The following is a 226,918-nucleotide window of genomic DNA, read 5'->3' as shown; positions in this document are numbered from 1 at the left end:
CGGGAGACGGCGAACGGATCGAACAGCTGCTGGTCTTCCGGCTCGTCCGGGGCGCCGGAATCGAGCCGGTGAAGGCAGAGGTAGTTACGGCGGCCCTTGAGGATCGCGAAGGTGGGCTCGCGGCCGAGGGGCTTCTTCAGTGCCTTCGCCAGCCGGGGGAGGTCACGATCGACCAGCTGGCGCTGCAGGGCGATGGTGGCCGTGGAGACGACGACGGTGGCCTCTTTCTCGACCGCGTGCCGGATCGCGGGAACGAGGTAGGCCAACGACTTCCCGGTGCCGGTGCCCGCCTGGACGGCCAGGTGCTCGCCGGTGCGGATGGCGCGGCCGACGGCGTCCGCCATCTGGACCTGGCCCTCGCGCTCGGCACCGCCCACGGACTCGACCGCGTGGGTCAGGAGTTCGAGGACACCGGGGAAATCAGCACGGGAGGGCACGGGACAAGACGATAGCCGGGCCCACCGTCAAGATCGTCCGCCCCGTGCGATGAGGGGGCTTTTCGAGGCGGAATCCGCCTCGAAAAGCCCCCTCATCACGGCTGGGGCGAGCGTGAAAGGACCGGTCACGCGTCCTTGCTGCTGTACTTGTCTCCACTGAATCGGGAAACCAGCGCCCAGGTGCCGGGAAGCAGCGCCGCCGCCACGGCGATCTTCAGCGCGTCCCCGATCAGGAACGGCACGACACCCTTTTCGAGCGCCGTCGACAGGCCGAAGCCGGTCGAGGCCATCAGCCACGGCACACCGATCGAGTAGATGACGAGGTTGCCCAGCACCATCGTCCCCGCCGTGCGCAGCGGCGTACGGTCCCCGCCGCGGCCGGCGAGCGCGCCCACCAGGGCGCCGGCGAAGACGAACCCGACGATGTAGCCGGCGCTGGCGCCGAAGAGACCCGACGAGCCGTTCTGGAACCAGCCGAAACCGGCCGCGCCGACGGCGAGGTACAGCGCCATCGACAGCGCGCCGCGCTTCCAGCCCAGCGCCGCGCCGACGAACAGGGCGGCGAACGTCTGGCCGGTCATCGGCACCGGCGAGCCGGGCACCGGGATCAGGATCTGCGCGGCCGCACCGGTCAGGGCGGCACCGCCGGCGACCAGGACCGCGTCACGGACCAGTGCGCCGGGAACGAGGTCGGCGAGAACCGGACGGTGGCCGGCCACAGACAGCGAAGACACTCAGACCTCCTATGAGTACACGAATGTGAACCGAGGTTAACGCCAGACGACGGGCCGCGGACCGAATGTCGGCCACCTCACGGTCATCGCCGGTCCACTCGTCCGGGTGGCGTGGACCTGCGCCGGTCAGGCTCTTGGGAGAGGCTGCCGGACATGAAGAAACTCGGTTCGAGGCTGTTGTCGGTGACGATCCTGACCGGGGCGCTGGTGACGGGGGGCCCGGCGATCGCCTCGGCCGACGCGGCACCCGCGACGGCGTCGGCGTCGGTCGGGTCTCTCGACGTGGAGATCGGCGACGAGCACGTGGTCACCGGCGAACTCGCGCCGTGCGATGTGGACGGCCCTCTGACCGCGACGACCAAGGGCGGGTCCACCGGCGACTTCGCCCGATTCGGCGGTGGTGAGTCGCGCTGCGGCCGGAACGGTGCGGTGGCCATCGCCGAGGCGGCCGGGCGGCGGTTCGAGACCAGCCTGCTCAAACGCTTCGGCGGCCCGGTGATCAAGGTCCGCACGTTCATGGCGAAATGCAGTACCACCAAGGACGGCAGCCTCGGCTACATCGAGTTCGGCGATGTCACCGGGTTCACGCTGCCGGAGAACATCCCGCAGAACTACCGGCTGACCATCGCCGGCGGCAAGGGCGGGACGGCGCTGGCGTCGCTCACGGTCAACGAGACCGTCACGCCGACGCCGCCCGATGGGAGCCTCGTGACGCACATGCTGCACATCAAGCTGTTCCCGCAGGGCGGCGGACCGGCGAAGGGCGACATCTACCTCGGCACCGCGCGCTGCGACCCCTACGGCAAGAAGAAGCCCTGACACCTCGCATCCAGAGGACTAAATGAGGGGTGACGCAAACCTGTCCTGTCGGGGGCAAGGTCCGTGAAGGACCCCTTCCCTACGCTCAAGGTAGGAAACTCGACCTTCACACCTTCCCCAGTACATGAAGGACCCCTTCACTGCGCTAGACGCAATGAAGGGGTCCTTCATGTACTGGGGTCAGGGCTCCGCAGAAGGAGCTCAGACGCGCGAGACGTACTTCGCGGCCGCGGCGACGAACTCGCCCGCCCGGGTCGCGAGGTCGGTCAGCGACCCGCCCGGAGTGAGCGCGTCACCGAGCAGCGGAGTGGCCGCCGCGACGGCGATCGAACCCGACTCGAGGTACTTCGCGACGTCGGCGAGGTGCACGCCGCCTGTCGGGACGAGCGGGATGTCCGGCATCGGCGCCCGGATCGCCCGCAGGTAGGCGACCCCGCCGACGGCGGCGACCGGGAACACCTTCACCGCCGCCGCGCCGAGGCGCCAGGCCTGGTCGATCTCGGTCGGCGTCAGCGCGCCGCAGACCACCGGCAGCCCGCGTTCGTGCGCGCGTTCGAGCACCAGCGGGTTCACCGTCGGCGTGACCAGGAACGTCGCGCCCGCGTCCGCCGCGATGTCCACATCGGACGGTTCACGGACGCTCCCGGCGCCGATGTGCGCTTCGTCGCCGAGCTTCTTGCGGATGACCGCGATGGCGTCCGGGGCGCCTGGAGTGGTCAAAGCCGCTTCTAGCACCCGCACCCCCGCCGCGTGCAGCACGGTGGCGGCGTCGGCGAAGCGGCCGGCGTCCACGGCCCGCAGGATCGCGATGAGCCGGTTTTCGATCAGGGTGTCCTGGAGGTCGTGCTGGATCATGCGGCGGGGACCGGCGCCGTTCCGGTGTAGGTCACGCCGGCCTCGTCGAAGTCCTTGAGCGCCGCGTCGACCGTCGGCTGCGAACCGCCGACAGTGAGGTCCAGCAGCACCCGGACGGTGAAGCCCGCCTTCGCCGCGTCGAGCGCCGTCGCGCGCACGCAGAAGTCGGCCGCGATGCCGACGACGTCGACCTCGGTGACGTCGCGCTCCTTCAGCCAGGCGTCGAGCGTCTTGCCGTCGCGCGCGTTGCCCTCGAAGCCGGAGTACGCGGCGGTGTACTCGCCCTTGGAGAAGACCTCGCTGATCGGGACCACGTCGAGCGCGGGGTGGAACGACGCGCCCGAGGTGCCCGCGACGCAGTGCCGCGGCCAGCTGTCCTTGAAGTCCGGCGTCTCGCTGAAGTGGTCGCCCGGGTCGATGTGGTAGTCGCGGGTGGCGACGACGTGCGCGTAACCGCCCTCGGCGGCCTGCTTGGAGATCGCTTCGGCGGCGGCGGCGCCACCGGGCAGGCCGAGCGACCCGCCCTCGCAGAAGTCGTTCTGCACATCGACCACGATCAAGGCGGTCCCCATGTGTTGCTCCTGAGTTCTCTTTAGACGAATACGGTCGGGATGGCCGGCTCACCGTGCGAAAGCTTGAGGCCTTCCCACGGCAGGCTCACCAAAGCCCGTCGCAGCCGCTGGCGCGCGTCGTCCAGCGTGGGCAAATCATCCACCGTCCGGCCGTCCCGGACCAGCGGTATCTGCAATTCGTGGTCGTCCGGTCCCCGTTCCGGTACCGCCGAGGCGGCGGTCCAGATCACCTCTTCGACGGCGGTACCCGTGCCGCGGTGCCGTCGCAGCGCGGATTTCCGGCCGCCGCGGGACTCCTTGTGCGCGCTGCGCTTGGCGACCGGCTTGCCGTCGACCTCGACGAGTTTGTAGACCATCCCGGCGGTCGGCGCCCCGGAGCCGGTGACGACCGACGTCCCGACGCCGTACGCGTCGACGGGTTCCGCCCGCAGCGCCGCGATCGCGTGTTCGTCGAGGTCGCCGGACACCACGATGCGGGTGTCCTTCGCCCCGAGGGCGTCCAGCTGCTCACGGGCCTTGCGCGCCAGCGGGCCGACGTCGCCGGAGTCGATGCGGATCGCGCCGAGTTCGGTCCCGGCCACCCGGACGGCCGTTTCGATGCCCTTGGTGATGTCGTAGGTGTCCACCAGGAGCGTGGTGTCGGTGCCCATCTTGTCCACCTGCGCGCGGAACGCCTCTTCTTCGCTGTCGTGCAGCAACATGAAGGCGTGCGCGACGGTGCCCCGCGTCGGGATGCCGTAGCGGCGGCCCGCCTCGAGGTTGGACGTCGTGGCGAAACCGGCGAGGTACGCGGCCCGCGCGGCGGCGACGGCGGCCCACTCGTGCGTGCGGCGCCCGCCCATCTCGATGATCGGCCTGCCGTGCGCGGCGCCCGACATCCGCGCGGCGGCGGACGCGATCGCGCTGTCGTGGTTGAGGATCGAGAGGATCAGCGTTTCCAGCACGACGGCGTCGCCGAAGGAGCCGGTGACGGTCAGGATCGGGGAGCCGGGGAAGTAGAGCTCGCCCTCGGCGTAACCGTCGATGTTCCCCGAGAAGGAGTAGTCCGCGAGCCACGAAAGGGTGGCGTCGTCGACGACGGCCGTCGCTTCCAGCTGGCTCAGCTCGGCGTCGGTGAACCGGAAGTCCGCGATCGAGTCGAGGACCCGGCCGGTGCCCGCGACGACGCCGTAGCGGCGGCCGTCGGGTAGTCGACGTGCGAAGACCTCGAAGACACACGGCCTGTCCGCGGTCCCGTCCGCCAGGGCGCTGGCCAGCATGGTCAGCTCGTAATGGTCGGTGAGCAACGCGGTGCCGGCGCCAGTGGCCGCCTCGGGGAAACCCATGGTGCCAGCCTATTCACCCACATGGCCGGACCTGCCAACCCGTACCGGGTTGGGCCCGTGACACCATGGAGTGCATGTCCACGCCTGTCGCATCCGAGCAGACGCAGGTTGATCCACAGGGAGTAGAAGTCGTCTCTGAGGACAATCCCTGGCGGACGGTCGTCTGGAACGATCCGGTGAACCTCATGTCGTACGTGACGTACGTGTTCCAGAAGCTGTTCGGTTACAGCCGGGACCACGCGACGAAGCTGATGCTCGACGTGCACCAGAAGGGCAAGGCGATCGTGTCCTCCGGTTCCAAGGAGAAGGTGGAGACCGACGTCGCGAAACTGCACGCGGCCGGCCTCTGGGCCACGATGGAGCAGCCTTCATGAACGGATGGCGCCGCAAGGGCGAAACCATTGTCGCCGGGTTCGAGCAGCAGGAGGCCGCGGTCTTGCGCGGTCTGGTCAGCCAGCTGGAGGACATGCTCACCGCGCGCGCCGAGGAGGCGCCGCAGGACGAGCTGGCGGAGCTGACCGGCATCCGCACCGGCCCGACGGAGTCGCCGGACGATCCGGTGCTCTCACGGCTGCTGCCGGACTTCCACAAACTGGACCCGGACAACCCGACCCGCGAGGACATCGACTCGGCCGCCGCGATGCGGTCGCTCCACGAGCCCGATCTGCTGGACAAGAAGGTCGGCGTCGCCAAGATCGTGCTGGACACCCTGCCGAGGGACGGCGGGAACGTGCGGCTGACCTTCGAGCAGGCCGACGCGTGGCTCGGCGCGCTCAACGACGTCCGGCTGGCGCTGGGCACCGCGCTCGACGTCACCGAGGACATGCCCGACGAGCTTCCCGAGGACGATCCCCGCGCCCCGCACCTCGGCGTCTACCACTGGCTGACCTGGGTGCAGGAGACCCTCATCCAGTCGCTGACATCGTGATCACCGACGTTCCCGGAGTGCTCGTCGGGCATCACGAGCGGGTCGGTGACGGCTGGGCGACCGGGACGACGGTCGTGCTGGTCCCCGGCGGCGCGGTCGGGGCGGTCGACCAGCGCGGCGGCGCGCCCGGTACCCGGGAGACCAACCTGCTGGAGCCGGAGAACCTGGTCCAGCACGTCAACGCGATCTGCCTGTCCGGCGGGAGCGCGTACGGGCTGGCGGCGGCGGACGGCGTCATGCGCTGGCTCGCCGAGCGGAACCTGGGGATACCGGTCGGGACGCGGCCGCACGAGGTGGTGCCGATCGTGCCCGCCGCGGTGCTGTTCGACCTCCCGCGCGGTGACTGGGGCAACCGTCCGGACGCTTCTTTCGGTTACGCGGCCTGCGAAGCGGCCAAGGCCGGTCCGGTGCCGCTGGGGACCGTCGGAGCGGGCGCCGGGGCGAAGGCGGGATCACTCAAAGGTGGGATCGGGACGGCCTCGGAGCGGGTCGGGGAGTTCACGGTCGGCGTCGTCGCGGCGGTGAACGCCGCCGGAGAGGCCGTCGACCTCTCGACCGGCCGCGCGTTCGCCGCGGATCACGAGGTCGACGGCGAGTTCGCCGTCCGCTGGCCCGACCGGCCCGGCGACGTCGAGGCGAAGGCCGCCGGGCTCAACACGACGATCGGCGTGGTCGCCGTCGACGCGGCGCTGTCCAAAGCGGAGGCGCGACGGCTCGCGGTGGCCGCGCAGGACGGTCTCGCCAGGGCTGTCCGCCCGGCGCACACGATGTTCGACGGCGACACGGTGTTCGCGCTGGCGACCGGCGACCGGGAACTCCCCGGCGGCGCGGGCCCGGTCGCGGCGACGCGGCGGGCGGCCGTGCTGGACACGCTGTGCTCGGCGGCCGCGCGGGTGTTCGGGCGCGCGATGGTGCACGGAGTGCTGCACGCCACTTCGGCCGGTGGCATGCGTGCCTACCGCGACGTCTGGCCCGAAGCGCTCTCCTGAACGAGCGTGGGTTCGAGTGGCCGCAATCTCAGAGTATGGACCGGCCGCGTCCAGCACCTAAGATGTGCGATGTGCTCCGGATCCGCCGTGAACTCGTCGACGAGATCGTCGCCCATGCCCGCCGTGACCATCCCGATGAGGCGTGCGGGGTGATCGCCGGTCCGCAAGGGTCGGACAGCCCCGAGCGGTACATCCCGATGCTGAACGCGGCCCGCTCGCCCACGTTCTACGAATTCGACTCGGGTGATCTGCTCAAGCTCTACCGCGAGATGGACGCCAACGACGAGGTCCCGGTGGTCATCTACCACTCGCACACCGCGACCGACGCCTATCCGTCACGCACCGATGTCTCGTACGCCTCGGAACCCGACGCGCATTACGTGCTCGTCTCCACCAAGGACCCCGATTCGCACCAGTTCCGGTCTTACCGGATCGTGGACGGGGAGATCACCGAGGAGCCCGTCGAGATCACCGGCTGAACCCCGGTCCCGGAATAACCCGGGCCGGACCGAACGTCTGCGTAGTAGAGAACCCACCGGAGGTAGAAAACCATGGCCGTGACCGTGTCCATCCCGACCATCCTGCGTACGCACACCGGCGGCGAGAAGTCCGTCGAGGCGAGCGGCAAGACCGTGCTCGAGGTGATCGACGACATCGAGTCCCGCCACGGCGGCCTCAAGGCCCGCCTGGTCAAGGAAGAGAAGCTGCACCGTTTCGTCAACGTCTACGTCAACGACGAGGACGTCCGCTTCTCCGGTGGTCTCGAGGCCGAGGTCAAGGACGGCGACACCCTGACCATCCTGCCCGCCGTGGCCGGTGGCTGATCGATGGCTCGCTTCGAGTCGCTGCTCGACGCGCTCGGCGGCACCCCGCTGGTCGGCCTTCCCCGGCTTTCGCCCACCCACGACGTGCGGTTGTGGGCGAAGCTGGAGGATCGCAACCCGACCGGTTCGATCAAGGATCGCCCCGCGCTGGCGATGATCGAGGCCGCCGAGCGTGAAGGCACCCTCCGGCGTGGCTCCACGATCCTGGAGCCGACGTCGGGCAACACCGGGATCGCGCTCGCCATGGCCGCGAAGCTCAAGGGCTACGGCCTGGTGTGCGTCATGCCGGAGAACACCTCCACCGAACGCAAGCAGCTGCTGCAGGCGTACGGCGCGCGGATCGTCTTCTCCCCGGCCGCGGGCGGGTCCAACGAGGCCGTGCGCCGGGCGAAGGAACTGGCCGAAGCCAACCCGGAATGGGTCATGCTCTACCAGTACGGCAACCCGGCCAACGCCGAGGCGCACTACCGCGGCACCGGGCCCGAACTGCTCAAGGACCTGCCGACGCTGACCCATTTCGTGGGCGGCCTCGGCACCACCGGCACCCTGGTCGGTGTCGGGCGCTACCTGCACGAGGCGAAGCCGGACGTGCAGATCATCGCGGCCGAGCCGCGCTACGGCGAGCTGGTGTACGGCCTGCGGAACCTCGACGAAGGCTTCGTCCCGGAGCTTTACGACGCGAGCGTGCTCAACGGCCGCTTCTCCGTCGGCGCCTACGACGCGCTGCGCAGGACTCGTGAGCTGCTGGAGCACGAAGGCATCTTCGCGGGGATTTCGACCGGTGCCGTCCTGCACGCGGCGCTGGCCGTCGCCGAGAAGGCCGCGGCTTCGGGGAAGCCGGCCGACGTGGCCTTCGTGGTCGCGGACGCGGGATGGAAGTACCTCTCGACGGGCGCCTACTCCGGCTCGCTCGACGAAGCGGCCGAAAGGCTCGACGGGCAGCTCTGGGCCTGACCTCACGAGACCCATCGCCGAACCGGTCGCGCTGGCACGATGGCGGTATGAAGGCCTCCTTCGCTGCGCTAGACGCAGTGAAGGAGGCCTTCACGTACTTGCAAGCCGGAGCTGACTCGGTGCTTTCGCGTGACTGAGCGGACGGCATCTGTGATCAGACGGACGACACATGTGACTGGACGGACGACACCATGAAGGTCATCGGGTTGCTGGGCGGGATGAGCTGGGAATCGTCGGCCGAGTACTACCGGCTGGTCAACGAGCGCGTGCGTGAGCTGCGCGGCGGGTTCCACTCCGCGCGCACCGTGCTCTACTCCGTGGACTTCGCCGAAATCGAAGCGATGCAGGCCGAAGGCCGCTGGGACGACGCCGGGCGCGAACTGAACCGAGCCGCGCGCGGCCTCGAAGCCGCCGGAGCGGACTTCGTCGTCCTGTGCACCAACACGATGCACAAGGTCGCCGACCAGCTCACCGACGGCCTCGGCATCCCGCTGCTGCACCTCGCCGACGCCACGGCCACCGCGATCAAAGCGGGGAACCTCGGGCGCGTCGGTCTGCTGGGCACCGGCTTCACCATGGCCCAGCCGTTCTACCGCGAACGTCTGGCGGCGCACGGCCTTGACGTGCTCGTGCCGGACGAAGCCGATCGCGAGACGGTGCACCGGGTCATCTACGACGAGCTCGTCCACGGCGTCGTCACCGACGAGTCGCGCGAGCGGTACCGCGAGGTCATCGCGCGGATCGTGGCCGCCGGGGCGGAGGGTGTCATCTACGGGTGCACCGAGATCGAACTGCTCGTCGGCCCCGAGGACAGTCCGGTGCCCACGTTCCCGACCACCAGGCTGCACGCCGAAGCGGCCGTGGACTACGCGCTCGGCAAGACCTCTCTCCCTCCCCCGACGTGACTTTCGTGCTGGGAGACGGCCTGCCGCCACAGCCTGTCCTGTTCTTCACCGGTGAATCCACCGCGTGGCACGCCGAAGACGTCCTCGATCGCCGTCCACCACTCGGCCGGTGACTCCAGCACCGTTTTGCCGCCCGGCAGACGGCTCAAAGTCAGCGCGCGCAGCGAGTCGACACCCGCCGCGTCCCGCCGTTGCAGCACGAGCGTGCGGACGAACCCGGAACTCCCCGACGTGGACAGCTCGACGTGCTTCTCGGCGAAGTCCGGCATCACGGCCGTCTCCGGCGCGAAATCCATGCCGACGAAGCTGCCCTGCCGGTCGTGGTCGAACCGCCAGCCGCCGGGCGTGACCTCCGACTCCCGCACGCGGAACGCCAGCGGCCCCTGTTTGTACTCGCCTTCACGCAGCGGGAGCGGCTCGTGGATGCCGTCGCCGAGCCCCACGTCGACGAACCAGCTCGTTTCCGGTGTCTCCGCCAGCCCGGAAACGGTCAGCGGCAGGTGGTTGAGGTGGATCCCGGCCTCCTCACCATGGCCCTGCACCCCGCCCGGATGCCGCGTGACCCGGTAGCCGAGCGCCGTAAGCAGCGCCGAGAACGCGCCGTTGAGGTGATAGCAGTAGCCACCGCGACCGGCGGCGATCCGGCCGAACGAAACCGACGGATCCAAGGAGGTCACCCGGCCCAGCTGGACTTCCAAGTCTTCGTACGGCACCCGTTCCACATGTGCGGCGTGCAGCCGGAAGAGCGCGCCGAGGCTCGGCGGCTCGTGCTCGAGGGCGAGTCGCGCGAGGTAGGCCGGCACGTCGACGTGCTCGGAAGAAGAGATCCCCATGCGACCGACCGTAGCGTTCACCACCGACAAATCAGGGTTCTCACGGAGGCGATCCCGCCGATCCGCGTCGTAGCCTGGGGAGGTGACCACTTTGCCTTCCCAGCCGGTCCCGGCGAGCGAGTCGTCCGGTACGGATCCGGCCAAACGTGTCCTCCCGTCGAACCCGACGGCCGCCGCGATCGTGGCGCTGGCCTTCACCGTGCTGCTCTACCTGGTCGAGCTGGTCGACGTGGTACTGCCCGCCGACCTCGACCAGGGCGGCATCCTCGCCCGTGACGTCTCCGGGCTCGACGGCGTTCTTTGGGCGCCGCTGCTGCACTCGGGCTGGGGGCACCTGTTCTCCAACACCGTCCCGGTACTGGTGTTCGCCTTCCTCGCGATGGCCGCGGGCATCGGCCGGTGGGTGCTGGTCACGGCGATCATCTGGGTGCTCTCCGGTCTCGGCGTCTGGCTGATCGCGCCGAGTGGCACGGTGACCGTCGGCGCGTCCGGCGTCGCGTTCGGTTGGCTCGCTTTCCTACTGGTCAGGGGCATCTTCAACCGTGCTGTCGGGCAGATCCTGGTGGCCGTCCTGCTGCTGGGCATCTGGAGCGGGATGCTCTGGGGGCTGCTGCCGGGTGATCCGAACGTCTCGTGGCAGGGCCACCTGTTCGGCGCGCTGTCCGGGATCTTCGCGGCCTGGGTGGTGGCGCGGATGGACAGGTCCCGAGCCAGGAAAGCGACCGGTCCGGGTAACCTCGCCGGGTGAGCAAGCCGAGCGCCGACGCCCCGATCGGCGTCTTCGATTCCGGAGTGGGTGGGCTCACCGTCGCCAGGGCGATCCTGGAGCAGCTGCCCGGTGAGCAGTTGCGCTACGTCGGCGACACCGCCCGCAACCCGTACGGTCCGCTTCCCATCGCGACGGCGCGCGAGTACGCGCTCGCGGCTTTGGACGACATCGTCGACGGCGGGGTGAAGGCGCTGGTCATCGCCTGCAACACCGCCTCCGCCGCTTGTCTTCGCGACGCGAGGGAGCGCTACGACGTCCCCGTGGTCGAGGTCGTCCTCCCGGCCGCGCGCCGGGCCGTCTCCGCGACTCGCTCCGGCCGCATCGGCGTGATCGGCACTGAGGGCACCGTCCGGTCCCGTGCCTACGACGACGCCTTCAACGCCGCTCAGGACGTCGAGATCACCAGCGTCGCGTGCCCGCGGTTCGTGGACTTCGTCGAACGCGGGATCACCACCGGACGCCAGGTGCTCGGGCTCGCGCAGGGTTATCTGGAACCACTGCTGGACGCACAGGTCGACACACTCGTCATGGGCTGCACGCATTACCCGTTGCTGTCCGGGGTGTTGCAGATCGTCATGGGCCAGGACGTCACGCTGGTGTCCAGCGCCGAAGAGACCGCGCGTGACCTCGTGCGCGTCCTCACCGAGGACGATCTCCTCGCCGAACGCGACACCCCGCCGCGGCACGAGTTCGTCGCCACCGGATCCGCCGAGCCGTTCACCAGACTCGCTCAGCGGTTCATGGGTTTCGCTCCGGGTGTGCTGGCTCCCACCAGCGCGTAAATCGCCGATTCCGTGCTTAAGGTGTCACAGTGCGTCTCACGATCCTCGGCTGCTCAGGCAGCATCCCCGGGCCCAACGCCGCCGCGTCCGGCTACCTGATCGAGGCGGACGGGTTCGTCCTGGGGCTCGAACTCGGCAACGGGACGCTCGCCAGGCTGCAGGGGCTGCGCGACCCGTTCGATCTGGACGCGCTGATCCTCTCGCATCTGCACCCCGATCACTGCGCCGACGTCAGCGCGCTCACCGTGCTGCGGCGCTACCACCCCGCGCTGCCGTATCCGGCGAGGCCGCGACGGCTCCCGGTGTACGGGCCCTCTGACGTGCACGAGCGGCTCGCCTACGCCTACGCGGCGAACGAGGAAGAGCGGGCGACGACCGATCTTTCCGACGTCTTCGCCTTCGAGGTCCTGTGCGCCGGGCCCATGGAGATCGGGCCGTTCGAGGTCACCGCGGTCCCGGTCGACCATCCGACCCCGGCGTTCGGCCTGCGTTTCGCGCACGGCGGCACGACGCTCGCCTATACCGGCGACACCGGCGTCTGCGACACCTTGACCGACCTCGCCGCCGGCGTCGACGTCCTGCTGTCCGAAGCGTCCTGGACCGACTCTCCCGACCGGCCGTCCGGCGTCCACCTGTCCGGTAAGGAAGCCGGGGAACTGGGGCGCAAGGCGGGGGCGGGGCGGCTGCTGCTGACCCACGTCGCGCCCTGGACCGACCGCGACGCCGTCCTCGCCGAGGCGGCCGTCGCTTTCCCCGAGGCGGAGCTGGTCGAGCAGGGCGCCGTCTACGACCTCTGACGCGGGGTTCTAGAGTGGCGGCCGTGGCGAGAAAAGACGGCAGGAACGACGACCAGCTTCGCGACATCAAGATCACCCGCGGCTTCCAGCGATGGCCCGCGGGCTCGGTGTTGATCGAGTTCGGCGACACCCGGGTGCTGTGCGCGGCGAGCGTCACCGAAGGCGTCCCCCGCTGGCGGGCCGGTTCCGGCCTCGGCTGGGTCACCGCCGAGTACGCGATGCTGCCGTCCGCGACCAACACCCGCAGCGACCGCGAATCCATCAAGGGCCGCGTCGGCGGCCGCACACACGAGATCTCCCGGCTGATCGGCCGGTCCCTGCGCGCCTGCATCGACCTGGCGGCGCTGGGGGAGAACACGATCGTCATCGACTGCGATGTCATCCAGGCCGACGGCGGCACTCGCACGGCCGCGGTGACCGGCGGCTACGTCGCGCTCGCGGACGCCGTCACCTGGCTCGGCGCCGCTGGCCGCCTCGCCGACCCGCAGCCGCTTTCGTCCTCGGTGGCCGCGGTGAGCGTGGGCGTCGTCGACGGCCGCGTGCGTCTCGACCTGCCCTACGAAGAGGACTCTCGCGCGGAGGTCGACATGAACGTCGTCGCCACCGACGCGGGCACCCTGATCGAGGTGCAGGGCACCGGTGAGGGTGCCACCTTCGCGCGGTCCACTTTGGACACCATGCTGGACATCGCGCTCGCGGGCTGCGAAGAGCTGACCCGCCTGCAGACCGAGGCGCTCGCGCTGCCGTACCCGGGCGAACTGCCCGAGCCGCGTACGGACAAGAAGAAGGGCGCGAAGTGACCAAGCTGCTTCTCGCCACCCGCAACGCGAAGAAGCTCGGCGAACTCCGGCGCATCCTGGTGGCGGAAGGGATCGAGGGCGTCGAGGTCATCGGCCTCGCCGACGTCCCCGAATTCCCCGAAGCACCCGAAACCGCCCCGGACTTCGAAGGCAACGCGCTCGCGAAGGCACAGGACGCGTCCGCCGCGACCGGCCTCCCCGCGATCGCCGACGATTCGGGTATCGCCATCGACGCGCTCAACGGTATGCCGGGCGTGCTCTCGGCCCGTTGGTCCGGCAAGCACGGCGACGACGAGGCGAACCTGGATCTCGTGCTGGCGCAACTGTCCGACACCCCCGACGAGCGGATGGGCGCGGCGTTCGTCTGCGCGGCGGCGCTCGTCGTCCCCGGTGGCGACGAGACCGTGGTGCGCGGCGAATGGCGAGGCTCGCTGATCCGGGAACGCCGTGGTGCCAACGGATTCGGATACGACCCGATCTTCGTGCCGGAGGGCGGGGCGCGGACTTCCGCCGAGCTGGAACCGTCCGAAAAGGACGGTGCCTCGCATCGGGGCAAGGCGTTGCGGGCGCTGGTGGGAGAACTGCGGAAGCTGGCCGGTTAGGTTCTCGAGAGTGGTGGGTGTACTCGCGCGGCCCTGATGTCGCGAAAGCCACTTTCGGGACACCAGACGTCCCGAAAGTGGCTTTCGCGACACCCGAAACCGACACAGGCGAGCGACCCGGCCCGGCACCTTTGCCCTCGATGACCCGAACCGCCGCTCGCGACTTCAGCCGAACACCTTCACTCCAGGCCCGAGTTCGTCGAGCCCGATTATGCGGTCTTTCGGTCGTGCGTAGAGAGTGATGTCGAGATCCGCCAACGGCCGGACGTCCACCGTGTCGGCGGCGTAGATCATGATGGTCGTCAGGGTGGGGTGCGAAGCGAGCTGACCGATATCGCCCAGCGCGCACGACAAGAGATTCAACGAAGTCAGCGGGAGATCGGCCAGCGGGGTCAAATCCGTCATGTCGACGTAGGACGCCGAAAGATACGTCAGGCCGGGGAAAGTCTCGGCGATCAGCCGCGCGGCTATTCCGGTCTTCATGCCGCCGTCCAGGCTCAGCATATCGATTCCGGGCATCGGTGGTGTGGCGGCCAGCGCGCGGTGAGAACATCCCATCAGCCGGAGTCGGGTGAGCGAAGTCATCGCAGAGAGCGCCTCGAGACTCTCGACCGATTGTAAGTTGTCGAGCGAGAGACTTTGCACCTGCGTCAGGTGGCCGAGTGCCTCCAGGCCGCGCCATGGCGAGGAGCGGAACAAAGTCAGGTCTTCGAGTTCTGTCAAAGATTTCAGGGCTTTCAGGCCGGTGAATTTCTTGGCGAAGTACAGGCCGACCTCTGTCAGCTTGGGATGATCGGCAAGGGGTTTCAGGTCCACGACCGCGTTGTCATCGAAAGACAGATCCAGCACCTTGAGCGCGGGCACTTCGGAGAGCAGGTCGATTCCGGGCAGTTCTTCACTGGTGGGGAGTGCGACGGACAAGGATTCAAGACGGCGAAGTCGTCTCGTGTAGGGCAACAGCCTGCCGGCCGTGACGACGATCTTGCCGTTCCACAGAGGGGAATCGGCCAGGACTTCGTCGGCGAAACGTTCCGGATCGAAGTACTGCCAAGCCTCACGGAGTTGTTCTTGGACGCTCTCACGGCTGTCCTGGGCGTAGCTGCGCAGAAGCCGCAGAGCGTCGTCGCCCGCGGTGAGCGTGGCGGCCCGGACGGTCGCGGCGGCGGCCGCCTCGCTGAGACCGTCGGTGGTTTCCGGGAGATAGCGCAGGAGCCGGGGCCCGACCGATGCGAGAGACCGGGTTTCGCGAAGATCGCGCGGCGGGACGAGGTGCTCCCGGATGACCTGTTCGACCCGCTCGATCACGGCCGGATCGACGTTGCTGACCGTCTCCAGGCAGGCCGCCGCGAGCAGCCGCAACCGCCTGGTGTGCCGTGGCTCGGCTTCGGCGCGATCGAGGATTTCGGTGAGCAGCTTGTTCGCCTGATGGTGTTTGGCGTGGCCGCACGCCATGATCACGGTCTCCCGCCAGGTGTCCCGATGCGCGTGCGTGATCAGAGTGTCCAGGTAGCCCGCCTCGGTGGCCTCGTTGGCGGCGAGGAATTCTTGGAACGTCCGGTGGACGAAATCCACCTTGCCGCTCACCGGTTCCCGCAGGACCCCGCTGCGTTCGAGAAGGTGGGCCAGGACTTCTTCGGAGCTGTGGTCGACATGGGGCAGCCAGCGCAGCCGGTAGGCGATGTGCTCCAGGACCTCGTCCTTCGGCAGTTCGACCTTGCCGCCCGAGGTGAGCCGCCAGGCCAGATGCCCGAGCAGGATCTGCTTCTGCTGCTCGGTGAGCAGAACGGTGATGCTGCGCGCGGTGTCGCGCAGGTGCAGCAGCATCGACAACGCCTTGCGGTACAGGTCCATCCGGTCACGCGGCAGTTCCGAACGGTGCGCCCAGTTCAGCGCGCACAGCATCGAGCAGAGCAACGGACTGGAAGCCAGTGTGCGTAGATGCGGCCGGTTGCTCAATTGGCTCAGCAGCCGTCGCCGGGCCTCGTCGAGATCTTCTTCGGGGCGCACCGAAACCGCGGCCTCGTGCCATTTGTCGACGAGGGCGTGGATGTCGTTCGCGCTCATCGGTTCGAGCAGAACGGAACCGAAGCCTTCCTGATACAGCCATCGCTGATCGGCCGCCGCGCTCCGGGAGGTGACGACGAAACGTGCTTCCGGATAGGTCAGCCCGAGTTCCTGCAGCCAGTCCTTGACCTTCCGGCGGCGAGGAGCGTCGATTTCGTCGACGCCGTCGACCAGGATCATCGCCTTTCCGCTGCGCAGCACGCGGTCCGCCCAGTTCGCGGGCGCCCGTCCGGCGAGTGTGGGGGCGGCGTGGGCCACGAAGTGCTCGGCGCCGGGGAGAGCGCCGTCGGCGAAACTCCGCAGCCGGATCGGGAACGGGACGAATCCGTTCCACGGCGCCAGCTTCCCGGTGAACCGGCTGCCCGCCGCGCTGATCGCGAGCCAGTTCAGCAGGGTGGTCTTGCCGGACCCCGCCTCGCCGCGGACCAGCGTCCGGTGTTCCTCTCCGATCGCGCTTTCCGCCCGCATGGTCGTCCCGTCGCGGCGGCCGGGGTGTTTCGCGAACCAGTCCTCCGGCCGGTCGTCGCCGCGCGAACTTTCCGAGGAGACGGAAAGGCTGAGGTAGGCGACCGTCAGCGGCAGTGTCGGCTGGTCGTCCTTGGTCAGCCCGAGCAGGTCGAGTTTGTCCAGCTTCCGGGCGAGCAGGCTCAGGTAGTCCGTCCGGAACTCCGCGTCGTGGTCGGTTCCGGCCGGTGCGGTGAGGCTCGTCTTCGGGATTCGCGCGAGGAGCTGGTCCAGCTGGTCCGACTGTCGGGTCAGCCGTCCCAAGATCTCGGCGAGCGTCGTCGACCGGAACGAGGGAAGGTGCCGCACCACCATCACCAGATGGCGGCATGCCAGGTCCAAAGCCAGTTCGTACAGATCCGCCGCCCGCTCGGCGAGCAGGGCCGAACGGGCGGGGAACTGCTCGCGGACGCGCCGGGCCAGGAGTTCCGGGTCGGCGTCGTCCGCCAGGAGGGCTTCGTCGGAGAGATCGACCTTGCCGAGCGTGTCCTCGACCGCGAGGAACGTCGCCGCGATCTCGTTCTCGGGCAGCGTCGAGAACCGTGCGGCGAGCACCGGCTTGAGTTCTTCGGCCACCTGCAGACCGATCGTCTCGACCAGGTTTTCGAGCTTGCGTTTCTCGAGCGGCCCTTTGAGCTCGTCCGCCGCCAGTTCGGCGAGGCTCGACTCGCGTTCGGTCTTCTTGCGACGCCGCTGCAGCCAAGACTTCGCCGCGTACGTGGCGATGCTGCCGCCCAGTTTGAGTGCGGGTCCCTCCAGCCCCGTCATCGTCAGGACGCCAGGTCGAGATCCCGCAGCAGCTTCGCGACGTGCCCCGTGGCGCGCACGTTGTACTGCGCCACGGCGATCTTGCCCTCCGCGTCGACGACGAACGTCGACCGGATGACGCCTTCGTAGACCTTGCCGTAGTTCTTCTTCTCGCCGAAGGCGCTGTATGCCTTGAGGACGGTCTTCTCCGTGTCAGCGAGCAGCGGGAAGGTGAGCCCCTCCGCCTCGACGAACTTCGCGAGCTTCGCGGGCTTGTCCGGGGAGATGCCGAGCACCTGGTAGCCGGCGTCGTTGAGCTGCGCGAGGCTGTCCCGGAAGTCGCAGGCCTGCTTCGTGCAGCCCGGCGTGCCGGCACTCGGGTAGAAGTACACGACGACCGACTTGCCGCGGAAGTCGCTGAGCTTGACGTCGTTGCCCTCGCTGTCGGGAAGGGTGAAGTCGGGCGCTTTGTCGCCGGGGGAGAGTCGCTGCTCGGTCATGACGCACACGGTAGCGAACCGGCGGCCTCAGACCTTCCCGCAGTACTTCGCGGCGACAGGCTCCGTGGGACTCGGCCGCACCTGCAGGCGCAGTCTCACCGGCTTGTCCGGAACGGCGAACGCCAGGTTCAGGTGGACCGACCGGCCGGGCGCCACGTCCTTGCCCGCGTCCGCGATGCCGTTGTAGCCCTGCACCGCGTCGACGACCTGTTTGACCGACGAGCTTTCGCCGTCGACCTCACCCGTCACCGACAGACCGGAAAGCCGGTACGTCCCGTCGCCCGCGTTCGTCACCTCGATGCCGAAGGCCACCGCGCGCGGGCTCTGCGGGTACGCCGACGCGCTGGGGCGGAAAACCTTCGGCGCGGACACGGAGATCGTCACCCCGCTCGCGAACCGGTGCGGGGCACCGAACGCGAGGTCGCCTTCCGCGTGCGTCGCGGTCAGCCCCTGCGCCGGGGCGTCCGCACCGAGTACGGCGGCCCCCTTTTCCGGTGCCGGAACCCCGCACGCGGCCGCCAGCATCAGCGAGCAGGCGGCGATGAAGAGCTTCGGGGTGCGCGGGGGCGCCATGTGCGGTTACTCCAGTCGGCGGTGCGGGTGGGCCGTTCGAGGTAGTCATTAGTGCCGAAGAGTCCAGAGTGACGGTCTTCTGCAGCTGAGAGGAGCGGCACGGCCGGGTTGAGGCGCACCTGGTGTACAGCCGTGGCCGATCCGTGATCGGAAGGGTACGGCTAGTGACAGTCGTCACCTCGGTGGCACACCGGTCAGGGTCAGACGGCGAAAGCGAAGAACAGGATGAAGATCGCCAGACCGGACACCCACGCCACGATCAACCAGCCGAAATCGCGCATCGGGTCGACCGCGCGGCTCTCTTCGCCCGGGACGTAGACGCCGCGTTCTTCGAACCAGTCCGCCCACCGGGTCATCCAGCGAAAGGGGCTTCGGGACGTCATGGTCGTCACAGTACGGGCATGGGTGAGCGGAGTCAGCCAGGGAGGGGCCGCCCAAAAGGGCGAATCGGACGTACCCGTAATCGCCCACTAGGCCCTTTTGTCCAACTGGTTCACCCGTCAGGCTGTAACGATGGCGCTGGGAATAGATATCTACAGCCGCTTCCAATCCGTTACCAACTGGCAGGCCGTCAAGAACCACGGAGTGACGTTCGTCTTCGTCAAGCTCAGCGACGGGGGAGGCCTGCCGAACGGCGGCCGCAACAAGGGCGACGCGTTGGTGGCCGGTGCGAGATCCGTGGGAATTCCGGTGGGCGGTTATCACTTCGCCCAGTTGACTCCGTCTCCCGAGGCGCAGGCCGACGTGTTGATCTCCGAGGTGCGGCGACTGGGTGCGACGGGTTGTGTCCCGATGCTCGACCTCGAGGACAACCCGCCGGGCTCCGGCGCGCCGAACATCCCCGACGGGCGTAAACGGGACTTCTCGATCAGGTTCTGCAATCGCTTGGCGGAGCACGGGTTCCGGCCCGGCATCTACATGAACAACTCGCTCGCCAAGATGCTGCGCCCCGACCAGTTCGGCGTACCGGACCTGGTCATCTGGATCGCGCGCTACGGCGCCAAACCCGACGCCGCCGCGGGCCGCTACGACCTGCACCAGTATTCGGACGCGGGGCAGATCCCCGGGATCCGCGCGAGCAGTGTCGACCTCAACGAGTCCTACACGAACGCCCACTTGACCGGCGGCGGCGCCGCCCCGAAGCGGAAGGCGACGACAGAACTCATGGAGCGCAGGACCATTCCGGCCAGTTCGGCCACCACGTCAGTGCGGCTGCTGCTCTCCGGCAGCGAGACGGCCGCGATCATCGTCCGCCCGCGTGTCGACGGCGACGGCGTCACCGACGCGCCCGTCTGGCAGGGCAATATCTTCGCCTGGGGCAGCGACAAGGTCGGCGTCGGCGGGAATCCCTTGGGGACGCCCGGATTCAACCCGAAGACGGTCTCGCACCGGCGGTACGCCCTGCCGGGCGCGGTCTGGGCCGACTACGAGTACAGCTCGAACGTGGAGTTCGAGATCGACATCGTCGGCTGAGCGGCTCGAAGGTCCGTGAAGGCCTCCTTCCCTACTCTGAAGGTAGGGAAGGAGGCCTTCACGGACTTCACCGACCTGGAGCCGCGTCCCGGATGGCGTCGACGATGAACTGGTACCCCGTGCACCGGCACAGGTTCCCCGAGATCCCCTGCCGGATCTCGGCGTCCGTCGGGTCCGGGTTCTCCTCGAGCAGCTCCATCGCCGTCGCCAGCATCCCGGGCGTGCAGAAACCGCATTGCAGCCCGTGGTGCTTCCGGAACGACTCCTGCAGCGGATGCAGTTCGCCGTTCTCGGCGAGCCCCTCGACCGTGACGATCTCCGCGCCGTCCACCTGGACCGCCAGCAGGCAGCACGAACGCGCGCTCGCGCCGTCGAGGGTGATCGTGCAAGAGCCGCAGACGCCGTGCTCGCAGCCGACGTGCACCCCGACGAAACCCAGGTCGTGACGCAGGAAGTCGGCCAGCGTCCGCCGGGGTTCGCAGTCTGCGCGGTAGGTCCGTCCGTTCACCGTCACGGTGACCGTGATCATGCGCCCTCCTCCGCTCGCGCGATCGCCCGCCGGGTGAGGACGGCGGCCATCTCGCGCCGGTAGTCCGCCGGTGCGTGGAGGTCGCCGGGCGGATCGGTCGCCGCGGCGACGAGTTCCGCGGCGAGCGCGATCGCGTCGTCCGTCAGGGCGCCGCCGACGAGCGCCTCTTCGGCGGCGGTGGCCCGGATCGGGGTGGGGCCGGCGCCCGCGACGGCGATCCGCGCGGTTTCGCAGACTTCGCCGGACAGCGTCACGGTGGCGAAGACAGCGACCAATGCGAGATCCCGGCTGCGGCGGCTCAATTCTTCGACCGCCCAGCCGCCTCGATGCGTCGGCACCGAGATCCGGGTCAGGAGTTCGCCTGGTTCCAACGCCGTGCGATGCGGGCCCAGGAAGAAGTCCCGCGCGGCGATGACCCGCTCACCTGCCGGGCCGCGCACGGAGAACTCGGCGTCGAGCGCGACCATCACCGCCGGCAGTTCCGCGGCGGGGTCGGCATGCGCGAGGCTGCCGCCGACGGTGCCCCGGTTCCGGATCGCCACGTGCCCCACGAAACCGAGCGCCTCGGCCAGCAGCGGGACTTCGGACCGGACGACGGCGGACGTCTCGACGACGCGGTGCCGGGTGAGCGCGCCGATCTCCAGTCGCCCATTCTCCTTGCGCAGGAAGGAAAGTTCGTCGACGCGGTTGATGTCGACCACCAGCGGGGGCCGCGCCTGCCGCAGGTTCAGCAACGGCACCAGACTCTGCCCGCCCGCCAGCACTCGCGCGTCCGGCGTGCCCGCCAGCGCTTCGATGGCCTCATCGAGCGAAGACGCCCGGAGGTACTCGAACGGCGCGGCCTTCATCGGCGTGCTCCCCGCTTCATCGCGGCCAGCAGCCGTGGTGGCGTGATCGGCAGCGAAGTGATGTCGACGCCGTACTCGCGCAGCGCGTCCTCGACGGCGTGCGCGATCGCCGCGCCACCGCCGATCACGCCCGCTTCCCCCATCCCCTTGAACCCGCCGGGAACGTGTTCGGCGGGTGTCGCCATATGGGACACGGAGAACGGCGGGATCTCGGTCGCGGTCGGCAACAGGTACCCGGTGAACGAAGTGGTCTCCATACGCCCATCGGCGCCGTAGACCAATTCCTCGTACAGCGCGCCGCCGATCGCCTGCGCCGCGCCGCCGTGCAACTGCCCGTCCACGATCATCGGGTTGATCACGGTGCCGCAGTCGTGCGCGATCAGGTAGTCCAGCAGCGTCACCACCCCGGTCTCCCGGTCGACCTCGGCGAGGACGGCGGTGCAGCCGAACGAGGTCGCGACGTTGACCGGGTCGTAGACCTCGCGTTCCTCCAGCGTCGGCGTCTCGTCTTCCGGCCAGACGCCGTTCAGCCTCCGGTATGCCGCGTCGCCGATGGCGGCCAGCGTGACCTCCCTGCCCGGCACGCCCTTCACCGAAACGACACCGTCCTCGATAGACAGGTCGCCCGGGGATACCTCCAGGATGTGGCCTGCCACCCGCAGGATCTTCGCCCGCAACCGGGTCGACGCGTTCAGCACGGCCGCGCCGCCGACGGCCGCCCCGCGGCTCGCCGCCGTGCCGTAGCCGGTGTACGGGCAACTGTCGGTGTCCCCGGAAACGACGGTGACGTGATCGAGCGGGACGCCGAGCGTATGCGCGGCCACCTGCGCCAGCGTCGTGTGGATGCCCTGCCCGATGGCGGACAGTCCGGTGTGGACGGTCACGTGCCCTGTCGAGTCGACACGCACGACTTCCTCGTCGAACCCGGAATGTCCCAGCCCGGAAAGGTTGATGATCCGGCTCGGCCCGAATCCGGTCAGTTCGTTGTGGAACGAGTAGCCGATGCCGACACCGTTTCCACGGCGCTTCGCCCAGCCCGCGTCCTCGACGGCCTTCAGGCAGAGATCCAGGCAGTCTTCGTAGCGGCCGCTGTCGTAGACGAACACCGGGCTCTGGTACGGAAACGCTTCCGGCGGGATGAAGTTCTTGCGCCGCACCGCGTGCGCGTCCATGCCGAGCCGTTTCGCCAGCTGCTCCACCAGATGCTCGTGCACGAAGTTCGCCTTCGGCAGCCCGTATCCGCGAAAAGACCCGTACGGCGACCGGTTCGTCATCACGGCGACAAGGCTCAGTTCGACGTTCGGGATGGCGTACGGCCCGGTCAGCAGCGCTGTCGTCGTCCAGCACGGGCTGGGGCCGACTGTCCCGAGCACGCCGCCGAGGACGCCGTACACCGTGGCGCGCAGACCGGTGATCGTGCCGTCGTCCTTGGCGGCCAGTTCGACGTCGATCTTCTGCTCGCGCGAGTGCGCGTTGGCGACGAAGCTTTCCGCTCGGTCCTCGATGAGCTTGACTGGTTTCCCGGTGCGTCGCGAGAGGATCGCCGCGACGACCTCTTCGGCGTAGAAGTCGAACTTGTTCCCGAAGCCGCCGCCGACGTCGGGGGTGCGCACGCGGATCCGGTCCAGAGAAAGCCCGAAGACCTCGCCGAACAGTTCGCGCGCGAGGTTGGGCGCCTGAGTCGCGAGCCAGACGTCGAGCCGGTCGGTGAACGGATCCCAGGTCGCCACCACGCCGCGTGTCTCGATCGGCGTGCCCATCTGCCGTGCGAAGCGGAACGATTCGGTGAGCACGACGTCGGCCTCGGCGAACGCGGTGCTCGCGTCACCCATCGGGATGGTGCCGGTGCCGGCGATGTTGCTCGGCCAGTCTTCATAGAGCTTCGGCGCGTCGTCCGCCAGTGCCTGTTCGAGGGTGCCGGCGACCGGGAGTTCTTCGTACTCGACCTCGATCAGTTCCAGCGCGTCTTCGGCGGTCGCCCGGTCCTTCGCCGCGACGGCCGCGACGCCTTGGCCGGGATACCGCACCTTGCCGACGGCCAGCGCGTGGTTCTCGGGCACCCGCATGTCCGGCAGGTTCGCCCAGATCACCGGTTGGGGCGTCTTCGTGCTCGAAAGCACGTCTTCGCCGGTGACCACGGCGAACACACCGGGATGCGCGTTGGCCGCGGTGGTGTCGACGCGCAGGATCCGCGCGTGGGGGAAGGGACTGCGGAGGACGGCGGCCTCGAGCATGCCGGGCAGCCGGACGTCGTCGATGTACTGCGCCCGGCCGGTGAGCAGGCGGACGTCCTCCAGCCGGGTCACCTTCGCGCCGATCAGCCCCATGACTTCACTTTTCCGTATCGGCGGCCCTTCGCGCATCGTGCACATGGGTCACGGCGGACGGTCAGAGCGGACCACTCCACGCTCGACCATGCCGCCGCGAGAACTCGCCGTCGCGTCGACCGGTCGGGCGCCGCTGTCCTGTTGGGGTATGTCCGTGAAGGCCTCCTTCCCTACGCTCAAGGTAGGGAAGGAGGCCTTCACGGAAAGAGCGAGATCAGGGCTTCGACACATGTGCCCTCCCCTCACTAACCGTCCTCGCCACTCACGTGGCTCATCGCCGCCTGGTCCGACACCGGGAGCCACTGCCGCTCCGGGTCGAAGGGCCGGTAGCCGGACCGGACGTGCTCGATCAGCAGCGGCAGCGTCGGGTGCCGGTTCTCATGCCGCCACAGCAGCGAGAACGGGTACACCGGCGTCGGGTCGACGAGCGGGATCTGGACGACGTCCGGATGCCAGGGCACGTGCATCTTCGCGCCGACGAAACCCAGGCGGTCCTTAGACTCGCTGAGCACCTCGATGTGGTGCTCGAGCCCGAAGTTCGGGCCGTCGGTGTCGACGAGGATGCCGAACGCCGGGCACAGCTCCTGCCAGAACTCCGCCCATTCGCTGGCCCGCGCGTTGTACGGCATCCAGGCCGTGAGGCCGGCGAGTTCCGCCATCGCGACCCGCCGCCGCCGTGCGAGCGGATGCCGCCGCCCGACCAGCAGGTTCGCCGGTTCCAGATAGGCGGGCGTGCGGCCGATCGCGGGGTCCGGCACGGTGCTGACGCGGGCGAAGGCGGCATCGACCGTCTCGGGCAGCATCGACCGGCGCATCGCCCCCAGGCCCGGCGTGACGAGCTCCAGTTCGTCGTCGTGATCGGCGTGGAAGGCCCGGATCACCTCCATGGTCGCCAGCCGCGTGCCGAGGACGTCGACGCGCAGCGGGCGCCGCCTGCCGTGAAGCCGCTCGACGGCCTGGTCCGCGAGGCTGATCAGCGCGCGAGCGTGTTTGAGGAACTCCTCGCCGTCTTCGGTCGGCTCGGCCCCGCCGCGTGTCCGCGACAGCAGCCGCACGCCGAGGTCCGCCTCGAGTTTCGCGACCCGCTTGGAGATCGCCTGCTGGCTCACCTCCAGCCGGATCGCCGCCTCGCCGAAGTACCGGTCCTCGGCCACCGCGACGAACGCGCGGACCGCGCCCAGGTCCAGCTCCACTGTGCACTCCCTACAACTTCCGGTTGTCGCTTGCCGCGTGTCGCTTGTTGGACAGTGCCTGTGTGCCTTCGGTCCAATCGCCACGTCAGGCCGGAATCGTACAACCGTGGGGAGTGACCGGTGGACTCCTTCGTGCACCTGCACGTTCATACCGAGTACTCGATGCTCGACGGCGCGGCCAAGATCGCGCCGCTGTTCGCCGAGGCCCATCGGCTCGGCATGCCCGCGGTGGGCATGACCGACCACGGCAACATGTACGGCGCGGACGAGTTCTACCGGCAGTCCGTGTCGGCCGGGATCAAGCCGGTGATCGGCATCGAGGCCTACCTCGCGCCCGAGTCGCGGTTCCACAAGAAGCCGGTGTTCTGGGGACGGCGCGGCGACGGCGGCGACGTGTCCGGCGGCGGCGCCTACACGCATATGACCATGCTCGCGGAGAACGCGGCGGGGCTGCGGAACCTGTTCAGGCTGTCGTCTTCGGCGAGCCTGGAGGGCTACTACCGCAAACCCCGGATGGATCGCGAACTCCTCGCGCGGCACCACGAAGGCATCATCGCCACCACCGGATGCCCGTCCGGCGAGGTGCAGACCAGGCTCCGGCTCGGCCAGCCGGACGAGGCGATCCAGGCGGCTTCGGACTATCGCGACATCTTCGGCGCGGACGGCTTCTTCCTGGAACTGATGGACCACGGCCTCCCGATCGAGCGGTCCGTGCGGGACGGGCTGCTGGACATCGGGCGGCGCCTAGAGCTGAAACCGTTGGCCACTAACGATTCGCATTACGTGAGCCAGGACCAGGCCGCCGCGCACTCCGCGCTGCTGTGCGTCCAGTCCGGCAAGACCCTCGACGATCCAGGCCGGTTCAAGTTCGACGGCGACGGCTACTACCTCAAGTCCGCGGAGGAGATGCGCCGGTATTGGGACGCCGAGGTCCCGGGCGCGGCGGATTCCACTTTGCTCATCGCGGAACGCATCGAGTCCTATGACGAGGTCTACCGGCACGTCGACCGCATGCCGGTCTTCGAGGTTCCCGAGGGGCACGACGAGGAGTCCTGGTTGCGCGCGGAGGTCGCGGACGGGCTCCGGTGGAGACTGCCCGACGGCGTGCCCGAAGCCTATGCCGCCCGCGCCGACTTCGAGATCGGCGTGATCGCCGACAAGGGCTTCCCGGCGTACTTCCTGATCACCGCCGACCTGATGAGGCACGCCCGTGAGGTCGGCATCCGCGTCGGGCCCGGCCGCGGCTCAGCGGCGGGCTCGCTCGTCGCGTACGCGCTCGGCATCACCAACCTGGACCCGATCGACCTCGGCCTGCTCTTCGAACGGTTCCTCAATCCCGAACGGGTCTCCATGCCGGACATCGACATGGACTTCGACGACCGGCGCCGCGGCGAGATGATCCGTTACGCCACCGACAAGTACGGCGCCGACCACGTCGCGCAGGTGATCACCTTCGGCACCATCAAGACCAAGGCTGCCATCAAGGACTCCGCGCGTGTCCATTATGGACAGAGCGGGTACGCGATCGCGGACCGGATCTCCAAGGCGCTGCCGCCGCCGGTCGCGGCGAAGGACATCCCGCTCGCCGGGATCGTCGAGCCTGATCACGAACGGTACGCCGAGGCGGCGGAGGTCCGCGCGCTGCTGGAAGGAGACGGCGAGGCGGCCAAGATCTTCGAGACCGCCCGCGGACTCGAAGGACTGATCCGCAACGCCGGTGTGCACGCCTGCGCCGTCATCATGTCGAGTGAGCCGCTGCTCGACGCGATCCCGTTGTGGCGGCGGGACGACGGCGCGGTCATCACCGGCTGGGACTACCCGTCGTGCGAGGCCATCGGCCTGCTGAAAATGGACTTCCTCGGCCTGCGCAACCTCACCGTCATCGGCGACGCGCTCGACAACATCAAGGACAACCGCGGCGAGGACATCGATCTCGACAGGCTCGGCGTCGACGATCCGGCGACCTACGAACTGCTCGCCCGCGGCGACAGCCTCGGCGTCTTCCAGCTCGACGGCGGCGCGATGCGGGATCTGCTGCGCCGCATGGGGCCGACCGGCTTCGGCGACATCATCGCGGTGAACGCGCTGTACCGCCCCGGCCCGATCGCGATGAACACGCACAACAACTACGCGGACCGCAAGAACCGCAGGCAGCCGATCGAGTCGATCCATCCCGAGCTGGCCGGGCCGCTGCGCGAGATCCTGGCCGAGACCCACGGCCTGATCGTGTACCAGGAACAGATCATGCGGATCGCACGCGACGTCGCCGGCTATTCCATGGGCCGGGCCGACGTGCTGCGCAAGGCGATGGGCAAGAAGAAGAAAGAAGTACTGGAAAGGGAGTTCGAGGGCTTCCGGGACGGTATGATCGCGAACGGGTTCTCCCTCGACGCCGTGCGGGCCCTCTGGGACGCGATCCTCCCGTTCGCCGGATACGCGTTCAACAAATCCCACGCCGCCGGCTACGGCCTGGTCGGCTATTGGACCGCGTACCTCAAGGCGAACTATCCGGCCGAGTACATGGCCGGTCTGCTGACTTCGGTGGGGGACAACAAGGACAAGTCCGCGGTCTACCTCTCGGAGTGCCGCAGGCTGGGGATCGAGGTGCTGCCGCCGGACGTCAACGAATCGGGCCTCCGGTTCTCGGCGGTGGGGAACGCGATCCGGTTCGGGCTGGGCGCGGTGCGCAACGTCGGCGTGAACGTCGTCGACTCGATCATCGCGACTAGGCGGGAGAAGGGGAAGTACGCGTCGTTCACCGACTTCCTCGACAAAGCGGAACTGGTGGCCTGCAACAAACGCGTCCTCGAATCCTTGGCGAAGGCCGGCGCTTTCGACTCGCTCGGCCATACGCGGCTCTCGATCCTGCGGGTGCACGAGGACGCGGTGGACGCCGTGGTGCCGCTGAAACGCAAGCAGGCGATGGGACAGTTCGATCTCTTCGGTTCCGGTGAGGAGAGCCAAGACGACACGTCACCGCTCGCTCACCTCGAATTCGGTGCCCAGGAGTGGCCGCGCAAGGAACTTCTCGCCCACGAAAGGGAAATGCTCGGGCTGTACGTTTCCGCGCATCCACTCGACGGGGCGGAACGCCTTCTGCGCAAACACGCGCCCCGGCCGATCGCGGCGATCCTCGACAATCCGCCCAGGGAAGGGGAACTGGTCGTCGCCGGGCTCATCACGTCCTTGGAGCGGCGGGTGAACAAGAAGGGCGAGCCGTGGGCGATCTGCGTGATCGAAGATCTGGACGCCGCGCTCGAAGTGCTGTTCTTTCCCAAGGCCTACGCGCTGTTCGCGGCGGATCTGGCCGAGGACAACGCCGTCCGCGTCAGCGGCCGGGTGAACTGGCGGGAGGACAAGATGTCCGTGTTCGGTGGCGGGCTGACCCCGCTCGACCTTTCCGCCGCGGGGGACGAGGAGCCACCGCTGACGCTGCACGCGATCGCCGCGAAGCTGACCGAGGACGCGGTGCTCGAACTGAAGCGGACCTTACTGGCGCACAAGGGCGAAACCCCGGTCCGGGTGAAGCTCGCCGGGACGTCGTACGCGCTCGACGACTATCCGGTCGCGATCAGCGCGGCACTCCTGGGCGAGCTGAAGTCCGTTCCCGGCATCACGCCGGGCCGTGCGTGACCCCGGCGCGGCGCACCAGCCTGAGCCGCGACCGGATTACGGTGCGGACATGAGTTCCTTCGTCGCCCAGAGAAACGGCGAGACCGCGACAGCCGAAGATCTGGCGCCTCTCGCCTTCGCGGCCTTCGCCCACTTCACGGCCATGCAGGTGCGTGACGGCCGGATCCGCGGCCTCGACCTGCATCTGGACCGGCTCCGCACCGCTTCGCTGGACTTGTTCGGCGAAGCCCTGCCCGACGACCGGATCCGCTCGTACCTGCGCAAGGCGCTGGAGTCCGGCCCCGCCGACGTCTCGCTGACCGCCACGATCCACCTACCGGGCGAACTCGAAGTCCTGGTCCGCACCCGGCCGCCGTCGTCCGGTCCGACGGGTCCGTTGACGCTGACGGCCGTCGAACACGAACGCGTCCTCCCATCTATCAAGCACACTGGCGAGATGGCGAAGACGTACTTCCGCAGGCAGGCCGTCGAGGAAGGGTTCGACGACGCGGCGTTCGTCGATCGTCGGGGCAGGCTCAGTGAAGCGACGATCTGGAACCTCGCCTTCTGGGACGGCGATACTGTGGTGTGGCCCGACGCGGGACTGCTGCGGGGAACCACGATGGGCATCGTGCGGCGAAGGCTGGAGGCGCTCGGCGTGCCGCAGCGGGATCAGGAGGTCACGCTCGCCGACCTGCCGCGACTCGCCGGCGCGGTGGTCATGAACTCGTGGACGCCGGGGATCGCGGTGCACCGGATCGGCGCGACGCCGCTTCCGGAAGCGCCGTCGTTCGTCGAGTCGCTGCACCGGGCTTACGCATCAGAGCCCTTCACCCGACCTTGAAAGGAAAGACGCCGATGAAGATTCTCGTGGTCGGTGCCACCGGGACGATCGGGGCCGCGGTCTCCGAAGCGCTCGCCGCGCGCGGGCACGCCGTGCTCCCCGCGTCGCGTTCGGGCGAGCTCACAGTGGACGTCGAGCGGCCCGGCACCCTTGACGCGCTCTTCGCCGCCGAGCCGGGCATCGACCACGTCGTGTGCTGCGCGGGGAGCGGCTCGCTCGTCCCGGTCGACGGCGGCACCGACGAGGAGTTCGTCCAAGGCCTGCAAGGGAAACTGCTCGGCCAGGTGTTCCTGCTGCGGCACGCGATCCCGCATCTGACCGACGGTGGCTCGGTCACGCTGACCGCGGGCCGGATCCCGGAGACGTTGCGCGGCAGCGCGTTCGGTGTCCTGACCAACGTCGGGCTCGAAGCGTTCGTCGCCGCCGCGGCCCGCGAACTGCCGCGCGGCCTCCGCGTCAACGCCGTCAGTCCCGGCTGGGTGAGCGAAACGCTCGCCGCGCTCGGCGAACCGGACGGCGGCACCCCGGCGGCGGACGTCGCGCGGAGCTACGTCGAGGCGGTGGAGACCGCAAGCCTCACGGGGAGGACGCTGAAACCGTAAGTGGACACCGTGACCGGTTATCGGCTAGCTTCGGAGGCATCGAAGTGGACACGGTGTTCACTTGAGGAGGGTCCGATGACTCCGTTGCCGCGCGATCAGTTCCCCGCCGTGAACCGTTGGGCCTACCTCAATCACGCCGGGATCTGCCCGCTGCCCGTGTCCTCGGTGGAGGCCATGCACCGGCAGGCCCTCGAGGTCTCGCTGGACGGTGAGTTCACCTACGCCGCGCACAGTGCGGCGATCGAACGGGTCCGCACGTCGGCGGCGACGCTGATGGGGGTTCCGTCCCGCGACGTCGCCTTCGTGAAGAACACCAGCACCGGCCTCGGTTTCGTCGCGAACGGTCTGGACTGGTCGCCGGGTGACCGCGTCGTCATCCCGGACTTCGAGTTCCCGTCCACGCTGTTCCCGTGGCTCGCGCTCGCCGATCGCGGTGTGGTGGTGGACCGCGTGCGCGGAAGCCTCACCACCGAGGCCTTCGCCGAGACGATCGCCGCGGGGCCGCCGCCCAAACTCGTGGTGACCAGCTGGGTCCAGTTCGGCCACGGCCGCCGGGTCGATCTCGCCGCGCTGAGCCGGGTCTGCCGTGAGGTGGGCGCGCTCTTCTGTGTCGACGTCATCCAGGGCCTTGGCGTGATCCCCGCGCGGCTGGAGGAGTGGGGCGTCGACTTCGCGATGGCCGACGGGCACAAATGGCTGCTCGGGCCGCAAGGCTGTGGCGTGCTCTACGTACGGGAGTCCTGTTTGGACCTCCTGCGGCCCTTGGAGCCGGGCTGGAACTCCGTCGCCCATCGGGAAGAATGGGACAACCTGGACTACGTGCCCGACAGCACCGCCCGTCGGCTGGAAGGCGGCATGCCGAACGTCGCCGGGATCGTCGGTCTCGGTGCCTCGATCGAGTTGCTGCTGGCCGCGGGAGCCGAGGAGATCTGGTCCCATGTGGACGGTCTCTGCGAGCGAATCCGCGACGGGTTCTCGGAGATCGGCGCGACGGTGCTTTCGGAACCCGGCGCCGCGTATCGCTCGGGAATCGTGTCCGTGCGGGTGGGCGATCTGCCGATGCCGTTGTTGGCGGAACGGCTCAAGGCGCGGGGAATCGCCTGTTCGGCGAGATCCGGCGGGCTCCGGATCTCGCCGCACGGCTACACCACCGAGGACGAAATCGATCGCCTGATCGTCGCGGTGCGGGAGATTCTCGGTTGACGACGCTGCCACAGTGAATCTTCGTGGCGAACCATGACAACGACAGAAACGAACTCCTCCGGCTGGCCGGGCTGGCGACGCCGATGGCGCTGCGGGTCGCGGTCACCCTCGGGTTGCCGGACCGGCTGTCCGGCGACGGCGCCGCCGCCGACGAGCTGGCGGCGGAACTCGGCCAATCCCCGCTCGCGCTCGATCTGCTGCTGGGTCACCTCACCACCCTCGGTGTCGTGGAACGGACATCGAGCGGCTACCGCACCACCGGCTACGGCGCGAACCTCCGTGCCGACGCGGGAAACGGCCTCGCCGGACTCCTGGACATGGAGGCCGCCGGCGGGCGAGGCGAGCTGGCGTTCGTCGAACTCGCGCACAGCATCGCCACCGGTCAGGCGGGCTACGTCCGCCGCTACGGCAAGGACTTCTGGGCCGACCTCGCCGAGCGGCCCCGGCTCCGGGAGTCGTTCGACCGGCAGATGACCCAGCGGTTCAGCGCGCAGATCCCGGGGCTCGTCGCCGGTTTCGGCTGGTCCCGCTTCGGCACGATCGTCGACGTCGGCGGCGGCCACGGCAGCCTGCTCGCCGCGATCCTGACGGCCAACCCGTCGGTGCGCGGCCATCTCGTCGATCTCGCGCCCACCGCGGCCGGTGCGGAGAAGGAATTGCGCGAGCAGGGGCTCGAAGACCGGGTCGACGTGACCGCGGGAAGTTTCTTCGATCCGCTCCCGGCCGGGGCGGACGCCTATCTGCTGTCCGACATCCTCCATGACTGGGACGACGAGCACGCTCACCGCATCCTGGCCCGCTGCGCCGAAGCGGCCCGCCCGGGAGGTCGCGTCCTCGTCATCGAGGCCGTCGGCGGACTCGGGGCCCAAACCGAGTGGGATCTGGTCATGCTCGTGCTCTACGGCGGCCGTGAGCGGCGCCTCGACGAACTCCGCGAACTCGCCGCCGCTCACGACCTGGTCTTCGACTCCGTCACCACGCTGACCGACCAGCGCAGCCTGCTGGAGTTCCGGATCCAAGATATTCCTTGACAAGAATATTCTGTTGGATGAATACTTCTGGTCATGGAGCAGCAGATCGCAGCAGCGCTGGGAGACGGCGCGAGGTGGCGCATCGTCGAGCTTCTCGCCGAGCGGCCCCGGTCCGTCGGCGAGCTCGCCGAGCTGACCGGCCTGCGGCAGCCGCAGACCACCAAGCACCTGCAGACCCTCGCCCGCGCCGGACTCGTGACCGTCTTCCCGCTCGGGCAGCGTCGCGTCTACGCGGTCGAGGCGGCGCCGTTGCGGGACTTCGGCGGACGGCTGCGGGAACTGATCGCGACCATCGAGGCGAACGAGGGAGAGCGAGACGTCCTCGCGCGCTATCAGGCCGCGATCGGCGAGGACTCCGCCGCCGCGGATCGCGACCGGTGGGCGGACGGGCGTGCGTTCACGTTCGATCGCCTGCTGGCCGCGCCGCCGGACGTCGTCTGGCGGCACTGGATCGAGCCCGCGCTGCTCGCGTCGTGGTGGGCGCCGCCGTCGATGACCGTCACCGACTGCGTCATCGAGCCATGGAGTGGCGGACGTGCCGTCCTCGACTACCGCGACGCCGAGGGGCGATACCGCTCCGCGGGCAAGGTCCACGCCGCGACCGAAATCGAACACCTCGAGTTCGACCTCTCGGTGCTGGACGCGAAGGGCGCGACCTTCTTCACCGGCCACTACGACCTGAAGCTCACCGAGGCGCCAGGCGGGACCAGGCTCCGGCTGGACCTGCGCGTCACCGAAACCACCGTCGAGGCCGTCCCGTTCATCGCCGGTATCGAAACCGGCTGGGGCCAAGTGCTCGACAACCTCGAAACCCGGCTCACCCAGGAAAAGGACTGAACGACATGACGAACTCCACCGGCCGCCGCGTCACCGCGAACATCAGCCTCACCCTCGATGGCCACTACAGCGGCCCCGGCGGTCCCGGAGACATGGGTGCGATCGTCTCGTACGCCACCACCGACGTCGCCCGCGGTCACCTCGCCCGCATTCACGAGAAGGCGACGACAGCGGTGCTCGGCAGACTGAACGCCGAGGGATTCCTGGGCTTCTGGCCGACCATCGCCGCCGACGAGAACGCCGACCCGCGAGACCGCGCGTACGCGAAATGGCTGGTAGATGCCGAAAAGGTGGTCTTCTCCACGACGCTGACCGAAGCGCCCTGGGACCGCGCCCGCGTCGTGAACGCCCCCGTCGCCGACGTCATCGCCGACCTCAAGGCGAACGGGGAGGGCGACATCCTGGTCAACAGCAGCGCCAGCGTCATCAAGGCCCTGCTCGCCGACGACCTGATCGACCGGTTGTACCTGATGATCTGCCCGGAGATCACCGGCGGCGGGCAGCGGCTCTTCGTCGAGGGACTGCCGGCATCGAAGTGGATGCTGGCTCATCAGGAGGTCGGGGAACTGGGGGAGATGGCGGTGGTCTACGACCGTTCGCGCTGATCGGATGGGCCGAAACGCCTATGCCGGGCAAAGCCGAGCACAAGATCAGTCACCCAATAGGCCGCTGCCCGTTATTTTGCCCGCACGGTAATGTGTTGATCAGTCTCACATCCTTGAGGGGGGATAATGACTGGACGACGCACGGCTCTGTTTGCCGCGTTCATGGTCGGAACGGCCATGATCATGACGATTCCGTCGAATGCCGCGGCGGCTCCGGCGCAACTGCCGAGCACTCCCATTTCCAGTGATGATGTCATCGGGGAAAACGCGCCACCCGCGACCATCTCCGAAATACCGCAGAGCAAAGGAACGGTAGGCCTTTCGGCGAACGAGAATTCGGGCGATGTCGTCGCGGAGAAGATCTTCGGCAAGTTCCCGAGAACCAGGCAGAACCTGACCACCAGCTTCCCGTCGAGAACCGTGGTGGAGATCAAGGGCGACGGGCCGGATGGCAAGGAACTGAGGTGCAGCGGCTGGATGATCGGGCCGTCCGAGGTCGCGACCGCCGGGCACTGCGTGCATTCGGGCGGTCCCGGCGGGGTCTGGTACCAGAACCTGAGCGTCGCGCCGGGCCGCAACGGCGCCGACGCCCCGTACAAGTTCTGTGCGGTGTCCAAGTCGCACACCGTGCTCGGCTGGTACCGGACGAAGAACTACGATTACGACTACGCGGTACTCAAGCTGAATTGCAAAATCGGTGAAACGGTCGGCTGGCTGGCCATGAAACCGAACTCGGGAAATCTGAACGGTGTCGAACTCACCCATCGCGGGTATCCGAGCGACAAACAGCCCATCGGTTCCCAGTGGTTCACCGCGGACACCATTCGAAGGTCGCTCGACCGTCAGTTCGGTTATCGATTCGACACCGCGGAGGGGCAGAGTGGCGGTCCGGTTTACCGCGTCGACAACCGGGTTTTCATGGCTTTCGCGGTGCACAGCTCGTATGACACGCAATTCGACGACAACACCGGGACCCGGATCAATCAGGAAGTGTTCGACAACTACGTCGCCTGGCTGAACTGACGGCGGAGTCCGGAAGCGGAGTGGGCCCCGGCCCGTGACCCGCAAGAAGCCCTCGGCGGAGCTGATCGCTGCCGAGGGCTTCTTGCGTTGCGCTGCTGTACGTGTTCTCTGACCTGCCGCGGTAGGTCAGAGAGAGGTGGTGGACTTTGCTACCTGCTACTCGGGCCGTCACGATGTGCTGGCTGACCTGCTGCTGAGGCGGTATCGGTAGTTCGCGTTAGGGCTTTCCGGGTCGCGTTGGTCGAGGACGATGCGCCCGTAGTCGTAAGTCAAGAGCTCAAGGAGTCGTTGTCGAGGGGCTGCCGGCATCGAAGTGGACGCTGGCTTATCAAGAGGTCGGGAACTGGGGGAGATGGCGGTGGTCTACGACCGTTCGCGCTGACCGGATAGGCGCCTCGTCTTCGGCAGAGCGGACAGGGTGTCAACTATAAGACTGGTATACGTACTATAGTTGAGTATGCGGTACTATAGTTGGCGTAGCAGAAGAGGCTTCTGAAGGAGTCGGATCGTGGACTTGAGCCGACCGTTGATGACGGTCACCCCCACTCTCGACGGCGATGTCCTCGCCGTGCTCGCCAACCATGACGGCATCTTCACGACCGGGCAGCTCCACCGCCTCCTGGCGCGGCATTCGGAGGAGGGCATCCGCAAGGTGCTACGGCGCCTGACGAAGCAGGGTGTCGTGCTGGCCGACCGCGTCGGAAACGCCTTCGCGTACCGGCTCAACCGCGACCATCTCGCGGCGGAGCACATCATCGGGCTCGCCCAGATGCGGAAAACATTCCTGGAACGCATCGAAGACCGTCTGGAGTCCTGGGTGATCCCGCCGGTCTATGCCGCGGTGTTCGGCTCGGTGGCACGCGGCGAGATGACGGAGGACAGCGATGTGGATCTCCTGCTGATCCGGCCGGACGACGCCGACGACCGATGGGAAACCCAAGTCCATGAACTGGCGATCGAGGTGACCCGCTGGGTCGGCAACGACACTCGTCCTTTGGAGTTCACCGAAGGCGAACTCGTCGACCGTGCCCACGACGAGGTCGTTCTGCGTGACGTGGCGCGAGACGGGCTCACGGTGGCCGGAAGCCGGGCATGGCTGGCCGGCCACCTGCGAAAGAGAAAAGGCTGACGTGCGGATCAGGCGGTGCGACACGGGTGTCCGACGTCATCTGCTGCGCCAGGCTGGGTGAGCACGCGCAGGGTGAGAACCACGACGAAGCGATCGGCTTGCTGACCCAGGCCGACAAGGAAATCGCGAAGCATTTGAGAACGCTGCTCAAGCTGAAGACCAAGGCGGGCTACAGCCACACCCCGGCGACGACGGACGAGTTCAAACGCGCGGGCCGGGCGGCCCAGACTCTGGTCGAAACGGCTCATCGGGTGACCAATGTCCGCTGACGCCCAGGAGCCGCCCGGCGTGGGCTCCCGGATCGCCTGCCGGAGTGACCGGTGAACGCTGTGGGCCCGGAGAGACTCGAACTCTCACTGGCACGGACCTAAACCGTGTGCCTCTGCCAATTGGGCTACGGGCCCCCAGTACTGCCCTGAAATCGTATCGTGCGACACGATCCGAGTTTCTCGGCGTGGCCGGTGCCGCTTCGAGGGGTGGCGTCCTCTAACGTGGGCTTCCAGCAAGTCCGTCGCGGCGAGGAGGACACGTGGCTCGCGATCCCGAGACCATCGAGCGTGAGATCGAGCAGGCCAGGAACGCGCTGGTCGCCACGCTCGACCAGCTGGGCACGAAGGCGAACCCCGCGAAGCTGGTGGATTCCGCGAAGACCGGCCTGCGCGCGAAGCTGGACGAGCCCAAGGTGAAGTACCCGCTCATCGGCGGGGCAGTGCTGATCGGCGTCCTGCTGATCCGCAAACTCCTGAAGTAGCTCTCAGGAGGTCTGGGCCGCCTTGGCAGGTGTCTTGGCGGGCTCGGCCTTCTCCTTGGTCTTCGCCTCGTCGACGGCCTTCGGGAGTTCCTTGCCCTGGGGCACCGGAGGCTTGGCCGCGATCTTCTCCTTGGCCTTGCCGTTCGCCGGGGGAGGAACCTCGAGCGGTTCGATCTCCGGGAGCGTCAGCCTCGCCGTCATGTAAGCGGCGGTGAACTCGAGCGCACTGCCGTTGAGCAGGTGCACCACGGTCGACCGCTCCGGCGGGGACAGTTTCTCGACCAGCTGGTCCGCCCGGTCCCGTGCCGCGATGATGCCCGGCGCGCGACCGGTCAGTTCCTTACCGGAGCCGCTGACCGTGACCTTCCAGTCGTCGTCCTCTTGGACGTACGACGCGGTGATCGGTTCGGTCATCCGCCTCACCCCTCTCCTCGCGAGCATGCGTCACTCTGTGGACCTCGCCACGTCCTCGTCATGACGCCACTTTCGGGTGGTGGCGCCCCCTCCTGACCGAGGTCGTGACGGTCCATCAGAGTTTCTACAGTGTCATCGATACAGTAGGACAACTCTGTGTCACAAGACACTGGCGGCAATGTGCTCTGAGTGACGACCGAATGGCCTAATGCACGCGCATCTTCACGGTCGCTTCAGCGGGCCCTCGCGGACAGACCCGACCAGAGGATGTCCATCGCGTATCCGGTGGCCATTTCGGGGCTGACGTCCTCGTGTCGCTCGCACCAGATCGCGAGCCGTTCGCACGCGCCGACGACGAACTCCGCGGACGCTTCGGCGCGCGGATCTTCGCCCGTGTCGAGGTAACCGCTCATCACCGCGGCGATCAGGTCGGTCTGCTGACGCCGGGTCTGTTCGATCTCGTCGGCCGCGTCGGTGCCGATCAGCGCCATCTCGTGGCGGAGCAGTGACCAGGCCTGCCGTCGTTCCCGGATGAAGACGAAGAACGCGAGCAGCCCGCGCCGCAGTGCGTCCTCGGCGGACGTCGCACCGACGGTCGCCCGTTCGGTGACTTCGAGCAGTGCCGCCCGCGACTGCTGGATGCAGGCCAGCAGCAGTCCCTCTTTCGAGTTGAAGTACTCGTAGAGCATCGGTTTGGAGACCCCGACGCGCTCCGCGATGTCGTCCATCGACGCCGCGCCGTAGCCGCGTTCGGCGAACACTTCCTCAGCGATTTCGATCATCTGCCGCATTCGCTCTGCTCGTGGCATGCGTTTGCGCTTCGCCGTCGTCACCACAGCACTCTACCGAAGGTAACCTACTTCAAGTAAGGTGAACTCCCGGTAACAGGTAATACGAGCGAGAGGGCGGGTCATGGGCAACCGCACCGAGACCGGTGTCGTCATCGTCGGGACCGGCTTCTCCGGTCTCGGCATGGCCATCCAGCTGCGGAAAGAGGGCCGCGAGGACTTCGTCATCCTGGAGAAGGCCGACGACGTGGGCGGCACGTGGCGGGACAACACCTACCCCGGCTGCGCCTGCGACATCCCCTCGCATATGTACTCGTTCTCGTTCGAGCAGAACCCCGGCTGGTCCCGGGCGTACTCGCCGCAGCCGGAGATCTGGCGCTACATGCGCGACGTCGCCGCGAAGTACGACCTGCACCGCTTCATCCGCTTCGGCCAGGAGATGACCGGCGCCCGCTGGGACGCCGACGAGAACCGCTGGCACGTCGCGTCGAAGTCCGGCGAGGAGTTCGTCGCGCCCGCCCTGGTCGCCGGGGTCGGCGCGCTGCACCTGCCGCAGATCCCGGAGCTGCCCGGGATCGGGAACTTCAAGGGCCGGGCGTTCCACTCCGCGCGGTGGGAGCACGACTACGACCTCGCGGGCAAGCGGGTCGCCGTGGTCGGCACCGGCGCGAGCGCGATCCAGTTCGTGCCGCGGATCGCGAAGGACGTCGCCGAGCTGACGCTCTTCCAGCGCACCCCGCCGTGGATCATGCCCAAGCCGGACCGCGAGATGCCGCAAGCGCTGCGGAAGACGTTCAGCTCGGTGCCGCTGCTGCAGCGCGCCTTCCGCAACGTCCTCTACTGGGGCCTCGAAGCCCGCGCGATCGGCTTCAACGGGCAGCCGTGGATGATGAAGATCGGCCAGAACATCGCGAAGCGCAACATTTTCAAGGGCGTCAAGGATCCGGAACTGCGCCGGAAGCTGACGCCGGACTACACCATGGGCTGCAAGCGGGTCCTGATCTCCAACGACTACTACCCGGCGCTCGCGAGGGACAACGTCGACGTCGTCACCGAGGGCGTGAAGGAGGTCCGCGAGCACAGCGTCGTCGACGGCGCCGGTGTCGAGCACGAGGTCGACGCGATCATCTACGGCACCGGATTCCACGTCACGGACGCCTTCGACGACCTGGAGATCATCGGCCGAGACGGGCGCAACCTCGGCAAGGAGTGGGCGGCCGAGGGGATGCGGACGTATCAGGGCATCACCGTGTCCGGGTTCCCGAACCTGTTCTTCCTGCTCGGCCCGAACACCGGGCTCGGGCACAACTCCGTGGTCTTCATGATCGAAGCGCAGATCTCCTACGTCGCGCAGGCGCTGCGGCTCGGGCGTGGCAAGGCGCTCGACCCGCGGCCGGAGGCGCAGGAGCGGTTCAACGGCGAGATCCAGCGCAAACTCGCCAAGGGCATCTGGACGCGGGGTGGGTGCAAGAGCTGGTACCTGGACGCGAAGGGCGTCAACCGGACGATCTGGCCCGGCTTCACCTGGCGGTATTGGCTCGACACCCGCAAGGTGCGGCGCGAGGACTACGAACTCCTCGGCTGAGGAGGAAAGAGGGAGGGTCCGTGAAAGCCCAGATGGGGGGCAAGGCCTTCACGGACCGGGGAACGCCGCGCTCATGAGGGGTTGAGCCGGCGAAGCCTTCCGATGAGATCGACGGTGGGGATACCGCAGAGTTCGGCCATCCGTTCCAGCGCCGCGAAGTCGAGGTGGACCTCGGCGGATCCGCTGTCGGACGACTGCCTGAGCCGGTCGTCGGCCCACCGTCGCAGGGGGAGCAGTTCTTCCTGGTCGTCCTTGATCACCAGGCGCAGATCGATCCGGACCCGGCCCGGTTCGTCCACGAACACCCGGCGATGCACCTTGGCCAGCAGATCCTGCGGCAGCTCGTCCATCGCGACGCACAGTTCGACCAGCCGCACCACGGAACAGTGCCGGGTGCCCAGCTCGTAGGTGGCCAGCGTCTGGAGCGAGATCTCGCTCTGCAGATGCTGGTTCAGTTCCTTGCGTGTCCAGCCACGCTTACGGCGGAGCTTGCGGAGCTCGTCTCCGAGTATCCGCTGATAGCTCTCAGCGTCGATCAGCACTCCCCGACCCCTGCCTTGCCAACCCTGCTCCCACCGCTCACCCCATGTGACAAAACCCGGGACGAGCGCACTCACGTGTATGAAAGTCGGCAGGTGGGCCGCTCTTACGCGGTTTCGGGGGTGCTTTTCATACCGATTTTGTCCTGCTGGGCCGAATGGGTGAACAAATGTCCCGCTCAGTGAGTGCGTTCTGGTGTGCGTCGTGGCTGGTCGAGAAGGTGAGAGGTGGCGTCAGTTGATGCAGGGGACGCCTTCGGCGGTGATCGGCTTCTCGTCGGACTGCTCGGGCGGCGGAACCGCGGCCGACGAGCCGACGGCGTTCTGCGAGGAACCGGAAGCCTCCGCGCCGCTCGCCTGCTTGAAGTCCGAGCCGAGGAAGACCATCACGCGCCCGGCCTCGACGCTCTTGTCCTCCTGGACGGTCGGGTTGCCCCCGAGTGCGGCGGCGACGGCCTGGCCCGCTTCCTTCTGGCCCTTCGCGACCCAGATCACCGTCTTCTTGCGCGCGCTGGCCGTGGCCGTGTCGCCCGCGGTGAAACCCTTGTCGACGAGCTGCTTCAGCACCGTCGAGGCCAGCCCATCCCGGTTGGTGGAGTTGCGGACGTCGACCGTGGTCGCCTTGTTGGCCGACTCGGCGGGCGGCGGCGTCTGCTCGCCGGGCTGCGGGCCCGCGAGCCCCTGGACGAAGTCCTTCACCTGTTTCGGGTCGACCTGGATGGCGACGCCGTCGTTCGGGGTCTTGTACTCGATGTTGACGATCGGGATGGTCCGGAACTCGAGCTGACCGCCGGTGAGGCCCTTCATCTGCTGCGCGAAGCCGAAGACGTCCCAGTTCTGGTTGAGCACGACCGACTTCTTGATGGCCGTGATCAGGTCGTTGAGCCTGCCCGGGTTCGTGAGCGTGCCCGCCGAGAGCACCTTGCGCGCCATCCCGGCCATGAACACCTGCTGCCGGACGACCCGGTCGAGGTCGCCGCGCGGCAGCCCGTGGCGCTGCCGGACGAAGCCGAGCGCCTCGACACCGGAGATGGTGTGCGGGCCCTTGGTGAACTTCGCGCCGGAGAACTGGTCGTTGACGTCGTCGTTGAGGCAGACGTCCACCCCGCCGATGGCCTGGGTGATCTCGCTGAAACCCAGCAGGTTGATGGCGGCGTAGTTGTCGATGGTCGAGCCGGTCAGCTGCTCGACCGTCTTGATCAGGGTCTTCGCCCCGGCCTCGTTGGCCTTCTGGTCGAGTTCCTTCGGGTCGGAGACGCCGTTCTCCTGCTGTTTCTTGCGCTCGTCGAGCATCGCGCGGGCATACGCCGAGTTGATCTTGTGCTTGCCGAAACCGCCGGGGATGTCGACGTAGGAGTCGCGCGGCAGCGAGATCGCGACGGCCTTGGAGCCGTCGTTCGGGATGTGTACGAAGATCAGCGAGTCGGTGTTCAGCTCGCCGTCGGCCTGCCCGGCGCGCAGCTGGGCGAGGACCTCCTTGGACAGCGGGTTGCCCTGCGCGTCCGTGCGGCTGTCGAGGCCGACCAGCAGGATGTCGCGGGCGCCGTCGGCGGGCTTTTCGCCCTCGTCGGCGCCGATGCCGACGTTCGCGAACGTCAGGCCGTCCATCGCGGCCCACGCGTAGCCGGTCAGGCCCATCACCAGGAGCGAGACGAGGCCCAGCGCGATCTTGGGCCCGCGGAACGACCGCCGAGGAGCGCGACGCGGTTCCGGGCGCCGGGGCGGCGGCGCCGCGGCCTGGCGGGCGGGTGCCGGGCGGGCTCCCCGAGGCGGGGCCGGGCGGGAAGGAACGCGTCCGGGCGCGTCCTGCCTAGGCCGGGCGGGACGTCGATCCCCATGCCCATTCCGAGGCGGGTACTCCACGCGGTCTGCTCCTTCTCGTCGTCACCGGTTCTACGGTCTTCTCAAGGGACGCATGGTGCCTGTTGCGGGTTGTCGCAGGATTACACATCCCCCCGAAGATGTGGCACGCACCACCGGTTTGGTCTCAATGGTACGGAGAACGCCAGGTCAGCGCCGTGCGGCTCAGGGGAGTACGCGTCGGGCGGCGCGCGCCGGGACGAGCGTGGCGGCCGCCGCGAGCATCGCGACGACGATCGTCGCGACCGGCAGCGCGACGGAAGCGGCGCTCACCTGCCTGCCGTCGAGGGCGCCCATCAGGGGCGGCGCGCACGCGACCGCGCACACCAGCCAGGGTCCCGTCATCCGGCTGGTGCCGTTGCGCACGGTGTGCAGCAGATACACCCCCAGTAGCAGGTTGACCAGGCTCTGGACCGGTCCGAGCCGGAGCCCGAGGAGATCGGCGTCGGCCGACGCGCCGCCGAAGCGGGTCAACGCGAACCCGAACACGCCGAGCATCGCGTACGCCATCCCGACGGTCGCCGCGGCGCGGCAGAAGATCGCGGCGCGCAGGCCCGGCTCGTCGACAGCCCGCTGCTGGGGTCCCGAATGACGTTCGAACCACCAGAAGACGAGCATCGCGGGGACGGCGAGCAGGGCGAGCGCGAGCAGGACTCTCGGCCGGGCCAGCCAGCTGAGGCCGTCCACGAACGGGCCCGGCAGGTAGACGACGGCCACGAGCAGCAGCATCGCGGACAGGAAGACGAGGTAGAGGCTCATCGGGGCGCGGAGGACGAGCCGGGCGGTGGCGGCGACCACGGGACTCGCGCCGAGCCGGGCCAGTGGCCGCGCGAGCAGGCCGAGGAGCGCGAGCTGGACCAGTCCGAGCAGGAGGACGCCCCACGGCGGACCCGAAAGCGCGGCCGGGGCGCCGGGGCCGCCGAGCAGCATCGGCCCTTCGCCGCGGACGGCGACCGCGAGGCCCAGTCCGGCGGCGCCGGTGAACGCCGTCGCCAGGAGGGCGCCACGCGGCGGGCGGACACCGTCGGCGTGGGCGAACGCCAGCTGCTGGACGAACAGGGCGAGGAAGAGGGTCTCCGCGTAGCGCGGGATCGGCGAGCCGGACCACTGCGCCGCGGCCTCGCTCGCCAAGGTCAAGGCCAGCAGACCGGTGACGGAGGCCGTCCGGGTCCGGCGGTAGAGCGTCAGCAGCGCCGGCGCGAGGACGACGGTCAGCAGGAAGACGCCGAGCAGCCAAAGCGGGTGCAGCGCGATCCGCATGACGGTGGCGTTCGTGCCCGTCGGGATCCCGAGCACCTCCAGCGCGAGCGGGACGACCAGCGCGACGACGGCGAAGATCAGCGCGGGGCGCAGGAGCGGGCTCGCGCGGTCGGCGAGGTACTGCGGATAGCGGCCGCCGGTCGCGCGGATCGACCGCCAGCCCGCCTCGTTGATGCGGCCCACCGCGAAGAAGATCAGCGGGCAGAGCTGCGCGAGCCAGGTGAACGGCCACAGCGACCGCTCCGGCGCGCCCGCCCAGTGCGCGAGCGCGACGGCGGATTCGCCGAGCAGCATCAGCACGACCCCGGCGACCCCGAGCAGTGCCCAGCGGCCGACAGGGTGCACCGGACGCGGCTCGCGGGGCAGCGTGACGGCTGTCCGGCGCGTGCGGACCCAGCCGCGGAGACGGAACACCAGCAGCGCGCCGATCACCAGCACCCCGACGATCATCGGGCCGAGCGGGTCGCCGACCGGCGGCCCCCAGCGCTGGTGCCAGGAGTTGAGCACGAGACCGGCGGTGTAGAGGGAGGCGACGACCTCGCAGGTGCCGCGCGAGTCCATCGGGTTGATGGCGCAAGCTTGGTGCATGTCGGCCGAGAGCCGGTCGTCGAGCGTGGACCTGGCTTCCTGGCCGAGCGGGTGGCCCTTGCGTTCGGCGTAGCGGAGGATGTCGTAGCCCAGGTCGTGGGCCTTGCAGGGGACCGCGTAGTCCCACTTGGTGTTGTCGTCGCCCCAAGGCGCCGAGCAACCGCCGTCGGTGTGGACGGCGCGCACGGTGCCGTCGCGTGCCGTCATCACGCCGGGGGTGATCCCGCTGACCGCGGTGAAATCGGCGGGCAGTTCGGCGATGACGTTCTCGACCCGGCCCGGCCGCACCAGCGCGTCGACGGCGTTCTGGGCGGCGAGGATGTCACCCGTCGGTGGTCCCTGATCCGGCGGCGAGGCAGGCCGCGACGAGATCAAACCGAAGCCGAAGACCAGCACCGTGACCAGCAGCAACCAGCCCGAAGTCGACCATGGCCGCCGGATCCTGGCAGGACGAGCGGCGGCTTCGGCTGTCGCTGGCATGGCGTCCAGGGTGCCATCCGCCGATCGGGGCCGACATCCGGATAACCCCCGGGTTCCGCCTGTGGGTGACCGGGGGTGAAGGACGCTTTCCCCGCATGCGACGTGGCGATGGCGCCCATCGCCGCGTGGCATGCGGCGATGGGCCCCTTCAGCCCTCGGCGACGGGCGGAGGAGCGGGCCGGTCCAGATCCTGGGCGAACCGCACCTGGTTCCTGCCGTTTTCCTTGGCCACGTACACGGCGGCGTCGGCGGCGTGCAGGAGTTCCTCCAGAGAATCACCGTGACGAGGGAACAAGGCGGCCCCGATCGAGGTGGTCCGGCCCGCGATGGTCACGCGACTACCTCGTTTGTCCGTGGTCACTATATGCAGTTCTGCGATTGCACTGCGCACTCGCTCGGCGGCGAGTTTCGCGGCCGTTTCGTCGATATCCGGGAGAAGCACCAGGAATTCCTCGCCACCGAACCGGCCGATGACGTCGGCGGGCCTGGTGACCTCGTCCAATTTCTGTGCCACGTCGCGGAGGACGTCGTCGCCCGCAGGATGTCCATATGTGTCGTTAATCCACTTGAAGTGGTCGAGATCAATCATCAGTAGCGCAAGGTTGTCGTCCGATCGGGCGGTCCTTCCGAGCGCCCGATCGGCCGACTCCGACCATCCGCGCATGTTGAGAACACCGGTTTTCGGGTCCGTCCGCGCGTCGTTTTGGAGTTGGTCGATCTCGGCGAGGCGATTGAACACCACCGTCACCACGGCCATCACGACCACCATCGGTGGCATGATCAACAGGAGCACCGCGGTGACCGCGCCGAGGCCGATCGTGATGGCTTCCAGCAGGTTGTCCGCCGTGTTGCCGAGTACGGTCGACAGCGACGGCCGCTTCGGCGAGCCGATCGCGAGGATGCCGCCGATGTAGGCGATCTGCACCGCTTCGAAGACCATCCCGGTGATGATCAGGACGCCGAATTCGCCGAGCGTGCTCCAGCCGGAAATCCGTCCCCATTCATGCGGTCCGAACGCGGCGAAGGTGAGCGACGCCAAGGTCACCGAAACACCGTGGGTGACCGACGAGAACACGAAGTTGTGCGCGGGCCGCCGGGCGATGAACCAATGCTGTATTCGTACGAGCGCGATGATGGAAAGCGTCAATGAAAGCGGCAGGATGACCGCGGCCGGAAATGTCCAGACCGCGGTGAGGTCGATGAGAACGGTGCGGCTGCGATCGCGCCGCCTTTCCTCTTGACGCTGAGTGAGCTGAATATGCGCCGTGGCGCCGACGGCGAGGATGGCGAAACGAACCCAGTCTATTCTTCCCGGATTCGTGGAATTCATCGTCGCGACGACCATGATCGCGATTCCGATCGCCTCCAAGGCGAAAAGGAACGCGATGAATCGTTTCGGCCGCTGCCACAGCGCCCATGCCCTGGGATCGTAGGGATGGCGCTGTCGCGGTTCGGCCCGGTCACCTTCCGGGCTCGCCTGCCCGCGTTCGGTCACCGGTACACCGCTGTCCGCGGCGGCCGTCTCCGCTCGTCCGTCAAGGTCGCCGGTGCCGTCGCCGTGCTGGCGGCGGTCGCCGGTCTCGGCTGGCAATTGCTACCTCTTTTCCGTGCGGATGGCACGGTTGAGTAATCTCACCGGTACCGACTGATACACCGTTCGTATTCCACGGCCGGTATCATCCCATCGCATCAGTTGTTCGACACCGGCAAGGGTGCCCCCGAACACGGTCCGGAGGTGGCAATCGTGTCCCGTGATTTCTGATCTTGACAGCTGAATGTTTTTCGAGACGCGTCGTGGAAGGGGTGACCGATAGTGTCCAGCCGTGACTTCTGAGCCCGGGCAAGGTATTAGTTCGCAGCGAGGTTCCCAGGAGGTGTCAGACCATGTCGAGCCGTGACTTCTGATCGAGTGTCGTTTCTTTTCGCCCACGTACCGAAGAGCCTGGTGTCGAAGCAGTGTCCCGTCGAGATTCCCGAGTACGAACCCGCCGGGCGGCCGTGCCGCCCCAGGGGTCGTCCAGTGTGGATTCCTCATGATGTCAACGGTTCCGGACTGGATCCATTGATGTGCGCCCAGCTGAGCGCGACCAGTACGGCCAGCAGCAGGCCGACCATGCCTGCCAGCGCGATGGCCGAGGTCGCCGCCCCGAGCCGATCGGCGGCGAGCCCGCCGAGTCCCGCCCCTATTCCCTGAGCCACCCGCAACCCCGTGCGGTACACCCCACCCGCACCGCCCCTGAGTTCGTTCGGGACCCAGGTGATGAACGTGGCGCTCACCGTGATCAAGTACGCACCCGCGGCACCCGCCGCCGCCAGCAGGAGCAGCGCCGGGATCAGCCCCGGTTTGAACACGAAGCCGATCAGGGCGACCATCGGCAGTGCCGCCAGCACTCCCAGGAGCTTCCGCCGTTGTTCCGCGGAAACGAACCGGGAGAGCAGGAACGCGCCGATGACGAAGCCCAGTGGGTCGGCCGCCAGCAACCAGCCGACGGCTTGTTTCCCCACGCCCATCTCCGCGGCCAGCGGCGCGGCGAGCCCTTCGGGGATGACGGCCAGGCCGACCAGCCACGAGAACCAGACCAGCACCCGCAGGTGGCGGTTGCCGAATACCTGCTTCACCGCGCCGAACCAGCTGCCGTTGCCGTCGGACGCCGCCGCCCGCCGCGAGACCGAGAAGCGGACCACGGCCGCGCTCAGCAGGAACGTCGCGGCGTCCAGTGCCAGCGCCCAGCTCGCCCCGACCTGCGAAACCAGCAGACCGCCGCCCGCCAGGCCGAGCAGCATGGCGGTGTTGGTCGAGATGCCCCGGATGTCCTGGCTCTTGAGGTAGAGGTCGTCGTCGGTGAACACCTCGCGGGTCAGCGCGTTCTGCGCGGCGTTGCCGGGGGCGTTCGCGAGCCGTGCCAGCACCACCAGCCCGCACAGCAGGGCGAGCGGCGTGCCGGGGATCGCCATGATCGCGATCAGCACCGCTTGGATCAGCGACGAGATGACGAGGACGGTGCGCCTCGGGTAGCGATCTGCCAGCTGGGAGAGGCCGAGGCCGCCGGCCAGCGCGGGCAGGAAGGTCAAGGAGTAGACCACCGCCGAGAGCAGCGCGGACCCGGTGCGGTCGTAGACGAGGATCGCCAGCGCGACGATGGTGAGCTGATCCCCGATCAGGGACTGCACCTCGGCGAGCCAGAGTGCGCGGAACTCGAGGTTCGCCAGGGCGGCGGTCATCCGCGGCGCCGCGTTCGTCTTCACTCTGTGACCACCTCCCCCCGATCGGGTGAACCTAGCTCCCTCGCATTCTTGCCTGCTCTGTTACGTGGCTGACGAGGGAGTCACAGTTAATGTCCCGCCGAGCAACGTTCAGTATGCCTCCGGCTACAGGGAGACGAACAGAAGACCAGCGAATCCTTCGCCTGTTAGGCCGATCGAGCTACGCCGTCTGACCGGTGAGTGACGTCGGTCTGACTCGTCCGCGGGTATCTGCGCGCCGATCGCCCCGTCCTCGCTCGGCGCAGCCCGGCCGCCGTTCGCCGCCGCCTGAGTCCCGGTTGGGCCGAATGGGCCAACACTGAGTAGAGACCGGTCTGGAGGTGGAGGCCGGCCGGGCCAAAGGGGTGAAGGCGATGAACGGTTTGCTCGACGACAAGGCCGTCGTCGTGACCGGGGCGGGACGGGGCCTCGGCGAGGCGTTCGCGGTGCACGTGGCGAGGGCGGGCGGGGCCGTCGTGGTCAACGACATCGACCTCGCGCTGGCCGAACGGACGGCGGAGAACATCCGCCGCTTCGGCGGGAAGGCGGTCGCCAGCGGGCACAGCGTCGCGGATCCGAAACAGGCACAGGAGATCATCGACCTCTGCCTCGGCGAGTTCGGCGCTGTCGACGGGCTGGTCAACAACGCGGGGTTGAACTACGAGGCGTTGCCGTGGGAGGACGACGTCGAGCAGGCCCGTGAGCTGGTCGAGGTGAACGTCCTCGGCGTCATGTACACCGGGCTCGCCGCGATCAAGGCGATGGTCGCGCGCGGCAAACCGGGCTCGATCGTCAACATCTCGTCCGGGGCGTCACTCGGGCAGCGCAAACTCGGCGTATACGCCGCCAGCAAGGGCGCCGTCGCTTCGCTGACCTACTCCTGGGCGCTGGATCTGGAGGAGAGCGGGATCAGGGTGAACGCCGTCTGCCCGCTCGCGCACACCCGGATGGTGTGGAAATCCGAACGGTCGCTGCGGTCCTGCCCGCCGGACCGGACGCCGTCGCGGATCGCGCCGGTCGTGCTGTTCCTGCTCGGCGCCGGATCCGACGGGATCACCGGGCAGATGATCCGCTGCAACGGACCGCAGCTGCACGTCATGGGGCAGCCGTACCTGAAGCAGCCCATCCTCGAGCGGCCGGTGTGGGACACCGAGACCGTGCAGCGCGCCTTCGACGAGGTCTTCAGCGCGCACCTGGAGAACTACGGTCTCGAAAAGCGTGTCCCACCCCGGCTGCGCAAATGGACGGAGTCGACCAGGACGGCCTAACCGACCACGAACGGCAGCTTCGCGGCCAGGTCGCCGAGCTCGGCCGTCTCCGCGTCGGTCGGCTCACGGCGTCCGGTGCCGACGAGCAGCGCGTCCGTGTCGGAGAACGACGCCGGGAACTTCTCCCCGGTGCGCTGCTCCAGGATCTGCCGCGTTTTGGCGAGGCCGTCGGCGGCCGGACCGGGGAGGTGCGGCAGGTGCGCGACGAGGTCGAGGTGGTGCAGCGTCCACTCGAGGACGTATGCGGAGAGGTAGTCGCCCGCGGACAAGACGATGTCGCGGGTGCCGACCCACATCCCCGGGTCGGCGAGGTCGGCGGCCCGGCCCGCGGCGGAACCGACGTCGTCGAGGTGGAACTTGAGGAGCCGGGGCTCCTGGTACGCGGCGGCGAGACGCACGATCAGCGCGTCGAGATCGTCCTCGCCGGTGGGCGGCTTGTCGGTGACCTCCCAGTAGGTGACCGCGTTGCGCGTGGGCGTGGTTTCGGCGGGGGTGGCGAGGGTGATCAGGACATCCTGGGCGTCGATCACCAGGTGACACACCAGGTCCTGGACCAGCCAGCCCGCGCAGCCGGACGGTTTGGCGAAGTCTTCGTCGGGGGTTTCGGCGACGGCGGCGAGAAGCGCCGCCCATGAGCGGGAGAAGAGATCCACGGCGGCAAGTTAGCAGCGACGGCACCCTGGTGGCGAGCCCTTTCGGCAGGCACGACGGATCCGTGCCCAGGCCCGGAACTCGCGTGATTGAAGCCGGAACTCGCGTGATTGGAGACCGCAGTGCGAGTTCCGGCTCCAATCACGCGAGATCCGGCGGGAGACACGGGTGATCCGGCTGCCGGCGTGGGGTGAGACCTGGGCCCTGCCGGTTTCAGGAACCGGCGGCGGGAGCCGGAGCGGTGGCCTCGTAGAGATCCGAGATCGCCGGCGCGTACCGGTCGTTGATGATCCGCCGCTTCAGCTTCAGCGTCGGGGTCACCTCGCCGCTCTCGGGTGTCCACGCCTTCGGGATCACGTGGTACCGCTTGATCTGCTCGATCCGCGCCAGCCGCGCGTTCGCCGCCTCGACGGCCTTCTCGATCTCCGCGCGCACCTGCGCGTTGTCGGCGAGCGATTCGCCTTCGGTGAGCTGGATGCCGTTCGCGGTCGCCCAGCCCGGCGCGATCTCGTCGTCGACGACGATCAGCGCCGTCACGTAGGGCCGCTTCTCGCCGATCGCGACGGCCTGCCCGATCAGCGGGTGTTCCTTGAGCAGGCCCTCGATCTTCGTCGGCGCGATGTTCTTGCCGCTCGAAGTGATGATCAGTTCCTTCTTGCGGTCGGTGATCGTGATGAAGCCGCGTTCGTCGATCGTCCCGATGTCGCCGGTGGCGAGCCAGCCGTCGGCGTCGATGTCCGGTTTGATCGAGCCGTCCTCCTGCAGGTAGCCGAGGAACACGATCGCGCCGCGGACCAGCAGCTCACCGTCCTCGGCGACCTTCACCTCGATACCTTCCAGCGGCTTCCCGACCGAGCCGGCCTTGAACGCCGACGGTGTGTTCGACGTGACCGCGCCGGTGGTCTCGGAAAGCCCCCAGACCTCCTGGATCTCGACGCCGAGCCCGGCGATGAAATACAGGATCTCGACCGGAAGCGCGGCGGCACCGCTGGTGGCGACCTCGATCTGGTCCAGGCCCAGCATCGCCCGGATCGGTGCGAGCGCGGCCGCGTCGGTCTGCGCGATCTTCTCCGCCAGCTCCGGCGGGACCTCTTGGCCCTCACTGCGCAGTTTGTAGCCCTGTTGCAGGAGTTCGTTGGCGCCGATCAGGCCGTTCCGCTTGTCCTCCGGCAGCGAACCGAGCAGGTTCTTCAGGCCCGCGACCATCTTTTCCCACACCCGCGGGACCCCGAAGAAACTCTTCGGGTGCACCTGGCCCAGCGCGCCGACGACGGCCGTCGGGTCGCCGACGGTGTGCACGTGCCCGGCCCACACGATCGGCATGTAGATCGAAATTTCGCGTTCGGCGATGTGCGCGAGCGGAAGGTACGCGATGTTCGAGGCGTGCATCGGCGACTCGTGCAGTTTCTGGACCGCGATCGCCTCGTAGATCGCGTTCCGGTGTGACAGCACGACACCCTTGGGCTCGCCGGTGGTGCCGGAGGTGTAGATCATCGACAGCGGGTCGTCCGGGCCGATCGCGGTCCACACCGCTTCGAACGCCTCCGGGTCGGCCGCGTGCGCTTCGGCGCCCGCCGCGCGCAGTTCCGCGAAGGACAGGAACCTCTTGTCGTCCGGGGGGACCACGGACGCGTCGAGCAGCACGACATGGCGCAGCGCGGGCAGGTCGTCGAGGACCTGGGACCAGCGGCCGAGTTCGTCGGCACCGGCGAGGACGACGACGCCGGCGGCGCTGTGCCGGGCGACGTACCCGATCTGCTCCGGGCTGAGCGTCGCGTACGCGGTGCACGGGATCGCGCCGAGATGGGCCGCGGCGAGGTCGGCGATCAGGTGCTCGGGACTGCTCGGCGCCATGATCAGCATCCGGTCGCGGGATCCGAGCCCGAGCCCGGCGAGCCCGCGCGACACCTCCGCGATGGCGGTGCGGAATTCGCGCCAGTTCAGGGTCGGCTTGCCCTCGATGTCGAGTGACGTGACCGCCGGCAGCTCACCGAACTCCTGGGCGTTGCGGTGAAGCAGGGCGGGGATGGTCTGGCCTTCGATCTGCTCGGCGACGGTCGGCTGGTTGGTCAACGCTGGCCTCCTCGATGCTGCCTGATCAGGCACACTGTAAGGGCTCTCGTCAGTGGTGGATAGAGAATCGCGGCCACGGTTGCACTACGCGAAATGTCCACCTTTTCCGTTTTCATCGCGTCAGTCGTGGACTTCCGGAACGCTCTCGCCGACGATGATCACCGTGACTGACCTCGTAGCCGAGGCCGCGGCACTGGACGCGGCCGATCCCTTGGCGCACAAGCGAAACGATTTCGACCTGGACGACTCTGTCGCCTATTTCGACGGCAACTCGCTGGGCGCGCCGCCGAAGCACGTGGCCGGACGTGTCGCCGCCGTCGTCCGCGAGGAATGGGGCGGGCGGCTCATCCGGTCTTGGTCGGAGGGCTGGTGGGAGGCGCCGGAGCGGGTCGGCGGGCGGATCGCGCCGCTCGTGGGGGCCGCGCCGGGGCAGGTCGTCGTGGCGGACTCGACCAGCGTGAACCTCTTCAAAGCGCTGGTCGCCGCGACCCGGCTCAACCCCGGCCGCGACGAGATCCTCGTCGACGCGGACACGTTCCCGACCGACGGCTACATCGCGGACGAAGCCGCCCGGTTGACCGGGTGCACGGTGCGCCGGGTCGTCGCCGAGGACCTGCCGGACGAGGTGAGCGAACGGACGGCCGTCGCGCTGGTCAACCACGTCGACTACGTCACCGGCCGTGTCCACGACATGGCCGCGCTCACCGGGGCGCTGCACGGCGCCGGGGCGCTCGCGCTCTGGGACCTCTGCCACAGCGTCGGCGCGCTCCCGGTCGAACTGGACGCGACGGGCGTGGACCTCGCCGTCGGCTGCACCTACAAATTCCTCAACGGTGGACCGGGTGCGCCTGCGTTCCTTTATGTGGCAACGAAATGGTTGACTCGATTCGAGCAGCCGCTGGCAGGCTGGGCCGGTGATCGCGATCCGTCCGCGATGCGCGGCGCGTACGAGGCGCACGCCGGGATCGCGCGTGGCCGCGCGGGAACTCCCGACATCCTTTCGCTGCTCGCGTTGGACGCCGCCCTCGACGTCTGGGACGGCGTGGATCGCGGGCTGCTGCGTGAGAAGGGCCTGGCGCTCGGCGATTTCTTCTTCCGGTGCGCGGACGAACTCCTCGACGGCGCGACCATCGCGACCCCGCGCGGCGAAGATCGCGGACACCAGATCTCGGTCATCGACGACGACGCGGCCAAGACGATGGCGGCCCTGATCGACCGCGGGGTGATTGGGGACTTCCGTCCGCCCAACGTGTTGCGGTTCGGTTTGGCGCCGCTCTACACCACCTACGGCGAGGTGCTCCGCGCCGTCACGACGTTGGGGGAGCTAGCCGAGGGGTGAGGCGAAGGTGCCGGGTGCTGGTGTGGGTTGAGCGGGGAGGATTTGGGACGTTGAGCGTCCCAAATCCTTCACCGTCAACCCCGGGCACCCGCGCGACCCGTCGTCCTCGAGCAGGTCAGGCGTAGGTCGGCAGATACAGAACGCAGGAGGGCAGCTCGCGCGCGGCGGCACCGGGGTCCGGGAGCCCGGCGCCAGGATTTCGAGCATCTTCGAAGGCTCTGGCTTCCACAGGGACCGAGGGGGTCGTGCCAACCACGCCCAGCAGATAGAACGTTCTGTCTCGCAGGGGAGCGAATACTCCTTATAGACCCGCGCCGTCCCCCGCGCGGAAATGGTGAAGCTCATTCGGGAATCGGTGGCAAAAAGGTGATCACCTAGCCCCGCCGGGGGAGATGGGCAGCACTTTCACGAATTCGCTGTTAGTCTCGATATTCGCTCTCGCCGCGAGTGTGACGTAGATCCTTCCCCTGTGGCGTAAGGAAAACTCGCGTCGCCCGTCTCGGTGGCGAGGCGCGGGCCACGGCGCCTGGAGAAGGAGGGGATCGTGTCGCTCACCTATGCCGCCGTCGCCGTGTTCGGGGTCGCTTCCGGTTTTCTGCTCAACGAATTCGGATCGCGATACCCGGTCGAGACGGTGCTCGTCGCGATCCTGATCTGCGGGGTGGTGACGCTGTGCTGGGCGGGCGTCCGGATGCTCCGGGACGCGTCCATGAGGGTCGACGCGCTGCTCGAAGACGAGCTGGGCCGCGCGGACGAAGATCATTTGGCCGAATCGTCGGCAATAGGCTTCCGTAATTCGCGATTTCGTGGGTCGAACGGCGTTACGGCGGCGTTCCTCCGGGGTGATGTCGTTCGCAAACCGAACGGTATGTGGAGCCCTGGTCCGAAAGCGTGAGCGAGGTCACGGCGCGTAGTTTTCGTCGACTTTTCCACTGAGACGCGAGTGCGACGAGGTGTGACTTGATCGAGTCCGATGAGCGTCGATCAAGCCGCTGCCTGCGGTAAACCGCCAGGTGATCTACTGGTGAGTCACTTCGCGGGGCACCCGTGTCCACGTGGTGGACTTTCGAGGTCCGACGGCCTCTCGTCACCAGGTCACGGCGATATGCGACTACCCTTCGCGTCCGGGCTTGACTCACCCGTTTGGGTCTCCTAGCGTCTTCGCGGGCGGAGCGGACCACGCTGTGTTGATCCGGCTATCGGATCCCGCGGGTATGAGATCCCCGGCGACCCGACACCAATAACTGCCGGAAGGAAAACGGACCACGGTGAAGCAGATTTCCCTTCGACGAGGCCGCGGCTCTTCGATTCGTTCGCGCGTTCTGACGATCGCGCTCATTCCGAGCATCGCGCTGATGCTCGTCGGTCTCGCGATCGGCGGGTACTTGATCTTCGACGCGGTCAACGGCCGCGACTACGCGCAACGGATCCGGGGCTCGGAAGCCCCCACCGTCCCCTTCTTCGGTCAGATCCAGGAGGAGCGCCGGCTGACCCTGCGCGAGCTCGCGGGCGACCGTTCGCAGCACGCCGCGCTCGTCGAGCAGCGCGCCAAGACCGACGCCGCCACCCAAGGTGTCGTCAGCTATCTCCAGACCCTGGTCGGCAACTCGCCCGACAGCGTGCAGCGCAACATCGCCACGGTGAGCGGGCTCTTCCAGAAGATGCCGCAGATCCGGCAGTCGGCCGACTCCGGTCAGTTGCCGCTACTCGACGCCTTCACCTACTACAACCAGATCGTCGACCAGTTCGTCGAAGGTCTCACCGGTTTCGCCCAGGACGCGCCGAACGCGGAGAACGCCTATCAGCGCATCACCGCGGTGCCGCTGTTCACCGCGATCGACCAGTTTCAGCGCGCGAACTCCCTCGCCGCAGCGGCCGTGGCGGGCGGCGGCTTCACCGACGAGACCTACCGCGCGTACGTCACCCAGGTCGGTTCGTACCGGTCACTGCTCGAGTCTTCCGTGACGCGAATGTCCCCGGGCGTCAAGGCGAAGTTCGACCAGCTCGTCGCGAGCGACCCGTGGAAGGCCGTCAGCACGGTCGAGAACACTTTCCTGCAGAACAGCAAGGCCACGCTCCCGGTGCCCGAGCAGCTCTGGCTGCAGTCGGCCCGCGGCGTCGGCGACGCGATGATGCGCGGATTCGTCGAGCAGAGTGGTGCCGCCACGACCGAGGCCATCGACGAGGCCGACCGGACGCTGATCACGTCGGCCATCGCCGCGGCCATCGCGCTGCTGGTGGCGATCGCCGTGTTCTTCGTCGCCCTGCGACTGTCCAACCGGCTCATCGGCAGGCTGGCCCGGCTGCGCGAGGACACCCTCGACGTCGCCGAGATCCGGCTGCCCGAACTGGTGGACCGGGTGCGGGCGGGCGAGCCCGTCGACCTCGACGACAAGGGCCACTTCCTCGACCACGGCGACGACGAGATCGGCCAGGTCGCCGAGGCCTTCAACAAGGCGCAGCAGACAGCCATCGCGGCCGCCGTCGAAGAGGCCCGGACCCGTGAGGGCACCAAGACGGTGTTCCTCAACATCGCCCACCGCAGCCAGGTGATCGTGCACCGCCAGCTCAAGGTGCTCGACCAGGCCGAGCGCAAGCAGGAGGACCCGGAGCAGCTGGAGACGCTCTTCCAGCTGGACCACCTCTCCACCCGCGCCCGCCGCAACGCGGAGAACCTGATCATCCTCGGTGGCGGCCAGCCCGGCCGTCAGTGGCGCAAGCCGGTCACGCTGGCCGAGCTGACCCGGGGAGCCTCGGCCGAGACCGAGGACTTCGCCAGGGTGAAGACGGCGAAGATGCCCGCGATCGCGGTGCAGGGACCGGTCGTCGGCGACCTCGTGCACCTGCTCGCGGAGCTGATCGACAACGCGACGTCGTTCTCGCCGCCGCAGTCTCGCGTCGAGCTGCGGGGCAACGTGGTCGGCAAGGGCGTCGTGATCGAGGTCGAGGACCAGGGCCTCGGGATCGAGCCCGAACAGGCCGCCGAGCTGAACGCGATGTTGGCCGATCCGCCGGACTTCGGCATCATGGCGTTGTCAGCCGAGCCGCGGCTGGGCCTGTTCGTGGTCGCGCGCCTCGCCGCGCGCCACGGGATCTCCGTGCACCTGCGCGAGTCCGCGTACGGCGGCACCAGGGCCATCGTGCTCGTCCGCACCGACCTGCTCGCGCCGGTCCCGTCTGATCAGCCGGAGGACGAGGTGGACCCCGAGAGCACCGAGGTGCCGGACGCCGCGCCGCTGCTCCCGGGCCGTCGTGCCCGTCACCGCACCGAGCTCCCCGCGGAACGGCCCGAGCTCCCCGTGCCGATGCCGGTGGCACCCCAGATGCAGCAGGGCCCGGAGCAGTCCGGTGCCGCGTTGCCGCCGTTGCCCCCGCGCCAGCCGCGAGTGCCCCGGCCCGAGACGCCCAGGCCCGAGCCGATCCGCCCGGAGCCCGCCCGTGCCGAGGCCCGGCCGCAGCCGGTGCAGCCGCCGGCGTGGCCGCCCGCGGACACCCGACCGCAGGACGGCCGTCCGCCGCAGACCCGGCGACCCGGCCCCGAGGCGCCCGGCAGGCCACCGCTGCCGCAGCGCCGTCGTCAGACGAACCTGGTCCCCCAGCTGATGGAGGACCGGCCCGCCGCCCAGCGCGAGGAGATCCGCGAGGACACCCCCGAGCTGGCCAGGAACCGCCTCGCCGCGTTCCAGCAGGGGACACGCCGCGGCCGGGACACCGAACCCACCGACGAGTACACCGACCACGACATGTACGGAGATCGTGACTAGATGGCCAACGCGGGAGTCAGTGAACTCGACTGGTTGCTGGATGACCTGGTCAAGCGGGTCAGCGGTGCGGACAGGGCGGTGGTCCTCTCGGCCGACGGTCTGCTCATCGGACGGTCCGGCAACCTGTCGGAGCAGGACGGCGAGCACCTGTCCGCGGTGGCGTCGGCGTTCCAGAGCCTCGCGCGGGGCACGGGACGGCACTTCGGCGGCGGCAACGTCCGTCAGACCATGGTGGAGATGGACCACGCCTTCCTGTTCGTCACCGCGGCGGGTCGCGGCGCGTGCCTCGCGCTGCTGGCCAAGGAAGACGCGGACATGGGACTCGTGGCCTACGAGATGAACCTGATGGTCAAGCGGGTCGGCGCGGTGCTCACTTCGGCGCCCCGCGCCGCGACTCCCACGTCGCCATGAGCGGGCGGCACGAGTCGTGGTTCGAGGACGAGGCCGGTCCGCTGGTCCGGTCGTACGCCGTCACGGGCGGGCGCACCCGCTCGGACACGCTCGGACTCGACCTGATCACCCTGGTGGTCGCGATGCGCACCGCGCACGAGGTCGCCGGCTTCGAGCCGGAGTACGGGCGGATCCTCAACCTGTGCCAGAGACCGACCTCCGTCGCGGAGGTCGCCGCGCGTATCGATCTGCCGCTTCCGGTGGTGAAGGTGCTGCTGAGCGACCTCATCGAACAGAACCTCGTGCTGTTCCGCACCGCGACACCGGTCACCGACACTCCCAACAAACACGTACTCCAGGCGGTTCTTGATGGCATCCGGAAACTCTGAGCCCCGGCGATCCCTGACCGCGAACGCGGTCAAGGTCCTCATCGCCGGCGGGTTCGGGGTCGGTAAGACCACGATGGTCGGTTCGGTCAGCGAGGTTCCCCCGCTGCGCACCGAGGAGGTCATCACCGCGGCGTCCGAGGGCGTCGACGACCTCACCGGTGTCGAGAAGAAGACGACCACCACGGTCGCCCTCGACTTCGGCCGGATCACCATCAACCCCGAGCTGATCCTGTACCTGTTCGGCACCCCGGGGCAGGACCGGTTCTGGTTCATGTGGGACGAGCTGGCCGAAGGCGCGCTCGGCGCCGTCGTGCTGGCCGACACCCGGCGGCTCGACAGCTGCTTCGCGGCTGTCGACTTCTTCGAGCGCCGCGGGCTGCCGTTCGTCGTCGCCGTCAACTGCTTCGACAACGCGTATCGCTACGGCACCGAGGAGGTCCGGCAGGCGCTCGACGTCAGCATGGACGTCCCGCTGCTGCTGTGCGACGCGCGGGAGCGCGACTCGACGAAGCAGGTGCTGACCGTGCTGATGGAGCACGTGCTCGCGCTGTCCGACCTGGCGGCCGGCCTCCCGCAAGGCCGCTGACCTTTTCGCGCGTGAAGGCCCCCTTCCCTCGGCTCAGCCGAGGGAAGGGGGCCTTCACGCGATTCAGGACTTGCGGCGGCGGCGCAAGGTGTCGAGCGCGTAGGTGCCAGGGCCGACCACCGCGAACAGCAAGAAGACCCACGAGTACAGGGCGGCCGTCTCGCCCTTGTTCTGCAGCGGCAGCAGCGCGTCGGGTTGGTGGACGACGAAGTACGCGTAGGCCATCGTGCCCGAAAGCAGCACCGCGACCGGGCGGGTGAACAGGCCCACCAGGATCAGCAGCGAGCCTGCCAGTTCGATCACTCCGGCGTACCAGCTCGGCCAGACGCCGAACGGGACGGCGGGCTTGTCGAACAGTCCCATCTTCTGCAGACCGTGGCAGAGGAAGAGGAACGAGACCACTACGCGGACGACTGAGAGGGCGAGTCCTTGCCACTTGGCGGGGGTCGGGCCGATCTCGGTGGTCGTGGCGGTGGCTGTCTGGGTCATGACGCATCCTTCCGGCTCAAGGTGGTCTAAACCATTGATGCGATAGAGGATGCCGGATACCCCCATCGGTAGGGAACTTTCTTTCGGGGGGTAATTCCACGGTATGGCCGAATTTATTGACAGGAAATCGACAGGTACGCGATAAAGGCCCCTTTCCTGGAATCATTCCAGGAAAGGGGCCCTTTCGATTCTTGTATCAGCGTCGGCGGCGCAGCGTGTCGAGAGCGAAGGTGCCAGGGCCGACCACCGCGATCAACAGGAAGATCCAGCAGTAGAGGGTGGACAGCTCGCCCATGTTCTGCAGCGGCAGCAGGCCTTCCGGCGCGTGGACGGTGAAGTAGGCGTAGGCCATGACGCCGGAGAGGAGCACCGCGACCGGCCGGGTGAACAGGCCCACGAGCACCAACGCGGCGCCGACGACCTCGATCACGCTGCCGTACCAGCCGGGCCAGGAGCCGAGTTCCACGGAGCCGCCCGCGCCGTCGACGCCACCGAAGAAGCCGAATCCCTGCAAGCCGTGGCAAAGGAAGAGGAACGAGACGACGATCCGGACGGCCGACTGGATCGCGCCCTGGGCCTTGGCGGCACGCGGGGTGGCGGTGGTGGTGGTCTCGGCGGGGGTGATGGTCTGCGTCATGGTTCCGGTCCTTCCGGGAGAGGCTGTCGGGCTGCTTCTGCTCATGCGTCGGACGGGCTCGACGTGAATCGACATCCGGGCGGAAACTTTTTTCGCGGGGCGGTCGCATCACCCGATCGGAGCAAGGCCAGACTGGACGCCATGGCGGGTAAGACGAGTGCCGGGATCCTGCTCTTCCGCAGGTCGGGCGAGGTGACCGAGGTACTGCTCGGGCATATGGGCGGGCCGTTCTGGGCGAAGAAGGACGCGGGCGGCTGGTCGGTGCCCAAGGGTGAGTACGAGCCGGACGAGACGCCGGAGGCCGCGGCGCGGCGCGAGTTCCAGGAGGAACTGGGGCTGCCGGCGCCGGAGGGTGAGTACCGCCCGCTCGGCGAGGTGAAGCAGTCCGGCGGGAAGGTCGTGACGGTCTGGGCGGTGGAGGGGGACCTCGATCCCGCTCAGGTGGTTCCCGGGACCTTCGAGATGGAGTGGCCGCCGCGGTCGGGCCGGACGCAGGAGTTCCCGGAGGTCGACAGGGTCGCCTGGTTCGGGCTCGCCGAAGCGGAGGAGAAGCTACTCAAGGGCCAGCGTCCGTTCCTCACCCGGCTGGGTGAGCTGCTCAACGGCTGAGTAACTCGCTCAGCAGGCCGCGTAGTCCGTGAAGGCCTCCTTGAGGGACTCTGGGTCTCTCAAGGAGGCCTTCACGGACCTGCGGGCTCGGTGCGGGTACTCGCGAGGTCCTACCGCTCGAGTAACTCCCCGAGGGGTTTGTCGGCCAGCGAGCCCAGCACGAGATCGGCGTGGTCGAAGTTCAGCACCGCGGTGATCGGGTTCGGCACCGCGACACACCTCAGCCCGGCGGCCTTCGCCGCGGTGACGCCGTGCGGTGAGTCCTCGAACGCGATCGCCTCGGACGGCGGCAGGTCCAACGCGGCGAGAGCGGCGAGGTAGAGGTCCGGGCTCGGCTTCGCCTCGTGGAGGTCGCCGGTGAGGACGGCTTCGAACGCGTCCGCGAGGCCGAGCCGGTTCAGATGCGTGGAGACCCAGTCTCCGGTCGAGCTGGACGCGATCGCGAGCCGGAGGCCTTGTTCCTTCGCGTCGTCGAGGTACTCCTGGACGCCGGGACGCGGTCCCTCGGATTCCAGCAGTTCGGTGACCCGGGCGCGGACGCCGGTGCGGACCGCGATCCTGTCGAGGTTCTCGTCGTCCTTCGCCAGCAGTTCGAACATCGCGATGGCGGTGTTCTGCGTGCCGATCACGGTGTGCCAGACGTCGAGGGGGAGTTCGCCGCCGCGTTCCCGGAAGGTTTCCTGCCACGCCACGAGGACGGCCGCTTCGGTGTCGACCAGCGTTCCGTCGAAGTCGAAGATCAAGGCGCCGGTCATGGGACGAGTCTACGTCTTGACTCGCTGAGTGGTACGGATTACCGTACGCATTCGTTAGGAAAGTTACCAAACGAACAGTGTACTCGAAGTGAACGCCGCGCACCCGTCCCTCTCAACCCGCCGCCACGGATTCCCGGGGAGATCGATGTGAAGGCCCGAACCCGACTACTGCCCATAGGCGCGGCCGTCATCCTGTTGCCGACGCTGCTCAGCGGAAGCGCCCAGGCCGCTGATGTCCTTTTGTCCCAAGGAAAACCTGTCCTCGTCTCCTCGGTCGAGGCCGCGGAGTACGGCGGCCCGCTCGCCGTCGACGGGAAGACCAGCACCCGCTGGGCGAGCGCCGAAGGCGCGGACCCGCAGTTCATCCGCATCGACCTCGGCGGCCCGTCCGCCGTCAACCGGGTCAAGCTGAACTGGGAAGCGGCGTACGCCACCGCGTACAAGCTGGAAGTCTCCAACGACGGCTCGGCGTGGACCTCGGTCAAGTCCGTCACCAACGGCAACGGCGGTACCGACGACCTCACCGGGCTGTCCGCCCGCGGCCGGTACCTGCGCCTCGTCGCGACCAAACGCGCCACCAGTTACGGCTACTCCCTTTGGGAGATGCAGGTTTACGGGACGTCGGACTCGTCCGGCGACACCCAGGCGCCCACCGCGCCGACGAACCTCAAGGCCGGCGCGATCACTTCGTCCACAGTGGACCTCACGTGGACGGCCTCGACGGACAACGTCGGTGTCAGCGCGTACGAAGTGCTGCGCAACGGCCAGGTCGTCGGCACTTCGGAAAGCGCTTCCTACACGGACAGCGGATTGACCGCGGCGACCGCGTACACCTACACCGTCCGCGCGAAGGACGCCGCCGGCAACACTTCGGCCGCCAGCGGCCAGATCCAGGCGACCACGCAGGCGGGCGGCGGTTCGTCGTTCGTACTGGCCGCCGCGGGCGACATCGCGGACCAGTGCACGGCGTCCTCGTCGTCGTGCATCCACCCGAAGACCGCCAACCTGGTCGGGCAGATCAACCCGGCCGCGGTGATCACCATGGGCGACAACCAGTACGACGACGCCCATATCGAGGACTTCACGAACTACTTCGACAAGACCTGGGGCAAGTACAAGAACATCATGCACCCGGTCCCCGGCAACCACGAGACGTACGACCACACTCCGCTGGGCGCCTACAAGAAGTACTTCGGCAAGATCGCGACGCCGAACGGGAAGACCTACTACAGCTGGGAAATGGGCAACTGGCACTTCGTCGCGATCGACAGCACGGAGTTCTCGCCCGGCCTCGCCGCGAACGCGGTCAGCGACGAGCAGCTGAACTGGATCAAGCAGGATCTGGCGAGCAACACCAAGCCCTGCGTCGCCGCGTACTACCACCACCCGCGCTACACCTCGGGTGACCACGGCGACAACCCGAAGATGGCCACGCTCTGGGAGACCATGGTCAAGAGCAAGGTCGATCTGGTGCTCAACGGGCACGACCACCACTACGAGCGGTTCTTCCCGCAGAACGCCAGCGGCGCCAAGGACGTCAACGGCCCGGTGCAGATCATCGGCGGTGGCGGCGGGATGACGCTCTACCCGGTCAAGACCGAGCACCCGGCGACGGCGAAGGCCATCTCGACCTTCGGTGTGCTCAAGCTGAACATGTCGGACAACGCGTTCTCGACGCAGTTGATCGGCCTCGACGGCAAGACCATCGACTCCTCGCCCACCTACACCTGCCACTGATCCCCGTGATCAGGTGCCGGGTCGCGGCCGTGTGCACCGCGACCCGGCACCTCCTCGCGGCGTAGGAGGTCTCCATGTACATCGCCACCGCCAGGGGAGCGGACACCGCGGCGGAAGTACCGAAGAGCGGCATGAAGCGGGCCGTCACCGGGAACGTCGTCGCGCTCGGCCTGGTCAGCCTGGTCACCGACATCTCGTCGGAGATGGTGACCGCGGTACTCCCGCTCTACCTCGTCCTCGGTCTGGGCCTGAGCCCGCTGCAGTTCGGCGTGCTCGACGGTCTCTATTCCGGTGTCACCGCGCTGGTCCGGCTCGTCGGCGGGCATCTCGCGGACCGGTGGCAGCGGCTCAAAGCGGTGGCCTGCTTCGGTTACGGCCTTTCCGCGCTGGGCAAGATCGGCCTGATGCTGGCGGGTTCGTCCACCGTCGCGATCGGCGCGGTCCTCGCGGCCGACCGCACCGGCAAGGGCGTCCGGACCGCGCCGCGGGACGCGCTGATCACGTTGAGCAGCGACCCCGAGCACCTCGGCCGCGCGTTCGGCGTGCACCGGGCGATGGACACCTTCGGCGCGTTCCTCGGCCCGCTGGTCGCGATGGCCGTGCTGTGGCTCAGCCTCGGCAGCTACGACTCGGTGTTCTTCACGAGTTTCTGTATCGCCGCGATCGGCGTGATCATCCTGCTGGTCCTGGTCAAGGACCACCAGCCGAAGCCGAGGGCCGAAAGGCACAAGGTCTCGTTGCGGGAGACCGCGGGCCTGATCCGGCAGGCGTCGTTCCGCCGGATCTGCGTCTGGGCGGCCCTGCTGGGCCTGGTCACCCTCAGCGACTCGTTCCTCTACCTCGTCCTGCAGCGCCGATGGGATCTCGGCGCGGTGTTCTTCCCCCTGCTGCCACTGGGAACCGCCGGTGTGTACCTGCTGCTCGCCGTCCCGCTCGGCAGGCTTTCGGACCGGGTCGGCCGCTGGAAGGTGTTCCTCGGCGGGCACGTCGCGCTGGTCGTCGCGCTGCTGGCGCTGCTCGGACCGGTGGACGGCGGGGTGCTCGCGGTGCTGGCGCTCGTGCTGCACGGTGTCTTCTACGCCGCCACCGACGGTGTCCTGATGGCCGCCGCCGGGCCGCTGCTGCCCGAGCATCAGCGGGCGAGCGGACTGGCACTGGTGCAGACCGGCCAGGCGACGACGCGGATGTTCGCGTCCGTCCTTTTCGGACTCGCATGGACCGCGTGGGACCTGCACGCCGCGGTCTTGGTCGCCGCCGGCGCGCTGGTGGTCGTGATCGTCGCGGCCGCCGTACTCCGTCCACTGAGGACATACGCATGAAAACACGGATACTGGGTGTGGTGGCGGCTGTCGTCGTCCTGATCGCGGCGGCCGTCGGCTACGGGCTCTACTCGCGGGACCGCGGGCCGGGCGTCAACGCCGTGGCCGTGGTTTCGGGTCAGCCGGTTTCGGTGCAGGCCAAGGGGCAGCTGCTGTTCCGCAACACCGCCGAAGGCCCCGACTTCGGGCATCTCGCCACGGTTCCGGCGGACTCGCCCGGCCAGCCGCGAAAGGTGGCGGGCCTCAGCTGCGACCGATTCGCCGCCTCCGCGGGAACGGCGCTCTGCCTGGCCGCGCAACCCGGTGTGCTGCCGCCGGTGACCGACGTCATCGTGCTGGACAAGGACCTCAACGAGATCCGCCGCGTCGAACTGCCCGGCACACCCAGCCGGGGCCGGGTCTCGCCGGACGGCAGGCTCGTCTACTGGACGCTGTTCGTCAACGGTGATTCCTATGCGGAGACAGGGTTTTCGACCAGGGCCGGGATCCTCGACCTGTCGAGCGGGCAACTGCTGAAGAGCGTCGAGGAGATGGCGCTGTTCCTCGATGGCAAGCAGTACTACTCGTCCGACGTGAACTATTGGGGGATCACCTTCGCGGCCGACGGCAAGAAGTTCTACGCGACCGTGGGGACGAAGGGGAAGACCTACCTCGTCGAGGCGGATTACGAGAAGTTCAGCGCGAACATGATCCGGGAGAACGTCGAATGCCCGTCACTTTCGCCGGACGGGAAGCGGATCGCCTTCAAGAAGCGGGTTTCCGCCGATCTCGCTGCGCCGTGGCGGCTGGCGGTACTCGATCTGGCTTCCGGCCGGGAGACCTTGCTGGCCGAGACGCGGAGCGTGGACGACCAGGCGGCGTGGCTCGACGACCGGACCGTCGCGTACGGGCTCGAGTCGGGGATCTGGGCGGTTCCGGCGGACGGGAGCGGGGCGGCGCGGGAAGTGGTGCAGAGGGGGAGTTCGCCCGCGGGTGTCTAGGCGGGCTCGTGAGCCGAGCCGGTACTTTCGCGTGATTGGATGGACGACTCGCGTGACTGGATGGACGACACGTGTCGTCCCATCGGTCACGTGAACCGCCCGACCGCGGGAATGCCGAGCGCGTCCGCCTGCTCCCGGAACACGTCGTAGCTCGCTTTCTCGAACAACACGAACCGCACCACCTCGACGGAACTGGACCCGGCCGCGAGGGTGCTCAGCACGGTCTCGAGGGCGATCTCCGCGGCCGATTCGATCGGCCACCGGAAGATCCCGGTCGAGATCGCGGGGAACGCGACGGTATGCGCGCCGAGGTCGGCGGCGACGTGCAGCGAGTTGCGGTGGCAGGCCGCGAGCAACGGGGAACGGTCTTCGGAATCCGACCACACCGGTCCGACGGTGTGCACCACCCAGCGCGCCGGAAGGCGGCCCGCCGTGGTGGCGACCGCCTCTCCGGTTTTCAGGCCCTTGCCGTAGTGCCCCGCGCGCAGAGCCCGGCATTCGGTGAGGATGTCCGGCCCGCCGCGGCGGTGGATCGCGCCGTCCACCCCGCCTCCGCCGAGCAGGGACGAGTTCGCGGCGTTCACCACGACGTCGACCCGCTGTTCGGTGAGGTCGCCTTCGCTCAGTTCGATCCGCATGACCGCTCCGTCAGCCGGTGAAGTAGTCGATCAGTACCGGGGCCACCGCCTTCGGCTTGAGCATATGCGTCTGGCCCTCGATGGTGCGGTGTTCGGCGCCGGGGACGGCCTTCGCCAGCGCGGCGACGCCGTTGCGGATCCAGGCGGGGCTCTTGCCTCCGTCCATGACCAGCGTCGGCACGGAGACGCCCGCCCAGCGGCCCTCGGGCAGCGGGGTGCCGTCGTGCAGGCCGTCGAACAGCGCGGCGTCGTAGCGCAGGGTCGGCGCGACTTTCTTCAGCTTCGGCCACGCGGGCATGAGCTGCATCATGAACACGACCGGCGCCGGGACGCGGACGCCTTCGCGCATGAAGGTCTTGATCGCGGTGCCGGGCCGTCCGGTGGCGATGGCCTTCTCCAGCCGTTCGGTGTAGTCGGACGGCACCGGCGGGCGAGTGTCGTCGACGACCAGCGGGAATTCGTAGACCGCCAGTTTCGTGATCGGGAGTCCGGCTTTCGCGGCTTCGAGGGCGAGCGCGGCGCCGGACGAGATCCCGTAGACGAGGGCTGTCCCGCCCGCTTCCTTGATCAGCGCGGCGATGTCCTCGACTTCGCGGGCGACGGAGAACGGTTCGGTGTCACCGCTTTCGCCGCGGCCACGCCGGTCGTAGGTGTAGACGGTGAAATGCGGCGCCAGTTCGGTGGCCAGCGGGGTGGCCGGACCGAACTCGCGGTGGCACATCGCGCCGTCGACCAGGATGACGGCGGGGCCGGAGCCGGTGCGGGTGTAGGCGATGGTGGTGCCGTCTTGCGAGGTCACGGTGCTCATGACAGGGATTCTCCTCGATCGGGCTAGCGAGCGGAACGGACGATGACGGCGGTGACCCAGCCCCAGGCCAGCAGCACGGCGGCCCAGAAGGCGAGCATCACGACGGCGTTCGCGTTGCCGGAGCTGATCCCGGCGAACGAGGCGAAGAACGCGACACCGGTGGCGCGGGAGTAGACGGCCCAGCCGCGGTGGCCCTCACGGGAGAAGCGGCTCGCGAACACGAAGGTCGCCACGATCAGCGAGAGGAAGCCGACCGAACCGGCGGCCATATGCAGGACGCCCGCGGTGCTGACGGTGGCCTGGCCGGTGCCGACGGGGAAGCCATTGCCGGGGTCGGCCTTGAAAACCGCCGCGAAAAGCAGGCTGACGCCGAAGGTGCCCAGTAACCGTGGTCCCCACGTGCTGCCTCTGCCCGGCTCGAGCGTCCGGCTCAGGCCGATCGCTCCCGCGATCATCAGGACCCCGGTGACCAGGAAGTTCGTCACCTGGATCCAGCCGGCGTCGCCGTTGCTCAGCATGCTCGCGGGGTGCTTCGTCAGGTCGAAACCGTCACGGACGGCGGCCTGCGTGAACGAGGTCAGGAAGTACAGCGGACCCGAGACCGCGCCGCAGGCGAGCAAGGCGCGGGTCGGGATCGCGAGCGGGGTTCGGGTGGCGGCGATGGTCATCGTCTCGGCCTTTCGGAGCGGGCGGTTCGTTGCGCCTACTCTCGCCCCGAACACTCCAGTTGTCAAGACAAAAAAAATTGTCGGTAATGCCTGGATGCGACCCCGAAGGCGTCGCATCCAGCGGACTACTTGCTGTTTCGCAAGGTCAGGAGGGTGATCTCGCTCGGCGCGAAGACGCGCAGCGGCGGTCCCCAGAAGCCGGTGCCGCGGCTCGTGTAGAGCTGCGTGCGCTCGCCGTGGCGCGAAAGTCCGGCCAGGACGGGCTGATCGAGCCGGACCAGGAGATGGAACGGCCAGATCTGGCCGCCGTGCGTGTGCCCGGAGATCTGGAGGTCGATCCCCGCCTCGGCGGCTTGCTTGACCTGCTTCGGCTGGTGCGCGAGCAGGACGACCGGGGTGCTCGCGGCGACGCCGTCGAGTGCGGCGGGAAGGTCGGGGCCGTGTCCCGGCAGGCCGGAGGCGGCGCCTGTCGGATCGTCGATCCCGGCGAAGACGAGCGTGTCCCCGCCTTGCCGGACGGGCAGGTGGCGGTTGTGCAGCGGTTCCCAGCCGAGGTCGCGCATGTGGTCGAGCCAGGCCTGCGCCTCGCCGAAGTACTCGTGGTTGCCGGTGATGTAGAACTTGCCGAGTTTCGCGCGCACCTTCCCGAGCGGTGCGACCTGCCGTGCGCGTTTGGCGACGGAACCGTCGGCGAGGTCGCCCGCGTGGGCCACGACGTCGGCGTCGAGTTCGTTCACCACCTCGACGACCTTCTCCGACCACTTCGTCCGGTTCAGCGGGCCGAAGTGGGTGTCGGTGATGATCGCGAAGCGGAGCCCGTCGAGACCGGCGCCGAGCCGGGGGATCACGACGTCGAGTTCCTTGAGCCTCGGAACGCGCCGCGCTTCGACCATCCCGTACGCCGCCAGCACCGCGAAGGCCGCCACGACGACGCCGGACACGATTTCCGCCGCACTGTCCACTCCGGACACCTCGAGCACGAGCCGCAGCACGTTTCCGAGTACCGACATGGAGAACAGCAGCCAGATCAGCCCGAGGGAGAGGTCGCCGATCTTCGCCGCGAGGTCGCGCTGCCACGGGCCGTGGCCCAGGACCATGCACGCGGGTACGGCGATCGCCGCGACGGCGAACACGATCGTGCCGAGGACTTCGAGCGCGGACGGGAGTTCGGGGGAGCCGACGATCGTCCACCACGGCAAACCGAAGAGGAGGGCGAGAACGGCGATCAGCGCGGCGACGCGGACAAGGATGCGGGGCATGATGTCGGCCAGACTAACAGACCATCGGTCTCTACCGCGGTCCTCGCTGAGGGGCTCTCAGGTACGTAAACGGACGTACGCGAGATGTCGCTTCACGGCCGACGCTTTTCACGGCGTCCCGGAAGACACTCTCGACATGAAGGAGTTACGGCGGATCGAGCGCGTCGCTTACCTGACCGGGACGCTCTTGTTCCTGAGCGGTGTCGTGCACGCTGTCGTGCTGATCGCGTCCGGCGGTTCGTGGACCGGACCGCTGTCGATGCGGAAGGCGGTAACCTTCGGCTTGTCGTTCGGGCTGACGCTGGCGACAGTCGCTTGGGCGACGTCGTACGTGGCGGTGCGGCCGCGTGTGCGGAACGTGCTGCTCGGCGTCTTCATCGCGGCGAGCGTCGTCGAGACGGTGCTGGTGAGCATGCAGGCCTGGCGCGGGGTGCCGTCGCATTTCAACTTCGAGACAGGCTTCGACAACGCGGTGTCGACGACGCTCGCGGCGGGCGGCGGCGTCATCATCCTGACGGCGGTCTCGTTCACGGCCGCGGCGATGCGCGGCGAAGGGGAGACGACGCCGAGCATGCGGCTCGCGGTGCGGTTCGGACTCGTCGCGCTGCTGGTGGCGCTCGGCGCGGGGGCGGCCATGATCGCGAGCGGCGTCGTCGAGGCGCGGAGCGGGAACCCTCAGGTCGCGTACACCACCGCCGGCGCGCTGAAGCCGCTGCACGCGGTGGCGATGCACGCGATCCTCATCGTGCCAGGACTCGCCTGGCTGCTGCGGTTCGCGGACTGGACGGAACGGCGGCGCGTGCGGCTGGTATGGGTGGCGATCGGTGCTTACGCCGTGCTGACCGCGGTGGTGGGGCTCGAATCGGTGACCGGGGTTTCGCCGCTGGCGGCTTCGCCAGTCGAGACGGTGACTTCGGTACTCGCACTGGGGGTGCTGGGGCTTGTCGGTGCGGTCGCTGCTCGTGAAGCGGTTCGTGGGCGCTCCCGGGTGCTGTGACTCGACTGTCCACACAGGATGTTTGGGGTGTTGCGAAAGCCACTTTCGCAACCTTCAAGGTTGCGAAAGTGGCTTTCGCGACACCACCGAACCACCAGGCCGCGCCGGTGCCAAAGGAGCGGAAGTGTCGCCTGTGGACGCCGGGCGCGCTACTGGCCCACGTACGCACGCAAGTGCTGCGCCGTGAGGGTGTCACCGGCGGCGACCAGGTCGGCGGGTGTCCCGGTGAAGACGACCTCGCCGCCGTCGACACCGGCGCCCGGGCCGAGGTCGACGATCCAGTCGGCGTGTGCCATCACGGCCTGGTGGTGCTCGATGACCACCACCGTGTTGCCGTCGTCGACCAGCCTGTCCAGTAGCCCCAGCAACTGGTCGACGTCGGCGAGGTGCAGTCCGGTCGTCGGCTCGTCGAGGACGTAGGTCGCCGACTTCTCCGCCATCCGGATGGCCAGTTTGATCCGCTGCCGTTCCCCGCCGGACAGCGTGGTGAGCGGCTGCCCGAGCCCGAGATAACCCAAGCCGACGTCGGAAAGCCGGTCCAGGATCGTCCGGGCCTGCCCCGAGGGGAAGAACTCGCGCGCCTCGGCGACAGGCATCGCGAGGACTTCGCTGATGTTCTTGCCCCGCAACTGGTAGGTCAGCACCTCGGCGGTGAACCGCTTGCCCTCGCACTCTTCGCAGACCGTCGCGACCCCGGCCATCATCGCCAGATCGGTGTAGATCAGCCCGATGCCCTTGCATTTCGGGCACGCGCCTTCGGAGTTCGCGCTGAACAGGGCCGCCTTGACGCCGTTGGCCTTGGCGAACGCGGTGCGGATCGGGTCGAGGAGGCCGGTGTAGGTCGCCGGATTGCTCCGCCGTGAGCCGCGGATGGCCGACTGGTCGAGCACCACCACGTCGTCCCTTGTGGACAGTGAGCCGTGGATGAGTGAACTCTTGCCCGAACCGGCGACCCCGGTGACCACGGTCAGCACCCCGAGCGGGATGTCGACGCTGACGTCCTTGAGGTTGTGCCGGGTCGCGTTCCGGATCTCGAGCTGCCCGGTGGGCACGCGGACCTCGGTCCGCAGCCGTGCCCGGTGGTCGAGGTGCCGTCCGGTGAGCGTGCCGGACGCCCGCAGGCCCGCGACGTCGCCGGTGAAGCAGAGCTGCCCGCCGTTCGGACCGGCGCCCGGGCCGAGATCGACGACGTGGTCGGCGATCTCGATCGTCTCCGGTTTGTGCTCGACGACGAGCACCGTGTTGCCCTTGTCCTTCAAGAGGAGCAGGAGGCCGTTCATCCGCTGGATGTCGTGCGGGTGCAGCCCGACTGTCGGCTCGTCGAAGACGTAGGTGACGTCGGTGAGGCTGGAACCCAGGTGCCGCACCATCTTCACGCGCTGCGCCTCACCACCCGAAAGCGTCCCGGATTCGCGGTCGAGGCTCAGGTAGCCGAGGCCGATCTCCACGAGCGAGTCGAGCGTGCCGCGCAGGGTCTGCATCAGCGGGCCGACCGACGGGTCGTCGATCTTGCGGAGGAAGTCGGCCAGGTCGTTGATCTGCATCGACGAGCAGTCGGCGATGTTCAGCCCGTCGATCTTCGACGACAGCGCCGCCTGGTTGAGCCGGGCGCCGTCGCACGCCGGGCACCGCCGGAAGGTGATCGCCCTGTCCACGAAGGCCCGGATGTGCGGCTGCGTCGCTTCCTTGTCCTTCGCCAGGAACAGCCGCTGGACCTTCACCAGCAGGCCCTCGTAGTTCGTGTTGATCCCGCCCATCTTCATCTTCGTGGCGGGTTTGTGCATGAAGTCTTCCCACTGCTGCGGGGTGTAGTCCTTCAGCTTGACCGCCGGATCGACGAAACCCGCTTCCGCCAGTCCCTTCCAGTACCAGGACCCCGGCGCGAAGTTCGGGACGGTGATCGCCCCTTCGTCGAGCGAAAGCTCCTTGTCGACGAGCTGGTCGATGTCGATCGTGGAGACCTTCCCCAGCCCCTCGCAGTCGGGGCACATCCCCTCGGGAAGGTTGAAGCTGAACGCCCCCGACGTCCCGATGTGCGGCTGTCCCAGCCTGCTGAAGACGATCCGCAGCATGGTGTGCGCGTCGGTCGCGGTGCCGACCGTGGAGCGGGAGTTGGCCCCCATCCGCTCCTGGTCGACGACGATCGCGGCGCTCAGGTTCCGCAGCGCGTCCACGTCCGGCCGTCCGACCGGGGCCATGAAGGACTGGATGAACGCCGTGTAGGTCTCGTTGATCAGCCGCTGCGACTCCGCGGCGATGGTGCCGAACACCAAGGACGACTTCCCGGAGCCGGAAACACCGGTGAAGACGGTGAGGCGGCGCTTGGGGATGTCGACCGAGACGTCGGTGAGGTTGTTCTCTCTGGCTCCGCGGACCTGGATCATGTCGTGGCTGTCGGCGGCCGAAGGCATGGCTCTCCCCTGGTTGGAACTCTTTAGCCTGTAAAGTGAGGGTAGCAGAGGTTACTTTATGCTGTAAGGAGTGGCAAGTGGTCGTCTTCGCGGCTCAGGGAGATCCTCGGCGGTCGATGGTCCTGCTGTGGCGGACCGAGTCGCCGGATGTCGAGCGCCCTGGCCCCAAGCCGGGACTTTCGGTGGCCCTGATCGTCGAAACGGCCATCGCGATCGCGGACGCCGAGGGCATGGCGGGCCTTTCGATGCGCGCCGTCGGCGACAAGCTCGGCCGCACGGCCATGGCGCTCTACACCTATGTCCCGAGCAAGAGCGAACTGCTCGATCTCATGTACGACGAGGCGCTCGCCGAACTCTCGGCCGCCTACGACGGGGACGGCTGGCGGGACGACGCCACGCGCTGGGCCGAGGATCTCTGGAGCTTCTATCTGCGGCATCCCTGGGTTCTGCAGGTCTCGCAGGCGCGGCCGGTGCTGGGGCCGAACGAATACGTCGTACTGGAGGCGCTCGTGAAGATCCTGCGCCGCACCGGACTGCCCCCGGTGGTGCTGAGGCGGCTGATCAGCGCGCTGTACTCGTGTGTGCGAGAGCCGGCGAGGACGGCTTCGGAGTCGAGGCTGGCCGAGAAGGCGACAGGCCAGTCTGATGACGAGTGGTGGTACTCGCGGTCCGCGCACCTGAAGGAGGTCTCGCCGGACTTCGGCGAACGTTTCCCGACGCTGACCTGGTTGGAGGGTGAGCACGCGTTCCGGATGGAGGACGAGACGGTTTCCTACCTGGAGCAGGAGGCGAGGGAGGCTTTCGAGCTGTCGCTGACCGTTCTCCTGGACGGAATCGAAGTCGCGATGAAAGCGGAGTAGCCTTCTCCGCATGCCCAGTGATTTCGCCTTGAAGACCATGAACGCCGTCCATCGCGTCATCCAGAAGGTCAGCGGCGGCCGCGCCGGCTGGCAGGTCGCCGGGATGACCGTCCTGGAACTGACCACCATCGGCCGCAAATCCGGCCAGCCGCGAACCGTCCTGCTGACCTCGCCGCTGCGCGAGGGCGACGCGTACGTCATCGTCGCGTCCCGCGGTGGCGACGACCAGCACCCGGCCTGGTTCCTCAACCTCCGCGACAACCCCGACGTCCAGGTCACCCTGAAGGGCGAGACCGCACGGCCGATGGTCGCGAGCATCGCCGACACCGAACTGCGCGCCCGGCTGTGGCCGAAGATCACCGCGGACTACAAGAACTACGCGCAGTACCAGACCAAGACCGAGCGGGAGATCCCCGTGGTCCTGCTGTCGCCCAAGGCGTAAGCCCGGCATCCCCCGCAGGGGCCGGGTCCATCGGCCCTACCGGCGAGTCGGTCGGGGAGGGACCGTGGATCTCGACGAAGTACACGACGAGAACGCGGGGATGCCGATGTCTGACTCCTTGGGTCTCGAGATGCTCGACCGCGAGCAGTGCCTGGCGCTGCTCGCGGGTTCCGGGCTGGGCCGGGTGGTGTTCACCTCCCGGGCCCTGCCGGCGATCCAGCCGTCGCGGTTCGCGCTGCACCACGGCGCGATCGTGGTCCGGACGCCGTCACAGAGCGCGCTGTTCGCCGGAGTGCTCGACAGCGTGGTGGCGTTCGCCGTCGACGAGTTCGCCGCGGATCTGGGAACCGGTTGGTACGTCACCGTCCTCGGCCGCGCCTCCGAGGTGCGTGACCCGATCGTGATCGCCGAGCTCGCGGCCCTGCCGCTGGGCTGCTGGACTGGGCGAACGGACTCCCGTTACCTCCGGATCCCGATCGAGTCGGTGACCGGACGAAGGATCCTCGCCGTGTGCAGTAACGAAGCACTGTCCGTGATCGACGCACCAGATGAGCGATCCGGGCGCGTTTGTCATTCCTGACCCCACTGCCCGGGGAGTTACTCCGGGACGGTGACGCCAGTGCGGCGGGTGAGTGCGGCGGGTGACGCCAAGGCGCCCAGGATCCTGGACGCGGTGGCCGGGATCGCCCACGATCTCAGCCTCTCCGACGTCCTGCGGCGGATGGTCGAATCCGCCTGCGAGCTGACCGGTGCGCCGTTCGGGGCGCTGAGCGTGCTCGATTCGGACGAATTCATCCGCTTCGGCGACGCGTGGCGCACACCGCCGTCCGAGGACGAGTCCCGCGTGATGCCCATCCGCGTGCGCGGGCGCATCTTCGGGATGCTGTACCTCGCCCACAAGCCGGACGGTGAAGAGTTCACCGAAGCCGAGGAAGACCTGCTCGTCGCGCTGACCGCGGCGGCCGGTGTGGTGATCGAGAACGCCGCGCTGTTCGACCAGGTGCAGCGGCGCGAACGCTGGCTCGAAGCCTCCTATCACGTCACCGGCGCGCTCCTGACCGACCAGGATCTGACGGCGACCCTGCGCCTGATCGCCGAACGCGCCCGTGTCGTGGCAGGCGGTACGACGGGCGCGGTGGCCCGTCCCCGCGGCGACGGCCACCTGGTCTTCGAGATCGTCGAGCCGCCGGGGCCGGACGCGGACCGGCTCGCCGGGATCGCCGTGCCGACCGAGGGAACCGCGACCGGGATGGCCTTCACCACCGGCAAACCCGTCGTGGTCCGGGACTACGGCGAAAAGGTGGTCGAATACCAGGGGGAGCGCGGTGCCGTGATGCCCGCGGCGATCAAGGACCTCGATTCCACGGTGGCCGTCCCGCTGATCGTCGGCGACGAGAAACTCGGCGTGCTGCTGGTGGCGAAATTCCGCGACAAGACCCCGTTCTCCGCTTACGACGTCCAGCTCGCCGAGACCTTCGCCGCGCACGCCGCGCTCGCGGTCGAATTCGCCCGCGCGCAACAGGACAGGCAACGGCTCGCCGTCTTCGAGGACCGTGACCGGATCGCCCGCGACTTGCACGATCTGGTGATCCAGCGACTGTTCGCGATCGGGCTCGGCCTCGAGGGGCTCGGCAAACTCTCGGCCGAGCCCGCCGTCGCCGACCGCGTGACCGGTTTCGCGCACGAGATCGACCGCACGATCCGCGAGATCCGCAACAGCATCTTTTCGTTGCAGGAACCGGCGGAGGCGCAGGGCAGCCTCCGGTCGGAGTTGCTGCGTGTCGCGCTCGACGCGGGCTGCGCGGCCGAACCCCGGGTCGGCTTCGACGGTCCGCTGGACTCGACCGTGCCGGACACGGTCCGCTCGGATCTCATCGCGACCCTGCGCGAAGCACTGTCCAATGTGGTCAGGCACGCGGCGGCGACGACGGTGTCCGTCGACGTCTCGGTCGACCGAGACGGGCGGTGGCTGAAACTTTCGGTGGTGGACGACGGCGTCGGCATGCCCGTCGAACCCGGTCATCGCAGCGGCGTGGCGAACCTCGCCGAACGCGCGGCCCGCTGGAGCGGGTCGTTCAGCGTCGAAGCGAGGCCGGAAGGCGGGACGAGGCTCGACTGGTCGGTGGAACTGCCGGCCCGACAGGGGAGTGTGGGATGACGATTTCGGTGTTCCTGCTGGACGATCACGAACTCGTCCGCACCGGGTTGAAGACCGTTTTCGAGGCCGAGGACGATCTGAAGGTGGTCGGCGAGGCGTCCACGGCCGCCGAGGCCTTCGTGCGGATCCCCGCGGTCAAACCGCAGGTCGCGGTGCTCGACGTCCGGCTGCCGGACGGTGAGGGGGTCAGCGTCTGCCGGGAGATCCGGGCTTCCGTCGATCCGCCGCCCGCGTGCCTGATGCTGACGTCCTATTCGGACGACGACGCGCTGTTCGGCGCGATCATGGCCGGCGCGGCCGGGTACATGCTCAAGCAGGTCTCCGGTGGCGCGCTCGTCAAGGCCGTCCGCACGGTCGCCGGGGGCGGATCGCTCCTGGACAGCACGCTGACGGCTTCGGTGATGAACCGCCTGCGCGGCGAGAGCGACCTCCCGGACCCGCGATACGAACAGCTGAGCCCGCAGGAGCGGCGGGTGCTCGACCACATCGCCGACGGGCTGACCAACCGCCAGATCGCGGAAAAGCTCTACCTGGCGGAGAAGACGGTCAAAAACTACGTGTCCTCCCTGCTGCACAAACTGGGCTTCGAACGCCGCACCGCCGCCGCCGTCTACGCCACCCAACGCCGCAAGCCCACTTCCTAGAAGATCGTGAGCCCGTCGGCGAACCCGGGGTCGTCGCGCAGCACCCGGCGCAGTTCGTTGAGCGCCCGGTGCTGGGTGACGCGGACAGCGCCCGCGCTCGCCATGCCCAGTGCGACGGCGGTCTCCTCGGCGCTGAATCCGAGGATCACGCGCAGCACCAGAACGTCTCGCTGCTTCGCCGAAAGGACCTTGAAAAGCCGGGACAATCTGCGGCCGCGATCCGCCTTCTCGACCTCTTCGAACGTCGGGTTCCACGGGCCGTCCTGTTCGGGCTCCGGATCGGGGACCGGCGCGGACGGGTCGCGGGCGAGGTTCCGGCGGACGTCGGCCACCTTGTGCGAGGCGATCCCGAAGACGTACGGCAGGAAGCTGTTGTCCTGGTAGCTGTAGCGCGGTAGCGCGACCAGGACGGCCATCAGGACCTCCTGCGCGCAGTCCTCGGCGTTGGAGATGCCACGTGTCGTTCCGCCCAGCCTGCCCGCGCAGTACCGGAACACGATCGGCCGGAGAAGCGTCAGCAGGGTCCCGACAGCCCGCTGGTCGCCGCTGATCGCCGCGCGGATCGTTTCGCCGTCCGGCTCTCCGGGCCGGGGCACGTAGACGGGGCGCACGGCTTCGGCCACGGCCATCACGCCGGATGGGCCGTTCTCGGTGTGTACCTGTCCATTCCCATCATCCCCACCTCCCGAAAGCCCCCAGCCCTCTTTGGCCCGTCCGACGTTACGGAGCGCGTTCGCGCGTCACACCGGTAAAGGAGCCCGGAGTAGTCGGGCCTTTGGACCCTGGTGCCGTCCGGCTATGGACTTTCGATGGATTGGTCTAGACAATTAGCCCAGCGCGGCGGCAGGCCGCCCTTCGTACGGAGGAATCGCGATGAGGCGTTCCAGATCCCTGGCTTTTCTGGCCGTTTTGGTGCTCACCTTCGCCGGGCTGACAACGGGCGGAGGCATCGCGAACGCGGCCAACCTGCTCCTCAACCCCGGCTTCGAAGCGGGTTCGACGTCCGGCTGGTCGTGCGCGGCGGGCGCGGCCGTGTCCACGCCGGTCCGTTCGGGCGGTTACGCCGTTTCGGTCACGCCCGGCTCGACGACCGGCAAGTGCGCACAGACGGTGTCCGTCAAGCCGAACACGACCTACGCGGTGTCCGCCTGGGTGAACGGGAACCCGGTGTACCTCGGGGTCACGGGCGGGCCGTCGACCTGGACCGCCGCGACCTCCTACACGCAGCTTTCGCTTTCGTTCACGACTTCGGCCACACAGACGACGGCGGAGGTGTACGTCCACGGCTGGTACGGCTCGGGCACCTTCTACGCGGACGACATCAGCCTCGACGGGCCGGGCGGCGGCACGCCGGGAGCGCCTCCGGCACCGGGGAATCCGGCCGTGGGCACGGTGACGAACTCGTCGATCGCGCTCTCGTGGGGAGCCTCGGCCGGCACGGTGACGGGGTACCGCGTGTACGAAGGCGGGAACGTGGTCGCGACGGTGACCGGGACCGCGGCGACGATCCCGGGACTGACCGCCTGTTCTTCACACAGCTATTCGGTGGCCGCGTACAACAGCGCGGGTGAATCGCCGAAGAGCGCGGAGGCGGGCGCCACGACCGGCGGTTGCGTCGACACCGGCCTGCCGAAGCACGCCCTGATCGGCTACCTGCACGCGAGTTTCGCCAACGGGTCCGGTTACACGCGGATGGCCGACGTCCCGGCGGCTTGGGACATCGTCAACCTCGCCTTCGGTGAGCCGACTTCGGTGACGTCGGGCGACATCCGGTTCACGCGCTGCCCGGTGGCGGACTGCCCGACCGTGGAAAGCGACGCGGACTTCATCGCCGCGATCCGCGCGAAGCAGGCGCAGGGCAAGAAGGTCCTGATCTCCATCGGCGGTCAGAACGGCCAGGTCCAGCTCACCACGACCGCCGCGCGCGACGCCTTCGTCAGTTCGGTCTCCGCGATCATCGACCGCTACGGTCTGAACGGGCTCGACATCGACTTCGAGGGACACTCGCTGTACCTCAACTCCGGCGACAACGACTTCCGCAACCCAACCACGCCGGTGATCGTCAATCTCATTTCGGCGCTGAAGACACTGAAAGCCAAGTACGGTGCGGGATTCGTGCTGACGATGGCGCCGGAGACGTTCTTCGTGCAGACCGGGTACCAGTACTACGGCGGGCTCGGCGGCGCGGACAACCGGACGGGATCCTACCTGCCGGTCATCCACGCGATGCGGGACGCGCTGACCGTGCTGCACGTCCAGGACTACAACTCCGGACCGGTGATGGGCCTGGACAACCAGTACCACTTCATGGGCGGCGCGGATTTCCACATCGCGATGACCGACATGATCAAGGCGGGATTCACGGTGTCCTCGACCGGCTTCCGGTTCCCGGGGCTGCGTGAGGACCAGATCGCGTTCGGCCTCCCGGCCGCGGTGAGCGCGGGCAACGGGCACACCGCGCCCGCCGCGGTGCATTCGGCGCTGAACTGCCTGGTGAAGAACTCCGACTGCGGGTCTTACACGTTGCGCGGCGGTGCTTCGCCCGCGCTGCGCGGGCTGATGACGTGGTCGATCAACTGGGACCGGTACTACGGCTGGGAGTTCCAGAACGCTCACGAGCCGTTCCTGAACGCCCTGCCCTGATCCGCGTTTAGTCCTCTGGATGCGGTACTTGCGTGTGCAAGGACCGCATCCAGAGGACTGATTGCGCTTGAGGCGCGCCTCGCGGTGCGGGCTCGCTTGCCGCTGACAGGCCCCGCGTGAAGGCCCCCTTCCCTCGGCTCAGCCGAGGGAAGGGGGCCTTCACGCGCTTGAGGCCTACGCATTTAGTCCTCTGAGTGTGATCGTTGCGTGTGCAAGGACCGCATCCAGAGGACTAAATGCATGGGGGAAGCCGGGTATGGAGCGGGCCCGCACCGTGCAGCTTCGGTGCGGGCCCGCAGTTCAGGGGTCCAGGGGCTGAAGGGGACTTTCCCCGCATCTGACGTGGCGAAAGCTCCCTTCGCCGCGTGCCATGCGGGTATGGGCCCCTTCAGCCCCCGCGCAAGGGACGTCAGAAGCCCGCGGTGATCCGCGTGAAGTCCCAGTCGTTCTGTGCGATGCCACTGCAGTTCTCGGCGACACCGCCACCGGGGCAGGGGCGGTCACGGTTGGCCGACCAGAACGCGAGCCTGGCGGTCTTGTTCGTCTTGGACCAGTTGGTGATCTTGGTCCAGGCGTCGAGACTCGTCAGTTCCTGCTGGTCCGAAAGGCCGTTCATCCCGCTGATGCCCAGGTGGCTGTACGCCGTGGCGTCGTTCCAGCCGAACGTCGACTTCAGCTTGTCCCGCAGGCCGTTCGCGGCCTTGATGGTGTTCCCGTACATGTCCGCGCCGCCACCGAAGTCGAACGGCATGATCGTGTAGACGTCGACACCGGCGTTCAGCGCCTTCGACTGGTCGATGAGCCGGTTGCCCCAGGAGTTCGGGCCGCTGGTCGTCGTGCCGAAGGTGAGGATGGTCTGGATACCGGGGTTGTTCGCCTTCACGATCTTCAGCGCGTTCAGGACACGATCCTGCACGGTCGCGTTCTCGAACTCGTCGGTGTTCTCGATGTCGATGTCGATCGCCTTGAGACCGTAGGCGTCGATCACCTTCTGGTAGGCCCCGGCGAGCGCTTCCGGCGTCGAGCAGTTCGGGCCGAGCTTGTTGCCGCTCCACCCGCCGAAGGACGGCACGATCTGCCCGCCCGCGGCCTTGATCTGCGCGATCGCGTTCGCGTCGACGCCACCCTGCAGCGGGCGGCTGCCGTCCCAAGCGGGGTTGCACCCACCGGACGACAGGATGAACGCCATCGTGAACCACTTGATCCCGGTCGCGTTCATGACCGTCTGCGGGTTCGGCGGGCTGCCCCAGCCCATGTACAGATACGGCGCGCCACGGCCGCCGGGCAGCGGCGGGTTGCTCGTGGTCGTCGTGGGCGGGTTCGACGTCGACGTGGTGGTCGTCGGCGAGGAGGTGGTCGTGGTCGGCGTCGTGGTGGGACCGCCGCCGCCCGGATCGCACGAGCCGCCGTTGATCTTGCAGTTCGCCGGGGCGACATAACTCCCGGAGTACTTGACGTTGAACCCGAAACTGGTGCTGCCCCCGTTGCCGAGGTTGCCGTTCCAGCTGTTCTTCACCGTCACGTGCTGGCCGGAGGCCGAATAACTGCCGTCCCACAGCGAAGCGATCGAATGTCCCGCGGGGAGGTCGAATTCGACCGTCCACGTGGGAAGGCTCGATCCCGAGTTGTTGCTGATCGTGTATTTGCCTTCCCAGCCGGAGCCCCAATCGGAACCCTTGCTGAAGGCGGCGCCGACGCCGCCGGCCGCGGAGGCCGGCGCGATCACGAGGACCGCGCCGGCCGTTGCGGCAGCGGCGGCCAGGCCGACGGCCTGGATCCAAATCCGCTTAGCCACTTCTCAAACCTCTCAGTTCAGGCCATTGCGCATGGCCGTGACCAGTTCACCGTTTCCGGTGTCACCACTGAGCTCCCAGAAGAACGCGCCGCCGAGACCCTGGTTCTTGGTCCAGCCCATCTTCGAGTTGATGGTCGCGGGAGTGTCGTAGCTCCACCAGTTGTTGCCGCACTTCGCGTACGCGGTGCCCGCGATAGTGCCCGTCGACGGGCAGGAGTTCTTCAGGACCTTGTAGTCCTCGATGCCCGCTTCGTACGTGCCCGGTGCCGCGCCGGTCGCGGTGCCGCCCGGGGCGTCCTGCGTGACGCCGGTCCAGCCTCGGCCGTAGAAACCGATACCCAGCAACAGCTTGTTCGCCGGAACGCCCTTGTTCTTGAGCTTCTGGATGGCCTCGTCGGAGTTGAAGCCCTGCTGCGGGATGCCGGGGTACGCGGTCAGCGGGGAGTGCGGGGCCGTCGGACCCTGCGCCGCCCACGCGCCGAAGAAGTCGTACGTCATGACGTTGTACCAGTCGAAGTACGCCGACGCGGGACCGTAGTCGGCGACGTCGAGCTTGCCGCCGCTGCTGGCGTCCGCGGTGATCGCGGCGGTGACCAGGAACGAGGAACCGAACTTGGTCCGCAGCGCCTGTGCCACGTTCTTGATGGCGGCGGGGCCGCTGGTGTCACAGGTGAGACCGCAGGCGTTCGGGTACTCCCAGTCGATGTCGATGCCGTCGAAGACGTCGGCCCAGCGCGGGTCCTTGATCAGCTTGTAGCAGGATTCCGCGAAAGCGGTCGGGTTCTTCGACGCCTGGCCGAAGCCGCCGGACCAGGTCCAGCCACCGAACGACCACAGCACCTTCAGGCCCGGGTACATCTTCTTCAGCTTGCGCAGCTGGTTGAAGTTACCGCGGATCGCGCCCGCGTCCCACGTGTCCGCGACACCGTCCACACTGGACCCGGCGTCGTAGAACTTGTCGTAGTCGGCGTAGGTGTCGTCGTTCGCCGTGCAGGAACCGTTGGTGACGTTGCCGAACGCGTAGTTGATGTGCGTCAGCTTCGCCGCGGAACCGGAAGTGTGAATGTTCTTCACGTGGTAGTTACGCCCGTAGACGCCCCACTGCACGAAGTAGCCGAGGTTCTTCTTCGCGCCCGGGTTCGGGTTCGAAGTCGTTGTCGTCGGCGGGTTGCTCGTGGTGGTCGTCGTCGGGGGGTTCGACGTGGTCGTGGTCGGCGGGTTGCTCGTCGTCGGGGTGCCGCCACCCGGATCGCAGGACCCGCCGTTGATCTTGCAGTTGGCGGGCGCGGTGTAGGTGCCGGAGTACTTGACGTTGAAGCCGAAGCTGACGGAGCCACCGTTGGGAACGTTGCCGTTCCAGGTGTTCTTGACCGTCACGTGCTGGCCGGAGACGGTGTGGCTACCGTCCCACAGCGAAGCGATCGAGTGTCCGGCCGCGAGGTCGAACTCGAGGGTCCAGGAAGTCAGGCTGGAGCCGGACTTGTTGGTGATCGTGTACTTGCCTTCCCAGCCGGAGCCCCAATCCGACCCCTTGGTCAGCGTGGCCCCGACCCCGCCCGCCGCGCTCGCCGGGACGGTCACCAGACCGACGGCCAAAGCGGCGACGGCCGTGAACAGACCGATCAGATGCCATCTTTTTCTTGACATTTCACTCCTTACAAACCCGGTGCAGGAAATGATCTTGGAGAGGATTTCGTCAAAGGGAAATCGGCGACATCGCGTTGCCTCGGCCGAAGCCGGGCAGGCGGGGATGTGTCTTCATCGACCACCTCCATGCGGAACGCTTTGTTGCGGGAGACGGTACGTGGTCTGGACCAATATGGGAAGTGTCGCTACGTAGAGTGGTGATTTTCCTGCGAACGGCCTAATACGTTCGACAGCGTTATTCGTTCACTGGTTCGGTGCCCTTAGCGGCGAGGTTCGTCCATTTCGCCCAGCCGGGCGATATTCGCCGATTCGTCCTCGTCCGGCGCGATGCCGGAAAGGAACACCTCGGTGATTTCGACGGCCACGTCGGGGGAGAGCCGCTTGAGGCTCAGTGCCAGCACGTTGGCGTCGTTCCACTTGCGCGCGCCCGCGGCGATCCAGGTGTCCCAGGCCAGCGCCGCCCGCACGCCGGGGACCTTGTTGGCCGCGATGGCCGTGCCCGTCCCGGTCCAGCACATGACCACGCCGAAGTCGGCCTCGCCGTCGGCGACCGCCTTGCCGACAGCCGCCCCGAGTTCGGGCCAGAGCACCGACGTCGCCGGGCGGATCACCTCGTGACCGGCCTCGGCGAGGAACGCCTGGACGGCGTCCGTGGTGGCGTTCCGGTCGTCGGCCGCGAAGGCGATCTTCATCCCCGGATCGTAACGCCGCGTCGCCGGGTGGTGAACCGGAAGTCGTGGGAGGATCGCGGCGTGGACTCGTCTGCGGAGGAGCGCCAGCTCGAGCGCGACCAGGAGATCGCAAGGACTCGGATCCTCGACGCCGCCGCCCGCGTGATCGGCGAGTGCGGATTCGCCCGGCTCAAGATCGGCATGATCTGTGCCAGGACCGGCTACCACAGCGCTGTCGTCCACCAGCTGTTCGGCTCCAAGGAGACGCTGGTGCAGCGGCTCGTCGAGTTCGCGGCGGAGAAGTTCGCCGACGCCTTCAGCGCCGCCGTCGCCACCCGGACGGGTGGGCTGACCCCCAGCCCGATGGACATGCTGCGCGCGCTGCTGGACATTTTCTTCGAGCTGCTCACCGACATGCCGCCGCTGAACCGGGCGTTCGTGGTGCTGTGGACGGACGCGACCGTCGGCGATCCGGCGGTGCGGTCGGCGATGACCGAGGCCGACCGCCGGTACCGGTTCGCCATCGCGCAGACCGTCGCCGCCGGGATCGCGGACGGCTCCATCTCGGGCGTCCGTGACCCCGACGCGTACGCGGCGGCACTGGTGGGGCAACTGCGGGGGATCGCGGTGGCCGTGATCATCGATCCCGGCGGAATCGATCTGCGAGCGGTCCGCGCGGAGATGGAATACGCCGTGGACAGGCTCGGCTAAACCGTTTTGGTCAACTCCGCGGCCCCGAACGAGACGTCGAACCGGTCGCACCAGATGGTCACACTCGAATAGCGCGCCAGATCGGTGCCCGCGGGCAGGGTGTAGTTCTGGCTTCCCTTGTTGCCCTTGAGTTTCCCGGCGCTCACCTGCGCGCCGTCGTCGAACACGAACCAGCCGTCCTTACCGGGCAGGACCGGCGCGTCGGTGAGCAGGACCCGCAGATCCGGGCCGTTGCTCGTGTCGAGATTCTCCAGGCGCAGCACCAGCGATCCGTCGGCCGCGCGCAGGATCCGGACACCGCCGCTGGTCGCGTGTTCGTGGCTGATCAACTCACCCGTCGCCACGATCGCGGGCTCTTTCGGCGCGGGGGCGGCACTTTCGGGGACCTGGGCCGAGGTCTGCGCGACGGGCAGGGCTTCCTGCACGGTCTCGTTCACCCAGAGCTTCCACGGCTGGAACCAGTAGAGGCCCGCGGCCACCGCCACCACCAGCCCGGCCGCCACGACGGTGAGCACCCGCTTGCGTTTCATGTCGCCATTCAACCGCGTGCGGAGCCGAAAGCGCGTTACCGAACTCTTACGGCGTGAGCACCACCTTGCCCGCGACCGTCCCGGATTCGGCCAGCCGCATCGCTTCCGCGACCCGGCTCAGCGGCAGCCGCGCCGCGACCTGTGCCGTGATCGTGCCGTCCTTCAACGCGGCGAAGACCTGGGTGAGATCGGCGCGCAGGCGGGCGCGGAACCGGTTCTTGGCGAAGGACCGCCCCGCCCAGACGTTGAAGAAGTACGCGCTGCGGCCGTTGGGCAGGCTGTTCCACAGCATCACGCGGGCGAGGATCTTGAGCACGGGCAACTGCTTGGAGCCCTCGTCGTCGCGGGTCGCGGCGCTGCCGTAGGAAACGAGCGTGCCGCCGCGGGCGAGCAGCTTCCACGACGCGGGCACGCTGGCGCCGCCGACGTGGTCGAACACGGCATCGACACCCTCGGGTGCGAGCTCGCGGACGCGGGCGGAGATGTCCTCGGTGCGGTAGTCGATCGGCATGACTCCCAAGCGCCGCAACGCTTCGTGATGCCGCTTCGACGCCGTGCCGATCACCTGGACCCCCGCCTGAGTGGCGAGCTGGACCAGCAGCGAACCGACCCCGCCGTTCGCGCCGTGGACCAGGATCGTCTGCCCGGCGCGCACCTTGGCCTTCCGGTGCAGCATCTGCCAGGCGGTGATTCCGTTGACCACCGCTGTCTCGGCCTCCTCGGCACCGAGTCCGTCCGGGACGGGCACGACGTCGGCGGCGTCGAGGACCACGTGGCTGGCCCAGCTCCCGACCTTCGTCAGCGCGGCGATCCGGCGGCCGGCGAGCGCGCCGTCGACCCCGGCGCCGATGGCCAGCACCGTGCCGACCAGGTCGTAGCCGGGCACGAAGGGGAACGGCGGCTGGTCGTAGTACTTGCCGCGGCGCATCTGCTGTTCGGCGAACGAGACCCCGGTCGCCTCCATCGCGATCAGGACCTGGCCGGGGCCGGGCGTGGGAAGCGGGCGTTCCCGCAGCTCCAGGCCTTCCGGCTCGACCTTGCCCGGCAGTACCACCTCGGTCAGCGTGTTCATCTCGATCTCCCTGATTGCCTGTCGTGTCCGTTAGAGCTTGTAACTATAGTGAGCACTGCTCTCGAAAATGTCAAGCGGGATCACGTCTGGGTTTCGGTGCCTTGACCGGGTTCTCGCCACTTGACACGATTTGCCGAGCTGAAAACGGCATATCGGACGGAGGCCCTGCGATGGGTTCGGCGATGTTCTCGATCCTCCTGCCGATCGCGCTGGCGCTCGTCATGTTCGGGCTGGGGCTGACCCTGACCGTCGGCGACTTCACGCGGGTGCTGAAGTACCCGAAGGCGGCCGTCATCGCGCTGGTGTGCCAGATGATCGTGCTGCCCGCCATCTGCGTCGGCCTCATCGTGGTGTTCGGCCTCGAGGGGGTGCTCGCGGTCGGGATGATGCTGCTCGTCGCCTCACCCGGCGGGACGTCGGCGAACCTGTTCAGTCACCTCGCCGGCGGCGACGTCGCCCTCAACGTCACGCTCACGGCGATCAACTCCGTGCTGGCCGTGTTCACCCTGCCGCTGGTGGTCGGCGTGTCGATGGCGTCGTTCCTCGACGGCGGTGCCTCTGTCGGGCTCCAGCCCGCGAAGTTCGTGCAGGTGTTCGCGATCGTGCTGATCCCGGTCGTGATCGGGATGGCGGTACGGAGCCGGTTCACCGACTGGGCGGAGCGGATGCGCAAACCGGTCAAGATCGGCTCGGCCGTGGTGCTCGTGCTGGTGATCGGGGCCGCGATCGCGCAGGAGTTCCAGACCCTGGTCGACAACATCGGGACGCTCGGGCCGGTGGCGCTGGCGCTTTCCGTGCTCAGCCTCGCGATCGGGTACTACGTGCCGCGTCTGTTCCGGGTGGACCGCGGGCAGGCGATCGCGTCCGCGATGGAGATCGGCGTGCACAACGCCACCCTCGCGATCGCCGTGGCGATCTCGGTGCTCGGCGACAAGGCGATGGCCGTACCCGCCGGGATCTACGGTGTGCTGATGTTCTTCCCCGCGGGGATCGCGGCGGTCCTGTTGTCCCGCACCCGGGAGCGCGCGCCGGTCTCGTGAACCGAACGAAGACGGGACTCGCGTGATCGGACACCGCACTCGCGTGATCAGAGACGGGACTCGCGGGTGCGGCATCGACCCGGTGAACCGAGCGCTCAGTTCGCCGGAGCGGAGAGCTGGACGTACTCCGGTGTGTCGTTCACGCGCACCCGCAGGATCGGCACCGTCTTGTTCACCGGATCGCCCCGGTCGTCGAATGAGATCATGCCGCTCGCGCCGGGGACCGCCAGCTTGCCGTGCAGGCGGTTCTTGGCCTGGAGCACGTCCTGCGCGGTCACCTGGGCGGGTGTCGTCCTCGGGATGCCGCGGATCGCCCACACCACGGTGAGGATCGCGTCGTGCGAGAGGATGGCGATTCCGTCGTCCAGCCGCTCTTTCGGGAACACCGCGCGGAAACATTCGGTGCAGCCGTCCTCCTGGAAGCTCGCGACGGCCGCGGGGTTGAACACCGACGGTTCGGTCGTCCAGGCGCGGGGATGGGCGAGACCGGGGCCCAGCACGGTCACCTTGGATTCCAGTCCCCGGCGCATTTCCGGGCTCGGCGGGCCGACCAGCGCGAGGTCGCCGGTCAGTACCGTGATGGGCCGGTCGAGACACGGGCGTTGCGCCAGTTCCGCCACGAACGAGGCGAGATGGTTTTCGCGGCCCGCGAAGTACACCACTTCCGCCTCGTTGCCGCAGATGTTCGGCATCATCTGCAGGAACGTGTTCTCGATCCCCGGCAGACCGGAGTCGTACACCTCGGTGCGGCCGACGATCCGGTGGGTGTCGTCCGCGAACTTGTCGGCGAAGGCCACCGCGAGCGTCTTCGGGTACAGGTCGCCGGGGTTGATGTCCTGCACGAGGGTCGCGGTGCGCGCGTTCGGGCGGACGTAGCCCGCCGCGGCCGTGCCGTAGGTGGAACTCGTCGGGGACACCCGCATGAAACCGGGGATTTCGGAGAACTCGTCGGCGGCCACGGGTGAGGCGACGACCGGGATCTTGTGCTGGGACAGCCGTTCGATGGCGCTGCGTGCCGAGCCGAGGCTCAGCCCGACGCCGGTGACGGCGACGAGGCGTTCGCGGTCCACCCGCCCGATGAGGTCGTCCACCACGGGTTCCCAGTGGTTCAGCCTGCTGCCCGGGTTGGCCAGCAGCAACCGGATCAGCGGGAGGCTGCCCCAGGAGCCGGTGGTGTTCGCCCTGCGCTGCGCGATGTAGGCGCCCTGGATCTGGTGGCGCACCCACTCGGCGGACAGGATGTCGTTCTCCACCAAGGTCATCGGCAGCAGGACCGCGATGGTCACGGAGGGTTTGCCCGAGCGGGCGACGGACTCGTTCTCCGTGCGGATGCGTCCCTCCACATCGGACAGGTCCGCCGAGAACACGTAGCTGCCGTCCGTGACACCGACGCATTCGGCGTGTTCGCCGCGCTTCTCCACGCCATCGCCGCAGCTGCGCGCGGCCTCGTCGATCGCCGGGACGACGACGAACACGACCACGAGCGCGGCGATGAGCAGGAGCGCCCCTCCGCTCGCCGTCAGCCATTTCGACCACGTCGGCCGTGGCGGTCTGATCCGCTCGCTCCGTGCGGTCATCGGTACCTCTCCGCCCTCTCGTGCAACAGGATCGATCCCCGGCCCCGGCCATGCGCCAGTTGGTGGAAACCGCCTTCGATGGTCGAATTCAGCGTCCCGCCCGGATCGCCGAGCGGATCCGCCGCGATCCACAGCGCGACCACCAGCCAGGAGAGGGTGGTCTCCAGTTCTCCGTCGGCGTGCCCGGCGTGCGTCTCAAGTTGTTCGTACGATTCCGCGTCCGCGTCCAGCCGGTTGGGCGCCGCGGTGATGACGTCGAGTTCGGCGAGCCAGGCTTCGGCGGCCGCCACGTCGAACTCCGCGTGCTGGTCATCGGCGAACGGTTTGCCCAGATGCGCGACCACGGCGGCGACGTTCTCCAGCGCGAGGTCGTGATAGCGCGCGGCCACGGTTTGGCCGTGTTTCTCGTAGAAGTCCCGGCACCGGGTGTGCACCCGTTCCCAGTTCAGCGGATGGTCTTCGGGACGGGACGCGAGCTCCTGCAACAGAATCCGGCGCAGCCAAGGGTGCAGGACGTAGTGGAGCTCTTCCCCGGGCTCCGCCCGCAACCACAGGAGATCGCCGATCTCCTTGAACAGCGCGCCCTCTTCCGTGGCGTTGCGCAGATCGACGATGTTCTTGTGGAACAGCGTTTCCACGTCGCGCGCGGCGCTCGCCGTGACGAGATCCTGTCTGCTCGGCACCGGAAGGTCCTGCAGCAGGTAGGCCTGCGCGGCGGCGAGCAAGGTCGTGTCGGTGCCGTCCCCGGCCTCGACGCCTGTCCGCAAGGCGGCGCGGAGAGCACCGGGAACGCGGGAATCGTAGAGCTGCGCCGTGGCGTCGAACACGGTGGTGACGGCGCCGGGATGCCCGTCGGTGAGCCGGTACAGGAATCGCGGCAGTTTCGAGGTCGGGTGGATGTCGCCGCGGGCGACGATGTCCACCACGTCGTCCTCGGAAAGCGCGCCCAGTTCGAGGAGATACCACGGATACCACCGCGGGTCCCGGCCCGACGGCCAATCCGTGTCCACATCGGACGGTTGCCGCGGCGACGGCGTCCGCAGCCCGTCCGTCCGGTGACCGGCGGGCCGTCTTCGCGACGGGGCGCCTCGCTGGGGAGTCAGCAGCGACCAGCTCTCGTTCCAGTCCGGATTCCATCTCCGGCTGGTGGTGATCACCGCGAGCGGATCGGGCTCTCCGCCGGACCGATGCCGCGCCTCGGTCAGGGTCCGCAGGAAGACCTGCCCGCCCGGGGTATGCGCGTTGTCCAGCAGGACGACACTGTTGAGCGTGCGGCGGGACCGGTTGACGCCTTGGTAGGCCTGACGCAGATCCGTGAGGAAGGCGTCGCAGAAGATGCCGTCGACGGCGGCACGATCCTCGTCGTCGCCCCGTGCGTGTTTGGCGATCTCGATGAGGAAGTCCTCGTGGTTGCCGGTGCTGGCGGGCAGTGCCTTCATCTTGCCCGCCAGCCGCCGCCTGCCGTACCAGCCGAGCCCGCGGAGCAACAGATCGGTGGCTTCGGGCCAGCCCTTCAAACCGCCGGCCGGAGCGACCCCGCCGACGAGACGCACCACGTCGACGATCGTTTCCCGGTTCTGTTCGAGCGGCTGGTTCTCCGCCAGCAGTTCACGGATCTTGCGCAACGCGGCGCGGCGGTCGCGCAATTCCACCGGCGCGCTCAGCACGAGCATGCAGAGCCACAACCGGGGAAACGCCAGCCTGCCGAACTGCTTCCGGTGCCTCCCGAGGTCGAAAGCGAGATGGGCGAGCAGTTCTCGCGGCTGGATGTTCTCCCGTTCGTGCCGCTCGAAATCGAGATAGGCGTGCGGGATTTCTTCGCAACGCTCGGCGATCGCGTCGAGCAACGCGGACTTCCCGGTGCCCCGCGCGCCGAGCGCGACCACGACGGGCAAGGCGCGGCTTTGCCCTTTCGGGCGGGTGAGCAGTTCCTCGACCAGCCCGCCGGTGACCGAACCGAGACCGGATATTCGGGGTATGCCGGCAGGCATCGGCCCCCCTCCCCGCGCGGATCCCCGATTCGACCGCGCCCACTGTGAGCGTCGACTATAGACAGCCTCGGGGATTCCGTGCGTGGACGACGACACGGCCGGTCGGTGTTGACCGCTTTGGCCTAAGATCAGGTCACGGTTGGAGCGGGAACGGAATCGTGAAACCGTAATTCCGGCACGGATACGAAGACGTTACGAAAGTGACGAAGAATCATCCGCCGAACCCGGTGAGGGCGTCCCCGATGGCCTGGTCCAGAATTCCCAGCCCTTCCGCGAGTTCCTCTTCCGTCGCGGTGAGCGCGGGAGCGATCCGGAAAACGCCGCCCATCCCCGGCAGCTGCACGATGTTCATGTGCAGTCCCAGTTCGAGACAACGCCGGGTGACCCGAGCGCCCAGTTCGTCGGAGCTCCGTTTCGTGGAACGGTCCACGACGAGTTCCACGCCGACGAGCAGGCCCCGGCCGCGGATGTCGCCGATGACGTCGTGGCGACCGGCGAGGTCTTCGAGGCCGCGGCGGAGGAAGGCGCCCAGTTCGGTGGCGCGTTCGTCGAGACGGTCACGGGTGAGGACGTCGAGCACGGTGTTCCCGACGGCCGCCACCAACGGATCCGCCACATGCGTGGTGAAGAACAGGTAGCCGCGGTCGTGCGCCTCCTGTTCGATCTCCGCGCTCGTGATCACCGCCGCCAGCGGGAGCCCGGCGCCCAGCGTCTTGGACAGGGTCAGGACGTCGGGGACGACGCCGTCGCGTTCGAAGGCGTACCAGTTTCCCGTGCGGCACAAGCCCGTCTGTGCCTCGTCGAGGATCAGCAGCATTCCTCGTTCGCGGCATTTCTCCCGCAGAGCGGCGAAATAGCCGATCGGCGGTTCGATGATCCCGCCCGAGCTGAGGATCGGCTCGACGACGCAAGCCGCGAGACTGCCGACGGACTGGGCGTCGATCATCTCGAAACCGAAGTCCAGCTGGCGCCGCCAATCCAGTTCCCCCTCGGCGGTGACGAAGTCCGGCCGGTAGGAATTCGGCGAGGGAATGGCGAAGTTGCCCGGCGCGGCAGGACCGTACCCCTTGCGTCCCGCGCTGTAGGTCGCGTTCGCCGCCGCCTGCGTCATCCCGTGCCACGACCGGGCGAACGACACGATCTCGTGTTTGCCCGTCACCAGTTTCGCCATCCGGATCGCGGCCTCGTTCGATTCCGCGCCGGTGGTGAGCAGCAGGGCCTTTTCCAGCGGTGACGGCAAAGTCTCGGCCAGCCGCCGCGCGAGGTCGACGACGGGGCGGCTCAGCATCCCGCTGAAGAGGTGGTCGAGCGAGCCGATCTGCCGTCGCACGGTGTCGACGATGTCGGGATGCGAATGCCCGAGGATCGCGCTCATCTGCCCCGACGTGAAGTCGAGGATCCGTCGCCCGGACTCGGTGAACAGATAGCTCCCGGCGGCGTGGTCGATGATCTCGCGGGTGAAGTCGCCGGCCCCGGCGTAGCGCACGAGGTGCCGTTCGGCGTCGGCCCAGAAGCGGTCGGCGGTGGACAGGTCGGTGGTCGGAGCAGCCATGCCTCGACGGTAAGACGGATCCGAGCGACACGTCCATCTCACAATTCCGGCTGTGCTGTTCGCTTGATCCGTACAACAATGGAGTCATGCTCAACCCTTGGAGGCTCAGCCTGCTGAGCAGGCTGGACACCCTCGGCACCGTCCGGGCGGTCGCGAAGGCGGCCAACCTGAGCGCGTCGAGCGTGTCCCAGCAGCTCGCGGTCCTCGAAGCCGAAACGCGCACCCAGCTGCTGGAACGCACCGGCCGCCGGGTCCGGCTGACCCCGGCCGGGCTGATGCTGGCCCGCCGCGCGAGGGCGATCCTCGACCATATGGACACCGTCGAGGCTGAGCTGCGCGGCCTCGGTGAGGCGCCGACGGGGCTCGTGCGTCTCGGTGCCTTCCAGAGCGCGATCCACACGATCGCCGTCCCCGCGGTGACCAGGCTGGCCCGCTCACATCCGCAGCTGCACATCGAACTGCTCGAACTCGAACCGCACGTGAGCATGCCGGCGCTCCGCGTCGGTGACGCCGACCTCATCATCACCACCACGGACTTCGTCGAACAGCCGCTGGGGCCGGACGTCGAGCTCGTGCCGCTCGCGGCCGACCCGGTCGTGCTCGTCGTCCCGCCGGGCCATCCCGCCGCGGGCCGGGGCCCCGCGGACCTCTCCGCCTACGCGAGCGAGCCTTGGGCGTTCGACATCCCCAAGTCGTACATGGCGAACCTCGCCACCCGGCTCTGCCGCGAAGCCGGGTTCGAGCCGCGCGTGGTCAGCCGGTTCAGCAACTACATGATGACCTTGCAGCACGTCGAGGCCGGGCTCGCGATCGCGCTCCTGCCCGCCCTCGCCGTCGACAAGCGCTACCGGGTCGCCACCCGCGAGCTCGCGACGCCGGTCACCCGCGCCATCACCGCGGCGATCAGGCGCGGCTCCGCTCCTCGTGCGGCCGTCGACCTGGTTCTCGGGGCGATCCGGAGTCATCCGGAACTGCCGCTGTGAACCCGTGCCGCCGCGCCACCAGCACCACGGCCAGCGTCGGCACGAGCAGTACCAGGACACTCCAGGGGAACGACCCGGCGCCGAATCCGGCGAGGAGGACGCCGCCTGCGATCCCGCCGCCCGCCATCGCGGCGTTCCACAGGGTGACCAGCATGGCCTGCGCGATGTCCGCCGCGCCGCCCTTGTCGCCCGCCTGCGCGGCGGCGGTCTGCAGCAGGGTCGGGATACCGCCCCAGCCGAGCCCCCACAGCGCCACCGCGAGATAGACGAGCGCCGGACTTTCGCCCAGCAGAGCCAAAATCGTCGCGCCGAGAGCGACGAGGACGGTGCCGGTGACGGTCAGTGCGCGCAGCCGCCGGTCGATGCGGAGGCCGACGAGCCAGATGCCCGCCATCGACGCCAGCCCGAACACCAGCAGGATCCGGTCCACGGCGCCGCCCATCGACACGTGCTCGAGGAAGGTGGCGATGTAGGTGTAGAGGATGTTGTGCGCCAGCACGAAAGTGAGCGTCACGAACAGGACCGCGGTCACGCCGGGGACGGCGAGGGTCTGGCGCACCGGAAGCCTGCCGCCCTTGTCCTGTCCGGGGAAATCGGGGACGGCCAGCGCGATCCAGCCGAGCAGGCCTGCCGCGAGCACCGACATGATCGAGAACGTCACCTGCCAGCCGAAGAGGCCGCCGAGGAACGTGCCGGCGGGGATGCCGAGCGAGAGCGCGAGCGGGATACCGGTCATCACGATCGCGATCGCCTTGCCCCGCACCGGCTCCGGGGCCAGCCGCCGGGCGTACCCGGTCAGCAGCGCCCACACCACGCCCGCCGCGATCCCGGCGACGAACCGCGCGCCGAGGGTCAGGGGGTAGCTCGTGGACAGTGCGGTGACCGTGTTGGCGACGGCGAAACCGGCCACGCCGCTCAGGAGCAAGCGTTTGCGGCGCCAGCCCGCCGTCGCCGCGGACAGGGGGATCGCGGTGAGCGCGGTGCCGATCGCGTACACCGTCACCAGCTGGCCCGTCGCCGCTTCGCCGACGCCCAGACCACTGCTCATCGCGGGCAGCACCCCCGCGGGCAGCGCTTCGGTGAGGACGGTGACGAACGCCGCCGTGGTCAGCGCGAGCAGCGCGCCTAGTGGGAGTTTCGGAGTCATGAACCGTATGCTCGAACCATCACATAGATGTGAAGGTCAAGCCGGCGGGAGTGAGGTGGCGCACATGCGGATCGGAGAGCTGTCGGAGCGGACGGGGACTTCGCGCCGTCTGCTGCGGTACTACGAGGAACAGGGTCTCATCGTCTCGGAACGGCAGGCCAACGGCTACCGCGATTACGACGAGTCTTCGGTCGACAGGGTCATCCAGGTCCGTGGCCTGCTCGACGCCGGGCTGCCGACCCGGATCATCAAGCAGATCCTGCCGTGCCTGGACAAACCCCGGCAGATCTACTTCCCGGACGCGACCAGGGAGATGCTCGAGACCCTGGAAGCCGAACGCGACCGGATGACCCGGCGCGCCGAATGCCTGCTCCGCAACCGGGACGCGATCACGGAGTACCTCGACGCCGTCCGCGCCTACGACCCGGCGTCCTGAGCCGGAGGGACATTCCTCGCATCGGTCTTGACAGTACGAGAAAGCGCTTTCAGGATGTGCTCAGGAAAGCGCTTTCAAAGGAGAACGGATGACCACGCGGAAACTCGGCGTCGTGATGAACGGCGTCACCGGGCGGATGGGCTATCGGCAGCACCTGGTGCGCTCGGTCCTGGCGATCAGGGAGGCGGGCGGGGTCGAGCTGGCCGACGGGTCGCGGGTCCAGCTGGAGCCGGTCCTGGTGGGGCGCAACGCGGACAAGCTCGAGGAGATCGCCGACCGGCACGGGCTGACCCGCTGGACCACCGACCTCGACGCGGCACTCGGCGACGACGACCTCCCGCTCTACTTCGACGCGCAGCTGACCGCCGTCCGCGAGAAGTCGATCGTCCGCGCCATCGACGCGGGCAAGCACATCTACACCGAGAAGCCGGTCGCGGAATCGGTCGAAGGCGCGCTCGCCCTGGCACGGCACGCGGAGGCGGCCGGGGTCAAGAACGGCGTCGTCCACGACAAGCTGTACCTCCCCGGCCTGCTCAAACTGAAGCGGCTGATCGACAGCGGTTTCTTCGGTCAGATCCTCTCCGTGCGCGGGGAGTTCGGGTACTGGGTCTTCGAGGGTGACTGGCAGGCCGCGCAGCGCCCGAGCTGGAACTACCGCGCGGAAGACGGCGGCGGCATCGTCGTCGACATGTTCTGTCACTGGAACTACGTGCTGGAGAACCTCTTCGGCTCCGTCAACGCGGTGACCGCGAAGGCCGTCACGCACATCCCGGAGCGCGTCGACGAAAAGGGCGAGCGATACGCCGCCACGGCCGACGACGCCGCGTACGCGATCTTCGAGCTCGAAGGCGGTGTCATCGCCCAGCTCAACTCGTCCTGGTGCGTGCGGGTACACCGCGACGAACTGGTCGAGTTCCAGGTCGACGGCACCCGCGGCAGCGCGGTGGCGGGTCTGCACAACTGCGTCATCCAGCCGAGGGAAGCCACCCCGAAGCCGGTGTGGAACCCGGATCTCGCCGAGACGCGCTCGTACCGCGCGCAGTGGCAGGAGGTCCCGGACAACGAGGACTTCGGCAACGGTTTCCGCGCCCAGTGGGAGCAGTTCGTCCGCCACGTAGTGGAGGACGCGCCGCACCCCTACGACTTCATGGCAGGGGTGCGTGGCATCCGGCTCGCCGAGGCAGGTCTCGAGTCGTCACGGGAGAACCGCCGGATCTCGCTCGCCTAGCGGCCGAAGACCGTTCCCGGGTCTTCGGCGATCAGCACCGAGATCTCCCGGATCTTGCGGTTCGTGTGCTGCGAAGCCTCGGTGAGCCACCGGAAGGCCTCTTCGGCGTTCAGTTCCAGACGTGCCATCACGATGCCTTTCGCGGTGGCGATGGCGTCCCTGGTCTCCAACGCGGCGACCAGGGTCTCCGCCTGTCTTTCGGCGGCGGCCCAGCGGGACGCGGTCAGGATGATCGCCGAGATCGCCGAGGTGAACATCGCGACCAGGGCCGCTTCCACCGGGTCGAAGGCGTTTTCCTGGAAGCTCCAGACGTTGAGCGCGCCCGACAGCGGCTCGGTGTCCCGCCGCTTGAAGTGGGACTCGTCGGGGACGAACAGCGGGCAGGCCAGCGCGGTTCGCACGCCGAGCTGCTCGGCGGTGGCCGCGAAATCCGGCCACCGCTCGGCCGTGGTCTCCATCCGGGTGCGGACGATCGTCCCGCTCTCCGCGGCTTTCAGACACGGACCCTCGTCGGCGCTGTACTGCGCCTTGTCCAGCGGGAGCAGGGACTCGTCGGTGGCGGCGACGGTGCTCGGCTCGTCGTCGAGGTACAGCGTGACCGTCGCCGCGTCCGCGCCGGGCAACAGGCCGACGACCTTCTTCGCCACCCGTTCCAGGAGCTCGTCGCGGGGTTCGTCGAGCCGCATCGACTCCGTGAGCTCCCGCAACGCCGAAGCGGTGTCGCGAAACTGATCCATCATGTCCCTTTCCCGCGGTCGAGCCGGCCTCCCCAGAACGTACTCGTCCCGGCTAGCCGGGCATTGGCCGATTCGGGGTAACCCTCGGGCGGTGGCCCGCCGGTTCGGCCGTCATCAAGCCCTCACCGCGGGTGAGTCCGGGCAGCTGCTGTTCGAACCGGGTGATCTGGCCCGCGGGCAGGGTGCCGGTCAGTTCCGCCCGGTCGCCGCGCGGGACCGACCCGGTCACGGCCCCGCCGAGTTCGACCAGCCGGGACAGCGTCGCGGTCACCGAGTCGGCGGGTAGCTCCACCTCGACGCGGCTGACCGGTTCGAGCACCTCGGTCCCCGCCTCCCGGAGCGCCTCCGCCAGCACGAGCGGGGTGACCTTGCGGAAGTCGCCCGCCGCGCTGACCGGGCTGAAGTAGCCGGTCCGGGTGACGGTCACCACGCAGTCGAGCACCTCCCTGCCGGACGGGCCCCGCCGCAGCGTCGCTTCGACGGTCTCCTCGATGGCCTTGTGGAACGCGAGCGGGAGGGAGCCGAGTTCTACGTCGAGGCCGAAGGTCAGCCCGGAGCCCACTGCGCCGGGGCCGACCCGTAACCCGAGCGTGGCGAAGTGCGGATTCCGCTTCTCCGTGATGAGCCACACCGCGGACCCGACGCTGATCGGCCGCTCGACGAAGATCGTGCGCGTGAGGCTGAATTCGACGTCGAGGCCGTACTGCGCGGCGAGCGTCTCCGCGATGATCTCCTTTTGCACCTCGCCGTAGAGCCGCACCGAGATCTGCCGGGTCTCGTCGTCCTGCCGGACGGTGATCAGCGGATCCTGTTCCGCCAGCTCCAGCAGGGCGGCGAACACCGACGGCGTGTCCGCGGGCCGTGCCGGAGTGACCACGGTTTCCAAGGCGGGCGGCGGAAACTGGGTGGCGGCGCCGCCGTCGTCGGGGACGCCGACACGGTCGCCGATCCGGATGTCCTTGAGCCCGGTGATCTTGGCGATCTGCCCGGCCTTCGCACCTGCCTCGACGGTGTCGTCGCCCAGTTCGAAGACACGCACCGCACTCACCTTCGCCTCGGTCGTGACGGTCCCGCCGACGCCCCGGTGATGGAATCGGACGTGATCCCGCGCGCCGATCTCGCCGGAGAACACGCGGACGTAGGCGATCTTCTCGTGCGCGCGGCCGCGTTCGATCTTGAACACCGCGGCGCGCAACCGGTCGTCCGGTACGGGTTTCCCCGCTCCGGCAAGGAATTCGCGGATGCCGGAGGTCAGCTCGGCGATCCCTTCGCCGCTGCGCGCGGAGCCGAAGAAGACCGGGGAGACGACACCGAGCCGGGTCTGGCGGACGACCTCGGCCCGGTAATCGGCGGCCGTCACCCTGTCCTCGAGGTACGCGGCCAAGAAGTCGTCGCTGTGTTCGGCCAACTGTTCGGCCAGCCCGGGTGCCGGTGCGATCGGCCGCGGCCGGACCTTCGCGGCCGCCGTGCCGAGGCCGTCGACCTCGGACATCGGCACACAGGTGACGCCGAGGCGTTCGGTGATGTCCTCGAGGAGGCCGTCGTGGCGGGCGCCCGCCCTGTCGACCTTGTTGGCGAAGACCACCACGGGGATCCGCAGCCGCGCGAGCGCGCGCATGAGCACCCTGGTCTGCGCCTGCACCCCCTCGACGGCGGAAACGACGAGGACGACGCCGTCGAGCACTCGCAGCGCGCGCTCGACCTCGGCGATGAAATCCGGGTGGCCCGGGGTGTCGATCAGGTTCACGCGCAGGTCGCCGATGCGGAACGCGACGACGGCCGAGCGGATGGTGATGCCGCGACGGCGTTCCAGCTCCATCGTGTCGGTGCGCGTGTCCCCGGCGTCGACGCGGCCGAGGGTGCCGATGGCACCGGTGTGATGGAGCAGGCGCTCCGTCAGGCTCGTCTTACCGGCGTCGACATGGGCGAGAATTCCGATGTTCAGGTACTCCATGGATGAACGGCTCCAGGGCTGTCGAAAGGTCCGTACGACTCGGGGACTCGACAACGCACCGCACGCCGTTCTCCTTCTTCCGGGGAAGCACCTGGTCGGGCCGCAGGTTAGCAGCGTGTTTCCGGCCGGTCACGCGATTTAGGACCGGCCGTTGACTTGCGGCGGCCCCACCGAGATGTTGTGAAAGCCACGTTCGCAACGCTGAAGGTTGCGAACGTGGCTTTCACAACACCTGCCTGTGGCTTCGGGTTTCTTCAGCTGAGAAGCCGTGCAACGACCGCATCCAGAGGACTGAACGCAGATCATTGCCGAAGCGCGGAATCCGTGCTTCACTCCTTCCGTGCCGTACCGACGTACCGAAAAGACGCAGGCCAGGCTGGACTCCCAGCGCGACGAGATTCTCGCCGCGGCCATCGCGCTGCTGGCCGAGACCGGCTACGCGGGCTGCTCCATGGCCGCGGTCGCGGCGCGGGCGGGTGTGGGCACCGGCAGCGTGTACCGGCAGTTCCCGTCGAAGGCCGACCTGGTCGTCGAGGTCTTCCGTGAGGTGGTCTCCCGCGAGGTCACCGCCGTCGAAGCCGCCGCGTCCCACGGCGACGTCCGGGAACGGGTGGTCGCGGTGATCGAGACCTTCGCAGGCCGGGCGTTGAAGGCGCCGCGGCTCGCGTACGCCCTGCTCGCCGAGCCGGTCGACGCCGTGGTGGAGGCCGAGCGGCTGGTGTTCCGCCGCGCGTTCCGCGAGGTCATCGCCAGGAACATCGCCGACGGGGTGACGAGGGGACTGCTGCCCTCGCAGGACGCGGAAGCGACCGCCGCGGCGCTGGTCGGCGCGGGTGCGGAAATGCTGGTCGGCCCGCTGGCCGGGGACGGCGGCCCGGACACGATCCCGCATCTGGTCACCTTCACCCTCCGCGCGCTGGGAGGTTCCGATGGCGTTTGAGACGTTGACCTATCGCGTCGAGGACCGGAAGGCGTACCTGACGTTGAACCGCCCCGAGCGGCTCAACGCGATCAACGACGTCATGCCCGGCGAGATCCGGCAGGCCGTGGAGCGGGCCAACGAGGACGACGCGGTCCGCGTGATCGTGGTGCGGGGCGAGGGCCGGTCGTTCTGCGCCGGGTACGACCTCAAGCAGTTCGCGGAGGAAGACACCGAGGGCCGCTGGAATCAGGGGCCGGTCTGGGATCCGGTCAAGGACTACCGCGTGATGAAGCGCAACACCGACGACTTCTTCAGCCTGTGGCGCTCGCTGAAACCCACCATCTGCCAGGTCCAAGGGCACGCTGTCGCGGGCGGCAGCGACATCGCGCTCTCGTGCGACGTGCTGATCATGGCGACCGACGCGCGCATCGGCTATCCGCCCGCGCGGGTGTGGGGCTGCCCGACGACCGCGATGTGGGTCTACCGCGTCGGTGCCCAGCGCGCGAAGCGGATGCTGCTCACCGGAGACACCATCGACGGCACCACCGCGGCGGAGTGGGGGCTCGCTCTCGACGCCGTGGAACCAGGGCGGCTCGAAACCGCCGTCGAGGAGCTGGCCGACCGCATGGCCGGGGTGCCGACGAACCAGCTGGTGATGCAGAAGCTGATGATCAACCAGGCCTACGACAACATGGGCCTTTCCGGCACCCAGACCCTCGCGACCCTCTTCGACGGCATCACCCGGCACACCCCGGAAGGCCGATGGTTTCGCGAGTTCGCCGAACGCGACGGTTTCCACGAGGCGGTGGCCTATCGCGATTCCGGACAGGTCATCCCGGACGGCGGCGGACCGCTGCCGGAGAGCACGGATTCAAGGAGGTCGTCATGACCGCGAACACCGAAAGCGAACGTGTCGCCGAGCGCCTGCAGCGGTCCTCCGCGCGGCTTTCGTACGACCCGGACGTCGACGTCGACTGGCGGGCGCCGCTGGTCGAAGGCGCCTACGGCAAGACTCCGGAGCGCTGTTCCTTGTACGGCACGGCTTTGTGGGAGCGCCTCGACGAGGGTCAGCGCGCTGAACTGAGCCGCCAGGAAGCCGCGGCCGCGGCGGCGTCGGGCATCTGGTTCGAGCTGATCTTGATGCAGGGCCTGGTGCGCCACGTGTACAACAGCGACCCGACGACGCACAACGCGCAGTACGCGCTCACCGAGATCGCCGACGAATGCCGTCACAGCACCATGTTCGCCCGCTCGATCGCGAAGACCGGCGGTGTCGTCCGCCGCCCGAGCCGCACGGCGCACCGCGCGGGCAAGGTGTTCGGCGCCGTCTGCGGCCCGGCGCTGCTGTTCGCCGGAGCCATCTACGTCGAAGAACTCGCCGACGGCATGCAACGCGAGATGATGCGTGACGACAGCCTGCAGCCGATGATCCGGATGATCTCCCGCATCCACGTCATCGAAGAGGCGCGTCACATCAGCTTCGCCAAGGACGAACTGGGCCGGGCTTGGGCTCGTCACGGCCGCGTCGGCCGCGAACTGATCCGCTGGGCGATCGCGGGTATGGCTTATGTCGCGACCTCGGAGTTGTTGCACCCCAAGGCGTACACCTCTGTCGGGCTCGATCCCCGGGAAGCCCGCCAGATCGCCGACGCGAACCCGCACTGGCGCCGGACCAAGGCGTCCTGGGCGGCCAAGGCCGTCGAGTACTTCACCGAAATCGGCCTCATCGGCGGCCCGAGCCGACGGCTCTGGCGCCGTGCCGGCGTCCTCGACTGAACAAGGAAGGTAGATCCATGTCTTCACGCACCGGCAAGGTCCTCGGCCTCGGCATCGCCGCGACCGGTCTCGCCCACTTCGCCGCCCCGGCGGCCTTCGAGCCCGTGACGAATATGGCCTTCGCCGACGACGTCCGCAACTGGACCTACCGCAACGGCGCCACCGAACTCGCCATCGGCTTGGCGATCGCGGCCCGGCCCACCCGGAAGGCCGGTGTCGCGGGGCTGGCCGTCTACGCCGGGTGGCTGGCGAAGCGTGTCCTCGCCCGGCGATAGTCGAGCAACCGAGGGAGCGGGCCGCCCACCGGCGTGGATCGGCGGGCGGCCCGCTCGCAGCGGTCAGACCCCGCTGGTCTGACGGATCCAGCTCCGGCCCGCGGCGACGCTGCCATAGCTGGTGGTGCTGGACCGGTCGCTGGTCGAGCACACGCCGACCTGGACGCCGTCGTCGATCATCGGGCCACCGGAGTCCCCGCCCGCGACCGCGCCGTTCGGGGTGTCGGCCGCGATCGCCGGGCCGCCGTAGTTGTCCTGGGCGCTCGTGTCGGAGATCCGGACCGACGCCTGCTTGAGCACCTTCGACTGGTGGTCGCCCTCGTGGTCGGCCTGGGTCGCGCCCCAGCCGTACACGCGGGCGGAGTCTCCTTCCTGAGCATCGGAAGTGCTGCTCGCGAGGCGAGCGAAAGTGCTTCCGCCGTCGGCGTTCAGCTTGATCAGGGCGAGGTCGCCATCCGAGTACAGGTAGGTCGCCGAAGCCTTGACGTGCGTGCCACCGGAAGCGCTGTTGGAACCGATGTAGAGGTCGATGTCCTTCAGGCGCTGCCCGTTGTTGTCGTACAGGCAGTGCTTGGCGGTGAGCACCCAGCGCGTGCTGATCAGCGTGCTGGTGCAGAAGAAGGTGTAGCCGTTGGCGTGGCCGTTGAACCGGGCGATGTAGCCGGGGTTCTGGGCCGTGCTGCCACCGATGATCGACGGCTGGGCATCGGGCGAGACCGGGGCGCTCGCCGCGGCGGGCGTGGCGGCAAGGGTCGCGAACGCGGCGCAGGTACCGGCGAGAAGGGCGACGGCGCGGGCGACCCGGCCGGTGGATTCACGCATGGGGACTCCTCGGGGAAAGGGGGAGAGGGACACTTCGAACGTATTCAGCCGAGGTGCCCCGGGAAATCCGCGAGAAGATCCGAAACGGTCAACGGGAAAGAACAGTTCTTTCGGCGGATTGCGCTGGGTGAAACTGTCCAAAATGGACGAAAACCGGTACGCCTCGACGGACGAGGCGTACCGGTTTTCCGTGCCGCGGCGCTCAGACGCCGGTCTGCTGCCTGATCCAGCTCAGGTGCTGGGCGATACCGGTGTAGAGGGTGCTGGTGGCGCATTCGCCGCCGTTGTCCCCGGGGCCGTGCGTCTCCCCGACCAGGGTCCAGCGTCCGGTGGTGCCGACGACCGCCGGTCCGCCGGAATCGCCGTGGCAGGCGGAATGCGTGCGATCGCCGGAGATGCAGACGTCACCGGAGCCACCGCCGCCGGCGTAGCAGGAGCTGCTGGGCAGCACCCGGAGGTCGATCTGGCGGAGTGTGGTTGGCGTGCTGCAGCTCGGCCAGCTGGTGCAACCCCAGCCGAGGAGCCGTGCGGTGGTGTTCGGCGCCGGATTGCTCGAAGCCATCGCGACCGGGGCGGCGCGGACGGCCGTGGACAGGTGCATGAGGGTGAGATCCGTGCCCGGCTTGTTGACCCGGCGGTCGATCCGGCCGACCTCGCCGCCGGAGTTCTTGTTCGTCGAACCGATCCTGCCCTGCGACGCGCTGCCGCAGTGAGTGGCCGTCACGATCCACTGGGGCGCGACGAGGCTGCCGCCGCAGCCGTTGTTGAGCGAGACCATGAAGCTGTAGGTCTCCGTGGCGGTGCCCCCTCCGATGATCGAAGGTTGAACACCCGAGTCCGTTTGAGCGTTCGCGATTCCGGGCGTGGACACCGCGAGTGCCGCCGCCAGGATCCCGAGAGCGACTGAAGCCAGTTTTCGCATGGTTGCTCACAATCGGGCGGCCGAGCCGCCTGGTGGTCGTGGATGAGCGAGGGTGATGCGGAATCCGGCAGAGGAGCTCGATGCCGGTCGATCCAAGATGTCCGACAACGGGATAAGCGGAATACCGTCCTAGGTAGGGAGACGAAAGTCGCGGATCGTTCCGCCCGGAGCCGGTACGCGGAACACCGGCTGCCTCGGCCTTTTCCATGGCAGGAGGTCATCGCGGCCGAAATCCCGGAACGTTCACGGTTTCGGCACGGGGCCGAGGGCGGCCGGGATTCGCACCGCTGGAATGGTTTCTCCTGATTGTCCGAAATCGCCGCGGAATCGGTCATCGCCGGACGGTTCGCACTCGAGGATTATGTGAAGAATCCGTGTCAACTGAACAGGACACTACTTTCTGCGGATTGCGCTCACGCCGCAAAACCGTCCAAGATCACCGCTGGAGTCCGGCGGGCCACGACCCCTGCCGAGGCTTGCCGTACCAAGGGTGCGACCGGCGAAGACCCGCCGTCCGCGGCTCCGGTTTCGACGCGATCGTTCTTTCGGGAGAGAATCCGATGTCGCTGTTCGTCGTCACCCCTGGGTCCTCGGCCGAGGAGGAATTGACGCGCGCGCTCGCGACAGGGCCTTTCAGCAAGGCGTTGTCACGGGCGATCGACCATAGTGGCCTCGGGCTGGGCAGAGTGAAGGAGCGGCTCGCCAGAGCGGGTGTGTCGGTCAGCACGACGACGCTGAGCTATTGGCGAACGGGCCGGACCAGGCCCGAGCGTCCCGAGTCGCTGCGCGCCGTCGCCTTGCTGGAGGGTTTTCTCGGGCTCCCCACGAGATCGTTGCTCGATCTGCTCCACCGGCCGGAGGGCGACCGCCCCGCGATCCGCCGCGTGGTCGGCTGGGACCGGCTGTGGGACCCGCGAGAGCCGGTGCTCTCCGTGCTGCACGCGTTCGAGTCGGCGGACGAACCGTCCCTTGTCCTGTTGAGCCTGCACGAGTCGCTGCACATCGGGGCCGATCGGACACTGACCCGGCTGCGGGTGCGAGAAGTCGTCCGTGCCACCGACGAGCCCGCCCAGGCCAGGGTCGTGGTCCTGCGTGGTTGCGCGCCGGGAAGCCCGCCGAGACTGGTGGCGACCCGCTATTGCGTACCCGGCCGCACCGAGGTCTTCCCGGAGCAGGCGCTCATCGTGAGCGAACTGGTGTCGAACCGGATGCTCGCCCCCGGGGAGACCGCGATCCTCGAATACGAATTCGAGTACACCGACGGGGTGCCCGATGATCGCCACGACCGGCGATTCCGCCACTCCGTGCCCGAGTACCTCCTCGAGGTCCACTTCGCCCCCGACGCGATGCCGGAGAGGTGTCATTCCTATCGGCTGGATCACGTCTCCGGTCCGGAGCGGGACGTCACCGACGTGCCGCTCTCGGTGCACTCCCCGGCGGTCGCCTTCACCGCGGCGGTGACGCCCGGCATCCTGGGAATGGCCTGGACCTGGCCTGTATAGGCTCCGTCGAGTGATCTTGTATGGACGTCACCAGGAGAAACTCGAGCTCGACCGCGCCTTGGCCGGGGCGCGGCAGGGCCGGGGGACGGCACTGGTGCTCTGGGGAGACCCCGGGATCGGGAAGACGGCGCTGCTGGACCACGCGACCGCCGCCGCGACCGGGTTCACCGTCCTGAGCTGCCGCGGCACCCGGATGGAGTCCGGGCTGGCGTTCGCCGCGTTGCACGAGCTGCTCTGGCCGGCGGTGGACCGGGTCGGCACCCTGCCACCGCCCCAGGCGGCCGCGCTGCGCGGCGCGCTCGGGCACAGCGAGGAGACCGCGGACCGCTTCCTCATCGGGGTGGCCACGCTCACCCTGCTCTCCGAACTCGCCGCCGAGCGGCCGGTCCTGATCACCGTGGACGACGCCGACCTGCTCGACGAGCCGACCGCCGAATGCCTCGCCTTCGTCGCCCGGCGGCTGCGCGCCGAACCGATCGCCCTCCTGCTCACCGGCCACACGGATCCGGCGGCGGAAGGTCTCTGGGAATCGGTGCCGGGGCTGGAGATCGGCCCACTGTCCGAAAGCGACGCGAGCGATCTGGTCCGCCGTGAGACGGCCGCGCCGGACGAGGAGGCCGTGCGCCGGACAGTGCGGACGGCCGCCGGGAATCCCTTGGCGTTGCGCGAACTCCCCGGCGTCTCGAAGGAAGCGGGGGAGCACGGCTCGATCGGACCCCGGCTCCGCCGCGCCTTCGGTGCCCGTGTCGCAAGGCTCTCACCCGCCGCGAGAACGTGGCTCCTGGTCGCGGCCGCCGAGGACAGGGGAGTCCACCACTCGGTGCGCGAAGCGGCGGCCGCTCTCGGGGCGAACACGGCCGCCGGGGACGAAGTCCTGCGCTCAGGCCTGCTGATGGTCACCGAGGGGCGGCTTCGCTTCCGGACGCCGCTGCTCGCGGCGGCGGTGTACGAAGAGGCCCCCTTCACCCAGCGGCAGGCGGTGCACCGCGCGCTGGCGCAGACGTTGCGCGGCAAGGACGACGAAGGCTTGCGGGCCTGGCATCTCGCCGCGGCCGCCGCCGAACCCGACGAAGAGGTGGCCCTCCTCCTCGAACGCAGTGCCGGGAACAGCCGCACCCGAGGTGGTCACGCGTCCGCGGCGCGGGCGCTGCGCCGGGCGGCCGAGCTGTCACCGGTGCCCTCCGAGGCGGCCCGCCGGTTCGCGCTGGGGGCGGAATCCGCCTGCGAGGCCGGGCAGGTGAGCACGGCACTCGACCTGCTCGACCGGGCCGACGAGCTGGCGTCCGAGGAGGCGGTCGCGGCGGCGAGCGGAGGTCTGCGGGGCCTCATCGAGTTCGCGAACGGCGACCAGGAGCACGCGCACCGGCTGCTGCTGCGAGACACCTACGCGGTGACCGACCCGGGAACGGCCGTCGAGCTGGCCTGCGTCGCGGTCCGGGCGGGTTGGTCGGCAGGCTCCCCCGAACGCCAGGCCGAAGCGTTGCACCGCCTGGAGAAACTGGCCGTCGACGGCGACTTCACCGAAGCGGCGCTGCTTCCCGTCCTCGAGCAATGGTGGGGCAGCGGACCGAGTCCGGTGCTGCGGCCGGACGAGGCCGCCACCCTGCTCGGCGCGGTGTCCTGGCGCCTGCTGCCTCCCGCGCCGCTGGCCGTCGCGTGGGGTGCGGAGCGGCCGATGGCGCGGGTGTACCGGCGCGAGGTGGAGAGGCTGCGCAGGACCGAAGCCGTCCAAGGGCTGATGCTGACCGTTTCCCAGACGGTGACGATCGACATCGTCGCCGGAAGGTGGACGGAGGCGGCGGCCAACGCGGCGGAAACACTGCGGCTCGCGGAGGAGATGAAGGCCGATCACGCGGCTTCGCAATGCCGCAACTCCCTCTCTTGGCTCGCCGCGCTGCGCGGCGACGAACAGACTGTCGCCGACCTCACGACGCGAACCTTGGAGCTGTCCGTACCGCGGGGAGTACGCGCGCTGACGGCCGCGGCCTATTGGAACCTGGGGCAGGCGGCCCTTTTCCTCGGGCGCCCCCAGGAGGCTTTGGATCACTTCGCGCGGCTGACCGAACCGGGGAACCGGGCGGCACACGCGACCTTCGCGCTGCTCGCGGCCGAGGACATGGTGGAGGCGGCGGTCCGCGTCGGCCGTCCTGAACAGGGCACGGTCGCCCTGAGGTCGTTGCGGACGTGGGCCGAGCGCACCGGGGCGGCCTGGGCCGTGGCCGCGGCGCATCGCTGTGCGGCGCAGCTGGCGGGAGAGGGAGCGGAGGACTCGTTCCTGCACGCGTTGGAGGTGCAGGGTGTGGCCGAGCATCCGTTCTCCCACGCGCGGACGAGGCTGCTCTACGGGGAGTGGCTGCGGCGGGCACGACGTCGCACCGAAGCGCGGGCGCAGCTGGCCGAGGCCGCGGAGGTCTTCCGGCGGCTCGGCGCCGCGCCGTTGCTCGAACGCAGCCTGAACGAAGAGGAACTGACCGGACGTCGGCCGAACCGTGCCCGGCCGGACGGCTTGCGGACCGACCCCCTGCTGACTCCCCAAGAGCTGAGGGTGGCGCGCCTCGCCGCCGACGGCCTCACCAACCGGGAGATCGCCGCCCAGCTCCTGATCAGCCCGCGGACCGTCGGCCACCACCTGTCGAGCGTCTTCCCGAAGCTGGGCATCGCGGGCCGGGCCGAACTGGCCGAGGTGGATTTCGAGGACGGGCCGCGAATAGGTCGGTGAGCTCGGTCACCGACCTATTCGATGACCGATGCCGAAGTGAGCGGAGCTGCCTAGCGTCGGCCGTGTTCGAGACCTCCTGAACGTCAAAAGGAAAACTGAAGAATGCACGAGAAGATCCGTTCGGGTGCGCGCCGCAGATGGCGCTTCGCCATCGGCGCGGTGGTCATCGCCGCCGCCACCCTGACCACCGGTGCCGCCTCGGCCACCCCGCGACCGGACGACCGGGTCAAACCCGCGATCCTGTTGGTACACGGCGCTTTCGCCGATGGGTCCAGCTGGAACGGCGTCGCCACGAGGCTCCGCCGCGACGGCTACGAAGTGACCATGGCCGCCGTCCCGCTGCGCGGCCTGACCTACGACTCCGCCTACGTCCGGAGTGTCCTGCGCACGATGCCGCGCAAGACGATCCTGGCGGGGCACTCCTACGGCGGCGCGGTGATCACGAACGCGGCCGCGGGCGAACCCAACGCCGCGGGCCTGGTCTACGTCGCCGCTTTCGCGCCGGACCAGAACGAAACCGTGGGCGCGCTGGACGGCCGCTTCGGCGGACCCGCCACGAAGATCACCACTCCGACGGAGTACCCGCTCCCGTCCGGCTCCGGGACGGCGGTCGAGCTGACCATCGCCCAGGACAAGTTCCAGCACTACTTCGCCCAGGACGTCTCCAGGAACGAAGCCCTGGCGATGGCGGCGGGACAGCGGCCTGTCGCCGTCGCGGCCTTCAGCGAGGTTTCCGGCGTCCCGGCGTGGAAAACCCTGCCCAGCTGGTATCTCCTCGCCCGCGACGACCGGATGATCCCCGCCGCCGGTCAGCGGGAGATGGCCCGCCGGATGAACGCCACCCTGATCGAACGGTGGGCGAGCCACGCGGTCACCGTGTCGCAGCCGGGTTCGGTGGCCGAGGTCATCGAGACCGCCGCCCGCCGCACCCGCTCCTGACCACCCCCACGCAGAAAGAAGTCCACTATGGACAAGCCAACCGTCGTGCTGGTGCACGGCGCCTTCGCCGACGCGGGCAGCTGGGACCCGGTCACCCGGATCCTGCGGCGGCGCGGTTTCCCGGTGATCGCCGCCGCGAACCCCCTGCGCGGCCTCGGCCATGACGCGGCCTACGTCAAATCGGTACTCGACGGGATCACCGGCCCGGTCATCCTGGCCGGTCACTCCTACGGTGGCGCTGTCATCGGCAACGCCGTCACCGAGGCCGTCACCGCGCTGGTCTACGTCGCCGCGTTCGCCCCGGACGAAGGCGAGTCGGCAGGGCAACTGGACGGCCGCTACGGCGGTCCGGCCACCGAGATCACCCTGCCCAGGCCGTTCCCCGGCCCGGCGGAACCGCCGTCCGTGGAACTGACCGTCGATCCGGCGAAGTACCACGAGATGTTCGCTCCCGACGTCGACGCCACCACGGCGGACGCGCTGGCCGCGGCCCAGCGTCCGGTCGCCTTGGCCGCGCTGCTGGAACCGTCCGGCCCGCCGGGGTGGAAATCTCTGCCGTCGTACTACGCCGTCGCCACCGCCGACCGGATGATCCCGCCCGCCGGGCAGCGCGAGATGGCCGCGCGGATGGGCGCGACCACCGTCGAGATCGAAGCCGGTCACGCCGCGATGTTCGGGCGGCCGGAAGCGATCGCGGATCTCATCACCACCGCCGCGAGCCGATGACTTTCGTCTGCCCGCACGACTTTTGAGACATGTCCTCCTCGGGCGGTGCCCGGCACGCTGACTTCGCGTCTGCTCGTGGCTGGCAAGAGCGTCCTGCTGCGCTGCTTGTACCAGGCACCGAAACCGGTGCGCGGGTCAGTTCACATCAGAGAGTCCGTCGTCTGCCGCGATACCGCTCGCAGGGCAGGGAGACGGACGGAAGCCGTCGCCTAGGAACACGATCTCGATAGCGGCTTCTCGGTCGAAGAGACCGTCCTCATGGGCCAGACACCGCACAAGAGTCTCCTGAAACGGGACAATACTGTGACTGCGACATCATGCGAGATGCAATGGACCGGTGGGGTGGCCTGGGCCTCCGCGGCGCGTCTTCGCCCGACCTTCAGACGCTCAAAGACAACGCGTACTGGTGGCGCGGGCGCTCGCGCAGAAGAGGCCAGTCCTGCTGTTGGAAGAACCGACCAACTATCTGGACATCGGTGCTCAGCTCGGCCTGCTCGATCTCGTCCGCGAACTTGGGCTGTCTGCCGTGGTCGCCCTGCACGACCTAGAACACGTCAAGACTTTACTTCGATGGCCTGGTACTGCTGCACTCGCCAAGGGATCACCGGCCGTCAGACATTCGTCACCGCCGCTTCCCCGGCCATGGAATGACGATTACCCGGCGGCTCAGTGCCCGAAGCCGACGCCTCCGGCCGCCGGGCGGATGGCCGGGCGCTTTCAAGAACGCCAGGGCCGTCCGCCCGGTAGCGGGGCTGCCGTCAGCCGGCCTTTGATGGCCGGACACGGTCGCCGGTGCCGTCTTCCGGAACGGAATGGATGATCCTGCGGGCTGTGGACATAGGACATTCTCCTTTCTAGTGAAAAGCCGGGCCGGTGAGCCGCATCAGACGGAAGCATTCCCTGCGCAGCAGGGAAGCGGACTCGCCTGGGGCGGACGTGATCCTTCGGACGACCTGCGTGCCGGGACGCGGCGTCCACCGTAACTGGGGTGCCAGCGGCACCTTGGGGTCCAAGACGGTCCCGTACTTGGCGACCGCTTCGCTGAGCGGTCCGATCTCGATCTTGGGGACCGGGTTGGCCAGATATACTGGCTTCTCCGCCGCCGCGGCACAAGCGGTGTCGTGTCCGTGATCGCCCACGACGAAGTCAGCCGCCGCGGCGACAGCCCGCCAGTCGTGCTCGGGCTGCAGGAAGTCCACTCGCTCACGCACTGATCGCCCGGCCCAGGCCAGCAGCTGCCGCCTGCCGTGTCGCGCCCACACCTCCGGGTCCAACCGGCAAGCCAGGCTGATTCGTTGTGACGGCAGGTCGGAAACGAGCCGCTGGAGCACAGCGGGGGTCCTTCCGAACAGCGAGTCGGGGCCCCGCGTTGACAGCACCAGACCCTGCCGTCGTCCACTGTGGGCCCACGCCTGTTCGTGGCAGGCCTCAAGCAGCTCGTCGTATCCGGGGTCGCCGATGACGGTCGCTTGTCTGCCCACCTGCGGCGCGCTGGCCCGGAGCCGGGTCAGGGCCCAGAGATGCGGCAGACCGATGAGCATGGGTTCGCGGCGGCCCAGTCGTTGCCGGAACACGTACGCGAGCGTGGTGGCGCAGCGACGGCCGCTGTGTCCCACGACGTCGCCATCCGCTGAAACTGCAGGCAGCACCAGCAAAGCGCCGTTCAGAATGCCGGTCTCGGCCGGATCCGTGGTGATCACCAGATCGAACCGCTCCCGGATCGCGCGTTCCCACGGCGTGGTGAGGGCACCGATCATGGCGAGGTAGTCACGGACGAGTTCTTCGGCAGGACCCGGTGGCCAGGTGAAGACGACCTGGATCCCAGGCTCCCTCTCGATCGTCCGGATGGCCGCGCTCACGCGCTCGCCTGCCGCCACACTGTGCACCACGGCCAGAACCACTCGCCGTATTTCGCAGGTTTGCGCGCCGTACCGCGCGGACCACCGCGGTGTGAAGTCTTCTGGGGGCGAGTAACCCATGGCTTCCTCCCTGAGCGTTGTTCCGGACCATGTCAACGTCCCAGCTGGGCGTTGCGGAAACCGTGGCGAAAAGCGTTGCAACCGATCGGGCGAGGACTCCCAGGCGCCGGTCTGGTTCACTGGAACCATGGACGAACCGGCGATCGACCTGCGGATTCTCGGCGCAGTGCGGTTAACGGTGAACGGTACGGAGATTCGACTGGAGCCCCGCCAAGCCACCGTTCTGGCGATCATCGCCGTCGCGGGCGGTGAGGTTGCCTCCGAGGAGCTGGCCGATCGATTCGGGGTGAGCCCGCCGACACTGCGGACCTACCGGGCGAGGCTTCGGGACAGCGCGGGATTCGAGCTGGTGGAGAGAAACGAGCGCGCGATGCAGCAACTGCTGGTCGCGCCGGACGCGGTTGATCTCTGGCAGTTCCAAACCAGGATCGCCCGCTGCGCCGGACTGCCGCCGCACCGGCGGCTGCCACTCCTGCGTGAGGCTGTCGGTTACTGGCAAGGGCCGCCGCTGGCCGGCCTCGACTCGCGTTGGGTGTACGACGAGGTGGCAGAGTTACAGTCGAAAGGTCGCTCGGCTTATCTTGAGCTGATCGGGCTCTCCTCGGAACACGAAGGGCCCGAACCCGCCGTGGTCCACGCGGAGCGGGCGGCCGGGCTCTTTCCGGACGACGACGAGATCCGGGCCATGCTGTGGCGGGCATGGGCTCGTTGCGGGCGGGCGAGCGCGATCGCCGACGATCTTCACCGGCGCGGGAAACTGCCTTTGGATCTCGGTTCGCCGTCGCTCATGGTGCTGCGAGGGGAAGCCGAAACCCTGATCGCCGAGGCTCGGCGGATCTCGGAGGCGGTCCCGGCGCGGGTGCCGAACCTGTTGCCTCCCGTGCGATCGACGGTTTACGGCCGTGATGCCGAACTCGCCTTTCTCAACAGCCTGACCGACAAGGGCAGCGGGGTCCGGGTCGTCACGGTGCGCGGGCTCGGTGGCCTTGGCAAGACCGAGCTGGTCGTCGACTGGGCACACCAGGTGGCCGCGCTGTTCCCCGACGGCGTTCTCTTCGTCGACCTCGGTGGGTTCTCTTCGTCCGGCACGGTCCGGCCTGAAGTCGTGCTGACGGCCTTCGCCAGGCAGCTCGGAATTCCCGCCGGCGAAGATGTGCTTTCCGCTTACCGGACCGCGGTGAACACGCGCGCGATCCTGGTGATCCTCGACAACGCCCGCGATCACCAGCACACGGTCGAACTCCTGGCGGCAGGGAAACAGAGCCGCACTGTCATCACGACACGAGCTGCGGCTTCCGCGCCGGCCGTTGCGGGCGGACGGGTGCTGGCCTTGAGCCCGATCAGCCCCGAAGCGAGCATGGAAGTCCTTCGCGAAGCCATCGGCGCGGCGCGAAGTGAGGAGGTGCCTTTCGCGGCGGCGAGACTGATGGAGGCGTGCGGCGGGATCCCGCTGGCGGTGCGGCTGGTCGCCGCGCAGGCACACCTGAACCCGGGTACGGGCCTGGAGCGCCTGCTGGTTCGGCTGGGTTCGGCGTCGGCGCTGCTCGCCGCGAAACCCGAAGGAGAGACCGCATTGCGCGACTCACTCGCGTTGTCGTACGCGCCGTTGTCCCCTGACGCCGCTCGGGTGTTGCAAGTCATCGCGCTCCATCCGGGCCCTGAGATCGCCCTGGAGGTACTTCTGTTCCTGTCAGGGTTGCCCGCGTCCTCGGCACAGGACGCGGTGGATGAACTGCTGCGCGGCAGCCTGCTCGATCCGCTACCGGGAGACCGGTTCCGCCTCCACGATCTGGTCCGGGCCTTCGCCCGGGAACGCGCGGCCGAGGAGCTGTCGCCCGAAGAGGTGTCCGCGGTGAGAGGGCGACTGCTGGGGTGGTTACTGGCTGCGGCAAGGCTATGTGACCGCGCCCTCCGCTCCGGCAGGGAGTTGCCCGACGACCTCGTGGTCGCCGATGGTGCGCCGCTGCCCGACCCCGCGACCGAGGACGACGGCCGGCAGTGGTTCGAGGCCGAGCACGACACTCTGCTCGCGGTACTGGATTCGCCGGATTTCCTGCCCTACGACACCTACCGGTGGCGCCTGCCGCTCGCGCTGTGCTGCTACCACACCCGCAACGGCCCGTGGCCTACTGCGGAGCGGCTGCTGGCTTCGGCCGCCGAGATCACCAAGGCAGAGCTTGGCGAGCCCGAGCGCACGCGATACCAGGCGGTGTGCCATCGGGTGCTGGGCAACATCCAGCGGAAGCTGCTTAAGTTCGGGGCCGCGGAGCGCAGCCTGGCTACTTCGATCACGCTTGCCGAAGGGATCGACGATCCGCTGGAGACGGCGAACGGTCACCAGCAGATGTGTGTCCTGCAGGAGAACCTGACGAATTGGGAGGCGGCTCGCCGCCATGCCACAGTCGCGGGCCGCCTCTACGAGGCTTTGGCCGATGAACGCGGGGTCGCGGCGACTCTGCCCACCGAGATCCACTGCCACCTTGAACTGGGAGAGCCGGAGCGAGCCCTCGAACGGGAGCCGTTCGCCGTCGACCTGATGAGCAGGGCGAGCACCCCGTACAACCGGGGTGCGTTGCACCGCGTCCTGATGGACTGTCACCTCAGGTTGGAGCGTTTCGAAGACGCGGTCGCCCATGGGGAGGCTGCCCGCGAGTGCTACCTCGAGTCCGGCGCGCCGACCAACGAGGTCCGGGTGCTGGCCGGGCTCGCCGGGGCGTATCGGGCGGCGGGACGTGTCGAAGACGAGCTACAGGCCCTGCGTGACTTCGTGTCTTGCTATGGCCGGCTACGCCAGCGGGAAGCCGAAGATCGGCGGCTGCACACAATCGTGAGAAGCAGGCTGGCCGCTGATAGTTCCTGAGGGAGTCAGGTCACGGGCGCCTCCGTGGCCGAGCTGTCCGGTGCATCGTCCGCGTTCCGCATCGGCAGGATGTACTCTTGCGCCTTCTTCGCGAGGTGCAGCGGCAGCGGACTGCTGAGCGCGTCGCGGTAGTCCGGTGCCTGCCGCAGCTGGTGGACGGCCATCGCCAGAGCGTGCGGATCGTCCTCATCACGGTTGTGGCTGAGAACCGCTATTTCGACGAGGCCGGGATTCCACGCGGGTTTGTCGATGTCGATCGTCGGCAGATCCACCCGGTCGCCCAGACGGATCGGCCGGTTCTGCAGTTTGTGCGCTCCTACCGCGGAACTTTGCGCCGTGGAAGCTTTCGGAGTGGTGCTGTAGAAGATCCGGTCGTTCTCCGCCGCGGCACTCGTCCACAGATTGGCCGGCAGGCCGTTCACGCCGTCGCCGTCGGCGAGACCCCACCACTGCGGAGTCTCCCGTCGCTCCCCGGTGCGGATCCGGACAAGCCGTAGCCAGGGGTTCGGCCGTCCGGCCGGCGCGACGCCGGTGCGGATGAGATCCCGGCGCACCTGACCGTCTTGCACCCATGTCCAGAGATTCCTTATGTTCTGCGCGTCGACGAGGACGACGGTCGGGATACCGCGGATCTCGTCCGAGGAGAGCACCCGGTGCAGGAACTCCTCTGTGGCGGACCGTTGTTCGTCGCGGGTTCGGGGCCAGTCGAACCATGATTCCTCATGTTCACTGTCATCGGCGAGGTCGTGTTCGGAGACCGCGGCGAGCGCGGGCAGCCGGGCCAGATAACGCGGATATGCGATCCAAGCTCCCATTCCTTCGACAGCTTCGGCGTCCCAGGCCAAGATCTCCCCGGGACCGCCGGCGCCGGGACGCACCAGCACCGCGACCGGGAATTTGCCCTTGGCCGACCGAGCGGTGGAGCCCCGTGCCTTCGTCGCCGTCCAGACAGCCAGGTACTGGGTTCCGACGGGTAGGCCTGCCGGGATGTCGGTGCGCGGCACGACCGTCGCTCCCAGCTGCCGCAGCGCGTCCACCCAGGACGACTCGGCCGCGGCGGGCAGTGTCTTCTCCGCGTGCGACGACCCGGGCGAGGTGATGAACTGGGTGACGACCCCGCTGTCGGCCGCACCGAGCCGCAACGCGAACTTGGGATCGTTCCGTCCGCGGAACACAGTGCGGCCGTGGATCTCCACCAGCGCGACCGAAGGCACCGCCGCGTCCGCGCCGTTCTTGGCGAGAAACTCGCCCATGTCCGCCCGTCGCTTGGCTAGCGCCCTTGCCGCGCGATCCGCCCGGCCTTTGGCCGGTTCCCCTGACACACCCAGGCTTTCCGTCAACCCGTTGTCCATGCGCAGGCAACTCAACGTCACAACCAGCTCTCGAGTCCGCCACCGCAACACGACGGGTTCTCCGCGGCCACTGCGATCGTGAGCCTGCGCGCTCACCTCACTCGCCCCGCCGTCACCTTCGAGACCGAGCACTTCGGCAAGCGCGACGATCGCTTCGTCGCGGGTCCGGTCGGTGCGCCACATCAGTCGCGCGGCGAACTCGGGAGTGCCGGACCAATCCGTGTACAGGGCGGCCAGCGACGTGCGGCGGGTCAGCCGGAGCTTTGCCTTGCCCTCCGCCGTGCGTTCGCTGGAACCGCCCTTGCGGACGTTGGTGGGCTTGTTCGCGGGTAGCTCCGACCGGGTGAGGTCGGAGACCCTTGCCAGATCCGGCAGCAGAGCCTGCTCGGCCCACTCGACAAGGCGCGAGCGCTCGTGGGACATGAAACCCGCGCCCACACCGTGCTCACCCATGGGTGAGCTGTACGCGATCAGCGCGTCGACGCCTCGTTCGCCTTTGAACCACCGCTCAGGGTCGCTGAGGAGTCCGGCAGGATCCGGGAACGACCTGGTGCCGAGAGCGAGCCGCTCCATCAGCTTCGCGAGATCCCCCTGTCTCCACCCGAGGTCGTCGTCGAGCTTGGCCACGTGTGCCACGCTGTAGCGTTCGCTGACGGGGACACCGGGCAGCCACGGCGCGACCGGACGCAGGTAGACGGCACTGGCCCGGCGGTATCCCAACCGCACCAGCCCGGTCTTCGGGTCGGGGTGGGTGGCCCAGCGGCGCACCCCGAAGTGCAGGTGAACGCGTGGCCGGGGATGGAACGGCATGGTGTGGAGAGTGATGGTGGCGACGACCGAGAACCACCACCTGCCGTGCTTGTCGTCGTGGAAGAGCGGCTGGGACATGAGCTCCGCCCCCTGCTGACGCGACCGCCGCGCGACAGACCGAAAACGCAGTACCTGCTCGCCGGAGTCGTACGGCTCCAGCTCCTGGATGCGGCGGGCGAAGTGCTGCGTCGTCAGCAGGTACTGGGGGCCGTCCGGTTGCGCGGTCCCTCCCTCGCTGACGCCACATCGCGTGAGCGAGATCTTCTTCTCCTGCTGCCACACAGGGGGTTTGGCGAGCAGCACATCACGGACCCGGTTCGCCTCGTCAGGATGATCCGAGCCGAGCTCCTCGATCCAGAACTCCAGCAGCCGTAGCAGGATCGAGACCGGCAGCGGCTCCCCCGCGTCTTCCGGACAGTACAACCAGGTCCGCGGCCCCTCGCCCTCCGCGACCAGGCGTGGCAACACCCCGAGACGCACATCCAGGGCCTGGAGGAGCGAATCCAGCCGCCGTGTCGGCGGCGTCTGCCATCGGGACCGGCCCGTCCGTTCGAGATTGACCAGGTCGAGTATGTGGGTGGCGAGGGCCTCGGGGAACTGCAAGTTGTGGAAGTCCACGGTGAGCCCGTCTCCGTCTGCGACGGTTTCGTAGGCCGCCCGGCGGATCGCCGTGTAGCGCGGAGCCAAGGTCATGTCCTCCTGGAGAGAAGGTCTGGGCCGTCCAGGTCGACGGGTTCGACCTCGTCGAGCATCCGGCAGAGCGCCAGGTAGACGGGCTTGTACAGGAGCTCGGCGAGCCGCATGTCCGCCGGAGCGACCGGGTCGTCGTCCGGGCGAGGTTCGAAGTACGGGCGCAGGGCGTCCCGGATGCCGTGGAGCAGGCTTGACCGGGAGTGGTCGCGCCGCCGTCGCCGAGCGTGCTTCTGCGCGTTCGGCGACCGTGCTTCGGCGATCGCGAGTTCGAACTTCGCGTCGACGAAGACAACCCGGGCAGCGACTCCACCCCGGACGAGCCTGCCGATCACCTGCCAAAGCACGACCAGCTGGTCCCAGGCGAACGAGCGCTGTTCGTCTTTGCTCAGCACGGAATACGCGTACTTGCGGATCAGAAGCCGGCCCCACTTGCTGCGAGCCAGGGCGCGGAACGCCCGGCCGGCGGAGTCGAGCGTGTCGTGGGATGCCACGAGGGCGGCGAAGGAAGCCGGATCGGTGTCCTCGGCCGTGGGCAGGCCTCGCGTGTAGCGGCTCTCCCAGTCGTTGATAGCGAGCACGGAGAGCCCGATGTCGGTCGGCACCGGATGAGGCCGGGTGAGCAGTAGGGCCACCCCGAGCGCGGCGTCGTTGTCCCGGTTCAAGATGTTGTACCCGCGCTCGATGGCAAGCATCGGTGCGACGAGCACCCGGGCCATGGCGTCGGTGGCGAAGAGACCCGCGTTCCCGCGACGGATGACCCCGGCGCGGTCGAGGTCGTCGGTCCCGTCGGCGACCGCGTCGTCAAGATCGGCGTTGTCCCGGACGAGCGCCTTGACGTGACCGTGCCACCCGGGCATCGCGTCCAGTTGATCCGCCACGTCGCGGGCTTCCTGGTAGTTCCCGACGAGGAGCAGCGCACGCTGCCGGTTCGGATTCCCGACAGCCCGGATCTCCTCTTCCAGCGGCGAAATGCCACTCGGGCCGGGCTTGCCGAGCTTGTCGACGAGCGAGCGCAGCAGTGACGACCTGATCCTGGGCGGCCGCCCCGACAGGCTGATGGGGTTCCCGTCGGCGTCGTGGAAGAACCGCATCTTGAAAACGGTTTCCTTCACACGCTCCTCGGCTTCGTGTGAGGGCCGCAGGACCGCGCTGACCGGTGCGACCACATGCGCGCGGGTGGACGTCCCGGCCCAGCTGGTTCCCGAAAGCAGCAGTACATGCGGCCCGCCGCGGCCGGTGGTGGTGTCCACGCCGAGAGACGGCAGGGAAAGCAGCAGTTCCCGCCCGACACCAGTACACCGGAAGAAACGCAGCGTCCCGGTCACCCCGTCGCGGTGGCCGTCACCATCGTCGACGACGTACTGGAAACCCAGCACGTTGCCCATCGGCGACTCGGGTACGAGCGGCAGGTAGTCCATCGGTGGGCGGCGGATCAGCTCGTTGTCCTTGGCGTCCAGTCGCATCGCGTCTTCGACGAGTGGCCAGAGGTGCGTCAGGCGGTCCAGCCGGTGGTGCAACGCCGATAGCAGCAGGACGAACTCCAGCTTGCGTACCTGAGGGTCGGTTTCGGCCACGTGACCCGGTTTTTCCGGCGTGCCGAGCACTAGGAGCTCACCGATCACCGCGGCCAGCCGATGAGCGACGGCCTTGCGGTTCAGGGTGTGCAGCAGGTCTTGCGTCGTCGCGGCCAACCGGTCGGCGAGAGTTTCGTAGGGGCCGTTGTCGCCCAACGGGTCGTCGCGGAACTGGTCGAACACTTTCGCGGCCTCGGCGCGGGAGACCCCTGGTTCGGCCGCCGGGATTTCCTCGTCTTCCTCGTCATCGGTCCCGGCGGTTCCGGGTCGGTACAGCTCTTTCAGGAGTTTTCCCTGCAACGTCCAGGAGTTGAAGTACTCGATTCCCACCCAATCCCGCAGGCTTTGATCCGCGATCAGCATCGAGTAGAGCTGGTTCGTGGCACCGGAAACGACGGAGAGCGCGACCTCCCAGTTCCGCACGTAACGGTCGGACAACTGGAGGCGCCCGGCCCGCGAAAGTTCGAGGATGTTGTGCCTGTACAAGGTGTCCAGCCACGAATGAGGTTCGCGGGAGACGAGTGTGGCGGTCGGCGCGAACACCATGTCGAGGTTCATCATCACCCGGTCCGCTTCGTCGATGACGACGAGGTCGCTGCGCAGACAGGCCAGTTCGAGCTGGCGCAGGCGTACTCCGCCCACGTGGGTCTGGAGCGGGCTGGCCACGAGCGACGCCATGTTGGCGACCCACACCCGTGCGCCGACCTGGTCGCGGGCGTTCACGTGCCGCGGGCATTCGTGCCACAGAGGACAGCTCGATGGGCTCGGGCGCTTCCGGTCGGTGACCTGGCTGTCCACGGCGTAGAGCCGTGTGCACGGCGCGTCGACCGAACGCACCGGCGTTTCCGCCGCCCGAAGCGCATCGAGGGGGCAAGCCGTGCCAAGGTCGGCGAACCCCTCATCCTCGTGGTGCCCGGCGAACCGCACATGGCCGTTCGAGGCGAGCCGTCGATGCAGTCCTTCGACGTGCTGCTCGCGGTTGGAGGAACCGATGATCGGCACCACCTTCCCGACGTCCAAGAAGCTTCGCAGTTCTCTGGTCGTGGCGAGCTGTTCCGCGACGTCGCCGACCACGAGCGTGATCCGCAGTGGCTTGTCCTGTCTCACCGCCCAGACCGCGAGCACCTTCATGAGGGTGCTCTTCCCGACCCCGACCACCCCGACCGCGTGGAGGAGCCCGTCGAACCGCAGTCTGTCGCCTTCGACGAAATCGTGTCCGTGAATGTCACGGACGAGCAGTCGCGTCGATTCGATACTGGCCTGCCAGTTCGCTCGCTCGTCCTCGTGGGCGCGCGTGTCCATCCATCGGGCGGTCTCGCCGAGCGCCGCCCAGGTTATGTCGAGGGGCTCTCCGTTCGTCACCGTGTGGGACATGAGGTCGTGCCCCGGCACGTCGCGTGCGCGGTCCGCGACGTCGGCCGGGATCTCCACCTCGACGCGTTCATCGCGGTCGTAGTAGAAGTATCTGCCCGCTTTCGCCGGAGCGGGCCTGCTGTCGACGTAGTCCGGAAGGGTGCTCAGGGCCTGTTCGTACACCGGGAAGCGTGTGGTCAGGGTGGTCGTCCCGGTCCATTCGAAGAAGCTGAAATCCTCCGCAATCCGGAACGCGCGCAGATCGGAGTCCACCCCCTGGTAGTCACGCAGGGCTTCGAGCCAGGACTCTGGTCTGCGCAGCGGCCAGAGGCGGTGCCGCACGCAGGTGATCATCCAGGCTTGCGCCGGGTCGTCCGCCAACCCGCTCTCCTTGGCGAACGGGTAACCACCGAGGAGTGGCCAGACCGAGGTCGGAGGCTGCGCTTTGTCGAGGCGCGACAACAGGGTCAGGCCCAGTTCGACCGGGCAGAGCACTTCCAGGGGCAGCTCCAAGGTGGTCTGTCTGAGCTCTTCGGTGAGCTCGGCGTACCACTTCTTGCTACGCATGACTGCTCGCCTCCTGCCGGAGCATGTCGGCGAACTGGTCCTCGGAGAAGATCCGGGACGACTTCGCGTGTTCTGTCGCGATCCGCTGGTAGCCGGGATCGGCGTCGATCCGATACTGGGCGACGACCCAGTACGCGATGTCGGCGCCGGTGCCCGCGACCGATGCCGCGATCGCCCGGCCGAGTAGTGCCGGGCTGTGCCAATCGACGATCCGCACGGTCCGGGCTTCCCCGCCGGGCACGGTCACCCGCAGATCGCCGGTACCGGTCAGTGGCCAGTATTCGACCCGGACCCCGGCCCGGGCTATTTTGTCGCCGAGACGCAGGACTGCCTTGCCGGGATCGGAAACGAACTGCCGGTGCCGGCGATCCCCCTGAACGCGGATCCGAACTTCGTAGTCCCAATACTCACCGGGAGTCACGAGGCCCTCGGCCGCGCATTCCTCCCGCTCGCACCACCAGCCTTCCTCGCCGGCGGGCAGCAGGAGGCCACCACAGCCGTCGCAGGCGTGGATCCTCCCGTCGATGGCGAAACCAGGTCCGATCTTGACGTAGAACTTGCCAAGGTACTCGTCGAGAACGCGGACCCCGGGTTTGAATACCATGCTGCTGAGCCGCTCCTCCGTGAGGACCGGGTGCGCCGCCAGCACGTTCCGCGTGGCGCCGTACGCCGACGTCCGCCCGCGTTCCGCCGCGAACGCCGCCATCTCCGCGACCTGGCGCGACACCTCCAGGAACGGATTGGCCGCCTCCGCGCAGAGAGCGATCTCGTGGCACAGCGCGGTCGGCGCGCCTGAAAGTTTGTCGACCAGAAAGCCGTCGTCGGGATAGACATCCGTGGGGAGCACTAAGGGCCAGGATCCCAGCGGGCGTTGGTAACCCCAGCGGACCAGCCCCGGCGCCGAGGACGGTGGGCGAGCGCCCCGGCGCAGGCAATGCAGGGCCAGCCGGTCCAAGGCGCTTTGGACCTTCGCCGGATACGGCATCCGGAAGGCGGTCAGATCGCGCAGCTCGTCCAGGGTCACGAGGGCTGAGGCGACCGTGCCGAGCAGCTGCTCCTCCTTTCCGAGAGTGGTCACGGCTTGGCTCGCCCACCCGTGGTCAGATACGCGACACCCGGCGCGCACCACCGGCGGACCTCGCAACCCGCACAGCCGTCGCCGGGGTTCGGGGCGTACATGGTGTCGCCAAGCAACGGCCTCACCAGCTCTCCGACGACTTCCCGGGCTTCCGCCACGAGGGCCGGGCTGGCGGGGTCCAGCTCTTCGAGAGCGCACCCGTCGGATCGCAGGTGTTCCAGTTCGACCCGGGATCCGCCCGAAGAACGTTCCGGTGCCCCGGCGGACAGGATCAGGATCGCCAGTGCCAGCTGGGGGACCTGGCGCAGCAAAGGCTGGTCGCGCCTCAGCCTGCGGCGTGACGTTTTCGTCTCCCTCCACACCCACCCGCCGGCTCGCCGGTACAGGAGATCCGGCGTGCCGCCGAAGACCACATCCAGGCTCTTGTCATGGGCGACCACGAACCGGTCCTGCTCGTCACGGACTTCTTCGACATCGGGGAAGGGACACAACGCCGCGTGCTGAGCCAGCATCTCCACCGCGGTTCGCCGGCTGTCTTCCGGGAGCGCGGCGACCTCTTCGCCCGCCGGGTCGCCGGGCGTACATCGGCTGGGGTGGCCGGTGTGCCGTATTCGCAAGGTGGCGTCGACCGCGCGACCGATTTGGATCGGCTGGCCTTCGACAAGGGCGGTGTCGCGGAGTTTCAGCTGCCTTTGCAGGTGGTAGCGCGCCGGGCAGCCCTGGTGGTAACGCAGATCAGTGACCGACAGTGTCCGCCGCGGGCCAGGCACGGGAGGAACTTTCGGCAGGAGTTCCGCCGACGGCAGAGCGGCACAGTCGGGTGTGTCGGGGCATTCGGCGCAGTTGCGGCCCGCTCGCCTCGCAGTGCCGTCGACGATCTCGAGGAGTCTCGGCGCGATGAGATCCTGTGCCTGTTGACGGACTTGAGCGGAGGTCCACTCGAGAACCGGCATCGCGACAGGTGACCTGGCGCCGAACAGGACGACGCGCACTCGATCCGGGGCGGTCCCCCCGCCGAACGTGGCCACGTTGGCTGCCGCGGTGGTGACGATCTCGGGCCGTTCCGCCGGAGCGGTCAGGCCCATCAGCCACATTTCCCGGATCGAGTCGTCCTCGGATCGATATCGGCGTCCCCAGCAAGTCTGCTCGTACCGTTGCACTCCACGTTCGTCCACCGGATCCCGGCGATGGGAGATAGTCCACGGGAATCGCACCGGGATCGGGCACGGCGTGTGCATGGCGTCCTGATGCGCCTGCCATGCCGCGCGGTAGTTGCGGAACGCCTCGATCGACCAAGCCACCAGTCCTGGATGAGCCGGTGGGCGGTCGGTCCCGAACGTCCCCCGAGTCCGCGCCAGCTCGTCGATCACTGCAGCGTCGTCCCGGCCGCTGAATTCGGAGAGGTCCGCCGCGGCCATGAGCGGGCCCAAAGTGAAGTCGGTCCAAGTCGACCTCCGGATCTCCGCGCGGCGCCGGGCTTTGTGCGCCAGCGCGCGAGGGCAACCCGCCGAGCCGGTGTCGGACGCACCGACCCGCACAATCTGTCCAGAATTTGTCACGCCGTCCCGTTCTTATCCGGTTCCGCACCTCTTCGGCTCCGCAAGAATCTTAATTGCCGGGAATTCGGGACGGTCGCGCAGGGGGCGATAACCCTGTCCGAGTAGCCTTCCGCGCATGACGAGTATGGCTGACAATCCTGGGGCGAGCCTTATGGGCGGCGTGGTGCTCGGGCAGCGTTTCCAGGTGGTCGAACAGAAGGGCGCCGGGGGGATGGGTGTTGCGTATCGTGCGCTCGACCTGGAAACGCGCAAGCAGGTAATTGTCAAGATTCCGCAAGTGCCGGCAACGGTTGATTTGGATTTCGAAGCTCGACGGCGAATCATGGGCCGATTTGACAGAGAAGGCAGGCTCTTGAACGAGCTTGAGCACTTCAACATCCCGGCGGTGATCGATCGGGGCGAGTATGGTTCTGTTCCGTACCTGGCAATGACCTACATCCATGGGGACAAGCTGACCAAGTATCGCCAGAACACGGTGCCCCGGCTCGCGGAGTTCGCCGCGATCGGCTCGTCTGTCGCGAAGACACTCGCCGCTTGTCACTCGACTGGAATCGTCCACCGCGACCTGAAACCCGACAACCTCTTGGTCGGTGAAAACGGCGTCGTCTACGTGATCGACTTCGGGATCGCGCTGCCCTTGAACAAGGACACGTCGAGGTACACGAGGAACTTCGTCGGGACCGACGACTATTCGGCGCCGGAACGCTTCCTGGGAGCCGAGCCGGTCGAACAATCGGATCTCTACAGCCTGGGTTGCGTGTTCTACCACCTGCTGACAGGGCGGCCTCCGTTCGTCGTGGACGGCAGGAAGACGCTCGAAAAGCAGCACCTGGAGGACAGCCCAGCACCGCCGTCACGCTTCGTCGCCGACGTCGATCCGGGCCTGGCGGACCTGACCCTGGCCCTGCTGGAGAAGAAGATGGAAGACCGGCCCGGGATCGAGGCGGTGCTTGAGGTACTGCGTCCTCATTTGCCGACGGTCGGCGCACTTGAACCCAACCCGGTGTCCCTGCCCGACGTGACGATCCCGTACCGCACTCCGGATGCCGTCCACCCACCGGAAGCGGCCGCCGGTCACCGTTCGACCTCCGTGCGCCCATTCCGCGCTCGAGAGCGGCGCGACTTTCTCACCGAAGCCGACATCGTGGAGGCCATCCGGCAGGCCACCTTCGAGCACGACAGCGGTGACGGCGCGGCCGCGGCCCTCATCCTGACCGAGCTGCGCAGTCAAGCGATCGAGACGTTCGGAGAGGGCAACCCCAAACTGGTGCCGATCGAACGGGCTTTGAACCTGTTGGAAGGCCGCTGAAGTCGAAAACTGACCGGTGCAGTGCCGGAACGGCGGACCGTGAGCCGGGTCGGGTCAGGACGGCTCTGGAGTGGATGGTGATTTCGGGCTGACGTTCTGAAGGGCTTTGTCGAGGTTGTCGGGCTCGACACCGAGTTCGGCGCGGGCGATGTCGGGTCGAGGACCATGGCGGTGGAGTGCAGTTTGCTCCATTGTGCCGGGTCGAAACCGATGGCGGCGTTGGAGTAGGTGACGTCGATGTCCGGTGGACCGCTCTCAGGCCGATGCCGGCACAAGGTGCCACAGGGTTCCGAGGCCACGTTGGCGTTGCCCTCGCTGGATTACACCACCACGAGCACGGCGATCAGGGGCGAAACGCGGTCGGATCCAACCGCTCTGCGGTCAGTGGTCTACCTGCCCTGTGAAGCACAAGCGGCGCGTTTGGTCGTCGCCATTCGAGCGGTACCCGCTGATCTGCATGGACTGCCGGTCAGCCGATCACCGGGGCGGCAGGTGTCGCGCCTCAGTCGGGTACCGAGTAGCCGGGACAAGTCCTGCGTGCCGGGGCCTTGTCATCCGCGTCGCCCGTCAGGTTCCAGACCTGCGACTCGGTGAGACCGTCCTGTTGCTCGCCGCTACTTACGCCGACGTCCTGCGGCGACCGCACATACTATCAAAGCCCACCGAAGGCACCCGAAAATTGGGTTAAACCTCTGGTGGGCTTTGATTTCTTACTGTGCGCCATCAGGGAATCGAACCCCGAACCCGCTGGTTAAGAGTCGGCACCTGGGCGTGTCGGATGGTGTCGAGTGATGTCGGACAAGACCTTTAGTCTGGTCGCGGCGCTTCCGCTGTGTCGGGATGTACCGCCTGGTGTCGGACTGTTTCAGACCTCTCGGGCTCGTCTCGGGCTCGCAGCTGCCGGGTTCTGTCGCCTGGTCCAGCGGATTTGGTTGCCTGTTTTGACGGGTGTGAACGATGACAGTGGGGGATCGTCGCGATCCGGTTGCGTCGGCTGTGAGCACGATGGTGAGGACTGTGGTCGGGCTGACGTTCCTCTTCGGCTTCGGCAATGTGTTCGCGCTCGCCCTCCGGCTGGGGGTTCCGGTGTGGGTGGCGCCCTTTGGTCGCGCCTGCGGTTGACCTGACGATCGTGGCGTTGCCGGTGACGATCCGTCGCCTCTCGGCTCCCGGGGCAGCTTCTGAGGTGCGGCGCTCGGCGCGGCGGCTCCTTGTTCTCGCGAGCGCGGTGACGCTGGCACTGAATGTGCGGAACCTTTGATCGCTGGAGAGATCGGCAAGGCGCTGTTCGATGCGGTGGGACCGATGTTGCTGATCGGCTGGTCCGAGGTCGGGCCGGGCTTGCTGCAAGCGCTCGCCGAGCTCCGCAAGAGTGCGGAACGCCCGGCCGATTCGGTGCCGTTGAACGTAAAGGTGAACGAGGGCCGGAGGTATCGAACGTGGTCGGCTCAGGGCTTGGATGGCGATTTGGTTGAGCGGGCGAAGCAGATGGACGCTCGCCATCGAGAGTTGCACAAGCGCCCGATCTCGGCTGAGGGGCTTCGTAAGGCGTTGGGCGTTGGTGCGGACGTTCCCGCGCTTTGACGCGTCTGGTCCGGTCGGAACGAAGTAGTCCGTTGTATGCCGCCTCGGAGCCGATGTCCTGATCGACGTCGGTGGGTGGTGCACGGCGTCCGCGCAGCAGTCACGGGGCGCCGCTCCCGTGCATCAGGCGCCGGTCTTGGTGAGGAGCCCGTCCAAGGTGCCGGTTTTGATGTCGGTGACGAGGACGTCGAGCTGGTCGAGGCTCATCTCGATCTTTTGGCCGAAGTCGTCGGTGATGATCACCCGGCGTTCGGCCGGGGCGTCGTCGGCGATGAAGAGTTCGGGGCAGCCGCAGTTGCATTGTCCGCAGAAGGTAGCGACGTGACGGAGGTTGTTCTCTGGTACGGACATGGGCCTGCCTTTCGTAGTCGGCGGTGTCTTGTGGGTAGTCGGACAGGGTGGGGATCAGGTTCCCCGGTCTCGTTGCTGTCACTCGACCGGCCTGTGCAGGTGTCGTGATCGCGTACGGAAGGTCAACTTGACGCGGAACTTTTTCGCGCGCTCGTACGACTTTTGGGTCATGTCCTCTCTTGACGGCGCGCGCCGCGCCGGACGTCTGGTTTCGCGCGTCCTGATGGCAGGCGTGATGCTCGCCGTGGTCGCGGCGTGCGGCAGCGGTGATCCCACGCGTGCTGATCGGCAGGCGGGCGCGAGCGTGCCGCCTCCTGCTGTGGCGACACCCACGGCGTATCCGCTGACGATCGACAATTGCGGCCGCAAGGTCACCTTCGACGCGCCCCCGAAGCGGGTGGTGCTGCTCAACGGCACGTCGGTGGCGGAGGTGGAGAGCTTCCTCGCTCTCGGTATCCAGGACCACATCCTGGCCAACAGCCAGTCCTACGAGGTGTCGGACGATCCGTCTTTCGTGGACAGGATCAAGGCTGTCCCCAGGGCGAACCTGAAGCTCAACGAGAACTTCGAGGTCCCGCGTGAGCAGGTCCTCGCGCTCAAGCCGGATCTGGTGGTTTCCACGTGGGCGGGTGGTTTCGACGACAAGGTCGGTTCGGTCACCCGTGATCAGCTGGACGCGGCGGGGATCAAGAGTTTCGTCACGCCGTCCAACTGCGCGAACGGCGACCTGAACGCCCGGCCGGAGGACAAGGAACGGTACGAGAAGCAGTCTGTGGAGTCGTCGTACGAGCTGCTGTTGAGCCTTGGTGAGATCTTCGACGTGCAGCAGCGTGCCGCCGATTACGTGAACAAGGCCCGCGCCGACATCGCAGCCATCCAGCAGGAAGCGGCGGGGAGGGAGCGCAAGCATGTCCTGGTGGTCTATCCGGGCATGTCGATGATGAACAACAACGGGCTGCCCGCGGTGTTCGCGGGCGGGATCTTCGACGACATCGTCGACCGTGCGGGCGGGGTGAACGCGTTCGCGGGCAAGACGAACACCCAGCTCGCCGAGATCAACGCCGAAGCCCTCGCCTCGGCTCGGGTCGATGTGCTGGTCGTCGGGTTGTTCCAGCCCGGGGAGAAAGCGGACGTGCTGGCCGAGGACCTGTTCGCGAAGTTCCCCTATTGGCAGGCGTCGAAGAGCAAGACCTTCACCAGCGTCTCCGACAGCTTCTACCTCGGCCCGCTCAACACGGTCGCGATCCGGAAGATCGCCGATGCCGCACGTTGACCAGCGGCGCCCACATCTGGTGCAGGGCAAGGGGTTCACCGTTCTGCTCGCCGGGCTGATCGTCTCGTTGGCGGTGACGGTCGCTTTCTCGGTCGGCGTCGGCACCGTCGATGTCCCGGTCGGGCGGGTCGTCGCCGTGGTTTGGGCACATCTCACCGGTGACACGGCGGGGCTGGATCCGCTGACCGATCAGATCGTGTGGACGTTCCGTACGCCGCGTGTGCTGCTCGCGGCGGTGGCCGGAGCAGGACTGAGCCTGGCGGGGTTGTGCTTACAGACCTTGGTCCGGAACCCGCTCGCCGATCCCTATACCTTCGGCGTGACGGCGGGCGCGTCACTGGGCGCCGTCGTGGTGATGACGACCGGGGTCGCGGCGGCGATCGGCGTCGCGGGCGGTGCGTTCGCGGGTTCCTCGGTGAGTCTGTTCGTGGTCTTCGCCATGGCGCAACGCGGGGGCAGGCTCGTCGGTACCAGCCTTGTCCTGGCCGGGGTCGCCGTCGCCTATCTCGGCATGGCGGGAACCGGGTTGATGCAGTTGCTGGTCGATCCGTCGGAACTGCGCGGGGTCATGTTCTGGTTGCTCGGCTCGGTCGCCGGAGCCTCGTGGGCCGATCTCGCGATCCCGGCCGTTGCGACCGCGGTCGCCGGGCTGTGGCTGATGAGCCGGGGCCGGATGATGAACGCGCTCGCGACAGGCGAGGACACCGCGGCGGGGCTGGGGGTCGACGTCAATCGCCTGCGCGTCCTGTTGCTCGTGGCGGCTTCGCTGCTCACGGCGACCGTGGTGAGCGTCGCCGGCGGGATCGGCTTCGTCGGTCTGGTGGTCCCGCACGCGGTGCGGTTGGTCGTGGGCCCGGACCATCGCAAGGTGATCCCGGTGTCCCTGCTGGGCGGTGCGGTGTTCCTGGTACTGGTCGATCTCGCCACCCGCACGGTGAACAAACCGAACGAGATGCCGATCGGCATCTTCACCGCGGCGCTCGGCGCGCCGTTCTTCCTGATGTTGCTGCGTGGCCGGAGGAGAGCGCTGCGGTGAAGATCCAGATACGGGACGTGTCCGTGGTGATCGACGACCTCCCGATCCTCGGCGATGTCGATGTGGACGTCGAATCCGGTACCGTGACCGGGCTCATCGGCCCCAACGGGTCCGGGAAGAGCACGTTGCTGCGTTGCGTCTACCGCGCGTTGAAGCCGGTCCGCGGATCCGTCCACATCGGAGAGTCCGACGTCTGGCGGGGCACCGCGCGCGAGGCCGGGCGACGGGCGGCTGTCGTCGTCCAGGACCACGATCTCGACAACGGGTTCTCGGTCGAGGAGACCGTCCTCATGGGACGGACCCCGCACAAAGGCATCCTGGAACGGGACAACGTCGGTGATCGCGACATCGTGCGGGACGCGCTCGGCCGGGTGGGGATGGCCTGGGCCGCCCGGCGGGTCTTCACCCGGCTTTCCGGCGGGGAACGGCAACGAGTCCTGGTGGCGCGGGCGCTGGCGCAGAAGACACCGGTCCTGTTGCTGGACGAACCGACCAACCATCTCGATATCGGCGCGCAGCTCGGCCTGCTCGATCTCGTTCGCGAACTCGGGTTGACCACCGTGGTGGCCCTGCACGATCTCGATCACGCGACGACCTACTGCGATCGCCTGGTGCTGCTGCGAGCGGGCCGGGTGCTTTCCGCCGGATCTCCGGCGGAGGTGCTGGAGCCCGATCGGGTGGCCGAAGTGTTCGGGGTGCGCAGTGTGATCGTCCCGCACCCGATCACCGGCCGCCCACATTTCGTCACAGCGGCCACCTCGGTCCCGGAAGCCTCACGCATCGTGGACTGAACTCGCAGGGGTCACGCGATCTGGTGCCGCCCGGTGGGTAGGCGGGGAGACCCGTCATGGTCGTGTTGCGGCGATGCGACGTCGGTGAAGCCCGGCGAGGTGAGCTCGTCGGCGGGCACGATGAAGTCCCCGGGGGCGGGCACCGGTGGGAGGCGTACTTGCCGCCGCACCGCAATGAGCAAGCCGACGCCGACGACCACAAGTGAGTGCGACAGAACCCGCTCGGCGGTGACCTGTCCGCTTATGAGATCGATCGTCGAGACCGTGCCGAGCACGACGACGAATCCGGCCAGTACCGGCACCAGGCCGGCCGCGGTCCGCGGGCGGAGCGCGGCCCAGAGTAAGCCGATGCCGACCGCGAGGTTCCAGGCGGCGCTCTCGTTGCCGAGGTGTGCGGCGCCGGTTACCCCGGCGTGGCCGCCGTGACCGGTTTCCGGCATGATCAGCTGCCCGAACCCCAGTCCACTTTGGATGAGTGCGACGATCGCCAAAGCGATGCGCAGTCCCCATCGTTCCAGCGAAGGCAAGGCGGCGATCCGCAGGATCCGGTCGGTCAGGTCGGGGATCTGCGGTGCTTTCCGGATCAGCATCAGTCGCCGCAGATCCATGGCGCGTTCCTGCCAGTTGCGGCAGTACGGGCAAGCGCGGGCGTGGCGGGCGAGCGCGGCTTCCGGCATCGTCTCGGTCTCGCCGTCGAGCCGGCAGGAGAGCGATTCACGGAACTCTGCGCACTTCACGGGTAATTGGTCGTACTCGAGCCGCGTGGAGTTCCCGGTCAGACGACCGCGGTCTTGCCTGTGGGGGAGTCCGCGTTCATGGCGGTCACGAGGTCGTCGCGGGCTCGCGCGATGCGGGACCGGATCGTCCCGACCGGGCAGCCGCAGATCTCCGCCGCGTCGGCATAGGAGAGCCCGAGTGTCTGGGTGAGCACGAACGCCTCCCGCCGGTCGGGGGCGAGTGCGGCAATCAGCTGGTCGAGGACGACACGTTCCTCGAACCGGCTGCGAGCGGGCGGCTCCGCCTGATCGATCGCCGCTTCCCAGTCCGCGACGCCGGATCGGCGCGGACGTGACTGCGCGGCACGGATGTGATCGACGACCACACGGCGCGCGATGGACAGCAGCCAGGTCTTCGCGGAGGAATCACCCTTGAACCGGGGAAGACTCCGCATGGCGCGGATGTAGGTCTCCTGGGTGAGGTCGTCCGCGGTTTGCGCGTCGCTCAGGCCGGCCACGAATCGCCAGACGTGTGGCTGGGTCGCGCGCAGGAACAGATCCAGGGCAGCCCGATCGCCGCGACCGGCCAGCTTGGCCACACGCGTGACCTCGGTGTCCTCCATGCGTTGCCGCCTCACCTTCATGGATACGCGCAGATCACTCGATCGGTTGAAAGGAATCTTGCGACATTTCCGGGGAACCAATCCCGCGTGCCGCCCGACCTTGTTACGGCGAGGCCACTGCCTCGTCACAACCTGGGCACAGCAAGGAAAGCGAGCGAAGATGACCCAGAACACCTATGCGGTGACTGGCATGTCCTGCGGGCATTGCGCCTCCTCGGTCAAGGAAGAGATCGGTGAGATCCCTGGTGTTCGGCAGGTCGATGTCGACGTCCCGACCGGCAAGGTCGTGATCGTCAGCGACATCGCGCTGGAACCCGGCCTGGTCGAAAACGCGGTCAAGACAGCCGGATACCAGCTCGTGGGATGAGGAGCCCGGACCGGCGGCGAGGCGTAATCTCTCAGGAGTAGAAGACACGCTTCGCCGCCGGCCTTGGTACGTGGACGGCGGCATGCGCCCCGACGGCACCGCATCCACTCAGCAGTTGTCGCGTGCGCAAGCCAAAAGTTCCCGATCTCTAACTGGGTTTCGCCTTGTCCGTCGCGATGACAGGAAACTCACGGTGCTCGACGGCCAAAGCCCGCAAGACCCGCCGGTCGACTTTCCCCGCGGGCCCCAATGGGAGCGAGGGAAGAACCACGAGCCGTTCCGGAAACTTGCGTCGCTCCAGACCGCTGCGCTCCAGATGGCCGGTCAGATCGTCCAGGGACAGCGGGGTTTCGCTGGCGACACAGGCACACAGGCGTTCACCGAACAGCGGATCCGGGACCGGGACACACGCGACGTCACGGATCGCCGGGTGAGTGATCAGAACGGCTTCGACTTCCGCCGGGCTGATGTTCATGCCGCCGCGGATGATCACGTCCTTGCGCCGCCCGACGATGGTCAGGTAGCCCTCGTCGTCGATCCGCCCGAGGTCGCCGGTGCGGACCCAGCCGTCCGGTGTGCGATAGCGGGCGTCCAGCTCCGGAGCGCCGACGTAACACAGCGGGGACATCGGGCCGCGGGCGATGAGCTCACCGACTTCGCCGATGGGAAGTTCCTCGAGGTGTTCGTCGACGACCCGGATTTCGGCGACACCGGGATTCGGGCGTCCGGCCGTGGTGACGCGCTCGACCGGGTCGTCGAGGGCAGTGTGCGTACTGACACCGTCTGCGGAACCGTAGAGGTTGATCACCGGGCAGCCGAGCGCTTCCCGGCCTCGGCGGGCGGTGGGTTCATCGAGCACGGCACCGCCGATCACGACAGCCCGGAGGCTCGACAGGTCGGCGCTCGCCAGCTCGGGCGCGGAGGCCAGCTGGCGGAGCATGGTCGCGACGCCGAGGAGATGTGTCGGCCGGGCTCGTCCGATCAGGCGCAGTGTGGCGGCCGCGTCGAACTTCGGTTGCAGCAACAGGGTTCCGCCGAGAGTGGCGAGGGTGACCGAGGTTCCGCTGCTGCCGAACGCGGTCGCGAGGGGCACGAGGAACAGATTGCGCATGTCCGCCGGGACGTCGTGCAGTTCGGCGAGCATGGTGCCCCGCCCGCCGGCGAGCGCGTTGTGCGAGTAGGCCACCATCTTGGGTTCGGCCTCCGAACCGGAGGTCACCAGGATCCGGGCCGGCGCGTTCGGATCGGGCCGCGCCGGCCGGAACGAACGCGCGTCCGCGGCCAGGAGAGCATGGATCGGCACACATCCGGCGGGGGTGTCGGTGCCGACGGCGATGACCGCGCGCAGGTCGGGCAGTTCCGCGGCGAGGTTCCGGATTCCCGCGGCGCAGGCGAAATCCCCGTGCAGGGTAACGGTGATCACCGCGACCGCGCGAGATCGGCCGAGCAGGCTCGCCGCCTCCCGTTGACCACGTCCGACAGGATACGGAAGGGCGATCGCGCCGAGTGCCGCGATGGCCAGGTCGGCCGCACAGGCGAGACGGCCGTTGGGCAGCTGGACCGCGACCACTTCACCGGGCTCGATCCCGAGCCGCGCGAGCCCGGCGGCCAGCCGTCGGGCCATGTCGTCGAGTTCGGCGTAGGTCAGTTCACCATCGGCGTCGATCACGGCGATCTTGTCCGGCTGGTCGAGGCACTGGCGGGCGAACAACGTGTAGAGGTCGCGGTCGGGATAGCGCCAGCCGGCGCGGACGTCAGCGGGGACGAGGTCGCGGTAGACCGGTGTCGTCCGGGCATGCGGGATCGCGGTCATGAGATTCTCCAGGGAGTGCGCAGGGCCGGACAGCCGTATTCGTCGCGTTCCAGCACCGCGGTCATACGAGGGTCTTCGAGGAGCGCCGGCAGGTCGTGGGTCACCGCGACGCCGAGTTCGAAACGTGGCGAGACCGGTGCCGCCCGAAGGGTTTCGGCGGCCCCGAAGAGACTGCTCTCCGCCGAGATGCCGGTGTCGTGGCGCCGCCGCGCGAGGAGCGCCGCGACGACGGTTTCCGCGCCGAGCAGGCCACCGAGGACGTCCAGCAGGGTCATCAGCGACGGCGCGGATGGTTCGCCTGCGGGGCCGACGAGTTCGGCGAGACCTGTGCGGGCCTGCACCATGAAGTCGGTGCCCGGCGGCAGGTCCGTTTCGGTGGAGCCGCCCCATCCGGAGGTGTAGGCGTGCACCAGGCCGCCGTCGAAGTCCTTCGGGGCGAGGCCGAGTTCTTCGGCTTTGCCGGGTGCCCAGTTGTGGAGGAACACGTCAGCGTCGGCGGCGAGCAGTTTCAGCCGATCGCGGTCGGCGGCGGATTTGATGTCGAGTTCGATGGAGTCCTTGCCGCGGTTGAGCGCCAGCCATCGTGCGGAGATCCCGCCGGTGCAGGGTGGCATGCCCCGTAACGGGTCTCCGCCGGGCGGTTCGACCCGGGTCACGTCGGCTCCGAGGAGCCGGAGAAGGTGCGCTGTGAGCGGCGCCTGGATGCGCCGTCCCGCTTCGAGAACCACGTGTGAGCGCAAGGGCGGCCGCCGTTGCGGTCGAGGTTGTTCGCGCGGAGAGCCGCCGGTTTCCCGCAACGTCCACGGAGTTCCCGAGGAGAGCGGTCCAGGAGAGTGCAGACGGCAGATGTACATGCCCGTCCGCGCGGCGACGTCCGAGATCGCCGCGAAGGAATGAGCACGGGTGGCCTCATGCAGTCCGCTGGGCAGGGGAGCGGTCGCGGTGGCGTAACGGAACTGGAACGGCCGCCAGCTCGATCGGATCGCCGAGGGATCGACAGCGAGCGCCCGCCAGAAATCGCCCCACGGTTCCGGCTGGAGCGTCTCGATCTCGAATCTCACGTCGTCCGCGCTGACGAACGGAGGACCACCGGGGCTGAGATCCACGGCTTCCGGATCTTCGGCGCCCGCTCCGGCGAGGTATTGGGAGACGGACAGAAGGGCGGCTTCGGCCACGCTCGTCTCGATGCGGACAGCGCGTTCACTGCTGTGCAGGCTCGCCAGGAATCCCGTCATGGCCAGCACTCCGGCAGCGGTCGAGCAGTAGTCGACGGCCACCGCCTGCGGTGCGCCTCGGCGGCGGCCGTTGACGTGCATGACCCCGCAGACGGCCTGGACGGGGAGTTCACCGGTGAGGCCGGGCTCGTCGACGGGGCCGGACCAGGAGACGCCGATCTCCCGCCGGGTCCCGTCGGTCATGTTCACGACCGCTTCGGCGGCCGCGCCCGTTTGCGCGCCGGTGGTCACCTCGGCTCCCAACGCCCGCAGGTGCCCGCGCAGGAGGTCGGCGGTCGCGCCAGTACCGTGCACCCGGGCCGACGCTCCCGCTAACAGTTGGTCCACCTGAGTGACCACCGTCTGTCTGCCTGCCATTGAGCTAGCCTCCACCTCGCATGACGACCACGTGTCGTGACTAAAGTCGGATGGTTTCCGGATCGAGTTCCCTCGAAAGTGTGGTTCTGTGACGCCAGAGCACGAGCGCAGACTTGCCCGGCGGGTGCGGGAATTCATCGACACCGCAGTGATTCCGGCCGAGGATGCCCTGGACGAGGGCGATGGACAGCGGCTCGACGAGCTACGCGAGCAAGCCAGGAGCGCGGGATTGTGGGCCTTGCCCTTGCCGGTCGAGCACGGTGGCGGCGGCCTCCCTTCGGCCGACTACTTTCGTCTGGCCGAACACGAAGGACGCAGCGATCACGGGCCGGACGTACTCGGCTCCGCGTCGCTGTTGAACGCCCGGATGCTCGCTTCACACGCCCACGCCGATCGCCGCGACAACTGGATTTCTTCGCTGGTCGCCGGCGAATTGTCAGTGAGCTACGCGATGACCGAGCCCGGTGTCGCCGGATCAGATCCCCACGCGATGCGGACACGCGCCGTGCCCTGCGACGACGGGTGGCGGGTTACCGGGCGGAAGTGGTTCACCACCGGCGCGGCGAAAGCGGACCTTGTCCTGGTGATGGTTCGCACCGGCGACGAACACTCGCTGCTGGCAGTGCCTGCCGGCGGCTTCGAGATCGTGCGGGAACTCGACGTCCTCGGAGCGGGAGGGCAGTACGAGATAACGTTTTCCGGGGTCTTCGTGCCCAAGACCCAGTTGATCGGCGACGAAGGACAAGGGCTCGCCCTCGCGGGCGAAAGACTCGCGCTGGGCCGCACCCTTCGCGCCTTGCGCTGGGTCGGGCAGGCGCAGCGTGCGACCGAGATGCTCGCCCTGCGTGCCACCGGGCGGCGGCTCGGTGGTGGAGTGCTCGCCGACCGGCAGCTGGTGCAGCGCCTGGTGTTCGAGGCCGAGCTGCAGGTTCGCAGTGCCCGGCTTCTTACCGCGGAAGCCGGTGGCCTGGTCGCCGCGGGAGAGCGTGCGGCGGTGCAGGTCAGCCTGGCGAAGGTGGCCGCCGCGCGAGCACTGGAGACCGCCGTCGACGGCGCGATCCAGGTGTACGGCGCCGAAGGCCTGACCGCGGCCACAGGCCTGCCGCGCCTGTTGAGAACAGCACGGGCGGCGCGCATTCTCGACGGGGCCGACGAGCTGCACATCGAGTCGGCCGCGCGCAGGCTCTTCCGCTCTTACCAAGGGTGATGGGCCGCACACCAAAAGTTCCCGGGAACCAACCGGCTCGCCGGCGCGACTAGTTCGCCGAACGACGACCGGGCCCGTGAACGAGGAGTGAGTGCGTGGCGGAGGCAGCACGGATCGCGCTGTCGCGCGTGTCCTGCGTCCATGGCCGGACCCAGGTGGTGCGCGACGTCGATCTGCTCGTCGAACCGGGTCAGCGGGTCGCGCTCACCGGGACCAACGGTTCCGGCAAGACGACGTTGCTGCGCGCCGTGCTCGGGCTGCACCGGGCCGTCATCGGTGAGATCGACGTCGACGGCCACCGGGCGCGCACAGCCGCGGACTGGGATCGGCGGCGTCGCGTCGCCGCGTGGATTCCGCAGCGGCAGTCCACCGGCCGATTCCCCCTGCTCGCCAAAGAACTTCTCGCGAGCAGCGGCGCCGCCGCGGAAGCACTCGACGCCGCGCACCAGCTCGGTGTCGGATCGCTGACCGGCCGTCCACTGCATACCCTCTCCGGCGGGCAGCTGCAACGCATGTATCTCGCTCGCGCGCTCGGTTGCGTCGCCGCGGGCGCGCGGGTGCTGCTGGCCGACGAGCCGACGGCCGCCCTCGACTTCGCCGGGCAGGAGGACGCCGCGCGCCTTCTGGCGTCCCTGCCGGTGACGCTGCTCGTGGTGACCCATGACCGCGCGCTGGCCGCCCGATGCGACCGCGTGCTCGAGATGGCCGACGGCCGCCTTCGGGAGATCACCGCCGAGGTCGTCCAGTGAACGCTTCGCTCGGTGACCTGCTCCAGCTGGCACCGGTCCAACGTGGACTGTTCGGGCTCGTCCTCGGCGCGATCGGACTGCCGATCATCGGGGTCGTCATCATCGGGCTGGACATCATGCCGGTGCGGTTCGCGATGATGCACGTGGCGTTGTTCGGGATCGCCATCGGCATGCTCGTCGGCCTGGATCCGTTGCTGTGCGCGCTGATCGCCTGCGGCCTCTCCGGCGGCGCCCTCACCCCGCTGGCGCGAACACCGTCCGGGCTGTCCGGCGCGATGGGACTGCTGATGAGTCTCGCGATCGCCGCGGCCCTGCTGGTGCTGTCCGTATCCGGCGTGAACGCCAACGGCGCGTTCGAGCTGCTCTGGGGGTCGATCCTCGCCACCCGCACCTGGGACGTGGTGCTGCTCGGTGTACTGGCGGTCATCATCCCTGCGCTGTTCTTCGCGCGGCGACGTCAGCTCGCGCTTCTGCTGCACGACAGGGAACTCGCGGCCTGCTCGGGTGTCCGGGTCGACCGGCTCACCTTCGTGCTCCTGCTGCTGGTCGCCGTTTCGGTCGCGGGTGCCATCCGGCTGACCGGCGCGCTGCTGGTCGACGCGCTCACCCTGCTCCCGGCACTCGCCGCGCGCCGGGTCGCGAACTCGTTGCACGGCATGGTGATCGCCGCCGTCGTGATCGGCCTGGTGGTCAACGTCGCGGGGTTCCTGCTGTCGCTCGTCCTCGATCTTCCGCCCGGCCCGGTCCTGGTACTGCTGGCCGGCGCGGTCACCCTCGTGTCGTATCTGGTTCCCGATTGGAGAAAACGTCAATGGCATTCGGCAGACACTTCTTCCGTGCAGGCGCACTGACCTTCGGCGCGGTTCTGCTCACCGCCTGCGGTTCGAGCGGGGAGTCCGGCTCCTCGCCCAGCAGCGCACCCGCCGTGGGGGAAGGGCCCACCGTGGTCGCCGCGACCAGCTGGGAAGGAGCGTTCGCCAAGGCCGCCGGTGCGGGCAAGGTCACGGTGATCGTGCCGCCGTCGATCAAGCACGCGCCCGACTACGATCCGAAACCGTCCGATCTGGCGGCGGTCGCGAGCGCGCAGTATCTGCTGTATGCGCCGTTCGAAGGGTTCGCGGGCAAACTCAAGGAAGCCGCCGGATCCACGGCGAAACCGGTGGAACTGAACCTCGACAACGCCAAGGACAACGTCGAGAAGGAGGTCCGCCGTCTTGCCGGGATGTTCGGCACCCAGGCCGCTGCCGAGAAATGGATCACCGGTTTCCAGCAGGAATACGACCGCCTCACCGCGGATGTCAAGAAGGCTTGGCCTGGCGGCAAACAGCCACAGGTGATCGAACAGGCCTTCGTGAAGTTCGCCGCCCAGCTCTCCGGCGCGAACGTTCTCGCCACCTTCGGCCCGGAGCCCGTCACGGCGAGCAAGCTGGCGGAGCTGTCGGCGAAGAACCCGCAATACGTCTTCGACAACGAAGCCATGACCACGGGCACCGTCCTGCCGGGAACACCGGCCAAACAGATCAACGTCGTCAACTTCCCGGGCGAAGACCTCGATCTGCTGCCGGTGTACCGGAACAATGCCAAACTGCTGACCGACGCGTTCGCTGCGGCCTGATCAGAGCGCGTCCGCAGGCACCCGGCCTGCCAGGATGGCCAGCGCCAGGAGCAAGAAGAAGTCGCCCCACACCAGCTGATGCGCGGTTGCGACACCGCGACTCAGATCGTGGCAGCCGTCCCAGAGACGATCGTCCTGGACGTGGTCGCGGACCTGGACCTTCACCAGGTCCGCGGCCTCATCGAGCAAGCCCAGCTTCGCCATGGCCACCGCGGTGATCACCGCCGCGGACGAATCCGGCGGACTGCCCTGGATTCCGCGTACCGCTGGAAAATTCCGCGGTAAGTGAGCTAGCCGCTGTCTGGCGGGTTCGGCCAGCGCAGGGTCCAGCCACCGGCTGCCGTCGGCGAGGCTCAGCAGCAGCCAGGCATCGCCTCGCGTCCAGCCTGGTGGAGGCTCAGCCGAAGGCCCCCATTTCCCGGAGACGTAAGTCCAGGCGTTCCCGCCGATCTGCTCCGCGAGCGACACATGTGTCCGAAGATGCGATGCCGCAACGGCTTTCTCCCCAACCCAGGACAGCAACGGCACCGCACCGGCGGCCCCGTCCGTGCGGGCGAGCGGAGGTGAAGCCACATCACCGAAGGCCGTACCCCAAGGGAGCACCGCGGACGCCTCATCGAAGGTCGACGCCAGGGCGAGTGCCGCTCTCCGGGCGAGACCGGCGTGGGCGGAATCCACGCCGAGCCGTTTCGCTGCCGCGGCGCCGTACCAGAAGATCAAGCCGCGGGTGACGGTGTCGGCATCGGTCCATTCGGCCAGCCGCGCTGTCCACCGGCCGGCTGTCACGCGGTGCTCGTCGAGACCGGTCAGCCGTGCGCGCAACCAGAGCTGGCCGACCCAGAACCCGGCCGTCCAGGAACCGCGCCGGGTCGTCTTCCACAAGCCGGTCGCCGGATCGGCCGACAAGGGAAACCGTTCACCCACTTCGGTTTCCGTCGCCGTCACCCGGTCAAGAAGACGATCGAGCTTCTCGTCGATCCACGTCATGAACGTGGATCCCGGCTACGCCACCACCACGCGACCCCGGCGGCGGCCAGGAACTCGGCGGCCACGAGCAGCCAGCCGGCCTGATAACGCCCTCCAGCCACGGCCACCACTGCCCCGGCGACCGGCGGCCCGATCGCGAATCCCGCGAAGAATCCCGCCGACACCACCGATGAATCCCGGGCGACCGAGCCCGCGGGCGAGGTCGAGATCACCGTCACCATCGACACCGCGTTCGCCGATGCCGCGAAGACGCCCAACCCAGCCGCCGCGACCCAAGCCCAACCCGGCCACCAGACTGCCGCCGCGACGAGCCCCAGCGCCGCGACCGCCGACCCGGCCGTCAGCGGGCCCAGCAACGAACCCGGCGAATCCGACTTCGCCGCGACCCGTGACCATCCCACCCGGCCGGCGATCCCGGCGACCCCCAGAACCGCGACCAGCCCACTCGCGACACCGGCGGGAAGCGCGAGCTGCTTCGTACCGAACAACGTGATGTAGGTGTTTACCGCCGAGATACCCGCTCCCAGCAGGACTGAGAAGCCACACAACCACCAGGCTTGCCCGGTCGGTTTGACCACGGTCCACCGGACGGCTCGCACCGGCTCGGCGTCCGGCTGCAAGGTCAGCGTCAGCAGGCCGGCCATCACCGCGATCCCGGCCGCGATCCCCACCGCGACCCGCCAATCCGAAGCCGCGGCGATCGCGGCCAGCGGCAGCCCGGCGAAGAACGCCCCCAGCTGGACACCGGACTGTTTCCAGCCCGTCACCCCGCCACGTTGTTTCGCGGGAACCCGCGTCGAGATCAGCTGATTCGTCGTCGGATTCGCCAGCGCCTGGGGCACGCCGGACGCGGCCACCGCGACCACCAGCAGCCCGTAGACGGGCGCACTGGCGAACCCGGCCAACACCACACCAGAGAACAGGAAGAGCGCGATCAGGCACCGCCGGGGACCGAGCGCTGCGACCACCGGTCCCGCGAACAGCGACAGGGCGGCGGCCACGGCGAAGCCGACCGACACCAGCACACCCAGCAACGGTGTGGCGATCCCGAACTCCGCCACCAGCGCGGGGCCCAGCGCACCGAGCAAGAACAGTGGCAACATCGACCAGGTCATCGCCGCGGTCAGCAACGACGTCAACGGCAGGGCCGATCGGGTGTTCGGTTCGGTGCTCGTCACGGACATCTCCACATCGTCACGCCCAACAGTCGCATCGACGGCACGGAAAGTTCCACGACGCCGCTCGGGATGAGACGTCGTGTGGATCAAGCGCAACCGCGATCGCTGGATCCCCAGGGCTTTCTCGAGCTGCGCGACGGCACCGTGGTGCGTTCCGGCGGCGGGATCCATGATCCACAGCTGATCGGTGGCGGGTTGGAATCCGAGTGCTTCCCAGGTGCGGCGCACCCTTTCAAGTGCTGGTTCGAAGGTCGAGTCGTCTTTGAGCAGGGCGCGGTCAAGGTCGATGGGGAACGGTAGTACGGCGACAAGCCGCGGGTCAGCACAGAGCCAGCGGAGCAAGCGCGCGGTGAGCAGTCGCCCGACTCCGCCGAGGCCGCGCCAGGCCGGCGCGAGCCGAAATCGTTGGTGGGCTTTGATTTATTACTGTGCGCCATCAGGGACTCGAACCCCGAACCCGCTGGTTAAGAGTCGGCACCTGGGCGTGTCGGATGGTGTCGCGTGATGTCGGACAAGACCCTTTCGCCTGGTCGCGGGGCAGCCGCTGTGTCGGGGTGTGTCGCCTGGTGTCGGACTGTTTTAGACCTCTCGGGCTCGCACGTGCTGGATCGTGTCGCGTAGTCCGGTTACTGGTTGAGGCCCTCAGCCTCCGGATGGTCGTCCCGGAACTTTCGGCTGATATCGAGCCGACGAGTGCGGGCGAGACCGACCGTGTGGTGGTCGGGTCTTCCGTCAGCGGCATCGATGCCACACACCCAGGCCGAACCGCCCCGTCCGGGCTCATGGATTTGGCAGGAGGACCATAAGTCATGCCGGGCCTGAACCAGGTGTTGGTCAGGACAGCTCCGTGGCTGCTCGTGCTGTGGGTGCGGTGTCTTGCAGGGCTTTGCCGAGGTCGTCTGGCTCGACGCCGAGTTCGGTGCGGGCGATGTCCGGGTCGAGGATCATGGCGGTGGCGTGCAGGTTGCTCCATTGCGTCGGGTGAAAACCGAGAGTGAATCCTTGGCGGCGTTGGCGTATGCCTTCCCTGCGGAGCATAAGTTTGATGAGGCTTGCGGGGAGCTTCCAGATGCGTTTTGGAGAGCGGCCGGCTGCGACTGCGAGACGGGTGAAGAGGTCGGTCCAAGGTAGGTTTGCGGTGACGACCGGATAGTTGCCGTCGGCGCGACGGTCCAGCGCGGCGACGGCGGCTTGCGCGACTTGAGTGACGGTGACGACGGCGGTGGTACCTGGGTAGGCGAGAATATCCGCGTTGCCGACAGACATGCTCTGCAGCATGGGTTCGAGGGGTGATTGCCGACCCGGGGTTGTGCCTGCGACGTAGGGGAGTTCGAGGACGGCCACGGAGGTTTCCGCGTTGACCGCGGCGCGTGCGTGCTCGGCTTGTTCAATTCTGCTGGCGATGTACGGGCTGTGTTCGGCCAGGCGGAGTGCTGGCTGTTCGCGTTGCAGGGTGGCGTAGAAACTGCCGAGGATGACAGCGCGGTCGCACTGCGCGTGGCTTCCGGTGGCCAGCAATCTGGCGACGGGTGCGACGTTGGTGTCATGGAAGAACGCGGCGATGTCGGCGCTGCGTGGTGCGGCGACGGCGGCGGCCGATGCGACGATGATGCCCCTCTGGCCGGCGACGATGGAGTCGAGTCGCTCTTCGGACAGATCGGTGAGGTCGCCGAGTTGGACTGTCACCGTGGCGGGGAGGTTCGTGGGTGGCGTGCGGACCAGCACCGTGACGTCGTGCCCGTGTGCCAGTAGTTCACGTACGATGTGATGTCCGATGAAGCCGGTTCCGCCTACTACCAAGACCTTCATGGGGCTTTCCTCTCATCGGTCGCTGTGAGCGCACGCTGAGGCGCTGCTGCGGTGAGGTCACTTATGTGAGCTGGATTGGCGAGCAGCGCTGCGACGACTGGTGATCTGAAGTAGGCGCGGGCAACTGCGGCGACCACTTCGAGCCGCCTGCTTCGCTGGTGGAGAAGGCCGCCAAGGGCGAGATCTACGAATTAGCAGTGACACTGGTCAAGCGTCTCCACTCCCGCGAGGTGGCCTGAGCGCTTTATACGGGTCCTTCCTGCGGTTCGGGGATCGCTTCGAGCGCTCGCCCTTCGCTTTCCAATATGCGGAGCGCCATGACCGCTCCATCGCCATCCATGGTTATGACTCCCGTCCAGTCCCGCTGTACCGCCGCCCAGCGCCTCCTGCACTCGGCGACCACCTCCGGCATCTTCTCCGCGTAGGCCCGGGCGCCGTCACCCGTCTTGAGGATCTCGTGCAGTTCTTTCGGCATCGCCGAGAAGACCTCGACTCGCTCACGTGCGAACCGGAAGACGTGGTCGGTTCCGACGAATACGATCCCGCCGAGTTCGACGCGGACGTCACATTCCGCGTTGACCGCCTGCGGAGAATGATCGGCGCCCAGTCGCCGTTGCTGCCGCGCGGTCAGGTACTTGTACGCGTTGTCGCGATCGCCGACGAAAGTCAGGAGCGCTGCAGCGCTCGCGCGGACCAGCACCCGGGAGAACCACTCGAACCTGTCCGATGTGATGTGGAAACCGGGACGACTCGAGGTCTGGCCCTGTGCGTCGACGGTCTGGATATCCGGGAAGAAGTTCTCTTCCTGCACTGGGCCGTACGGGTCGGGAGAGGACTTGCCTGGTTCGGCGAGTACACCGCCGCCCACGGGATCAAGCAGGCGTATCTCGATCCCGCCTTCCGCGACGAAAGCCGTCGACATCAGCAGGCTCGGCAGCGGATCGGCACTGCCGCGCCCATCGCCGAGTGCGATCACTTGGACCCTCTCGGCCGAGGCCATCAGCTGACTGTGCTGCGCACTGGGCTGACCGTGTGATCCGCGTCCGTCGACCAGCGCGATGCGCAAGGGCTCACCGGCCTTCCTGCCAACGAGAAAATGCCCAGGTCTGCTCCGTCGTGTGCCCTTCGCCTCCGCACCTTGACCCCGCAGTGCCCAGCCTGCGTCGAGTGCGAGGTCCACGTCGACGGGCTCGAAACGGTACCCAGGATGCCTTCGCTGCAAGATCTCTCGCGCCGCAGTCAGCGCGAACGCTGCACCGAGTTCCTGCGCTTGCACGCCCTTACGGTGATACCTTGGGTCATGTCCATCGGGTGAGAGTGCCATCCGGCCACCATGGTCTTCCAGCGTGGTGAGGTAGCGCAAGCAGTTCCAATGCTGTGAGAGGCCGCGCGATGGGTTCTGCCCGGACAGCGTGGTCGCACGGCCGAACGTCTGCAGCAACTCCCACGGCGTGATCGTGAAGCCGCTTCGGTGTTCGGCCGGAAGGACGGGCCCGATTTCAGGCTTGCGCAGCACCTCCGGTTTTTCGTCTTTGGAACGCTTCTCGTCTTGTTTCGCGATGTAGCGGGCTACGGCTCCGGACAGCTCTGCGGTGGAGTGAATCGCCACATGAGAGCTCTGCAAGAGCTTCTCCAACGCGTCTCTGAGCTTCATGGTTTTCCGTCCCCTCGTGCGTCCGCCGTGATGCACCGCCTTCCAACTCACCGGATTTCCCGGAGTTTGTCTGCCGCCTGAAGGATGACGATCCGCGCAGGGCGGTTGACGCTGCGTATGCCTTGTCCGGTGAACAGCGGAAACCGTTCGCTCGGCTGTCTTCCACGCCACTCGTTCGGCCCAGCGGTGCTACCGGCCCGAGTGAGTCCCTTGTAGGACAGCAGCTCAGTTCCACAGTCGGACGGATTGTGCGTCGAAGAAGGCGATCTCCAAGCCGACCTTCGCGTACGACGTCGCTCGACGTGATTGCATGTCCTGTACGGCCGTAATCGTTGCTTGGTTTGACGGCGTGGCGACGTCGCCGAAGAGGGATATGACCAGTCGGGTGATCTTCGAGTGGACGATGGCGTCCATGATGTGTGCGTCGTTCTTGCTGAACGACATCCCATACGACAGCAAACCGCCGCTGATCGCTGCGAGTGACCGAAGTGCGCGACCGAGGTAGTCACTGGTGCCGATACGGGCCAGCTTCTCGCTGCTCGTCCCTTCTGCCACGTATAGAGGGAATGAGTCCGCTTCGAGCTGAGCGCGGATCTGGTCGATCAGCGGTTCGTTGGTCCGGCGCCACGTCAGCTTCTTCAAACCACCCTCGCTGCGGTACAGGTGAAGGGCTCCGTGGAGGTAAAATATGGTCTGTGAATGGGGATCCAGGTGGTTCCACACGACGTAGTCGGTAGCCTCCCCGGGATCTCGAAAGCCGTCGTCCGCCTGCCTTGCCTGCAGGTTTTCCTCGGGAAAGTCTTGCATGAAAGTCCAGTAGAGCAAGAGGTCGTAGTTCGCGGTGTAGATGCGGTCGAACTTTTCCAGGAACCTGCGGACTCGTAAGTAGACTTCGGCGTCGATCTCGTACGGCCGTCCAGGGTGAAGCGCCGCGAGGATGTGAGCCAGGGCATCCTCGAGCTTCGAGGCTTCCTCGTCAAGTGTCGCGGCTTCCGCCGAGTACTTCGTTGCATCGAGCGCGTAGAGCCCGATAGCGGCGTCCTCGAGCGTCTTGATGACAATCTCGAAGTCCTGAGTGTCCAACTTCTGGAAGAGGTGCTGGGCAGTAGCGCTGAGCATGCCTTGCGCCTCGGCATGGGATCGCAAAGCCGAGTATGAGAACCTGGCGGGGTCGAAGGCGATGCTGAACCCGTTTCCCAGTATCAGTCGGATAGGCGACGCTCTGCCCTTGGAGTTTGTCGGTTCGCTCAGCCAGGCGATGGCCCCGTCGTAGTCCATGAGGTCCACTGGTCCACCTCAAATCCGTTTCTGCAGCGATTGTCCAGGCTTATGTGCCGTGGGCCAACTGCTGGCTGGAGCGCCATTCCTGTGCTTCCGGCTCTTCGACGTAGTCGAGGAGATTGTCCTTCAGGCCCATGTCTTCGAGGATCGTGAGGATCTCGGCTGGAGTGGCGTAGAAGAACTCGCGCCTGAGATTGACCCGGTTGACGCGCCGGTCGGCGAGGTGCTGGTGTAATCGCGTCTCCAGGCTCACGGCATCGGCGTCGAAAATCTTGGCGTGGACGTCGAACCTGAATGGAACCGAGGCGTCGCCGCGTTCGCGAACGCGTTCGAGTGGGTCGAGCCGCCGGGTCAATCCGACCTTGACGACGCTGTCGCCGAAGGATCCGACATTGGAGATCACGTAGACCCATCCAGTGCGGATGTTCGCTTCGCGCTCCTCGACGCCTCTGAGTGTGTTACACGGTCATCCTCAGCCCTAGGTCGCCGGCTCGTAGAGGCCGAACGCGATGTCCTGGTCATCGTGACAGTGCGCGATGCGGCCGACACCGGGGATGGTTTGGACGTCTTCGCTGTGTTCCCGAGTTCGCGAAGCCGGTCCATACGTAACGCGGGCTCCACTGGTGCCCATTCTCATGCGCGAAGATCCAGCGTTCAGACGGTTGGTCACCGAGTCTGGGCTGCCGCTGGTACGTTCCACGACCTCCGTCATGGCGCGGCGACGTTGTCGCTGGCCGCGGGGAACGACCTGAAGACGGTGCAGGCGCTGCTGGGCCACGCCAGCATCGTCCTGACGGCCGACACCTACACCAGCGTGCTCCCGTCCCTCGCCCATGCGAGCGCCGAAGCGACCGCGAGCCTGGTTCGTCGGGCCGGCTACGAACAGGGTCAGAAAATCCGCAGGTCGCGCGCCACTCGTGGTCGACAACAACGAGGTCAGGGCGGCGGACGAGGTCCGCGCCTCATTCATCGTGGAGGGCCCTTGGCGGGGCTCACGGTGGCCTCACCTCGGGCTTACACATCAACAAAGCCCACCGACGACACCCCTGAAATGACGGGGAAATCGTCGGTGGGCTTCGATTCACTACTGTGCGCCATCAGGGACTCGAACCCCGAACCCGCTGGTTAAGAGTCGGCACCTGGGCGTGTCGGATGGTGCCGAGTGATGCCGGACAAGACCTTTTCGACTGGTTGCGGGGCAGTCGCTGTGTCGGAGTTGACGCCTGGTGTCGGACTGCTTCGGACCTCTCGGGCGCGTCTCGGGCTCGCAGATGCCGGGTTCTATCGCTTGGTCGGCGTCTTTGCGAATGTGCCCGGCGACGTACAGGGTCAACGTGCCACGCCAGTTGGCGCTCGTCCGCCGGACCGAACTGCCGGTCAGCGGCAGTTGAGTACGTCCTGCTTCGATTGCGGCCTTGGGGAACATAGATAGGTACAGCCGTCGGCGCTGAGATTGATCATGGTCGTACAGCACGCTGTTCGGCAGTTCTACCAGGGTTCGCCGAAGGTCGATGCTCGCGGGCGTGATCGCACCGGGCCGTGGTGATCGCCGTGCTGCCCGTGCGGAATGTCCCTCTGGCCCGAAATGTCAAGCCGTGGATCTCGGCAGCGCCGAGAGCTTCGTGTGCGCCCGCTGATCGTCGCCATGGGCGTCCCGATCGTGCGGGCGTGGTCGAGTCCCGTGATTGCCCCAGTGATCGCCTGCAGCACTTGCTGGGGCCTCCACTTTGCCGTTTCGGCAAGGCAAGTTGCGGGTAAGGAACTGGCCGCTGCACCGTTGCTCGCATGAGCACTCACGACGTAGTCGTCATCGGTGGTGGACCAGCGGGCCTGGCGGCGGCTGTGACGTTGGGCCGTGCCCGGCGTGACGTACTGGTCATCGACGCGGGCACGCCCCGCAACGCGCCTGCCACCCAGGTCCACAGCTATCTCGGACGCGAAGGTGTCGATCCGCACGAATTGCTGGCCATCGGCCGATCGGAGGTCGAGCAGTACGGCGGCACCGTCCGCGACAACACCGTGATCGGCGTGGCGCGTGTCAGCGAGGATGCCCTGCGGGTCACCCTTGCCGACGAGAGCACTGTTGACGCAAGGCGGGTATTGGTGGCCACTGGTGTCGTCGACGAGCTGCCCGACATTCCCGGCGTCGCCGACCGCTGGGGCGTGGACGTGCTGCACTGTGCCTACTGCCACGGCTACGAGGTTCGAGACAAGGCAATCGGGCTGATCGCCAGCGGCGTCGCCTCACTCCACCAGGCGCAGCTGTGGCGTCAGTGGAGCGAGAAGGTCACCCTGTTCACCAACGAGTCCGTGGAACTGACCGCGCCGCAACGCGCCGAGCTCGCCGCGCGCCAGATCAATGTGGTGCCCGGCCGGGTCACCGGCGTCGAGGTTACCGACGACGCACTCAGCGGCGTCCGGGTCGGTGGCAGCGTGACCGAAGTCCAGGCTGCCGTCGTCTTCCCCGTGTCGGTGGCCAAAGTCGACACTCTGCTTGCAGACCTGGGCCTGACGGCCGAGGTCAAGGACATGGACGGCCAGCTCATCGGCGAGACCCTGCCCGCCGACCCCCAGACGGGTGCGACCTCTGTTCCCGGGGTGTGGGCGGCAGGCAACGTGCGAGGACACCGGGCGCAGGTCATCGATGCTGCCGCACAGGGTGGGCTGACCGGGGCAATGATGAACATCGACCTGGTCACCGAGGACGTGCACCACGCCGTCGCGGCACATCCCGCCACGCTCTGAACTTCTCGTGAGTCCAGCGTGCGGAAGTTCGATGAGCGCCGACACGAGGTGAAGTCCTGACACTCGCCCGGCCACAGGTAAGGGAAGGCGTTTGAGATGACAGAACACCAGCCGCTCAGCGACGAGGAGACGGCCGCAATGTTCGAGCCGCACGGCTGGGACGATCGTTACGCTGGCCAGGAGCAGGTCTTCAGCGGACAGCCCAATGTGCAGCTCGTAGCCGAGGCGGCCGGGCTGACACCGGGCAGCGCTCTCGACGTCGGCTGCGGAGAGGGAGGCGATGTGATCTGGCTGGCCCGGCAGGGCTGGACTGTCACGGGCGCTGACTTTTCCGCAGTCGGCCTGGCACGCGCTGCCCGGCACGCCGAGCAGGACGGCGGCGCCGACCATGTCGACTGGTGGCAGATCGACGCTCGTGTCTTCACCGCAGGCGGCCGATCCTACGACCTGGTCACCAGCCACTACCTGCAGCCGCCGGACGGCGGGATGACACAGGTGACCCGCCGGCTCGCCGACGCCGTCGCCCCCGGTGGGCACCTCCTGATCGTGGGCCATGCCCCGATGAGGTCGTCCGCCCCACTGACCGCCGGGCAGCGCGCGGCGATGTTCTACGCCAAGGACCTGCTGCCCGGCCTGCCGGACGGTTTCGACGTCCTCGCGGTCGAACAACGGCCGCGGACCTTGATCCGCGGCGGAACGACGATCCACGCCGCCGACTCCACCCTGCTTGCCTGCCGTCGGCACAAGAACGGTCGGTAGGCTGAAAACAGCCTCGGGGAACATCGGTTCAGCGGTTATCGCTGAGAACGATCATGCTCCTGGGGTGTCCTGCCGTGCCTGGCGCAGCAGGGCGGATGCGACGGCGGCCCTCGTCCGGCGGGCGGGATACCAGCGCGGAGCCAAGATCAACAAGGTAGTGGTGCCCCGACAGCGCAGCGGGTCACCGCGAGCACGGCTGGTGACGGCCAGTCACTGAATCGGGGCGACACGTCGGCTGCATCCAGGCTGCACATACGAGCAAAGCCCGCCAGCAGATTCCCTGAAATTCAGGGAATCTGCTGGCGGGCTTTGCTTTCTTATTGTGCGCCATCAGGGACTCGAACCCCGAACCCGCTGGTTAAGAGCCAGCTGCTCTGCCAATTGAGCTAATGGCGCCTGCTTGTTCCGCCGCTTTGGTGTTCCCCTCGGCGACGTGGAAAACATTAACACAGGGTTGCTGGGGCCCGTTTCAGGGGGGCCCCTTAGGCCGCCGTGGGCGTCGCGGGGACGTATTCGGCCATCCGGCCGCAGGCGTTGCGGCCGGTCAGGCAGACTATAGCCAGACGTTGGGGTTGGTACCACGCGAAACGGGCGGTGTGCATGAGGGTCTGGGGAGCGACGGGGCGGTCGCGGGTGGCGTTGGTGGCTGCGGTGGCCGGGTTCACACTCGCCTCGTGCAGCAGTACACCGTCGGGTGAAACGCCGTCGCCGGGAGGTTCTCCCGGTGGTTCGCAGCAGAGCAGCGCGGCACCTGCCCCGAAGCCCGCCGCGATGACGCTGACCCCCGCACAGGGTGCGGCGGACGTGGCCCCCGGAGAGCCGGTGACGGTCGCCGTCGCCGACGGCAAGGTGGGCGAGGTCAAGCTGACGGGCGCCGACGGCAAGGTCGTCGCGGGCAAACCGAAGGAAGACGGTTCGGGCTGGGAGTCGGCCGAACCGCTCGGCTACGGCAAGACCTACACCGTCACCGCCGCCGCGACCGGGACCGACGGCAAGCCGGTCACCGCGACCTCGACGTTCTCCACGTCCAAGCCGGGCAAGCAGATCGGTGTCTCGATCAACCTGGTCGAAGGCGAGACGGTCGGCGTCGGGCTGCCCTTGATCTTCAGCTTCACCGGCAACGTGCCGGACAAGGCGGCGACCGAGAAGGCGCTGAAGATCGTCACCGAGCCGCAGGCCGAGGGCGCGTTCCACTGGTTCGGCGAGAAGACCGTGATGTGGCGGCCCAAGGAGTACTTCAAGCCGGGCACCAAGATCTCGGTCAACGCGGCGATCTACGGCAAGAACCTCGGCAACAACACCTTCGGCCGCGAGGACAAGCCCGCCAAGGTGGTCGTCGGCGACAAGCTGGTCGCGACCGCGGACGGCGGCACGCACCAGATGAAGGTCGTGGTGAACGACCAAGAGGTCAAGCAGATGCCGATCTCGATGGGCAAGCCGTCGAGCAGCACCCCCGCCGGGACCTACACGGTGATGAGCGAGCACACCGGGTACACGATGGACTCGAGCACCTACGGCGTTCCGTCGGACAGCAAGGCCGGCTACCGGACGTTCGTGAAGTACGCGGTGCGGATGTCGAACAGCGGCATCTTCTACCACTCGGCCCCGTGGTCGGTCGGCTCGCAGGGCAAGCGGAACGTGAGCCACGGCTGCATCAACCTGTCGACCGAGAACGCGAAGTGGCTCATGGACACCTCGAAGAAGGGCGACATCATCACGGTCGCCAACTCGGGCCCGCAGGTGCTGGAGCCGACCGACGGCTGGTCGGTGTGGCAGATGTCGTGGGACGACTGGAAGACCGGCGGCGACCGGAACTGACACCAGAAACCCTGAGGGGTCCCTATAGGACGGATTCGTCCTATAGGGACCCCTCTTGGCATTCCCGGCACCGAACTCACCGACGGCACCGATGCGATGGGGGTCCGGGGGCGCAGCCCTCCGGCGGGGGCTTGGGGGCTCGGCCCCCAAAAAAGGCGAAACCCCAGCCTGTTGGGAGGGGCTCGCAAGAGCCCCGAACAGACTGGGGTGATGGGGTGAGCGACGGGTTTCGAACCCGCGACCTCCTGGACCACAACCAGGTGCTCTACCAACTGAGCTACGCCCACCATCGCCGGGCTCGGGAAGCTTCCCATCACCTCGGCCGCACTATATTAGCGTGCCCGTTTCCGGGGCTCGCAACGGGTTACTGTTCGTGGCGTTCCTGCACTTCAGCGGCCGCGGCCTTGGCCTGTTCGGTGGTCGGGCCGGGCTGCGGGACGAAGGCGGAGCGGCGGTAGTAGTCGAGCTCGCCGATGGACTCCTTGATGTCCGCGAGCGCGCGGTGGGCCAGGCCCTTTTCGGGCTTGGCGTAGTAGATCCGCGGGTACCAGCGCCGGACGAGTTCCTTCACCGACGAGACGTCGACCATGCGGTAGTGCAGGTGCCCGTCGAGGGCGGGCATGTCACGGGTGATGAAGCCGCGGTCGGTGGCGATGGAGTTGCCGGCGAGCGGGGCGACATTGGCCTCGGGCACGTGCGCGCGGATGTACTCGAGGACGCGCTGCTCGGCCTCTTCCAGCGTGACCGTGGAGCGCCGGACCTCTTCGGTCAGGCCGGAGCGGGCGTGCATGTCGCGGACGACCTCGGGCATGCCGTCGAGGGTTTCGTCGTCGGTGTGGATGACGATGTCGACGCCTTCGCCGAGGACGTTGAGTTCGGCATCGGTCACCAGCGCGGCGATTTCGATCAACGCGTCCTTGCCGAGGTCGAGCCCCGTCATCTCGCAGTCGATCCAGACTAGGCGGTCGTTCACCCCGAAACCCTAACCCGACCCGGGGATTCGCGAAGCGCGACGTGCGGGTTCGGCGCGTTGCTGGCAGCGTGTACATCCTCAGGTGAGCCATATCACAGACCAGGGAGCGACAGTGGCCGAACAAGGTCCAGCCCAGGAGATCGCGCAGGGTTACGTGAGCGAGGGAGCGGCGGTCGAGCTCGGCGCCGTCGTGATCGACGGCAAGGCCGACGCCGGTGCGGCTGTCCGCCTGCCGCTGGCGACGCTGAACCGGCACGGGCTGGTCGCGGGCGCGACCGGTACCGGCAAAACGAAGACCTTGCAGCTGATCGCCGAGCAGCTGTCGGCCGCGGGAGTGCCGGTGGTGCTGGCCGACGTGAAGGGCGACCTGTCAGGGCTCGCCGCGCAGGGCGAGAGCAACGACAAGATCGCCAAACGCGCGGAAGAACTCGGTGATCAGTGGGAGCCCGCCGCGTTCCCCGTGCAGTTCCTCTCGCTGGGCACCGGCGGCAAGAGCTCGCCGATCCGGGCGACGATCACGAGTTTCGGCCCGATCCTGCTGTCGAAGGTGCTGGGGCTCAACGAAACCCAGGAGTCGACGCTCGGCCTGATCTTCCACTGGGCCGATCAGCGTGGCTTGGCGCTGCTGGACACGAAGGACCTCCGTTCGGTCATCACGCACCTGACCAGTGACGAGGGCAAGGAGGACCTCAAGGGCATCGGCGGCGTCTCGGCCGCGACGGCCGGGGTGATCCTCCGGGCGCTGTCCAATCTGGAGGCTCAGGGCGGCGAGGACTTCTTCGGCGAGCCTGAGCTGGACGTCCACGATCTGATGCGCCAGGTCGACGGCAAGACGATGGTGACCTTGCTGGAGCTGGACAACCTCCAGTCGAAACCCGCCCTGTTCTCGACCTTCCTCATGTGGCTGCTGGCCGAGTTGTTCGAGGAACTGCCCGAAGAGGGCGACCTCGACAAGCCGAAGCTGGTCTTCTTCTTCGACGAAGCGCACTTGCTGTTCAACGGTGCGTCGAAGGCGTTCCTGGAGCGCATCGAGCAGACCGTGAAGCTGATCCGGTCGAAGGGCGTCGGTGTGTTCTTCTGCACGCAGCTCCCGACGGACATCCCGAACAACGTCCTGTCGCAACTGGGCGCGCGGGTCCAGCACGCGTTGCGCGCGTTCACGCCCGAGGACCAGGCGGCGCTGACGAAGACGGTGAAGACGTATCCGAAGACGAAGCACTACGAGCTGGACTCGGCGCTGACGTCGCTCGGTATCGGCGAAGCGATCGTCACCGTGCTGTCCGAGCGGGGTGCGCCGACGCCGGTCGCGTGGACACGCTTGCGCGCGCCGCGGTCGAAGATGGGGTCGATCGGCGCCGAAGCCATCTCCGCGGCGACGACCTCTTCGGATCTGCACGCGAAATACGCCGAGACGATCGATCGCGAGTCGGCCTACGAGAAGCTCGCCGCGAAGGTGGCCGCGCCGCCCGCCGGCGAGGCTCCACCGGAGGCGCCCCCGGCTCCGAAACCGGAGAAGGAAGGGCCCGGCATGGTCGAGCAGGCGATGAAGAACCCGGCGGTGAAGTCGTTCCTCCGTTCGGCGGCGAGCGCGCTCGGACGGGAGATCACGCGCGGCCTGTTCGGGAACCGGAGGCGATGAGAATACCTGACGCGATCTGTCAGGTATGTCCGGCAGACTCGGCGCCATGACCAACACCGCGACAGCGTCGTTCACCGTGGACGGCTGGGATCCGCAAGCCACCGAGAAGGCCGAAGGCACCGAGTTCTCCCGAGTGGTGCTCGGCAAGACCTTCGTCGGCGGCGTCGAAGGCACCAGCACCGTCGAGATGCTCACGGCGGTGAACGAGACGTCGTCGGCGTACGTCGCCTTCGAGCGGCTGGCCGTGTCCGTCGACGGGCGTAAGGGTGGCTTCGTCCTGCATCACTCGGCGGGGGAGAACGGGCATCACCTGATCGTCTTGCCGGGCTCCGGCCACGGTGAGCTGGCCGGTATCACCGGAACCGCGGAGATCGTCCAGGACGACGAGGGCAACCACACCTTCACCCTCACCTACGAACTCTGAAAATCCGTGAGGGCCTCCTTCGCCGAAGGAGGCCCTCACGGTCATCGCCTGCTGGGCCGCCCCCTGACAGCGGTCCAGACGGCCGGGTCAGCCGACGATCTGTTCGACGATCTTCTTCGCGTCGTTGATGGGAATCGCGAAACCGATGCCGATGCTGCCGGTCGAAGACGGGTTGTACAGCGCCGAGTTGATGCCGATGACGTTCCCCTGCGCGTCCACCAGCGCCCCGCCCGAGTTGCCCTGGTTGATCGGGGCGTCGGTCTGGATCGCGGTGTAACTCGGCCCGCTTTCGTTCGTGGTCCGGCTGTAGGGCGATCGCCGGTCCTGGCCGCTGCTCAGTTCGTCGAGCTTGCGGTTGAGCGCGCTCACGATCCCCGTGGTCACGGTGTTCTGCAGCCCGCCGGGCGAGCCGATCGCCACGACCTGCTGGCCGGCGACGAGTTTGCTCGAGTCGCCGAGCGAAGCGGGTGTCAGCCCGCTCGCGTCCTTCGCTTGCAGGACGGCGATGTCGGCCTTCGTGTCCGCGCCGACCACGCTCGCGTTGTACTGCTTGCCGTTCGAAAGCGTGACTGTCACGTCGCCTTGGGCGTCGGCGACCACGTGGGCGTTGGTGAGGATGCGCCCGTCCGCCGTCAGGATGACACCGGAGCCGACGGCCTCACCCTGCGCGGTCGTCACGTTCACCTGGACGACGCTCGGCGTCACCTTCGCGGCGACCGCGCTGACGTCACCCGAGGTGGTGTTCCCGACCGGTTGCCCGGTGGCGACCGAGGACGAACCCGTGCCCGACGCCGAAGACGCGGAGTCGAAACCGACGAGCGCCGCTCCGCCGACCCCGCCGACCAGTGCGGCGGCGAGCGCCGTCGCGCTGACGAGGATGGCGACTCGGCCGCCCTTCTTGCGCGGCGCGGGAGCCGGTGTCTGGACCTGCTGCGGCGTGAAGAGCGGATTCGGCGCGGCCTGCCAAGGGGTGTAGCCGGGGTACTGCTGCTGGTGCGGCGGCTGGTGCCCACCGGTGGAGGCGGGGCCGGGCCGACTCTCGTTCTCGGTCATGGAACAAGATTCGCGCCCGTACTTGTGAGCTGCCTGTGGAAAACCCCTTGGCTTTGCTGAGAAGAATCAGCTGAGAATTCTCAGCGTTCTTTCAGTCGAAGAACATGGGTACGTCCAGCGCGCCACCCGAGGCCTCGAACTCCTCGTGCACCGCGGCGCGCAGTTCCGCGTCGGCCAGGTAATCGACGGCTGTCAGCGCCAGCCCCATCGCGCCGTCGACGACAGCGCGATCGCCGTCCGGCGAACCGGCGGCGGCCGCGAACTCCTTGGTGTGCAAGGCTGTCGTCGGTCCGGCGATGGCGATCATCGGGTGGATCGCCGGCATCCGGTAGGAGAGATTGCCGAGATCGGTCGAGCCGGTGAGGAATTCGGGCACGATCCCCGGCGGAAGCGGTTTGCGGCCGGCGTCGACCTGATGCACGGACCAACGTCCGGCGAGCGTGGTGTTGAACCGGATCGGCAGGTACGCGGGCTGGGAGTCCCATTGCAGTTCGACTCCGCAGCCGGTCATCTCCGCCGCGCCACGCGCGATCGCCGAAACCCGCTCGGCGAGGTCGCGCAGCGTGTCCGGTTGCGCGGAGCGGAGGTAGAACAGCAGCGCCGCGCGTTCGGGAACGACGTTCGGCCGCGCGCCCCCGTCGGTGAAGACGCCGTGGACGCGGTCGCTGGAGGGAAGATGCTGCCGAAGCGCCGCGACACCCTGGTACGCGGCGACGGCGGCGTCGAGCGCGTTGCGTCCCATGAACGGCTGAGCCGAAGCGTGCGCCCCGACGCCGTGGAACACCATTTCCAGCTGCCGCCTGCCGAGGAACGGGTGCATGGCGATGTCATGGCTGAAGGGATGCAGCATGACGACCGCGTCGACGTCGTCGAAAACGCCCGCGCGGGCCAGGGTTTCCTTGCCACCGCCGCCTTCCTCCGCCGGCGTGCCGATCAGTGACACCCGCCCGCCCAGCCGTTCGGCGACCGCCGCCGCGCCGAGGAAACCGCCCGCGCCCGCGGTGCAGATGACGTTGTGCCCGCAGCCGTGGCCGAGCCCGGGAAGGGCGTCGTACTCGGAGAGGACGGCGATATGCGGGCCGCTGCCGGGGGTGCTCGCGACCAAGGCGGTGTCCAGCCCGCCCGCGCCGATCGTCACGTCGTGGCCGTGCCGCCGCAGCAGGTCTCCGAGCGCGCGCACCGAGCGGTGCTCGGCGAAACCCTCTTCGGGATGGGCGTGCAGGTCTTGGCTCAGTTCCACCAGTTCCGCCGTCAGCGCGCCGATCTCGGCACTGACGGCGTTCCGCGTGGCGGAATCCGCGCCGTCGTGCGGAGAGCCGAGGGGTTCGGCCGCGGCGACGGCGTCCGCGGTCGCCTCGACCAGCGAACGGAGGTAGCTGTCGTCGGGGGGAGTCGGCGAAGCGTGCTCAGAGCGGATCATTTCCGGATGTTAACCGGTAGCTCGCCCGTGACGATCTGCGTGACGCCCGAGTACCGCTCCTCCACGTGCTCGAAACCGCGCCGGAAGAGTTTCGACCTGATCTCGCCGCGGTCGAACATCCGCTGTCCGCTCAGCCTGCCGAGGAAGGTGTCCGCCAGCCGCATCGGCTGGTCGTCGTGCCGGGCGCTGGTCAGCATCACCAGCGAGCCGCCCGGTTTCAGCACCCGGGCGAACGCGTCGAGCGCCGCGTCCGGGTCGGCGAACATGTGAAGGGCGGCGAAGCAGCAGACGGCGTCCACAGTGGAATCGTCGAGCGGCAGATCGACGGCGTCCGCGCGCAGATAGGCCACCGAAGCCGGGTTCGGCTCGGCTAGTGCCTTCTCCAGCATGGTGACCGAGCCGTCGAGCCCGATCGACAGCCCCTCCGGGCCGACCGCTTCGCCGAACGCGCGGGTGAACCTGCCGGTACCGCACGCGACGTCCAGCGAGACCTGGCCCGGGCGCAGGCCGAGCGCCTCGACCGCGATGCGGACCTCGTCCGCCATGCTCGGGCCGTTCAGTCCTTTCGCGACCCTGCCCAGCGTCGGACGCCAGTAGCGCTCGTAGATCATCGGCACGGCGGAGGTGCGCATCAGTCGCTGCGCGAGCCCTGTCGGCGGCCCCGCCTGTGGGATTTCGCCCAGCAGATCGAGGAAACCTCCCTTCGCCCCGGCGGATTCGGTGCCTGGCCGCAGCAGGCTTTCGAGACGTTCGCGATGGTCCGGCATGGCTGCTCCCTTCACGGTGGTCATCCGAGAATCTGCCATGACCGGCCCGTTCGCGACATTCCCGCCGCCGTGACCCGAAACTGTCGGTGGCCGTCTCTAACGTCCTGGGAGTCGCCGTTCCCCAGCCGAAGGAGCCCGGAAATGACCGGCTCGATCCTGCAGCACACCGCCACGACCACGCTTCGCATCCCGGTGCGTGGCCCGTTCGACCTCGACAAGTCCATCCGGTTCCTGACCGATTTCCGGCCCGCGTGCCGCACGGACGCGGCCGCCGAACCCGGCACCCTGCGCTTCGCGTTTCCCGCCGAAGCGGGCTGGGAGCACGTCGGTGCGGCCGTCAGACAGAGATCGCCCGGCTCGATCGAGGTGGAGGTCTTCGCCGAAGAAGGCCTCGCCGTCGAGGTCGGCGCCCAGGTCCGGCGGATCCTTTCGGTGGACGTCGACGGCGTCGGTTTCGCGAAGATCGGCACCGCGGATCCGGTGGTGCGCCGTCTCCAGCAGACGTTCCCCGGGCTGCGGCCCGTCCTGTTCCACTCACCGTACGAGGCGGCCTGCTGGGCGATCCTGAGTCATCGGACGCGGACGTCGCAGGCCGCCACAGTGAAACGACGGCTCGCCGAGGAGTTCGGCAGGCCGGTGGACGTCGGCGGGAAGATCCTCATGTCGTTCCCCGCGCCGGATGTCGTGGCCGGGCAGGAGGTCGGGCAGGGCCTGCCGGAGATGAAGGCCGAACGGTTGCGTGCCGTGGCCAACGCGGCCAAGGACGGTCTGCTCGACGCCGCGTATCTGCGCGCCATGCCGGTCCCGGACGCGTTGCGCTGGCTGCAGCGGTTGCCGGGGATCGGCCCGTTCTCGGCGCAGCTGATCCTGATCCGGGGCGCCGGGCATCCGGACGTCTTCCCCGCGGACGAACCTCGATTACAGGAGGCCATGCGGGCCGCGTACGACCTGCCGCTGGCGCCACCCGAGGAGTTGGAGGAGCTGTCCGCGGTGTGGCGGCCGTTCCGCAGCTGGGTGGCCTTCGCCCTGCGCAACGACCGGGAGTTTCGCACGCGTGAGATCGGGGGTTCCATGACCGCCTGACACGGGACGTATCCCGCTTGTGGTGAGCTGGTGAGGTGAGCTCGTCTCCCGCCGAAACGGTTTCCGACATCGCCCAGTCCACCCCGCCCGGCACGATCACCCTGGTCACCGGTGGTCTCGCGCTGCTCGTGGTGCTTTCGGGCAGGCCTTGGCGGATCGCCCGCAACCTGATCACGCTCGTCCATGAGGCAGGCCACGCGCTCGCGGCGATCCTGGTCGGCCGTCGGCTACAGGGCATCAAACTGCATTCGGACACCTCCGGCGTCACCGTGTCCCGTGGCAAACCGGAGGGGCCGGGTATGGCGTTCACCGCGCTCGCCGGGTACCCGGCGGCCGCGGTGCTCGGACTGGTGTTCGCCGGGCTGCTCTCGTCGGATCTGATCACCGTCGTGCTGATCGTGATGGCGCTGATGCTGCTGGGCGTCCTGGTGATGGTGCGCAACACCTACGGCGTGTTCGCCGTGGTCACCAGCTCGGTGGTGCTCGGCCTGGTCGCGCTGGTGGCGCCGTCGTGGTTCCAGGCGATCTTCGTCTACCTGCTGACCTGGTTCCTGCTGTTCGGCGGCGTCCGGCCGGTGATCGAGCTGCAGATCAAGCGGCGCCGGGGGTCGGCGCGGGATTCCGACGCCGATCAGCTCGGCAGGCTCACCGGGATGCCCGCGGTGCTGTGGGTGCTGGTGATGGCCGTGCTGACGGTGAGCTGTCTCTTCGCGGGCGGGTTGTGGCTGCTGGAGCCGACCGTCGCCTGACCGGGGCGGTACGGCAGACTGATGGCTCGTTCCGCGCGGAAGGAGTCGGAGATGGACGAGGTCGCCAAGGCCGTCGAGGAATGCGCTCGATCGGCGAAACGAGCCGCGCCGTCGCTGGCCGCCGCCTCCCCGGAGGCGATCGACGCCGCGCTGAACGCCATGGCGGGCAAGCTGGTCGAGCACGCCGAGGCGGTGCTCGAGGCGAACCAGGCCGACATCGCCAAAGCGCGCGAGGACGGCATGAGCGCGGGCCTGCTCGACAGGCTCACCATCACCCCCGAGCGGCTGACCGGCATGGCCGAGCAGCTCCGCCTCCTGGCCGGTGCGCCGCACCAGGAGCGGTCCGTCGAGGTGTCCACTTTGGACGGCGGGCTGCGGCTGGTGGAACGCCGCCGCCCGGTCGGCGTGATCGGCGCGAACTACGAGGCGCGTCCGAACGTCACGGTCGACGTCGCCTCGCAGCTGGTGAAGTCGCGCAACGGTGGCGTGCTCCGCACGGGCTCCGCCGCGCTCGGCTCGGCCCAGCGCCTGCGGGAGGCCGTCATCGCCCCCGCGCTCGCCGAGGCGGGTATCGACCCGGACGTCATCCAGCTGGTGCCGCGCGCCGAGCGCGAAGCGGCTTCCGCGCTGGTGCGTTTCCCCGCGCTCGTGCCGCTGGTCATCCTGCGCGGCAGCGGTGACAGCACCCGGGCGCTGGCGACCGAGGCGGCCGTCCACGGCGTCCGTACGCTCGCCCACGCCGACGGCGGCGGCGTGCTGTACATCGACGAAGCGGCCGACACCGACAAGGTGCGCGAGCTGGTCTTCAACAGTCTCGACAGGCTCGGCGTCTGCAACCGGCTGAACCTGCTGCTGATCCACGAGGCCGCCCACGACCGCGTCTGGCCCGGTATCTCCGGCGCGCTGGCCGAACGCGGCGTCACGCCGTCGCTCGCTCCGCACGAGCACGCCATCGGCTACGAATGGGCGCTCGACTCCGACCGCGAAGCGACCGTCACCGTCGCGAAGGTCGCGAGCCTGCCCGAAGCGGCGGAGATCGCCAACGAGCAGACCTCGGGCCTGGCCGCCGGCATCGCCACCGAAAGCAGCGAAGCCGCCGACGCGTTCTTCGACGCGTACACCGGCACCGGCGTCTTCTGGAACGCACCCACCCGTCTGCTGGACGGCTTCAAACTCCTCGCCGTCCCCGAGACCGGCATCAACCTGGACAAGGTCCCGGGCCCGCGCGGCCCGGTCACCTACACCGACCTCTACGTGCGGCAATACGCCGTGCTGCCCGCCTGAGCCGTCCGCGGCGATAGCAAAGGTCCCTTGCTCCCGCGATGAGCTCTGGTGACTTGACCGTGTGGATTTTGGGACGTCAGATGTCCCGAAATCCACACGGTCGTGGCTGGGAACCGATGCTGAGCCGAATCCCTCTAGTGGGGTAGGGCGACATGGCTGCTTCGGGCGAGATGGTGACCGGGGTGGCATGACACCGCACTCGCGTGATCAAGCCCGGATCTCGCGTGATTGAGGACGGATCTCGCGTGATCAGGCACCGCACATCCGAGTGCGGCCTCCAGTCACGTGAGTTCCGTGCCTGATCACGCGAGTGACGCCTTTGCCCCGGCAGGGCGATAGCAAAGGTCCCTTGCTCCCGCGACGAGGGAAAGCTCAGCGCCGCCGGCGCCGCTTCGAGCGAGGCCGGGGCGGCAGCGTGTCCGCGGTGGCGTCCTCGATCTCGTCCGGGACAGGTGCCGGACCGGGAGCAGGAGTGCCCAGCCCCAGCATCTCCGCGGCGAGCTGCTGCGAGGACGCGAACATGCCCGAAGGCTGCTCCTGCGCCCGCCGCAGGGACGAGGGCCGCAGCCGGTTGTAGCCACGCACCGACACCGGCCGCCGCGTGCGGACCTCGTACTCCGGGAACCCCAGGAGTTCGGTGGCGAGTTCCTTGTCCACCAGGATGGTGCCCGGCCGGGCGGTCGAGGTGAGGCGGGCGGCGAGGTTGACGACCGAGCCGTAGACGTCGCCGAACCGGCTGAGGATCCGGCCCGAGGCCAGCCCGGCGCGCACGGCGGGCAGGGTTTCGTCGGCGTCGGAGCGTTCGGACAGCGCGAGGGCGATCTCGGCGCCGTCGACGGCGGAATCGGCGACGAACAGCACCTCGTCACCGATCATTTTCACGATCCGGCCGCGGTGCTCGGCGACCACTTCGGTGGCGACGGATTCGAACCGGTCGAGGACGGCGCTCAGCTCGTCTTCGCCGATCTGCCTGGTCAGGCGGGTGTAGCCGACCATGTCGACGAAGCCGACGACCTCTGTCCTGGCTTCGAGGTCTTCGTCCGGGGAGGCGAACGCGCGTCCGGCGTACGCGGCGAGGTGCCGCCGCCAGACGAAGTTCTGCACCTTCTCCAGTTCGGGCAGCAGCCTGTCGACGAGGCGCGCGATCTGGCGTTCGCTGGTGCCGAGGTCCTTGTTCTCGGTGATCATCGACCACAGCATGTGGACCTGCCATTCCGCGAGCCGCGAAAGGTGCTGGCCCAGCGCGCGCGTCACCGCCAGCTCGATGCTCGGGTCGATCAGACCCGAGTTCATCAGCTGGTCGGCGGTGCGGATCGCTTCGATGTCGGCGTCGGTGAAGACGACTTCGTCGTCGTCGACGGTCGCGAAGCCCAGCGCACGCCAAAGTCGCCGAGAACGCTCTTCGGGAACGCCCGCCTTCTCGGCGACTTCGAGCCGGGTGTACTTGCGTCTGCCGCCGAGCAGGATCCGTTCGAGACGCTGCTGAAGCGCGTCGGGCGCGGGCTCGCCGGTATCGGCCATTAGGTGGTGTGGACGATGAGCACGTCCACACCCGACTTCCGGGCCACTTCGGACGGCACGGAGCCCAGGATGCGGCCGGCGAGCGTGTTCAGCCCGCGGTTGCCGACCACCAGCAGGTCCGCGGAACGGTCGGAGACGACCTTGCGCAGCGCGTCGACGGGGTCGCCGACGACGGCCGAGGTCTCGATGGCCTTCGCGCCCGCTTTGGCGGCCCTGTCCCGGGCCGAAAGCAGCGTGTCCTCGGCCGGGGCCGAACCCACGACCTGGTACGCCTCGTCACCGAGGGCGTCCTGCGCCTTCTCCACGTCGCCCTTGTTGGCGGGGTAGTAGGCGCACACGATGACCAGGGTCGCTCCGGAGTCGCCTGCGACTCCCGCCGCCCGGTCGACCGCGGCGAACGAGGAATCCGAGCCGTCCGTGCCCACGACCACGGTCCGATATGCAGCCATCCGCAACCTCCACCGATCTCCTCTGGCTCGCACAGGCGCGCGAGCAGCGACGATAACCGCTGGACGATCGGCCCGCAGGCCGTCGTGAACGCGGTCGGGTGAGAAGGTTACTCGCCAGTCGGTTTCTGCGCTGCCGCAGGTCGAGGTGAAGGCTTCGCGCCGGATGTGGCCTTCGGCACATCGGCCGTCCGCAGCTGCACGGTGGCCTCCGGATCGGAGGACGGCTTCGCCTTCAGATCCACCGGGACGTGCGGTTCGTCGCCGAGTACGTGCGTCGCCTCGGCGAGCGCGGTCCGCGCGGTGCGGACCTGCTCGGCCAGGCTGGAGCGCACCTTGCGGAGCGATTCGACCCGTTCGGTGGCCTGTGTGATCCGCCGGTTGGACTCTTCGGTGGCCTGCCGGACGCGGCGGCGTGCCTCGTCGGCCGCCTCGGCGAGCCGGGCGTTGGCCTCGGTGATCGAGTCCTGCTTGCGCTTGTTGGCGTCGGCGACGGACTCGCGCTGACGGCGTTCGATGTCGGACTTGGCCGCCGTCTCCTCTTCGAGCACCTTCGCGCGGATGGTGGCGGCGTCCTCGGTGGCCTCGCGGACACGGCGGGCGGCTTCGGCCTTGCTCGCGGCCTCCTGCTCGGCCAGCGCGTGCATGGCTTCGGTGCGCCGCGACGCCATCGCGATCTCGAAGTCCTCTTCGACCTGCGTGCGACGCTGCTGCGACTCGGCGTCGAGCTTGTCGCGCTCGGCCTTCGCCTTGTCGGTGATGTCCTTCGCCTCGGCGCGCGCGGTCTCCAGCACGCCGCGGTGCTCGGCCTCCATCTCCTTGCGGCGGAGGTCGAGCTCGTTGAGCAGCTGCTCGTAACGGGCCCGCATGGCGCTCGCGTCTGTCTCCGCCTTGGCGCGGATGTGCCCGGCTTCGGCTTCCGCGCGCGCCTTCGTGTCGGCGGACTCGTCCTGCGCGAGCCGCAGCATGCGCTGCAGCCGCTCGGAAAGGCCTTCGACGCTCGTCGGCGGCTGGGCGAGCCTGTCGACCTGCCCGCGCAGATCCGCGATCTCGCCGCGTGCGATCTCCAGCTGCCGTGCCAGGTCGCCCGCCTGTCCGATGGCGGCATCGCGATCGGCGGTGAGCATCTTCAGATCGGCGTCCAGCCGTTCGAGATGTTCGTCGACCTGCGCACGGCTGTAACCGCGCTTCGCCACGTCGAAGCCGGCTCCCAGCGGCACTAGCTCCCGTTCCTCGCCAAGGCTCATCCTTCTACCGTAGTCGAGCTGGAGTCACGGAAGGGTGAGCACCCACGCAACGCGCGGCGAAAGTGCGTTCTGGCGCGCTAAACGTTCCGGAACGCGTTGATCCCGTCGATGTGTTTCGCGCGCAGCTCGTGGTTCCGGACGCCCAGACCTTCTTCCGGCGCAAGGGCGAGCACGCCGACCTTGCCCTGGTGGGCGTTGCGGTGCACGTCCAGCGCGGCCTGGCCGGTGTCCTCGAGCGAATAGGTCTTCGACAGCGTCGGGTGGATCAGACCTTTCGCGATCAGCCGGTTCGCTTCCCACGATTCGCGGTAGTTCGCGAAGTGGCTGCCGATGATCCGCTTCAGGTTCATCCACAGATAGCGGTTGTCGTACTGGTGCATGAACCCGGACGTCGACGCGCACGTGACGATCGTGCCGCCCTTGCGCGCGGCGTAGACCGAAGCGCCGAAGGTCTCGCGGCCCGGGTGCTCGAAGACGATGTCCGGGTCCTCGCCGCCGGTCAGCTCACGGATCTTCTTGCCGAACCGCTGCCACTCCTTCGGGTCCTGGTTGTTCTCGTCCTTCCAGAACCGGTAACCCTCGGCGTTGCGGTCGATGATCAGTTCCGCGCCGAGCTTCCGGCAGATCTCCGCCTTTTCGGGGCTGGAGACCACACACACCGGGATCGCGCCGCCGTTGAGCGCGTACTGCGTCGCGTAGGAGCCGAGGCCGCCCGAAGCGCCCCAGATCAGCACGATGTCGCCCTGCTTCATGTCCGCGCCGTTGCGCGAAACGAGCTGGCGGTAGGCCGTGGAGTTCACCAGACCAGGGGAGGCGGCTTCCTCCCAGGTGAGATGGTCCGGCTTCGGCATCAGCTGGTTCGACTTGACGAGCGCGATCTCGGCGAGGCCGCCGAAATTCGTCTCGAAGCCCCAGATCCGCTGCTCGCTGTCGAGCATCGTGTCGTTGTGCCCGTCCGGGCCCTCGAGCTCGACGTTGAGGCAGTGCGCGACGACCTCGTCGCCCGGCTTCCAGTTGTGCACGCCGGGGCCGGTGCGCAGCACGACGCCGGACAGGTCCGAGCCGACGACGTGATAGGGCAGGTCGTGGCGCTTCGAAAGCGGCGAGAGCCGCCCGTAGCGCTCCAGGAACTTGAAGGTCGAGACCGGCTCGAAGATCGAGGTCCAGACGGTGTTGTAGTTGATCGCGCTCGCCATGACCGCGACCAGCGCCTCGCCGGGGCCTAGTTCCGGGGTCGGGACCTCGTCCACGTGCAGCGACTTGCGGGGGTCCTTGTCCCGGCTTTCGAGGCCCTGGAACATGTCGGCCTCGTCCTTGTGCACGGTCACCCCGCGATAAGCCTCCGGCACGTCGAGCGACGCCACGGCGCCGAGGTCATCGTTCAGAATGGCCTGCTGGATCTCGCCGAGCTGCGTCATCGGAACCTCCGCGAATGGGGGGACGGCGTTGGCGGCCTAAATTACTCATGGGTAACCGGGTCCACAACTGTACGAGACGTGGAGCACGTACACATCCCGAAGTGTTATCGACCGGTCTTGACCGGCTGGCCAACCAAGCGGACCATCGATGGTGGAGATCTCTCCGACCTGCAGGTTCAGTCGATTTTCGGAGGTGAGCACGCATGAATGAACCCACGACGCGCCCTTGGACACGTCCCCATGACTGGGCGGAGGTGGCCATCGGTGTCGTGGTCGCGCTTTCACCCCTCTGGATGACCACGGACAACACCGTGATGTGGACGCTCGTCGTCCTCGGCGCGCTGATCGCCCTCGACGGTCTCGCTTCGCTCGCGATGCCTGGCATGGTTTACGGCGAGGGCATCCAGATCATCCTGGGCGCGCTGCTGTTCATTTCGCCCTGGGTGATGGGGTACGCCGACTTCATGGGCGCGTCCTGGACCGCCTGGATCGGTGGCGTCTTGACCGTGGTGGCCGGGGCGGCGGCGATGCCGATCGCCCAGGCGACACACAAGACGGCGGGACAGCACTGACGCGCGAGGAGACCACGTGAAAGAGGATTCGGCGAAACAGCGCATTCTGCGGGCCGCGGAGGCGCTTTTCGCCGAATCCGGTTTCGACGCCACCCCGACCTCCCGGATCGCCGAACGCGCCGGGGTGCCCAAGGGCCTGGTGCACTACTACTTCCGGCGCAAGTCGGATCTGCTGGCCGCGCTGGTCGCCGAACTGCCGGACGCCCGGATCGAACCGGCCGTCGTGGTGGTCCCCGGCGACCTCGCGGGCAGCCTGCGCGGCCTCGTCCTGGAACTCGACAGGCGGTTCAACCGCTCCTTGGCGCTGTCACACCTGTTGTGGCGCGAGGCCGACACGCACCGCGCGGTCCGCGACGCGCTGGCCGAACGGTTCCAGCAACTCGTCCGCCAGGTGCGGGCGGTGATCGTCGCCGCGACCGGCGGCAAACTCGCGATCGCGGACGTCGATTCGGCGTCCGGCCTGCTCGCGCGGGCGGTCAGCCATCGCCACGCGACTGCGCGGCACAACGAAGACGGGGACCCCGCCGAGATCGATCGCGAGGTCCTCTTCATCGCCGAAGCGTTGACGCGCGGTCAGTGACCGTCCTGCGCGGGCTCGACCAGTTCCACCAGTACGCCACCGGCGTCCTTGGGGTGCACGAAGTTCACCCGGCTGTTCGACGTGCCGCGCTTGGCCTCGTCGTAGAGCAGCCGGAGCCCCTGCGCGCGCAGCGCAGCGGCGGCGGCGTCCACATCGGACACTCGGTACGCCAGCTGCTGCAGGCCGGGGCCGCTCTTCGCGAGGAACTTGCCGATCGCCGAGTCCTCGCGCAGCGGCGCGAGGAGCTGGATCGCGGTCTCGGTGCCGGCGGTGCCCGGCGCGCGCAGCATCGCCTCGCGGACGCCCTGCTCCTCGTTGACCTCCTCGTGCGCCACCTCCAGGCCGAAATGCTCGGTGTGGAAGGCGATCGCGGCGTCGAGGTCGGGCACCGCGATGCCGACGTGGTCGATGGCGGTCACGAACGGTTTCAGCGCCTGGTTCATGCAAAGCAGGATAGGTGCGCGAGCGGGTGGACCGGCGTGCGCCGCCTCACACTGGCTCCATCAAGAGACCCGTAGCCCGGGTATGGTCGCGAAGACCGCCTATTGCCCTTGCGCCGATGCTTGGAGGACGCCGTGTCCGGTTCCGTGATCCTGGGTGCCGCCCGTACACCGATCGGGCGATTGCTCGGTTCCCTGAAGGACTTCTCGGGTGCGCAACTGGGCGGATTCGCGATCAAGGCGGCGCTCGAGCAGGCCGGCGTCTCCCCGGACGCGGTCCAGTACACGATCATGGGCCAGGTGCTCACCGCCGGCGCGGGCCAGATCCCGGCCCGCCAGGCCGCGGTCGCCGGTGGCATCCCGATGACCGTCCCGGCGTTGACCATCAACAAGGTCTGCCTTTCCGGTCTCGACGCCATCGCGCTCGCCGACCAGCTCATCCGCGCGGGTGAGTTCGACCTGATCGTGGCCGGCGGCCAGGAGTCGATGACGCAGTCGCCGCATCTGCTGCCGAAATCCCGCGCCGGCTTCAAGTACGGCGACACGACGCTCGTCGACCACATGGCCTACGACGGCCTGTTCTGCGCCTTCGACCAGGTCGCGATGGGCTCGTCGACGGAGAAGTACAACACCCGGTACGGCCTCACCCGCGAGCAGCAGGACGAGTTCTCCGCGCGCTCGCACCAGCGTGCCGCCGCCGCCATCGCGGAGGGCCGCTTCGACGCCGAGATCGCGCCGATCTCGATCCCGCAGCGCAAGGGCGACCCGGTCGTCTTCTCGAAGGACGAAGGCGTCCGCGCCGACACCACCGCGGAGAGCCTCGCGAAGCTGCGTCCGGCGTTCGCCTCCGACGGCACGATCACCGCCGGTTCGGCCTCGCAGATCTCCGACGGCGCGGCCGCGGTCATCGTCGCCAGCAAGGCCAAGGCCGAGGAACTGGGCCTGACGCCGCTCGCCGAGATCGGCGCGCACGGCGTGGTCTCCGGTCCGGACGCCAGCCTGCACGAGCAGCCGTCGAACGCGATCCTGGCCGCGCTGGCCAAGGAGAAGCTGACCGCGGACGCGCTCGACCTGATCGAGATCAACGAGGCCTTCGCGGCCGTCGGCCTGGTTTCGGCCGACAAGCTCGGGCTCGACCCGGAGAAGGTCAACGTCGACGGCGGCGCCATCGCGCTCGGTCACCCGATCGGCGCCTCCGGCGCGCGCCTCGCCGTGCACCTGATCCACGAACTCCGTCGTCGTGGCGGCGGCCTCGGCGCGGCCGCCCTCTGCGGTGGCGGCGGCCAGGGCGACGCGCTGCTGCTCCGCGTTCCGTAAAGCCTTTGCCGGTACAGCTGGACATCGACGAACTGGTCGGTCGCGCGCGGGACGGCGTCCCCCGCGCGATCGCCCGGTTGCTGTCGCTGGTCGAGGACGCGCATCCGCGGTTGCCCGAGGTCGCGGCGAAGCTGACGCCGCACACCGGCAACGCGCGTGTCGTGGGGTTGACCGGCCCGCCCGGTGTCGGTAAGTCGACATCGACGTCCGCGCTGCTCACGGCTCTGCGGGCGCAGGGACTGCGGGTCGGGGTGCTGGCGATCGACCCGTCGTCGCCGTTCTCCGGCGGCGCGCTGCTCGGCGACCGGATCCGGATGACCGAGCACGCCACCGATCCCGGCGTGTTCATCCGCTCGATGGCCACACGCGGGCATCTCGGCGGTTTGTCGTGGGCGACCCCGCAGGCGGTCCGCGTCCTCGACGCGGCCGGGTTCGACGTCGTCCTGATCGAGACCGTCGGGGTCGGGCAGTCCGAAGTGGACGTCGTGAAACTGGCCGACACCACGGTGGTCCTGCTCGCGCCCGGGATGGGCGACGGGATCCAGGCGGCCAAGGCGGGCGTGCTGGAGATCGCGGACGTGTTCGTGGTCAACAAGGCCGACCGCGAGGGCGCGGACGCGACCGTCCACGACCTCAAGCAGATGATCTCCTTGGTACGCCGGGAGATCCGAGGCCCCAGTTGGCGTCAGCCGATCGTGCGAACGGTGGCCTCGCGCGGCGAGGGCGTCGACGACGTCGTCCGCGCGTTGGGCGAACACCACGACTGGCTGGTCCAAAGGGACGAACTGCCCCGGCGCCGCGCGGCACGGGCGCGGGACGAGGTCGAGGCCATCGCCGTCCAGCGGCTGCGCGCCGAGATCGTCGACCTGCGCTCCGGCGACCGGCTCGCCGAATTGGCCGAACGCGTGGTGGCGCGGAAGCTCGACCCGTTCGCGGCGGCCGGGGAATTGATCGCGGACCTTCGGGACTCGTGAGTGGTAAGGACTCGCCGATCCGGGCCGTCGTGAGGGTCGCGCCGGCCAGTCCGGTTGTCGCGAAAGCCACTTTCGCGACGTCTGGTGTCCCGAAAGTGGCTTTCGCGACACGGCCGCGGGGCATCACGCACTTGCGATCACTCGCACGCGGAGTCCAGTAGGTACCCAAGACACCCTTGGCTCTAACCGTCCTTACCACTCACGAGGCTCGGTCAGAGGATTTCGATGACGCGGACCTTCGGCGGACGATTCGGGAAACTGATATCGGTCCACCGGTTGATTCTCACGTCAGCGCCATTGCTGTCGTAGTACATCAGGTCGTTGTTACCGGTGTAGATCCTGTCGATCCACCACCCGCCGAAGCTGATCCTCCCGCGGTTGGCGTAGCAGTCGACGCTGCTGCTCCCGCCGAGGTGCGACCAGATCTTCAGGAAGTTCTCCCCGTCCCGGCAGGGGATGTGGTCGATGGCGAAAGACGTCCCTGTCGGCACGAGCATGCTGAACGTGGCGGCAGCGGCGGCCGCCACGGCCAGGACGCGCCGGGCCCTCTTCTTGCTCGAGATCACGGAATTCTCCTTTAGTGAAGGGAAAAGGAGTGCGCTTTCGAGCATCGCGATCAAAGGTGGCCGGTGTCAATTTCCCGGGTGCGTTGGGACAGCCAAGTCTGGCCGTCCGTGCAGCGGTCAGAATTCGACGTACATCTTGATGTCGCCGAAGTCGCTGTCGAGATTGTCCAAATGGCCGATCGCGTCCTCTTTCCAGACCTCGAGCTGGTTGGTCTCGCCGTAGGTGAGCTGTTCGCCGTCGGCGACCTTGTTGGCGTAGTTCGTGATCGTGACGGTCTGCCCCCGGCAGAACTCGACGCGCTCCAGGAACCTGTCCGCCATGTCGGGATCGAAGACGCGGCCCATCCGGACGTAGCCGTTGTTGATGTGCTCCTCGCAGTAGAAGTGCGCGGCGGCCGAGGCGATCCACTCGGTCAGCGACGGTTCGGTCGGCGGCCACTTCTCCCGGACGTTCGACTTGATCTCCCTGGCGAGGCGGATGACCCGGCGCCGTTCGAGGTCGGTCAGCCCGTCCTCCTTGCGGAAGTCGAGGATCATGTCGTCGACGATCTTGGCGAGTCTCAGGACGCGCGGCTTGTCGAGTTCGGCAGGCTTGTCCGGCGGCTGCCCGGCCATGACCCTCTCGTGCACCAGGACGTACTGCGTGTACGCGTAGAGGAAGGTCAGCGCGTTCAGCTGCCACTGGTGTCGTTCGGCGATCTCCACGGATCCGACCCTAACCGCGGACCTACTTCCGGACCTGTGTGAGCGGTGGGGATTCACCCTATGCTCTCCTCTTCGTCCACGGCTGGGAGGCAGGAACCGTGCAGAGGATCGCGAAAGTCTTTGTGGCTGTGCTGGGCGCCGGGCTGATGCTCGCGGCCGGTACCGGAACGGCGTCCGCGGAGACCGTTCCCTCGAAGGTCACCAAGGGTCCGTGCCAGTACACGCAGACACCGGAGGACCCGGCCGCGCGGCCGGTCCCGCTGCCGCCGGACCCCCGTCGCACGCCGAACCGGGGCAAGGTGCCGGTGCAGTTGAAGACCAATCAGGGCAAGATCGATCTGACCCTCGATCGGGCGAAGGCGCCGTGCACGGTGCAGAGCTTCCTGCACCTCGCGACGCACCGCTTCTACGATCGCACGACCTGCCACCGGCTGACCGCGTACCCGACGTTGAAGGTGCTGCAGTGCGGTGACCCGAGCGGCACCGGTGAGAAGGGGCCCGGCTACAAGTACAAGGACGAGCTGCCCGTCGGCCTGCCGCCCGCGCCGACCGATCCGACCGGCGAGCGCAAGGTGTACTCGCGCGGCGTCCTCGCGATGGCCAACGCGGGACCGGCGACGAACGGGAGCCAGTTCTTCGTCGTGTACGGCGACTCCGCGCTGCGCCCGAACTACACGATCTTCGGCACCGTCGGCCGCGATGGCCTCGAAACCCTCGACGACGTCGCCGCGGGCGGCATCAAGCCGACCCCGGAGAACCCCGCTCCGGTCGACGGCGCCCCCGTCCTGAAGACCGACATCCTCCGGGCGCGCCCCTGGTTCTGCTGACCCCGGTCGCGTTCAGTCCTCTGGATGCGGTGGTTCGCACAACGAACTACCGCATTCAGAGGACTGAAAGCGGGGTCAGGTGACTTCGAAGATGGCCTCGCGCAGGGCCTGGGTGGCGCCGCCGAAAGCGTGCTTCGCGGCGGCGCCGTACCCGATGATGAGCCCCTCACGCTGGGGCTCGCCGATCCAGTAGCCGCTGAGCCCTTCGAGCCCGATCGCGCGACGGCGGCAGGCGGCCATCACCTCCATCTCCCGGGGCATCTCACCCGGAAACTGGAGTACCAGATGCAGTCCCGCCGAGATGCCCTGCGGCAGCACGGAATCCGGTAAGGCCGCGAGCAGCCGGTCCCGCCGGGAGCGGTACTCGGCGCGGCAGCGGCGGATGTGCTGGTCGTAGGCGCCCGATTCGATCAGTTCGGCCATCGCGAGCTGGTCCAGCAGCGCGGGCCGGGCGCCGCTCGCGACCATCTCCGCGCGCACCGGTTCGACCAGGAACCGCGGCAGCACCATCCAGCCCAGGCGCAACGCCGGCGCGAGCGTCTTGCTCGTCGTACCCACGTACACGACCCGTTCGGGTGCCAGCGCCTGCAGCGCGCCGACCTGCTGGTGGTCGAACCGGAACTCGCCGTCGTAGTCGTCCTCGATGACGACGGCGCCGGTCTCCTCCGCCCATCGGGTGAGTTCCGCCCGCCGCCGAGGGGCGAGCGTGACGCCGAGCGGGTACTGGTGCGCCGGGGTGACCACCACCGCCGGGCTGTCCAAAGCGGACACTTCGATTCCGTGGTCGTCAACGGGGACGCCGACCACGTGCGGGCCGTTGGCCGCGGCGATGTTCCGGTAGAGATGCAGTGACGGGTTCTCGAACGCGATCTCGTCCGCGCCGCGCGCGTGCAGCACCCGCGCCAGGATCGCCATCGCGTGCGAGAACCCGGCGCACACCAGGATGCGCTCGGGATCGGCGACCACGCCGCGGCTCCTGGCCAGATACGCGGCGAGCGTCTCGCGCAGTTCCGCCGCGCCGGATTCGGCCGGGTAGTCGAACGCCGACGCGGGTGCCCGGTGCAGGGCCCGCCGGGTCGCCGCGAGCCAAGCCGCCCGGGGGAACGCGGACAGGTTCGGCCTTCCGGGGCGCAGGTCCCAGCGCGGCGCCGGATCACGGGGGACGGGCCTCGGTGGCGACGCGGGCAGCGCGCCCGCCGTCGCGACCCGGGTCGGGGCGCCCTGCGTGGTCCGCAAGTACCCCTCGGCCGCGAGATCGGCGTAGACGCGGGTGACCGTTCCCCTGGCGACCCCGAGATCCTGCGCCAAAGCCCTGGTCGAGGGCACCGCGGCGCCCGGCTGCCAGCGTCCCTCCCGGATGGCCGCGCGGATCGCGGCCGCGAGCCCGGTCCGGCCGCTTTCGGGGCGCCAGTCCAGGTGGACGTCCATTCCCGAACTGGACCATGATTCTGCCATGTGACTGGACCATACCCGTGGGCCAGTTGGCGCTAGATTCGAAGTCATGACAGAGCGAATCCACCTGGGCAAACGAGTGCCCGAGATCTACCAGGCCATGGCGAAGCTGCAGGCCGAAGTCGAGAAGGCCGCCGCGAACGCCGGCGTCGAGCAGAAGCTCCTCGAACTGGTGAAGATGCGCGCGTCGCAGATCAACCACTGCGCCTTCTGTCTCGACATGCACTCCCACGACGCGGTGCAGCAGGGTGAGTCGCCGAGGCGGCTGTACGTGCTCGAGGGCTGGCGCGAGACCGAGCTCTTCAACGAGCAGGAGCGCGCCGCGCTGGCGCTCACCGAGGCGATGACCAACGTCGCCACCCTCCACGACGTCCCGGACGACGTCTACGACGAGGCGACCCGTGTCTTCGACGAGGCGCAGTACCGCGCGGTCGCGTGGGAGATCATCGCGATCAACAGCTGGAACCGGATGTGCGTGACCAGCCACGCGCCGCTGCCCGAGCGCGCGGAATGAGCTCGGCACGACTGCGGGAACTGCACGTCGCGGGTACGCCGCTGCTCCTGCCGAACGCGTGGGACGCCGACAGCGCCCGCCTCGTGGAAGCCGCCGGTTTCCCCGTCGTGGCGACGAGTTCCTTCGCCATCGCCAAGGTGCTCGGGTACGACGACGGGGAAGACGCACCCGCCGCCGAAATGTTCGCCGCGGCCGCCAGGATCGCGCGGGCTGTCTCGGTTCCGGTGACAGTCGACGCCGAAGGCGGTTACGGGCTCGAAGCGGGAGAACTCGCGGAGAGGCTGGCCGAGGCGGGTGCCGTCGGCTGCAACTACGAGGACACCGATCACGTGGCCGGCGGACTTCGTGCGTTGGAGGCGCAGGCGGAGCGGATCGCTCGGCTGCACGAGGCCGCCGGGGACGCGCTGGTGATCAACGCCCGCGTCGACGTCTTCCTGGGCGCGTCCGATGAGCGGGCGGTTCTCGACGACGCCGTCGCGCGGGCCAAGGCCTATCTCGAGGCCGGGGCGGACTGCGTCTATCCGATCCTGGTGAAGTCGCCGGAGGTGCTCGGCGAGTTCGTGAAGGCCGTCGCGCCGGGTGCGGTCAACGCCGCTCCGCTGCCGGGAGGCCCCGATCTCTCCGCGCTCGCCGAACTGGGGGTGGCGCGGATCTCGCTGGGTACCGGGCTGTGGAAGGCCGTTCGCGCGGACATCGAGGCGAAACTGGCCGGGGTGGCGGCGGGGAAGCTGCCTTACTGAGAACCGGGACGGTGCGGCCGGGGGCGTTGGATGCCGGCCGCACCGTCCCGGCGACTAGTGGGAGACCGCCTTCTCGGCGCCCGCGCCGGTGAGGGAGCGGACCTCCATTTCGGCGTACTTCTTCTGGTTGTGTTCCTTGGACAGCACGGTGCCGAGCCAGCCGAGGAAGAACGCGACCGGGATCGAGACGATGCCGGGGTTGTCGAGCGGGAACCAGTGGAAGTCGAGGCCTTGGATCATCGAGGCGCTCTTCCCGGTCTTGGCGTCGACGGGCTTACCCGAGACCGCCGGTGAGAACACGATCAGCAGTACGCAGACCGCGAGACCGCCGTAGATGCTCCACAACGCGCCCTGGGTGTTGAAGCGCTTCCAGAACAGCGAGTACAGGATCGTCGGCAGGTTCGCCGACGCCGCCACCGCGAACGCCAGCGCCACGAGGAAAGCGATGTTCTGGCCGTTGGCGAGGATGCCGCCGAGGATCGCGACGGCCCCGATCACCAGCGCGGTGATCCGGGCGACCTTCACCTCGGAAGCCGGTGACGCCTTGCCCTTCTTGATCACGTTGGCGTAGACGTCATGCGCGAACGACGCCGACGCGGTGATCGTCAGCCCCGCGACCACGGCGAGGATCGTCGCGAAGGCGATCGCCGCGATCAGGCCCAGCAGGACCGGTCCGCCGAGTTCCAGTGCCAGCAGCGGGGCGGCCGAGTTCACGCCGCCCGGCGCTGCCTTGATCTTGTCCGCGCCGACGAGCGCACCGGCGCCGTAGCCGAGCACCAGGGTGAACAGGTAGAAGACGCCGATCAGCGCGATCGCCCACACCACGGAACGACGGGCTTCCTTCGCTGTCGGCACGGTGTAGAAGCGCATCAACACGTGCGGCAGGCCCGCGGTACCGAGCACCAGCGCGATGCCGAGCGACAGGAAGTCCAGCTTCGTGGTGCCGGTCTTGCCGTACTGGTTGCCCGGCCCGAGCAGCGCTTCACCGGCCTTGCCCGCCTTGTCCACGGCGCCCTGCAGCAGCGCGGAAAGGTTGAAGCCGTACATGCCGAGCACCCACAGCGTCATCGCGAGCGCGCCCGCGATCAGCAGCGCCGCCTTGATGATCTGGACCCAGGTGGTGCCCTTCATGCCGCCGATGAGCACGTAGGCGATCATGATGATGCCGACGATCACGATGATCGCGGCCTGCCCGGCTTTGCTCTCGATCCCGAGCAGCAGCGCGACGAGGCCACCGGCACCCGCCATCTGCGCCAGCAGGTAGAAGAACGAGACGGCGAGGGTGGACGTCGCCGCCGCGGCCCGCACCGGACGCTGCTTCATCCGGAAGGCCAGCACGTCGCCCATGGTGAATTTGCCGGTGTTGCGCAGCAGTTCCGCGACCAGCAGCAGCGCGATCAGCCACGCCACCAGGAAGCCGATGGAGTAAAGGAAACCGTCGTAACCGTAAACGGCGATCGCACCCGCGATCCCGAGGAACGACGCGGCGGAGAGGTAGTCGCCCGCGATGGCGACGCCGTTCTGCGGACCGGTGAACGCGCGGCCCGCGGCGTAGTAGTCCGAAGCCGTCTTCGTGTTGCGGCTGGCGCGGAACACGACGAACAGGGTGACCAGCACGAAGAGACCGAAGATGGTGATGTTGAGTGTGGGGCTGCTGCCCTCGACTCCGGCGGCGAGGGTCATTTGGTCTCACTCTCGATGTCCGTGCGGATCTTTTCCGCGAGGGGGTCGAGTTTCTTGTTCGCGTAGCGGACGTAGAGCCCGGTGATCACGAAGGTCGAAACGAACTGCAGCAGGCCGAAGACGAGGCCGACGGTGATGTTGCCGAACAGCTTCGTGCTCATGAAGCCGTGCGCGTAATCGGCGAGCAGCACGTAAAGCAGGTACCAGACGAGGAACAGCGCCGAGACGGGGAACACGAACCGGCGCAGCCGCGAACGCAACTCCTTGAACTCGGGGCTGTCGTGGGCTTTGTCCCAGTCCGTCTCAGGCGGACTGGGAGTGTCCGTTTCGGTGCTCATCGTGCTCTCCTCGCGCCGCGAATGTGTTCCGCGACACGTTAGGGAGGGGGCATGGGGACCGGAACCTTCAGCGGTTCAAACGCCTGCCGAGACGACGAACGGTCGACGAACGGTACTCGGACCACGACGAAGGGGTCTCGGCTGTGCGATCGTCCAGATGCAGCCGCAACATGGCGGCCGTCGACCAGGCGGGAGGCCTGCCCCGCAAGGAAACCACGATCATTACGCCGAATGCCAGCGGAACCGACCACGGTGCGGGCTGGGACACCAGGATGGCGGGCAGACCGCTCAACGTCGGCGCGAACAGCGCGACGAGGATCGAGCCCGAAGACGCGACGAGTCCGGTGAGGACACCGCTGATCGCACCCGCCGCGGTGAGCCGGTTCCACCAGATACCGAGGACCAGCAAGGGGCAGAACGTCGACGCGGCCACGGTGAACCCCCAGGTGACGAGGACGCCGGCGTCCAATCTGGCCGAGGGCAGCGCGAGCAGGACCATCACCGCCGCGGCCCCGAGCACCGACCATCGCAGTCTTCGCAGGCCGCCTGGCGCCAGGTCGTGCGCGATCGCGCCGGAGATCACCAGCAGCAGGCCGAGCGACGTCGCCAGGAACGCGGCGAACGCGCCCGCCGTCAGCAGCCCGGTGAACAGCGACCCCGCCCAGCCGTCGTCGACCTGCGCCGGCAGCGCGACGACGACGGTGTCCGTCGCGCCGGAGACGTACAGTTCGGGCACCAGCACCCGGCCGAGGACACCGTAAACCCCTGGGAACAGGTAGAAAACGCCGAGCAGGGCGACGGTGATCGCCGCGGTCCGGCGGGCGGCGCGGCCGTCCGGGCTGGTGTGGAAGCGCATCAGGACATGCGGCAGGCCCATGGTGCCGAGCATGGTCGCGATCAGGATCGCCCACGTGCCGAGCAGCGGATAGCCGTGATCGCCGAGGTCGAGCAGCGGCCGTTGCCAGTCCGGCCCGCCCAGCGGGGCGCCGCCCCGGACGGCGGGAACCGGGGTGCCCGCCGCGAATTCCAGCGACTCCCCGCTCCTGGCCACCAGCTCTCCCGGTGGCACGACCCGCTTTTCCGGGCTGAGCAGGGTGGTCGGCTCGCGCAGGGTCAGCGTCACGTCGATCTCGAACGAAAGCTCGGTGTCGCGGGCGAAGTGGGTGAATTCCACTGGGTGCACCGAAGCCGACCGTTCCTCTGGCGAGACCTGGGCGACCAGCCAGATCGCGGGGACGATGAACAGCAGCAGTTTCAGCACGAACTGGAAAGCCTGGACGTAGGTCGCCGCGCGCATCCCGCCGAGCGCCAGCGTCGCACTGACGGCGGTGCCCGCGATGACGACGCCCACCCAGTACGGCGTGCCGCCGACCGCTGTCAGCACGAGCCCCGCCGTCCGGAATTGCGGTACCAGGTAAAGGGTTCCGATCACGAGGACGACGAAAGCGGCGAGGCGGCGCAGGGCGGGGGAGGCGAGCCGGGCTTCGGCGAAGTCCGGGACGGTGAGCGCGCCGGAGCGCCGCATCGGCGCCGCGACGAGCACCAGCATCGCGATGTACCCGGCGGTGAACCCGACCGGATACCAGAGCGCGCCGATGCCGTCCTTCACCACCAGCCCGGCGACACCGAGGAACGACGCCGCGGACAGGTACTCGCCCGAGACGGCGGCGGAGTTGACCAGCGGCGAGATCCGGCGCGAGGCGACGAGGAAATCCGACGTCGTGCGCATGGCGGCGACACCGCGCAAGCCGATCAGCAGGGTGATCAGCACGACGGGGGCCACCGAGAGTGCCGCGACCACTAGTCGTCCTCGATCTTTTCCGCCCGGCGCAACTGCCACCACGAAAGCAGCGCCATGGCCGGATACGGGAGGACGGCGATCATCAGCCAGGACAGCGGGATACCGAACAGCCGCACCGAATCCAGCCCGGGGAACAGCCCGAACACCAGCGGGAGCCCGAACACCAGGCCGAACATCCCGGCCAGCGCGGGCAGCCCGCGACGGCGCTGGGCCCGGTACAGCAGGTCCGCGCGTTCGGCGTCGCCCGCCGCCAGCCGGGGGACACGCCAGCGTCCGCGCGACCGGCGCCGCGAATGCGCGAGCCGGGTCTGCGGGCTGGTGACGGCGACCCGTTTGACGCGGCTCACGGGCGGCTTCCCCGGCCGAGTTCCCCGCGTTGCGCGGCGGCGAGCAGCCTGTCACGCAGGTCTCGCGCGTGGCGGCGGCTCACCGGGACGTCTCCGGCCTCGGTATGTGCCAGGAGCCCGCCGGTGGTGTCGCTGCGCAGTTCGAGCACCGCGTCGACGGCGAGCAGGAAGCCCCGGTGCACCCGGGTGAAACCCGTTCCCTCCCAATACTCTTCGAGCCGGGAGATGGGCATCCGCGTGACGTGGACGCCGGATTTCGTGTGCAGCCGGACGTAGTCGCCGTGCGCCTCGACGAACTGCACGTCGTCGCGCCGGACGTAGCGCGTCCGCCCGCCGGATTCCACCGGCAGCGCGGACATCGCGTCCGGCGCGGGCCGTGGTTCGTCGGCCTGGTTGCCCGCCATCCTGACCACTTTGGACAGTGCGGCGGACAGCCGTTCCGCGCGGACCGGTTTGAGCAGGTAGTCGACGGCGCCGATGCCGTACGCGGCGACGGCGTGACCGTCGTGCGCGGTGACGAACACGATCACCGGCGGTTCGTTGAGCCGCGCCAGCAGCGAGGCGAGCTCGAGCCCGTCTAGGCCGGGCATGGAGATGTCGAGGAAGACGGCGTCGAAATGACTGCCCTGCAACAGCTTGAGCGCGTTCAACGCGTCACCGGCCGCGACCACCTCGGCGACTTCCGGTGCCTCGCGCAGCAGGCTGCACAGCTCGTCGAGGGCTGGCGGGACGTCGTCGACCGCCAGCACCCGGAGACCGTTCGTCACGGCAGCACCCCCGGCTGGAAACGGGGCACGCGCACCACGACCCTGGTGCCCGCGCCGGACTCGGTCTCGACCGTCAGGCCGTACCAGGGCCCGTAGACGCTGCGCAGCCTTCTGTCCACATTGGCCAGTCCGACGCCGTCGCCGCGTCCCGACAGGATCGCCGCCGCACGCGCGGGGTCCATGCCGGGACCGTCGTCCTCGACGCTGATCACGCAGTCGTTCCCTTCCGCCATTCCCTGCACCTGGATGAACCCAGCCTCGGAGCGAGGTTCGATCCCGTGCCGGATCGCGTTCTCCACCAACGGTTCCAGTACGAGATACGGCACCGCGACGGCCAGCACCTCCGGCGCAACGCGCACCTGCACCCGCAGCCGTTCGCCGAGCACCGCGCGCTGCAGCGCCAGATAGGTCTCGATGGCGCGGAACTCCTCGGCGACCATCGTGTACTCGCCGTGCCGGGCGAGGCTGTAGCGGGTGTACTCGGCGAAGTCGAGCATCAGATCGCGCGCGCGATCCGGATCGGAGCGGACCAGCGAGGAGATCACGGTGAGCGCGTTGTAGACGAAATGCGGGGAGATCTCGGCCCGCAGCGCGCGCAGTTCCGCCTCCGCGGCCTGCTCGGCCGACGCCTCCAGCCTCCCGCGCTCGAGCGCGTGGACGACGAGCTCGGCGGCCTGGCGCGCGAGGGTGTTCGTCCCGCCCGCGACCAGGAGGACACCGGACAGTTCTTCGTGGACGTGGAGCGGCATCGCCAGCAGACCGGGTTCGGACACCGGTGTCTCGGAGTGGAGGACCTCGTCGAGCGCGGAGGCGACGACGTCGTCGGCCGCCGGGCGACCGGACCAGATGAGCGAACCGGAGAGGTCGGTGAGCCCGAGGCCGGGGACCTCGAACAGCCTGCGGAGGCCGTGCGCCGCGTGGCGGGCGCGGGGCCCGGCGAGGCCGTCCATGAGATCGTCGGAGGCACGCTGGGCGGCGGCGAGCACCGGCACCGGATCCGCGCTCGCGGCGGGACGCCAGGGCAGACGGGTGGTCATCCGGCCTCCTCCGCGACGTCGAGGACTGGATCCTAACGTCGGTGCGTGGTTTCGGCGGTTACGCTCCGGACATGGTCTCCGGTGATGCGGTGGTGCTGCGCCTGGACGTCGTGACGCGCCGGCTCGCGCTGGTCGGTTTCGTCGTCTTCGGTGGAGGCGGCGTGGTGGCCGTCGTCGTGTCGCTGGCCAGGTCTTCGTACGGGGTGGTGTTCGGGCTGCTCAGCGTGGCTTTCGCGGGGCTGATCCTGCTCGGCCTGCGCCGCTCGGCCGCCTCTCTGGTGATTTCCGCTTCGGGGCTCTCGGTGCCGGGCGTTTTCGAGGTCCGGTGGACCGAGGTGACGCGGCTGCGGGTGTGGCGCGAGAAGCGGCGGGTGGGGCGGTGGATGCACTGGTGGCACTACCGGCTGTCGTGGTCCGGCGCCGGGCCCGAGGTCTTGCTGGAGGACGGCGAGTACGGGTACGCGCTGGGGCATCTGGGCGGTGGGGCGCGGCTGTACGGGGCTCTCACGCTCTTCGCGCCCGCTGGAGTGGTCGAGTTCGCTGAATGAGGCCCGCTCCCAATGTGGCATTGGGGACGCTCAACGCCCCCAATGCCACATTGGAGCCATCGACTCCCTTCGGATCAGTCCCGTCAGCAGCTCTGCTTGTAGAAGTACTGCGCGTTCGCGTCCATGTTCGCCTTGGTGATGGAGTGCAGGGAGGCGGTCAGGTTGCGGGTGACCGGCTTGCCCTCCAGCGCGGCGATGGCCTGCTGGACACCCTGCTGCCCGATGGCGGCCGGGTCCTGCGCGATGAGGCCCTGGTACTCGCCCTTCTTCAGCCCCTCGATCTCCGACGGCGAAGCGTCGAAGCCGATCAGGTTGACCGCGCCGATCTTGCCCGCGTTCCGCAGGCCGGTCGCCGCGCCCTCACCGGTGTTGAGGTTCGTCGCGAAGATGCCGATCAGGTCCGGGGTGGACGCCAGCGCGGCGGTCACCTTGGACGCGGCCTGGTCCGGCTCGTTCTGGGTGAACTGCACGCCTGCCGACTTCAGGTTCGGGTAGTTCTTCAGCTCGTCTTCGAAACCCTTCGCGCGGGTGTTCGTGGTCGAGGTGCCCGCGATGGTGTCGAGCACCAGCACCGAACCGGTCTTGCCCGCGGCCAGCTCCGACATCGTCTTGGCGGCCAGCTTGCCGCCCTCGGCGTTGTCCGAGGAGATCGACGACTCCGCCACGCTGGTGTCCTTCAGCGCGGTGTCGACCTCGATGATCTTGGCGCCGCTGGTCTTGACCTGCTGGATCGGCGCGAGCATCGCCTGCGCGTCGGTCGGCGCGATGAGCAGCGCGGCGGGCGGTTTGGAGCCGAGCGCGTTGACGAGCTGGGTCTGCATGACCGCGTCGAACTTCTGCGGCGCCTGCGTGGTGAGCTCGTAGCCGGACTTCTTGGCCTCGGCTTCGGCACCGCACTGCATCGAGATGTAGAACGGCTCGGCCTGTACGCCCGGGATCAGCGACAGCTTCTTGTTGTTGGTCTTGGCGGCGGAGTCACCGGAGGACGATCCGCCGACCGTGCCGCCGCCGCAGGCGGTCAGCAACGCGGCGGCGGACAGGACGGCACCGGTGACGAGCAAGGTCTTCTTCATGGGGAGAGCACCTCTTTGTGCGTAGGGAATTCAGCGAGAGTTGCGGCGACGACGGCGCCGCTGGTCGAACCAGACCGCGGCGATCAGCACCGCGCCGACCGCGATCATCTGCCAGAAGTCCTGGACCTGCGTGATGTTGAAGCCCTTCTTCAGCACGGCCGGGATGAACACGCCGATCACCGTGCCCAGCACCGAACCGACACCGCCGAAGAGACTCGTGCCGCCCATCACCGTGGCGGCGATGGCGTTGAGGTTGTCGGTGGTGTGCGCCGAAATGGTCGTCGACGCGTAGTACGCCAGCGACAGGAACCCGGCGACACCGGCGAGGAAACCGGTGAGCGTGTACACCTTCAGCAGATGCGCGGTCACCCCGATGCCCGCCCGGCGCGCGCCCTCGGCGTTGGAGCCGACGGCGAAGGTGTAGCGGCCGAATTTGGTGGTGTGCAACAGCCAGGCGCCGATCAGCGTGATCACCACGGCCACCAGGACCAGGTTCGGCACGCCGCCGAACGACGTCCCGTAGCCGAGCGTCTTGTTGAGCTCGGTCGGCACGCTGCGCACGTCGGACCCGTTGTTCAGCAGGTACGCGGCGCCGAGCGCGGCACCCATCGTGCCGAGCGTGACGATCAGCGGCGGGATGTTCGCCACCGCGATCAGGAAACCGTTGATGAGCCCCCAAACCGTGCCCGCGACCACCGCCGCGAGGAGCCCGACGAGGATGACGTCCCAGCCGGCCTTGGTCGCGTCGCCGTCCGGGCTCATCGCCTCCATCGTCTTACCGGCCACCATGCCCGCGAAGATCAGCACGGAACCGACCGAGAGGTCGATGCCCGAGGTGATGATCACGAACGTCATGCCGACCGAGAGCACCAGCAGCACCGAGGTCTCGATGAGCAGGGTCTGGAAGGTGAACAGCGTCGCGAATTCGGCGGGCGCGATCGCGGTGAACACGATGATGAGCGCCAGCAGCACCAGCGCGATCCAGAACGTGTTGGCCCCGATCAGCCGCTGACCGAGTGACCGCTTGCCGAAGCCCCCGTCCACGGAGGTCTGGATTTCGGGGTCCTTCTTCGCCTGAGTGGACACGGTCACGCCGCCTCCTCCTGTACTAGGGCGCCCGTCATCGCGGCGACCAGGTCTTCCAGTTTCGTGTCGGCGCCGGTGAACCTGGCGACGCGCTTGCCGAGCCGCAGCACCTCGATGCGGTCGGAAACCGACAGCACCTCGGGCATGTTGTGGCTGATCAGCACGACGGCGATGCCCTTGTCCCGCACCTTCTTGATCACGTCGAGCACGCGTTCGCGCTGCACGACGCCGAGCGCGGCCGTCGGCTCGTCCATGAACACGACCTTCGAAGCCCAGACGACCGACCGCGCGACGGCGACGCTTTGCCGCTGCCCGCCCGAAAGCGAGCCGATCGGCACGTCGGTGCTCTGCAGGGTCACGCCGAGCCGCTGGAACTCCTCGACGGCCTGGCGGCGCATCTCGGCCTTGTCGAGCATGCCCAGCTTGCCGAGGATCCCCTTGCGGTGGATCTCCCTGCCGAGGAACAGGTTCGCGGCCGGGTCGAGTTCCGGCGCCACCGCGAGGTCCTGGTACACCGTCTCGATCCCCATCCGACGGGCGGTGGTCGGAGAGTCCAGATGTGTTTCCTCGCCGTCGAGCAGGATCTTGCCCGAAGTCGGCTGCTCCGCGCCGGACAGGCATTTGACCAAAGTGGACTTCCCGGCGCCGTTGTCGCCGATCAGCGCGGTGACCTCGCCCGCCCGCGCCTGGAACGACGCGCCGCGCAGCGCTTCCACCGAGCCGTACCGTTTGACCAGGTCCTGTGCGTCGAGCAGGAGTTCGCTCACGACCGCTCCCTCTTCTCCGGTGCCGGCGGCCTGCAGCGGATGACCGTGACGTCGCCCTCCACGGTCGACTGACCGGCGTCGTGCGGGATCACATAGGTCTCGCCCTTGACCAAGGCGTACTCGCCGCCGTGTTCGGTGCGGAGCGTTCCCGAACCGTCCATGACGACCAGCACCGCGAAGGACGGGTCGAGTGACAACGTTGTCGGCCTGCCCGAAACAGCGGGACGGAGCTGATCGGCACGGAAGAACGCGTCACTGCCGTCGGCGAGAAGATCCACAGTGGACGCTTCGTCGCCCGCGGTGCGCTTGACGATCGAGCCGAGCCGTTCTTCGTCCCAGCCCGAGGTGTCCAGCGTTTCGATGGCCGTCTCGAAGCCGATCCCGAGGTGCGCCTTCTCCGGGTTCGCCAGGAAGTCGCGCCATTCGAGGGTCAGCGAGAAGTCGGTCGGCTGCTGGAGTTCGACGACGAACACGCCTTCGCCGATCGCGTGCGGCAGGCCTGCCGGGATGTAGACCGTGTCGCCGGGCGTGACCGCGACACTGTTCAGCGCCTCGAGCATGGCGGGCGCGTCCTGGGAACGGGCCCATTCGTTGACCGTCGCTTTGTCGACAGTCTCCTGGAAACCGGGGTACACGCGCGGGTCTTCGCCGTAGGTGCCGACCACGATCCACGCCTCGGTCTTGCCGAAGTGCGAATCGAAATGCCGCCGCGCGAACGAATCCGACGGGTGGAAGTGCACCGGCAGGCGCTGGCCCGCGTCGAGCAGCTTCACCAGCAGGCCGGTCGAATCGCCGAGTGCCTCGACGTGCTTGGCGCCGAGCCAGGCGGAAGGGTTCTCACGGACGGCGTCGCGCAGCCAGACTCCGTTGGGCAGCTTGGTCAGGCCGTTGGTCTCCTGGCCGAACATCGTGGTGGCCGAGCCGACCCAGTCTTCGGGTCCGAACTTGGACTCGGAAGTGGCGCCCCGCAACGCGGCGATGGCGTCGCCGCCGCGGTAGAACTGCGGCGGCTGGTTCGCCGGCAGGCGGATCGGTTCGAGGTGACCGCTCATGAAGGGGCGACCTCCCCGGAACCGCGGGCTACGAGATGCACGGGCAGAACTACCTTTCTCGGTGCGGATTGATCTCCCTGGACCCGGGCGAACAGCAGTTCCGCGGCCGCCCGGCCCAATGCGCTCACGTCGTGTGAGATCACGGAGACCGGCGGATCCAGCAGATCCGCCAGTTCGAAGTCGTCGAAACCGATCATCGCGGGACGCCGTTCGGCGTGCGCCAGCGCGCGCAGCAGATGCACGGCGACCCGGTTGTTGCCCGCGATCACGGCGGTGGCCGGGTTCGGCCCGGTGAGCAGCCGTCGCACGGCGTCGCCGACGCCCTCGGCCGTCGGCGTCCGCATCACGACGAGGCTCTCGTCGAAAGGGATCCCGTTGCGGACGCAGCCTTCCCGGAAGCCGCGCAGGCGCTCGCCCGCGGTGAAGATGTCCGGGCTGTCGGCGAGGAACGCGATCCGGCGGTGGCCGTGTTTCACCAGGTGGGCGACCGCTTCGATGGTGCCGCCGATGTTGTCGACCAGCACCGTGTCGGCCACGATGTCGCCGGCGGGCCGGTCGAGGAACACCACGGGCGTACCCGCGCGCATCTCGGGGACCAGGTAGCCGTGCTGCATCCCGGCGGGGACGACGAGGATGCCGTCGACGCGGCGTGAGCAGAACTCGAGGACCAGTTCGCGTTCGCGGTCGGAGTTCTCCTCGGACGAACCGGTCAGCACCTGACGGCCGAACGAGGTCGCGATGCGTTCCACGGCCCGGTTGAGCTCCGAATAGAAGGGGTTCCCGACATCCTCGACGATCAGGCCGATCGTCCCGGTCGTCGAGCCGCGCCGCAGGTTGCGCGCGCCCAGGTTCCGCCGGAACCCGAGCTGCTCGATCGCCGCCATCACGCGCTCCGCGGTGTCCGGATGGACGGCGGGCTCGTCGTTCACGACCCGCGAGACGGTCTTGATGCTCACGCCCGCGAGGCGGGCCACGTCGCTCATCGTGGCCCGTCGGCTGGTGGTGCGGTGGCCGTTGTCCGGTCCGCTGGAAGACAACGTTGTCATAGTGGCGGGAATTGAACGCGAGCGACGCGACGATGTCAATGCCCGGTTCGTCCGGGAGACGCTTTCCGAGGTCGAACCGTTACGACGTCCTCGTGACCGTCCGTGGGCCGGACGGTGTCGGCACCTTCCCCCGATCGGCCCCTTAAAAGTCGGGATCTCTGAGTTACCTTGGTCACATTCCAGCGGGTCCACGGGGGAGGTGGCTGGGGGATGGGGAGGACGGTTTCGGCCGTGCCCGATACGCGGCCGTTGATGTTCCCGAACGTCGAGAACGTCGTTTCCGGCTATCTCCGAGGACGTCCCGAGCTGGTGGGGGTGCCTGTCGGTTCGCTGCCGCCACCGGGGTTCGACGGGACCCAGCGCGCCGTCGTGCTCACCCGGCTCGGTGGCCACTTCGCCGACGACGACCTGCTCGACCACGCCGAAGTACGGATCGATTCCTACGGACCGGACAAACCCGCCGCGCACGCGCTCGCTTGCGTCGTGCGCGGGGTGTTGCCGCTGATCACGAGTGTCGCGCTGGCGGATGACGTCGTCCTGCCCGACACGACCGAGATCCAGGGGCCGTGCTTCTCGCTCGACCGCAGGTTCACCGACGCCGGCCGGTACCTCATGAAGTACCGGTTCCTGCTCGTGATCAGACCAAGACCGGCCTGAGCGGCCGGAAAAAGCAGTGGGAGGGCTGTCATGCCAGGACTGAACGCCAGCGAGATCCGGGTGGCGGGTACCGGATCCCTTTTCGTGGCACCCGCGCACACCGCGGCTCCGGCCGATTTCACCAAGGACTGGGCGGCGCCGTGGGTGAACCTCGGTTACACCAGCTCGGACGGGGTCAAGTTCGTCAAGAAGGACAAACTCGATCCGGTCGACACCTGGCAGTCGGTGGCGGCGATCCGGTACGTGTTCAGTGATCGCGACTTCTCGGTGAAGTTCTCGCTGCTGCAGATCAACAGCGACACGATGACCTTCTTCTTCAGTTCCCCGGTGCCCGCCACCCCGAACGTCTACAACATCGACGCGGCGCCACGAGTGGACGAACGCGCGCTCGGGATCGAGTTCAGCGACGGCCCGACCGTGAAGCACCGCTTCTACATCCCGCGCGGAGTGGTCACCGAAACCGACGAGACCGCCGTGACCAGGACATCGGCGATCAAACTCGGGATCACCTTCACCGCGCTGACCCCGATCAAGGACAACAAGTTCGAACCGCTGGCGCAGTGGTCGATGAACACCGTCGCGCCGACCGCCGTCGCCGAGACCGAGCCCGAAGAACAGTCCGCGTAGAGAAAGCCAGGGGGAACACCGGAAATGGCGAAGTACAACGTCAACGCCGCACGCGCTCAACGGCTCGAGGCGCTGGGCGAGCGCTGGGAATTCGAACTCGACGGCGAGAGCTTCTCGCTGCCGACCGAGCTGCCGCGCGACTCCGTCGGCAGGCTCGCCGCGCTGGATCCGTCCGATTTGGACGGTCTGCTGCAGGTCCTGCTCGGCGACGAACAGTTCAAGCGGCTCGACGAGCACGCCGTTTCGGTGCAGGACGTCCAGGCCCTGCTGGAGGCGTACGGCCGTGACACCGGCATGTCGCTGGGGGAATCTTCGGCCTCGACGAGCTCCTGACAGAGCACGGCGAGGCCGTCGAAGCCGATCTGCTGCGGTTTTACCGGGTGGATCTACTCGACTACTACCGCGGACGGCTCTCCCCGCGGCGGCTGCGGGTGCTGATCCGCCATCTGCCGAGGGAGTCCGCGTTGGTGCGCGCGCTGCACGGCGACGTCGCCGACTGGGGTATCACCGAGCATCTGCTCGCCGGCGCCGTCGACGAGCTCGCCGTGGGCAACTGGCTGTTCGTGACGGCGAATTCCGACGAGAACGCCGACCGGCCCGAACGGCCGCGACCGGTGCCGAGACCCGGAGTCGAAGAGGAGGAAGAGGTCGTGGCGACCACGCCTGAGCAACTCGCCGCCTTCTTCGGCGCGCCGTCACCGGGAGGCGGCCGGTGACCGCGCCGACGTCCGCCATCACCGAAGCGGCCAAGGCCCAGGTCGACGCCCTGGTCACCGGGATCCGCGAGTCGGTCACCAACGCCGTTTCGGAGGCCGCGAACAAGATCACGCAGGATTTCGCCGAGCACGTCAACAAAGAGCTCACCGAGATGACGGCGAAGTTCAAGGAAAGTCATCCGGCGGTCACCGCCGCCGTCACCGACGTCGTGGGTTACGCCGACGCGATCAACACGGCGGCGACGGCGATTCAGGGCACCGTCACGCAAGTGCAGGACGCGGCCGCGGCGATGAACCGGTTGCCCGGTGCGCTCCGGGACTTCCGTACGGGACTGAGGGAAAGCGCCAAAGAGCTGTCCGCCTTCGGGCGGGACCTCCAGAACATGGTGAAGGGAGCACCCGGCGCGATCCGGGACCTGGGCGCGGCCTTGAAGGCGCAACTGACCCAGGGGCTGGTCGCGGCCCGTCAAGCCGCGATGAACGCGAGTGCCGCCGTCGGCCGGTTCGTGGTCAACGCCAGGAACATGGCGGTCGCGGCCGCGACGGGGGCGCGGAACCTCGTCCTCCTCGCCGCCGGCCATACCAAGGCGGCCGTGCAAGCCGCCCTTTCGACCGCACGGACGATGGCGGCGACCATCGCGCAGCGCGCCCACACCCTCGCGACCAGGCTGGGTACCGCCGCCCAGCGCGCGTTCGCCGTGGCCACCAGACTCGCGAGCGGGCCGATCGGGATCGTCATCGCCGTGATCGCGCTGCTCGTCGCGGGACTCATCCTCGCCTACAAACGCAGCACGGCCTTCCGGACCATCGTCGATTCGGCCTTCACCGCGGTGAAGAAGGTCGTGGTCGACGCCGTGAACGTGATCCGCCGCGTCATCGCCGTGGTCTGGCCGTATGTCGCCAAGGTCATCCAGGCGGCGGTGACGGTGATCCGGACCTACGTGACCACCTACTTCACCGTCGTCCAAAAGGTGATCACCACGGTCTTCACCGTGGTGAAGGCCATCGTCACCGGTGGGATCAAGACCGTCGTCGCGACGATCAAGGGCGTCGGTCAGGTGGTTGGCATCGTCCGGAAGGCGTTCGACCAGGCCAAATCCGCGGTGAGCACGGCGATCTCCGGCGTGATCGGCTTCGTCAAGTCTCTGCCCGGCAAGGTGGTCGGCGCACTCGGCGATCTGGGCCGGACGCTCTACGACTCCGGCAGGTCGTTGATCGAAGGGCTCATCAACGGGATCCGTGACATGGCCGGGAACCTCGTTTCGACGATCAAGAACTCCGTGGTGGACAAGATCTCGGGCCCGCTCAAGGACGCGCTCAAGATCTTCTCGCCGTCACAAGTGATGGCCGGATTCGGGCGCAACATCGGTGAGGGGCTCGCCGTCGGCATCGACAAGACGGGCGACCTGGTGGCCGCCGCGATGACGAAGCTGGTGCCGCTTCCCAAGTCCGTGACCGTCCGGCCCGCGATGGCGAACCTCTCCGCCGCGACCGCCGCGCGCGTGACCGGCCCGCTCGGCCGCGTCCGCGCCAGGGTGGAAGCGGCGAGGGCGGCGGTCACCGTGAACGTCCATCCCCGCGCGGGTCAGTCGGAGTACGAAATCGGCCGCGTGGCCGCGAGGGAGGTGGCATGGGCGGCGAAGCGGTGATCGAGAGCGTGCTCGCCTTGCCGACGTACACAGTGGACGGTTGGGCGGGCAACACCGTCGACGGTGCGGGTGTCGAGTGGTGGGTGACCAAAGAGGACGGCTGGTCCGGCGGACCGGGCATCCGGCTGGACCTCTCCGATCGACCGCAACGGGACGGCAGTTTCGACGCTCCCTCGTTCCGGACCGCGAGAGTGATCACCTTGGAGGGGACCGCGATCGCGCCGGATCCGGACACCCGTGAAGACGCGAAGAACCGCATCGTCGCCGTGCTGGCGGACGGAGCGACCTTGGGGTCGCTCGTGGTCGCCGAACGGACGATGACCCGACGGGCGTCGGTCCGGCTCGCGGCCGGCGTCAAGATCGCCGACACGACTCCGGTCAGTTTCGACTGGTCGATCCAGCTCACCGCGCCGGATCCGCTGCGGTACGGCGAGGAGCAACAGCTCACCTGCGGGCTTCCCCGGCCGGGCGCCGGGATCGAGTTCCCGCTCTCGTTCCCGTTGGAGTTCGGTGAACCGGGTGGCGGACGGTTGTCCCTTCTGAACCGCGGGACAACGCCAGCGTGGCCACAGTGGACGATCCACGGTCCGTGCGTGCGACCGGTGATCCGCAACGACTCGGCAGATGGACGGCAGCTGGCCTTCTCCCTGAGCCTTTCGGCGGGAGACGAACTGAAGATCGACACCGCCGCGCGGACGGTCACCCTGGGGCAGATGTCGCGCCGGGCGGGATTGCTACCGGGGTCTCGCTGGTTCGGGCTCCCGCCGGGCACCACGAACATCACTTTCGACGCGTTCGACGACAGCACGCCGGCCTGGCTCTCGGTGAGCTGGCGCGACGCCTGGGTCTGAGGGGAGTCTGAGATGGCAGAGCGGAAGCCGGGTTGGGTGAACGGGGTCGACGCCCGCGATGCCCGGCTCGTCACCGGAACGTCCTTCCAAGCGGAGACCGGAGGCGATTCGCTCGATCCGTTGCGCGTGAGGCAGGGAATCCGGTGGACGGCGGGCGACCCGGGAAAGGTGGTCCTGGACGCGGGCAAGCTCAAGATCACTCCGTTCCAGGCTTTGTTGAGCAACAAGAACAATCCCGCTGATGGCCCCTATTCGGTGAGTCTGGACGCGGTCAAGGAACTGCCCCTCGGGGCCGCGCATCCCACCTTGCAGAGGATCGACCTGGTGGTGGCGGAGATCATCGGCAACGAGTTCGTGGTGAACCTTTACGCGGGGGAGAGCAAGGACCCGCCGAGCAGACCGCCGACGAACAACACCGCCTCGGCCATCATGGAACTCGCCGAGATCCGGGTCCGCAAGGTCGGTGAACAGCCGGAATTCACCGATCGGCGGAGATTCACCGCCGCGACGGGCGGGATCCTGCCGCTGACGCGGGCACTGGAAGCGCCCAGTTCCGCACAGGCGTATCCGGGACAGTTCGCTTATCGCCTGGACTCCGGTGAGCTGCAGGTGTTCCAGGGAGGCGCTTGGAAGCGATTCGCCCAGCCGAGGGACCGGGACCGGTGGAAACCCCTGAGCCCGGCAAACGGATGGCAGGTCTACAACAGCCAGCGGTACCACGGCCCTGAGATGCTGGTGGACGACCAAGGCTTCGTCCAGTTGCGCGGCCTGATCAAGGGCTCGGGTGCCAAAGATGTGACCCCCACCCCCATCGGCACCACGGCAAGCCTGGCGTTGGAGCTGTCCTCCTGGCCGACCAAAGAGATGATCGTCCCGATCCTCATCGATGGCGCTCCGCACCGTGCCAACATCTTGCCCAACGGTCAGTTCTGGATCCCCAGACCGGCGGGCGGTTACCCGACCTGGGTGTCGCTCGACGGCCTGTCGTTCCCGGCTTTCTAGGCGCCGGGCGTGGGTGCGAGCTACGTCTACCTGATCGCCGACGTCCGGACCGGGGCGATCCTCGACGAACTTCCGCTGTCCGGTGTTTCCTTCGACAAGAAGCTCAATGACAGCGGCGGCTTTCGCGGCAGGCTGCGGGTGGACGACCCGGAGATCCGGATGCGCGAGCCGCGGCTCTTGACCGAGCCGGGCCGGACCGCGCTGTACGTGGAACGGAACGGCGATCTGTTGTGGGGCGGTGTGCTCTGGACCAGCCGCTACAGTGCGGCGAACGGTGTCCTGGAGCTGGGCGCCTCGGACTTCCTGTCGTACTTCGATCACCGGTTCATGCTCGACCCCGCGGATCTGGCCGCGCCGTTCACCTGCAGCGGGGATCAGCTCGAGGTCGCCGCCCGCGTGATCGCGCTGGCCCAAGCGCATGCGGACGGCGATCTCGGCGTGGTGATCACCGGACCGGCGACTTCCGGAGTGACGCGCTCGATCTCTTACGCGCCTGCGGAATGCAAGGCCGTCGGCGAAGTGTTGAGGGACCTCTCCGGGGCCGAGGGCGGTTTCGACTTCGCTTTCGACGTCCAGTACGACGAGAACGGGACTCCGCGCCGTTCGCTGCGCCTCGGTCATCCTCGTCTTGGCCTCGCCGCGGACGCCAACGTCTGGGAGTACGGCGCGAACCTGATCGACTTCGGCTGGCCGAGTGACGCGGCGAGCATGGCGACGCGCATGTTGGGCACGTCCAGCGGGCAGACGGGGGCGCCGGTGATCCGCGCCGATCCGAGCGCGCACGCGGCCGGGTGGCCGTTGCTGGAGGCGGCGGCGCCGCAACTGGACACCGCCGACCCGGCCCTGCTCGCGGCGCACGTCGCCGGGGAACTCGCCGTCCGGCGTCGGCCGGTGGTGCTGCCGGAGCTGACCGTGCGTGCCGATCTGGACCCGATCGTCGGCTCGTACTCGGTCGGCGACGACGCGCGGGTGCTCATCGACGACCCGTTCTTCGCCGGGGACCTGCTCGACGTCACCGTGCGGATCCTCGGCTTCTCGGTCACTCCCGGCGACGACGCCGGGCAGGAGGAGGTCGTGCTGACCGTGGCACCGATACTGGGGACCGGATGAGCGCGTTCCATTCCTGCGCGGAGGCGGCATGAGCAAGGTCTACCAACCCGACACGCTGGTGTCGGAGCTGCGCGAGATCCAGCGGCGACTGCGGCTGCTGGAGGCGGGCGCGCCCAGGGTCGCGATGGCGATGTCGGCCCCGGCGCCGGTTTCGGCGGGGTTCGCGCTCGGTGAGCCGTTCGCGCCCGCCCGGCCCGGCGATTGGCCGGGGACCGAATCGGCGGAGTGGGAGCCGCTGCTGCGGGCGTTCGTCACGTCGGGCGAGGTGCGGCTGATCATCGAGACCGTCGCGGGCGCGGGGACGACCGGGAGGGTGCGGCTGCTGGTCGACGGCGATTCGCTGGCCACCGAGCTGGGGGCCGGCGAGGACGTGTCCCGCGAGGTCGTCGAGCTGGACGTCGAGGGTGAGCTGACCGAGATCGTGCTGGAGGGGCTGCGGCAGTCGGGGACCGGCTCGGTCCGGGTCGCGGCGTTCGTGCTCCCGCTGTCCTGAATCGGACAGGGTTTGACGGACCTCTTGACCAGATGGTCCGTCCTTGTCGAAAGTGGGCAGGCAGCGACAACGTTGTCAGGAGGCGGCCTTCCCCATGCCCGCAAGCACTTCGACCCGCGTCGCCGGGTTGCTCACCGCACTCGTCGTCCCCGCCGGGCTTCTCACGCCCGTCGCGGCGGCGGCACCCGGTGGCGACCCCGTGGACGCGGTCAACACCTTCATCGGCACCAAGGACGACGGCAACACCTTCCCCGGTGCGTCGGCGCCTTTCGGGATGACGCAGGTCAGCCCCATCTCGTCGCATTACGCCGGTTACCGCTACGACGACACCGCGATCCGCGGCTTCGGGCATTTCTTCCTGTCCGGCGCGGGCTGCTGGGAGCAGGGTGGCCTCGTGTCGTCCCTGCCCACCACGGGCGCCGTCGGGCCCGGCGCGGCGTTCGACACCGCCAAACCCGAGACGTTCGATCACAAGAAGTACGCCTCGCCGTATACGCACGAGGGCGAAATCGGGAAGCCCGGCTATTACAAGGTGCGGCTCACCGGCTACGGCGGCGTCGACGCGGAGGCCACCGCGACCACGCGGACCGGTGTCGAGCGGTACACCTTCGCGAAATCGGGCGACGCGAACGTTTTCGTCAACGTCGGGCAGGCCAACGACAAGGAACCCGTGACGGCGAGCCAGATCCGCGTCGTCGGGGACCGGACGGTCGAAGGAATGGTGGAGTCGCAGGCGTTCTGCGGCGGGAAGCCGTACAAGACCTGGTTCACCACGACGTTCGACAAGCCGTTCAAATCCTTCGGCACTTGGTCGCCGACAGGTGGCACGCCGGGTTCGAAGGAGTCGGTCGGTGGCGAGGGCCTGCGCGGCGCCTGGCTGACCTTCGGCGGCGGGCAGGTAACCGCGACGACCGCGATCTCCCACGTGGACGCTTTCGGCGCCAAGCTGAACCTGGCGTCCGACAAGGGCCGTTCCTTCGACGCCGTCCGTGACGGAGCCCAGCGCGCCTGGCGCAAGGAACTGTCCTCAGTGGACATCAAGGGCGGGGCGAAGGACGACCGCACGGTGTTCTACACCTCGCTCTACCACGCGCTGCTGCAGCCGCTGACCGGAAACGACGCGGACGGCCGCTATCGCGGGTTCGACGACAAGATCCACCGCGCGCTCGGGTGGACGTACTACGAGTTCTTCTCTTTGTGGGACACCTATCGCACGCAGAACCAGCTGCTCGCGCTGTTGCGGCCGGCGCGGGCGAAGGACGTCGCGAAATCCGTGCTCGCCATCCACGACCAGGGCGGCTGGCTGCCGCGCTGGGCGTACGCGAACCAGGAGACGAACACGATGACCGGCGATCCGGTCACCCCGTTCCTGGTCGACCTGTGGCGCTTCGGCGCGCTGTCCGGACAGGAGTTCAAGGCGTACCAGGCACTTCTGCGGAACTCGCGCGAGATCCCACCCGCGTCCTCGCCGTTCCAGGGCCGCTCGGGGAACGCGAGCTACCAGAAGGACGGGTTCGTCCAGTACGACAAGGACTTCCCGAAGAAGGGGCAGGACACCGACCCGGACCACGGCGCTTCGGCCACCTTGGAGTACGCGCTCGCGGACTGCTCGTTGTCCATCATGGCCGCCGGTCTCGGCAAGAAGGACGACGCGAAGGCCTTGGCGGACAAGGGACGTAGCTATCGCACGCTGTGGGACTCGTCGGTGACCGACCGCGGCTTCACCGGTTTCTACCGGCCGAAGCTCGAAGGCGGGGAGTGGTTCAGCCCGGCGGGCAAGCCTTTCAACCCACAGAGCCAGGACGGGTTCCACGAGGGCACGTCGTGGCAGTACCAATGGCTGACCCAGCAGGACGTGCCCGGCCTCGTCGACCGTATGGGCGGCAAGGAGAACGTCGGCAAGCGGCTCGACGACTTCTTCGCCTACGGGGATCTGGTCAAGGATCCGGCGAAGACCGTGCGCGAGGAATGGGTCGTCGGCCCGTACAACTACTACAACCAGTTCCGCTACAACCCGAACAACGAGCCGGATCTGCACTCGCCCTGGATGTACACGCTGACCGGGCAGCCGTGGAAGACCTCGGCCGTCGTCCGGGCGGCACACACGTTGTTCACCAACGCGCCCAATGGCGTCACCGGCAACGACGACCTCGGGACCATGTCCGCGTGGTACGTCTTCAGCGCGCTGGGGCTGTACCCGGCGGTGCCGGGCACCGGGCAGTTCGTGCTCAACGCGCCGCGGTTCGAGAAGTCCGTGGTGCATCTGGAGAACGGCCGCGACATCACGATCAAGGCCGACGGCGCCGACGCGTCGAAACTCCAGTACGTCCAAGGACTGGGATCGGGCTCGCAGCGGGCTTACGTCGGGCTGGAACAGCTGGCGCGAGGGACCACTTTGGACTTCCGGCTCACGGACGACGCCGCCAAGGCCACGTGGGCGACCGGTCCCGAAGGGGCGCCGAAATCGCCCTGCGCCGGGTGATCCGAGTGGTTTAGACCGGTTCGTACCGGGGGTCGTGAGGAGCATCACGGCCCCCGGTGTTCCGGTGAGGGCCGTCACGCCTCACACTGGTATTACCACGTCCGACAGCGCTGTTGACGTTCTTGGCGAGTCCGCCTTGGACAGTGCTCGTCGGACGTAGTCATGTGCACACACGTAGTGGTGAGACCCCACAGGAGGAGAAAGTGTCCAGCAAGGCCGCTCTAGTATTCCGCGTGGCCGCGGTAGCCGAAGCCCTCTCCTGGGCCGGGCTGCTGGTCGGGATGTTCCTCAAGTACGCCGTCAAGCTCGGCGAGGGCGGCGTCCCCGTCCTCGGCATGGTGCACGGCGTCGTCTTCGTCCTCTACGTGCTGGTCTCCCTGTCCGTGGCGAAGCCGCTCGGCTGGCGCCCGAAGACCCTGATCCTCGCGCTGCTCTCCAGCATCCCGCCGCTGTTCACCTGGCTGTTCGAGTCCTGGGCGCTGCGCAACGGCAAGCTGGACGGCCCGCAGCGGCTGTCGCACGGCGGTGTCGGCCTGTTCGACCGGACCCCGGAACCCGCCGCCGCCTGATCTGCTTTAAGCGCGTGAAGGCCCCCTTCCTCTGCTGGTCACTTAAAACCGTGGCCGAGGGAAGGGGGCCTTCACGCGCTTCCGGGGTTATTCGGTGAAGTCGCCGGTGGCCTTGCGGACCTTGGTGAGGAGGTCGGTCAGCTGCTCGGTCTGCTTACCGGTGAGCCCGGTCAGCCCGAAGTCGATTTCGGTGACGGCCTTGGTGGCCTCTTCGCGGCGTGCGCGGCCTTCGCCGGTGATCTCGACCAGGGTGGTCCGGCGGTCGGTCGGATGCGGTACGCGTTTGACCAGCCCGTCCTTCTCGAGTCTGTCGACGATGTTGGTGACACTCGTCGGATGCAGCTGCAGGCGCTCGCCCATCACCCGCATCGGCAGGTGGGAGGCGCGGGCGAAGGTCAGCAGGACCAGCGCCTCGTACCGGGCGAAGGTCAGCCCGTGTGGTTTGAGCGCGCCATCCACCGCGGACTGGATGATCTGCTGCACGCGCATGATCCCGGTCACCGCGGCCATGGTTTCGGACGGCCCGATACGGGCCTCCCACAGCTGCGCCGCGCGGGCGATCGGGTCGAACGGCAACGGACGGCTCATGGCGATCGAAGTTACCAGCGGGTACCCGTGCCATGCCGCACGACCGGGTGTTATGCGTGGGAAAAGTGTCTGAACGAGGAGCAGAAGATGATCGTGGCCTTCAGTGTCAGCCCGTCCGCGGCCGAGGAAGACGGCGGTGTCAGCGAAGCCGTCGCCCGCGCGGTGAAAGTCGTGCGGGAGTCCGGCCTGCCGAATTCGACCAACGCGATGTTCACCAACATCGAAGGTGAGAGCTGGGATCAGGTCATGGACGTGGTCAAACGGGCCGTCGAGGCCGCGGGCGAGGGTTCGACGCGGGTCGGGCTGGTGCTCAAGGCCGACATCCGGCCTGGTTACGAAGGTCAGCTGACCGCCAAGGTGGAGCGCGTCGAGAAGCACCTCAGCGAGTGAGTCAGGGGAGCGGCGGCGTGAAGGAGACCAGCCACAGCTTGTCCTTGACCGCGACGGCGACCGGGTAACCGAACGCGCTGCCGTCGCCCAGTTTCCCGCTGACGGTCGCCGAAGTCGGCGAAAGATCGTCCGGGGCGAACTTCACCGTGACGTCGTGGACACCGCGGCCGGTCAGCGTGTCGATATAGGACTTCGCGAAGTCGCCCGCCGACGCGGGCGGGTAGTCGATGAGCTCGGAGAGGGCCTCGACGTCGTGCTCGTTGAGCGCGGCGGTGAGGTCCTCTCGAAGCTTTCCCGGACTGTCGACGCCGGGATCGGGCTGATGGGCGATCAGCACCGTGATGACGCTCACCCAAGTGACGGCGATGGCTATCGCGACGGCCACCGTGGCCGTCCTGCGTGTCGGAATGTCGATCACCCCCTGGCAGCGAGCCTGCCCGACGGGGACCGTCCTGCCAAGCGGGCAGCCGGGGGCATGCGGTGAAACGCTCGGGTATGCGTGCCAGGATGGAACCGTGACACACCCACGCGGATCAGCAGCGAAGACGGCGGCCCTTTCCGCCGCGCTTTCCGGCGCGGTCGACCTTTCCGCGCTCAAGGCGCGTGCCGAAGCGCCCCAGAAACAGCCCCCGGCCCCACCGCGGGCTCCTGCGGCCGACGGTGCCGTACCGAGCGCCCCCGCGGCGGGCGGCGCCGTGATCGAGGTCACCGAAGCCACTTTCCAGGCCGAGGTCGTCGAGCGATCCCTGCAGCAGCTGGTGGTCGTCGACCTGTGGGCCGAATGGTGCGGTCCCTGCAAGCAGCTCAGCCCGGTGCTGGAGCGCCTCGCCGCCGAGTCCGGCGGTGCCTGGGTGCTCGCCAAGGTGGACGTCGACGCCAACCCGCGCATCGCGCAGCTTTTCGGCGCGCAGTCGATCCCGACGGTCATCGCCATCGGCGGCGGCCAGCCGGTCGACGCGTTCTCGGGCGCGCTGCCCGAACCCGAGATCCGCAAGTGGCTCGGCTCGCTGCTCGACGCGCTGCGTGACCGGCTGCCCGGCATCAAGGCGGCCGAGGAGAACGGCGGCGGTGTCGAGGTACCGGAGGACGTGCGGTTCACCGAGGCCGAAGACGCCTTCGAACGCGGTGACTTCGCCGCGGCGCAGGCGGCCTACGAGCGCATCCTCGACGTCGAGCCCGCGAACGAGGAGGCCAAGACCGCGCTCGCGCAGGTCAAGTTCACCGCCCGCGCCGAGGCCGCGGGCCCGGACGCGATCGCGAAGGCCGACGCCGACCCGGCCGACCTCGACGCCCAGCTCGCCGCGGCCGACCTCGAAGTCGCCGGGCAGCAGCCCGAAGCGGGTTTCGCGCGGCTGATCGCGGCCGTGCGGCGTACCGCGGGCGACGAGCGCAACAAGGCGCGGGAGCACCTGGTGGCGCTGTTCGAGCTGTTCGACTCGGCGGACGAGCGGGTCATGAAGGCGCGGCGGGATCTGGCCAGCGCGCTTTACTGAGGGTTTTGGTACATGAAGGCCCCCTTCCTCGCGCCTAGCGCAAGGAAGGGGGCCTTCATGTACTTGGGCCTGGGGTGGTGCGGCGCTCGGCCCGGCTGACGCCTCATCGCCACTTCTGGTGTCGCGAAAGCCACTTTCGGGACATCAGACGTCCCGAAAGTGGCTTTCGCGACACCCCCAGCCTAGGTATCAACGCAGCACTTCAGGGAGCCGTGATCGGACCGGTCCCGATCAGCCGTACTGCGTCGAGCACACCGAAGAGCTCTCCAGGTAGCCCTTCCGCAGTGCCTCGATCCGCTCGAAACCGTTCTCGACACGCTTGCCGTTGACGTCGGCCGAGACCAGGCTCTCCGGGCTCAGCAGATCCGAGATGGCCTCGTCGAGGTCACCGGCGGAAAGCCGCAGCGTCGCGCCGGGCACGGAGCTGGCCTTCGCCCACGCGCCGACCAGGCACGCGGTGCGCAGTCCCGCGTTCGCGTTGTCGATCGACGCGCCGACACCCTTCTGGATGCCCATCGCGTAGCGGGACGCGATTTCCGAGAACGCGGCGAAGTCGCCCTTGCCCTCGCTGTGCCCGCTTTCCCATTCCGCCTGCTGGTCGACCGGCTGGGCGAGTTCGCGCAGTTTGGCCATGTCGATGCTGACGGTGTTGTTCGCCGGGCAATACGACGCGGGCGGGGTGCTGGGGCCGCCGGCGCAGCTGCCGTTGCCGTCTTCGGTGATCTCCGGGCCCGGGACACCGGCGCCCTTGAAGGCGTCGTCGAGGCTCTTCTTCAGGATCCCGATGATCTCGGCGTCGAGCTTCGCGTCGCCCTTGCCCTTGTCACCCTTGTCGAACGGGCGCTCGGTGATCCGCGCCTTGATGTTCTCCTCGTTCATCGCGGCGCATTCCTTCGCGCCCTTCTCGAACCCGACCTGGAACGCGTACGTGCGGTCGAACGCCGTCCCGTGCGCGCCCTGTTTGGTCGCGCTGGTGCCCGCCTGGTCGCGGATCAGGAACAGCGACGCCATGACCTGGTTGAGGCCTTCGGAGGTGGAGACGCGGTAGTACTTGCTCTTGTCCTCGGCGACCCAGCGGAAGTAGCCGCCCGCGAAGCAGTCGGCCTGCTGCTCCTTGACGATCGACGGGGTGTTCTTCTTGATGCTGGCCTTCTCGCCGAGCCGGTACTGCACGGCGTGCCCGAGTTCGTGCGCGAGCACGACGGCGCCCGCCATCTTCCCGAACCGCTCACGCAGCATCGGAAGCAGCACGCCGCGGTCCCAGGCCACCAGGTCACCCGGCGGGCAGTAGAAGGCGTTGATGAGCTTCTTGACGCTGCCGCATTCGGTCTCTTCGTCGTCGGTCTTCGCGCTGTAGGACAGCAGTGACTTCAACGGCTCGTACGGCTGGCCGAAGTCGCGTGGCATGACCTCGGTCCAGTAGGTCTGCGCGTCGGCGATCGCGGCGATGGCGAGCCGGTCGTCCTCGGAGCCGTCCTCGTTGCGGACCTGCAGGTCCGGCTTGGGCGCGTCCGGCTTCAGCCCGCTTTCGAAATGCGTGATCGGCAGCCCGGCGACGTCGCCGGCGCCCGGCTGGCTGCCTTCCTTGCCCGCCGACGAGCCACCCTTGTCGTTGCAGGCGCTCAGCCCGAGGGCCAGCACCACCACGACCGCGATCAGAGCCGGGCGACGCCTGCCCCGCACTCCCCCTTGGATCATGTTCACTCGCTTGTCGTCAGGGCCCCGACCGGGCCGCGTACACCGGCAAGCAGGGACCATACCCAGCGCTTATGGCACGCGTGCAGGTAATCCCCGAAGTGGGTCTTGAGCGGGGCCGGGTCGGTCCCGATATGGTCGCTCCTCATGAGAGCAGTCCGCCGGTTCACCGTCCGCGCGAGCCTGCCGGAGTCGCTCTCCGGCCTCGGTGACCTCGCCACGAATCTGCGCTGGACCTGGCATCCGCCGACCCGAGACCTGTTCGCGTCGATGGACGCGGAGCTGTTCAACCGCGTCCGCGACCCGCTGCGGATGCTCACCGCGCTGCCCCCGGCCAGGCTCGACGAGCTGGCCGTGGACGACGCCTTCCTCGCCCACGCGCGCGAGGCCGTCGCCGATCTGGACCGCTACCTCGCCGAGCCGCGCTGGTACCAGAAGCAGGAAGACACCGATCTCCCGCCTGCCGTCGCGTACTTCTCGATGGAGTTCGGCGTCACCGAGGCGCTGCCGAACTACTCCGGCGGCCTCGGCGTGCTCGCGGGCGACCATCTCAAGGCGGCGTCGGACCTCGGCGTGCCGATGGTCGGCGTCGGGCTGCTGTACCGCGCCGGGTACTTCCGGCAGGCGCTGTCGCTCGACGGCTGGCAGGTCGAGCACTACCCGGTGATCGACCCCAACGCCTTCCCACTGGAACTGCTGACCGACGGCGGCGAGCCGGTGCTCGTCGAGGTCGCGATGCCCGCCGGGCGGACGCTGTACGCGCAGATCTGGAAGGCCCGCGTCGGCCGGATCCCGTTGCTGCTGCTGGACACCGACACCGAGGCCAACGACGAGGACCTGCGCGCCGTCACGGACCGGCTTTACGGCGGCGACGCCGACCACCGTATCCGGCAGGAGATCCTGTCCGGGATCGGCGGCTTCCGCGCGGTGCGACGCTACTGCGAGCTCACCGGGCATCCGCAGCCGAAGGTGTTCCACACGAACGAAGGCCACGCCGGTTTCCTCGGGCTGGAGCGCGCCCGCGAGATCATCCAGGCCGACGGACTGGCTTTCGACGAGGCGCTGCCCGCCGTCCGCGCCGGCACCGTGTTCACCACGCACACACCGGTCAGCGCCGGGATCGACCGGTTCCCCGTCGACCTCGTCCAGCGGTACTTCACCGACGGCAGGCTGGTCCCGGACGTCGACCCGCGCCGCGTGCTCGCGCTCGGCGCGGAGGACAACCCCGGCCTGTTCAACATGGCGCATATGGGATTGCGGCTCGCGCAGCGGGCGAACGGTGTCTCGGCGCTGCACGGCCGCGTGTCGCGGCGGATGTTCTCCCGGCTGTGGCCCGGGTTCGACTTCGACGAGGTGCCCGTCTCCTCGGTCACCAACGGGGTGCACGGCCCGACCTGGGTGGCGCGCGAACTGAGCGCGCTGCTCGGCCGCAACCACGAGGAACTGGGTCTCGACGGCGCGCAGGGAAAGCCGCTGCGCGACGGCGTCAGCGACGAGCAGCTGTGGGCGCTGCGGCGGGAACTGCGGGAGAAGCTGGTCGCCGAGGTGCGGCGCCGGGTGCGGGCCGCGTGGATGCAGCGCGGCGCGTCCGCGCTCGAACTCGGGTGGACCGACACGGTCTTCGACCCGGACGTGCTGACAGTCGGCTTCGCGCGCCGCGTGCCGACGTACAAACGGCTGACGCTGATGTTGCGCGACCCGGAGCGCCTGCGCGCGCTGCTGCTGGACGAGCGGCGCCCGATCCAGCTCGTCGTCGCGGGCAAATCGCATCCGGCCGACGAGGGCGGCAAGCAGCTGATCCAGCAGATCGTCCGGTTCGTCGACGATCCCGAGGTCCGGCGCCGGATCGTCTTCCTGCCGGATTACGACATGTCCATGGCGCGCTACCTCTACCGCGGCTGCGACGTCTGGCTGAACACGCCGGTGCGGCAGCTCGAGGCGTGCGGGACCTCGGGGATGAAGTCCGCGCTCAACGGCGGCCTCAACCTGTCCATCCGCGACGGCTGGTGGGACGAGTGCTACGACGGCAGCAACGGCTGGGCGATCCCGACCGCGGACGGCGTCACCGACCCGCTGCGCCGCGACGAACTGGAGGCCGCGGCGCTCTACGACCTGCTGGGTCACCAGATCGCGCCGTTGTTCTACGACCGCGACGCCGGCGGAGTGCCCGGCGGCTGGCTGTCGATGGTGTGGCACACGCTGGAGACCCTCGGGCCGCGCGTGCAGGCTTCGCGCATGGTGCGGGAATACGTCGAATCGGGGTACCTGCCCGCCTCCCGGATGGTCGCGGAGGCGACGGGTGACGCGTACCGCGGCGCGCTGTCGCTGGCGGACTACCGGACCAAACTCGACGTCTCCTGGCCGCGTGTGCGGATCTTCGACACCGAACTGCTCGTCGAGGACGCCGCGCCGATGGTCACCGGGACCGAGGTGACCATCCGGGCCCGGATCGACCTCGCCGGCCTCGAACCGTCCGAAGTGGACGTCCAGGCCGTCGTCGGGAAGGTGGGTGACGGGGACGAACTGAGCGACCCCGTCACCGTCCCGATGTCCGGTGACGGGATCGGCGCGTTCGCGGCACGGCTGAAGCTGCCGCATCCGGGCTCGATCGGCTACACCGTCCGCGTGCTGCCGAAGCACCGTCTGCTGGCCACACCGGCGGAACTCGCCCGGGTGGTCCACGCCTGACTCAGCCCAAGAACGGCGGCCCGGGGCGAGGCGGGTGCCGGTGCGCCGCGACGTGCTCGAGGTACCTCGCGTAGGCCCACGCGGCCTGTGCGGACTGCAGGAGTCCGGCCTGGCGACGCTGATGGCAGCGTGACGAAACCAGCCAGGCCGCTCCGGCGCCCAGCAGCATCGCCTGCCCGACGATCACGGCGAGTTCCATTCCGTACTCCTCGTTTCGGGCCGCTCGATACGCGGCCGGTCCTTCGAAGCTAGGCAGGATGATCGTCTTCGCGCATCCCCTGCCGGGCCTTGGCCGGCAACTGGTCAAGAGACGTACGTACGGTTTTGTTTCGCCACGGAGAGGTCATCTCCGCCGGCTGTCGAGTCGGTGGCGAACAAATGACCAAATCGACCCCTCGTACTGTCCGACAATTGGCAAAAATGCAGGTGAAAGCCCCTTTTGTGGGTCATCTTCCCGGTTCGGGGGGCGATTAGTGCGTTGAATTCCTGTCGCCTAAGATCTTTGTCCTTGAGGTCGCGAAGGGGAGGACTAGTGACTTCGACGAGGAAAAGAAAAAAGCCTGAGGACAGTGTTCTCGGCATCCACAAGCGCGACGGTCTCTGGCAGGACGGGCTCGCCCGGGTGATGGGGCCGGAGTTGCTGGACCGTTGGGGCATCGCGGAAGACGCCGAGCCCGGCCGGGTGCGGGAGATCGTCCTTTTGCGACTGCATCGTGTTCTCGAGCGGTTCGCCGATCCGCTCATGCCCGAGATCGTGTGGACCGCGTACAACCTCGGCACCGCTTCTCGTGACGAAGAAAGCGGCGTCGTCCGTCGGCTCGAGAAAATGGTCGACGAGGGTCGCGTCGGACGCGGTGTCCGAACGTGTACTCGCCGGTTCAACGGGGATTTCCTGCCCGCCGTCGTGAAAAGCCTGGGGACCGCTCAAAGCCCGATCACCGACGAGGATCTCGTCCGTGCTTCGCGCTGGCTCGCCGGGAACATCCGCCCCGGCGCCGAAGAATCCGCCGACGGGCTTTCGGCGGCCATCCGGGGGTTGCGGTCGCCGATGACACCGGTGCTGAAGATGTTCCTCGACGGTCCTGTCCACGGGCCCGTGGACGGGGCGGGCGTCCCGCTCGCGGCGAAGCTCGGCGCCGGTGGTGAGTGGTTCTGTGTCTTCACCGGGGAACGGTTGCTGGCCGCGTACCGCGAATCCACCGGCGCGGTCTGGGACCGGACGGGCCGGTGGACCGGCCGTGACGTCGTGCGCACCGCGGCGGGCCGGATCTTCCCGACCGGGGTCCTGGTCAATCCGAGTCCGGCGAGGGGGTCCGGGGTCGACGCCACGCTGCCGCTCCCGCCGGACGAGATCGCCCGGCTCGCCCGTGAGCACTGATCGAGGACGGCGGACATGATCGATTTCGAGGCCGCCCCGGACGAACTGAACCGGGCGGGAGAGCGGCTCCACGACATCGCCGAGATGATCACCGGGCAGCCGGCCCTGAAGTTCAAGGCCACGGCGAGTGAAGCGGGGGATCCCGCGCTCGCGGCGGCGCTGGAGACCTTCCAGCGGTCTTCCGCGCACAGTGTCGCGGTGCTCGCCGGGGACGTGCGGCGGCTCGGCGATCGGCTGGGCAAGGCGGCGAGTGTCTACCGGGAGCGGGAAGGCGAGGCCGTCGAGACGGTCAAGACGATCGAACCCGAGGAACACCCCGTCCGGCGGACCGCCACCGACACCAGGGCCACCAAGACCATCCAGGCCGTTCTCGGCTGAGGCGAAGAGGACGGACGATGAAACCGGAAGACCCGGATGGGACAGGCGTGCCCTGGACGGCGGGGATGATCAGCGTGCTGCGCTCCGAGGCGGAGCGGTTGCGCGCGCTCTCCCGGTCTTTGGAGGACCAAGCCGTCGAGCTGCGGCAGATCGATCCCCGGGGCTGGACCGGCCGGGGGCACGACGCGTATTCGGCCCGGCGGACCGAGCTGGCCGCCCGGTGCCGGATGGTCGCGGAGGAGCACGCGCGTGCGGCGCGGGCCCTGGACGATTTCGTCGCCGTCCTGGAACAGTTGACCCGGAACGCGCGGGACACCGCCGATCCGGCACAGCTCGGCAGGCTGGCCGCGCAGCGGGCCGAGGCGGCGTCGGTGGCCGCGGCCGTGCTCACCGAAGTGGGTGAAGACCTGGGCGATCTGAGGGCGATGCTCGAGGAGTTCGCCCCTCGGAGGCCCTTGCCTTCGTTCACCCCGATCACGTTCGTCCCGCCGCCGGATGTCACCGCCGATCCCGCCCTGCTGGCCCCTGATCTCCTCTTGGCCGACCCGGTCGAGTTCGACCGGCGGCTCCAGGAACTCAGCGACGCGATGTTGCTGTTCTGGTCGGACCCCGATTCCCGCCCGCTTGTCAAGCCGGTGGCGAACAAAGGAAATCCCTGATCTTCGATTTCCGCCGAACAATGGCGGACAAGCAGGTGAAATACACTTTGCCGGGCCGATCCTGAAATACGGAGGAATGGTGGCTTCGGCTAAGGAAACGAAAGCGTCGCGCAGGGCCAAGGACCGGCTGCACCATATCCACGCCCGCGCCGGGATCCAGCAGGACGGCCTGCGTCGCGCACTGGGGCCCGAATTGCGGGCCATCTGGGGGATCGCGGAAGACGCCGAGCCCGGCCGGGTGCGCGAGATCGTCCTTTTGCGGCTGAATCGCGTTCTCGAGCGGTTCGCCGATCCGCTCATGCCCGAGATCGTCTGGACCGCCTACAACCTCGGCGTCGATCCCGTGCACGGCGGGGCGGGTATGGTCGGCCGGATCAGGACCATGGTCGGACGCGGCGGCGTGGCGGTTTCCGAACGGACCTGCACCCGGCGGTTCTACGATTTCCTGGGGAGCGTCAAGAACAGCCTGGACGGCTTCCAGGAGGACCTCACCGGCGAAGACTTTAGGCTCGCTTCGCGGTGGATCGCCGGCAATGTCCGTCCGGAGCCTGAGGAGCCCGCCGGAGGGCTGCGCGACCCCGTCCCCTCGGTCATGCGGATGTTCCTCGACGGCACGGTGTGGGGTCCGGCGGACGAGGCGGGCGCGCCGCTCCCGGCCCGTCTCGGCGCGCACGGCGATTGGCTCTGCGTCTTCACCGACGAGCGTCTGCTGGCCGAGTACCGCGCCGTCACCGGCGCGGGCTGGGCGCGGGTCCGTCACCGGACCGGCCGCGAGGTCGTGCTCGCGGCCGCCGGACGTGACGTGGCGACGGGCGTCCTGGTCAACCCCCGGCCGGTGCGAGGCGCGGGGATCCACGCGGCGCTCCCGCTTTCGCCGGACTCGATCGCCCGGCTGGCCGTCCGGCGGTAGGCGTCACGGGACGGCCGGGGTGCCGCCTTCCCGGACGGGCAGTCCTGCCGAGCGCCAAGCGCGGAACCCGCCCTCGAGGTCGGTCGCGCCCGGCAGGCCCAGCCGCCGCAGGTCGGCGGCGGCCAAACTCGACGAGTACCCCTCGTTGCACACGACGATCACCGTCGAGTCGGGTTTCACCTCCGGCAGCCGCCACTCGCTGTCCGGCGCGAGCCGCCACTCGAGGTGGATCCGCTCGACGATCACCGAGCCGGGGATCTCGCCCTCTTCGAACCGGTTGGCGAACGGGCGGATGTCCACGATCAGGGCACCCTCGCGCTGCAGCCGCAGCGCCTGCCCCGGCTCCGCCCGGTTCAGTCCGGACCGGGCGGCGGCCAGCAGTTCGTCGATCGCACTCATCGGCCCAGTATCGGGGCCAGCGAGGGGATCTCGGCGGGGACGTCGGCGAGTGTGACGTACTCGCGGGTCGCGACCAGCGGCGGGGAGTAGGCGTGGACGCTGGCGGCGGGCGCGGTGCCGATGCCGGTCACCTGGTGCGCGCGCCCCGCGCCGAACCCGATGCCCTCGCCCGCGACGTGCGTGCGGCGCCGGACCGGGCCGCCGGGGTAGCGGTACTCCTCGCCGAGTTCGCCCTGCAGCACGGTGAACGAGCCGGACGCGCCGCCGTGGTCGTGCGGTTTGGTCCGCTGGCCGGGCAGCCAGGACAGCAGCCACAGCTCGACGCCGTCGGTGAGCGCGAGCCGCGCCCACCAGCGATGGTCTTCGTCGAAGCGCAGCAGGCCACGGAGGCCGGTGGTCAGTTCGGTGGTGACGGTGGAGGTCAGCTCGGCCAGTTCCCGCGGCGTCCAGAGCAGGCGCTCGGGGTGCAGCAGCTCCGGGAGCAGCGGGTCGGTCAGCTGCGGGTGGATCTCGAAGTCCTGGCGGGGCGAGACGGACGTGGTCAACGTGGGCTCCTCGTGAGGAATCGCGGGCTCGGATGCAGGGCCGAACGCGGCGCGACACGGGTGCCACGGCAGAAGTGTGCCGGGAAAGGGGCTGGAGTCAGCCGTGTCGCGCGGTGGTACATCCGGACGAGGCGACGAGGAGCAGGTCGATGGTCCGGCGTCGCCAAAACGCGCCCCCGATGACGGGGAAGGCGGCGGACACTGACCTGATCACGACCTCGATGGTGCCACAGGCGTCCTTCCGGAGCGCTCCGTCCCACTCCCTGGACCAGCCTCTTTCCGCCGACCGGCGGCCCGGTGCACACGCGCGCGCCCGTGCGGACACAATGGGGCCGTGAGCGAGCCGATCCAGCCCAGCGAACTTGACGACCTCGTGGTGAGGATGACCGGTGTCGGGGTCCGCCGAACAGGCAACGACCTCCTCGCCGACCTCGACTGGACCGTGGAACTGGACGAACGCTGGGTGGTGCTCGGCCCGAACGGCGCGGGCAAGACCACCCTGCTCCGGCTGGCCGCGGCCGAACTCCACCCGACCTCGGGAACGGTCGACCTGCTCGGCGACCGGATCGGCAAGGTCAACATCTTCGAGCTGCGCCCGCGGATCGGGTTCACCTCGGCCGCGATCGCCCAGCGGGTGCCGGGTGAGGAGCGCGTCCTCGACGTCGTGGTGAGCGCCGGATACGCCGTCGTTGGCCGCTGGCGTGAGGAATACGACAGCCTCGACACCGACCGCGCCCGCGAACTGCTGGCCGCGCTGGGCATCCCGCATCTGGCCGAGCGCACTTTCGGCACGCTGTCAGAAGGCGAGCGCAAGCGGACGCTGATCGCGCGGTCGCTGATGACCGATCCGGAGATGCTGCTGCTCGACGAGCCCGCCGCCGGGCTCGACCTCGGCGGCCGCGAGGACCTCGTCGCGCGCCTTTCGGAGCTGGCCCTCGACCCGGAGGCCCCGGCCATGGTGCTCGTCACCCACCACGTGGAAGAAATCCCGCCGGGATTCACCCACGCGCTGCTGCTGCGCGACGGCCGCGCGGTCGCTTCCGGCCTCGTCGACGACGTCGTGACCAGTGACAACCTGTCCAAGACGTTCGACCAGGACCTCCTGCTCGAACGGTCCGGTGATCGCTTCTTCGCCCGTAGGCGCTGACGGGTCGTACTGACCGGTAGCCTGCAATCTGTCGTTGTGGACGGCCCGTTGAGGAGGACTGGCGTGGGAGAGTTCGTAAGCCTTGAGGTCGAAGGCGGGGTCGGCACGATCAGGCTGGACCGCCCGCCGGTCAACGCGCTGAACAACCAGGTGCAGGCCGAGCTGGCCGAGGCGGCCCGTGAGGCCTCCGAGCGCGATGACGTGCGCGCCGTGATCCTCTACGGCGGCGAGAAGACCTTCGCGGGCGGCGCGGACATCAAGGAGATGGCCGAGCGCACCTACCCCGAGATCGCGAAGTTCGGCGCGGCGCTGACGGCGTCGCTGGCCACCATCGCGAACATCCCGAAGCCGGTCGTCGCCGCCATCACCGGTTACGCGCTCGGCGGCGGCCTCGAGCTCGCGCTGACCGCGGACCGCCGGATCGCGGGCGACAACGTCAAGGTCGGCCAGCCGGAGATCCAGCTCGGCGTCATCCCCGGCGCCGGTGGCACGCAGCGCCTCGCGCGGCTCATCGGCCCGAGCAAGACCAAGGACCTCGTGTTCACCGGCCGGTTCGTGAAGGCCGAAGAGGCGCTGGCGCTGGGCATCCTCGACGAGGTCGTGGCGCCGGACGACGTCTACGCCGCCGCGCACAAATGGGCGGCCCAGTTCGCCAACGGCCCGGCCGTGGCGCTGCGCGCCGCGAAGGCCGCGATCGACGGCGGTCTCGACACCGACCTCGCGAGTGGTCTCAAGCTCGAATCACACCTCTTCGCCGCCCTGTGGGCGACCGAGGACCAGCGCAACGGCATGAAGTCGTTCATCGAAAACGGCCCTGGCAAGGCCACCTTCGAGGGGAAGTAGGCAAGTGACCCAGGTGAACGATCCGGCGCCGAACCCGCACGCCACCGCCGAAGAGGTCAAGGCCGCCTTCGACGACCCCAAACTCGCCAACGTGCTCTACCACGACTGGGAAGCCGGGACCTACGACGAGAAGTGGTCCATCTCCTACGACGAGCGCTGCATCTCCTACGCGACGGACGTGTTCAACGCCGTCGCCGGTGAGGACGGCCAGCCGTACCCGACCGCGATGGAACTGGGCAGCGGCACCGGTTTCTTCCTGCTGAACCTGATGCAGGGCGGGGTGATCAAGAAGGGTTCGGTCACCGACCTCTCGCCGGGCATGGTCCAGGTCGCGTTGCGCAACGCCGAGAACCTCGGCCTCGACGTCGACGGCCGGGTCGCCGACGCGGAGCGGATCCCCTACGAGGACAACAGCTTCGACCTCGTCGTCGGGCACGCGGTGCTGCACCACATCCCGGACGTCCGCGCGGCGTTCGCCGAGGTGCTGCGGGTGCTGAAGCCGGGCGGCCGGTTCGTGTTCGCGGGCGAGCCGACGAAGGTCGGCGACTTCTACGCCCGCAAGCTCGGCCAGATCACGTGGTACCTCACCACCAACCTGACCAGGCTCCCGGCGCTGACCGGCTGGCGCCGTCCGCAGGAGGAACTCGACGAGTCCTCCCGCGCGGCCGCGCTGGAGGCCGTGGTCGACATCCACACCTTCGACCCGTCCGACCTCGAGTCGATGGCCCGCGGCGCGGGCGCGCAGGACGTCCGCGCGGTCACCGAGGAGTTCGCGGCCGCGCTCGCCGGCTGGCCGATCCGGACCTTCGAAGCCGCCGTGCCGCAGGAGAAACTGACCCTGCGCTGGCGTCTGTTCGCGTACCGGCTGTGGCTGCGGCTGTCCGCTTTGGACAAGAAGCTGCTCGCCAAGGTGCTGCCGCGCGAACTGTTCTACAACGTGATGATCACCGGTACCAAGCGTTCCTAGGTGCCTTACGCGTTCACTCTCGACGACGTCGCCTTCCTGCGCTCCGGCGCGGGGAGCGCGGCGCTCGCCGAATGCTCGTCACTGCCGCTGACCGACAAGACCCGCATCGCCGACGTCGCCGCCGTGCGCCGGATCGCTCCGGAGCACGCGGCCGCGGTACTGGAAACGGTGGTGCTGCGGCGGAAGTCTTCGTCCAAACTGGACTCCGCGGCCTCGTGGCTGTTCACCGGTGACGCTCTCCAGCAGGCCAGCGCCACCGCGGTCGCCCGGCACCGGGCCTCGCGGCTGGCCGGCCGCGACGTCCACGACGTGACGTGTTCGGTCGGCGCGGACCTGATCGAGATCGCCCGCGTCGCTTCCCGGGCGCTGGGCTCGGATCTGGACGAGGTCCGGCTGGCGATGGCGCGGCACAACTGTCTCGAGGCCGGTGTTTCGCCGGTGCTGATGCGGGCTGACGCGTTGCGGCCGGTCAGCCGGTCCGCGGTCGTCGTTGCCGACCCCGCTCGCCGCGACTCGGCCGGACGGCGGGCGTGGAAGCCCGCCGACTTCCTGCCGCCGCTGGACGGCCTTGTCGAGGCGTATGCGGGCCGCGAACTTTCGGTCAAATGCGCGCCGGGCTTGGATTTCTCCATCGCGCCCTGGGCGGACGAAGTCGAACTGGTCTCTTTGGACGGTCAAGTCCGCGAGGCGTGCCTGTGGCGCGGCGTGGGATCGGCCGTGTCCCGCCGGGCGACGGTGTTGCGTTCGGACGGTGCACAGTGGACTGTCACCGACGCCGATCCCGACGAGATCCCCGTGCGGGAGCACGGTGAATGGATCGTCGACCCCGACGGCGCCGTCGTCCGGGCCGGGCTCGTACGGCATTACGCCGCGCGGCACGGCCTTTGGCAGCTCGACGAGCGCATCGCGTATCTGACCGGAGATGTTCCCCCGCCGGGAATCCGGGCGTTCCGGGTGTTCGAGTACGGACCGTACAGTGAGAAGAATCTTCGTGTACTGCTGAAAAAACACGATATCGGGCGGCTCGAGATCCTCGTCCGCGGTCTCGACGTCGATCCGGATGCCTTGCGGCGCAAGCTGAAACCCCGCGGTGGTGAAGAAGCGACTTTGGTTCTGACCAGAATCGGCCGTTCTGGAGTAGCGTTCCTTTGCCGCGCACAGCTGACGTGAGGAGCATTTCCATGAGCCGGTTCACCGGTCTGCTGAAACTGGCCGCCGCCGCGGCTGCCGGAGCCGTCCTCGCGGGCGGTGCCACCGCCGTCGCGAACACCGACGACGCCGGGTGGCGGCGCGGCCACGAGCCCGCCAACATCGGCCAGGTCAAACTCGACGTCAAGGCCTACTACGGCGACGTCGTCGTCGACGGCAAGCACCAGTACTCGGACGGCAGCCGGTTCGTCTCCGACACCAAGCGTCAGGTCGCCGACGCCAAACGCTACTTGCAGCGGAGGCTGGACCGCGGCGTGAAGAACCCCGCCGTGGTGTTCGACGTCGACGACACCGCCGAGGTCACCTACGGCTGGGAGGTCGACAACGACTTCGGCTTCGACCCGGTGAAGCAGCAGGAAGCCATCGACAAGGGCACGTTCGTCGCGAACAAACCGGTGCTGGAGCTGGCGAACTGGGCGGCGCAGCGCGGCGTCAGGGTCTACTTCCTGACCGGCCGCAACGAGTTCCAGGGCCCGCAGTCGCTCAAGAACCTCGCGAACGAGGGCTACCCGGCGCCGGCGGGCGCGTTCTTCAAGCCGAAGACCACCGCGCCGGACTATCTGCCGTGCGGTCTCACCTGCACCACCGTCCAGTATAAAGCGGGTACGCGGAAGCACATCGCCTCGACCGGCGCGACCATCCTGGCCAACTTCGGAGACCAGTTCAGCGACCTCGAAGGCGGATACGCGGAGTTCCCGGTCAAACTGCCGAACCCGATGTACTACCTGCCCTGAGGGGAATATCCGCGCGGGCGGCGTTGCTGTGCCCGATATCGGAAACCCTCGAGGGAGCTGATCCATGTCTGACAAGAAGGTGCTGAAGCCCAGCGCGGCCCACCCGATCACGGTGGCGCCGAACGCCGCCCGGGTGGTCGTCACGGTCGGCGGGAAGGTCGTGGCGGACAGCGCGAACGCGCTCACGCTGCGAGAGGCGAACTACCCGCCGGCGCAGTACATCCCGCGCGCCGACGTCGACTTCGACCTGCTGGAGCGGACGGAACACTCGACGTACTGCCCGTTCAAGGGCGACGCGTCGTACTACAGCATCCGCACCGGCGACGGTGTCGCCGAAAACGCCGTCTGGACCTACGAGGCGCCGCACGACGCAGTCGCCGAGATCAAGGACCACGTCGCTTTCTACCCGACGAAGGTGGACGCGATCGAAGAGCGCTGATCACGGGAGCCGGTTGATCCGGTCGGCGTCCGCGGCGAGCGAGGTGTCGGGTTCGATCCGCCACACCTCCAGGCCGGGCGCGTCGAGGAGTGCGTCGATCAGGGTTTCTTCACCTGCGACGAGGGTCGAATCGAAGTCGATCTCGGTGGCCACGCACCACGCGCGGTCGTCCGGCCAGAACAGGTTGGGGGACTGCGCCTCGAACCAGTTCGGCCTCGGCCGCCAGCCGAGTTCCGTCGCCGAGGTCAGCGGCCCGCCGAACAGCAGGTAGTCGCGGCCGGGATGCCGCAGGCGCGGCGCGTCGAGATGTTCGCGGGACAACGTCGCCTCGTCGGCCCAGGCATAGCCTTCCCAGAGGCAGAACCAGGTCTCCGGGGTGGAGGTGTGGTCGCCGAGGACGGCCAGCAGAGCGGTGAGGCTGTGCGAGGGCAGAGTGCCGCGTCCCGGCGGCGAGCCCCGCCAGAGCGAGCCGGTGAGGTTCACCGGATCCGGGGAGCCGACGAGCGCGTGCCACTGCATGGTGCCGTGGGCGCGCCGTCCCGTTTCGGCCGCCGCTTCGCTCCAGCTCGCCCAGCCGCCGCGATCGCGTTCGGCGGGGTGGCAGATCCGGGCGTAGGCGGCGTACCCGCGCGGGACGGCGCGGCTGGCCGCGCCGAACGCCCCGCCGAGCCTGGAAGAGATCCACTCGGCGGGGGACGGGTCGAGTACCGGCCGCAGCACGCTGGCAGTCTTCAGCAAGATCAAGTGAAGCGCATCTTGTCGGTGGGCGGGGGCATACTGCGGGGCGTGGGTGTTCCGCTGCGTCGACGTTCGGGCCGGTCGTCGTACCGCGAAAACACGCCGGTCGCGATGGTGGCCGGCGTGGTCGAGAGCGCCTGGACGGGACGGGTGGGCCGCGGCCGTCCGCTGCGGGTGTTCCCGGACGGCTGCGTGGACCTCGTCTGGGACAGGCGGGGGCTCACCGCGGTCACGACGGTGCGCGGGGTGCTGCGGCACGAGCTGCCCTCGGTGGACTGGACCGTCGGGCTCCGCCTGCGGTGCGGGGTCGGCGGCGCTGTCCTGGGGCTGCCGATGACAGACCTGACGGCGAGCGCCACCCCCTTGCGCGAACTGTGGGCCGCGAAGGCCCGCCGCGCGGAATCCCGGCTGGCCGAATGCGCGACGCCTGCCGAAGCGCGATCGGTGCTGGAGGCGCTGGTCGCCGACAGGCTCCAGGACGTCGAGCTGGACAGGCTGTCGATCGAGGCCGCTCGCGCGCTGCGGTCGCCCGGTGCCCGCGCCGATCGGGTGGCGGCGGCGCTGGGCGTCAGCGAGCGCGGCCTTAGGCGGCACGTGCGGCACGAAGTCGGTGTCGGCCCCAAGGAGTTGCAGCGGGTACTGCGGTTCCGTCGTTTTCTCGAGCGGGTCGAGGCCGTGGCGCGGGATCATTCGTCGCTCGCCGACGTCGCCGCCGATCTGGGCTACGCGGATCAGTCCCATCTCGGACGGGAGTGCCGCCGGCTCTCGGACACCTCACCCGGCGCGCTCGTGCGGTCCTGGGTCGGGCTCGCTGGCCGAAACGTTCCAGACTGAAGCGGCTCGCCGAGGCGAAGATCGGGGAGTGCTCGAACCTTTCCGCGTCACCATCGACATCCGCACCGACGATCTCGACCTCAACGGACACGTCCGCGGCCCCGCCTACCTCGCGTACGCCGATCACGCGCGCTGGGAATGCGTGTGGGCGGCCGGAGTGGACCCCGTGGCGCTCCAAGCCGGGAACCTCGGCCCGGTCAACCTCGAAACGACGATCCGGTTCCGCCGCGAGCTTCGCGCCCGCGCACGGATCGATGTCTTGACCAGGTTCGTCTGGGAGCCGGGCAAGGTGTCGCGGGTCGTCCAGGAGTTCGTCGCGCCGGACGGCGCCGTGGTGGCCGAGGTGGAGAGCCTCTCCGGCCTGCTCGACCTCGAGCGACGCCGCCTGGTCCCGGATCCCGGACAGCACTGGCGGAAGTACGCGGCGCGGCCGGAGATCCTCGGCCTGCCGTGATCAGTCGCTCATGGTCGTTCTCCGCTGGTACAGGCTGGTGGGCCACTTCGCCGCGGGCGGATCCATCACATGCTCGAATCCCGCGCGCTCGTAGAGCTCGCGCAGAGCTGGGTTGGTGCTCGTGGTCGCCACCCGGACGAAGGCCTTGCCCCGCGCCGCGGCCTTCTCGCCGACCCAGCCGATGATTCGGACCCCGAGCCCGGCACCGGCCGCTTCCCGCGCCACCGCGAGCCGGCCCAGGTAGTAGGCCGATGTCGTGGTTTCGCCCCAAAGTTCCGGCTCCGCTTCGCTGACCGCGCACGTCGCGATCGGCTTGCCGTGCCGGACGATCAGCAGCGCTTCGCCCGTTTCGATCTGCTGGTGAAGCGATTCCCACGGGAAGCGTCGCGGCCATTGGTGGATCCCGCGCCCGGTCAGCCAAGCCGCGGCCTCGGCGAGGAGATCGAGTACGGCGTCCTCCTCTCCGAGTCGGGCCGGGCGGATGGTGGCATCCGGCGTGAGCGGCTCGGGGCTGGTGATGATCGGCATGACCCGATGATGCCCCCGGTCGGGACGGATCGGCGGGCACTCCGCAGCAGGTGCCCACTGGCTTACGGTTGCGGCATGACGAGGACGATCCGGCTGGAAGAGGTCACCGCCGCCAACTTCGATGCCGCGATCGACCTGAAGGTTCACCCTGACCAGGACCATCTGGTCGCGCCGATCGTGAAATCCCTCGCCGAGGCATACGTGTACCCCGGCATTGCCTGGCCCCGCCTCATTCTCGACGGCGATCGGCTCGTCGGTTTCCTCATGGCTTTCCTGAACATCGACTTCGCCGGTGACGGCAAGGGCGTCGACCTCCGTTCGGGTCTCTGGCGGCTCAACATCGCGGCCGGACAGCAGGGTCGTGGCTACGGTCGCTTCGCGGTCGAGGCCGTAGCCGCTGAGATTCGCCGCGGAGGCGGTCACCGCATGACCACCACCTGGCACCCGGGCGACGACGGCCCCGAGGGCTTCTACCTGAGGCTCGGATTCCTTCCGACAGGAGAGAAAAGCGGCGGGCAGACGGCGGGGGAGTTGGCGTTGGACCGGTCGGCGGGGGTTCCGATGGGCACACTGGAGTGAACTGCCTTTCGGACCTGCCCGTGATGTCTTCATCCGGTTGAGGGTGAACGGGGGCGCCGCGCACCTCGATTCCTGATCCTTCTTCGTCGGCTTGACGCGAAGGGAGCCTTCGGCGCATGCGATGCGGTGAAAGTCCCCTTCGCCCCGGGTGCGGTCGGATTCGGCCTATGTCCTGAGGTGCATGGTGTTGCGTCGGGGTTGGCCGGTGGGGTCGAGGTAGGCGGGTGCGGTGAATTCGGGCAGGCCATCCTGAGCGATCCGGACTTTCCATTCACTGTGGTGGATGAGCCGGTGGTGCTTGGTGCACAGGAGAACCAGGTTGTCGATTTTCGTTTCGCCGTGGTGTTCCCAGAAAACAATATGGTGTGCCGTACAGCGTGGCACCGGCATGTCGCAGCCCGGGAACGCGCAACCACCGTCGCGGATGGTGAGCGCGTACTTCTGCGCCAGGGAGACGGTCCGTTTCGAGCGGCCGATATCCAAGGGTTCGCCCGCGGTGCCGAGGACTCCGGGGCGGACGCGGGCGTCGCAGGCGAGGATGCGGGCGTCGGTGGCACTGATCGGACCGACCAGATCCAGATGGGCCTCGCCGATGTCCCGAATGAGGTCCTCGTAGGACATCGTCACCAGAATGTGGGTGGCTTCCCCGGCCTGGCCGGGAAGGTTCCGACTCGTGGTCTTCAACCGCACATAGTCGGTGAAGGCATCCCCGTAGCGTTCGTCTTGGGTGCGGGAGTCCCGGATGCTGTCGATGGCCTTGTGTGGTTTGGCCATGGGGTCGAGGTCGGACTTCAAGCGTGCGTAGGTTTCGAGGTCGAGGGTGCCTTTGAGGCCGAGGGTGCCGTTGCGGTGTTTGACGAACCGCAACTCCGGGCGCGTGTCTTTCGGATTCTCGTCCCGGGGCTCTTTCCCGTCAGGGTCCAGCTCATCCAGGAGTCGTCGTCCGGCTTGGTTGATCTGGCGGGGCCCGGCGTGGCGGGCGAGATCCACGAGGATCTTCTCCCCGCCCCGCACGTCTTCTTCCGGGACGAAGGACGGGATCCGCGCCAAGGCCCCGATGATCGCGTCGATCTGCGAACCACCGATCGCCCCTTCAGCAGCGGCCTCAGCGGTCAGCGGCGCCAGTGGCGGCTCGGGATCGCCGCCGATGGACGGGCCGGGATACAGCGCGAGAACCCGGTGAGCACGATCATCGGCCTCCTTCGTCGTGACATGAAAGTCCTCGAAAATCATCGCCGCCAACGTCGAATGACCCGAACACCCCCGCACCCCACGGATATTGATTTCCGCGAGGATCGCGTTCTGCTCCGCATCCAACTGGCGTTTGAGGACTTCGAGTTCCTGTTTACGGGCATGCAGCGTCGCCGTGTCGACACGCCACCACTCGGCGGGTGTCGTCTGGGGTCTGTCATCGCTGGCCACGGCATTAACGATACTCGCAGTCGAACGCATGTTCTATAGCATATTTAGGTGACAGAGACGGGTTGAAGAATTCGGTGCGTCATCCCAGAGGATTACTTGAGGAAGTGTCGAAGGGGCAAACCGTTGGTGTTCGCATTGTTGCCACGGTGGTGAGAGTGAAGGACGAAGTGTCATCAGGTGCGCGACGGACCTACCTTGTGCTACCGTCGTCCCCGAGCCCCGTATGGGCCTACGCATGGAGGTAGCGGCTACTCAGCCACCAGAGATCGGCACACACCGTCTCTCGTATTCACTCATCCTCGCTTCGTGGGATGACGCCTCCATGCGGTGTGCTCAAAACCCCTGTGTGCCAGTGGGTTTCTGTCGTCGTGTCCTTCTCGCGGTGGTGGTTCCGCGCCCTCCTGTCGACGCATCGATGGGAAAGGAACGCATTGACCGGCTTCAACGACCAGGTGATCGAAGAATTCAGGCAGAACAAAGGGAAACTCGGCGGCATGTTCGAGGGGTGGGAGCTGATCCTGCTCACCACCACCGGTGTCAAGAGTGGCAAGAAGCGCACGAATCCGTTGGGGTATCTGGAAATCGACGGCAAGACCGTCATCGTCGCTTCGAACATGGGGGCGCCGAGGCATCCGGGGTGGTACCACAACATCCGGCACGACCACCGGGTCACGATCGAGACGGGGACCGAGAGCTACGAGGCGATCGCGGCCGTCCCGCCCGCGGCGGAGCGGGACGCGTTGTTCGCGAAGGTCGTCGCCGAGGATCCGGGATTCGCCGAGTACCAGGCGAAAACGACTCGGGAGCTGCCCGTGGTGATCCTGCACCGGATCGACGACAGGGTACGGGGTATGGGGGACTTCCTGGTGGAGGTCCACGAGTGGCTGAGGGAGGAACTCGAGACGCTGCGCGCCGGGGTCGAAGACATCGTGGCCGGTCGCGCGGATTCGCTCACCATGGAGAAATCCCTGCGGGCGCATTGTGTTTCGTTCTGCGAGGCGCTGACCAAACATCACGCCGGTGAGGACATGGGCGCGTTTCCGATGTTGGCACAACGGTTTCCTGCGCTCGCCCCGGCTTTGACGAAGCTCGGGGAAGACCATGTCGTCGTCGCGGGGCTGCAGAAGCGGATTCGTGACCTCGTCGAGGGTTACGTCCATGGCGAGAGTGACCCGGTCCGGTTGCGCGGCGACTTCGACGCGCTCGCGGGGAAACTCGAAGCACATTTCGCCTACGAGGAGCGAACCGTCGTCGCCGCCCTCAACGTGACGGCGCCGGCTCCCGGCTGATCAGGGTGGGACGCCCTGGGGTTTCGGCCCCAGGGCGTGTACCGTGGAGGGTGGCGACGCTCTCTCAGCGTGACGCCGATCCAGCGCGAGACGGGCGGAATTCGCCCCCGGCCTCGCCGAAGACCGCGAACGAGCGGTCCCATTCGAAAGGTTTCACCGTCAAAACTCACAGCACGGACAGTGCGCTGTTCAGCCACCCGCTCGACACTCAGGCCGAGCGACACGATCCCGCGACTCCCCAGGGTGACCGATACGTGGATCTTTTCCGCGAACCCTCTTACCCCGCACCGGAACCTTCGGCCGACGCCGTTCGTTGAACGAAGCGGTCCAACGTTTTGGGTGTCGTGTTGTCCAAGCACGCTCGCGCAGAATTCGTCGCGGGCATCACCTTTCGTGCGCCGCGTCTTCACTTGGCCTTCGACAAGCAGGCCTTCGACAAGAAACGGCGACATGACCTCGATTCTCAGACCCCCGGACAGTCCGGACAGTGAAGAGCGGCGAACGCCGCAACCCCTGATGTCCGGGGAGCAGTCCAGTACCGAAAACCTTCTCGTCAAGTTGTTCGCGGTGGTGCCCCTGCTGGCACTCGCCGCCTCCGTCCCCTTCGCGTGGGGCTGGGGGCTCGGCTGGGTGGACCTCGGCCTGGCCGCCGGCTTCTACTTCCTGACCGGCCTCGGCGTGACCGTCGGTTTCCACCGCTACTTCACCCACGGCGCCTTCAAAGCCAACCGCGGCCTGCGGATCGCCCTCGCGGTCACCGGCAGCATGGCCATGCAGGGCCCGGTGATCGGCTGGGTGGCCGACCACCGGCGCCACCACGCCTTCGCCGACCGCGAAGGCGACCCGCACTCCCCGTGGCTGTTCGGCACGGGCCCGAGCGCGCTGGCCCGCGGCTTCTGGCACGCCCACATGGGCTGGCTGTTCGAGCGCGAGAAGACCAACGCGCAGCGGTTCGCCCCGGATCTGCTCACCGACCGCGACATCGCCCGCGTCGATCGCCTGTTCCCGCTGCTCACCGTCGTGACGCTGCTCGCGCCCGCCGTCCTCGGCGGCGTGATCACCTTGTCGTGGTGGGGCGCGGTCACCGCGTTCTTCTGGGCGAGCCTCGTCCGGGTCGCGCTGCTGCACCACGTCACCTGGTCGGTGAACTCGCTGTGTCACCTGATCGGCGACCGCCCGTTCGCCGCCCGCGACAAGTCCGCGAACTTCTGGCCGCTCGCCATCGCCTCGATGGGCGAGTCCTGGCACAACTCCCACCACGCCGACCCCACCGGCGCCCGGCACGGCGTCCGCCGCGGTCAGCTCGACATTTCGGCGCGGTTGATCTGGCTGTTCGAGAAGGCAGGCTGGGCGACGGACGTCCGTTGGCCGAAGGCCGACAGGCTCGGCCGCAAGCTCAACCCCGGCCACTCCCTGTCACTGCGCGGGAGCGCCTGAGGCACCCGCGATGGCGTCGACCAGCTCCGGCCCATCCGAGAACACCGGGTCGTTGTGGTCGGCGCCGGGGACCTCGACCGTCCTGGCGCCTGCCGCCCGCGCCACCTCGCGGCTCTGCCCGGCCGGGACGACCGAGTCCGCGGAGCCGTAGACGACAGTGATCGGAGCCTTCACGCGCGCGACGTTGTCCCGCGTCGGGAACTCGTCTCGCAGCAGCCAGCGGACCGGCAGGAACGGGTAGTGCCGCTGCCCGACCGACGCGAGGTCGACGAACGGCGAGCGCAGCACGAGCCCGGACGGCGGATGCTCGGTGGCCAGTTCGGTGACGACCGCCGAGCCGAGGCTCTCACCGAAGTACACCAGCGGCGTTCCTGCCTCGCGCACCAGGAAGTCCCGTGCGGCGCGGACGTCCAGCGCGAGCCCGTCCTCGGACGGGTCGCCGGGGTTGCCCCCGTAGCCGCGGTACTCCAAGAGCAGCACCGAGAGCCCGCGTGCGGTCAGCGCGCGGGCGATCGGTGCGCGGTAGGACCGGTTCCCGGCGTTGCCCGGCGCGACGAGCACGGCCGCCTTCGCCTGGGCGGCGGGGAAGTACCAGCTCGCGAGATTCAGCCCGTCCGCCGTGGTGAGCGTGACGTCGCGGCCGCCGGGCAGGACGTCGGCGGCACTGGATGGCGGACGTCCCTCGGGCAGGTAGATCAGCTTGCGCTGGAAGGCGAACGCGCCACCGAAGACCACACCGACGATGGTGACGGCCACCGCCAACCCGATCAACACCTTCTTGCGCATGTCTCCATCATGCTCATCCGGAGTCCGGTTTGCCGTGTTCGGTGATCGCCCCGGTCACGACTGAGACCACGACGCACAGCGCGATGACGACCTCGGCCCACAGGAAGGCCGTGTAGTCGAGCAGTGAGCCGATCGGTGGCGAGCCCGGGGCGAGATTGCGGAATCCGGCGAGCGCGAACAACGTCGCGGCCATGAACCCGAACGACGGCCAGACCAGGCCGCGCCGTCGTGCGATCAGATGCCGTGCGCCGAAGAACACCGCGATGGCCAGTCCCCACATGGTGATCATCATGAAGAAGGCGAAGACCAGCACGCTGGTGGAGCGGCTGAACCGGACGTCGAGACCGCCTTGATCGTCGGAGGCGCGATAGTTCTTGACGGAGAAGGAAAACAGACTGTCCACTTTGTCCAGTGTGAACAGCACGGGGGCGGGCTCCCCGTTGTGGGCCGCCGCGAACTCGATCCTCGCCTCGTAGCCGTCGAAGGGGTAGTCGGTGACGGCCCCGCCGGCCAGCGCGATCGGGAGATCGAGACTGGAGATCCGCTGGTGCGCGGGGAAGACGTGGTCGCCCCGGAGACTGGAGGAGTTCAGCAGCCTCAGTTCGCCGGTGGGCGCGACACCGTCGTCTTCGCCGAACCGGCCGAGCGGGATGACCAGTACGCGCAGCACCGCTTCCCGCGCGGCGGCGTCCACCTTGAGCACGGACGCGGTGACCTCGATCCGGTCCGGATCGTGCGAGCCGACCCAGTGCCCGGTGTCGCCCGCGGTCCGGTCCGCGGCGTACAGCCACAGACCGAGGCCGGCGGCGATCGCCACGGCCAGCACGGTGGCGACGGCCTTGACCACCGGATTTCTCTTGCGCATGGCGGCCATCGTGGCAGTTCGCGGCCGATTCGGCCGCCGTTGTCATGCTGAGGGGTGATGTCGGCCCTTACTTCGCGCGGAGCGCCGTGAGGGCCGGGGTGAACATCGTCGCCTTGATCGCGGACAGCGTGCCGCGATCCTTCCCGGCGAGCGGGCGGACGAGGTCGGCCGCGTACTCCAGCAGCGAGGACTTCTCGGCGACGGCGTCCACGAGGCCCAGATCCCGCGCGTCGGTGCCGCCGAACCGCCGTCCCGTGGTCATCGACGCGATGGCGGCCGAGGGGGTGAGCTTGCCCTGGATGAGCCCGGCCATCCCGGGGGTGAAGGGGATGTTGATGTCGGCTTCGGGGAAGCAGAAGTATCCGCGATCGGCGCGCATCACCCGGAAATCGTGCGCCATCGCCAGCATGGCCCCGGCGCCGAAGGCGTGCCCGTTGATCGCGGCGACCGTGTGCACGCCGAGGGTGAGCACACGGGCCAGCAGCTCGTGGACGTCGGCGACGTACTGCGCTGCCTGGGTGGGGTTGCTGGTGAGCCACTCGAGGTCGAGGCCGTTCGAGTAGAACTTCCCGGATCCGACGGTGACCAGTACCGCCGGATCCGGATAGGCGACGACGGTGTCCAGCTGGGAATGCACGGTTTCCAGCCAGGACGGCGAGAAACGGTTTTCGTCGTCTCCGAGGTCCAGCAGGAACACCGGCGCGTCGTGACGCAGAGTCGGCATCTCGTCAATCCTTTCGTGGGGGTGGGAGCAGGAGTATGGCGTGGACCGCTCCGGCGAGCCGAAGGCGGGAGTCCTCGGAGATCGGCTCGCCCGCGGTGAACGCGCGGCGGAACAGGGCGGTCGGCAGATCGACCACACAGGTCGTGAGCACTTCGACGGCTTGGGCGTCCGGCCTGCCCCAGAGCCTCTCGGAGAGCTCGATCAGGAGGGTGACCAGGCGTTTGTCGAGTACCAGGAGTTCGCCGGCGAGGTCTTCGGGCACCTGCGGGCCGAGCAGGTGCTCCTTCTTGACGGTGATGAGCAGGCGGGCCGCTTCGGGCCGCCGGTCGGCGAACGCGGCAGGCGCGTCCGCCGCGGCCACGACCGCGGAGACCGCGTCTTCCGCTTGATCGGCCAGCGCTGTCTGGAGGTCGAGGAAGTCGCTCGCCGCGCGGAGCCAGACGCGGGCCAGAAGCGCGCCGAGTGAGCCGAAAGCGTGGTAGATCGTGCCGTTGGAGACTCCCGCCGCGGCCGCGAGGGACCGGACGGTGACGCCCCGCGCGCCGACCTCGACGACGAGGCGCTCGGCTGCGTCGAGCAGCCGATCCAGGTCGTGGACGCGCGGGCGGGGCATGGCCGCGAGAATAACAGAGCGCTTGCTCTAAAACTGTGCGGGCACGCTTCGCGGGGCTGTGACGTGGTTCACGCGCGGTGCTGTCACATCGGCGCGGTGACCGGGGTCAACCCGACGAACCACCGAGAAGCCAAGGAGAAACCGAAATGACCACCGCCTATGTCATCGTCACCGTCTTCGGAGCGTTCATGGCCGCCTTCTCGGCCGCCTCGATCTTCTTCCGCGCCAAGTGGGTCGTGCAGCCGCTGGCCGACTACGGCGTTCCCCGGACCTGGTGGAATCCGCTCGGCGTCGCCAAGGCCGCGGGCGCGCTCGGCCTGATCGCCGGCCTGTGGGTGCCGGTGATCGGTGTCGCGGCCGGGATCGGCCTGGTGCTCTACTTCGCCGGTGCGGTGATCACCGTGCTCCGCGCGCACTGGCCGTCGCACGTCGCGTTCCCGCTGATGTACCTGGCGCCCGTCGCGGCCTCACTCGTGCTCGGCTTCGCCGCCTGATGTCAGGAATCCGGGGTCCACACCGCGAGCTCGGAGCCGCCGGGCTCGCGGAAGTGGAACCGGCGCCCGCCGGGGAACGAGAACGGCTCGACCGTGACGACCCCGCCCGCGGCCTCGACGGAACCCCTCGCCCGCTCGAGGTCGTCGGTGCGGATCGTCACCAGCGGCGCGGCCGTCTGCTGCGCGGTGTCCTGCTGGAAGCCGAACGAGACCGCGCCGCCGCCCTGGACGTCGGTGTACGCCGGACCGTACGGCGTCGCCTTCCATCCGAAGGCCTTCTCGAAGAACAGGCTCGAGCCCGCCGCCGAACTCGACGGGAACTCGACGAAGTCGATTTCGTACATGCACCGGAAGCTACTCCGGCCCACCGACAGAAACTCCTCAGACGCTGCGCAGCACCGAGACCACGACGCCCAGCACGGCCGCGCGATCCCCGTCGATGACGTCGTAGGCGGGGTTGCGCGGTTCGAGGTACACGTGGCCGTCGCGGCGGCGGTACACCTTGACCGTGGCCTCCTCGTCGATCATCGCGGCGACGATCTGGCCCGAGTGCGCCTCTTGCTGCTGCTTCACCACGACGATGTCGCCGTCGCAGATCGCCGCGTCGATCATCGAGTCACCGCGGACCCGCAGCCCGAAGACGTTGCCCCGCCCGGTGAGTTCACGCGGAAGGGTCATCACGTCGTCGACGTGCTCGACGGCCGAGATCGGCGTTCCCGCGGCGATGTCACCGACGACGGGAACCGGCACCGAGTCCTCTGTGGATTCCCGGGACGTGGTGCCGTGCAGGAAGGCGCGGACGTCGATGGGGCGGGAAATCGAGCTGCTGCGGCGGAGGAAACCCTTCTCCTCCAAAGCCGCCAGATGCTTCGACACCGAGGACGTCGAGCGCAGGCCGACCGCTTCGCCGATCTCGCGAGTGCTCGGCGAGTATCCGTGCTCCACCACCCATTCGCGGATGGTCAGCAGAATCTTCTGCTGACGCTCCGGCAGGGAAGCGGCTTCCTCGAACACGTCAAGATCGTGGTAGGCGGTCATCAGCGGAATGGTAGTTCGTGCAGGCCGCCGCTATCGCCGCGGTGTCCCAGTAGAACGGCCGCACCTCGGTGATGCGCCCGTCCTCGACGGTGATCGTCTGCAGGATCGGGAAGTCCAGCTCGCGTCCGGTGGCCCTGGCGCGGGCGTGCACGTGGGTCAGGACGACCAGCGGGCTGGTCTCGCTCAGGAAACTCTGCTCCACCATGTCGAAAACCTCCCAGGTGCCGCTCATCGCGAGGAAGAACCGCTCCATGTCCTCGTGGCCGCGCCAGATTCCGCCGTACGGCAGGCCGTCCGCCTGATGCAGCACCACATCGGGGGAGAAGAACGGCGCGAGCGGCGCGAAGGTCGCCTTGCCGGGGCCTCCGGCGGCGAAGTAACCGGCTTCCGCCGCGTACATGCCTCTGAGTACGGACAGGGCGTCCGTTGTCGATGTCACGACGACCACTGTGGTCCGGCGCGACCGCGGGCGCTGGCGGTTATCCGTCGTGAAGATCGGCCGGATGGCCGCCCCGGCCGGACCGAAAGTCCGATCCCGCGAGCGCTTCGGCGAGGTTGACTCGATCGTATGAACACGAAGATCACGGCGGCGGCACTGGCCGCGGCGACGGCGACGGTCGCGCTGACCGGATGCGGTCTCAAAGAAGGCTTGACCGAGAAGGCGAACGGCCACGTCAAGACGGTCGGCTACGCGACCGGCGTGGAAGGCAAGCGCGACAAGGACGCGCGCGTGCCGGAGTGGGTGCCGGACCGGGCGACGTCGATCACGGAGGTCATCCGGACCACGGGCTCGGAGCGGCTCCTGCGCTTCGTCGGCGGTGAGTTGCCCGCGACCTGCGTGCCGGGGGCAGCGGCGACACAGGCGGCCACGCTCGCCGCCCAGTGGTGGCCGCAGGGGCAGGAGAGCCGGACCGACAAGGTCTGCGGGGACTGGCATGTGCTCGTCCAGGGCGGCGACGTCTACGCGTTCAAGCCGGAGACGCTCGTGAACACGAGGTCCTGAGCTACTTCTCGTTCGCGAGCGCCTCGGCGCAGGCGGCGAGATCGTGCAGCAACCGGTCTTGATGGGTGACCGAAAACGGTTCGAGCATCCGCTTCTCGACCGTTTTCACGACGATGCTGGCCGCGTGGAGCTGCGCGCGTCCGGCGGGAGTGAGCGTGCTGGGCAGGGCGCGGCCCTGGGGCGCTGTCGCCGGACGGGTGACCAGCCCTCGGTCCTGTAATCCGCGCAGCACCAGGTTCATCGACTGCCGGGTGACGAACACGGCTCGCGCCAATTCCGCGTTGGACAGCCCCGGCCGTTGCGAGAGCACCTCGAGGCAGGAGTACTGCGGCACGGTGAGGTCGAGAGGGCGCAACGCGGTGTCCATGGCCGTGCGTAGCGCTGTCGCCGCTCGTTTCAGCACGTATCCCACCGCTTGGTCGAGTGATCCGACCCCCTCGCTTTGCTCAATCCTGCTTTGATCAACCCTGCCTTGACTCATGTCAGCATCATGACATACATTCTTGATGTCAACACACTGACATCAAGGGAGACGACAATGACCGTGACCGGACTCGATTTCCTCTCGCTGCAAGTACGCGACCTCGACCGTGCGGCTGAGTTCTACGAGACCCAGCTGGGCCTGAGCAGGCTGCCCGTCGCGCCGCCCCACGCGGTGGTGTTCGGCACCGAGACGATCCCGTTCGCGGTGCGGGAACCCGTGCCGGGGATGGATCTGGACGCCGTCTCCCCGGGGCCGGGATCAGGGGTGGCGTTGTGGCTTCACGCCGACGACGCGCAGCTGCTGCACGACCGGCTGGCCGAGGCGGGCACGCCCATCGTCACGGAGCCTTTCGACGGGCCGTTCGGCCGCACTTTCGCCTTCTCCGACCCGGACGGCTACGTGATCACCATCCACGACAAGGCCTGACCGCGCTTGCTCGAGCAGCGCGAGCCCCTGCTCACCGGGGGAGCCGGCGGGGGTCGTGCACACGATGAGCAGCTGGTCCGGCGACCGGGCGATCGACAGGGTCTGCTGGGTCACCGTCACCGGGCCGACCATCGGATGGTGCAGCTCGTAGACCGCGGCGTCGCAGGGCTGCACGCGATGGTCGCCCCAGAGCGCGACGAACTCGGTGCTCTTCATCGTCAGTTCGCCGATCAGCTCCGCGAGCAGCGGATCGTCGGGATGCCTGCCGACGGCGATCCGCAGGTTGCCGACCACCGCGCGGATCTTCCGCTTCCAGTCGACGTACAGCTCCCGGCTGTGCGGATCCAGGAACAGCATCCGGCTCATGTTCGGCCGTCGTGCCGGGTCCTCCGGGGCGTGGAAATCCAGGTGCCCGGCCAGCAGGGCGTGGCCGAGGTCGTTCCATGCCAAGACATCCGAGCGACGGCCGAGTATCAGCGCGGGAGCGGACACGGTGCGCAGGAGATCCCGGGTCTCGTCGTGGAGCTTCTCGGGCCGCGGGCGGCGTGCCCGAGGCGCGCGGCGGGCGGCACCGGCGAGCCGGTCGAGATGTTCGCGTTCGTGCCCGTCCAGCAGGAGGGCACGGGCGATCGCGTCGAGCACTTCGGCCGAGGCGCCGCGTGACATGCCCTGTTCCAGTCGCGCGTAGTACGAGACGCTGACGCCCGCGAGCTGGGCCAGCTCCTCACGCCGGAGCCCGGCGACCCGGCGGCGTGGCCCGACGTCGCGTAGGCCGACGTCTTCCGGCCGCAGCCGCGCCCGCCGGGCCTGCAGGAAGTCGCCGAGCGGTCCTGGTCCGTCCATGATCCCGAGTATCCGTCGCGTGGCGGGCCTCAGCCACACCCTCCCGGTGGGAGGACAAGCGGGGCGTGGCCCGGGCACGCCAGGGTGTCCAGGCTCGGTCACATGGACGAGATCATCATCGGGGACGTCACGGTCACCCGGGTCAAAGAGTTCTACGGTTCGCTCGGGATGACACCGGCCGAATTCCTGCCCGACAGCCCCGACGGCGCTTGGGACGAACACCGCGGCTGGCTGGCGCCCGACTTCTGGAACCCCGAGACGAACGAGTGCCACGCGGCACTCCAGTCCTGGGTGCTGCGCAGCGAGGGACGCACGATCCTGGTCGACACCGGGGTCGGCAACCACAAGGACCGGCCCTACGCGGCGGTGTGGAACCGCCTCGACACCGCTTACCTCGACAACCTCGCGGCCGCCGGGGTGCGGCCGGAGGACGTCGACGTCGTGGTCAACACCCACCTGCACATCGACCACGTCGGCTGGAACACCCGGCTCGACGGCCGCACCTGGGTGCCGACCTTCCCGAACGCCACGTACCTGATGCCGCGGCCGGACTTCGACTTCTGGAATCCCGCCGATGAGCACGATTCCGTGCTGGGGCGCGGAAATCAGAACGTCTTCGAGGACAGCGTCGCGCCGGTTCACGAGGCGGGGCTGACTCGTCTGTGGGACGAAACCCACCGCATAGACCGGAATCTGCGGCTGGACCTCGCCCCCGGGCACACCCCCGGCTCGTCCGTGCTCACCCTGGAATCGGGTGGGGAGAAGGCGCTTTTCGTGGGAGACCTCGTGCACACCGCGCTGCAGATCGTGGAGCCGGACACCAATTCGCCCTATTGCGAGGATCCGGCCGGATCCAGGGCGACCCGGCACAAACTGCTCGGTGACGCCGCCGACAGCAACGCGCTCGTCTTCCCCGCGCATTTCGGCGCCCAGGGTGCCGTGCGGGTCGAGCGCCGGGGGCCGAAGTTCGCGATCTCGCGGTGGGCGGGCTTCTCCCACCTCTCCTGAGAGGAGTTTTCCGTGTCACCACAAGCAGAAACCCCGGCGGGCGTCGTTCGCGGCCGCCGCGACCCGTTCGGCGAGCTCTACCGCGCCGTCCCGTACGCGGCGGCGCCGATCGGGCCTGGCCGCTTCCGCCGGCCCGCGCCGCATCCGGGCTGGACCGGCGTCCGCGACGCGACCAGGCCGTCGCCGACGGCTCCCCAGCCTGTCCGCGACTTCGGCCGTCTCGACATGACTCCTTACTTCGGGCCGGGTTGGGTGCGGGGCGAGGAGTACCTGACCGTCGACGTCCGGACGCCCGCCGCGGACGACGGCAAGCGGCCCGTGATGGTCTTCGTGCACGGTGGCGGGTTCGTCACCGGCTCGACCCGCGCCGCGCTCTACGACGGAAGGGCGTTCGCCCGCGACGGTGTCGTCCTGGTGACGGTGAACTACCGCCTCGGTGTCCCCGGTTTCCTCGATCTGGAGGGCGCTCCGGCCAACCGGGGGCTGCTCGACGTGCTCGCCGCGCTCGGCTGGGTGCGTGACACGGTCGCCGTGTTCGGGGGAGACCCGGACAACGTCACCGTCTTCGGGCAGTCGGCGGGTGCCACGCTCACCGGTGCGCTGCTGGCGACGCAGGAGGCGGTGGGATTGTTCCGGCGGGTGATCGTCCAGAGCGGCAGCGGTACCGGGGCCTTCACGCCGGAGCAGGCGCGCAGGGTCACCGCCGCGGCGGCTTCGGCGCTGGGAGTCGCACCTTCCGCCGAAGCATTCGAGGCGATCCCGGACGAGCGGTTCCTGGCGATCCTCCCCGCGCTGGCGGGCCTCGATCTGCGGACCGGGACAGCGTCGGATCCGTTGGCCGGGCTGAGTCCGTTCAGCCTGGTGCTGCCGGTGCAGCCCGCCGACGGCCTCGTGATCGAGGCGGATCTGCTCATCGGCACCAACACCGAAGAGGGAAACCTTTACGTGGCAACGGAAGGCGAGGCCGCCGCGCTGGGGGAAACCCTGTTCGGAGCCGGTACGGCACGCCTGGCGAAGGCCCACGGCCACGCTCATGTCTACTCGTTCGGCTATCGCTCGACGGCGTCGGACGGACGGCTCGGCGCCGCTCACACCGTCGAGCTGCCGTTCGTCTTCGACCTCGCCGACGAGCCGTGGCTGCACGGCGACACCGGTCTGCTCGGTCCTGATCCCGTCCCGCGGGGCCTCGCGGCCGAGATGCATGGCGCGTGGGTCGCGTTCGCCCGGACCGGGGATCCCGGCTGGGCACGGGACACGGTCGGGTTCTTCGGCTGACAGGGCGTGCCAGACCGTGCCAGTGCCGTGTGCGCCGCCTGCCAGCGGTCCCCGACAGTCTCTGGAATGTCATTCCAGTCACGACTTCGAGGAGTCACCATGCACACACCGGTCACGATCATCGGCGCCGGGCTCGGCGGCCTCACCCTGGCCCGCGTCCTGCACGTCCACGGGGTCCCGGCGGCGGTTTATGAAGCCGAGGCGTCCCCCGCCGCGCGGTCGCAGGGCGGGATGCTCGACATCCACGACTACAACGGGCAACTCGCCCTCGAAGCGGCAGGACTGATGGACGAGTTCCAGAGCATCGTCCTCGAAGGCCGCCAGGCATTGCGGGTCTTCGCCATGGACGGGACCGTCCTGTTCGAGAGGGGGGACGACGGCACGGGCGGCCGTCCCGAGGCGCTGCGCGGCGACCTGCGGCGGATGCTGATCGACTCGCTCCCCGAAGGCACCGTCCGCTGGGGGTACCGGGCGGTCGGTGCCCGGACGCTCGAAGACGGCCGCCACGAGGTGGCATTCGAGGACGGCCGCACCGTCGTCGCCGATCTCCTGGTCGGCGCCGACGGCGCGTGGTCACGGGTCCGGCCGCTGCTCACGGACGCCGTCCCCGAATACTCCGGCACGTCGATCGTCGAGACCTATCTGTACGACGCCGACACCCGGCACCCCGGCGTGGCGAAAACGGTCGGCGGCGGGTCGATGTTCGGGAACGGGGCCGAGCAGGGCATGGGCATCAACGCCCACCGCGAAACCGGCGACACCTTGCACGCCTATATCGAACTCGGCAAGCCGCTGGACTGGTTCGACCCCATCGACTTCACCGACGCCGATGCCGCCAAGGCGCGGATCGCGGCGGA

Annotated in this window: 222 protein-coding genes, 3 tRNA genes and 1 pseudogene (2 of these 226 only partly in view); 121 read left to right on the top strand and 105 right to left on the bottom strand. The window is 68.3% G+C overall.

Features of this window, described 5'->3' with window-relative positions:
- Positions 1-437 carry the 5' portion of a helicase C-terminal domain-containing protein gene (locus tag HDA45_RS12445; protein WP_184894833.1) on the bottom strand. Its footprint begins 1,621 nt before the window's first position, so only the first 437 of its 2,058 coding nucleotides appear in the window; it begins with the start codon at positions 435-437; the stop codon falls past the left edge of the window.
- A gap of 125 nt (positions 438-562) precedes the next feature.
- Positions 563-1,171: a biotin transporter BioY gene (locus HDA45_RS12440; RefSeq protein WP_184894831.1), complete on the bottom strand. Its 609-nt coding sequence runs from the start codon at positions 1,169-1,171 to the stop codon at positions 563-565.
- 153 nt (positions 1,172-1,324) lie between these two features.
- Here HDA45_RS12440 and HDA45_RS12435 point away from each other — a divergent pair, with 153 nt between their 5' ends.
- A complete protein-coding gene (locus HDA45_RS12435) occupies positions 1,325-1,990 on the top strand; it encodes a choice-of-anchor P family protein (RefSeq protein ID WP_184894829.1) in 666 nt (221 codons plus the stop codon).
- A 201-nt stretch (positions 1,991-2,191) separates the two neighbouring features.
- Here HDA45_RS12435 and HDA45_RS12430 read toward each other — a convergent pair whose 3' ends face one another.
- Genes HDA45_RS12430 through HDA45_RS12420 form a run of 3 tightly spaced genes read right to left on the bottom strand, consistent with a single transcriptional unit; the run spans position 2,192 to position 4,742 of the window.
- Entirely contained in the window at positions 2,192-2,845 is a 654-nt protein-coding gene (locus HDA45_RS12430; protein ID WP_184894827.1) for a bifunctional 4-hydroxy-2-oxoglutarate aldolase/2-dehydro-3-deoxy-phosphogluconate aldolase, read from the bottom strand.
- Positions 2,842-3,417 carry an isochorismatase family protein gene (locus HDA45_RS12425; RefSeq protein ID WP_184894825.1) on the bottom strand — a complete coding sequence of 192 codons (576 nt, stop codon included), beginning with the start codon at positions 3,415-3,417 and terminating at the stop codon, positions 2,842-2,844. Before HDA45_RS12425 ends, HDA45_RS12430 begins: the two co-directional genes overlap by 4 nt.
- A 20-nt stretch (positions 3,418-3,437) precedes the next feature.
- The gene (locus HDA45_RS12420) at positions 3,438-4,742 is read right to left on the bottom strand and encodes a nicotinate phosphoribosyltransferase (protein ID WP_184894823.1); all 1,305 of its coding nucleotides are present in this window, start codon (positions 4,740-4,742) and stop codon (positions 3,438-3,440) included.
- A gap of 74 nt (positions 4,743-4,816) precedes the next feature.
- On the opposite strand from HDA45_RS12420, the gene clpS reads away from it, so the two are divergent.
- From clpS to HDA45_RS12385, 7 genes are all read left to right on the top strand, one after another.
- A complete protein-coding gene (clpS, locus tag HDA45_RS12415) occupies positions 4,817-5,116 on the top strand; it encodes an ATP-dependent Clp protease adapter ClpS (protein WP_076162504.1) in 300 nt (99 codons plus the stop codon).
- Positions 5,113-5,670 carry a DUF2017 domain-containing protein gene (locus HDA45_RS12410; protein ID WP_005165656.1) on the top strand — a complete coding sequence of 186 codons (558 nt, stop codon included), beginning with the start codon at positions 5,113-5,115 and terminating at the stop codon, positions 5,668-5,670. Before clpS ends, HDA45_RS12410 begins: the two co-directional genes overlap by 4 nt.
- The gene (locus tag HDA45_RS12405; RefSeq protein ID WP_184894821.1) at positions 5,667-6,659 is read left to right on the top strand and encodes a P1 family peptidase; all 993 of its coding nucleotides are present in this window, start codon (positions 5,667-5,669) and stop codon (positions 6,657-6,659) included. The genes HDA45_RS12410 and HDA45_RS12405 overlap by 4 nt, the downstream gene beginning before the upstream one ends.
- A 71-nt stretch (positions 6,660-6,730) precedes the next feature.
- The gene (locus HDA45_RS12400; protein ID WP_343072057.1) at positions 6,731-7,138 is read left to right on the top strand and encodes a M67 family metallopeptidase; all 408 of its coding nucleotides are present in this window, start codon (positions 6,731-6,733) and stop codon (positions 7,136-7,138) included.
- A 72-nt stretch (positions 7,139-7,210) separates the two neighbouring features.
- The gene (locus HDA45_RS12395; protein WP_034308802.1) at positions 7,211-7,483 is read left to right on the top strand and encodes a MoaD/ThiS family protein; all 273 of its coding nucleotides are present in this window, start codon (positions 7,211-7,213) and stop codon (positions 7,481-7,483) included.
- Between the two features lie 3 nt (positions 7,484-7,486).
- Positions 7,487-8,437, top strand: coding sequence for a PLP-dependent cysteine synthase family protein (locus HDA45_RS12390; protein WP_184894817.1), 951 nt, complete (start codon positions 7,487-7,489; stop codon positions 8,435-8,437).
- Positions 8,438-8,628: 191 nt separating this feature from the next.
- The gene (locus tag HDA45_RS12385) at positions 8,629-9,342 is read left to right on the top strand and encodes an aspartate/glutamate racemase family protein (protein ID WP_184894815.1); all 714 of its coding nucleotides are present in this window, start codon (positions 8,629-8,631) and stop codon (positions 9,340-9,342) included.
- Here the strand turns inward: HDA45_RS12385 and HDA45_RS12380 are convergent.
- Positions 9,303-10,175: an arylamine N-acetyltransferase family protein gene (locus HDA45_RS12380; RefSeq protein WP_184894813.1), complete on the bottom strand. Its 873-nt coding sequence runs from the start codon at positions 10,173-10,175 to the stop codon at positions 9,303-9,305. The genes HDA45_RS12385 and HDA45_RS12380 overlap by 40 nt on opposite strands.
- Positions 10,176-10,266: 91 nt before the next feature.
- On the opposite strand from HDA45_RS12380, the gene HDA45_RS12375 reads away from it, so the two are divergent.
- Genes HDA45_RS12375 through rdgB form a run of 5 tightly spaced genes read left to right on the top strand, consistent with a single transcriptional unit; the run spans position 10,267 to position 13,925 of the window.
- Positions 10,267-10,923, top strand: coding sequence for a rhomboid family intramembrane serine protease (locus HDA45_RS12375; protein ID WP_184905544.1), 657 nt, complete (start codon positions 10,267-10,269; stop codon positions 10,921-10,923).
- Positions 10,920-11,726, top strand: coding sequence for a glutamate racemase (gene murI / locus HDA45_RS12370; protein WP_184894811.1), 807 nt, complete (start codon positions 10,920-10,922; stop codon positions 11,724-11,726). Before HDA45_RS12375 ends, murI begins: the two co-directional genes overlap by 4 nt.
- A gap of 29 nt (positions 11,727-11,755) precedes the next feature.
- Positions 11,756-12,523: an MBL fold metallo-hydrolase gene (locus HDA45_RS12365; RefSeq protein WP_184894809.1), complete on the top strand. Its 768-nt coding sequence runs from the start codon at positions 11,756-11,758 to the stop codon at positions 12,521-12,523.
- A 23-nt stretch (positions 12,524-12,546) separates the two neighbouring features.
- Positions 12,547-13,323, top strand: a complete 777-nt coding sequence (gene rph, locus HDA45_RS12360; RefSeq protein WP_184894807.1) for a ribonuclease PH — start codon at positions 12,547-12,549, stop codon at positions 13,321-13,323.
- Positions 13,320-13,925 carry an RdgB/HAM1 family non-canonical purine NTP pyrophosphatase gene (rdgB, locus tag HDA45_RS12355; RefSeq protein WP_184894806.1) on the top strand — a complete coding sequence of 202 codons (606 nt, stop codon included), beginning with the start codon at positions 13,320-13,322 and terminating at the stop codon, positions 13,923-13,925. The genes rph and rdgB overlap by 4 nt, the downstream gene beginning before the upstream one ends.
- A gap of 165 nt (positions 13,926-14,090) precedes the next feature.
- Here the strand turns inward: rdgB and HDA45_RS12350 are convergent, their stop codons facing one another.
- The 4 genes from HDA45_RS12350 to HDA45_RS12335 form a co-directional block, all read right to left on the bottom strand.
- Positions 14,091-17,261 carry an NACHT domain-containing protein gene (locus tag HDA45_RS12350; RefSeq protein ID WP_184894804.1) on the bottom strand — a complete coding sequence of 1,057 codons (3,171 nt, stop codon included), beginning with the start codon at positions 17,259-17,261 and terminating at the stop codon, positions 14,091-14,093.
- Between the two features lie 2 nt (positions 17,262-17,263).
- The gene (gene bcp, locus HDA45_RS12345) at positions 17,264-17,740 is read right to left on the bottom strand and encodes a thioredoxin-dependent thiol peroxidase (protein WP_184894802.1); all 477 of its coding nucleotides are present in this window, start codon (positions 17,738-17,740) and stop codon (positions 17,264-17,266) included.
- A 27-nt stretch (positions 17,741-17,767) separates the two neighbouring features.
- A complete protein-coding gene (locus tag HDA45_RS12340; protein ID WP_184894800.1) occupies positions 17,768-18,313 on the bottom strand; it encodes a hypothetical protein in 546 nt (181 codons plus the stop codon).
- Between the two features lie 200 nt (positions 18,314-18,513).
- Positions 18,514-18,696: a hypothetical protein gene (locus tag HDA45_RS12335; RefSeq protein ID WP_184894798.1), complete on the bottom strand. Its 183-nt coding sequence runs from the start codon at positions 18,694-18,696 to the stop codon at positions 18,514-18,516.
- Positions 18,697-18,826: 130 nt separating this feature from the next.
- Between HDA45_RS12335 and HDA45_RS12330 the strand changes: the two genes are divergently transcribed.
- The gene (locus HDA45_RS12330; protein WP_246480684.1) at positions 18,827-19,786 is read left to right on the top strand and encodes a glycoside hydrolase family 25 protein; all 960 of its coding nucleotides are present in this window, start codon (positions 18,827-18,829) and stop codon (positions 19,784-19,786) included.
- A gap of 67 nt (positions 19,787-19,853) precedes the next feature.
- On the opposite strand, the gene HDA45_RS12325 is transcribed toward HDA45_RS12330, so the two are convergent.
- The 4 genes from HDA45_RS12325 to HDA45_RS12310 form a co-directional block, all read right to left on the bottom strand.
- Positions 19,854-20,315: a (2Fe-2S)-binding protein gene (locus HDA45_RS12325; RefSeq protein WP_184894796.1), complete on the bottom strand. Its 462-nt coding sequence runs from the start codon at positions 20,313-20,315 to the stop codon at positions 19,854-19,856.
- Positions 20,312-21,163, bottom strand: coding sequence for an FAD binding domain-containing protein (locus tag HDA45_RS12320; protein WP_184894794.1), 852 nt, complete (start codon positions 21,161-21,163; stop codon positions 20,312-20,314). The genes HDA45_RS12325 and HDA45_RS12320 overlap by 4 nt, the downstream gene beginning before the upstream one ends.
- Positions 21,160-23,490, bottom strand: coding sequence for a xanthine dehydrogenase family protein molybdopterin-binding subunit (locus tag HDA45_RS12315; protein ID WP_184894792.1), 2,331 nt, complete (start codon positions 23,488-23,490; stop codon positions 21,160-21,162). Before HDA45_RS12315 ends, HDA45_RS12320 begins: the two co-directional genes overlap by 4 nt.
- Before the next feature lie 245 nt (positions 23,491-23,735).
- The gene (locus HDA45_RS12310; protein WP_184894790.1) at positions 23,736-24,683 is read right to left on the bottom strand and encodes a LysR family transcriptional regulator; all 948 of its coding nucleotides are present in this window, start codon (positions 24,681-24,683) and stop codon (positions 23,736-23,738) included.
- Between the two features lie 120 nt (positions 24,684-24,803).
- Between HDA45_RS12310 and dnaE the strand changes: the two genes are divergently transcribed.
- The 10 genes from dnaE to HDA45_RS12260 all read left to right on the top strand — a co-directional run bounded on the left by dnaE (position 24,804) and on the right by HDA45_RS12260 (position 35,838).
- Positions 24,804-28,316 carry a DNA polymerase III subunit alpha gene (gene dnaE / locus HDA45_RS12305; protein WP_184894789.1) on the top strand — a complete coding sequence of 1,171 codons (3,513 nt, stop codon included), beginning with the start codon at positions 24,804-24,806 and terminating at the stop codon, positions 28,314-28,316.
- A 49-nt stretch (positions 28,317-28,365) separates the two neighbouring features.
- Positions 28,366-29,139, top strand: a complete 774-nt coding sequence (locus HDA45_RS12300; protein ID WP_184894787.1) for an aminotransferase class IV family protein — start codon at positions 28,366-28,368, stop codon at positions 29,137-29,139.
- A gap of 14 nt (positions 29,140-29,153) precedes the next feature.
- Positions 29,154-29,741: a short chain dehydrogenase gene (locus HDA45_RS12295; protein WP_184894785.1), complete on the top strand. Its 588-nt coding sequence runs from the start codon at positions 29,154-29,156 to the stop codon at positions 29,739-29,741.
- Between the two features lie 75 nt (positions 29,742-29,816).
- Positions 29,817-30,944, top strand: a complete 1,128-nt coding sequence (locus HDA45_RS12290) for an aminotransferase class V-fold PLP-dependent enzyme (protein WP_184894783.1) — start codon at positions 29,817-29,819, stop codon at positions 30,942-30,944.
- 23 nt (positions 30,945-30,967) lie between these two features.
- Positions 30,968-31,975 carry a methyltransferase gene (locus HDA45_RS12285; protein ID WP_184894781.1) on the top strand — a complete coding sequence of 336 codons (1,008 nt, stop codon included), beginning with the start codon at positions 30,968-30,970 and terminating at the stop codon, positions 31,973-31,975.
- A gap of 33 nt (positions 31,976-32,008) precedes the next feature.
- Positions 32,009-32,812 carry a metalloregulator ArsR/SmtB family transcription factor gene (locus HDA45_RS12280; protein WP_184894779.1) on the top strand — a complete coding sequence of 268 codons (804 nt, stop codon included), beginning with the start codon at positions 32,009-32,011 and terminating at the stop codon, positions 32,810-32,812.
- Between the two features lie 5 nt (positions 32,813-32,817).
- Positions 32,818-33,417 carry a dihydrofolate reductase family protein gene (locus HDA45_RS12275; RefSeq protein ID WP_184894777.1) on the top strand — a complete coding sequence of 200 codons (600 nt, stop codon included), beginning with the start codon at positions 32,818-32,820 and terminating at the stop codon, positions 33,415-33,417.
- A 177-nt stretch (positions 33,418-33,594) separates the two neighbouring features.
- Positions 33,595-34,440 (top strand): trypsin-like serine peptidase, encoded by an 846-nt coding sequence (locus HDA45_RS12270; protein WP_184894775.1) that lies wholly within the window; start codon positions 33,595-33,597, stop codon positions 34,438-34,440.
- 508 nt (positions 34,441-34,948) lie between these two features.
- Entirely contained in the window at positions 34,949-35,569 is a 621-nt protein-coding gene (locus HDA45_RS12265; protein ID WP_184894773.1) for a nucleotidyltransferase domain-containing protein, read from the top strand.
- A gap of 26 nt (positions 35,570-35,595) precedes the next feature.
- Positions 35,596-35,838, top strand: a complete 243-nt coding sequence (locus HDA45_RS12260; RefSeq protein ID WP_221471098.1) for a hypothetical protein — start codon at positions 35,596-35,598, stop codon at positions 35,836-35,838.
- A gap of 61 nt (positions 35,839-35,899) precedes the next feature.
- Here HDA45_RS12260 and HDA45_RS12255 read toward each other — a convergent pair.
- Positions 35,900-35,973: transfer RNA gene (locus HDA45_RS12255), tRNA-Leu, on the bottom strand.
- Between the two features lie 125 nt (positions 35,974-36,098).
- Here HDA45_RS12255 and HDA45_RS12250 point away from each other — a divergent pair.
- Complete coding sequence (locus tag HDA45_RS12250) at positions 36,099-36,320, top strand: DUF3618 domain-containing protein (RefSeq protein ID WP_005165704.1); 222 nt, start codon at positions 36,099-36,101, stop codon at positions 36,318-36,320.
- Between the two features lie 3 nt (positions 36,321-36,323).
- Here HDA45_RS12250 and HDA45_RS12245 read toward each other — a convergent pair whose 3' ends face one another.
- Both HDA45_RS12245 and HDA45_RS12240 read right to left on the bottom strand, forming a co-directional pair.
- Positions 36,324-36,734, bottom strand: a complete 411-nt coding sequence (locus tag HDA45_RS12245; RefSeq protein WP_184894771.1) for a hypothetical protein — start codon at positions 36,732-36,734, stop codon at positions 36,324-36,326.
- Between the two features lie 233 nt (positions 36,735-36,967).
- Positions 36,968-37,525, bottom strand: coding sequence for a TetR/AcrR family transcriptional regulator (locus tag HDA45_RS12240; protein ID WP_184894769.1), 558 nt, complete (start codon positions 37,523-37,525; stop codon positions 36,968-36,970).
- Between the two features lie 121 nt (positions 37,526-37,646).
- On the opposite strand from HDA45_RS12240, the gene HDA45_RS12235 reads away from it, so the two are divergent.
- On the top strand, positions 37,647-39,107 hold the full coding sequence (locus tag HDA45_RS12235) for a flavin-containing monooxygenase (protein WP_184894767.1): 1,461 nt from the start codon (positions 37,647-37,649) through the stop codon (positions 39,105-39,107).
- A gap of 71 nt (positions 39,108-39,178) precedes the next feature.
- Here HDA45_RS12235 and HDA45_RS12230 read toward each other — a convergent pair whose 3' ends face one another.
- The 5 genes from HDA45_RS12230 to HDA45_RS12210 form a co-directional block, all read right to left on the bottom strand.
- Entirely contained in the window at positions 39,179-39,649 is a 471-nt protein-coding gene (locus HDA45_RS12230; RefSeq protein ID WP_184894765.1) for a helix-turn-helix domain-containing protein, read from the bottom strand.
- Positions 39,650-39,880: 231 nt separating this feature from the next.
- Positions 39,881-41,509, bottom strand: coding sequence for an LCP family protein (locus HDA45_RS12225; protein ID WP_452039138.1), 1,629 nt, complete (start codon positions 41,507-41,509; stop codon positions 39,881-39,883).
- Between the two features lie 162 nt (positions 41,510-41,671).
- On the bottom strand, positions 41,672-43,834 hold the full coding sequence (locus HDA45_RS12220; protein ID WP_184894763.1) for a phospholipase A2: 2,163 nt from the start codon (positions 43,832-43,834) through the stop codon (positions 41,672-41,674).
- Between the two features lie 148 nt (positions 43,835-43,982).
- Positions 43,983-45,425 (bottom strand): GGDEF domain-containing protein, encoded by a 1,443-nt coding sequence (locus HDA45_RS12215; RefSeq protein WP_184894761.1) that lies wholly within the window; start codon positions 45,423-45,425, stop codon positions 43,983-43,985.
- A gap of 440 nt (positions 45,426-45,865) precedes the next feature.
- Positions 45,866-47,080: an MFS transporter gene (locus HDA45_RS12210; RefSeq protein WP_343072056.1), complete on the bottom strand. Its 1,215-nt coding sequence runs from the start codon at positions 47,078-47,080 to the stop codon at positions 45,866-45,868.
- Positions 47,081-47,451: 371 nt separating this feature from the next.
- Here HDA45_RS12210 and HDA45_RS12205 point away from each other — a divergent pair, with 371 nt between their 5' ends.
- Positions 47,452-48,345 (top strand): SDR family NAD(P)-dependent oxidoreductase, encoded by an 894-nt coding sequence (locus HDA45_RS12205; protein ID WP_184894759.1) that lies wholly within the window; start codon positions 47,452-47,454, stop codon positions 48,343-48,345.
- On the opposite strand, the gene HDA45_RS12200 is transcribed toward HDA45_RS12205, so the two are convergent.
- Positions 48,342-48,998 (bottom strand): maleylpyruvate isomerase N-terminal domain-containing protein, encoded by a 657-nt coding sequence (locus tag HDA45_RS12200; RefSeq protein WP_184894757.1) that lies wholly within the window; start codon positions 48,996-48,998, stop codon positions 48,342-48,344. The genes HDA45_RS12205 and HDA45_RS12200 overlap by 4 nt on opposite strands.
- Before the next feature lie 211 nt (positions 48,999-49,209).
- Positions 49,210-51,069: an AMP-dependent synthetase/ligase gene (locus tag HDA45_RS12195; protein ID WP_184894756.1), complete on the bottom strand. Its 1,860-nt coding sequence runs from the start codon at positions 51,067-51,069 to the stop codon at positions 49,210-49,212.
- A 154-nt stretch (positions 51,070-51,223) separates the two neighbouring features.
- Between HDA45_RS12195 and HDA45_RS12190 the strand changes: the two genes are divergently transcribed.
- The 6 genes from HDA45_RS12190 (at position 51,224) to HDA45_RS12165 (ending at position 57,537) form a co-directional block, all read left to right on the top strand.
- Positions 51,224-52,408 carry a kynureninase gene (locus HDA45_RS12190; protein WP_184894755.1) on the top strand — a complete coding sequence of 395 codons (1,185 nt, stop codon included), beginning with the start codon at positions 51,224-51,226 and terminating at the stop codon, positions 52,406-52,408.
- Positions 52,409-52,952: 544 nt separating this feature from the next.
- Positions 52,953-53,303 carry a hypothetical protein gene (locus HDA45_RS12185; RefSeq protein ID WP_184894753.1) on the top strand — a complete coding sequence of 117 codons (351 nt, stop codon included), beginning with the start codon at positions 52,953-52,955 and terminating at the stop codon, positions 53,301-53,303.
- A gap of 373 nt (positions 53,304-53,676) precedes the next feature.
- Positions 53,677-56,172 (top strand): nitrate- and nitrite sensing domain-containing protein, encoded by a 2,496-nt coding sequence (locus HDA45_RS12180; RefSeq protein WP_184894751.1) that lies wholly within the window; start codon positions 53,677-53,679, stop codon positions 56,170-56,172.
- Positions 56,173-56,583: a roadblock/LC7 domain-containing protein gene (locus tag HDA45_RS12175; protein ID WP_037306800.1), complete on the top strand. Its 411-nt coding sequence runs from the start codon at positions 56,173-56,175 to the stop codon at positions 56,581-56,583.
- Positions 56,580-56,951, top strand: a complete 372-nt coding sequence (locus HDA45_RS12170; RefSeq protein ID WP_101610141.1) for a DUF742 domain-containing protein — start codon at positions 56,580-56,582, stop codon at positions 56,949-56,951. Before HDA45_RS12175 ends, HDA45_RS12170 begins: the two co-directional genes overlap by 4 nt.
- Positions 56,932-57,537, top strand: coding sequence for a GTP-binding protein (locus HDA45_RS12165; RefSeq protein WP_101610140.1), 606 nt, complete (start codon positions 56,932-56,934; stop codon positions 57,535-57,537). The genes HDA45_RS12170 and HDA45_RS12165 overlap by 20 nt, the downstream gene beginning before the upstream one ends.
- 63 nt (positions 57,538-57,600) lie before the next feature.
- Here the strand turns inward: HDA45_RS12165 and HDA45_RS12160 are convergent, their stop codons facing one another.
- Together HDA45_RS12160 and HDA45_RS12155 are read right to left on the bottom strand one after the other, a co-directional pair.
- The gene (locus HDA45_RS12160; RefSeq protein WP_184894749.1) at positions 57,601-58,026 is read right to left on the bottom strand and encodes a DoxX family protein; all 426 of its coding nucleotides are present in this window, start codon (positions 58,024-58,026) and stop codon (positions 57,601-57,603) included.
- Between the two features lie 196 nt (positions 58,027-58,222).
- Positions 58,223-58,663 carry a DoxX family protein gene (locus HDA45_RS12155; protein WP_184894747.1) on the bottom strand — a complete coding sequence of 147 codons (441 nt, stop codon included), beginning with the start codon at positions 58,661-58,663 and terminating at the stop codon, positions 58,223-58,225.
- A gap of 141 nt (positions 58,664-58,804) precedes the next feature.
- Between HDA45_RS12155 and HDA45_RS12150 the strand changes: the two genes are divergently transcribed.
- Positions 58,805-59,272, top strand: a complete 468-nt coding sequence (locus tag HDA45_RS12150; protein WP_184894746.1) for an NUDIX hydrolase — start codon at positions 58,805-58,807, stop codon at positions 59,270-59,272.
- 110 nt (positions 59,273-59,382) lie between these two features.
- Here HDA45_RS12150 and HDA45_RS12145 read toward each other — a convergent pair whose 3' ends face one another.
- Positions 59,383-60,027, bottom strand: a complete 645-nt coding sequence (locus HDA45_RS12145) for an HAD family hydrolase (protein ID WP_184894744.1) — start codon at positions 60,025-60,027, stop codon at positions 59,383-59,385.
- A 147-nt stretch (positions 60,028-60,174) separates the two neighbouring features.
- On the opposite strand from HDA45_RS12145, the gene HDA45_RS12140 reads away from it, so the two are divergent.
- The 3 genes from HDA45_RS12140 (at position 60,175) to HDA45_RS12130 (ending at position 64,063) form a co-directional block, all read left to right on the top strand.
- Positions 60,175-61,764, top strand: coding sequence for a discoidin domain-containing protein (locus HDA45_RS12140; protein ID WP_343072055.1), 1,590 nt, complete (start codon positions 60,175-60,177; stop codon positions 61,762-61,764).
- A 74-nt stretch (positions 61,765-61,838) separates the two neighbouring features.
- The gene (locus HDA45_RS12135; protein ID WP_184894743.1) at positions 61,839-63,083 is read left to right on the top strand and encodes an MFS transporter; all 1,245 of its coding nucleotides are present in this window, start codon (positions 61,839-61,841) and stop codon (positions 63,081-63,083) included.
- A complete protein-coding gene (locus HDA45_RS12130; protein WP_184894741.1) occupies positions 63,080-64,063 on the top strand; it encodes a TolB family protein in 984 nt (327 codons plus the stop codon). Before HDA45_RS12135 ends, HDA45_RS12130 begins: the two co-directional genes overlap by 4 nt.
- A gap of 86 nt (positions 64,064-64,149) precedes the next feature.
- Here HDA45_RS12130 and HDA45_RS12125 read toward each other — a convergent pair whose 3' ends face one another.
- From HDA45_RS12125 to HDA45_RS12110, 4 genes are all read right to left on the bottom strand, one after another.
- Positions 64,150-64,701: an O-acetyl-ADP-ribose deacetylase gene (locus tag HDA45_RS12125; protein WP_184894739.1), complete on the bottom strand. Its 552-nt coding sequence runs from the start codon at positions 64,699-64,701 to the stop codon at positions 64,150-64,152.
- A gap of 10 nt (positions 64,702-64,711) precedes the next feature.
- On the bottom strand, positions 64,712-65,509 hold the full coding sequence (locus HDA45_RS12120) for an alpha/beta fold hydrolase (protein WP_184894737.1): 798 nt from the start codon (positions 65,507-65,509) through the stop codon (positions 64,712-64,714).
- 23 nt (positions 65,510-65,532) lie between these two features.
- On the bottom strand, positions 65,533-66,177 hold the full coding sequence (locus HDA45_RS12115; protein ID WP_184894735.1) for a DUF998 domain-containing protein: 645 nt from the start codon (positions 66,175-66,177) through the stop codon (positions 65,533-65,535).
- A 125-nt stretch (positions 66,178-66,302) separates the two neighbouring features.
- Entirely contained in the window at positions 66,303-67,436 is a 1,134-nt protein-coding gene (locus HDA45_RS12110; RefSeq protein WP_184894733.1) for a metallophosphoesterase, read from the bottom strand.
- Between the two features lie 136 nt (positions 67,437-67,572).
- On the opposite strand from HDA45_RS12110, the gene HDA45_RS12105 reads away from it, so the two are divergent.
- Positions 67,573-68,433 (top strand): hypothetical protein, encoded by an 861-nt coding sequence (locus HDA45_RS12105; protein ID WP_184894731.1) that lies wholly within the window; start codon positions 67,573-67,575, stop codon positions 68,431-68,433.
- Positions 68,434-68,582: 149 nt separating this feature from the next.
- Here HDA45_RS12105 and HDA45_RS12100 read toward each other — a convergent pair whose 3' ends face one another.
- Positions 68,583-70,844, bottom strand: coding sequence for an ATP-binding cassette domain-containing protein (locus tag HDA45_RS12100; protein WP_184894729.1), 2,262 nt, complete (start codon positions 70,842-70,844; stop codon positions 68,583-68,585).
- 77 nt (positions 70,845-70,921) lie between these two features.
- Between HDA45_RS12100 and HDA45_RS12095 the strand changes: the two genes are divergently transcribed.
- The 5 genes from HDA45_RS12095 to HDA45_RS12075 all read left to right on the top strand — a co-directional run bounded on the left by HDA45_RS12095 (position 70,922) and on the right by HDA45_RS12075 (position 74,948).
- Complete coding sequence (locus HDA45_RS12095; protein WP_184894727.1) at positions 70,922-71,704, top strand: TetR/AcrR family transcriptional regulator C-terminal domain-containing protein; 783 nt, start codon at positions 70,922-70,924, stop codon at positions 71,702-71,704.
- Positions 71,705-71,714: 10 nt separating this feature from the next.
- Complete coding sequence (locus HDA45_RS12090; RefSeq protein ID WP_184894725.1) at positions 71,715-72,146, top strand: nitroreductase family deazaflavin-dependent oxidoreductase; 432 nt, start codon at positions 71,715-71,717, stop codon at positions 72,144-72,146.
- 100 nt (positions 72,147-72,246) lie between these two features.
- Positions 72,247-72,726 carry a pyridoxamine 5'-phosphate oxidase family protein gene (locus HDA45_RS12085; protein WP_184905532.1) on the top strand — a complete coding sequence of 160 codons (480 nt, stop codon included), beginning with the start codon at positions 72,247-72,249 and terminating at the stop codon, positions 72,724-72,726.
- Positions 72,727-72,756: 30 nt separating this feature from the next.
- Positions 72,757-74,304 (top strand): GAF domain-containing protein, encoded by a 1,548-nt coding sequence (locus tag HDA45_RS12080; protein WP_184894723.1) that lies wholly within the window; start codon positions 72,757-72,759, stop codon positions 74,302-74,304.
- Positions 74,301-74,948 (top strand): response regulator, encoded by a 648-nt coding sequence (locus HDA45_RS12075; protein WP_184894721.1) that lies wholly within the window; start codon positions 74,301-74,303, stop codon positions 74,946-74,948. Before HDA45_RS12080 ends, HDA45_RS12075 begins: the two co-directional genes overlap by 4 nt.
- Here HDA45_RS12075 and HDA45_RS12070 read toward each other — a convergent pair.
- Positions 74,945-75,577: a sigma-70 family RNA polymerase sigma factor gene (locus HDA45_RS12070; RefSeq protein WP_184894719.1), complete on the bottom strand. Its 633-nt coding sequence runs from the start codon at positions 75,575-75,577 to the stop codon at positions 74,945-74,947. The genes HDA45_RS12075 and HDA45_RS12070 overlap by 4 nt on opposite strands.
- Before the next feature lie 244 nt (positions 75,578-75,821).
- On the opposite strand from HDA45_RS12070, the gene HDA45_RS12065 reads away from it, so the two are divergent.
- Positions 75,822-77,591: a chitinase gene (locus HDA45_RS12065; protein WP_184894717.1), complete on the top strand. Its 1,770-nt coding sequence runs from the start codon at positions 75,822-75,824 to the stop codon at positions 77,589-77,591.
- A 409-nt stretch (positions 77,592-78,000) separates the two neighbouring features.
- Here HDA45_RS12065 and HDA45_RS12060 read toward each other — a convergent pair whose 3' ends face one another.
- The 3 genes from HDA45_RS12060 to HDA45_RS12050 form a co-directional block, all read right to left on the bottom strand.
- A complete protein-coding gene (locus HDA45_RS12060; RefSeq protein WP_184894715.1) occupies positions 78,001-79,386 on the bottom strand; it encodes a cellulose binding domain-containing protein in 1,386 nt (461 codons plus the stop codon).
- 12 nt (positions 79,387-79,398) lie between these two features.
- Positions 79,399-81,033 carry a glycosyl hydrolase family 18 protein gene (locus tag HDA45_RS12055; RefSeq protein WP_184894714.1) on the bottom strand — a complete coding sequence of 545 codons (1,635 nt, stop codon included), beginning with the start codon at positions 81,031-81,033 and terminating at the stop codon, positions 79,399-79,401.
- 260 nt (positions 81,034-81,293) lie between these two features.
- Complete coding sequence (locus tag HDA45_RS12050) at positions 81,294-81,725, bottom strand: RpiB/LacA/LacB family sugar-phosphate isomerase (RefSeq protein WP_184894711.1); 432 nt, start codon at positions 81,723-81,725, stop codon at positions 81,294-81,296.
- A 60-nt stretch (positions 81,726-81,785) separates the two neighbouring features.
- On the opposite strand from HDA45_RS12050, the gene HDA45_RS12045 reads away from it, so the two are divergent.
- Positions 81,786-82,415, top strand: coding sequence for a TetR family transcriptional regulator C-terminal domain-containing protein (locus tag HDA45_RS12045; RefSeq protein WP_184894709.1), 630 nt, complete (start codon positions 81,786-81,788; stop codon positions 82,413-82,415).
- Here the strand turns inward: HDA45_RS12045 and HDA45_RS12040 are convergent.
- Entirely contained in the window at positions 82,412-82,945 is a 534-nt protein-coding gene (locus HDA45_RS12040; protein WP_184894707.1) for a DM13 domain-containing protein, read from the bottom strand. The two genes, HDA45_RS12045 and HDA45_RS12040, sit on opposite strands and share 4 nt — an antisense overlap.
- 46 nt (positions 82,946-82,991) lie before the next feature.
- Entirely contained in the window at positions 82,992-84,017 is a 1,026-nt protein-coding gene (locus HDA45_RS12035; protein WP_184894705.1) for a medium chain dehydrogenase/reductase family protein, read from the bottom strand.
- A gap of 170 nt (positions 84,018-84,187) precedes the next feature.
- Here HDA45_RS12035 and HDA45_RS12030 point away from each other — a divergent pair, with 170 nt between their 5' ends.
- Positions 84,188-85,057, top strand: a complete 870-nt coding sequence (locus HDA45_RS12030) for a bile acid:sodium symporter family protein (RefSeq protein ID WP_184894703.1) — start codon at positions 84,188-84,190, stop codon at positions 85,055-85,057.
- A 95-nt stretch (positions 85,058-85,152) separates the two neighbouring features.
- Here HDA45_RS12030 and HDA45_RS12025 read toward each other — a convergent pair whose 3' ends face one another.
- The 3 genes from HDA45_RS12025 to HDA45_RS12015 all read right to left on the bottom strand — a co-directional run bounded on the left by HDA45_RS12025 (position 85,153) and on the right by HDA45_RS12015 (position 90,177).
- Entirely contained in the window at positions 85,153-86,634 is a 1,482-nt protein-coding gene (locus HDA45_RS12025) for a type 1 periplasmic-binding domain-containing protein (protein WP_184894701.1), read from the bottom strand.
- Positions 86,631-88,625, bottom strand: a complete 1,995-nt coding sequence (locus HDA45_RS12020) for a hypothetical protein (protein WP_184894699.1) — start codon at positions 88,623-88,625, stop codon at positions 86,631-86,633. Before HDA45_RS12020 ends, HDA45_RS12025 begins: the two co-directional genes overlap by 4 nt.
- Positions 88,626-88,836: 211 nt before the next feature.
- On the bottom strand, positions 88,837-90,177 hold the full coding sequence (locus HDA45_RS12015; RefSeq protein WP_184894697.1) for an aspartate aminotransferase family protein: 1,341 nt from the start codon (positions 90,175-90,177) through the stop codon (positions 88,837-88,839).
- An 86-nt stretch (positions 90,178-90,263) separates the two neighbouring features.
- Between HDA45_RS12015 and HDA45_RS12010 the strand changes: the two genes are divergently transcribed.
- On the top strand, positions 90,264-91,160 hold the full coding sequence (locus tag HDA45_RS12010) for a LysR substrate-binding domain-containing protein (RefSeq protein ID WP_184894695.1): 897 nt from the start codon (positions 90,264-90,266) through the stop codon (positions 91,158-91,160).
- On the opposite strand, the gene HDA45_RS12005 is transcribed toward HDA45_RS12010, so the two are convergent.
- Positions 91,081-92,307, bottom strand: coding sequence for an MFS transporter (locus tag HDA45_RS12005; protein ID WP_184894693.1), 1,227 nt, complete (start codon positions 92,305-92,307; stop codon positions 91,081-91,083). The two genes, HDA45_RS12010 and HDA45_RS12005, sit on opposite strands and share 80 nt — an antisense overlap.
- A gap of 64 nt (positions 92,308-92,371) precedes the next feature.
- Here HDA45_RS12005 and HDA45_RS12000 point away from each other — a divergent pair, with 64 nt between their 5' ends.
- Positions 92,372-92,743 (top strand): MerR family transcriptional regulator, encoded by a 372-nt coding sequence (locus HDA45_RS12000; protein ID WP_184894691.1) that lies wholly within the window; start codon positions 92,372-92,374, stop codon positions 92,741-92,743.
- A gap of 88 nt (positions 92,744-92,831) precedes the next feature.
- On the top strand, positions 92,832-93,971 hold the full coding sequence (locus HDA45_RS11995; protein ID WP_184894689.1) for a Gfo/Idh/MocA family protein: 1,140 nt from the start codon (positions 92,832-92,834) through the stop codon (positions 93,969-93,971).
- Here the strand turns inward: HDA45_RS11995 and HDA45_RS11990 are convergent.
- Both HDA45_RS11990 and HDA45_RS11985 read right to left on the bottom strand, forming a co-directional pair.
- Positions 93,968-94,708: a GAF and ANTAR domain-containing protein gene (locus HDA45_RS11990; protein WP_184905530.1), complete on the bottom strand. Its 741-nt coding sequence runs from the start codon at positions 94,706-94,708 to the stop codon at positions 93,968-93,970. The genes HDA45_RS11995 and HDA45_RS11990 overlap by 4 nt on opposite strands.
- A 52-nt stretch (positions 94,709-94,760) precedes the next feature.
- Positions 94,761-96,662 carry an elongation factor G gene (locus HDA45_RS11985; RefSeq protein WP_184894687.1) on the bottom strand — a complete coding sequence of 634 codons (1,902 nt, stop codon included), beginning with the start codon at positions 96,660-96,662 and terminating at the stop codon, positions 94,761-94,763.
- Positions 96,663-97,002: 340 nt separating this feature from the next.
- Between HDA45_RS11985 and HDA45_RS11980 the strand changes: the two genes are divergently transcribed.
- From HDA45_RS11980 to HDA45_RS11965, 4 genes are read left to right on the top strand one after another with little or no spacing between them, the layout of a single operon-like run.
- Complete coding sequence (locus HDA45_RS11980; protein ID WP_184894685.1) at positions 97,003-97,602, top strand: TetR family transcriptional regulator; 600 nt, start codon at positions 97,003-97,005, stop codon at positions 97,600-97,602.
- Complete coding sequence (locus HDA45_RS11975; protein WP_184894683.1) at positions 97,592-98,473, top strand: crotonase/enoyl-CoA hydratase family protein; 882 nt, start codon at positions 97,592-97,594, stop codon at positions 98,471-98,473. The genes HDA45_RS11980 and HDA45_RS11975 overlap by 11 nt, the downstream gene beginning before the upstream one ends.
- Positions 98,470-99,360: an AurF N-oxygenase family protein gene (locus HDA45_RS11970; RefSeq protein WP_184894681.1), complete on the top strand. Its 891-nt coding sequence runs from the start codon at positions 98,470-98,472 to the stop codon at positions 99,358-99,360. The genes HDA45_RS11975 and HDA45_RS11970 overlap by 4 nt, the downstream gene beginning before the upstream one ends.
- Positions 99,361-99,377: 17 nt before the next feature.
- The gene (locus HDA45_RS11965) at positions 99,378-99,635 is read left to right on the top strand and encodes a hypothetical protein (RefSeq protein ID WP_184894679.1); all 258 of its coding nucleotides are present in this window, start codon (positions 99,378-99,380) and stop codon (positions 99,633-99,635) included.
- A 63-nt stretch (positions 99,636-99,698) separates the two neighbouring features.
- Here the strand turns inward: HDA45_RS11965 and HDA45_RS11960 are convergent, their stop codons facing one another.
- Both HDA45_RS11960 and HDA45_RS11955 read right to left on the bottom strand, forming a co-directional pair.
- Complete coding sequence (locus tag HDA45_RS11960) at positions 99,699-100,457, bottom strand: S1 family peptidase (RefSeq protein WP_184894678.1); 759 nt, start codon at positions 100,455-100,457, stop codon at positions 99,699-99,701.
- Between the two features lie 202 nt (positions 100,458-100,659).
- Complete coding sequence (locus HDA45_RS11955; protein ID WP_184894676.1) at positions 100,660-101,379, bottom strand: S1 family peptidase; 720 nt, start codon at positions 101,377-101,379, stop codon at positions 100,660-100,662.
- 560 nt (positions 101,380-101,939) lie between these two features.
- On the opposite strand from HDA45_RS11955, the gene HDA45_RS11950 reads away from it, so the two are divergent.
- From HDA45_RS11950 to HDA45_RS11935, 4 genes are all read left to right on the top strand, one after another.
- A complete protein-coding gene (locus tag HDA45_RS11950; RefSeq protein ID WP_184894674.1) occupies positions 101,940-102,881 on the top strand; it encodes a hypothetical protein in 942 nt (313 codons plus the stop codon).
- A 10-nt stretch (positions 102,882-102,891) separates the two neighbouring features.
- A complete protein-coding gene (locus HDA45_RS11945) occupies positions 102,892-105,600 on the top strand; it encodes an AAA family ATPase (protein ID WP_221471097.1) in 2,709 nt (902 codons plus the stop codon).
- A 102-nt stretch (positions 105,601-105,702) separates the two neighbouring features.
- Complete coding sequence (locus HDA45_RS11940; protein WP_184894672.1) at positions 105,703-106,539, top strand: alpha/beta fold hydrolase; 837 nt, start codon at positions 105,703-105,705, stop codon at positions 106,537-106,539.
- Between the two features lie 27 nt (positions 106,540-106,566).
- Positions 106,567-107,265, top strand: a complete 699-nt coding sequence (locus HDA45_RS11935; protein ID WP_184894670.1) for an alpha/beta fold hydrolase — start codon at positions 106,567-106,569, stop codon at positions 107,263-107,265.
- An 854-nt stretch (positions 107,266-108,119) separates the two neighbouring features.
- Here the strand turns inward: HDA45_RS11935 and HDA45_RS11930 are convergent.
- On the bottom strand, positions 108,120-109,154 hold the full coding sequence (locus HDA45_RS11930; RefSeq protein WP_221471096.1) for a hypothetical protein: 1,035 nt from the start codon (positions 109,152-109,154) through the stop codon (positions 108,120-108,122).
- Positions 109,155-109,371: 217 nt separating this feature from the next.
- On the opposite strand from HDA45_RS11930, the gene HDA45_RS11925 reads away from it, so the two are divergent.
- Complete coding sequence (locus tag HDA45_RS11925; RefSeq protein ID WP_184894667.1) at positions 109,372-112,104, top strand: BTAD domain-containing putative transcriptional regulator; 2,733 nt, start codon at positions 109,372-109,374, stop codon at positions 112,102-112,104.
- A 5-nt stretch (positions 112,105-112,109) separates the two neighbouring features.
- Here HDA45_RS11925 and HDA45_RS11920 read toward each other — a convergent pair whose 3' ends face one another.
- Genes HDA45_RS11920 through HDA45_RS43040 form a run of 4 tightly spaced genes read right to left on the bottom strand, consistent with a single transcriptional unit; the run spans position 112,110 to position 121,069 of the window.
- Entirely contained in the window at positions 112,110-114,959 is a 2,850-nt protein-coding gene (locus tag HDA45_RS11920; RefSeq protein ID WP_221471095.1) for a pPIWI_RE module domain-containing protein, read from the bottom strand.
- Positions 114,956-118,453 (bottom strand): pPIWI_RE_Z domain-containing protein, encoded by a 3,498-nt coding sequence (locus HDA45_RS11915; RefSeq protein WP_184894664.1) that lies wholly within the window; start codon positions 118,451-118,453, stop codon positions 114,956-114,958. Before HDA45_RS11915 ends, HDA45_RS11920 begins: the two co-directional genes overlap by 4 nt.
- Complete coding sequence (locus HDA45_RS11910) at positions 118,446-119,531, bottom strand: pPIWI_RE_Y domain-containing protein (protein ID WP_221471094.1); 1,086 nt, start codon at positions 119,529-119,531, stop codon at positions 118,446-118,448. Before HDA45_RS11910 ends, HDA45_RS11915 begins: the two co-directional genes overlap by 8 nt.
- Positions 119,528-121,069, bottom strand: coding sequence for a PD-(D/E)XK nuclease family protein (locus HDA45_RS43040; protein ID WP_221471093.1), 1,542 nt, complete (start codon positions 121,067-121,069; stop codon positions 119,528-119,530). The genes HDA45_RS11910 and HDA45_RS43040 overlap by 4 nt, the downstream gene beginning before the upstream one ends.
- Before the next feature lie 136 nt (positions 121,070-121,205).
- Between HDA45_RS43040 and HDA45_RS11900 the strand changes: the two genes are divergently transcribed.
- Both HDA45_RS11900 and HDA45_RS42360 read left to right on the top strand, forming a co-directional pair.
- Positions 121,206-122,399, top strand: a complete 1,194-nt coding sequence (locus HDA45_RS11900; protein ID WP_221471092.1) for a serine/threonine protein kinase — start codon at positions 121,206-121,208, stop codon at positions 122,397-122,399.
- Between the two features lie 1,257 nt (positions 122,400-123,656).
- Positions 123,657-123,983, top strand: coding sequence for a hypothetical protein (locus HDA45_RS42360; RefSeq protein WP_246480678.1), 327 nt, complete (start codon positions 123,657-123,659; stop codon positions 123,981-123,983).
- Positions 123,984-124,106: 123 nt separating this feature from the next.
- Here HDA45_RS42360 and HDA45_RS11890 read toward each other — a convergent pair whose 3' ends face one another.
- A complete protein-coding gene (locus tag HDA45_RS11890) occupies positions 124,107-124,334 on the bottom strand; it encodes a hypothetical protein (RefSeq protein WP_184894662.1) in 228 nt (75 codons plus the stop codon).
- A gap of 169 nt (positions 124,335-124,503) precedes the next feature.
- Between HDA45_RS11890 and HDA45_RS11885 the strand changes: the two genes are divergently transcribed.
- From HDA45_RS11885 to HDA45_RS11875, 3 genes are read left to right on the top strand one after another with little or no spacing between them, the layout of a single operon-like run.
- Complete coding sequence (locus HDA45_RS11885) at positions 124,504-125,607, top strand: ABC transporter substrate-binding protein (protein ID WP_184894660.1); 1,104 nt, start codon at positions 124,504-124,506, stop codon at positions 125,605-125,607.
- Positions 125,594-126,643 (top strand): FecCD family ABC transporter permease, encoded by a 1,050-nt coding sequence (locus tag HDA45_RS11880; RefSeq protein ID WP_184894659.1) that lies wholly within the window; start codon positions 125,594-125,596, stop codon positions 126,641-126,643. The genes HDA45_RS11885 and HDA45_RS11880 overlap by 14 nt, the downstream gene beginning before the upstream one ends.
- Positions 126,640-127,434 carry an ATP-binding cassette domain-containing protein gene (locus tag HDA45_RS11875; protein ID WP_184894657.1) on the top strand — a complete coding sequence of 265 codons (795 nt, stop codon included), beginning with the start codon at positions 126,640-126,642 and terminating at the stop codon, positions 127,432-127,434. The genes HDA45_RS11880 and HDA45_RS11875 overlap by 4 nt, the downstream gene beginning before the upstream one ends.
- Positions 127,435-127,445: 11 nt before the next feature.
- On the opposite strand, the gene HDA45_RS11870 is transcribed toward HDA45_RS11875, so the two are convergent.
- The gene (locus HDA45_RS11870) at positions 127,446-128,171 is read right to left on the bottom strand and encodes a hypothetical protein (RefSeq protein ID WP_184894655.1); all 726 of its coding nucleotides are present in this window, start codon (positions 128,169-128,171) and stop codon (positions 127,446-127,448) included.
- A gap of 38 nt (positions 128,172-128,209) precedes the next feature.
- Positions 128,210-128,773: a sigma-70 family RNA polymerase sigma factor gene (locus tag HDA45_RS11865; protein WP_184894653.1), complete on the bottom strand. Its 564-nt coding sequence runs from the start codon at positions 128,771-128,773 to the stop codon at positions 128,210-128,212.
- 160 nt (positions 128,774-128,933) lie between these two features.
- On the opposite strand from HDA45_RS11865, the gene HDA45_RS11860 reads away from it, so the two are divergent.
- Positions 128,934-129,140, top strand: coding sequence for a heavy-metal-associated domain-containing protein (locus HDA45_RS11860; protein WP_184894651.1), 207 nt, complete (start codon positions 128,934-128,936; stop codon positions 129,138-129,140).
- Positions 129,141-129,288: 148 nt separating this feature from the next.
- Here HDA45_RS11860 and HDA45_RS11855 read toward each other — a convergent pair whose 3' ends face one another.
- Positions 129,289-130,953, bottom strand: coding sequence for an AMP-binding protein (locus HDA45_RS11855; protein ID WP_184894649.1), 1,665 nt, complete (start codon positions 130,951-130,953; stop codon positions 129,289-129,291).
- Entirely contained in the window at positions 130,950-132,515 is a 1,566-nt protein-coding gene (locus HDA45_RS11850) for a CoA transferase (protein WP_343072054.1), read from the bottom strand. Before HDA45_RS11850 ends, HDA45_RS11855 begins: the two co-directional genes overlap by 4 nt.
- 118 nt (positions 132,516-132,633) lie before the next feature.
- Between HDA45_RS11850 and HDA45_RS42350 the strand changes: the two genes are divergently transcribed.
- The 4 genes from HDA45_RS42350 to HDA45_RS11830 all read left to right on the top strand — a co-directional run bounded on the left by HDA45_RS42350 (position 132,634) and on the right by HDA45_RS11830 (position 136,116).
- Complete coding sequence (locus tag HDA45_RS42350; protein ID WP_184894645.1) at positions 132,634-133,752, top strand: acyl-CoA dehydrogenase family protein; 1,119 nt, start codon at positions 132,634-132,636, stop codon at positions 133,750-133,752.
- Between the two features lie 95 nt (positions 133,753-133,847).
- Positions 133,848-134,501, top strand: a complete 654-nt coding sequence (locus tag HDA45_RS11840) for an ATP-binding cassette domain-containing protein (RefSeq protein ID WP_184894643.1) — start codon at positions 133,848-133,850, stop codon at positions 134,499-134,501.
- On the top strand, positions 134,498-135,352 hold the full coding sequence (locus HDA45_RS11835) for a metal ABC transporter permease (protein ID WP_343072053.1): 855 nt from the start codon (positions 134,498-134,500) through the stop codon (positions 135,350-135,352). Before HDA45_RS11840 ends, HDA45_RS11835 begins: the two co-directional genes overlap by 4 nt.
- A complete protein-coding gene (locus HDA45_RS11830; RefSeq protein WP_184894633.1) occupies positions 135,313-136,116 on the top strand; it encodes an ABC transporter substrate-binding protein in 804 nt (267 codons plus the stop codon). Before HDA45_RS11835 ends, HDA45_RS11830 begins: the two co-directional genes overlap by 40 nt.
- Here the strand turns inward: HDA45_RS11830 and HDA45_RS11825 are convergent, their stop codons facing one another.
- Both HDA45_RS11825 and HDA45_RS11820 read right to left on the bottom strand, forming a co-directional pair.
- A complete protein-coding gene (locus HDA45_RS11825) occupies positions 136,117-137,103 on the bottom strand; it encodes a sugar ABC transporter permease (RefSeq protein WP_184894631.1) in 987 nt (328 codons plus the stop codon).
- Complete coding sequence (locus HDA45_RS11820) at positions 137,100-138,281, bottom strand: MFS transporter (RefSeq protein WP_221471090.1); 1,182 nt, start codon at positions 138,279-138,281, stop codon at positions 137,100-137,102. Before HDA45_RS11820 ends, HDA45_RS11825 begins: the two co-directional genes overlap by 4 nt.
- Positions 138,282-138,362: 81 nt before the next feature.
- Between HDA45_RS11820 and HDA45_RS42115 the strand changes: the two genes are divergently transcribed.
- Positions 138,363-138,581 (top strand): hypothetical protein, encoded by a 219-nt coding sequence (locus HDA45_RS42115; RefSeq protein WP_221471089.1) that lies wholly within the window; start codon positions 138,363-138,365, stop codon positions 138,579-138,581.
- Between the two features lie 534 nt (positions 138,582-139,115).
- On the opposite strand, the gene HDA45_RS11815 is transcribed toward HDA45_RS42115, so the two are convergent.
- The 4 genes from HDA45_RS11815 to HDA45_RS11800 form a co-directional block, all read right to left on the bottom strand.
- Positions 139,116-140,090: an NAD-dependent epimerase/dehydratase family protein gene (locus tag HDA45_RS11815; protein WP_184894629.1), complete on the bottom strand. Its 975-nt coding sequence runs from the start codon at positions 140,088-140,090 to the stop codon at positions 139,116-139,118.
- A gap of 244 nt (positions 140,091-140,334) precedes the next feature.
- The gene (locus HDA45_RS11810) at positions 140,335-141,744 is read right to left on the bottom strand and encodes a hypothetical protein (RefSeq protein ID WP_184894627.1); all 1,410 of its coding nucleotides are present in this window, start codon (positions 141,742-141,744) and stop codon (positions 140,335-140,337) included.
- Between the two features lie 225 nt (positions 141,745-141,969).
- Positions 141,970-143,022 (bottom strand): DUF4917 family protein, encoded by a 1,053-nt coding sequence (locus tag HDA45_RS11805; protein WP_246481221.1) that lies wholly within the window; start codon positions 143,020-143,022, stop codon positions 141,970-141,972.
- Positions 143,023-143,071: 49 nt separating this feature from the next.
- A complete protein-coding gene (locus HDA45_RS11800) occupies positions 143,072-143,428 on the bottom strand; it encodes a GIY-YIG nuclease family protein (RefSeq protein ID WP_343072052.1) in 357 nt (118 codons plus the stop codon).
- 120 nt (positions 143,429-143,548) lie between these two features.
- Between HDA45_RS11800 and HDA45_RS11795 the strand changes: the two genes are divergently transcribed.
- From HDA45_RS11795 to HDA45_RS11785, 3 genes are all read left to right on the top strand, one after another.
- Entirely contained in the window at positions 143,549-144,154 is a 606-nt protein-coding gene (locus HDA45_RS11795) for a tyrosine-type recombinase/integrase (RefSeq protein WP_221471088.1), read from the top strand.
- 656 nt (positions 144,155-144,810) lie between these two features.
- Positions 144,811-145,770 (top strand): NAD(P)/FAD-dependent oxidoreductase, encoded by a 960-nt coding sequence (locus HDA45_RS11790; protein WP_184894623.1) that lies wholly within the window; start codon positions 144,811-144,813, stop codon positions 145,768-145,770.
- 96 nt (positions 145,771-145,866) lie between these two features.
- Positions 145,867-146,529, top strand: coding sequence for a class I SAM-dependent methyltransferase (locus HDA45_RS11785; RefSeq protein WP_184894621.1), 663 nt, complete (start codon positions 145,867-145,869; stop codon positions 146,527-146,529).
- A gap of 323 nt (positions 146,530-146,852) precedes the next feature.
- On the opposite strand, the gene HDA45_RS11780 is transcribed toward HDA45_RS11785, so the two are convergent.
- Positions 146,853-146,925, bottom strand: a tRNA-Lys gene (locus HDA45_RS11780).
- A gap of 204 nt (positions 146,926-147,129) precedes the next feature.
- Here HDA45_RS11780 and HDA45_RS11775 point away from each other — a divergent pair.
- Positions 147,130-148,347: a L,D-transpeptidase gene (locus HDA45_RS11775; RefSeq protein ID WP_184894619.1), complete on the top strand. Its 1,218-nt coding sequence runs from the start codon at positions 147,130-147,132 to the stop codon at positions 148,345-148,347.
- Between the two features lie 211 nt (positions 148,348-148,558).
- On the opposite strand, the gene HDA45_RS11770 is transcribed toward HDA45_RS11775, so the two are convergent.
- Positions 148,559-148,634 (bottom strand) — tRNA-His (locus HDA45_RS11770).
- Between the two features lie 77 nt (positions 148,635-148,711).
- On the bottom strand, positions 148,712-149,320 hold the full coding sequence (orn, locus tag HDA45_RS11765; protein WP_184894617.1) for an oligoribonuclease: 609 nt from the start codon (positions 149,318-149,320) through the stop codon (positions 148,712-148,714).
- Positions 149,321-149,432: 112 nt separating this feature from the next.
- Here orn and HDA45_RS11760 point away from each other — a divergent pair, with 112 nt between their 5' ends.
- On the top strand, positions 149,433-150,959 hold the full coding sequence (locus HDA45_RS11760; protein WP_184894615.1) for a helicase HerA-like domain-containing protein: 1,527 nt from the start codon (positions 149,433-149,435) through the stop codon (positions 150,957-150,959).
- Positions 150,960-151,005: 46 nt separating this feature from the next.
- A complete protein-coding gene (locus tag HDA45_RS11755; protein ID WP_184894613.1) occupies positions 151,006-151,383 on the top strand; it encodes a DUF3224 domain-containing protein in 378 nt (125 codons plus the stop codon).
- 87 nt (positions 151,384-151,470) lie between these two features.
- On the opposite strand, the gene HDA45_RS11750 is transcribed toward HDA45_RS11755, so the two are convergent.
- The 3 genes from HDA45_RS11750 to HDA45_RS11740 all read right to left on the bottom strand — a co-directional run bounded on the left by HDA45_RS11750 (position 151,471) and on the right by HDA45_RS11740 (position 154,623).
- Positions 151,471-152,436 carry a S1C family serine protease gene (locus HDA45_RS11750; RefSeq protein WP_184894611.1) on the bottom strand — a complete coding sequence of 322 codons (966 nt, stop codon included), beginning with the start codon at positions 152,434-152,436 and terminating at the stop codon, positions 151,471-151,473.
- 91 nt (positions 152,437-152,527) lie between these two features.
- Positions 152,528-153,856 (bottom strand): M20 family metallopeptidase, encoded by a 1,329-nt coding sequence (locus tag HDA45_RS11745; RefSeq protein ID WP_184894609.1) that lies wholly within the window; start codon positions 153,854-153,856, stop codon positions 152,528-152,530.
- On the bottom strand, positions 153,853-154,623 hold the full coding sequence (locus tag HDA45_RS11740) for a class I SAM-dependent methyltransferase (RefSeq protein ID WP_184894607.1): 771 nt from the start codon (positions 154,621-154,623) through the stop codon (positions 153,853-153,855). The genes HDA45_RS11745 and HDA45_RS11740 overlap by 4 nt, the downstream gene beginning before the upstream one ends.
- Positions 154,624-154,764: 141 nt before the next feature.
- Between HDA45_RS11740 and HDA45_RS11735 the strand changes: the two genes are divergently transcribed.
- Genes HDA45_RS11735 through HDA45_RS11725 form a run of 3 tightly spaced genes read left to right on the top strand, consistent with a single transcriptional unit; the run spans position 154,765 to position 157,739 of the window.
- The gene (locus HDA45_RS11735; RefSeq protein WP_184894605.1) at positions 154,765-155,706 is read left to right on the top strand and encodes a DNA-3-methyladenine glycosylase family protein; all 942 of its coding nucleotides are present in this window, start codon (positions 154,765-154,767) and stop codon (positions 155,704-155,706) included.
- A 35-nt stretch (positions 155,707-155,741) separates the two neighbouring features.
- Positions 155,742-156,455 (top strand): M50 family metallopeptidase, encoded by a 714-nt coding sequence (locus HDA45_RS11730; RefSeq protein ID WP_184894603.1) that lies wholly within the window; start codon positions 155,742-155,744, stop codon positions 156,453-156,455.
- A 51-nt stretch (positions 156,456-156,506) separates the two neighbouring features.
- The gene (locus tag HDA45_RS11725) at positions 156,507-157,739 is read left to right on the top strand and encodes an aldehyde dehydrogenase family protein (protein WP_184894601.1); all 1,233 of its coding nucleotides are present in this window, start codon (positions 156,507-156,509) and stop codon (positions 157,737-157,739) included.
- A 372-nt stretch (positions 157,740-158,111) separates the two neighbouring features.
- Here HDA45_RS11725 and HDA45_RS11720 read toward each other — a convergent pair whose 3' ends face one another.
- The 4 genes from HDA45_RS11720 to ccrA form a co-directional block, all read right to left on the bottom strand.
- On the bottom strand, positions 158,112-159,260 hold the full coding sequence (locus HDA45_RS11720; RefSeq protein WP_184894599.1) for an adenylate/guanylate cyclase domain-containing protein: 1,149 nt from the start codon (positions 159,258-159,260) through the stop codon (positions 158,112-158,114).
- The gene (locus HDA45_RS11715) at positions 159,260-159,709 is read right to left on the bottom strand and encodes a universal stress protein (RefSeq protein ID WP_184894597.1); all 450 of its coding nucleotides are present in this window, start codon (positions 159,707-159,709) and stop codon (positions 159,260-159,262) included. The genes HDA45_RS11720 and HDA45_RS11715 overlap by 1 nt, the downstream gene beginning before the upstream one ends.
- Positions 159,710-159,816: 107 nt before the next feature.
- Positions 159,817-160,926, bottom strand: a complete 1,110-nt coding sequence (locus HDA45_RS11710) for a chromosome segregation protein (protein WP_184905516.1) — start codon at positions 160,924-160,926, stop codon at positions 159,817-159,819.
- Positions 160,927-161,030: 104 nt separating this feature from the next.
- The gene (gene ccrA, locus HDA45_RS11705; RefSeq protein ID WP_184894595.1) at positions 161,031-162,371 is read right to left on the bottom strand and encodes a crotonyl-CoA carboxylase/reductase; all 1,341 of its coding nucleotides are present in this window, start codon (positions 162,369-162,371) and stop codon (positions 161,031-161,033) included.
- A gap of 203 nt (positions 162,372-162,574) precedes the next feature.
- Between ccrA and HDA45_RS11700 the strand changes: the two genes are divergently transcribed.
- Together HDA45_RS11700 and HDA45_RS11695 are read left to right on the top strand one after the other, a co-directional pair.
- A complete protein-coding gene (locus HDA45_RS11700; RefSeq protein ID WP_184894593.1) occupies positions 162,575-162,943 on the top strand; it encodes an SPW repeat protein in 369 nt (122 codons plus the stop codon).
- Positions 162,944-162,959: 16 nt separating this feature from the next.
- Positions 162,960-163,523 carry a TetR family transcriptional regulator gene (locus HDA45_RS11695; protein WP_184894591.1) on the top strand — a complete coding sequence of 188 codons (564 nt, stop codon included), beginning with the start codon at positions 162,960-162,962 and terminating at the stop codon, positions 163,521-163,523.
- Here HDA45_RS11695 and mce read toward each other — a convergent pair.
- The gene (gene mce / locus HDA45_RS11690) at positions 163,517-163,966 is read right to left on the bottom strand and encodes a methylmalonyl-CoA epimerase (protein WP_184894589.1); all 450 of its coding nucleotides are present in this window, start codon (positions 163,964-163,966) and stop codon (positions 163,517-163,519) included. The genes HDA45_RS11695 and mce overlap by 7 nt on opposite strands.
- Positions 163,967-164,098: 132 nt before the next feature.
- On the opposite strand from mce, the gene HDA45_RS11685 reads away from it, so the two are divergent.
- Together HDA45_RS11685 and meaB are read left to right on the top strand one after the other, a co-directional pair.
- On the top strand, positions 164,099-165,280 hold the full coding sequence (locus HDA45_RS11685; protein ID WP_184894587.1) for an acetyl-CoA C-acyltransferase: 1,182 nt from the start codon (positions 164,099-164,101) through the stop codon (positions 165,278-165,280).
- Between the two features lie 5 nt (positions 165,281-165,285).
- The gene (meaB, locus tag HDA45_RS11680) at positions 165,286-166,254 is read left to right on the top strand and encodes a methylmalonyl Co-A mutase-associated GTPase MeaB (protein ID WP_184894585.1); all 969 of its coding nucleotides are present in this window, start codon (positions 165,286-165,288) and stop codon (positions 166,252-166,254) included.
- A 212-nt stretch (positions 166,255-166,466) separates the two neighbouring features.
- On the opposite strand, the gene HDA45_RS11675 is transcribed toward meaB, so the two are convergent.
- Entirely contained in the window at positions 166,467-166,820 is a 354-nt protein-coding gene (locus HDA45_RS11675) for a beta/gamma crystallin domain-containing protein (protein ID WP_184894583.1), read from the bottom strand.
- A gap of 117 nt (positions 166,821-166,937) precedes the next feature.
- Entirely contained in the window at positions 166,938-167,525 is a 588-nt protein-coding gene (locus HDA45_RS11670) for a hypothetical protein (RefSeq protein WP_184894581.1), read from the bottom strand.
- A gap of 146 nt (positions 167,526-167,671) precedes the next feature.
- On the opposite strand from HDA45_RS11670, the gene HDA45_RS11665 reads away from it, so the two are divergent.
- Positions 167,672-168,352: a peptidylprolyl isomerase gene (locus tag HDA45_RS11665; protein ID WP_184905514.1), complete on the top strand. Its 681-nt coding sequence runs from the start codon at positions 167,672-167,674 to the stop codon at positions 168,350-168,352.
- A gap of 75 nt (positions 168,353-168,427) precedes the next feature.
- Here HDA45_RS11665 and pdxR read toward each other — a convergent pair whose 3' ends face one another.
- Positions 168,428-169,807 (bottom strand): MocR-like pyridoxine biosynthesis transcription factor PdxR, encoded by a 1,380-nt coding sequence (gene pdxR, locus HDA45_RS11660; RefSeq protein ID WP_184894579.1) that lies wholly within the window; start codon positions 169,805-169,807, stop codon positions 168,428-168,430.
- A gap of 46 nt (positions 169,808-169,853) precedes the next feature.
- Here pdxR and HDA45_RS11655 point away from each other — a divergent pair, with 46 nt between their 5' ends.
- Positions 169,854-170,318: a carboxymuconolactone decarboxylase family protein gene (locus HDA45_RS11655; protein ID WP_184894577.1), complete on the top strand. Its 465-nt coding sequence runs from the start codon at positions 169,854-169,856 to the stop codon at positions 170,316-170,318.
- Positions 170,315-171,058, top strand: a complete 744-nt coding sequence (locus tag HDA45_RS11650) for an isocitrate lyase/PEP mutase family protein (RefSeq protein WP_184894575.1) — start codon at positions 170,315-170,317, stop codon at positions 171,056-171,058. The genes HDA45_RS11655 and HDA45_RS11650 overlap by 4 nt, the downstream gene beginning before the upstream one ends.
- Positions 171,059-171,112: 54 nt before the next feature.
- Here HDA45_RS11650 and HDA45_RS11645 read toward each other — a convergent pair whose 3' ends face one another.
- From HDA45_RS11645 to HDA45_RS11620, 6 genes are all read right to left on the bottom strand, one after another.
- Positions 171,113-172,741, bottom strand: coding sequence for a solute symporter family protein (locus tag HDA45_RS11645; protein ID WP_184894573.1), 1,629 nt, complete (start codon positions 172,739-172,741; stop codon positions 171,113-171,115).
- Entirely contained in the window at positions 172,738-173,079 is a 342-nt protein-coding gene (locus HDA45_RS11640; RefSeq protein WP_184894571.1) for a DUF485 domain-containing protein, read from the bottom strand. Before HDA45_RS11640 ends, HDA45_RS11645 begins: the two co-directional genes overlap by 4 nt.
- Positions 173,080-173,146: 67 nt before the next feature.
- Positions 173,147-174,880 (bottom strand): sodium:solute symporter family transporter, encoded by a 1,734-nt coding sequence (locus HDA45_RS11635; protein ID WP_184894569.1) that lies wholly within the window; start codon positions 174,878-174,880, stop codon positions 173,147-173,149.
- A complete protein-coding gene (locus HDA45_RS11630; protein ID WP_184894567.1) occupies positions 174,880-175,227 on the bottom strand; it encodes a DUF485 domain-containing protein in 348 nt (115 codons plus the stop codon). The genes HDA45_RS11635 and HDA45_RS11630 overlap by 1 nt, the downstream gene beginning before the upstream one ends.
- Positions 175,224-175,994, bottom strand: a complete 771-nt coding sequence (locus HDA45_RS11625; protein ID WP_184894565.1) for a response regulator — start codon at positions 175,992-175,994, stop codon at positions 175,224-175,226. The genes HDA45_RS11630 and HDA45_RS11625 overlap by 4 nt, the downstream gene beginning before the upstream one ends.
- Positions 175,991-177,031, bottom strand: a complete 1,041-nt coding sequence (locus tag HDA45_RS11620; protein ID WP_184894563.1) for a sensor histidine kinase — start codon at positions 177,029-177,031, stop codon at positions 175,991-175,993. The genes HDA45_RS11625 and HDA45_RS11620 overlap by 4 nt, the downstream gene beginning before the upstream one ends.
- A 71-nt stretch (positions 177,032-177,102) precedes the next feature.
- On the opposite strand from HDA45_RS11620, the gene HDA45_RS11615 reads away from it, so the two are divergent.
- Positions 177,103-177,579, top strand: a complete 477-nt coding sequence (locus HDA45_RS11615; RefSeq protein ID WP_221471085.1) for a hypothetical protein — start codon at positions 177,103-177,105, stop codon at positions 177,577-177,579.
- Between the two features lie 83 nt (positions 177,580-177,662).
- On the opposite strand, the gene HDA45_RS11610 is transcribed toward HDA45_RS11615, so the two are convergent.
- From HDA45_RS11610 to HDA45_RS11590, 5 genes are read right to left on the bottom strand one after another with little or no spacing between them, the layout of a single operon-like run.
- Positions 177,663-178,652, bottom strand: a complete 990-nt coding sequence (locus HDA45_RS11610) for an ABC transporter substrate-binding protein (RefSeq protein WP_184894561.1) — start codon at positions 178,650-178,652, stop codon at positions 177,663-177,665.
- 30 nt (positions 178,653-178,682) lie between these two features.
- Positions 178,683-179,744: an ABC transporter permease subunit gene (locus HDA45_RS11605; RefSeq protein WP_184894559.1), complete on the bottom strand. Its 1,062-nt coding sequence runs from the start codon at positions 179,742-179,744 to the stop codon at positions 178,683-178,685.
- Positions 179,741-180,505, bottom strand: a complete 765-nt coding sequence (locus HDA45_RS11600) for an ATP-binding cassette domain-containing protein (RefSeq protein WP_101610056.1) — start codon at positions 180,503-180,505, stop codon at positions 179,741-179,743. Before HDA45_RS11600 ends, HDA45_RS11605 begins: the two co-directional genes overlap by 4 nt.
- The gene (locus HDA45_RS11595; protein WP_184894557.1) at positions 180,502-181,557 is read right to left on the bottom strand and encodes a class I mannose-6-phosphate isomerase; all 1,056 of its coding nucleotides are present in this window, start codon (positions 181,555-181,557) and stop codon (positions 180,502-180,504) included. Before HDA45_RS11595 ends, HDA45_RS11600 begins: the two co-directional genes overlap by 4 nt.
- The gene (locus HDA45_RS11590; RefSeq protein ID WP_184905510.1) at positions 181,554-182,540 is read right to left on the bottom strand and encodes a LacI family DNA-binding transcriptional regulator; all 987 of its coding nucleotides are present in this window, start codon (positions 182,538-182,540) and stop codon (positions 181,554-181,556) included. Before HDA45_RS11590 ends, HDA45_RS11595 begins: the two co-directional genes overlap by 4 nt.
- 294 nt (positions 182,541-182,834) lie before the next feature.
- Between HDA45_RS11590 and HDA45_RS11585 the strand changes: the two genes are divergently transcribed.
- The 11 genes from HDA45_RS11585 to HDA45_RS11535 all read left to right on the top strand — a co-directional run bounded on the left by HDA45_RS11585 (position 182,835) and on the right by HDA45_RS11535 (position 192,759).
- Entirely contained in the window at positions 182,835-183,260 is a 426-nt protein-coding gene (locus tag HDA45_RS11585; protein WP_184894555.1) for a hypothetical protein, read from the top strand.
- 30 nt (positions 183,261-183,290) lie between these two features.
- A complete protein-coding gene (locus HDA45_RS11580; protein WP_184894553.1) occupies positions 183,291-183,887 on the top strand; it encodes a phage tail tube protein in 597 nt (198 codons plus the stop codon).
- 24 nt (positions 183,888-183,911) lie between these two features.
- Positions 183,912-184,220 (top strand): hypothetical protein, encoded by a 309-nt coding sequence (locus tag HDA45_RS11575; RefSeq protein WP_184894551.1) that lies wholly within the window; start codon positions 183,912-183,914, stop codon positions 184,218-184,220.
- A 47-nt stretch (positions 184,221-184,267) separates the two neighbouring features.
- Positions 184,268-184,603, top strand: coding sequence for a hypothetical protein (locus tag HDA45_RS11570; protein ID WP_184894549.1), 336 nt, complete (start codon positions 184,268-184,270; stop codon positions 184,601-184,603).
- A complete protein-coding gene (locus HDA45_RS11565; RefSeq protein WP_184894547.1) occupies positions 184,600-186,252 on the top strand; it encodes a phage tail protein in 1,653 nt (550 codons plus the stop codon). Before HDA45_RS11570 ends, HDA45_RS11565 begins: the two co-directional genes overlap by 4 nt.
- Entirely contained in the window at positions 186,234-187,103 is an 870-nt protein-coding gene (locus HDA45_RS11560) for a phage distal tail protein (protein WP_184894545.1), read from the top strand. Before HDA45_RS11565 ends, HDA45_RS11560 begins: the two co-directional genes overlap by 19 nt.
- Positions 187,104-187,115: 12 nt before the next feature.
- Positions 187,116-188,105: a hypothetical protein gene (locus HDA45_RS11555; RefSeq protein ID WP_184894543.1), complete on the top strand. Its 990-nt coding sequence runs from the start codon at positions 187,116-187,118 to the stop codon at positions 188,103-188,105.
- Positions 188,106-188,114: 9 nt separating this feature from the next.
- Positions 188,115-189,215 carry a hypothetical protein gene (locus HDA45_RS11550; RefSeq protein WP_184894541.1) on the top strand — a complete coding sequence of 367 codons (1,101 nt, stop codon included), beginning with the start codon at positions 188,115-188,117 and terminating at the stop codon, positions 189,213-189,215.
- A gap of 28 nt (positions 189,216-189,243) precedes the next feature.
- Positions 189,244-189,708: a hypothetical protein gene (locus HDA45_RS11545; RefSeq protein WP_184894539.1), complete on the top strand. Its 465-nt coding sequence runs from the start codon at positions 189,244-189,246 to the stop codon at positions 189,706-189,708.
- 94 nt (positions 189,709-189,802) lie between these two features.
- A complete protein-coding gene (locus tag HDA45_RS11540; RefSeq protein ID WP_184894537.1) occupies positions 189,803-192,190 on the top strand; it encodes a GH92 family glycosyl hydrolase in 2,388 nt (795 codons plus the stop codon).
- 203 nt (positions 192,191-192,393) lie between these two features.
- The gene (locus HDA45_RS11535; RefSeq protein ID WP_184894535.1) at positions 192,394-192,759 is read left to right on the top strand and encodes a DUF3817 domain-containing protein; all 366 of its coding nucleotides are present in this window, start codon (positions 192,394-192,396) and stop codon (positions 192,757-192,759) included.
- A gap of 87 nt (positions 192,760-192,846) precedes the next feature.
- On the opposite strand, the gene HDA45_RS11530 is transcribed toward HDA45_RS11535, so the two are convergent.
- The gene (locus HDA45_RS11530; RefSeq protein WP_184894533.1) at positions 192,847-193,347 is read right to left on the bottom strand and encodes a MarR family winged helix-turn-helix transcriptional regulator; all 501 of its coding nucleotides are present in this window, start codon (positions 193,345-193,347) and stop codon (positions 192,847-192,849) included.
- 87 nt (positions 193,348-193,434) lie between these two features.
- Here HDA45_RS11530 and HDA45_RS11525 point away from each other — a divergent pair, with 87 nt between their 5' ends.
- Positions 193,435-193,737 (top strand): thiamine-binding protein, encoded by a 303-nt coding sequence (locus tag HDA45_RS11525; RefSeq protein WP_184894531.1) that lies wholly within the window; start codon positions 193,435-193,437, stop codon positions 193,735-193,737.
- Between the two features lies 1 nt (position 193,738).
- Here the strand turns inward: HDA45_RS11525 and HDA45_RS11520 are convergent, their stop codons facing one another.
- The gene (locus HDA45_RS11520; RefSeq protein WP_184894529.1) at positions 193,739-194,155 is read right to left on the bottom strand and encodes a hypothetical protein; all 417 of its coding nucleotides are present in this window, start codon (positions 194,153-194,155) and stop codon (positions 193,739-193,741) included.
- 97 nt (positions 194,156-194,252) lie between these two features.
- On the opposite strand from HDA45_RS11520, the gene HDA45_RS11515 reads away from it, so the two are divergent.
- Positions 194,253-195,230, top strand: a complete 978-nt coding sequence (locus HDA45_RS11515; protein WP_184894527.1) for a tetratricopeptide repeat protein — start codon at positions 194,253-194,255, stop codon at positions 195,228-195,230.
- Positions 195,231-195,461: 231 nt separating this feature from the next.
- Here HDA45_RS11515 and HDA45_RS11510 read toward each other — a convergent pair whose 3' ends face one another.
- Positions 195,462-196,928, bottom strand: a complete 1,467-nt coding sequence (locus HDA45_RS11510; RefSeq protein WP_221471084.1) for a neutral zinc metallopeptidase — start codon at positions 196,926-196,928, stop codon at positions 195,462-195,464.
- Positions 196,929-197,072: 144 nt separating this feature from the next.
- Here HDA45_RS11510 and glgP point away from each other — a divergent pair, with 144 nt between their 5' ends.
- A complete protein-coding gene (gene glgP / locus HDA45_RS11505; protein ID WP_184894523.1) occupies positions 197,073-199,613 on the top strand; it encodes an alpha-glucan family phosphorylase in 2,541 nt (846 codons plus the stop codon).
- Between the two features lies 1 nt (position 199,614).
- On the opposite strand, the gene HDA45_RS11500 is transcribed toward glgP, so the two are convergent.
- Positions 199,615-199,812 carry a hypothetical protein gene (locus HDA45_RS11500; protein ID WP_184894521.1) on the bottom strand — a complete coding sequence of 66 codons (198 nt, stop codon included), beginning with the start codon at positions 199,810-199,812 and terminating at the stop codon, positions 199,615-199,617.
- Between the two features lie 333 nt (positions 199,813-200,145).
- On the opposite strand from HDA45_RS11500, the gene HDA45_RS11495 reads away from it, so the two are divergent.
- The 4 genes from HDA45_RS11495 to HDA45_RS11480 all read left to right on the top strand — a co-directional run bounded on the left by HDA45_RS11495 (position 200,146) and on the right by HDA45_RS11480 (position 202,938).
- On the top strand, positions 200,146-200,991 hold the full coding sequence (locus HDA45_RS11495; RefSeq protein WP_184894519.1) for a hypothetical protein: 846 nt from the start codon (positions 200,146-200,148) through the stop codon (positions 200,989-200,991).
- Positions 200,992-201,006: 15 nt separating this feature from the next.
- The gene (locus HDA45_RS11490; protein WP_184894517.1) at positions 201,007-201,369 is read left to right on the top strand and encodes a hypothetical protein; all 363 of its coding nucleotides are present in this window, start codon (positions 201,007-201,009) and stop codon (positions 201,367-201,369) included.
- A gap of 17 nt (positions 201,370-201,386) precedes the next feature.
- A complete protein-coding gene (locus tag HDA45_RS11485; RefSeq protein WP_184894515.1) occupies positions 201,387-202,028 on the top strand; it encodes a putative T7SS-secreted protein in 642 nt (213 codons plus the stop codon).
- A gap of 76 nt (positions 202,029-202,104) precedes the next feature.
- Positions 202,105-202,938, top strand: coding sequence for a hypothetical protein (locus HDA45_RS11480; RefSeq protein WP_184894513.1), 834 nt, complete (start codon positions 202,105-202,107; stop codon positions 202,936-202,938).
- A 3-nt stretch (positions 202,939-202,941) separates the two neighbouring features.
- Here HDA45_RS11480 and HDA45_RS11475 read toward each other — a convergent pair whose 3' ends face one another.
- Both HDA45_RS11475 and HDA45_RS11470 read right to left on the bottom strand, forming a co-directional pair.
- A complete protein-coding gene (locus HDA45_RS11475; protein WP_184894511.1) occupies positions 202,942-203,337 on the bottom strand; it encodes a rhodanese-like domain-containing protein in 396 nt (131 codons plus the stop codon).
- Positions 203,334-203,882, bottom strand: coding sequence for a cysteine dioxygenase (locus tag HDA45_RS11470; RefSeq protein WP_184894509.1), 549 nt, complete (start codon positions 203,880-203,882; stop codon positions 203,334-203,336). Before HDA45_RS11470 ends, HDA45_RS11475 begins: the two co-directional genes overlap by 4 nt.
- Positions 203,883-204,216: 334 nt before the next feature.
- On the opposite strand from HDA45_RS11470, the gene HDA45_RS11465 reads away from it, so the two are divergent.
- From HDA45_RS11465 to HDA45_RS11440, 6 genes are all read left to right on the top strand, one after another.
- Complete coding sequence (locus HDA45_RS11465; protein WP_020630953.1) at positions 204,217-205,029, top strand: ABC transporter ATP-binding protein; 813 nt, start codon at positions 204,217-204,219, stop codon at positions 205,027-205,029.
- A gap of 63 nt (positions 205,030-205,092) precedes the next feature.
- Entirely contained in the window at positions 205,093-205,872 is a 780-nt protein-coding gene (locus tag HDA45_RS11460; protein ID WP_020630952.1) for an enoyl-CoA hydratase/isomerase family protein, read from the top strand.
- A 4-nt stretch (positions 205,873-205,876) separates the two neighbouring features.
- Positions 205,877-206,839 (top strand): methyltransferase domain-containing protein, encoded by a 963-nt coding sequence (locus HDA45_RS11455; RefSeq protein ID WP_184894507.1) that lies wholly within the window; start codon positions 205,877-205,879, stop codon positions 206,837-206,839.
- On the top strand, positions 206,840-208,009 hold the full coding sequence (locus tag HDA45_RS11450) for a THUMP-like domain-containing protein (RefSeq protein ID WP_184894505.1): 1,170 nt from the start codon (positions 206,840-206,842) through the stop codon (positions 208,007-208,009).
- 11 nt (positions 208,010-208,020) lie between these two features.
- Positions 208,021-208,782, top strand: coding sequence for an HAD family acid phosphatase (locus HDA45_RS11445; RefSeq protein ID WP_184894503.1), 762 nt, complete (start codon positions 208,021-208,023; stop codon positions 208,780-208,782).
- Positions 208,783-208,846: 64 nt separating this feature from the next.
- Positions 208,847-209,221: a DUF427 domain-containing protein gene (locus HDA45_RS11440; RefSeq protein WP_184894501.1), complete on the top strand. Its 375-nt coding sequence runs from the start codon at positions 208,847-208,849 to the stop codon at positions 209,219-209,221.
- On the opposite strand, the gene HDA45_RS11435 is transcribed toward HDA45_RS11440, so the two are convergent.
- Positions 209,222-209,941 carry a hypothetical protein gene (locus tag HDA45_RS11435; RefSeq protein WP_184905508.1) on the bottom strand — a complete coding sequence of 240 codons (720 nt, stop codon included), beginning with the start codon at positions 209,939-209,941 and terminating at the stop codon, positions 209,222-209,224.
- Positions 209,942-210,007: 66 nt separating this feature from the next.
- Here HDA45_RS11435 and HDA45_RS11430 point away from each other — a divergent pair, with 66 nt between their 5' ends.
- Entirely contained in the window at positions 210,008-210,793 is a 786-nt protein-coding gene (locus HDA45_RS11430; RefSeq protein ID WP_184894499.1) for a helix-turn-helix domain-containing protein, read from the top strand.
- Positions 210,794-210,821: 28 nt separating this feature from the next.
- Positions 210,822-211,247: a thioesterase family protein gene (locus HDA45_RS11425; protein ID WP_184894497.1), complete on the top strand. Its 426-nt coding sequence runs from the start codon at positions 210,822-210,824 to the stop codon at positions 211,245-211,247.
- Here the strand turns inward: HDA45_RS11425 and HDA45_RS11420 are convergent, their stop codons facing one another.
- Positions 211,248-211,775: a GNAT family N-acetyltransferase gene (locus HDA45_RS11420; RefSeq protein ID WP_184894496.1), complete on the bottom strand. Its 528-nt coding sequence runs from the start codon at positions 211,773-211,775 to the stop codon at positions 211,248-211,250. It lies immediately after the preceding gene.
- Positions 211,776-211,850: 75 nt separating this feature from the next.
- On the opposite strand from HDA45_RS11420, the gene HDA45_RS11415 reads away from it, so the two are divergent.
- Entirely contained in the window at positions 211,851-212,354 is a 504-nt protein-coding gene (locus HDA45_RS11415; protein ID WP_184894494.1) for a GNAT family N-acetyltransferase, read from the top strand.
- Between the two features lie 165 nt (positions 212,355-212,519).
- On the opposite strand, the gene HDA45_RS11410 is transcribed toward HDA45_RS11415, so the two are convergent.
- Positions 212,520-213,776: a DUF222 domain-containing protein gene (locus tag HDA45_RS11410; RefSeq protein WP_184894492.1), complete on the bottom strand. Its 1,257-nt coding sequence runs from the start codon at positions 213,774-213,776 to the stop codon at positions 212,520-212,522.
- Between the two features lie 431 nt (positions 213,777-214,207).
- On the opposite strand from HDA45_RS11410, the gene HDA45_RS11405 reads away from it, so the two are divergent.
- Positions 214,208-215,065 carry a nitroreductase/quinone reductase family protein gene (locus HDA45_RS11405; protein WP_184894490.1) on the top strand — a complete coding sequence of 286 codons (858 nt, stop codon included), beginning with the start codon at positions 214,208-214,210 and terminating at the stop codon, positions 215,063-215,065.
- Between the two features lie 450 nt (positions 215,066-215,515).
- Complete coding sequence (locus tag HDA45_RS11400; protein WP_184894482.1) at positions 215,516-216,502, top strand: acyl-CoA desaturase; 987 nt, start codon at positions 215,516-215,518, stop codon at positions 216,500-216,502.
- On the opposite strand, the gene HDA45_RS11395 is transcribed toward HDA45_RS11400, so the two are convergent.
- The 4 genes from HDA45_RS11395 to HDA45_RS11380 form a co-directional block, all read right to left on the bottom strand.
- Positions 216,482-217,288, bottom strand: a complete 807-nt coding sequence (locus HDA45_RS11395) for an alpha/beta hydrolase (protein WP_184894480.1) — start codon at positions 217,286-217,288, stop codon at positions 216,482-216,484. The genes HDA45_RS11400 and HDA45_RS11395 overlap by 21 nt on opposite strands.
- Positions 217,289-217,301: 13 nt before the next feature.
- The gene (locus HDA45_RS11390) at positions 217,302-218,153 is read right to left on the bottom strand and encodes a DUF4436 family protein (protein WP_246480676.1); all 852 of its coding nucleotides are present in this window, start codon (positions 218,151-218,153) and stop codon (positions 217,302-217,304) included.
- A gap of 67 nt (positions 218,154-218,220) precedes the next feature.
- The gene (locus HDA45_RS11385; protein WP_184894476.1) at positions 218,221-218,877 is read right to left on the bottom strand and encodes an enoyl-CoA hydratase/isomerase family protein; all 657 of its coding nucleotides are present in this window, start codon (positions 218,875-218,877) and stop codon (positions 218,221-218,223) included.
- 4 nt (positions 218,878-218,881) lie between these two features.
- Positions 218,882-219,490 carry a TetR/AcrR family transcriptional regulator gene (locus tag HDA45_RS11380; RefSeq protein ID WP_184894474.1) on the bottom strand — a complete coding sequence of 203 codons (609 nt, stop codon included), beginning with the start codon at positions 219,488-219,490 and terminating at the stop codon, positions 218,882-218,884.
- A gap of 146 nt (positions 219,491-219,636) precedes the next feature.
- On the opposite strand from HDA45_RS11380, the gene HDA45_RS11375 reads away from it, so the two are divergent.
- A complete protein-coding gene (locus HDA45_RS11375; protein WP_184894472.1) occupies positions 219,637-219,984 on the top strand; it encodes a DoxX family protein in 348 nt (115 codons plus the stop codon).
- Between the two features lie 2 nt (positions 219,985-219,986).
- Here the strand turns inward: HDA45_RS11375 and HDA45_RS11370 are convergent, their stop codons facing one another.
- The 3 genes from HDA45_RS11370 to HDA45_RS11360 are packed head-to-tail and all read right to left on the bottom strand — an operon-like array spanning position 219,987 to position 221,461.
- Complete coding sequence (locus tag HDA45_RS11370) at positions 219,987-220,328, bottom strand: VOC family protein (RefSeq protein WP_184894470.1); 342 nt, start codon at positions 220,326-220,328, stop codon at positions 219,987-219,989.
- Positions 220,329-220,365: 37 nt separating this feature from the next.
- Positions 220,366-221,022: a transcriptional repressor LexA gene (lexA, locus tag HDA45_RS11365; protein WP_039919936.1), complete on the bottom strand. Its 657-nt coding sequence runs from the start codon at positions 221,020-221,022 to the stop codon at positions 220,366-220,368.
- On the bottom strand, positions 221,000-221,461 hold the full coding sequence (locus HDA45_RS11360; RefSeq protein ID WP_343072049.1) for a nuclear transport factor 2 family protein: 462 nt from the start codon (positions 221,459-221,461) through the stop codon (positions 221,000-221,002). Before HDA45_RS11360 ends, lexA begins: the two co-directional genes overlap by 23 nt.
- Positions 221,462-221,590: 129 nt before the next feature.
- On the opposite strand from HDA45_RS11360, the gene HDA45_RS11355 reads away from it, so the two are divergent.
- Positions 221,591-222,025: a hypothetical protein gene (locus HDA45_RS11355; protein ID WP_184894468.1), complete on the top strand. Its 435-nt coding sequence runs from the start codon at positions 221,591-221,593 to the stop codon at positions 222,023-222,025.
- A gap of 1 nt (position 222,026) precedes the next feature.
- On the opposite strand, the gene HDA45_RS11350 is transcribed toward HDA45_RS11355, so the two are convergent.
- Positions 222,027-222,476, bottom strand: a complete 450-nt coding sequence (locus tag HDA45_RS11350; RefSeq protein ID WP_343072290.1) for a MarR family winged helix-turn-helix transcriptional regulator — start codon at positions 222,474-222,476, stop codon at positions 222,027-222,029.
- Between the two features lie 39 nt (positions 222,477-222,515).
- On the opposite strand from HDA45_RS11350, the pseudogene HDA45_RS42110 reads away from it, so the two are divergent.
- A pseudogene (locus HDA45_RS42110) lies at positions 222,516-222,854 on the top strand (VOC family protein); the annotation flags it as partial.
- On the opposite strand, the gene HDA45_RS11345 reads toward HDA45_RS42110, so the two are convergent.
- The gene (locus HDA45_RS11345; RefSeq protein ID WP_184894464.1) at positions 222,768-223,778 is read right to left on the bottom strand and encodes a helix-turn-helix domain-containing protein; all 1,011 of its coding nucleotides are present in this window, start codon (positions 223,776-223,778) and stop codon (positions 222,768-222,770) included. The pseudogene HDA45_RS42110 and the gene HDA45_RS11345 sit on opposite strands and share 87 nt — an antisense overlap.
- A gap of 102 nt (positions 223,779-223,880) precedes the next feature.
- On the opposite strand from HDA45_RS11345, the gene HDA45_RS11340 reads away from it, so the two are divergent.
- The 3 genes from HDA45_RS11340 to HDA45_RS11330 form a co-directional block, all read left to right on the top strand.
- Complete coding sequence (locus tag HDA45_RS11340; RefSeq protein ID WP_184894462.1) at positions 223,881-224,786, top strand: MBL fold metallo-hydrolase; 906 nt, start codon at positions 223,881-223,883, stop codon at positions 224,784-224,786.
- Positions 224,787-224,798: 12 nt separating this feature from the next.
- On the top strand, positions 224,799-226,061 hold the full coding sequence (locus tag HDA45_RS11335; RefSeq protein ID WP_184894460.1) for a carboxylesterase family protein: 1,263 nt from the start codon (positions 224,799-224,801) through the stop codon (positions 226,059-226,061).
- A gap of 99 nt (positions 226,062-226,160) precedes the next feature.
- Positions 226,161-226,918: the 5' portion of an FAD-dependent oxidoreductase gene (locus HDA45_RS11330; protein ID WP_184894458.1), read on the top strand. 373 nt of this gene lie beyond the right edge of the window; only the first 758 of its 1,131 coding nucleotides appear in the window; its start codon is at positions 226,161-226,163; its stop codon lies off the right edge, out of view.

Origin of the sequence: Amycolatopsis umgeniensis (assembly GCF_014205155.1) — a bacterium.
Lineage (GTDB): Bacteria > Actinomycetota > Actinomycetes > Mycobacteriales > Pseudonocardiaceae > Amycolatopsis > Amycolatopsis umgeniensis.
Note: the sequence above shows the minus strand (reverse complement) of the source record. Positions and strands in the feature narration are given on the sequence as shown.

Coding starts and splice junctions, on each gene's coding strand:
- HDA45_RS12435 (WP_184894829.1), top strand. CDS start 1,325: ATGAAGAAACTCGGTTCGAGGCTGTTGTCGGTGACGATCCTGACCGGG.
- HDA45_RS12430 (WP_184894827.1), bottom strand. CDS start 2,845: ATGATCCAGCACGACCTCCAGGACACCCTGATCGAAAACCGGCTCATC.
- HDA45_RS12425 (WP_184894825.1), bottom strand. CDS start 3,417: ATGGGGACCGCCTTGATCGTGGTCGATGTGCAGAACGACTTCTGCGAG.
- HDA45_RS12420 (WP_184894823.1), bottom strand. CDS start 4,742: ATGGGTTTCCCCGAGGCGGCCACTGGCGCCGGCACCGCGTTGCTCACC.
- clpS (WP_076162504.1), top strand. CDS start 4,817: ATGTCCACGCCTGTCGCATCCGAGCAGACGCAGGTTGATCCACAGGGA.
- HDA45_RS12410 (WP_005165656.1), top strand. CDS start 5,113: ATGAACGGATGGCGCCGCAAGGGCGAAACCATTGTCGCCGGGTTCGAG.
- HDA45_RS12395 (WP_034308802.1), top strand. CDS start 7,211: ATGGCCGTGACCGTGTCCATCCCGACCATCCTGCGTACGCACACCGGC.
- HDA45_RS12390 (WP_184894817.1), top strand. CDS start 7,487: ATGGCTCGCTTCGAGTCGCTGCTCGACGCGCTCGGCGGCACCCCGCTG.
- HDA45_RS12385 (WP_184894815.1), top strand. CDS start 8,629: ATGAAGGTCATCGGGTTGCTGGGCGGGATGAGCTGGGAATCGTCGGCC.
- HDA45_RS12380 (WP_184894813.1), bottom strand. CDS start 10,175: ATGGGGATCTCTTCTTCCGAGCACGTCGACGTGCCGGCCTACCTCGCG.
- HDA45_RS12350 (WP_184894804.1), bottom strand. CDS start 17,261: ATGACGGGGCTGGAGGGACCCGCACTCAAACTGGGCGGCAGCATCGCC.
- bcp (WP_184894802.1), bottom strand. CDS start 17,740: ATGACCGAGCAGCGACTCTCCCCCGGCGACAAAGCGCCCGACTTCACC.
- HDA45_RS12340 (WP_184894800.1), bottom strand. CDS start 18,313: ATGGCGCCCCCGCGCACCCCGAAGCTCTTCATCGCCGCCTGCTCGCTG.
- HDA45_RS12335 (WP_184894798.1), bottom strand. CDS start 18,696: ATGACGTCCCGAAGCCCCTTTCGCTGGATGACCCGGTGGGCGGACTGG.
- HDA45_RS12330 (WP_246480684.1), top strand. CDS start 18,827: ATGGCGCTGGGAATAGATATCTACAGCCGCTTCCAATCCGTTACCAAC.
- HDA45_RS12325 (WP_184894796.1), bottom strand. CDS start 20,315: ATGATCACGGTCACCGTGACGGTGAACGGACGGACCTACCGCGCAGAC.
- HDA45_RS12320 (WP_184894794.1), bottom strand. CDS start 21,163: ATGAAGGCCGCGCCGTTCGAGTACCTCCGGGCGTCTTCGCTCGATGAG.
- HDA45_RS12315 (WP_184894792.1), bottom strand. CDS start 23,490: ATGGGGCTGATCGGCGCGAAGGTGACCCGGCTGGAGGACGTCCGCCTG.
- HDA45_RS12300 (WP_184894787.1), top strand. CDS start 28,366: ATGAGTTCCTTCGTCGCCCAGAGAAACGGCGAGACCGCGACAGCCGAA.
- HDA45_RS12295 (WP_184894785.1), top strand. CDS start 29,154: ATGAAGATTCTCGTGGTCGGTGCCACCGGGACGATCGGGGCCGCGGTC.
- HDA45_RS12290 (WP_184894783.1), top strand. CDS start 29,817: ATGACTCCGTTGCCGCGCGATCAGTTCCCCGCCGTGAACCGTTGGGCC.
- HDA45_RS12280 (WP_184894779.1), top strand. CDS start 32,009: ATGGAGCAGCAGATCGCAGCAGCGCTGGGAGACGGCGCGAGGTGGCGC.
- HDA45_RS12275 (WP_184894777.1), top strand. CDS start 32,818: ATGACGAACTCCACCGGCCGCCGCGTCACCGCGAACATCAGCCTCACC.
- HDA45_RS12270 (WP_184894775.1), top strand. CDS start 33,595: ATGATCATGACGATTCCGTCGAATGCCGCGGCGGCTCCGGCGCAACTG.
- HDA45_RS12245 (WP_184894771.1), bottom strand. CDS start 36,734: ATGACCGAACCGATCACCGCGTCGTACGTCCAAGAGGACGACGACTGG.
- HDA45_RS12240 (WP_184894769.1), bottom strand. CDS start 37,525: ATGCGGCAGATGATCGAAATCGCTGAGGAAGTGTTCGCCGAACGCGGC.
- HDA45_RS12235 (WP_184894767.1), top strand. CDS start 37,647: ATGGGCAACCGCACCGAGACCGGTGTCGTCATCGTCGGGACCGGCTTC.
- HDA45_RS12220 (WP_184894763.1), bottom strand. CDS start 43,834: ATGCCAGCGACAGCCGAAGCCGCCGCTCGTCCTGCCAGGATCCGGCGG.
- HDA45_RS12205 (WP_184894759.1), top strand. CDS start 47,452: ATGAACGGTTTGCTCGACGACAAGGCCGTCGTCGTGACCGGGGCGGGA.
- HDA45_RS12190 (WP_184894755.1), top strand. CDS start 51,224: ATGATCACCGTGACTGACCTCGTAGCCGAGGCCGCGGCACTGGACGCG.
- HDA45_RS12175 (WP_037306800.1), top strand. CDS start 56,173: ATGGCCAACGCGGGAGTCAGTGAACTCGACTGGTTGCTGGATGACCTG.
- HDA45_RS12170 (WP_101610141.1), top strand. CDS start 56,580: ATGAGCGGGCGGCACGAGTCGTGGTTCGAGGACGAGGCCGGTCCGCTG.
- HDA45_RS12165 (WP_101610140.1), top strand. CDS start 56,932: ATGGCATCCGGAAACTCTGAGCCCCGGCGATCCCTGACCGCGAACGCG.
- HDA45_RS12160 (WP_184894749.1), bottom strand. CDS start 58,026: ATGACCCAGACAGCCACCGCCACGACCACCGAGATCGGCCCGACCCCC.
- HDA45_RS12155 (WP_184894747.1), bottom strand. CDS start 58,663: ATGACGCAGACCATCACCCCCGCCGAGACCACCACCACCGCCACCCCG.
- HDA45_RS12150 (WP_184894746.1), top strand. CDS start 58,805: ATGGCGGGTAAGACGAGTGCCGGGATCCTGCTCTTCCGCAGGTCGGGC.
- HDA45_RS12145 (WP_184894744.1), bottom strand. CDS start 60,027: ATGACCGGCGCCTTGATCTTCGACTTCGACGGAACGCTGGTCGACACC.
- HDA45_RS12135 (WP_184894743.1), top strand. CDS start 61,839: ATGTACATCGCCACCGCCAGGGGAGCGGACACCGCGGCGGAAGTACCG.
- HDA45_RS12130 (WP_184894741.1), top strand. CDS start 63,080: ATGAAAACACGGATACTGGGTGTGGTGGCGGCTGTCGTCGTCCTGATC.
- HDA45_RS12125 (WP_184894739.1), bottom strand. CDS start 64,701: ATGCGGATCGAACTGAGCGAAGGCGACCTCACCGAACAGCGGGTCGAC.
- HDA45_RS12120 (WP_184894737.1), bottom strand. CDS start 65,509: ATGAGCACCGTGACCTCGCAAGACGGCACCACCATCGCCTACACCCGC.
- HDA45_RS12115 (WP_184894735.1), bottom strand. CDS start 66,177: ATGACCATCGCCGCCACCCGAACCCCGCTCGCGATCCCGACCCGCGCC.
- HDA45_RS12110 (WP_184894733.1), bottom strand. CDS start 67,436: ATGCCCCGCATCCTTGTCCGCGTCGCCGCGCTGATCGCCGTTCTCGCC.
- HDA45_RS12105 (WP_184894731.1), top strand. CDS start 67,573: ATGAAGGAGTTACGGCGGATCGAGCGCGTCGCTTACCTGACCGGGACG.
- HDA45_RS12100 (WP_184894729.1), bottom strand. CDS start 70,844: ATGCCTTCGGCCGCCGACAGCCACGACATGATCCAGGTCCGCGGAGCC.
- HDA45_RS12090 (WP_184894725.1), top strand. CDS start 71,715: ATGCCCAGTGATTTCGCCTTGAAGACCATGAACGCCGTCCATCGCGTC.
- HDA45_RS12085 (WP_184905532.1), top strand. CDS start 72,247: ATGCCGATGTCTGACTCCTTGGGTCTCGAGATGCTCGACCGCGAGCAG.
- HDA45_RS12075 (WP_184894721.1), top strand. CDS start 74,301: ATGACGATTTCGGTGTTCCTGCTGGACGATCACGAACTCGTCCGCACC.
- HDA45_RS12070 (WP_184894719.1), bottom strand. CDS start 75,577: ATGGCCGTGGCCGAAGCCGTGCGCCCCGTCTACGTGCCCCGGCCCGGA.
- HDA45_RS12065 (WP_184894717.1), top strand. CDS start 75,822: ATGAGGCGTTCCAGATCCCTGGCTTTTCTGGCCGTTTTGGTGCTCACC.
- HDA45_RS12055 (WP_184894714.1), bottom strand. CDS start 81,033: ATGTCAAGAAAAAGATGGCATCTGATCGGTCTGTTCACGGCCGTCGCC.
- HDA45_RS12050 (WP_184894711.1), bottom strand. CDS start 81,725: ATGAAGATCGCCTTCGCGGCCGACGACCGGAACGCCACCACGGACGCC.
- HDA45_RS12040 (WP_184894707.1), bottom strand. CDS start 82,945: ATGAAACGCAAGCGGGTGCTCACCGTCGTGGCGGCCGGGCTGGTGGTG.
- HDA45_RS12035 (WP_184894705.1), bottom strand. CDS start 84,017: ATGAACACGCTGACCGAGGTGGTACTGCCGGGCAAGGTCGAGCCGGAA.
- HDA45_RS12030 (WP_184894703.1), top strand. CDS start 84,188: ATGGGTTCGGCGATGTTCTCGATCCTCCTGCCGATCGCGCTGGCGCTC.
- HDA45_RS12025 (WP_184894701.1), bottom strand. CDS start 86,634: ATGACCGCACGGAGCGAGCGGATCAGACCGCCACGGCCGACGTGGTCG.
- HDA45_RS12020 (WP_184894699.1), bottom strand. CDS start 88,625: ATGCCTGCCGGCATACCCCGAATATCCGGTCTCGGTTCGGTCACCGGC.
- HDA45_RS12015 (WP_184894697.1), bottom strand. CDS start 90,177: ATGGCTGCTCCGACCACCGACCTGTCCACCGCCGACCGCTTCTGGGCC.
- HDA45_RS12010 (WP_184894695.1), top strand. CDS start 90,264: ATGCTCAACCCTTGGAGGCTCAGCCTGCTGAGCAGGCTGGACACCCTC.
- HDA45_RS12005 (WP_184894693.1), bottom strand. CDS start 92,307: ATGACTCCGAAACTCCCACTAGGCGCGCTGCTCGCGCTGACCACGGCG.
- HDA45_RS12000 (WP_184894691.1), top strand. CDS start 92,372: ATGCGGATCGGAGAGCTGTCGGAGCGGACGGGGACTTCGCGCCGTCTG.
- HDA45_RS11995 (WP_184894689.1), top strand. CDS start 92,832: ATGACCACGCGGAAACTCGGCGTCGTGATGAACGGCGTCACCGGGCGG.
- HDA45_RS11990 (WP_184905530.1), bottom strand. CDS start 94,708: ATGGATCAGTTTCGCGACACCGCTTCGGCGTTGCGGGAGCTCACGGAG.
- HDA45_RS11985 (WP_184894687.1), bottom strand. CDS start 96,662: ATGGAGTACCTGAACATCGGAATTCTCGCCCATGTCGACGCCGGTAAG.
- HDA45_RS11975 (WP_184894683.1), top strand. CDS start 97,592: ATGGCGTTTGAGACGTTGACCTATCGCGTCGAGGACCGGAAGGCGTAC.
- HDA45_RS11970 (WP_184894681.1), top strand. CDS start 98,470: ATGACCGCGAACACCGAAAGCGAACGTGTCGCCGAGCGCCTGCAGCGG.
- HDA45_RS11965 (WP_184894679.1), top strand. CDS start 99,378: ATGTCTTCACGCACCGGCAAGGTCCTCGGCCTCGGCATCGCCGCGACC.
- HDA45_RS11960 (WP_184894678.1), bottom strand. CDS start 100,457: ATGCGTGAATCCACCGGCCGGGTCGCCCGCGCCGTCGCCCTTCTCGCC.
- HDA45_RS11955 (WP_184894676.1), bottom strand. CDS start 101,379: ATGCGAAAACTGGCTTCAGTCGCTCTCGGGATCCTGGCGGCGGCACTC.
- HDA45_RS11950 (WP_184894674.1), top strand. CDS start 101,940: ATGTCGCTGTTCGTCGTCACCCCTGGGTCCTCGGCCGAGGAGGAATTG.
- HDA45_RS11940 (WP_184894672.1), top strand. CDS start 105,703: ATGCACGAGAAGATCCGTTCGGGTGCGCGCCGCAGATGGCGCTTCGCC.
- HDA45_RS11935 (WP_184894670.1), top strand. CDS start 106,567: ATGGACAAGCCAACCGTCGTGCTGGTGCACGGCGCCTTCGCCGACGCG.
- HDA45_RS11925 (WP_184894667.1), top strand. CDS start 109,372: ATGGACGAACCGGCGATCGACCTGCGGATTCTCGGCGCAGTGCGGTTA.
- HDA45_RS11920 (WP_221471095.1), bottom strand. CDS start 114,959: ATGACCTTGGCTCCGCGCTACACGGCGATCCGCCGGGCGGCCTACGAA.
- HDA45_RS11915 (WP_184894664.1), bottom strand. CDS start 118,453: ATGCGTAGCAAGAAGTGGTACGCCGAGCTCACCGAAGAGCTCAGACAG.
- HDA45_RS11900 (WP_221471092.1), top strand. CDS start 121,206: ATGACGAGTATGGCTGACAATCCTGGGGCGAGCCTTATGGGCGGCGTG.
- HDA45_RS11890 (WP_184894662.1), bottom strand. CDS start 124,334: ATGTCCGTACCAGAGAACAACCTCCGTCACGTCGCTACCTTCTGCGGA.
- HDA45_RS11885 (WP_184894660.1), top strand. CDS start 124,504: ATGTCCTCTCTTGACGGCGCGCGCCGCGCCGGACGTCTGGTTTCGCGC.
- HDA45_RS11880 (WP_184894659.1), top strand. CDS start 125,594: ATGCCGCACGTTGACCAGCGGCGCCCACATCTGGTGCAGGGCAAGGGG.
- HDA45_RS11865 (WP_184894653.1), bottom strand. CDS start 128,773: ATGGAGGACACCGAGGTCACGCGTGTGGCCAAGCTGGCCGGTCGCGGC.
- HDA45_RS11860 (WP_184894651.1), top strand. CDS start 128,934: ATGACCCAGAACACCTATGCGGTGACTGGCATGTCCTGCGGGCATTGC.
- HDA45_RS11855 (WP_184894649.1), bottom strand. CDS start 130,953: ATGACCGCGATCCCGCATGCCCGGACGACACCGGTCTACCGCGACCTC.
- HDA45_RS11830 (WP_184894633.1), top strand. CDS start 135,313: ATGGCATTCGGCAGACACTTCTTCCGTGCAGGCGCACTGACCTTCGGC.
- HDA45_RS11825 (WP_184894631.1), bottom strand. CDS start 137,103: ATGACGTGGATCGACGAGAAGCTCGATCGTCTTCTTGACCGGGTGACG.
- HDA45_RS11815 (WP_184894629.1), bottom strand. CDS start 140,090: ATGAAGGTCTTGGTAGTAGGCGGAACCGGCTTCATCGGACATCACATC.
- HDA45_RS11810 (WP_184894627.1), bottom strand. CDS start 141,744: ATGAAGCTCAGAGACGCGTTGGAGAAGCTCTTGCAGAGCTCTCATGTG.
- HDA45_RS11805 (WP_246481221.1), bottom strand. CDS start 143,022: ATGGACTACGACGGGGCCATCGCCTGGCTGAGCGAACCGACAAACTCC.
- HDA45_RS11790 (WP_184894623.1), top strand. CDS start 144,811: ATGAGCACTCACGACGTAGTCGTCATCGGTGGTGGACCAGCGGGCCTG.
- HDA45_RS11785 (WP_184894621.1), top strand. CDS start 145,867: ATGACAGAACACCAGCCGCTCAGCGACGAGGAGACGGCCGCAATGTTC.
- HDA45_RS11775 (WP_184894619.1), top strand. CDS start 147,130: ATGAGGGTCTGGGGAGCGACGGGGCGGTCGCGGGTGGCGTTGGTGGCT.
- HDA45_RS11755 (WP_184894613.1), top strand. CDS start 151,006: ATGACCAACACCGCGACAGCGTCGTTCACCGTGGACGGCTGGGATCCG.
- HDA45_RS11750 (WP_184894611.1), bottom strand. CDS start 152,436: ATGACCGAGAACGAGAGTCGGCCCGGCCCCGCCTCCACCGGTGGGCAC.
- HDA45_RS11745 (WP_184894609.1), bottom strand. CDS start 153,856: ATGATCCGCTCTGAGCACGCTTCGCCGACTCCCCCCGACGACAGCTAC.
- HDA45_RS11740 (WP_184894607.1), bottom strand. CDS start 154,623: ATGCCGGACCATCGCGAACGTCTCGAAAGCCTGCTGCGGCCAGGCACC.
- HDA45_RS11735 (WP_184894605.1), top strand. CDS start 154,765: ATGACCGGCTCGATCCTGCAGCACACCGCCACGACCACGCTTCGCATC.
- HDA45_RS11725 (WP_184894601.1), top strand. CDS start 156,507: ATGGACGAGGTCGCCAAGGCCGTCGAGGAATGCGCTCGATCGGCGAAA.
- HDA45_RS11720 (WP_184894599.1), bottom strand. CDS start 159,260: ATGGCCGATACCGGCGAGCCCGCGCCCGACGCGCTTCAGCAGCGTCTC.
- HDA45_RS11715 (WP_184894597.1), bottom strand. CDS start 159,709: ATGGCTGCATATCGGACCGTGGTCGTGGGCACGGACGGCTCGGATTCC.
- ccrA (WP_184894595.1), bottom strand. CDS start 162,371: ATGACGCAGCTCGGCGAGATCCAGCAGGCCATTCTGAACGATGACCTC.
- HDA45_RS11700 (WP_184894593.1), top strand. CDS start 162,575: ATGAATGAACCCACGACGCGCCCTTGGACACGTCCCCATGACTGGGCG.
- mce (WP_184894589.1), bottom strand. CDS start 163,966: ATGAACCAGGCGCTGAAACCGTTCGTGACCGCCATCGACCACGTCGGC.
- HDA45_RS11665 (WP_184905514.1), top strand. CDS start 167,672: ATGCTCGCGGCCGGTACCGGAACGGCGTCCGCGGAGACCGTTCCCTCG.
- pdxR (WP_184894579.1), bottom strand. CDS start 169,807: ATGGCAGAATCATGGTCCAGTTCGGGAATGGACGTCCACCTGGACTGG.
- HDA45_RS11655 (WP_184894577.1), top strand. CDS start 169,854: ATGACAGAGCGAATCCACCTGGGCAAACGAGTGCCCGAGATCTACCAG.
- HDA45_RS11650 (WP_184894575.1), top strand. CDS start 170,315: ATGAGCTCGGCACGACTGCGGGAACTGCACGTCGCGGGTACGCCGCTG.
- HDA45_RS11645 (WP_184894573.1), bottom strand. CDS start 172,741: ATGACCCTCGCCGCCGGAGTCGAGGGCAGCAGCCCCACACTCAACATC.
- HDA45_RS11640 (WP_184894571.1), bottom strand. CDS start 173,079: ATGAGCACCGAAACGGACACTCCCAGTCCGCCTGAGACGGACTGGGAC.
- HDA45_RS11620 (WP_184894563.1), bottom strand. CDS start 177,031: ATGACCACCCGTCTGCCCTGGCGTCCCGCCGCGAGCGCGGATCCGGTG.
- HDA45_RS11615 (WP_221471085.1), top strand. CDS start 177,103: ATGGTCTCCGGTGATGCGGTGGTGCTGCGCCTGGACGTCGTGACGCGC.
- HDA45_RS11610 (WP_184894561.1), bottom strand. CDS start 178,652: ATGAAGAAGACCTTGCTCGTCACCGGTGCCGTCCTGTCCGCCGCCGCG.
- HDA45_RS11595 (WP_184894557.1), bottom strand. CDS start 181,557: ATGAGCGGTCACCTCGAACCGATCCGCCTGCCGGCGAACCAGCCGCCG.
- HDA45_RS11590 (WP_184905510.1), bottom strand. CDS start 182,540: ATGAGCGACGTGGCCCGCCTCGCGGGCGTGAGCATCAAGACCGTCTCG.
- HDA45_RS11580 (WP_184894553.1), top strand. CDS start 183,291: ATGCCAGGACTGAACGCCAGCGAGATCCGGGTGGCGGGTACCGGATCC.
- HDA45_RS11575 (WP_184894551.1), top strand. CDS start 183,912: ATGGCGAAGTACAACGTCAACGCCGCACGCGCTCAACGGCTCGAGGCG.
- HDA45_RS11560 (WP_184894545.1), top strand. CDS start 186,234: ATGGGCGGCGAAGCGGTGATCGAGAGCGTGCTCGCCTTGCCGACGTAC.
- HDA45_RS11555 (WP_184894543.1), top strand. CDS start 187,116: ATGGCAGAGCGGAAGCCGGGTTGGGTGAACGGGGTCGACGCCCGCGAT.
- HDA45_RS11545 (WP_184894539.1), top strand. CDS start 189,244: ATGAGCAAGGTCTACCAACCCGACACGCTGGTGTCGGAGCTGCGCGAG.
- HDA45_RS11540 (WP_184894537.1), top strand. CDS start 189,803: ATGCCCGCAAGCACTTCGACCCGCGTCGCCGGGTTGCTCACCGCACTC.
- HDA45_RS11530 (WP_184894533.1), bottom strand. CDS start 193,347: ATGAGCCGTCCGTTGCCGTTCGACCCGATCGCCCGCGCGGCGCAGCTG.
- HDA45_RS11525 (WP_184894531.1), top strand. CDS start 193,435: ATGATCGTGGCCTTCAGTGTCAGCCCGTCCGCGGCCGAGGAAGACGGC.
- HDA45_RS11510 (WP_221471084.1), bottom strand. CDS start 196,928: ATGATCCAAGGGGGAGTGCGGGGCAGGCGTCGCCCGGCTCTGATCGCG.
- glgP (WP_184894523.1), top strand. CDS start 197,073: ATGAGAGCAGTCCGCCGGTTCACCGTCCGCGCGAGCCTGCCGGAGTCG.
- HDA45_RS11500 (WP_184894521.1), bottom strand. CDS start 199,812: ATGGAACTCGCCGTGATCGTCGGGCAGGCGATGCTGCTGGGCGCCGGA.
- HDA45_RS11490 (WP_184894517.1), top strand. CDS start 201,007: ATGATCGATTTCGAGGCCGCCCCGGACGAACTGAACCGGGCGGGAGAG.
- HDA45_RS11485 (WP_184894515.1), top strand. CDS start 201,387: ATGAAACCGGAAGACCCGGATGGGACAGGCGTGCCCTGGACGGCGGGG.
- HDA45_RS11480 (WP_184894513.1), top strand. CDS start 202,105: ATGGTGGCTTCGGCTAAGGAAACGAAAGCGTCGCGCAGGGCCAAGGAC.
- HDA45_RS11475 (WP_184894511.1), bottom strand. CDS start 203,337: ATGAGTGCGATCGACGAACTGCTGGCCGCCGCCCGGTCCGGACTGAAC.
- HDA45_RS11445 (WP_184894503.1), top strand. CDS start 208,021: ATGAGCCGGTTCACCGGTCTGCTGAAACTGGCCGCCGCCGCGGCTGCC.
- HDA45_RS11440 (WP_184894501.1), top strand. CDS start 208,847: ATGTCTGACAAGAAGGTGCTGAAGCCCAGCGCGGCCCACCCGATCACG.
- HDA45_RS11420 (WP_184894496.1), bottom strand. CDS start 211,775: ATGCCGATCATCACCAGCCCCGAGCCGCTCACGCCGGATGCCACCATC.
- HDA45_RS11415 (WP_184894494.1), top strand. CDS start 211,851: ATGACGAGGACGATCCGGCTGGAAGAGGTCACCGCCGCCAACTTCGAT.
- HDA45_RS11400 (WP_184894482.1), top strand. CDS start 215,516: ATGACCTCGATTCTCAGACCCCCGGACAGTCCGGACAGTGAAGAGCGG.
- HDA45_RS11395 (WP_184894480.1), bottom strand. CDS start 217,288: ATGCGCAAGAAGGTGTTGATCGGGTTGGCGGTGGCCGTCACCATCGTC.
- HDA45_RS11390 (WP_246480676.1), bottom strand. CDS start 218,153: ATGCGCAAGAGAAATCCGGTGGTCAAGGCCGTCGCCACCGTGCTGGCC.
- HDA45_RS11385 (WP_184894476.1), bottom strand. CDS start 218,877: ATGCCGACTCTGCGTCACGACGCGCCGGTGTTCCTGCTGGACCTCGGA.
- HDA45_RS11380 (WP_184894474.1), bottom strand. CDS start 219,490: ATGCCCCGCCCGCGCGTCCACGACCTGGATCGGCTGCTCGACGCAGCC.
- HDA45_RS11375 (WP_184894472.1), top strand. CDS start 219,637: ATGACCACCGCCTATGTCATCGTCACCGTCTTCGGAGCGTTCATGGCC.
- HDA45_RS11370 (WP_184894470.1), bottom strand. CDS start 220,328: ATGTACGAAATCGACTTCGTCGAGTTCCCGTCGAGTTCGGCGGCGGGC.
- lexA (WP_039919936.1), bottom strand. CDS start 221,022: ATGACCGCCTACCACGATCTTGACGTGTTCGAGGAAGCCGCTTCCCTG.
- HDA45_RS11355 (WP_184894468.1), top strand. CDS start 221,591: ATGAACACGAAGATCACGGCGGCGGCACTGGCCGCGGCGACGGCGACG.
- HDA45_RS11345 (WP_184894464.1), bottom strand. CDS start 223,778: ATGGACGGACCAGGACCGCTCGGCGACTTCCTGCAGGCCCGGCGGGCG.
- HDA45_RS11340 (WP_184894462.1), top strand. CDS start 223,881: ATGGACGAGATCATCATCGGGGACGTCACGGTCACCCGGGTCAAAGAG.